Origin of the sequence: Janibacter melonis (assembly GCF_020567375.1) — a bacterium.
Lineage (GTDB): Bacteria > Actinomycetota > Actinomycetes > Actinomycetales > Dermatophilaceae > Marihabitans > Marihabitans melonis.
The window spans coordinates 387333-613774 of record NZ_JAJBZM010000003.1 but is presented as its reverse complement, the minus strand read 5'-3'; the positions used below and the strand labels follow the sequence as shown (position 1 = coordinate 613774).

208 protein-coding genes, 4 tRNA genes, 1 other RNA gene, 3 pseudogenes and 1 riboswitch (1 of these 217 only partly in view) are annotated in these 226442 nt (G+C 73.2%); of the genes and pseudogenes, 86 read left to right on the top strand and 130 right to left on the bottom strand.

What is annotated here, in order from left to right; translation table 11 throughout:
- Nucleotides 1-594, top strand: the 3' end of a protein-coding gene (locus tag LIV55_RS15070) for an error-prone DNA polymerase (protein WP_229300791.1). 2892 nt of this gene lie to the left of the window's left edge; the window shows 594 of its 3486 coding nt (coding positions 2893-3486); its start codon lies beyond the left edge, outside the window; the stop codon is at nt 592-594.
- Between the two features lie 36 nt (nt 595-630).
- On the opposite strand, the gene LIV55_RS15065 is transcribed toward LIV55_RS15070, so the two are convergent.
- On the bottom strand, nt 631-2007 hold the full coding sequence (locus LIV55_RS15065) for an APC family permease (RefSeq protein ID WP_229300790.1): 1377 nt from the start codon (nt 2005-2007) through the stop codon (nt 631-633).
- Nucleotides 2008-2173: 166 nt separating this feature from the next.
- Between LIV55_RS15065 and LIV55_RS15060 the strand changes: the two genes are divergently transcribed.
- Nucleotides 2174-3223 carry an SGNH/GDSL hydrolase family protein gene (locus LIV55_RS15060; RefSeq protein WP_123090986.1) on the top strand — a complete coding sequence of 350 codons (1050 nt, stop codon included), beginning with the start codon at nt 2174-2176 and terminating at the stop codon, nt 3221-3223.
- 30 nt (nt 3224-3253) lie between these two features.
- Here LIV55_RS15060 and LIV55_RS15055 read toward each other — a convergent pair whose 3' ends face one another.
- Nucleotides 3254-4348, bottom strand: a complete 1095-nt coding sequence (locus LIV55_RS15055) for a sugar diacid recognition domain-containing protein (protein WP_229300789.1) — start codon at nt 4346-4348, stop codon at nt 3254-3256.
- Between the two features lie 186 nt (nt 4349-4534).
- Between LIV55_RS15055 and LIV55_RS15050 the strand changes: the two genes are divergently transcribed.
- Both LIV55_RS15050 and LIV55_RS15045 read left to right on the top strand, forming a co-directional pair.
- Entirely contained in the window at nt 4535-5911 is a 1377-nt protein-coding gene (locus tag LIV55_RS15050) for a GntP family permease (RefSeq protein WP_229300788.1), read from the top strand.
- Between the two features lie 11 nt (nt 5912-5922).
- Nucleotides 5923-7062: a glycerate kinase gene (locus LIV55_RS15045; RefSeq protein WP_229300787.1), complete on the top strand. Its 1140-nt coding sequence runs from the start codon at nt 5923-5925 to the stop codon at nt 7060-7062.
- A 10-nt stretch (nt 7063-7072) separates the two neighbouring features.
- Here the strand turns inward: LIV55_RS15045 and LIV55_RS15040 are convergent, their stop codons facing one another.
- Nucleotides 7073-7678, bottom strand: a complete 606-nt coding sequence (locus LIV55_RS15040; protein WP_229300786.1) for a pentapeptide repeat-containing protein — start codon at nt 7676-7678, stop codon at nt 7073-7075.
- Nucleotides 7679-7713: 35 nt separating this feature from the next.
- Between LIV55_RS15040 and LIV55_RS15035 the strand changes: the two genes are divergently transcribed.
- Nucleotides 7714-9105 (top strand): DUF1731 domain-containing protein, encoded by a 1392-nt coding sequence (locus LIV55_RS15035; RefSeq protein WP_229300785.1) that lies wholly within the window; start codon nt 7714-7716, stop codon nt 9103-9105.
- 77 nt (nt 9106-9182) lie between these two features.
- Here LIV55_RS15035 and ettA read toward each other — a convergent pair whose 3' ends face one another.
- From ettA to LIV55_RS15015, 4 genes are all read right to left on the bottom strand, one after another.
- Nucleotides 9183-10865 (bottom strand): energy-dependent translational throttle protein EttA, encoded by a 1683-nt coding sequence (gene ettA, locus LIV55_RS15030; protein ID WP_191682323.1) that lies wholly within the window; start codon nt 10863-10865, stop codon nt 9183-9185.
- Nucleotides 10866-10918: 53 nt separating this feature from the next.
- A complete protein-coding gene (locus LIV55_RS15025; RefSeq protein WP_191564333.1) occupies nt 10919-11455 on the bottom strand; it encodes a single-stranded DNA-binding protein in 537 nt (178 codons plus the stop codon).
- Nucleotides 11456-11576: 121 nt separating this feature from the next.
- Entirely contained in the window at nt 11577-13217 is a 1641-nt protein-coding gene (locus LIV55_RS15020) for a GTPase (RefSeq protein WP_229300784.1), read from the bottom strand.
- On the bottom strand, nt 13214-14935 hold the full coding sequence (locus tag LIV55_RS15015) for a dynamin family protein (protein ID WP_229300783.1): 1722 nt from the start codon (nt 14933-14935) through the stop codon (nt 13214-13216). The genes LIV55_RS15020 and LIV55_RS15015 overlap by 4 nt, the downstream gene beginning before the upstream one ends.
- Before the next feature lie 187 nt (nt 14936-15122).
- Between LIV55_RS15015 and LIV55_RS17290 the strand changes: the two genes are divergently transcribed.
- A complete protein-coding gene (locus tag LIV55_RS17290; protein ID WP_308012926.1) occupies nt 15123-16085 on the top strand; it encodes a cold-shock protein in 963 nt (320 codons plus the stop codon).
- A gap of 84 nt (nt 16086-16169) precedes the next feature.
- Here the strand turns inward: LIV55_RS17290 and LIV55_RS14990 are convergent.
- Nucleotides 16170-16243, bottom strand: a tRNA-Arg gene (locus LIV55_RS14990).
- A 62-nt stretch (nt 16244-16305) separates the two neighbouring features.
- On the opposite strand from LIV55_RS14990, the gene LIV55_RS14985 reads away from it, so the two are divergent.
- Nucleotides 16306-16986, top strand: coding sequence for a 4'-phosphopantetheinyl transferase family protein (locus LIV55_RS14985; protein WP_229300782.1), 681 nt, complete (start codon nt 16306-16308; stop codon nt 16984-16986).
- Nucleotides 16987-17016: 30 nt separating this feature from the next.
- Here the strand turns inward: LIV55_RS14985 and LIV55_RS14980 are convergent, their stop codons facing one another.
- Nucleotides 17017-18489, bottom strand: a complete 1473-nt coding sequence (locus tag LIV55_RS14980; RefSeq protein ID WP_229300781.1) for a PrsW family intramembrane metalloprotease — start codon at nt 18487-18489, stop codon at nt 17017-17019.
- 69 nt (nt 18490-18558) lie between these two features.
- On the opposite strand from LIV55_RS14980, the gene orn reads away from it, so the two are divergent.
- Nucleotides 18559-19203 (top strand): oligoribonuclease, encoded by a 645-nt coding sequence (gene orn / locus LIV55_RS14975; RefSeq protein WP_308012925.1) that lies wholly within the window; start codon nt 18559-18561, stop codon nt 19201-19203.
- An 84-nt stretch (nt 19204-19287) separates the two neighbouring features.
- On the opposite strand, the gene LIV55_RS14970 is transcribed toward orn, so the two are convergent.
- Nucleotides 19288-19363, bottom strand: a tRNA-His gene (locus LIV55_RS14970).
- Between the two features lie 115 nt (nt 19364-19478).
- Here LIV55_RS14970 and LIV55_RS14965 point away from each other — a divergent pair.
- The 3 genes from LIV55_RS14965 to LIV55_RS14955 all read left to right on the top strand — a co-directional run bounded on the left by LIV55_RS14965 (nt 19479) and on the right by LIV55_RS14955 (nt 21689).
- Nucleotides 19479-20309, top strand: coding sequence for a copper resistance CopC family protein (locus LIV55_RS14965; RefSeq protein ID WP_229300780.1), 831 nt, complete (start codon nt 19479-19481; stop codon nt 20307-20309).
- A gap of 67 nt (nt 20310-20376) precedes the next feature.
- A tRNA-Lys gene (locus LIV55_RS14960) sits at nt 20377-20452 on the top strand.
- A 76-nt stretch (nt 20453-20528) separates the two neighbouring features.
- The gene (locus tag LIV55_RS14955; RefSeq protein ID WP_229300779.1) at nt 20529-21689 is read left to right on the top strand and encodes a GDSL-type esterase/lipase family protein; all 1161 of its coding nucleotides are present in this window, start codon (nt 20529-20531) and stop codon (nt 21687-21689) included.
- 85 nt (nt 21690-21774) lie between these two features.
- On the opposite strand, the gene LIV55_RS14950 is transcribed toward LIV55_RS14955, so the two are convergent.
- Both LIV55_RS14950 and bcp read right to left on the bottom strand, forming a co-directional pair.
- Nucleotides 21775-22044 carry a DUF3618 domain-containing protein gene (locus tag LIV55_RS14950; protein ID WP_068273690.1) on the bottom strand — a complete coding sequence of 90 codons (270 nt, stop codon included), beginning with the start codon at nt 22042-22044 and terminating at the stop codon, nt 21775-21777.
- 54 nt (nt 22045-22098) lie between these two features.
- Complete coding sequence (gene bcp / locus LIV55_RS14945) at nt 22099-22575, bottom strand: thioredoxin-dependent thiol peroxidase (protein ID WP_123090999.1); 477 nt, start codon at nt 22573-22575, stop codon at nt 22099-22101.
- Between the two features lie 88 nt (nt 22576-22663).
- Between bcp and LIV55_RS14940 the strand changes: the two genes are divergently transcribed.
- From LIV55_RS14940 to LIV55_RS14925, 4 genes are read left to right on the top strand one after another with little or no spacing between them, the layout of a single operon-like run.
- Nucleotides 22664-23365: an energy-coupling factor ABC transporter permease gene (locus LIV55_RS14940; protein WP_123091000.1), complete on the top strand. Its 702-nt coding sequence runs from the start codon at nt 22664-22666 to the stop codon at nt 23363-23365.
- Nucleotides 23362-23697, top strand: a complete 336-nt coding sequence (locus tag LIV55_RS14935) for a PDGLE domain-containing protein (RefSeq protein ID WP_229300778.1) — start codon at nt 23362-23364, stop codon at nt 23695-23697. Before LIV55_RS14940 ends, LIV55_RS14935 begins: the two co-directional genes overlap by 4 nt.
- Nucleotides 23698-24477: a cobalt ECF transporter T component CbiQ gene (cbiQ, locus tag LIV55_RS14930; protein WP_229300777.1), complete on the top strand. Its 780-nt coding sequence runs from the start codon at nt 23698-23700 to the stop codon at nt 24475-24477.
- On the top strand, nt 24474-25238 hold the full coding sequence (locus LIV55_RS14925) for an energy-coupling factor ABC transporter ATP-binding protein (RefSeq protein WP_068274313.1): 765 nt from the start codon (nt 24474-24476) through the stop codon (nt 25236-25238). Before cbiQ ends, LIV55_RS14925 begins: the two co-directional genes overlap by 4 nt.
- A 116-nt stretch (nt 25239-25354) precedes the next feature.
- Here the strand turns inward: LIV55_RS14925 and LIV55_RS14920 are convergent, their stop codons facing one another.
- Nucleotides 25355-25810: an OsmC family protein gene (locus LIV55_RS14920; protein WP_068274311.1), complete on the bottom strand. Its 456-nt coding sequence runs from the start codon at nt 25808-25810 to the stop codon at nt 25355-25357.
- A gap of 37 nt (nt 25811-25847) precedes the next feature.
- On the opposite strand from LIV55_RS14920, the gene LIV55_RS14915 reads away from it, so the two are divergent.
- A tRNA-Leu gene (locus LIV55_RS14915) sits at nt 25848-25929 on the top strand.
- 9 nt (nt 25930-25938) lie between these two features.
- On the opposite strand, the gene rdgB is transcribed toward LIV55_RS14915, so the two are convergent.
- The 6 genes from rdgB to clpS all read right to left on the bottom strand — a co-directional run bounded on the left by rdgB (nt 25939) and on the right by clpS (nt 30240).
- The gene (gene rdgB / locus LIV55_RS14910) at nt 25939-26571 is read right to left on the bottom strand and encodes an RdgB/HAM1 family non-canonical purine NTP pyrophosphatase (RefSeq protein WP_229300776.1); all 633 of its coding nucleotides are present in this window, start codon (nt 26569-26571) and stop codon (nt 25939-25941) included.
- Entirely contained in the window at nt 26568-27338 is a 771-nt protein-coding gene (gene rph / locus LIV55_RS14905) for a ribonuclease PH (protein ID WP_068273677.1), read from the bottom strand. The genes rdgB and rph overlap by 4 nt, the downstream gene beginning before the upstream one ends.
- Before the next feature lie 344 nt (nt 27339-27682).
- Nucleotides 27683-28459, bottom strand: a complete 777-nt coding sequence (locus LIV55_RS14900; RefSeq protein ID WP_229300775.1) for an MBL fold metallo-hydrolase — start codon at nt 28457-28459, stop codon at nt 27683-27685.
- Nucleotides 28456-29259 (bottom strand): glutamate racemase, encoded by an 804-nt coding sequence (gene murI / locus LIV55_RS14895; RefSeq protein ID WP_068273673.1) that lies wholly within the window; start codon nt 29257-29259, stop codon nt 28456-28458. The genes LIV55_RS14900 and murI overlap by 4 nt, the downstream gene beginning before the upstream one ends.
- 10 nt (nt 29260-29269) lie before the next feature.
- A complete protein-coding gene (locus LIV55_RS14890) occupies nt 29270-29950 on the bottom strand; it encodes a DUF2017 domain-containing protein (protein WP_123091006.1) in 681 nt (226 codons plus the stop codon).
- Complete coding sequence (clpS, locus tag LIV55_RS14885) at nt 29950-30240, bottom strand: ATP-dependent Clp protease adapter ClpS (protein ID WP_224767016.1); 291 nt, start codon at nt 30238-30240, stop codon at nt 29950-29952. Before clpS ends, LIV55_RS14890 begins: the two co-directional genes overlap by 1 nt.
- Nucleotides 30241-30263: 23 nt before the next feature.
- Between clpS and LIV55_RS14880 the strand changes: the two genes are divergently transcribed.
- The 9 genes from LIV55_RS14880 to LIV55_RS14840 all read left to right on the top strand — a co-directional run bounded on the left by LIV55_RS14880 (nt 30264) and on the right by LIV55_RS14840 (nt 42300).
- A complete protein-coding gene (locus LIV55_RS14880) occupies nt 30264-31589 on the top strand; it encodes a nicotinate phosphoribosyltransferase (protein WP_308012924.1) in 1326 nt (441 codons plus the stop codon).
- 22 nt (nt 31590-31611) lie between these two features.
- Entirely contained in the window at nt 31612-32184 is a 573-nt protein-coding gene (locus LIV55_RS14875) for a nicotinamidase (protein ID WP_229300774.1), read from the top strand.
- Between the two features lie 189 nt (nt 32185-32373).
- Nucleotides 32374-33753, top strand: a complete 1380-nt coding sequence (locus tag LIV55_RS14870; RefSeq protein ID WP_123091010.1) for an MFS transporter — start codon at nt 32374-32376, stop codon at nt 33751-33753.
- A 1-nt stretch (nt 33754) separates the two neighbouring features.
- The gene (locus LIV55_RS14865) at nt 33755-35941 is read left to right on the top strand and encodes a molybdopterin oxidoreductase family protein (protein ID WP_229300773.1); all 2187 of its coding nucleotides are present in this window, start codon (nt 33755-33757) and stop codon (nt 35939-35941) included.
- Nucleotides 35938-37398 (top strand): FAD-dependent oxidoreductase, encoded by a 1461-nt coding sequence (locus LIV55_RS14860; RefSeq protein ID WP_229300772.1) that lies wholly within the window; start codon nt 35938-35940, stop codon nt 37396-37398. Before LIV55_RS14865 ends, LIV55_RS14860 begins: the two co-directional genes overlap by 4 nt.
- Nucleotides 37399-37465: 67 nt before the next feature.
- On the top strand, nt 37466-40036 hold the full coding sequence (gene nirB, locus LIV55_RS14855; RefSeq protein WP_229300771.1) for a nitrite reductase large subunit NirB: 2571 nt from the start codon (nt 37466-37468) through the stop codon (nt 40034-40036).
- A complete protein-coding gene (nirD, locus tag LIV55_RS14850; protein WP_191564718.1) occupies nt 40033-40419 on the top strand; it encodes a nitrite reductase small subunit NirD in 387 nt (128 codons plus the stop codon). Before nirB ends, nirD begins: the two co-directional genes overlap by 4 nt.
- 4 nt (nt 40420-40423) lie before the next feature.
- Nucleotides 40424-41185, top strand: a complete 762-nt coding sequence (gene cobA / locus LIV55_RS14845) for a uroporphyrinogen-III C-methyltransferase (RefSeq protein ID WP_229300770.1) — start codon at nt 40424-40426, stop codon at nt 41183-41185.
- Nucleotides 41182-42300: a uroporphyrinogen-III synthase gene (locus tag LIV55_RS14840; protein ID WP_229300769.1), complete on the top strand. Its 1119-nt coding sequence runs from the start codon at nt 41182-41184 to the stop codon at nt 42298-42300. Before cobA ends, LIV55_RS14840 begins: the two co-directional genes overlap by 4 nt.
- Nucleotides 42301-42324: 24 nt before the next feature.
- On the opposite strand, the gene LIV55_RS14835 is transcribed toward LIV55_RS14840, so the two are convergent.
- Both LIV55_RS14835 and LIV55_RS14830 read right to left on the bottom strand, forming a co-directional pair.
- Complete coding sequence (locus LIV55_RS14835; protein WP_191564720.1) at nt 42325-43563, bottom strand: homogentisate 1,2-dioxygenase; 1239 nt, start codon at nt 43561-43563, stop codon at nt 42325-42327.
- Between the two features lie 105 nt (nt 43564-43668).
- Nucleotides 43669-44340, bottom strand: coding sequence for an IclR family transcriptional regulator (locus LIV55_RS14830; protein ID WP_229300768.1), 672 nt, complete (start codon nt 44338-44340; stop codon nt 43669-43671).
- A 117-nt stretch (nt 44341-44457) separates the two neighbouring features.
- Here LIV55_RS14830 and LIV55_RS14825 point away from each other — a divergent pair, with 117 nt between their 5' ends.
- Together LIV55_RS14825 and fahA are read left to right on the top strand one after the other, a co-directional pair.
- Nucleotides 44458-45297 (top strand): hypothetical protein, encoded by an 840-nt coding sequence (locus tag LIV55_RS14825; protein WP_229300767.1) that lies wholly within the window; start codon nt 44458-44460, stop codon nt 45295-45297.
- Entirely contained in the window at nt 45294-46493 is a 1200-nt protein-coding gene (fahA, locus tag LIV55_RS14820) for a fumarylacetoacetase (protein ID WP_229300766.1), read from the top strand. The genes LIV55_RS14825 and fahA overlap by 4 nt, the downstream gene beginning before the upstream one ends.
- A gap of 53 nt (nt 46494-46546) precedes the next feature.
- Here fahA and LIV55_RS14815 read toward each other — a convergent pair whose 3' ends face one another.
- Nucleotides 46547-47335, bottom strand: a complete 789-nt coding sequence (locus tag LIV55_RS14815; RefSeq protein WP_229300765.1) for an RDD family protein — start codon at nt 47333-47335, stop codon at nt 46547-46549.
- 70 nt (nt 47336-47405) lie between these two features.
- Here LIV55_RS14815 and LIV55_RS14810 point away from each other — a divergent pair, with 70 nt between their 5' ends.
- Nucleotides 47406-48449 (top strand): saccharopine dehydrogenase, encoded by a 1044-nt coding sequence (locus LIV55_RS14810; RefSeq protein ID WP_229300764.1) that lies wholly within the window; start codon nt 47406-47408, stop codon nt 48447-48449.
- 6 nt (nt 48450-48455) lie between these two features.
- On the opposite strand, the gene mnhG is transcribed toward LIV55_RS14810, so the two are convergent.
- From mnhG to hppD, 7 genes are all read right to left on the bottom strand, one after another.
- Nucleotides 48456-48815, bottom strand: a complete 360-nt coding sequence (gene mnhG, locus LIV55_RS14805; protein WP_229300763.1) for a monovalent cation/H(+) antiporter subunit G — start codon at nt 48813-48815, stop codon at nt 48456-48458.
- On the bottom strand, nt 48812-49177 hold the full coding sequence (locus tag LIV55_RS14800; protein ID WP_068273638.1) for an MrpF/PhaF family protein: 366 nt from the start codon (nt 49175-49177) through the stop codon (nt 48812-48814). Before LIV55_RS14800 ends, mnhG begins: the two co-directional genes overlap by 4 nt.
- Nucleotides 49174-49740 (bottom strand): Na+/H+ antiporter subunit E, encoded by a 567-nt coding sequence (locus LIV55_RS14795; protein WP_229300762.1) that lies wholly within the window; start codon nt 49738-49740, stop codon nt 49174-49176. Before LIV55_RS14795 ends, LIV55_RS14800 begins: the two co-directional genes overlap by 4 nt.
- Nucleotides 49737-51476 (bottom strand): Na+/H+ antiporter subunit D, encoded by a 1740-nt coding sequence (locus LIV55_RS14790; RefSeq protein ID WP_191563041.1) that lies wholly within the window; start codon nt 51474-51476, stop codon nt 49737-49739. The genes LIV55_RS14795 and LIV55_RS14790 overlap by 4 nt, the downstream gene beginning before the upstream one ends.
- A complete protein-coding gene (locus LIV55_RS14785; RefSeq protein ID WP_123091024.1) occupies nt 51473-51976 on the bottom strand; it encodes a Na(+)/H(+) antiporter subunit C in 504 nt (167 codons plus the stop codon). Before LIV55_RS14785 ends, LIV55_RS14790 begins: the two co-directional genes overlap by 4 nt.
- Entirely contained in the window at nt 51973-54885 is a 2913-nt protein-coding gene (locus tag LIV55_RS14780; protein ID WP_229300761.1) for a Na+/H+ antiporter subunit A, read from the bottom strand. Before LIV55_RS14780 ends, LIV55_RS14785 begins: the two co-directional genes overlap by 4 nt.
- Before the next feature lie 110 nt (nt 54886-54995).
- Nucleotides 54996-56234, bottom strand: a complete 1239-nt coding sequence (gene hppD / locus LIV55_RS14775) for a 4-hydroxyphenylpyruvate dioxygenase (RefSeq protein ID WP_229300760.1) — start codon at nt 56232-56234, stop codon at nt 54996-54998.
- Nucleotides 56235-56341: 107 nt separating this feature from the next.
- Here hppD and LIV55_RS14770 point away from each other — a divergent pair, with 107 nt between their 5' ends.
- Nucleotides 56342-56827: an Lrp/AsnC family transcriptional regulator gene (locus LIV55_RS14770; protein ID WP_123091026.1), complete on the top strand. Its 486-nt coding sequence runs from the start codon at nt 56342-56344 to the stop codon at nt 56825-56827.
- Nucleotides 56828-56846: 19 nt separating this feature from the next.
- On the opposite strand, the gene LIV55_RS14765 is transcribed toward LIV55_RS14770, so the two are convergent.
- The 8 genes from LIV55_RS14765 to ssrA all read right to left on the bottom strand — a co-directional run bounded on the left by LIV55_RS14765 (nt 56847) and on the right by ssrA (nt 64293).
- Nucleotides 56847-57131, bottom strand: a complete 285-nt coding sequence (locus tag LIV55_RS14765; RefSeq protein WP_123091027.1) for a hypothetical protein — start codon at nt 57129-57131, stop codon at nt 56847-56849.
- Nucleotides 57128-58888, bottom strand: a complete 1761-nt coding sequence (locus LIV55_RS14760; RefSeq protein WP_229300759.1) for a DEAD/DEAH box helicase — start codon at nt 58886-58888, stop codon at nt 57128-57130. Before LIV55_RS14760 ends, LIV55_RS14765 begins: the two co-directional genes overlap by 4 nt.
- A 136-nt stretch (nt 58889-59024) precedes the next feature.
- A complete protein-coding gene (locus tag LIV55_RS14755) occupies nt 59025-60014 on the bottom strand; it encodes a zinc metalloprotease (protein WP_229300758.1) in 990 nt (329 codons plus the stop codon).
- Nucleotides 60015-60154: 140 nt separating this feature from the next.
- Complete coding sequence (locus LIV55_RS14750; RefSeq protein WP_068273618.1) at nt 60155-60454, bottom strand: DUF3039 domain-containing protein; 300 nt, start codon at nt 60452-60454, stop codon at nt 60155-60157.
- A 53-nt stretch (nt 60455-60507) separates the two neighbouring features.
- Complete coding sequence (locus LIV55_RS14745; protein ID WP_123091028.1) at nt 60508-61062, bottom strand: YqgE/AlgH family protein; 555 nt, start codon at nt 61060-61062, stop codon at nt 60508-60510.
- Between the two features lie 10 nt (nt 61063-61072).
- Nucleotides 61073-63211 (bottom strand): DEAD/DEAH box helicase, encoded by a 2139-nt coding sequence (locus tag LIV55_RS14740; RefSeq protein WP_229300757.1) that lies wholly within the window; start codon nt 63209-63211, stop codon nt 61073-61075.
- A gap of 207 nt (nt 63212-63418) precedes the next feature.
- Nucleotides 63419-63811 carry a VanZ family protein gene (locus tag LIV55_RS14735; protein WP_229300756.1) on the bottom strand — a complete coding sequence of 131 codons (393 nt, stop codon included), beginning with the start codon at nt 63809-63811 and terminating at the stop codon, nt 63419-63421.
- A gap of 116 nt (nt 63812-63927) precedes the next feature.
- Nucleotides 63928-64293, bottom strand: a transfer-messenger RNA (tmRNA) gene (ssrA, locus tag LIV55_RS14730).
- 157 nt (nt 64294-64450) lie between these two features.
- On the opposite strand from ssrA, the gene LIV55_RS14725 reads away from it, so the two are divergent.
- A complete protein-coding gene (locus LIV55_RS14725; RefSeq protein WP_068273614.1) occupies nt 64451-64621 on the top strand; it encodes a CsbD family protein in 171 nt (56 codons plus the stop codon).
- 90 nt (nt 64622-64711) lie between these two features.
- Here LIV55_RS14725 and smpB read toward each other — a convergent pair whose 3' ends face one another.
- The 12 genes and pseudogenes from smpB to LIV55_RS14670 form a co-directional block, all read right to left on the bottom strand.
- Complete coding sequence (smpB, locus tag LIV55_RS14720; RefSeq protein WP_068273613.1) at nt 64712-65191, bottom strand: SsrA-binding protein SmpB; 480 nt, start codon at nt 65189-65191, stop codon at nt 64712-64714.
- Nucleotides 65192-65288: 97 nt separating this feature from the next.
- Complete coding sequence (locus tag LIV55_RS14715) at nt 65289-66650, bottom strand: M23 family metallopeptidase (RefSeq protein ID WP_229300755.1); 1362 nt, start codon at nt 66648-66650, stop codon at nt 65289-65291.
- A gap of 89 nt (nt 66651-66739) precedes the next feature.
- A complete protein-coding gene (gene ftsX, locus LIV55_RS14710) occupies nt 66740-67648 on the bottom strand; it encodes a permease-like cell division protein FtsX (RefSeq protein ID WP_123091032.1) in 909 nt (302 codons plus the stop codon).
- Nucleotides 67645-68523 carry a cell division ATP-binding protein FtsE gene (gene ftsE / locus LIV55_RS14705; RefSeq protein WP_229300754.1) on the bottom strand — a complete coding sequence of 293 codons (879 nt, stop codon included), beginning with the start codon at nt 68521-68523 and terminating at the stop codon, nt 67645-67647. The genes ftsX and ftsE overlap by 4 nt, the downstream gene beginning before the upstream one ends.
- Nucleotides 68524-68646: 123 nt before the next feature.
- Nucleotides 68647-69759, bottom strand: a complete 1113-nt coding sequence (gene prfB / locus LIV55_RS14700; RefSeq protein ID WP_229300753.1) for a peptide chain release factor 2 — start codon at nt 69757-69759, stop codon at nt 68647-68649.
- Between the two features lie 40 nt (nt 69760-69799).
- Nucleotides 69800-71023, bottom strand: a complete 1224-nt coding sequence (locus LIV55_RS14695) for an AI-2E family transporter (protein ID WP_229300752.1) — start codon at nt 71021-71023, stop codon at nt 69800-69802.
- Between the two features lie 144 nt (nt 71024-71167).
- A complete protein-coding gene (locus LIV55_RS14690; RefSeq protein WP_229300751.1) occupies nt 71168-71467 on the bottom strand; it encodes a hypothetical protein in 300 nt (99 codons plus the stop codon).
- Nucleotides 71464-71946, bottom strand: a complete 483-nt coding sequence (locus LIV55_RS14685) for a pilus assembly protein TadG-related protein (RefSeq protein WP_229300750.1) — start codon at nt 71944-71946, stop codon at nt 71464-71466. The genes LIV55_RS14690 and LIV55_RS14685 overlap by 4 nt, the downstream gene beginning before the upstream one ends.
- Before the next feature lie 169 nt (nt 71947-72115).
- Nucleotides 72116-72553 carry a rolling circle replication-associated protein gene (locus tag LIV55_RS17350; RefSeq protein WP_425551774.1) on the bottom strand — a complete coding sequence of 146 codons (438 nt, stop codon included), beginning with the start codon at nt 72551-72553 and terminating at the stop codon, nt 72116-72118.
- Nucleotides 72554-73123: 570 nt separating this feature from the next.
- Complete coding sequence (locus tag LIV55_RS14680) at nt 73124-73342, bottom strand: hypothetical protein (RefSeq protein ID WP_229300749.1); 219 nt, start codon at nt 73340-73342, stop codon at nt 73124-73126.
- Between the two features lie 224 nt (nt 73343-73566).
- Entirely contained in the window at nt 73567-74652 is a 1086-nt protein-coding gene (locus tag LIV55_RS14675) for a DUF4062 domain-containing protein (RefSeq protein ID WP_267493082.1), read from the bottom strand.
- An 86-nt stretch (nt 74653-74738) separates the two neighbouring features.
- Nucleotides 74739-74965: pseudogene (locus LIV55_RS14670) on the bottom strand (CpaF family protein); the annotation flags it as partial.
- An 82-nt stretch (nt 74966-75047) separates the two neighbouring features.
- Between LIV55_RS14670 and LIV55_RS17340 the strand changes: the two are divergent.
- Nucleotides 75048-77402, top strand: a complete 2355-nt coding sequence (locus LIV55_RS17340; RefSeq protein ID WP_372456525.1) for a zinc-ribbon domain-containing protein — start codon at nt 75048-75050, stop codon at nt 77400-77402.
- Between the two features lie 31 nt (nt 77403-77433).
- Complete coding sequence (locus LIV55_RS14665) at nt 77434-78504, top strand: hypothetical protein (protein WP_229300747.1); 1071 nt, start codon at nt 77434-77436, stop codon at nt 78502-78504.
- Nucleotides 78505-78585: 81 nt separating this feature from the next.
- On the opposite strand, the gene LIV55_RS14660 is transcribed toward LIV55_RS14665, so the two are convergent.
- Nucleotides 78586-78999: a hypothetical protein gene (locus LIV55_RS14660; protein ID WP_123091082.1), complete on the bottom strand. Its 414-nt coding sequence runs from the start codon at nt 78997-78999 to the stop codon at nt 78586-78588.
- 405 nt (nt 79000-79404) lie between these two features.
- Here LIV55_RS14660 and LIV55_RS14655 point away from each other — a divergent pair, with 405 nt between their 5' ends.
- Complete coding sequence (locus LIV55_RS14655) at nt 79405-79653, top strand: WhiB family transcriptional regulator (protein WP_068273570.1); 249 nt, start codon at nt 79405-79407, stop codon at nt 79651-79653.
- Between the two features lie 78 nt (nt 79654-79731).
- Here LIV55_RS14655 and LIV55_RS14650 read toward each other — a convergent pair whose 3' ends face one another.
- The 9 genes from LIV55_RS14650 to LIV55_RS14610 form a co-directional block, all read right to left on the bottom strand.
- The gene (locus tag LIV55_RS14650) at nt 79732-81192 is read right to left on the bottom strand and encodes a sensor histidine kinase (RefSeq protein WP_229300746.1); all 1461 of its coding nucleotides are present in this window, start codon (nt 81190-81192) and stop codon (nt 79732-79734) included.
- The gene (locus tag LIV55_RS14645) at nt 81189-85973 is read right to left on the bottom strand and encodes an NAD-glutamate dehydrogenase (protein ID WP_229300745.1); all 4785 of its coding nucleotides are present in this window, start codon (nt 85971-85973) and stop codon (nt 81189-81191) included. The genes LIV55_RS14650 and LIV55_RS14645 overlap by 4 nt, the downstream gene beginning before the upstream one ends.
- Nucleotides 85974-86058: 85 nt before the next feature.
- A complete protein-coding gene (locus LIV55_RS14640) occupies nt 86059-86550 on the bottom strand; it encodes a DUF2505 domain-containing protein (protein WP_229300744.1) in 492 nt (163 codons plus the stop codon).
- A gap of 4 nt (nt 86551-86554) precedes the next feature.
- On the bottom strand, nt 86555-87052 hold the full coding sequence (locus LIV55_RS14635) for a hypothetical protein (RefSeq protein WP_229300743.1): 498 nt from the start codon (nt 87050-87052) through the stop codon (nt 86555-86557).
- Nucleotides 87049-87351 carry a hypothetical protein gene (locus LIV55_RS14630; RefSeq protein ID WP_229300742.1) on the bottom strand — a complete coding sequence of 101 codons (303 nt, stop codon included), beginning with the start codon at nt 87349-87351 and terminating at the stop codon, nt 87049-87051. Before LIV55_RS14630 ends, LIV55_RS14635 begins: the two co-directional genes overlap by 4 nt.
- Before the next feature lie 61 nt (nt 87352-87412).
- Complete coding sequence (locus LIV55_RS14625) at nt 87413-87829, bottom strand: DUF6912 family protein (RefSeq protein WP_229300741.1); 417 nt, start codon at nt 87827-87829, stop codon at nt 87413-87415.
- Entirely contained in the window at nt 87826-89250 is a 1425-nt protein-coding gene (locus LIV55_RS14620) for a WS/DGAT/MGAT family O-acyltransferase (RefSeq protein ID WP_229300740.1), read from the bottom strand. Before LIV55_RS14620 ends, LIV55_RS14625 begins: the two co-directional genes overlap by 4 nt.
- A gap of 29 nt (nt 89251-89279) precedes the next feature.
- On the bottom strand, nt 89280-90575 hold the full coding sequence (locus tag LIV55_RS14615) for a CpaE/TadZ family protein (protein ID WP_229300739.1): 1296 nt from the start codon (nt 90573-90575) through the stop codon (nt 89280-89282).
- Nucleotides 90572-91252 (bottom strand): hypothetical protein, encoded by a 681-nt coding sequence (locus tag LIV55_RS14610; protein ID WP_123091089.1) that lies wholly within the window; start codon nt 91250-91252, stop codon nt 90572-90574. The genes LIV55_RS14615 and LIV55_RS14610 overlap by 4 nt, the downstream gene beginning before the upstream one ends.
- Nucleotides 91253-91431: 179 nt before the next feature.
- Here LIV55_RS14610 and LIV55_RS14605 point away from each other — a divergent pair, with 179 nt between their 5' ends.
- On the top strand, nt 91432-91644 hold the full coding sequence (locus LIV55_RS14605; RefSeq protein WP_068273548.1) for a helix-turn-helix domain-containing protein: 213 nt from the start codon (nt 91432-91434) through the stop codon (nt 91642-91644).
- Between the two features lie 28 nt (nt 91645-91672).
- Here LIV55_RS14605 and LIV55_RS14600 read toward each other — a convergent pair whose 3' ends face one another.
- The gene (locus LIV55_RS14600; RefSeq protein ID WP_229300738.1) at nt 91673-92215 is read right to left on the bottom strand and encodes a hypothetical protein; all 543 of its coding nucleotides are present in this window, start codon (nt 92213-92215) and stop codon (nt 91673-91675) included.
- Between the two features lie 185 nt (nt 92216-92400).
- Between LIV55_RS14600 and LIV55_RS14595 the strand changes: the two genes are divergently transcribed.
- On the top strand, nt 92401-93228 hold the full coding sequence (locus tag LIV55_RS14595) for a LysM peptidoglycan-binding domain-containing protein (protein ID WP_229300737.1): 828 nt from the start codon (nt 92401-92403) through the stop codon (nt 93226-93228).
- Nucleotides 93225-93755: an Rv3235 family protein gene (locus tag LIV55_RS14590; RefSeq protein ID WP_123091535.1), complete on the top strand. Its 531-nt coding sequence runs from the start codon at nt 93225-93227 to the stop codon at nt 93753-93755. The genes LIV55_RS14595 and LIV55_RS14590 overlap by 4 nt, the downstream gene beginning before the upstream one ends.
- Before the next feature lie 33 nt (nt 93756-93788).
- Here the strand turns inward: LIV55_RS14590 and secA are convergent, their stop codons facing one another.
- On the bottom strand, nt 93789-96590 hold the full coding sequence (gene secA, locus LIV55_RS14585) for a preprotein translocase subunit SecA (protein WP_372456522.1): 2802 nt from the start codon (nt 96588-96590) through the stop codon (nt 93789-93791).
- A 189-nt stretch (nt 96591-96779) separates the two neighbouring features.
- Between secA and LIV55_RS14580 the strand changes: the two genes are divergently transcribed.
- Nucleotides 96780-97916, top strand: coding sequence for a GNAT family N-acetyltransferase (locus tag LIV55_RS14580; RefSeq protein WP_229300736.1), 1137 nt, complete (start codon nt 96780-96782; stop codon nt 97914-97916).
- Here LIV55_RS14580 and LIV55_RS14575 read toward each other — a convergent pair.
- The 15 genes from LIV55_RS14575 to LIV55_RS14505 form a co-directional block, all read right to left on the bottom strand.
- Nucleotides 97913-99124 (bottom strand): winged helix-turn-helix domain-containing protein, encoded by a 1212-nt coding sequence (locus LIV55_RS14575; protein ID WP_229300735.1) that lies wholly within the window; start codon nt 99122-99124, stop codon nt 97913-97915. The genes LIV55_RS14580 and LIV55_RS14575 overlap by 4 nt on opposite strands.
- On the bottom strand, nt 99121-99819 hold the full coding sequence (locus LIV55_RS14570; protein ID WP_229300734.1) for a LuxR C-terminal-related transcriptional regulator: 699 nt from the start codon (nt 99817-99819) through the stop codon (nt 99121-99123). Before LIV55_RS14570 ends, LIV55_RS14575 begins: the two co-directional genes overlap by 4 nt.
- Nucleotides 99820-99896: 77 nt before the next feature.
- Nucleotides 99897-100562: a ribosome hibernation-promoting factor, HPF/YfiA family gene (gene hpf, locus LIV55_RS14565; protein ID WP_229300733.1), complete on the bottom strand. Its 666-nt coding sequence runs from the start codon at nt 100560-100562 to the stop codon at nt 99897-99899.
- Nucleotides 100563-100722: 160 nt separating this feature from the next.
- Entirely contained in the window at nt 100723-101463 is a 741-nt protein-coding gene (locus LIV55_RS17285; RefSeq protein WP_229300732.1) for a ComF family protein, read from the bottom strand.
- Nucleotides 101464-101591: 128 nt separating this feature from the next.
- On the bottom strand, nt 101592-103385 hold the full coding sequence (locus LIV55_RS14555; RefSeq protein WP_229300731.1) for an LpqB family beta-propeller domain-containing protein: 1794 nt from the start codon (nt 103383-103385) through the stop codon (nt 101592-101594).
- The gene (gene mtrB / locus LIV55_RS14550) at nt 103382-105082 is read right to left on the bottom strand and encodes an MtrAB system histidine kinase MtrB (protein ID WP_229300730.1); all 1701 of its coding nucleotides are present in this window, start codon (nt 105080-105082) and stop codon (nt 103382-103384) included. Before mtrB ends, LIV55_RS14555 begins: the two co-directional genes overlap by 4 nt.
- 2 nt (nt 105083-105084) lie before the next feature.
- Nucleotides 105085-105762 (bottom strand): MtrAB system response regulator MtrA, encoded by a 678-nt coding sequence (gene mtrA, locus LIV55_RS14545; RefSeq protein WP_068273529.1) that lies wholly within the window; start codon nt 105760-105762, stop codon nt 105085-105087.
- A 132-nt stretch (nt 105763-105894) separates the two neighbouring features.
- On the bottom strand, nt 105895-107328 hold the full coding sequence (gene ahcY / locus LIV55_RS14540) for an adenosylhomocysteinase (RefSeq protein WP_123091100.1): 1434 nt from the start codon (nt 107326-107328) through the stop codon (nt 105895-105897).
- A 224-nt stretch (nt 107329-107552) separates the two neighbouring features.
- Nucleotides 107553-108020, bottom strand: coding sequence for a GNAT family N-acetyltransferase (locus tag LIV55_RS17280; protein ID WP_308012923.1), 468 nt, complete (start codon nt 108018-108020; stop codon nt 107553-107555).
- The gene (locus LIV55_RS14530) at nt 107909-108904 is read right to left on the bottom strand and encodes a DUF808 domain-containing protein (RefSeq protein WP_229300728.1); all 996 of its coding nucleotides are present in this window, start codon (nt 108902-108904) and stop codon (nt 107909-107911) included. Before LIV55_RS14530 ends, LIV55_RS17280 begins: the two co-directional genes overlap by 112 nt.
- 94 nt (nt 108905-108998) lie before the next feature.
- The gene (locus LIV55_RS14525; protein ID WP_229300727.1) at nt 108999-110420 is read right to left on the bottom strand and encodes a mycothione reductase; all 1422 of its coding nucleotides are present in this window, start codon (nt 110418-110420) and stop codon (nt 108999-109001) included.
- Nucleotides 110421-111596 carry an SIS domain-containing protein gene (locus tag LIV55_RS17275; RefSeq protein ID WP_229300726.1) on the bottom strand — a complete coding sequence of 392 codons (1176 nt, stop codon included), beginning with the start codon at nt 111594-111596 and terminating at the stop codon, nt 110421-110423. It abuts the gene before it with no gap.
- 10 nt (nt 111597-111606) lie between these two features.
- A complete protein-coding gene (locus LIV55_RS14515; RefSeq protein WP_068273517.1) occupies nt 111607-111807 on the bottom strand; it encodes a Trm112 family protein in 201 nt (66 codons plus the stop codon).
- 45 nt (nt 111808-111852) lie between these two features.
- Nucleotides 111853-113283: a phosphomannomutase/phosphoglucomutase gene (locus LIV55_RS14510; protein WP_229300725.1), complete on the bottom strand. Its 1431-nt coding sequence runs from the start codon at nt 113281-113283 to the stop codon at nt 111853-111855.
- Between the two features lie 43 nt (nt 113284-113326).
- Nucleotides 113327-113752 carry a DUF3499 domain-containing protein gene (locus tag LIV55_RS14505; protein ID WP_229300724.1) on the bottom strand — a complete coding sequence of 142 codons (426 nt, stop codon included), beginning with the start codon at nt 113750-113752 and terminating at the stop codon, nt 113327-113329.
- Between the two features lie 102 nt (nt 113753-113854).
- Here LIV55_RS14505 and LIV55_RS14500 point away from each other — a divergent pair, with 102 nt between their 5' ends.
- Nucleotides 113855-114256 carry a metallopeptidase family protein gene (locus LIV55_RS14500; protein WP_224766748.1) on the top strand — a complete coding sequence of 134 codons (402 nt, stop codon included), beginning with the start codon at nt 113855-113857 and terminating at the stop codon, nt 114254-114256.
- A gap of 7 nt (nt 114257-114263) precedes the next feature.
- Here LIV55_RS14500 and LIV55_RS14495 read toward each other — a convergent pair whose 3' ends face one another.
- Genes LIV55_RS14495 through LIV55_RS14485 form a run of 3 tightly spaced genes read right to left on the bottom strand, consistent with a single transcriptional unit; the run spans nt 114264 to nt 119060 of the window.
- Nucleotides 114264-115697: a DUF5719 family protein gene (locus LIV55_RS14495; protein ID WP_229300723.1), complete on the bottom strand. Its 1434-nt coding sequence runs from the start codon at nt 115695-115697 to the stop codon at nt 114264-114266.
- Entirely contained in the window at nt 115694-118783 is a 3090-nt protein-coding gene (locus LIV55_RS14490) for a glycosyltransferase (RefSeq protein WP_229300722.1), read from the bottom strand. Before LIV55_RS14490 ends, LIV55_RS14495 begins: the two co-directional genes overlap by 4 nt.
- Before the next feature lie 10 nt (nt 118784-118793).
- Nucleotides 118794-119060 carry a WhiB family transcriptional regulator gene (locus LIV55_RS14485; protein WP_068273506.1) on the bottom strand — a complete coding sequence of 89 codons (267 nt, stop codon included), beginning with the start codon at nt 119058-119060 and terminating at the stop codon, nt 118794-118796.
- Between the two features lie 263 nt (nt 119061-119323).
- Between LIV55_RS14485 and LIV55_RS14480 the strand changes: the two genes are divergently transcribed.
- Entirely contained in the window at nt 119324-120223 is a 900-nt protein-coding gene (locus LIV55_RS14480) for a 2-phospho-L-lactate transferase CofD family protein (RefSeq protein WP_229300721.1), read from the top strand.
- A 117-nt stretch (nt 120224-120340) separates the two neighbouring features.
- Here the strand turns inward: LIV55_RS14480 and LIV55_RS14475 are convergent, their stop codons facing one another.
- The 6 genes from LIV55_RS14475 to LIV55_RS14450 form a co-directional block, all read right to left on the bottom strand.
- A complete protein-coding gene (locus LIV55_RS14475) occupies nt 120341-121258 on the bottom strand; it encodes a DNA-3-methyladenine glycosylase family protein (RefSeq protein ID WP_229300720.1) in 918 nt (305 codons plus the stop codon).
- Nucleotides 121259-121260: 2 nt separating this feature from the next.
- The gene (locus LIV55_RS14470) at nt 121261-122148 is read right to left on the bottom strand and encodes a class I SAM-dependent methyltransferase (RefSeq protein WP_229300719.1); all 888 of its coding nucleotides are present in this window, start codon (nt 122146-122148) and stop codon (nt 121261-121263) included.
- A complete protein-coding gene (locus LIV55_RS14465; protein WP_191564556.1) occupies nt 122141-123175 on the bottom strand; it encodes a lysylphosphatidylglycerol synthase domain-containing protein in 1035 nt (344 codons plus the stop codon). Before LIV55_RS14465 ends, LIV55_RS14470 begins: the two co-directional genes overlap by 8 nt.
- Nucleotides 123172-125088 (bottom strand): glycosyltransferase family 4 protein, encoded by a 1917-nt coding sequence (locus tag LIV55_RS14460; protein WP_229300718.1) that lies wholly within the window; start codon nt 125086-125088, stop codon nt 123172-123174. Before LIV55_RS14460 ends, LIV55_RS14465 begins: the two co-directional genes overlap by 4 nt.
- 3 nt (nt 125089-125091) lie before the next feature.
- Entirely contained in the window at nt 125092-126183 is a 1092-nt protein-coding gene (locus tag LIV55_RS14455) for a glycosyltransferase family 2 protein (protein WP_229300717.1), read from the bottom strand.
- A gap of 73 nt (nt 126184-126256) precedes the next feature.
- Nucleotides 126257-128398 (bottom strand): hypothetical protein, encoded by a 2142-nt coding sequence (locus LIV55_RS14450; RefSeq protein ID WP_229300716.1) that lies wholly within the window; start codon nt 128396-128398, stop codon nt 126257-126259.
- A gap of 50 nt (nt 128399-128448) precedes the next feature.
- Between LIV55_RS14450 and LIV55_RS14445 the strand changes: the two genes are divergently transcribed.
- Nucleotides 128449-129189: a TIGR03089 family protein gene (locus LIV55_RS14445; RefSeq protein ID WP_229300715.1), complete on the top strand. Its 741-nt coding sequence runs from the start codon at nt 128449-128451 to the stop codon at nt 129187-129189.
- A 34-nt stretch (nt 129190-129223) separates the two neighbouring features.
- Here the strand turns inward: LIV55_RS14445 and LIV55_RS14440 are convergent, their stop codons facing one another.
- Nucleotides 129224-130795, bottom strand: coding sequence for a peptidoglycan-binding domain-containing protein (locus LIV55_RS14440; RefSeq protein WP_123091114.1), 1572 nt, complete (start codon nt 130793-130795; stop codon nt 129224-129226).
- 271 nt (nt 130796-131066) lie between these two features.
- On the opposite strand from LIV55_RS14440, the gene LIV55_RS14435 reads away from it, so the two are divergent.
- Complete coding sequence (locus LIV55_RS14435; RefSeq protein ID WP_123091115.1) at nt 131067-131888, top strand: CoA transferase subunit A; 822 nt, start codon at nt 131067-131069, stop codon at nt 131886-131888.
- Between the two features lies 1 nt (nt 131889).
- Nucleotides 131890-132528: a 3-oxoacid CoA-transferase subunit B gene (locus LIV55_RS14430; RefSeq protein ID WP_123091116.1), complete on the top strand. Its 639-nt coding sequence runs from the start codon at nt 131890-131892 to the stop codon at nt 132526-132528.
- A gap of 143 nt (nt 132529-132671) precedes the next feature.
- Here LIV55_RS14430 and LIV55_RS14425 read toward each other — a convergent pair whose 3' ends face one another.
- A complete protein-coding gene (locus LIV55_RS14425) occupies nt 132672-134798 on the bottom strand; it encodes a cell wall-binding repeat-containing protein (RefSeq protein ID WP_229300714.1) in 2127 nt (708 codons plus the stop codon).
- A gap of 72 nt (nt 134799-134870) precedes the next feature.
- Nucleotides 134871-135863, bottom strand: coding sequence for a glycosyltransferase family 2 protein (locus tag LIV55_RS14420; protein WP_308012922.1), 993 nt, complete (start codon nt 135861-135863; stop codon nt 134871-134873).
- Nucleotides 135864-135932: 69 nt separating this feature from the next.
- Here LIV55_RS14420 and LIV55_RS14415 point away from each other — a divergent pair, with 69 nt between their 5' ends.
- Both LIV55_RS14415 and LIV55_RS14410 read left to right on the top strand, forming a co-directional pair.
- Nucleotides 135933-137399: an LCP family protein gene (locus LIV55_RS14415; RefSeq protein WP_229300713.1), complete on the top strand. Its 1467-nt coding sequence runs from the start codon at nt 135933-135935 to the stop codon at nt 137397-137399.
- Between the two features lie 101 nt (nt 137400-137500).
- Nucleotides 137501-138349, top strand: a complete 849-nt coding sequence (locus tag LIV55_RS14410) for a 3-hydroxybutyryl-CoA dehydrogenase (protein WP_068273482.1) — start codon at nt 137501-137503, stop codon at nt 138347-138349.
- Between the two features lie 122 nt (nt 138350-138471).
- On the opposite strand, the gene LIV55_RS14405 is transcribed toward LIV55_RS14410, so the two are convergent.
- Nucleotides 138472-139917: an MFS transporter gene (locus LIV55_RS14405; protein WP_229300712.1), complete on the bottom strand. Its 1446-nt coding sequence runs from the start codon at nt 139915-139917 to the stop codon at nt 138472-138474.
- 91 nt (nt 139918-140008) lie between these two features.
- Here LIV55_RS14405 and LIV55_RS14400 point away from each other — a divergent pair, with 91 nt between their 5' ends.
- A complete protein-coding gene (locus LIV55_RS14400; protein ID WP_191564563.1) occupies nt 140009-140467 on the top strand; it encodes a MarR family winged helix-turn-helix transcriptional regulator in 459 nt (152 codons plus the stop codon).
- Between the two features lie 57 nt (nt 140468-140524).
- Here LIV55_RS14400 and LIV55_RS14395 read toward each other — a convergent pair whose 3' ends face one another.
- Nucleotides 140525-140791 carry a metal-sensitive transcriptional regulator gene (locus LIV55_RS14395; RefSeq protein ID WP_123091120.1) on the bottom strand — a complete coding sequence of 89 codons (267 nt, stop codon included), beginning with the start codon at nt 140789-140791 and terminating at the stop codon, nt 140525-140527.
- A gap of 123 nt (nt 140792-140914) precedes the next feature.
- Between LIV55_RS14395 and LIV55_RS14390 the strand changes: the two genes are divergently transcribed.
- From LIV55_RS14390 to LIV55_RS14375, 4 genes are all read left to right on the top strand, one after another.
- The gene (locus LIV55_RS14390; protein ID WP_191564564.1) at nt 140915-142288 is read left to right on the top strand and encodes an MBL fold metallo-hydrolase; all 1374 of its coding nucleotides are present in this window, start codon (nt 140915-140917) and stop codon (nt 142286-142288) included.
- Between the two features lie 41 nt (nt 142289-142329).
- A complete protein-coding gene (locus LIV55_RS14385) occupies nt 142330-142509 on the top strand; it encodes a DUF8730 family Cys-rich protein (protein WP_191564565.1) in 180 nt (59 codons plus the stop codon).
- A 126-nt stretch (nt 142510-142635) separates the two neighbouring features.
- Entirely contained in the window at nt 142636-143442 is an 807-nt protein-coding gene (locus LIV55_RS14380; protein WP_229300711.1) for a sulfite exporter TauE/SafE family protein, read from the top strand.
- A 38-nt stretch (nt 143443-143480) separates the two neighbouring features.
- A complete protein-coding gene (locus LIV55_RS14375) occupies nt 143481-144059 on the top strand; it encodes a rhodanese-like domain-containing protein (protein ID WP_123091124.1) in 579 nt (192 codons plus the stop codon).
- Nucleotides 144060-144063: 4 nt separating this feature from the next.
- On the opposite strand, the gene LIV55_RS14370 is transcribed toward LIV55_RS14375, so the two are convergent.
- Both LIV55_RS14370 and LIV55_RS14365 read right to left on the bottom strand, forming a co-directional pair.
- Nucleotides 144064-145242, bottom strand: a complete 1179-nt coding sequence (locus LIV55_RS14370; RefSeq protein ID WP_123091125.1) for an acyl-CoA dehydrogenase family protein — start codon at nt 145240-145242, stop codon at nt 144064-144066.
- A gap of 135 nt (nt 145243-145377) precedes the next feature.
- The gene (locus LIV55_RS14365; RefSeq protein ID WP_308012921.1) at nt 145378-146553 is read right to left on the bottom strand and encodes a nucleotide sugar dehydrogenase; all 1176 of its coding nucleotides are present in this window, start codon (nt 146551-146553) and stop codon (nt 145378-145380) included.
- Between the two features lie 117 nt (nt 146554-146670).
- Here LIV55_RS14365 and LIV55_RS14360 point away from each other — a divergent pair, with 117 nt between their 5' ends.
- Nucleotides 146671-147126, top strand: a complete 456-nt coding sequence (locus LIV55_RS14360) for a CoA-binding protein (protein ID WP_123091127.1) — start codon at nt 146671-146673, stop codon at nt 147124-147126.
- Between the two features lie 20 nt (nt 147127-147146).
- Here LIV55_RS14360 and purE read toward each other — a convergent pair whose 3' ends face one another.
- Nucleotides 147147-147626, bottom strand: coding sequence for a 5-(carboxyamino)imidazole ribonucleotide mutase (gene purE, locus LIV55_RS14355; RefSeq protein WP_229300992.1), 480 nt, complete (start codon nt 147624-147626; stop codon nt 147147-147149).
- 25 nt (nt 147627-147651) lie between these two features.
- Nucleotides 147652-148824, bottom strand: coding sequence for a 5-(carboxyamino)imidazole ribonucleotide synthase (locus LIV55_RS14350; RefSeq protein WP_229300710.1), 1173 nt, complete (start codon nt 148822-148824; stop codon nt 147652-147654).
- Between the two features lie 39 nt (nt 148825-148863).
- On the opposite strand from LIV55_RS14350, the gene LIV55_RS14345 reads away from it, so the two are divergent.
- The gene (locus LIV55_RS14345; protein ID WP_123091130.1) at nt 148864-149394 is read left to right on the top strand and encodes a GtrA family protein; all 531 of its coding nucleotides are present in this window, start codon (nt 148864-148866) and stop codon (nt 149392-149394) included.
- On the opposite strand, the gene LIV55_RS14340 is transcribed toward LIV55_RS14345, so the two are convergent.
- From LIV55_RS14340 to LIV55_RS14325, 4 genes are read right to left on the bottom strand one after another with little or no spacing between them, the layout of a single operon-like run.
- Entirely contained in the window at nt 149384-150397 is a 1014-nt protein-coding gene (locus tag LIV55_RS14340) for a sensor histidine kinase (RefSeq protein ID WP_123091131.1), read from the bottom strand. The two genes, LIV55_RS14345 and LIV55_RS14340, sit on opposite strands and share 11 nt — an antisense overlap.
- Nucleotides 150397-151068: a response regulator transcription factor gene (locus LIV55_RS14335; protein ID WP_068273459.1), complete on the bottom strand. Its 672-nt coding sequence runs from the start codon at nt 151066-151068 to the stop codon at nt 150397-150399. The genes LIV55_RS14340 and LIV55_RS14335 overlap by 1 nt, the downstream gene beginning before the upstream one ends.
- 47 nt (nt 151069-151115) lie before the next feature.
- Complete coding sequence (locus LIV55_RS14330; RefSeq protein WP_229300709.1) at nt 151116-152234, bottom strand: adenylate/guanylate cyclase domain-containing protein; 1119 nt, start codon at nt 152232-152234, stop codon at nt 151116-151118.
- Nucleotides 152235-152250: 16 nt separating this feature from the next.
- Nucleotides 152251-153057, bottom strand: coding sequence for a biotin--[acetyl-CoA-carboxylase] ligase (locus tag LIV55_RS14325; RefSeq protein WP_123091133.1), 807 nt, complete (start codon nt 153055-153057; stop codon nt 152251-152253).
- A gap of 23 nt (nt 153058-153080) precedes the next feature.
- Between LIV55_RS14325 and LIV55_RS14320 the strand changes: the two genes are divergently transcribed.
- From LIV55_RS14320 to LIV55_RS14300, 5 genes are all read left to right on the top strand, one after another.
- The gene (locus LIV55_RS14320; protein ID WP_201465885.1) at nt 153081-154715 is read left to right on the top strand and encodes an acyl-CoA carboxylase subunit beta; all 1635 of its coding nucleotides are present in this window, start codon (nt 153081-153083) and stop codon (nt 154713-154715) included.
- Entirely contained in the window at nt 154712-154945 is a 234-nt protein-coding gene (locus LIV55_RS14315; protein WP_123091135.1) for an acyl-CoA carboxylase subunit epsilon, read from the top strand. The genes LIV55_RS14320 and LIV55_RS14315 overlap by 4 nt, the downstream gene beginning before the upstream one ends.
- Before the next feature lie 184 nt (nt 154946-155129).
- Nucleotides 155130-156056: a hypothetical protein gene (locus LIV55_RS14310; protein ID WP_229300708.1), complete on the top strand. Its 927-nt coding sequence runs from the start codon at nt 155130-155132 to the stop codon at nt 156054-156056.
- Between the two features lie 79 nt (nt 156057-156135).
- Complete coding sequence (locus LIV55_RS14305; RefSeq protein ID WP_229300707.1) at nt 156136-156804, top strand: MOSC domain-containing protein; 669 nt, start codon at nt 156136-156138, stop codon at nt 156802-156804.
- A 10-nt stretch (nt 156805-156814) separates the two neighbouring features.
- Nucleotides 156815-158506 (top strand): DUF885 domain-containing protein, encoded by a 1692-nt coding sequence (locus LIV55_RS14300; RefSeq protein WP_229300706.1) that lies wholly within the window; start codon nt 156815-156817, stop codon nt 158504-158506.
- A 77-nt stretch (nt 158507-158583) separates the two neighbouring features.
- Here the strand turns inward: LIV55_RS14300 and LIV55_RS14295 are convergent, their stop codons facing one another.
- The gene (locus LIV55_RS14295; RefSeq protein ID WP_229300705.1) at nt 158584-159852 is read right to left on the bottom strand and encodes a lipase family protein; all 1269 of its coding nucleotides are present in this window, start codon (nt 159850-159852) and stop codon (nt 158584-158586) included.
- 115 nt (nt 159853-159967) lie between these two features.
- Here LIV55_RS14295 and LIV55_RS14290 point away from each other — a divergent pair, with 115 nt between their 5' ends.
- The 5 genes from LIV55_RS14290 to LIV55_RS14270 are packed head-to-tail and all read left to right on the top strand — an operon-like array spanning nt 159968 to nt 162822.
- Nucleotides 159968-160594, top strand: a complete 627-nt coding sequence (locus LIV55_RS14290; protein WP_229300704.1) for a Maf family protein — start codon at nt 159968-159970, stop codon at nt 160592-160594.
- Between the two features lie 40 nt (nt 160595-160634).
- Complete coding sequence (locus LIV55_RS14285; protein ID WP_229300703.1) at nt 160635-161360, top strand: hypothetical protein; 726 nt, start codon at nt 160635-160637, stop codon at nt 161358-161360.
- Between the two features lie 5 nt (nt 161361-161365).
- Nucleotides 161366-162022 (top strand): hypothetical protein, encoded by a 657-nt coding sequence (locus LIV55_RS14280; RefSeq protein ID WP_191564690.1) that lies wholly within the window; start codon nt 161366-161368, stop codon nt 162020-162022.
- A 42-nt stretch (nt 162023-162064) separates the two neighbouring features.
- Nucleotides 162065-162514, top strand: a complete 450-nt coding sequence (locus LIV55_RS14275) for a hypothetical protein (protein ID WP_123091142.1) — start codon at nt 162065-162067, stop codon at nt 162512-162514.
- A complete protein-coding gene (locus LIV55_RS14270) occupies nt 162511-162822 on the top strand; it encodes a winged helix-turn-helix domain-containing protein (protein WP_068273435.1) in 312 nt (103 codons plus the stop codon). Before LIV55_RS14275 ends, LIV55_RS14270 begins: the two co-directional genes overlap by 4 nt.
- Before the next feature lie 51 nt (nt 162823-162873).
- Here the strand turns inward: LIV55_RS14270 and LIV55_RS14265 are convergent, their stop codons facing one another.
- Complete coding sequence (locus LIV55_RS14265; protein WP_229300702.1) at nt 162874-164448, bottom strand: acyl-CoA carboxylase subunit beta; 1575 nt, start codon at nt 164446-164448, stop codon at nt 162874-162876.
- The gene (locus LIV55_RS14260) at nt 164445-165647 is read right to left on the bottom strand and encodes an acyl-CoA dehydrogenase family protein (RefSeq protein ID WP_229300701.1); all 1203 of its coding nucleotides are present in this window, start codon (nt 165645-165647) and stop codon (nt 164445-164447) included. The genes LIV55_RS14265 and LIV55_RS14260 overlap by 4 nt, the downstream gene beginning before the upstream one ends.
- A 62-nt stretch (nt 165648-165709) precedes the next feature.
- Between LIV55_RS14260 and LIV55_RS14255 the strand changes: the two genes are divergently transcribed.
- From LIV55_RS14255 to LIV55_RS14240, 4 genes are all read left to right on the top strand, one after another.
- Nucleotides 165710-166141, top strand: a complete 432-nt coding sequence (locus LIV55_RS14255) for a MerR family transcriptional regulator (protein WP_372430394.1) — start codon at nt 165710-165712, stop codon at nt 166139-166141.
- Nucleotides 166142-166254: 113 nt separating this feature from the next.
- Nucleotides 166255-167046: a GVDTG sorting domain-containing protein gene (locus LIV55_RS14250; protein ID WP_123091146.1), complete on the top strand. Its 792-nt coding sequence runs from the start codon at nt 166255-166257 to the stop codon at nt 167044-167046.
- A gap of 152 nt (nt 167047-167198) precedes the next feature.
- On the top strand, nt 167199-167990 hold the full coding sequence (locus tag LIV55_RS14245) for a GVDTG sorting domain-containing protein (RefSeq protein WP_229300700.1): 792 nt from the start codon (nt 167199-167201) through the stop codon (nt 167988-167990).
- Nucleotides 167991-168165: 175 nt separating this feature from the next.
- Nucleotides 168166-168804: a class F sortase gene (locus tag LIV55_RS14240; RefSeq protein ID WP_151913891.1), complete on the top strand. Its 639-nt coding sequence runs from the start codon at nt 168166-168168 to the stop codon at nt 168802-168804.
- A gap of 12 nt (nt 168805-168816) precedes the next feature.
- Here LIV55_RS14240 and LIV55_RS14235 read toward each other — a convergent pair whose 3' ends face one another.
- Nucleotides 168817-169794, bottom strand: a complete 978-nt coding sequence (locus tag LIV55_RS14235) for a PfkB family carbohydrate kinase (protein ID WP_123091149.1) — start codon at nt 169792-169794, stop codon at nt 168817-168819.
- A 36-nt stretch (nt 169795-169830) separates the two neighbouring features.
- Between LIV55_RS14235 and LIV55_RS14230 the strand changes: the two genes are divergently transcribed.
- The 6 genes from LIV55_RS14230 to LIV55_RS14205 all read left to right on the top strand — a co-directional run bounded on the left by LIV55_RS14230 (nt 169831) and on the right by LIV55_RS14205 (nt 178570).
- Complete coding sequence (locus tag LIV55_RS14230; protein ID WP_229300699.1) at nt 169831-170736, top strand: AAA family ATPase; 906 nt, start codon at nt 169831-169833, stop codon at nt 170734-170736.
- On the top strand, nt 170723-172234 hold the full coding sequence (locus tag LIV55_RS14225) for a VWA domain-containing protein (RefSeq protein ID WP_229300698.1): 1512 nt from the start codon (nt 170723-170725) through the stop codon (nt 172232-172234). Before LIV55_RS14230 ends, LIV55_RS14225 begins: the two co-directional genes overlap by 14 nt.
- Before the next feature lie 259 nt (nt 172235-172493).
- Nucleotides 172494-173201, top strand: coding sequence for a response regulator transcription factor (locus LIV55_RS14220; RefSeq protein ID WP_123091151.1), 708 nt, complete (start codon nt 172494-172496; stop codon nt 173199-173201).
- A complete protein-coding gene (locus LIV55_RS14215; RefSeq protein ID WP_229300697.1) occupies nt 173201-175762 on the top strand; it encodes a DUF4153 domain-containing protein in 2562 nt (853 codons plus the stop codon). Before LIV55_RS14220 ends, LIV55_RS14215 begins: the two co-directional genes overlap by 1 nt.
- 40 nt (nt 175763-175802) lie before the next feature.
- Nucleotides 175803-177266 carry an FAD-binding oxidoreductase gene (locus LIV55_RS14210; protein ID WP_229300696.1) on the top strand — a complete coding sequence of 488 codons (1464 nt, stop codon included), beginning with the start codon at nt 175803-175805 and terminating at the stop codon, nt 177264-177266.
- Complete coding sequence (locus LIV55_RS14205; protein ID WP_229300695.1) at nt 177263-178570, top strand: SAM-dependent methyltransferase; 1308 nt, start codon at nt 177263-177265, stop codon at nt 178568-178570. The genes LIV55_RS14210 and LIV55_RS14205 overlap by 4 nt, the downstream gene beginning before the upstream one ends.
- A gap of 63 nt (nt 178571-178633) precedes the next feature.
- On the opposite strand, the gene LIV55_RS14200 is transcribed toward LIV55_RS14205, so the two are convergent.
- Nucleotides 178634-179485, bottom strand: a complete 852-nt coding sequence (locus tag LIV55_RS14200) for an aldo/keto reductase (RefSeq protein ID WP_229300694.1) — start codon at nt 179483-179485, stop codon at nt 178634-178636.
- A 111-nt stretch (nt 179486-179596) separates the two neighbouring features.
- On the opposite strand from LIV55_RS14200, the gene LIV55_RS14195 reads away from it, so the two are divergent.
- Nucleotides 179597-181378, top strand: coding sequence for an acetyl/propionyl/methylcrotonyl-CoA carboxylase subunit alpha (locus LIV55_RS14195; RefSeq protein WP_123091155.1), 1782 nt, complete (start codon nt 179597-179599; stop codon nt 181376-181378).
- A 95-nt stretch (nt 181379-181473) separates the two neighbouring features.
- Here LIV55_RS14195 and LIV55_RS14190 read toward each other — a convergent pair whose 3' ends face one another.
- Nucleotides 181474-181752, bottom strand: coding sequence for a hypothetical protein (locus LIV55_RS14190; protein ID WP_123091156.1), 279 nt, complete (start codon nt 181750-181752; stop codon nt 181474-181476).
- 62 nt (nt 181753-181814) lie between these two features.
- Nucleotides 181815-183278 (bottom strand): annotated as a pseudogene (locus LIV55_RS14185) (NAD(P)H-quinone dehydrogenase); the annotation flags it as partial.
- Nucleotides 183279-183285: 7 nt separating this feature from the next.
- On the opposite strand from LIV55_RS14185, the gene LIV55_RS14180 reads away from it, so the two are divergent.
- From LIV55_RS14180 to deoC, 4 genes are read left to right on the top strand one after another with little or no spacing between them, the layout of a single operon-like run.
- Nucleotides 183286-184125 (top strand): purine-nucleoside phosphorylase, encoded by an 840-nt coding sequence (locus LIV55_RS14180; protein ID WP_229300693.1) that lies wholly within the window; start codon nt 183286-183288, stop codon nt 184123-184125.
- Between the two features lie 11 nt (nt 184126-184136).
- Entirely contained in the window at nt 184137-185891 is a 1755-nt protein-coding gene (locus LIV55_RS14175; RefSeq protein WP_229300692.1) for a phospho-sugar mutase, read from the top strand.
- Nucleotides 185892-185932: 41 nt separating this feature from the next.
- Nucleotides 185933-186544 (top strand): uridine kinase family protein, encoded by a 612-nt coding sequence (locus tag LIV55_RS14170; protein WP_224766920.1) that lies wholly within the window; start codon nt 185933-185935, stop codon nt 186542-186544.
- 31 nt (nt 186545-186575) lie between these two features.
- Complete coding sequence (deoC, locus tag LIV55_RS14165) at nt 186576-187349, top strand: deoxyribose-phosphate aldolase (RefSeq protein WP_068273399.1); 774 nt, start codon at nt 186576-186578, stop codon at nt 187347-187349.
- Between the two features lie 109 nt (nt 187350-187458).
- Here deoC and LIV55_RS14160 read toward each other — a convergent pair whose 3' ends face one another.
- The 12 genes from LIV55_RS14160 to LIV55_RS14105 all read right to left on the bottom strand — a co-directional run bounded on the left by LIV55_RS14160 (nt 187459) and on the right by LIV55_RS14105 (nt 200352).
- Nucleotides 187459-188052 carry a hemerythrin domain-containing protein gene (locus tag LIV55_RS14160; RefSeq protein WP_229300691.1) on the bottom strand — a complete coding sequence of 198 codons (594 nt, stop codon included), beginning with the start codon at nt 188050-188052 and terminating at the stop codon, nt 187459-187461.
- Nucleotides 188052-189272, bottom strand: a complete 1221-nt coding sequence (locus LIV55_RS14155; RefSeq protein WP_229300690.1) for a hypothetical protein — start codon at nt 189270-189272, stop codon at nt 188052-188054. Before LIV55_RS14155 ends, LIV55_RS14160 begins: the two co-directional genes overlap by 1 nt.
- A 99-nt stretch (nt 189273-189371) precedes the next feature.
- Nucleotides 189372-190526: an adenosine deaminase gene (locus tag LIV55_RS14150; RefSeq protein ID WP_229300689.1), complete on the bottom strand. Its 1155-nt coding sequence runs from the start codon at nt 190524-190526 to the stop codon at nt 189372-189374.
- Nucleotides 190523-190888 carry a cupin domain-containing protein gene (locus LIV55_RS14145; RefSeq protein WP_229300688.1) on the bottom strand — a complete coding sequence of 122 codons (366 nt, stop codon included), beginning with the start codon at nt 190886-190888 and terminating at the stop codon, nt 190523-190525. Before LIV55_RS14145 ends, LIV55_RS14150 begins: the two co-directional genes overlap by 4 nt.
- Entirely contained in the window at nt 190885-192192 is a 1308-nt protein-coding gene (locus tag LIV55_RS14140) for a thymidine phosphorylase (protein WP_229300687.1), read from the bottom strand. Before LIV55_RS14140 ends, LIV55_RS14145 begins: the two co-directional genes overlap by 4 nt.
- An 86-nt stretch (nt 192193-192278) precedes the next feature.
- Nucleotides 192279-192692 carry a cytidine deaminase gene (locus LIV55_RS14135; RefSeq protein WP_308012919.1) on the bottom strand — a complete coding sequence of 138 codons (414 nt, stop codon included), beginning with the start codon at nt 192690-192692 and terminating at the stop codon, nt 192279-192281.
- Nucleotides 192692-193957, bottom strand: a complete 1266-nt coding sequence (locus tag LIV55_RS14130) for an ABC transporter permease (protein ID WP_224766918.1) — start codon at nt 193955-193957, stop codon at nt 192692-192694. The genes LIV55_RS14135 and LIV55_RS14130 overlap by 1 nt, the downstream gene beginning before the upstream one ends.
- Nucleotides 193954-195057, bottom strand: a complete 1104-nt coding sequence (locus LIV55_RS14125) for an ABC transporter permease (protein WP_229300686.1) — start codon at nt 195055-195057, stop codon at nt 193954-193956. Before LIV55_RS14125 ends, LIV55_RS14130 begins: the two co-directional genes overlap by 4 nt.
- Complete coding sequence (locus tag LIV55_RS14120; RefSeq protein ID WP_372430382.1) at nt 195054-196520, bottom strand: ABC transporter ATP-binding protein; 1467 nt, start codon at nt 196518-196520, stop codon at nt 195054-195056. Before LIV55_RS14120 ends, LIV55_RS14125 begins: the two co-directional genes overlap by 4 nt.
- 240 nt (nt 196521-196760) lie before the next feature.
- Nucleotides 196761-197804, bottom strand: a complete 1044-nt coding sequence (locus LIV55_RS14115) for a BMP family lipoprotein (RefSeq protein ID WP_205473752.1) — start codon at nt 197802-197804, stop codon at nt 196761-196763.
- Nucleotides 197805-197956: 152 nt separating this feature from the next.
- Nucleotides 197957-199156: an amidohydrolase gene (locus LIV55_RS14110; protein WP_123091165.1), complete on the bottom strand. Its 1200-nt coding sequence runs from the start codon at nt 199154-199156 to the stop codon at nt 197957-197959.
- A 68-nt stretch (nt 199157-199224) separates the two neighbouring features.
- A complete protein-coding gene (locus tag LIV55_RS14105; protein ID WP_229300684.1) occupies nt 199225-200352 on the bottom strand; it encodes a mannose-1-phosphate guanylyltransferase in 1128 nt (375 codons plus the stop codon).
- Nucleotides 200353-200472: 120 nt separating this feature from the next.
- Here LIV55_RS14105 and LIV55_RS14100 point away from each other — a divergent pair, with 120 nt between their 5' ends.
- Nucleotides 200473-201645: a glycosyltransferase family 4 protein gene (locus LIV55_RS14100; RefSeq protein WP_229300683.1), complete on the top strand. Its 1173-nt coding sequence runs from the start codon at nt 200473-200475 to the stop codon at nt 201643-201645.
- On the opposite strand, the gene LIV55_RS14095 is transcribed toward LIV55_RS14100, so the two are convergent.
- Together LIV55_RS14095 and trpS are read right to left on the bottom strand one after the other, a co-directional pair.
- Nucleotides 201632-202147, bottom strand: a complete 516-nt coding sequence (locus tag LIV55_RS14095; protein ID WP_191564125.1) for a 2'-5' RNA ligase family protein — start codon at nt 202145-202147, stop codon at nt 201632-201634. The two genes, LIV55_RS14100 and LIV55_RS14095, sit on opposite strands and share 14 nt — an antisense overlap.
- 9 nt (nt 202148-202156) lie before the next feature.
- Nucleotides 202157-203176 (bottom strand): tryptophan--tRNA ligase, encoded by a 1020-nt coding sequence (trpS, locus tag LIV55_RS14090; RefSeq protein WP_123091168.1) that lies wholly within the window; start codon nt 203174-203176, stop codon nt 202157-202159.
- Between the two features lie 67 nt (nt 203177-203243).
- On the opposite strand from trpS, the gene galK reads away from it, so the two are divergent.
- Nucleotides 203244-204389, top strand: a complete 1146-nt coding sequence (gene galK / locus LIV55_RS14085; protein ID WP_229300682.1) for a galactokinase — start codon at nt 203244-203246, stop codon at nt 204387-204389.
- A 39-nt stretch (nt 204390-204428) separates the two neighbouring features.
- On the opposite strand, the gene LIV55_RS14080 is transcribed toward galK, so the two are convergent.
- Together LIV55_RS14080 and LIV55_RS14075 are read right to left on the bottom strand one after the other, a co-directional pair.
- Nucleotides 204429-205949 (bottom strand): sugar transferase, encoded by a 1521-nt coding sequence (locus LIV55_RS14080; protein WP_229300681.1) that lies wholly within the window; start codon nt 205947-205949, stop codon nt 204429-204431.
- Nucleotides 205950-206154: 205 nt separating this feature from the next.
- Nucleotides 206155-207228 carry an acyltransferase family protein gene (locus LIV55_RS14075; protein ID WP_229300680.1) on the bottom strand — a complete coding sequence of 358 codons (1074 nt, stop codon included), beginning with the start codon at nt 207226-207228 and terminating at the stop codon, nt 206155-206157.
- A gap of 172 nt (nt 207229-207400) precedes the next feature.
- On the opposite strand from LIV55_RS14075, the gene LIV55_RS14070 reads away from it, so the two are divergent.
- From LIV55_RS14070 to LIV55_RS14050, 5 genes are all read left to right on the top strand, one after another.
- A complete protein-coding gene (locus LIV55_RS14070) occupies nt 207401-209620 on the top strand; it encodes an NADP-dependent isocitrate dehydrogenase (protein ID WP_229300679.1) in 2220 nt (739 codons plus the stop codon).
- A 44-nt stretch (nt 209621-209664) separates the two neighbouring features.
- Nucleotides 209665-211176, top strand: coding sequence for a molybdopterin-dependent oxidoreductase (locus LIV55_RS14065; protein ID WP_229300678.1), 1512 nt, complete (start codon nt 209665-209667; stop codon nt 211174-211176).
- A 98-nt stretch (nt 211177-211274) separates the two neighbouring features.
- Nucleotides 211275-211937, top strand: coding sequence for a fasciclin domain-containing protein (locus LIV55_RS14060; protein ID WP_201465763.1), 663 nt, complete (start codon nt 211275-211277; stop codon nt 211935-211937).
- A 40-nt stretch (nt 211938-211977) separates the two neighbouring features.
- Nucleotides 211978-212580, top strand: a complete 603-nt coding sequence (gene sigK / locus LIV55_RS14055) for an ECF RNA polymerase sigma factor SigK (protein WP_123091174.1) — start codon at nt 211978-211980, stop codon at nt 212578-212580.
- On the top strand, nt 212577-213350 hold the full coding sequence (locus tag LIV55_RS14050) for an anti-sigma factor (RefSeq protein WP_123091175.1): 774 nt from the start codon (nt 212577-212579) through the stop codon (nt 213348-213350). The genes sigK and LIV55_RS14050 overlap by 4 nt, the downstream gene beginning before the upstream one ends.
- On the opposite strand, the gene LIV55_RS14045 is transcribed toward LIV55_RS14050, so the two are convergent.
- Entirely contained in the window at nt 213347-214234 is an 888-nt protein-coding gene (locus LIV55_RS14045) for a WD40/YVTN/BNR-like repeat-containing protein (protein WP_229300677.1), read from the bottom strand. The genes LIV55_RS14050 and LIV55_RS14045 overlap by 4 nt on opposite strands.
- A gap of 210 nt (nt 214235-214444) precedes the next feature.
- On the opposite strand from LIV55_RS14045, the gene LIV55_RS14040 reads away from it, so the two are divergent.
- Entirely contained in the window at nt 214445-215440 is a 996-nt protein-coding gene (locus LIV55_RS14040; RefSeq protein WP_123091177.1) for a malate dehydrogenase, read from the top strand.
- 98 nt (nt 215441-215538) lie between these two features.
- Here the strand turns inward: LIV55_RS14040 and LIV55_RS17335 are convergent.
- From LIV55_RS17335 to sucC, 8 genes and pseudogenes are all read right to left on the bottom strand, one after another.
- Nucleotides 215539-215733, bottom strand: a pseudogene (locus LIV55_RS17335) (DUF3017 domain-containing protein); the annotation flags it as partial.
- 115 nt (nt 215734-215848) lie between these two features.
- A complete protein-coding gene (locus LIV55_RS14035; protein ID WP_229300676.1) occupies nt 215849-216706 on the bottom strand; it encodes a bifunctional methylenetetrahydrofolate dehydrogenase/methenyltetrahydrofolate cyclohydrolase in 858 nt (285 codons plus the stop codon).
- 43 nt (nt 216707-216749) lie between these two features.
- Entirely contained in the window at nt 216750-217727 is a 978-nt protein-coding gene (locus LIV55_RS14030) for a DMT family transporter (RefSeq protein WP_123091179.1), read from the bottom strand.
- Nucleotides 217717-219372, bottom strand: coding sequence for a bifunctional phosphoribosylaminoimidazolecarboxamide formyltransferase/IMP cyclohydrolase (purH, locus tag LIV55_RS14025; RefSeq protein WP_229300675.1), 1656 nt, complete (start codon nt 219370-219372; stop codon nt 217717-217719). The genes LIV55_RS14030 and purH overlap by 11 nt, the downstream gene beginning before the upstream one ends.
- Before the next feature lie 54 nt (nt 219373-219426).
- Nucleotides 219427-219504: riboswitch (ZMP/ZTP riboswitch) on the bottom strand.
- Between the two features lie 8 nt (nt 219505-219512).
- Complete coding sequence (gene purN / locus LIV55_RS14020) at nt 219513-220118, bottom strand: phosphoribosylglycinamide formyltransferase (RefSeq protein ID WP_229300674.1); 606 nt, start codon at nt 220116-220118, stop codon at nt 219513-219515.
- 69 nt (nt 220119-220187) lie between these two features.
- Nucleotides 220188-221390 (bottom strand): cell division protein PerM, encoded by a 1203-nt coding sequence (locus LIV55_RS14015; protein ID WP_229300673.1) that lies wholly within the window; start codon nt 221388-221390, stop codon nt 220188-220190.
- Between the two features lie 647 nt (nt 221391-222037).
- Entirely contained in the window at nt 222038-222928 is an 891-nt protein-coding gene (gene sucD, locus LIV55_RS14010; protein ID WP_068273342.1) for a succinate--CoA ligase subunit alpha, read from the bottom strand.
- 16 nt (nt 222929-222944) lie between these two features.
- A complete protein-coding gene (sucC, locus tag LIV55_RS14005) occupies nt 222945-224126 on the bottom strand; it encodes an ADP-forming succinate--CoA ligase subunit beta (protein ID WP_068273341.1) in 1182 nt (393 codons plus the stop codon).
- 241 nt (nt 224127-224367) lie between these two features.
- Here sucC and LIV55_RS14000 point away from each other — a divergent pair, with 241 nt between their 5' ends.
- Nucleotides 224368-225279, top strand: a complete 912-nt coding sequence (locus LIV55_RS14000; RefSeq protein ID WP_229300672.1) for an esterase/lipase family protein — start codon at nt 224368-224370, stop codon at nt 225277-225279.
- A gap of 143 nt (nt 225280-225422) precedes the next feature.
- Nucleotides 225423-226337, top strand: a complete 915-nt coding sequence (locus tag LIV55_RS13995; RefSeq protein WP_229300671.1) for a M23 family metallopeptidase — start codon at nt 225423-225425, stop codon at nt 226335-226337.
- The last annotated feature ends 105 nt before the right edge of the window (nt 226338-226442 follow it).

The window sequence follows — 226442 nt, the reverse complement described above, 5'->3', positions numbered from 1 at the left end:
CTCACCCGGCGGGTCGAGCTCACCGCGCCGCAGGTCGAGGCGCTGGCGACGGCCGGGGCCTTCGACGCGCTCGGGCTGACCCGTCGCCAGGCGCTGTGGGGCGCCGGGGCGGCGGCGCGCGAGCGGCCCGGCCAGCTCGAGGTCGTCACCCCCCACGTCGGGGCGCCGGAGCTGCCGGAGATGAGCGCGCGCGAGAGCACCGTCGCCGACCTGTGGTCGACGGGCATCGCGACGGGCGACCACCCGATCGCGCACGAGCGCGGCTTCCTCGACAGCATGGGGGTGCTCTCCGCGCAGGAGCTGCGCACCGCCGAGAGCGACCAGCGGGTCACGGTCGCCGGTCTCGTCACCCACCGTCAGCGGCCCGCGACCGCGCAGGGCGTGACCTTCCTCAGCCTCGAGGACGAGACGGGGATGATCAACGTCATCTGCTCGGTCGGGGTCTTCCGCCGCTACCGACCGCACTCGCGCACGGCCTCCGCGCTGCTCGTGCGCGGCACGCTCGAGCGGCGCTCCGGCGCGATCAACGTCGTCGCCGACCGGCTCGAGCGCCTGCCGGTCGCAGCAGCCACCCGGTCGCGGGACTTCCGCTGACCGGGTGGCCGGGTGCTGCTCGGAGAGGGCCGGGCCCTAGACGCGGTCCTCCATGCTGCCCTCGGACGCGACCTCACGTTTGCGCGTGGCGCGGGCGACGAGGAAGAGCACGACGCCGACGACGAGGTAGCCGGCACCGACGAGCCAGACCGTCGACTCCATCTGGGTCAGCAGGAGCAGGCTGGCGAGCAGGGCGAGGACCGGCACGACGCTGGGGATGGTGAAGTGGTCGTGGTCGACCGGGTCCTTCTTCTTGAGGACGAGCACCGAGACGTTGGCCGAGATGAAGACGAGGACGAGCAGGAGCACCGTCGTGTCCGCGAGCTGGCTGACGTCGCCGATCATGCTCATGGCCATCGTCGCGCCGCCCACCACGAGGATCGCGACCCAGGGGGTGCGACGGCCCTCGAGCACCTTGCCGAAGACGCTCGGCAGCAGGCCCACCTCGGCGAGCCCGTAGGTCGCGCGGCTGGCCATGACCATGAAGAGCAGCGCGCCGTTGGTGATCGCGACGAGCGCGATCGCCGAGAACAGCCAGGACGGGACGCCGATGCCCGATGCCTTGACGACCTCGAGCAGCGGTCCGGTCGACTCCGCCATCGTCGTGGGGTCGACGACGATCGCCGCTCCGAGCGCGATGAGCAGGTAGACCGTGGCGGCGGTGAGGATCGCGCCGAAGAGGGCCCTCGGGTAGGCCCGGGTCGGCTCCTTGACCTCCTCGGCCATGTTGGCGGCGGCCTCGAAGCCGAGGAAGGAGAAGAAGGCGGTGATCGACGCCGCGAAGGCCCCGCTCAGCAGCGGCGTGTCCGAGGCCGGGGTGAGGATGCGGCTGGGGTCGCCGTCGCCGCTGCCGAAGACGATCGCCGCGAGCACGATGACGAGGACGAGCCCGGAGACCTCGATGCAGGTGAAGACGACGTTGGCCGACAGCGACTCGCGCACCCCGCGCAGGTTGACCGCGATGAGGACAGCGAGGAAGACCAGCCGCACCGGGATGGCGACCGACGAGGGCAGGCTCTCGTCGCCGAAGAACGAGGCGAGGTAGTCGCCGGCGAAGGCGTTGGCCAGCGCCGCCGACGTCGTGATGCCCGAGGACAGCATGAGGAAGCCGATGATGAAGGTGACGAAGGGCTTGTCGAAGGCCCGGTCGGCGTACCGCGAGGCTCCTCCGGCGTGGGGGTACTTCGTGATGAGCTCGGCGTACGTGCCGGCCGTGAGCAGCGCCAGCACGAGCGCGATGACGAGCGGGAGCCAGAGCATCCCGCCGACATCGGTGGCCATCGTGCCCACGAGCGTGTAGATGCCGGCACCGAGGGTGTCACCGACGATGAAGAAGAAGAGCAGCGTCGTCGTGATGCTGCGACTGAGCCTGGTGTCGTGCTCGGAGCTGTCCGGGGCTGTCGTCGTCGCCATCGGGCGAGCATGGCAGAGCGGAGCGCCCTGATCCGGGTCGCGAAGGGGGGTCGATGAGGTCACGGTATGGGGCCGGTCACGACTTCACCCGGACTTGGCAAGGGCTCGACCGCAGCCGCCGGGGCTGCCCTACGGTGCGACGGAACCCCGCGTCGAAGGAGATGCCGTGCGCCCTGTCCGTACCCTCGCCACGCTGGCCAGCCTCACCCTCGTGAGCACCCTGGCCGTCACCGACGCCGGGGCCGCGGCCACCGGTGGCTACGTCGCCCTCGGCGACTCCTACTCCTCGGGCACCGGCACGCGCGACTACCTCGCCGACGGCACGTCGTGCCAGCGCTCGGCCCGGGCCTACCCCTCGCTCATCGCCTCGGCGCGCGGTCTCGACCTCAACTTCCGGGCCTGCTCGGGGGCGACGACGGCGGACGTCACGAGCACCCAGCTCTCCGCGCTCAGCACGACGACGAGCCGGGTGAGCATCTCCGTCGGCGGCAACGACGCGGGCTTCGCCGACGTGCTCACCGAGTGCGCGCTGCCGGCCTGGGCGAGCAGCTGCAACGCCGCGATCGACAAGGCGACGACCTTCATCAACGGCACCCTGCCCGGCCGGCTCAGCACGCTCTACGGCTCGATCCGCGCCAAGGCCCCCGACGCCACCGTCGTCGTCGTGGGCTATCCCCGGATCTTCATGGGCGAGGACTGCAACGCCCTCACGTGGTTCTCCCCCACCGAGCAGAGCCGCCTCAACGCGACCGCCGACCTGCTCAACTCGCGCATCCGCACGGCGGCGAGCGCGCGGGGCTTCGCCTTCGCCAACCCCACGAGCGCCTTCACCGGTCACGCCGTGTGCGACGACGTCGAGTGGCTCAACGGGCTCTCCAGCCCGATCAGCGAGAGCTACCACCCGAACGTCGCGGGCCACCGCAGCGGGTACACCCCGCTCGTCAGCACGCCGCTCACCGGCACGACGGTGCGCGCCACCAGCACGACCGTGCAGCGCGCCGACTCCCTCGCCGGCGAGCAGGCGCAGCGCCAGCGCGGCTATGCCGAGCAGGACCGCACGATCACCCCGAAGCGGATGCGGCTGCCCGACCTCGACTCGCCGAGGGTGCGCCGGGCCGCCGAGCGCGCCGGTGTCGACCTGGGCTCGCGGCGCAGCATCGACGCCGCCGACCGGACGTGGTCGGCGCGGCAGTCCGCAGCGCTCGTGCGCCGCTGACCGCTCCGGTACAGGTCGAGACCACGCCCCTCAGCTCGAGACGGGTCCCTCGTCGAGCAGCGGACCGAGGTAGAGCTGGAGCAGCGACGGCACGCGCCGCACGTCGAGCCCCGTGATCCTCTCCACGCGGGACAGCCGCAGGCGCAGGGTGTTGCGGTGCACGTGGAGGTCCGCCGCGCACCGGGCGACGTCGAGGTCGTGCGCGAGCCACGAGCGCACCGTGCGCTGCAGCTCGCCGTGGCGGTCCTGCTCGACGAGGCGTCGCCACGGCGCGGCGACACCCGCGCCGCGCCAGTCGCCCCGCAGCCCGACGAGCAGGGCGAGGAGGGCGAGATCCTGGGGGTCGTAGCCCCCGCCCGGCAGGGTGGTCACCCGCAGGGACTCGTGCGCGGAGACGAAGGCGCGGTGCACCCCTTCGCCACCGCTGTGCTCCTCGCCCGTCACGACGGCGGTGCCCGGCAGCGCCCCGAGGGCCGCTACCGGTGACGGACCCGCCGGCCACCACACCGCGAGCTCCTGGTCACCGACGGCGCCGACCCGCGCCGCGCCCGCCTGCTCCGGGAGCAGACCGGCGACCCTGCGCTGGAGCGCCAGGAGGTCGACGTGGGCCTCGCCCGTGGGCCGCAGGACGGTGCACCTGCGGGGCAGGGCGAGGTCCCAGCCGAGCGTCTCGGCCATCTCGGTCGTCGCGTCCTCGTCGAGCAGGCCGCCCGCGGCCGCGACGAGGAAGTCCTCCCGCCGTCGCTCGCGCCACCGACCGACCTCGAGCGCCGCGGCCTGCTCGACCATCAGCTCGGCGGTGACGCGGATGAGGTCGCCGAGGACCTCGACCTCCTGGGGCGGCCCGGAGATGCCGACGACCCCGACGACGGCGCCGCGGTGGTGCAGGGGCAGGTTGACCCCCGGCTGCACCCCGCGGAGCAAGAGCTCGTGGACGTCGTCGATGACGACCGTGCGGTCCTGCTCGGCGGCGAGCAGCGCGCCCTCGTGCCGGGTGTGCACCCGGTCGGGCTGCCCGCTCGCGAGGATGACGCCCCGCTCGTCCATGACGTTGACGTTGCGGGCGACGACCGCCATCGTCCGCTCGACGATCCGGGCGGCGAGGGCCGCGGTCAGCGTGGTCACGAGGAGACGCTAGCCGTCCGGTGTGCAGATGCATCGCGAAGGGGCCATCAGGTCACCGATCCCTGTGCAGTCGACCATGGTCGACGCGAGCGGTGTCCGCCACGCTGTCCGGGTCCGGTCACCCGGACGTCCCGACGCCCGCCGTGCCCCACGGCCCGGGCGCGACTCAAGGCAAGGAGGCCTCCCATGGTCGACGTCGTCATCCTCGTCGGCGTGGTCGTCGCGCTCGTCGTGGCCGCCAGCGTGCTCAAGCTCCACCCCTTCCTCGCGCTGCTCCTCGCGGCCCTGCTCGGCGGGCTCGCCTTCACGCTGCCGCTCCTGCCCGTCGGTGAGGACCCCGGGCTCATCGGGATCATCAGCACCGGCTTCGGCACGACCCTGGGCAACATCGGTCTCGTCATCGCGCTCGGCACGATCATCGGGGTCGTCCTCGACAAGTCGGGTGCCGCCATCACGATGGCCGACCTCGTCGTGCGCAAGATCGGCGAGAAGCACCCGACGATCACCGTCTCGGTCATCGGCTACATCGTCTCGATCCCCGTCTTCTGCGACTCCGGGTACGTCATCCTCAACTCGCTCAAGGAGTCGATCGCCACCCGGGCGCGCACCTCGCCGGTCGCGATGTCCGTCGCCCTGGCCACCGGCCTGTACGCGACGCACACCCTCGTGCCGCCGACCCCCGGACCGATCGCCGCGGCCGGCAACCTCGGTCTTGAGAGCCAGCTCGGGCTCGTCATCCTCGTCGGCCTGCCCATCGCCGCGGTCTCGGCCGTCGCGGGCAACCTGTGGGCGACCCGCTTCCGCCACGAGACCCCGGACGGCGTGAGCTCGGCCGAGGTCGAGGAGAAGATCCGCGAGTTCGAGAGCATGCGGGAGTCCGCCGGACGGCTGCCCAGCCCCGGCGCGGCCTTCGCCCCGATCTTCGTCCCGCTCGTGCTCATCATGGTCGGGTCAATCGCCGCACTGCCGAGCGCGCCGCTCGGCAGCTCCACCGCCACCGAGGTCCTGCGCTTCGTCGGCCTGCCGGTCGTCGCCCTCCTCATCGGGCTCGTGTGCTCCCTCGCCCTGCTGCCGCGGCGCGGCTTCATGGCGGCCTTCGAGGAGCGCGTCGGCGAGGGCATCGTCGCCGCCGCCCCGATCCTGCTCATCACCGGTGCGGGCGGCGCCTTCGGCGCTGTCATCACCGCGACCGATGTCGGGACCTACCTCGGCGAGCAGCTCTCCGAGCTCGGCATCGGGGTCCTCGTCCCCTTCCTCGTCGCCGCGGCGCTCAAGACCGCGCAGGGCTCCTCGACCGTGGCCCTCGTGACGACCTCGGCGCTCATGGCACCGCTCGTCGGAGACCTCGGTCTCGACACCGACCTCGGCCGCGTCCTCGTCGTCATGGCGATCGGCGCCGGCGCGATGACCGTCTCGCACGCCAACGACAGCTACTTCTGGGTGGTCAGCCAGTTCAGCCGGATGAGCGTCAAGCAGGCCTACCGGGCGCAGACGATGGCCACCCTCGTGCAGGGTCTCACCGCCATCGCGGTCGTCTGGGTCCTCTCGTTCGTCGTCGTGTGAGCAGGCGGCCCGTGAGAGTCGTCATCGCCCCTGACTCCTTCAAGGAGAGCCTCGGCAGCCCCGCCGTCGCCGCAGCGCTCGCCCAGGGCTGGCGGGAGGGTGATCCCTCGGCGACCGTCGTCGAGGTCCCCATGGCCGACGGCGGCGAGGGCACCGTCGAAGCGGTGCTCGGCGCCACCGGTGGCACGCGGCGCGCGCTCGAGGTGCCCGACCCGCTCGGGCGCCCGGTCGCCGCGACCTACGCGCTGCTGCCCGACGGCCGGACGGCTGTCGTCGAGGTCGCCGCCGCCACCGGCCTCGCGCTCGTCGAGCCCGGGCTGCGCGACGCCGGACGCGCGTCGTCCTACGGCACCGGCGCGCTCCTCGCCCGGGCCCTGGACGACGGCGTGAGCAGCGTCGTGCTGGGGCTGGGCGGGAGCGCGTCGACCGACGGCGGTGCCGGTCTGTGCCAGGCGCTGGGCATCCGGCTGCTCGACGACCGGGGCGAGACGATCCCGCCCGGTGGCGACGGGCTCGCCGAGCTCGCGACCGTCGACCTGTCCGGGGCTCACCCGCGTCTGCGGGAGGTCGACCTCGTCGCCGCGTGCGACGTGGACAACCCGCTGTGCGGGACCCGCGGCGCCGCGGCCGTCTTCGGCCCGCAGAAGGGTGCTGACCCCGCGGACGTCGACCGGCTCGACGACGCCCTGCGTCGTCTGGCCGACGTGGTGCAGCGCCACCACCCTCGCGCCGATCCCGAGGTTGCCGGTGCAGGGGCCGCGGGCGGCATCGGCTTCGCGGTCGTCGCGCTGCTCGGAGGGCGCCTCGCGACCGGGGTCGACCTCGTCGCGCAGGCCGTCGGGCTCGAGGACCACGTGCGTGGCGCCGACCTCGTCGTCACCGGCGAGGGGCGGCTCGACGGGCAGAGCCTGTCCGGCAAGACCCCTGTCGGGGTGCTGCGCGTCGCGCAGCGGCACGGGGTGCCGACGATCGCGGTCGCCGGGCAGCTCGGCCCTGACGTGGATCGGCTCGTGGACGCCGGCGTCACCGCCGTCTTCGCCGCTGTCCCCGGCCCGGTGACCCTGGAGCAGGCGATGGCGGACGCCCCGCAGGACCTGCGTCGGCTCGCCCGCCAGCTCGCCGCGACCTGGGCCGCGGCCAGCAGGTCCTGACCGGGTCGGGTCAGCCCACCTCGATGCCGAAGGGGGTGAGCAGCCCCACCGCGCCGACGAGGTCGACCTGCAGCCCCGCGACCTCGTTGTCGCGCGGGTCGAGGACGTAGCCGTGGCTGCCGCGCAGGTCGGCCTCGCGCAGATCGGCCCGGATGACCCGGGTCCCCCGCAGGTCGCAGTCGTCCAGCCGGGCACCGCGCAGGACCACGCCGTCGAGATCGGCCTCGACGAGCGAGCAGCGCTCGAACCGGGCGCCGGTGAGGTCCGCGCCACCGAAGGAGCCGAAGTCGAGCCGGCAGCCGGTCCACGTGCTCGGGTCCGGCGGGATGGTCGGGCGGGCCAAGGAGCTCCAGGCGGCGCCGAGGGCCCGGACGTCGACGAGACGGCAGCCGTCGAGGACGGTGTCCGGCAGACGGGTGCCCGAGAGGTCCACCCCCTCGAAGGTGCAGTCCTCGAAGCGGCACCGCGCGACGACCGCGTGCGCCCAGACCGAGCCGGTGATGGTGCACCCGACGAAGGTCACCCCTTCGAGCCGCTCCTGCTCCGCGAGGTCCCCACGGAGCTCCTCGTCCTCGACGAGGTCCCGTCCTGCCAGCAACTCGTGCAGCCCGCTCATGCCGGCCACGCTACGGCGTGGGACAGGATGGCCGCATGGCGTGGACCCGGACGACCTCAGCCCAGCTCGACCTCCCCCCGGCCCAGGTCTGGTCGGTGATCTCGGACCTCTCGCGCTGGTCTCGGTGGCAGCCGGCGGTGTCCGGGGCCAGGCTCGACGGGCCCGTCGCCGTGGGTGCCACCGGCTCGTACTCCCTGAGCAGCCGGGCCTTCCGCGCCCTGCACGAGCGCACCGCGCCGCCGCTGCAGGTCACCGCGCACGAGGAGGGCCGCGTCCTCGAGATCAGCCAGCCCAACCCGACCGGGGAGATGCGGGTGCGCTGGACCCTCGACGCGGTCGACGACGCGACCCGGCTCGAGCAGGTCGTCTCGGTGCACGGGGCGATGACCCCGGCCGTCGTGCTCGGCGTCGCAGGCGCGCTGGCGCAGGACTTCTCGACGACGTCCGCCCGCCTCGCTCTCGAGTGCGGCCTCTCCCCCGACCCGTCGCGGGTGAAGGTCGTCGTCGCGGGCGGGTCCGGGGCGCTCGGCCGGCTCCTCGCCGGTGACCTGCTGCGCCACCGGCACGAGGTCGTCCTGCTCACCCGGTCGCCCGACGCCTCCCTCCCGTACCGGCAGGTGCAGTGGGACGGCCGCACCGTCGGCGCCTGGGCCGACGAGCTCGAGGCGACCGCAGATGCCGGCGTGACGCTCGTCAACCTCGCCGGCCGTCTCGTCGACGTGCGTCCCTCCCCTGCGAACATCGCCTCCTTGCGCACCTCCCGCGTCGAGCCGACCCACGCCCTCGTGAGCGCCAGCCAGCAGCTCGAGCGCCCGCTCGTCAGCTGGCTGCAGGCCTCGACGACCGCCATCTGGTCCGACAGCGGCGAGGAGCGCATCACCGAGACCACCCCGCTGCCCGCCGACGGCGGCCTGCCCCAGATGACCGGGGTGGCCCAGCCGTGGGAGGCAGCCGTCGACGGAGCGCGCGCCGAGCACGTGCACCTGCTGCGCACCTCGATCGTCCTCGACCGCGACGCCCCGGCGCTGCAGGTCCTCGCCCGCCTCACGCGGGCCGGTCTCGGCGGGCGGGTCGGGTCCGGGCGGCAGTGGTTCAGCTGGATCCACCGCGACGACTGGGTGCGGGTCGCCCGGGCCGCGCTCGGCCTCGAGCCCGGCACGACGCTGCCCGACGGACCGGTCGTCGCCGCCGCGCCGGAGCCGGTGCGCAACGCCGAGCTCATGGCCGCCCTGCGCCGGGTGCTGCGCCGGCCGGCGGCTCCCCCGACCCCGGCCGCCCTGCTGCACGTCGGGGCGGTCGCCCTCCGCTCCGACCCGGCGCTGGCCCTCACCGGTCGGCACTGCACCTCGCAGGTGCTCGCCGACGCCGGTTTCGTCTTCGAGCACCCGCATCTCGACGACGCCCTCGCCGAGCTCTACCGGGGCTGACGCCCCTCACCCCGCCGCACGACGACGGCCGCCGCTGCCCGGGTGGGCGGCGGCGGCCGTCGTCGTCGTGAGGCGGGTCAGTCGCGCGTCAGTCGACGGTAGGTGACCCGGTGCGGGCGGGCCGCGTCCTCGCCGAGGCGCTCGACCTTGTTCTTCTCGTAGGCCTCGAAGTTGCCCTCGAACCAGTACCAGCTCGCCGGCGACTGCTCGGTGCCCTCGTAGGCGAGGATGTGCGTCGCGACGCGGTCGAGGAACCACCGGTCGTGGCTGATGACCACGGCGCAGCCCGGGAACTCGAGCAGGGCGTTCTCGAGCGAGCCGAGGGTCTCGACGTCGAGGTCGTTGGTGGGCTCGTCGAGGAGCAGCAGGTTGCCGCCCTCCTTGAGCGTCAGCGCGAGGTTGAGACGGTTGCGCTCACCACCGGAGAGCACCCCGGCCTTCTTCTGCTGGTCCGGGCCCTTGAAGCCGAACTGGCTGACGTAGGCGCGGCTGGGGATCTCGACCTGGCCGACCTGGATGTGGTCGAGACCGTCGGAGACGACCTCCCACAGCGACTTCTCCGGGTCGATGCCGCCGCGGCTCTGGTCGACGTAGCTGATCTCGACGGTGTCGCCGATGTCGACGGTGCCGGAGTCGGGCTGCTCGAAGCCGACGATGGTCTTGAAGAGCGTCGTCTTGCCCACGCCGTTGGGGCCGATGACGCCGACGATGCCGTTGCGCGGCAGGGTGAAGCTCAGGCCGTCGATGAGGACGCGGTCGCCGAAGCCCTTCGTGAGGTCGCGGACCTCGATGACCTTGCTGCCCAGGCGCGGGCCGGGCGGGATCTGGATCTCCTCGAAGTCGAGCTTGCGGGTGCGCTCGGCCTCCGCAGCCATCTCCTCGTAGCGCTGGAGACGGGCCTTGCTCTTCGTCTGCCGCGCCTTGGCGTTGGAGCGGACCCACTCGAGCTCGGAGGCGAGGCGCTTGGCGAGCTTCGCGTCCTTCTTGCCCTGGACCTGCAGACGCTCCTGCTTCTTCTCCAGGTAGGTCGAGTAGTTGCCCTCGTAGGGGTAGAGCCGGCCGCGGTCGACCTCGGCGATCCACTGCGCGACGTTGTCCATGAAGTACCGGTCGTGCGTCACGGCGACGACGGCGCCGGGGTAGGCGGCGAGGTGCTGCTCGAGCCACAGGACCGACTCGGCGTCGAGGTGGTTGGTGGGCTCGTCGAGGAGCAGCAGGTCGGGCTTGGAGAGCAGCAGCTTGCACAGCGCGACGCGACGGCGCTCACCACCGGACAGGACGGTGACGTCGGCGTCCGGCGGCGGGCAGCGCAGCGCGTCCATCGCCTGCTCGAGCTGGGAGTCGAGGTCCCACGCGTCGGCGTGGTCGATCTCCTCCTGCAGCGAGCCCATCTCGGCCATGAGGGCGTCGAAGTCGGCGTCGGGCTCGGTCATCTCCTCGGAGATCGCGTTGTAGCGGTCGAGCTTGGCCTTGATCTCGCCCAGGCCCTCCTCGACGTTGCCGAGGACGGTCTTGTCCTCGGTGAGCGGCGGCTCCTGCAGGAGGATGCCGACGGAGGCACCCTTGGCCAGCTGCGCCTCGCCGTTGCTCGGCTGGTCCAGCCCGGCCATGATCTTGAGGATCGTCGACTTGCCGGCGCCGTTCGGGCCGACCATGCCGATCTTGGCGCCGGGGTAGAACGACATCGTGACGTCGTCGAGGATGACCTTCTCGTTGTGCGCCTTGCGGGCACGGGTCATGGTGTAGATGAACTCGGGCATGGTGCCAGGCTATCGGCCTGGCACCCCGCGCCCGAATCCGCCGACCACCCCGCTCACGCGCTCTGCGCGACCGGCTCCTCGAGCACCTCCTGCTCGTCCTCGCCCTCGGGCCCGGAGCCCTCGTGCTCGTGCCGCGCCTCGCCGATCTCGCCGCTCAGCCGGTCGACGAGCCCGACGCCGGGGACGGCCTCCTCGCCGCCGAAGCCGGCCTCGACGACATCGCTCTCGTCGCGCACCGGGCGGGAGAAGACCGTCTGGCCCCACAGCAGGTCGTGACCGACGTGCATCGCCTCGACCTCGACCGAGGTCCCGTAGCTCTCGTCGGAGCGCTGGTACTGACGCACGCGCTGGCGGCCGACGACGACCACCGGCTCGCCCTTGTGCAGCGCCGTGCGCGTGTTGACGCCGAGCGCCCGGTACGCGGCGACGTTGTAGAAGGAGGTCGGCCCGTCCTCGAAGACTCCGTCGCGGGTGCGGCGCCGCTCGCTCGTCGCGAGCCGGAAGGTCGTGAAGACCTGGCCCGCTCGCGTCGTGCGGGTCTCGGGGTCGGCGACGAGCCGGCCGGTGATCGTCACATAGGTCTCGTACATGTCGTGCCCTCACTGCTCGAAGTGTCCGTGCACGCCCACTGTCCGGCGGCGCACCCGGACGCACCACGGGCCGCCGTCCGGCTGTGGACGGCGGCCCGGGCGAGAGCGGGGGTGTGGACGACTACCGGGCGTGGGCCCGGGCGACCGCCTCGCGAGCGCGGCGGTGGCGGGCGAGCACGGCTCGCACCGGCTCGACGACGACACGGTCGGCGACCTCGCGGATCGCCTCGCGCAGCCGCTTGTCCGCGGCGGCACCGCGCCGTCGGGCCCCGGCCCGGGCCATGACCCGCCCGAGGCCGGCGACGAGCAGGCCACCGAGCAGCCCCCCGACGAGCAGGACGAAGGGGGTGGCGAAGGGCCCGATGTCGTAGGTGGGCAGATCCGGCAGCTGGAGCCAGCCGGCGACCGCGATGACGACGAGCCAGAGCAGCCCGACGACCGCTGCTGCGGCGAGGAGCAGCTGCAGCGCCCCGAGCAGCCCCCACCACAGCGGGTCGCGCCCGCGCAGCGAGGTGCGCAGGACCGACTGGTCGAGCTCGTCGGCGAGACGCTCGTCGTAGGGTGCCGCGGCGTCGGCGACGGCGTCGGCCCACCGCGTCGGCAGGCCCTGCCCGGCGTGCTCGCCGAGCCTGCGAGCAGCGAGGTCGACGGCGGCGCGGGCCGAGCGGGTGGGCGGCGGGATCGAGGAGCGGCCGAGCACGGCGCGCACGTCGGCATCGGTGATGCCGGCCTCGGCGCGGTCGAGGCGCAGCCGCTTCAGCGGCGCGGCCCGCAGCCCCTGCACCCACCGGGTGAGGGGCCAGCCCGTGCGAGCGGCGGACTGCATGAGGTAGTCGCGCTCGACGGCGGCGACGACGGTGGGCACGCCGGCGGCGCGGGCCAGCGCGTCGACGAGCTCGCCGGAGCCGAGCCGGTCGACCTCCACCTCGCGCTCGCCCACCGAGCGGGCGAGACGACGGGCGCTGTCGGCGAGGTCGAGACCGAGGCGGTGGCGGCTCGCGTCGGCCGCGGCGACGGCGACGTGGAGCCGCTCGCCGAGGGCGTCGATGCCCTCACCGGTGCGGGTCGAGGTCGCGATGACCTTCGACCCCGGGATGCCGTCGCGCTCGAGCAGCCGGGCGAGGTCGGCGGTCACCCGGGCGACCCCGTCGCCGCGCAGGCGGTCGGCCTGGTTGAGCACGACGATGGTCACGGCGCCGTACTCGCGCAGCACGGCGACGTACTCGTCGTGGAGCACCGCGTCGGCGTACTTCTGCGGGTCGGTCACCCACACGAAGACGTCGACGAGCTCGAGGACGCGGCGGGCCTCCTCGCGGTTGGCCGACTCCCGCGAGTCGAAGTCGGGCAGGTCGAGCAGCACGAGCCCCTCGAGGTCGTCACGCCCCTGCACCGTGTGCCGGCGGCCGACGCCGAGCCAGTCGAGCAGGTCGCCGACGGGCTCCTCGCCCCAGACCGCAGCAGTCGGCGTCGAGGTCGTCGGGCGGCGCATGCCGGCCTGGGCGACCTCCTCGCCGACGAGCGCGTTGAAGAGCGAGGACTTGCCCGAGCCGGTCGCCCCGGCGAGCGCGACGACGGTGCGACCGCCGACGAGACGGGTGCGCTCGTCGACCTTGTCGCTCACCTCGCGCGCCCGCGCCGACGCCGTCGGGTCGAGGAGGTCTCCCCCTTCGTCCAGCGCCTCCCGCAGGCTCGCCGAGCGGTCGCGCAGCTCCTCGACCGACAGCGCTCTCGCCTTCGACCGGCCCGGCAGCAGCGGGCTCATCGCGCCGCCCGCACGGCCTCGGCGGCCTGGCCCAGCCGGCGGACCTGGCCGTCGGAGATCGTCATCGCGCCGAGCGCCTGCTCGTAGCGCTCGCGCTCGGCGGCGTAGATGCCCTGGACACGCTCGAGGAGGAGGGCGCGGGCCTTCGTCGACATCTCGCGGACCGCCTGGTCGCCGAAGATCGCCTCGAGGACCTTCTGCGCGACGGCGGTCGTCCCGCCGGCGATGGCGACCTCGGGGGCGACGAGGACCCCGCCGGTGTGGGCGAAGCTCACGAGCATGAGGAAGAGCCCGATCCCGTTGACCCCGTAGGCCGCGATCCGGGCGTTGGTGCGGCGGTTGCCGCCCTCGGCGCGCACGATGTCGAGCACGTCGCCCTGCCAGTCGCGCACCGCCCGCTCGATCTGCTCCTGCAGGTCGGCGGAGGAGCGCGCGAGGTCGGGGCGGGCGTCGAGGAGCGCGGGTCCGGCCTCGGTGCTGCGCCAGCGTCGGGCGACCGTCGCGGCGGCGGCGTCGGCCTCGGCCTGCACGAGGGTGGCGACCCCGTCGTGGAGGGCCTCGTCGAGCGGCTTGGACGGGGCGGGGGCACCGCGGAAGGCGGCGCCGATGCGGTCGCGGACGCGCGAGACCCCGGCCTCGACCTTCTTGAAGAGCTCGCCGGTGCCGACGAACTCCTGCCAGCGCGCGAGGACCTCGCCGCGCAGCAGCTGACCGTCGCTCATGCCGTCCTTGACCTGCTCCTCGGCCTTGTCGTACGCGGCGAAGGCCGCTCCCTTGAGGTCGAAGACCGCGCTCTGCTGCGTCGACAAGGCGGCCACGAGCTCGCCGGTGCGGGTGTCGAGCGAGCGCAGCGCGCCGTCGAGGGTCTGCCGGATGACGATGGTGCGGGCGCGCTGGTCGCCGGCGAGCGCGCCCAGCCACGAGCGCAGCCGCGCGATGTCCGGCTCGGGGATCAGGCCCGCGCGGTCGAGGTCGACCTCGGGGACGGTGAAGACCGGCGAGGTCTGCAGACCCTGCTCGCGCAGCATCTCGACGAGATGGCCGCGCACCTCTCCCATCGCAGCCGGGTCGACGCGGTCGAGGACGATCGCGACGGCGGTGCCCCGCTCGGAGGCCTGGCGCAGCAGCTCCCACGGCACGGCGTCGGCGTAGCGGGCGGCCGTCGTCACGAAGAGCCAGAGGTCGGCGGCCTGGAGCAGCTGGGTGGCCAGGCTGCGGTTGGCGGCGACGACAGAGTCGATGTCGGGGGCGTCGAGCAGCGCGAGCCCCGCGGGGAGGGTGTCGGAGGGGACGAGCCGCACGGTGCCCGGCTGCGGGTCGGAGGGCGAGCCGGTGACCCGGGCGAGGGACGGCAGGACCCGGGCGTCGCGGAACCACCGCTCGTCACCGGGGTGGTGGATGAGGACGGGGCTCGTCGTCGTCGGCCGGATGACGCCGACGGCGCTCACCTCGCGGCGCAGGACGGAGTTGACGAGGGTCGACTTGCCGGCGCCCGTCGAGCCCCCGACGACCGCGAGCAGGGGCGCGTCGATCGAGGCCAGTCGCGGGATGACATAGTCGTCGAGCTGGGCGAGCAGCGCGGCCCGGCCCTCGCGGGCGGCGTCGGTCGAGGGGATGTCGAGGGGGAGCTCGGCGCGCTCCACCTCGTCGCGCAGGACCCTGACCTGAGAGAGGAGGTCGCTGCTCGGGAGCCCCTGCGCAGGGGGTGTGGCGGCCATGGCCCAAACCTAGCCCAGCGGCCCCCCTTCGCCCCGCACGGCACCGTCACTGACCTGCGCGAAGGGGGACGCCGCCCGGCGTCTCCCGGCTCGCCCCCGCGAGCGGGTGGGCGACGCGGTCGGTCCGGTGCGCCCGCGTCGGGGACACTGGGGTGACAGCAGTGGCAGCACGAAGAAGGAGTCAGCCATGACCGAGGGAACCGTCCGCTGGTTCGACACCGAGCGAGGGTTCGGCTTCATCGCCCTCGCAGACGGGGGCGAGGACCTCTACGTCCACGCCTCGGAGATCGTCGGTGGCGACGGCACGAGAGTGCTCCGAGAGGGGCAGGTCGTCGAGCTCGAGATCGGCGAGGGCGACCGCGGCCCGCAGGCGCGCCGTGTCCGGGTGACCGCCGACCAGGCCGCAGACGCGCTCGGCGTCCTCGGCACCGTGGCCTGGTACGAGCCCGCGAAGGGGTACGGCTTCGTCACGCCCGACGGGGAGAGCACCGAGGTCTTCGTGCACAGCTCGGCCGTCCTCGGGGGCGGCGTGCTCTCCGAGGGCATGCGGGCTGCCTTCTTCGTCGTCGAGGGCGAGAAGGGCCTGCAGGCCGAGAACCTCATCCCCCTGGGGGCGCAGGCCGGCCGCGAGGCCGGGCCGTCCGACGGCGCCGACGGCACGGTGTCCTGGTACGACGACGACAAGGGCTTCGGCTTCATCGAGCCGGACACCGGCGGCGACGACGTCTTCGCGCACGTCCGGTCGTTGGCCGACGGGCTCCCCGGTCTCGTCGAGGGCGACCGCGTGGCCTACGAGGTCGTCGAGGGCGACCGGGGCCCGCAGGCCCGCGACGTGCGCCTCGTGCGCGAGGCGCCGCGCAGCGCACCCCCGCGCAGCGCACCCCCGCGCAACTCCCCGCCGTCGCGTGGGCGCTCGGACGACCGGCGCGGCTCGGACGGCCCCCCGGCACGAGGTGGCGAAGGGGTGGTCGCGCGCTACGACGACGAGCGCGGCTTCGGCTTCATCACGCCCGACGCGGGAGGCGCGGACCTCTTCGTGCACGTCTCGGTGATCCGTGGCGCCGACCCGCTGCGCCCCGGTGACCGGGTGCGCTACCAGGTGCGTCAGAGCGACCGCGGGCCTCAGGCCGACCGCGTCGAGCTGCTCTGACCGAGTCGGCGGCCCGGGCAGAGATGCCCGGCCGCCGACCCTCGCTGGCTGGCGCGCCCCCACGGACTCGGGGCTTGCGCCCAGCGCCCCCGGCAGGACTCGAACCTGCGACCTCGGGATTAGAAGGCCCTTGCTCTGTCCAGCTGAGCTACGGGGGCTCGCGGGCGTGCCCGCGCGAGGGTCAGTGTACGAGCGCGGACGACCTGCCATGATGCGAGCCATGGTCCTGCGTGTGAGCCTCGCCGAGACGGAGGTCGTCGACGACCCCGCCCTGCGGGACCTCCTCGACGACGCCGAGCGCGCGCGGGCCGACCGCAAGCGCGCGCCCTCCCCCTTCGTCACCGCCCACGCCCACGTGCGGCGCGTGCTCGGCGACCTGCTCGGCGTGGACCCTTCGAGCCTGGCCTTCGACCGGCACTGCCCGACGTGCGGCTCGACCCAGCACGGCAAGCCGACGATCGTCGGCCACCCGCAGTGGTCGTACTCCTTGTCCTACACGGACGCCCTGGCCGTCGTCGCGGTGGCCCAGGGGCCCGAGCTCGGCGTCGACGTCGAGCACGTGACGGAGGCCGACTTCGGCGGCTTCGCCCAGGTGACGCTCGCACCGGAGGAGGCCGACGGCTTCGCCGGGCACGAGGGCGAGGCGCTGCTCGCCGCCCGCGCCCAGGTCTGGGCGCGCAAGGAGGCGATCCTCAAGGCCACCGGCCACGGTCTCGTCGTCGACCCCACTGAGGTCGTCGTCACCGGGCCGGACGAGGCCCCCGCGCTCGTCGACTGGCGGGCCCGCGAGGAGCGACCGACGGCCGTGACGCTCGCCGACGTCGTCCTGCGCTGCCCGGACCACCGGGCGAGCGTCGCCGCGCTCACCGACGAGCCCGTCGAGGTGGTCACCCTCCGCTGACCGAGATCAGCGGGATCGGGCCCTCTGCGATCAGCGGATCGACATCCCGGCGAACTCACGACGGCGGGCGGTCATCGAGTCCAGGAGCACGCGCTCCTTCGAGATCGACGCGTCGTCGACCCGGTGGTTGTGCATCCGGGCGCGCAGCAGCGCCAGCTCGGAGGCGGTGTCCTGGAAGGCGCGCATCGAGCTCAGGCTCTGCGGACCGCCGTTGAGCTTGGCCCACGTGCGCGCCTCGCGCCGCTGACGCATCGAGGACAGCATCGTCACCTCGCCGGGGGCGAGCCAGCCGGTCTGCACGTAGGGCTGGAGGAAGTGGCCGATGATCCGGCCCTCACGACCGCGCGCCCACACGATGAAGATGATGAAGGCGATGAGCAGCAGGAAGCCGACGCCGTAGCCGAGGACGAAGCCGATGAGCCCGTTGCTCGCCGAGAGGTTCCACCCCGCGTGGAGGAGCACCGCGGCGCACCAGCCGACGAAGGGGGCGACGACCTTGACGGCCGTGCTGCGGGTCGACGCGGCCAGGCCGACGCCGATGCCGGTCATCGCCGTGAACATCGGGTGGCAGAAGGGGGACATGACCCCGCGCAGCACGAAGATCGTCGCGAAGGCCTCGCCGCCCATCTCGGAGTAACCACGGGCGAGGTAGAGGATGTTCTCGGTGAAGGCGAAGCCGGCCGCGCACAGCCCGGCGTAGGTCACGCCGTCGGCCAGGCCGTTGAGCTGGTTGCGCCGGAAGAGCAGCATGACGACGAGGAAGAGCCCCTTGAAGGTCTCCTCGACGAGGGGTGCGACGACGACGGCGCCGACCGTGTTGGCCGAGGTCGCGTCGAGCGAGGACGCGACGACGACGGTGGCCGCCGTGTTGAGGACGATGGAGGGCAGCGTGGCGGCGAGCGCTCCCCAGAGGAAGGCGACGAGCAGGTAGCGCCACGGCTCGGCCTCGAAGCGGTCGAGCCACAAGAAGATCGGGATGACGATGCCGAGCGGGATGATCGCGAAGAGCAGGCCGAGCAGGGTCGCGATGACCCCGAAGCTCAGCGAGAAGTACGCGGCGAACATCAGCGCGATGACCGAGAAGGCGGTCGCGATCAGCCCGCCGATGACCCAGCGGCGCACGCCCGGGCGCACAGTCGGGTTGTGCTGGGCCTGCGCGGTGACGTACTGCGGGTCGTAGTGCTGCTGCACGGGCTGCTGGTGGCCGCGCTGCTCGTAGCCCCACGCCTCCTTGAGCGGCTTGCTCCAGTGCTCCTGGGGCTCGGAGTACGGCTCGACCCAGTCGTGCTGACCGAGCTGGGGCGCGGGCGGGCCCGGGCGCGACGACACCGGCGCGGGGGGACCGCTGCGGGCGGGCGGGCCGCTCGGTGCGGGCGGGCCGCTCGGTGCGGGCGGGCCGGAGGGCGCGGGCGGTCCGCTGCGGGCGGGGGCGCCGGGGGCCGGGGGCTGCCCACTGGGGGGCTGGGGGTGCCCGCCCGACGGGGGCTGCTGCGGCCAACTCATGCGCGAAGGGTAGTCGAGCCCGCCGACGGCGCCCCGGGCCGCGCCGACCCCAGTGGCTAGAGTCGTCGCGTGACCTCCGATACGCCCGCCCCGTCCGCCCGGTCGACGAACGACCGCATCGTCTGGATCGACTGCGAGATGACCGGGCTGTCCCTCGAGCACGACGCGCTCGTCGAGGTGGCGGCGCTCGTCACCGACTACGAGCTCACGGTGCTCGGCGAGGGTGTCGACGTCGTGGTCCGCCCACCCGAGGCGGCCCTGGCCCAGATGGGTGACTTCGTGCGCGAGATGCATACGAGCTCGGGCCTGCTCGACCAGCTCGCCGAGGGCACGACCCTGCAGGACGCCCAGGAGCAGGTCCTCGCCTACGTCCGCGAGCACGCGCCCGAGGCCCGCAAGGCCCCGCTCGGCGGCAACACCGTCGCGACCGACCGCGGCTTCCTCGCCCGCGACATGCCCGAGCTCGACGGGCACCTGCACTACCGGATCATCGACGTCTCCTCGATCAAGGAGCTCGCCCGCCGCTGGTACCCCCGCGCCTACTTCGCCTCCCCCGAGAAGCAGGGCGGCCACCGCGCTCTCGCCGACATCACCGAGTCGATCGCCGAGCTGCGCTACTACCGCGAGGCCGTCTTCGTGCCCCCGCCCGGCCTCGACAGCGAGACCCTGCGCGGCATCGCCGCCCGCCACCAGGTCGGCTCGGCGCGAGCCTGACCGGTCGGCCCCGCCGGCGTCGGGCGGGATCTGCACGAGACGCACGAAGGGGACCCGGTCGGCTCGACCGGGTCCCCTTCGTCATGGGGTGAGTGACGGGGCTTGAACCCGCGACCCCCGCGACCACAACGCGGTGCTCTACCAGCTGAGCTACACCCACCACGACCTGCTGGACGGAGCGCCCAGCACGACGGCGACGATCCTACCTGCTCGTCAGGGGTGCTCCGACCACCCCCTCGCAGGCGCCTGTCAGGGGCCTGCGGCAGGATGGACACGTGACCTCAGCTCGCGCCGTCATCTCGCCCACCAGCGCCCTGCGCGCCTCCCTCGTCGCCTGCGTCGCCGCGGTGCTCGCCCTCGCCGGCGCGCTGCCCGCGTCGGCCCACGCGGCGCTGGTCCGCTCGAGCCCGACCTCGGGCTCGACGCTCACGGCGGTGCCCCCGGAGGTCGCGCTGACCTTCAACGAGGCGATCGACCCCCAGTTCACCTCGGTGACGGTGAAGTCCGGCAGCACGACCGCGAGCACGGGCAAGCCCACGGTCGAGGGCCCGACCGTCTACCAGTCCCTCGATCCGCGCATGGACGAGGGCACGTACACCGTCTCCTACCGCGTGACGAGCGCCGACGGCCACCCGGTGTCGGGGTCCTACACCTTCACCTACAAGTCCTCGGGCGGCGAGGACCCGGAGCCCTCTGGCAGCTCGACCTCCGAGCCGTCGACGACGTCGAGCACGAGCGAGCCCTCCACCTCCTCGACGAGCGAGCCGTCGAGCAGCTCGACGAGCGAGCCTTCCCCGACCTCGACGACGACCTCCAGCTCGTCCTCCACCAGCTCGACGTCGAGCACGTCCGACACCCCGAGCAGCAGCTCGACGACCACCCCGAGCGAGACGACGACCGAGCCGAGCACGACGAGCTCGAGCCCGTCGACCGACGAGCCCGTCGAGAGCACCGCGGACGGCGCCCAGGACGGCACCCCCTGGTGGGTCTGGCTGCTCGTCGCCCTCGGCGGACTGGCCCTCCTCGGCGCCCTCGTGGCCTACCTGCGAGGCCGCAGCGAGCGCCAGGACGACGAGTACGACTTCCGCGACGACGACCTGCGCTGACCGCGAGGAGGCAGGGCCCGCAGCCGATTTCACCCTCCGCTGCACCGGTGCTACTGTCTCTTCTCGCGCGCCATTAGCTCAATTGGCAGAGCAGCTGACTCTTAATCAGCGGGTTCGGGGTTCGAGTCCCTGATGGCGCACCACCCGAAGGGCCCCGGTCGACGACCGGGGCCCTTTCGTCGTCCCGCCCGACACGTCCCGCCCCGAGGAGCCGACCCGATGAGCACCGTCACCGCCGTCCCCTTCGCCCCCGGCCTGGTCCGCGGCCACGACCACCTCGAGACGACGTCTCGCGGGCTGCGCCCGCACCGCCTGCCCGAGGACGTCACGACGCGCTTCCCCGACCCGCAGCTGCTCTCGATGCAGGCGCAGCCGAGCGGGGTCCGGGTGGCGATGACGACGACCGCCGGGGTCGTCGAGCTCGTCACCCACCCGACGCGGACCGCCTACCGCGGGCTGCCGCGACCGCGCGGTCAGGTCGACCTCGTCGTCGACGGCGCTCTCGTCGCCTCGGACGAGCTCACGGGCGGCGACACCGTGCTCGTCGACCTCGCGACGCGCAGCACGCAGACGAGCGCGGGCGAGGCGCACGTGTCGCGCTTCGAGGGGCTGCCGGCCGGGGAGAAGCGCGTCGAGCTCTGGCTCCCCCACAACGAGGTCGTCGACCTCGTCGAGCTGCGCGCCGACGCCCCGGTCGCCCCGGTCGAGCCCGTCGGGCCACGCTGGCTGCACCACGGCAGCTCGATCAGCCAGGGGTCGAACGCGACCTCCCCCGCGCGGACCTGGCCCTCGCTCGTCGCCCGCGGCGCCGGGGTCGAGCTGCGCAACCTCGGCCTGGGCGGCAGCGCCCTCGTCGACCCCTTCATGGCCCGCGTCATGCGGGACACCCCGGCCGACCTCCTCAGCGTCGCGCTCGGCATCAACGTCGTGAACGGCGACGTCATGCGGCTGCGCTCCTTCGTGCCCGCCGTGCACGGCTTCCTCGACACGATCCGCGATGGCCACCCCACGACGTCGCTCGTGCTCGTCACCCCGATCCACTGCGCGATCCACGAGGACACGTCCGGCCCGGGTGCCTTCGACGTCGAGCGGCTGCAGCGTGGTGAGGTGGGCTTCGTCGCCACCGGTCCGGTCGGCGGCGACGAGCTCGGCCGGCTCACCCTGCGCCGCGTGCGCGAGGCCCTCGCCGAGGTCGTCACCCGCCGGGGCGACCCCCACCTGCACCTCCTCGACGGGCTCTCGCTCTACGGGGGGCAGGACGAGGCCGAGCACCCGCTCCCCGACGCCCTCCACCCCGACACGCGGACCCACGAGGTCATCGCCACCCGCTTCGCCGAGCGGGTCTTCGGCGAGGACGGCCCCTTCGCGGGCGGTCGCTGATCCGAGCACGACGAAGGGCCCCGGTCGGCTGACCGGGGCCCCTCGTGCTCCCCCTTCGCGCTGGTGGGCGAAGGGGTGAGCGCGCCTACCAGCGGTTGCGGCGGCTCGAGATGATCTTCAGCGCGACGACGCCGACGACGAGGGCGGCGGCGATCGCGACGCGGTCGGTGCGCAGCTGCCCGTCGGGGGTTCGGGTGGCGTTGTAGAACGATGCCTTCGCCGACTCCTTCTGGCGGGCCACGACGTTCTTCGGGGCGGCGCGGTCGGCCAGCTCGTCGATCGAGCGGGCGAGGCGGTCGCGCAGCGCCGAGATGTCGTTCTCCAGGGCCGTCTGGCTCGGGGTGGTGTTGCTCATGTCAGGCTCGTCCGTCCTTCTCGCGGTGACTTGCGGTCAAGTATGGGGGCTGCGTCAGGCGGTCTGGAGCCCGAGGTCACGCTGGATCTTCGCGACGTGACCGGTGGCCTTGACGTTGTACATCGCGTGCGTCACCTCGCCCTGCTCGTCGACGACGACGGTCGAGCGGATGACCCCGGTGACCGTCTTGCCGTAGAGCTTCTTCTCGCCGTAGGCGCCGTAGCGGGTCATCACCTCGCGGTCGGGGTCGGAGAGCAGCGTGATCCGCAGGTGCTCCTTCTCACGGAAGGTCGCGAGCTTGTCCGGGCTGTCCGGCGAGATGCCGAGGACCGTGTAGCCCTGGTCCTGCAGGACGTCGATGCGATCGGTGAAGTCGCACGCCTGCGTCGTGCAGCCCGGCGTCATCGCGGCCGGGTAGAAGTAGACGATGACCTTGCGACCGCGCAGGTCGGACAGCGTGACCTGCTCGCCGCGGTCGTCGGTGAGGGTGAAGTCGGGGGCGGTGTCCCCGGGGCTGAGTCGTGCGGCCATCGGCCGTCTCCCTTCGCTAGGTGCAACAGAACTGCAATAAGATCTCGAGGTCCACCTGCCAACGTACCCAACGCGACGGAGCGACCCTGTGCACGTCCCCGACGGCTTCCTCGACATCCCGACCTCGGTCGGGACCGCAGCGGTCGCGGCCGGCGCGATCGCCCTCTCGCTCGCCCGGTCCCGGCGCGAGCTCGACGACCGCGCCGCCCCACTCGCCGGGCTCGTCGCGGTCTTCGTCTTCGCCGCGCAGATGCTCAACTTCCCCGTCGGCGTCGGGGTGAGCGGGCACCTCCTCGGCGGCGCCCTCGCCGCCGTGCTCGTGGGGCCCTGGGTGGCGACGCTCGCCGTGACGGTCGTCCTCGTCGTGCAGGCGCTCGTCTTCGCCGACGGCGGCATCACGGCGCTCGGCACCAACGTCCTGCTCATGGCCGTCGCGGGCGTGTGGATCGGCTGGACGGTCTTCGTCGCCGTGCGCTCGGTCCTCCCCCGCCGCCTGGCCATGGTCACCCCCGCGGCCGCCGTCGCCGCGGCCGTCTCCGTGCCGGCGACCGCCCTCGTCTTCACCCTGCTCTTCGCCGTCGGCGGTCAGGCGCCGGTCGACCTCTCCACGATGGTCGGGCTCATGGTGACCTGGCACGCCGTCATCGGCATCGGCGAGGCGGTCATCACCGCGCTCGTCGTCTCCGCCGTGCTCGCCACGCGGCCCGACCTCGTGCGCGGCGCCGTGCCCGCGCTCGCCCGGCAGCGCGAGCAGCGCCTCGCCCCGACGACCCCGGAGGCCACCCGATGACCCGCCCCGCCGTGCAGACCCAGGGCACCAGTCGCCGGGTCTCGACCCGCACCCTCGTCGTCGTCGGCCTCCTCGTCTCGCTCCTGCTCGCCGGGGTCGTCTCCGGCTGGGCCTCCTCGCACCCCGACGGCCTCGAGCACGTCGCGAGCCAGGTCGGCTTCGGCGACACCGCGCAGGAGAGCCCGACCGCCGACTCCCCCATGGCCGAGTACGAGACCCGCGGCGTCGAGGGACGACTCGGTGGCGCGCTCGCCGGCGTCGTCGGCGTCGTGCTCACCGCCGTGCTCATGGGTGGGCTGCTGCTCCTGCTGCGCCGCCGGCGGGAGGAGTAGGTGGGCGGCCCCCACGGCCACACCCTGCACTTCCACGGCCACTCCCCCCTGCACCGAGCCCCCGCGCACGTCAAGGTCGTCGCCACCCTCGGCTTCGTCCTCGCCGTCGTCGCCACGCCGCGCGAGGCGGTCTGGGCCTTCGCGGTCCACCTCGCGCTGCTCGTCGGCGTCGCGGTCGTCTCGAGCGTCCCCCCGCGTTACCTCGCCCGACGGCTCGTCGTCGAGATCCCCTTCGTGCTGCTCGCCGTGACGATGCCCTTCATCGCCACGGGTCCGACGGTGCCGGTCGGCCCCCTCGAGCTCTCGCAGGCCGGCCTGTGGGCCGGGTGGGGGCTCTTCGCGAAGGGGTCGCTCGGCGCCCTCGCCGCGGTCCTGCTCGCCGCGACGACCGAGGCAGGCGACCTCGTGAGCGGGCTGGCCCGGTTGCGCGTCCCGCGCCAGCTCGTGCTCGTCCTGTCCTTCATGATCCGCTACCTCGACGTCGTGAGCGGCGAGATGCGCCGGATGCGCGTCGCCCGCGAGAGCCGCGGCTTCCGCACTGGCGGGCTGCGGTCCTGGCCCGTCCTCGGCTCGACGGCGGGCGCGCTCTTCGTGCGCAGCTACGAGCGCGGCGAGCGCGTGCACCTCGCGATGCTCTCGCGGGGCTTCCAGGGCCGGGTCGACCTCGACGACGGCGTCGCCGTGCGGGCGACGACCTGGTCCGCAGCACTCGTCGTGCCCGCCGCGGCCGTCGTCGTCGCGACGACCGCGTGGGCGCTCACCGGCGGGGGCGTGCGATGAGCGCACCGGTGCTCGACCTCAGCGGGGTGCACCACGCCTATCCCGACGGCCACCACGCGTTGCGCGGCGTCGACCTGCACGTCCACGCCGGCGAGCGGGTGGCCCTCCTCGGCCCGAACGGCGCCGGCAAGACGACCCTCGTGCTCCACCTCAACGGCATCCTCGTGCCCGAGGCGGGCAGCGTGCGCGTCTCCGGGCTGCCCGTCGACGGCGAGCACATGCTCGAGGTCCGTCGCCGCGTCGGCGTCGTCTTCCAAGACCCCGACGACCAGCTCTTCATGCCGACGGTGCGCCAGGACGTCGCCTTCGGCCCGCGCAACCTCGGCCTGCGCGGCGACGCGCTCGACGCCCGGGTGCACGCGGCGCTCGAGGCGGTCGACATGGGCGACCACGCCGACCGCGCGCCCCACCACCTCTCCTTCGGGCAGCGCCGGCGCGTCGCGGTGGCGACGGTGCTCGCGATGGAGCCGGAGATCCTCGTGCTCGACGAGCCGAGCAGCAACCTCGACCCGGCGTCGCGGCGCGAGCTCGCCGAGATCGTCGATGCGCTCGACGTCACCGTGCTCATGGTCACCCACGACCTCCCGTACGCCCTGCAGCTGTGCGAGCGATCCGTCGTCCTCGCCGCGGGCCAGGTCGTCGCGGACGGCGCGACGGCGCAGGTGCTCGGCGACGACGCGCTGATGACGCGTCACCGTCTCGAACTGCCCTACGGCTTCGACCCCTCGTCGGTCCCTGCCCGCACCCGTCGGGCTGGCTGACTCCCCCTTCGCCCCCCTTCGCCCCCCTTCGCCCCTGCCCGACGGCCACGCCGCGGCCCCCGCTACCACGCAGTACTGGTCGTGATCACGACCAGTACTGCGTCGTAGCGGGCGGTCTAGGTGGCACGGACGACGGTCGCCTCGATGACGACCTCGCTCGTCAGCGAGCGGGCGACGAAGCACTCGCGGTGGGCCACCTCGAGCAGGTGGTGGATGCGGGAGTCGGGCACGTCGCCGCGCACCGTCACCTCGGGGCGAAGGGTGATCCGCCCGACGCGAAGGGGTGGGTCGGCCTCGTCCATGACGGCCTGCGCCGCGTCGCGGTAGCCGACGACGTCGAGCCGAGCCCGTGCGGCGACGGCGAGGAAGGACAGCAGCTGACAGCTGCTCGCCGCGGCGAGCAACAGCTGCTCGGGGTTGAGCCGCGCCGGGTCACCGCCGAAGGAGGGGTCGGCGCTCAGCTCGAGCTGCTCACCGCCGACCCCGGCGGCGTGGCCGCGGTCGTAGTGCTCGTAGCCGAGCGCCGTGGACCCCTCCCAGGCGAGGGTCGCGGTGTAGTCGTGGGTCGTCACCCCCATAGACTCCCACCGCGCCCACGACGGGCGTCGCGCCGAAGTGGTGGAACTGGCAGACACGCGAGATTTAGGTTCTCGTGCCCTCGGGTGTGCGGGTTCAAGTCCCGCCTTCGGCACCGGTGAGATCAGGCGAGGTGCTCGCGCAGCAGCGGCACCATCGCGCGGAAGGCCGCGCCGCGGTGGCTGATCGCGTTCTTCTCCTCGTCGGAGTGCTCGGCGAGCGTGCGGGTCCCGCCGTCGGGCACGAAGACCGGGTCGTACCCGAAGCCGTTCTCCCCCACGGGCTCCCGCACGACGACGCCCTCGACCCGGCCCTCGGTCGACACGACGTCCTCGGCACCGGGCAGGGCGAGGACCGCGGCGCAGCGGAAGGCCGCCCGGCGGTGCTCGTCGGGCACGTCGGCGAGCTGGTCGAGGAGCAGCTGGAGGTTGCGGCGGTCGCGCTCGGCGCGGGCCAGCTCCTCGCCGCCGTGCAGACCGGACCAGCGCGCGGAGAAGACCCCCGGAGAGCCGCCGAGCACGTCGACGCTCAGGCCGGAGTCGTCGGCGAGGGCCGGCAGACCGGTCGCGGCGGCCACCGCGCGCGCCTTGAGCGTGGCGTTGCCGACGAAGGTCACCTCGGTCTCGGGCACCTCACCGACCTCGGGGTAGGCGGCCATCGAGACGACCTCGAGACCGAGGTCGCCGAGCGGGCCGGAGAGGATCTGCTGCAGCTCCTCGACCTTGTGCTCGTTGTGCGTGGCGAGGACGACCCTCATCGCACGCGCTCGCGGGCCGGGGCCTCGAGGGCCTGCTGCTGCAGGACGGTGAGCTGGGCGCAGCCGGCCGCGCCGAGGTCGAGCAGCTGGTCGAGGAGCGCGCGGTCGAAGGGGGCGCCCTCGGCCGTGCCCTGCACCTCGACGAAGTCGCCGGTGCCGGTCATGACGACGTTCATGTCGGTCTGCGCGGTCGAGTCCTCGGGGTAGTCGAGGTCGCACACGGCGCGGCCGTCGACGACGCCCACCGAGACGGCGGCGAGCGAGCCGGTGAGCGGCTGGGCGGAGGCGGGGATGAGACCACGGGCGCGGGCGTCGGCCACCGCGTCGGCGAGGGCGACATACGCGCCGGTGATCGCCGCGGTGCGGGTGCCGCCGTCGGCCTGGAGCACGTCGCAGTCGACGACGACGGTGTTCTCGCCGAGCGCCGAGGTGTCGATGACGGCGCGCAGGCTGCGCCCGATGAGCCGGCTGATCTCGTGGGTGCGGCCGCCGACCTTGCCGCGGCGCGACTCGCGGTCGCTGCGCGTGTTCGTCGAGCGGGGCAGCATCTCGTACTCGGCGGTGACCCAGCCGGTGCCGCGACCCTTGAGCCAGCGCGGCACCCCTTCGGTGAAGCTCGCGGCGACGAGCACGCGGGTGCGCCCGAACTCGACGAGCACGGAGCCCTCGGCGTGGTCGAGCCAGTTGCGGGTGATGCGGACCTCGCGGAGGTCGCCGGGGGCGCGGCCGTCGTGGCGCGCAGGTGCTGCGGAGGTGGCGTCGGTCATGCCCTCCAGGCTAAGGGTCCCGTGAGGCCGGACGTGACCCGCCGTGGACAGCCCCACCGCCCCCTTCGCCCCCTGAGCGACGCCCCACGAACCACAAGTTTCTCGGGTCACCCGATAAACCCCGGGTCAGCATGGGTAAGAGACTCATGCTGAGCAGGGGTAAGTCTTGCTGAGCACCGCCCGCACCGACGCGGCGTCACATGCGTCACAAGGTTCTCGGGTGACCCGATAAACGAGGGGTTGGTGTGACGTGCCGAGCGGGGGTGACTCGACGTGCCTGGGCTCGTGCTCGTGCGACTCGAAGCGGGCTGGTGCTCGTCGGCGAGCCCCGCCCGAAGGGGGCCTCAGACCTCGTAGGTCGCGTCGGGCTCGGCGAGCTCGACCTCGCGGCCCTCGCCGCACCACACCGCGGCGGCCTGGGCGCGGCACTCCTGGGGGTCGTTCCACGCGGGGATGTGGGTGAGCACGAGGCGCCCCACTCCCCCGGCGTCGACCGCGGCCTGCGCGGCCCGCGACCCCGAGAGGTGGATGTCGGGGATCTGGTCGCGCCCGTCGACGAAGGCGGAGTCGGCGAGCACGAGGTCGGCGTCGCGCATGAGCCGCGCCAGCGCCGGGCACGCGTCGGTGTCGCCCGTGTACGCGAGCACCCTCCCACCGCTCTCGACGCGGAAGCCGTACGCCTCGACGGGGTGGTTGACGCGGTACGGGGTGATGACGAAGGGGCCGATGTGCACGGGGATCGTGTCGGAGAGCCGGCGGAAGTCGAGCTCGCGCGTCATCCCGACGTCGTCGATGCCCTCGTACGCCGCGGCGAGGCGGTCGGCCGTGCCGGCGGGGCCGTACACGGGCAGGCGCGTCGGCAGCGGCCCCTGCGGGCGGTAGCGCCGGGTGACGTACAGACCGGTGACGTCCATGCAGTGATCGGGGTGCAGGTGTGTGAGCAGCAGCGCGTCGAGCGAGGCGGGGTCGACGTGGCGCTGCAGCGCACCGAGCGCGCCGTTGCCGAGGTCGAGCGCGACCCGCCACGTCCGCTGCCCGTCGTCGGCGCTCAGCAGGTAGCACGACGCGGGCGAGGCCGGGCCCGCGAAGGACCCGGAGCACCCGACGACCGTGAGCCTCACGCGACACCTCTCATGTTGCCGAAGACGCTGCCGACCTCGGGCCCGAGGAAGCGACGGGCCAGTCGCCGGAACTCCTCGGCGTCACCGGTCGTGGTGAAGCCGTGCCCCGGCGGCGGGGCGTCGTCGGGTCGCAGCAGGTCCCTGTCGGCAAGGACACGGTAGACGTCCTTGGCCGTCTCCTCGGCGGACGAGACGAGCGTCACCCCGTCGCCCATGACGTAGGAGATGACGCCGGTGAGCAAGGGGTAGTGCGTGCAGCCGAGCACGAGCGTGTCGACCTCCGCGGCCCGCAGCGGCTCGAGGTACTCGCGGGCGACGGCGATGAGCTCCTGCCCGCCGGTCGTCCCCGACTCGACGAACTCGACGAAGCGGGGGCACGGCTGCGAGAGCACCCGCAGGTGCGGCGCCGCCGTGAAGGCGTCGACGTACGCCCCTGACTGGTGCGTGCCGACGGTCGAGATCACCCCGACCCGGTCGGTCCGCGTCGCGAGCACCGCGCGGCGCACCGCCGGGCGGATCACCTCGACGACCGGCACGTCGTAGCGCTCACGGGCGTCGTGCAGGACGGCGGCTGAGGCGGTGTTGCACGCGATGACGAGCACCTTGACCCCGTGCTCGACGAGCCGGTCGAGGCACTCGAGCGCGTACTGGCGGGTCTGGGCGATCGGCCGCGGGCCGTACGGCGCCCGGGCGGTGTCGCCGAAGTAGGTCGTCGCCTCCTGCGGCAGCTGGTCGAGGACCGCCCGCAGCACGGTGAGGCCGCCGTACCCGGAGTCGAAGATCCCGATCGGCGCGTCCACGGCGCTCACCCTACGCAGCACCCCCGGCGCGCCCGGCGCCCCCGCGCGGCGGCCCGGCCGGCAGCGTGCGGCCGAGCGACTCCTGCAGCCAGGTGAGGAAGTCGTAGAGCATGAGCGCGAAGGCCGCCGGGTCCTCGTCGTCGAGATCGGCGACGACCCGCTCGAGCCGGTCGGCGTCGTCGTCGGTGCGCAGGCCGAGCCGCTCGCCCATGACGAGCCGGATGTCGGTGAGCGCGACGAGCACGGCGACGGCCTCGCCGCGGTCGAGCACGACCGCCTCGGGGTCGCCCGGGTCGGCCGAGGGCCGCAGGACCGCCTGGGCGAGGGTGCGCAGGTTGCCCGCCTTGCGCTGGCGCAGCCCGCCCTCGGTGAGCCGGCGGAACTCGCGGGCCTCCTCGGGGTCACCGCGGTGCCCCGCGGGGAAGAGCCGGTCGAGCGCGGGGTCGCGCTCCTCGTCCAGGCCCGCCGAGCGCTCGGGGTCGGGAGTGCCCGTGTCGGTGCTTAAGGTCCCCAGGCCCGCGACGATCGCGTCGAAGGGGTCGACCTCCCCTTCGCCCGCCGTCACCGGGCCGTCGTCCTGCGGCGAGACGACGTCGAGGACCTGCTCGGCGAGCTGGGCGAGGACCTCGCGCTCGTCGGCGTCGAGCCAGGCGACGACGTCCTCGCCACGGCGCTGGAAGGCGCGGGCCATCAGTCGTCCTTCTGGTAGGTGGCCCACAGGCCGTAGCCCTGCATCGCCTCGGTGTCGAGCTCCATCTGCTCCTTCGGCCCGGTCGAGACGACGGCGCGGCCCTTCGTGTGCACGTCCATCATGAGCTTCGTCGCGTGCTGCTCGGTGTAGCCGAAGTGGGTCTGGAAGACCCAGGTCACGTACGACATGAGGTTCACCGGGTCGTTCCACACGAGCGTGATCCACGGGACGTCGGGGTCGACGACGAGATCGGGCTCGTGCACCTGCTGGTCCACCGGCGCTGCACTCACCCGCACAACCATAGAGTGACGCCGTGACGACGACCGACCCCAGCACCGGCCTGCTCACCGACCACTACGAGCTGACGATGCTCCAGGCCGCGCTGCGCAGCGGCGCGGCGAGCCGTCGCTGCGTCTTCGAGGTCTTCGCCCGCCGCCTGCCCGACGGGCGGCGCTACGGCGTCGTCGCGGGCACCGGCCGTCTCCTCGACGCCATCGAGTCCTTCCGCTTCGACGAGGCGGAGATCGCGGACCTGCGCTCGCGCGGCGTCGTCGACGAGGCGACGCTCGACTTCCTCGCCGGCTACCGCTTCGACGGCGACGTGTGGGGCTACGCCGAGGGCGACGCGTACTTCCCGTACTCGCCGATCCTCGTCGTCGAGGCCGACTTCGCCCACGGGGTCATCCTCGAGACGGTCATCCTCTCGATCCTCAACCACGACAGCGCGATCGCCTCTGCGGCCTCGCGGATGACCGGCGCCGCCGGCACCCGCCCGTGCATCGAGATGGGCTCGCGACGCACGCACGAGGAGGCGGCCGTCGCCGCCGCCCGCGCCGCCTACATCGCCGGCTTCGCCTCGACCTCCAACCTCGAGGCCGGTCGCCGCCACGGCGTGCCGACGGTGGGCACCTCCGCCCACGCCTTCACCCTCCTGCACGACGACGAGCGCACCGCCTTCCAGGCCCAGGTCGACGCCCTCGGCGCGAGCACCACCCTGCTCGTCGACACCTACGACGTCACCGACGGGGTGCGCACGGCCGTCGAGGTCGCCGGCACCGGGCTGGGGGGCGTGCGCCTGGACTCCGGTGACCTCGTCGTGCAGGCCCAGGAGGTCCGCGACCAGCTCGACTCCCTCGGCGCGACGAGCACCCGCATCACCGTGACCTCCGACCTCGACGAGTACGCGATCGCCGCCCTGGCCGCGGCGCCGGTCGACGGCTACGGCGTCGGCACCCGGGTCGTCACCGGCTCGGGCCACCCGACGGCGTCGATGGTCTACAAGCTCGTCGCCCGCGAGGACGAGAGCGGCGAGATGATCGGCGTCGTCAAGAAGAGCAAGGACAAGCAGTCCGTCGGCGGACGCAAGTACGCCCTGCGCCGGCTCGACGCCCACGGCATCGCCTCGGCCGAGCTCATCGGCGTCGACGAGCTCCCCGAGGACGACGGCGAAGGGGTCGGCGACCGCGAGCTGCTCGTCCCCCTCGTGCGTGACGGCGTCGTCGTCGGTCGCGAGACGTGCACCGTCGCCGCGGCCCGCGAGCGTCACGAGGCCTCGATGGCCGAGCTGCCCCGCTCGGCGCACCAGCTGAGCGCCGGCCGCCCCGCGGTCGAGACGGTCTTCGTCACCGAGACCCCCTGAGCCGGGCGGTAGCGTCGGTCGCATGGCCCGTGCGCTCGTGCTCGTCGACATCCAGAACGACTTCTGCGAAGGGGGATCCCTCGCCGTGACCGGGGGCGCCGAGGTGGCCCGCCGGGCCGCCGAGCGGGTCCTGAGGACGAAGGGCGAGTACGCCGCCGTCGTCGCGACGGCGGACTGGCACGTCGACCCGGGCTCGCACTGGGCCGCGCCGGGCACCGAGCCGGACTTCGTCGACAGCTGGCCCGTGCACTGCGAGGTCGGCACGGCCGGCGCCGACTTCCACCCCGCCCTCGCGCCTGCGCTCCCCCACGTCGACGCCGTCTTCCGCAAGGGCCGCCACGAGGCCGCGTACAGCGGCTTCGAGGGTACGAGCGAGGACGGCACCGGTCTGGCGGCGTGGCTGCGCGAGCGCGACGTCGACGCGGTCGACGTGTGCGGCATCGCGACCGACTACTGCGTGCGCGCCACGGTCCTCGACGCCGTCGGCGCCGGTCTGCAGGTCCGCCTGCTCGAGGACCTGTGCGCCGGCGTCGCCCCGGAGAGCACGCAGCGGGCGCTCGCCGAGATGGCCGCCGCGGGCGTCGCCCGCGCCTGACCGCGCCCCCGCGTGCCCCCGCGGCGCGACTTCTCACAGCGGCGCGCCCTCCGGTGTGCACGCAGCGTTACGCCCCTTTCACCGCGGCACGCGTCGGCCGGTAACACCGGCTCGGCAGTCTCGGCGAGGACAGCCCGCACGACGACGAGGTCAGGTGGGCCCCCCTTCGCACGAGAAGTCGAGGCCAGCATGTCCACCACCGCACTGCCCGGGAGCGCCGCTCCCGACGAGGCGCTCGCGCCGCCGCAGACCTCGCCCGCCCCGACCGGCCCCGTCGTCGGACCGGGCCGGTGGGTCGAGCACTGGGACCCGGAGGACCCGGTCGCCTGGGAGCACGGCGGCCGACGGCTGGCCCGGCGCAACCTCGGGCTCTCGGTCTACGCCGAGTTCCTCGGCTTCTGCGTCTGGGCGCTGTGGAGCGTCGTCGTGCCCCAGCTGCCGGCGGCCGGCATCCCGGTGACGCTCGGCGAGCAGTTCTGGCTCGTCTCGCTCCCCGCGCTCGTCGGCGCGACCCTGCGCGTGCCCTACTCCTTCGCGGTGACGAAGGTCGGCGGGCGCAACTGGACCGTCGTCTCGGCGCTCCTGCTCCTCCTGCCGACCCTCGCGCTCGCCTGGTCGGTGAGCACCCAGCAGGGCTTCGGGGTGCTCCTCGCGTGCGCCGCGCTCGCCGGGCTCGGCGGCGGCAACTTCGCCTCGTCGATGACGAACATCTCCTTCTTCTTCCCCGAGGCCGCGAAGGGCCGGGCGCTCGGCATCAACGCCGCAGGCGGCAACCTCGGCACCGGCATCGTCCAGATGGTCATCCCCGCCGTCGTCGCCGTCGGCGCGGGCATCCACCTCGAGTACGCGGGGCTCGTCATGGTGCCGCTCGTGCTCCTCGCCGCCGTCCTCGCCTGGCGCGGCATGGACAACCTGCGCGAGGCCCGCTCCGACCTCGGCTCCTACCGCGACGCGTGCCGCCGGCGCGACACGTGGGTCATCTCCGTGCTCTACATCGGCACCTTCGGCTCCTTCGTCGGCTACTCCGCCGCCTTCCCCACGCTGCTCGTCAGCCAGTTCCCCGAGCAGTCGCCCTACGTCGCCTTCGTCGGCGCGGTCGTCGGTGCGCTCACCCGACCGCTCGGCGGGTCCGTCGCCGACCGGCTCGGCGGCGCCCGGGTGACGATCGCCGCCTTCGCCGTCATGGCGGCCGGGGCGGTCGGGGCGGTCCTCGCGCTCGCCCAGCACTCCTTCGTCCTCTTCGTCGCGAGCTTCGTCGTGATGTTCGCCGGCTCGGGCATCGGCAACGGCGCCACCTACCGGATGATCCCCGCCGTCTTCCGCGCCGGGGTCTCGGCCGCCGACCTGCCCCGGGCCCGTCGCGCCGCCGCCGCCTGCATCGGCATCGCCGGGGCGGTCGGCGCGTACGGCGGCTTCCTCATCCCGCAGGGCCTGCGCCTGGCGCGCACCGAGCTCGGCTCGCTCGTGCCCGCGCTGTGGGTCTTCGTCGCCGCCTACGTGCTCATGGGCCTGCTCACCTGGGCGCGCTACGCCCGCCGCGGCAGCGCCCTCGCCGAGCACACCGTCTGACATGACCGGCACCCGAGCCACTGACACCCACTGCCCCTACTGCGCGCTGCAGTGCGCGCAGCGGCTCACCGTCGGCGCGGACGGCGCCGTCGAGCCCGCCGGGCGTGCCTTCCCGACGTCGAAGGGAGGGATGTGCCAGAAGGGGTGGACCTCGCCGGCGCTGCTGCGGGCCCCCGACCGTCTCGTCGAGCCGCTCGTGCGCGGCGCCGACGGCGTGCTGGCACCGGCGTCGTGGGACGACGCGCTGGACCTCGTCGCCGACCGGCTGGCGGACCTGCGCCGCGAGCACGGCGCCGACAGCGTCGCCGTCTTCGGCGGCGGAGGGCTGACGAACGAGAAGGCCTACGTCCTGGGCAAGCTCGCCCGGGTCGCCCTCGGCACGGCGATGGTCGACTACAACGGCCGCTTCTGCATGAGCTCGGCGGCCGCGGCCACGAACCGCAGCCTCGGTCTCGACCGCGGGCTGCCCTTCCCCCTCGCCGACCTCGCCGGCGCCGACGCGGTCCTGCTCCTCGGCTCCAATCTCGCCGAGACCTCGCCCCCCGCGGTGGCCCACCTCACCGGGGTGCGCCGGCGGGGTGGCCTCGTCGTCGCCGACCCGCGGCACAGCGCGACCGCCGCGCTCGCCGACGACGGCGCGGGCATCCACCTGCAGCCCCTGCCGGGCACCGACCTCGTCGTCCTGCTGGCCCTGGCCCACGTCGTCCTCGCCGACCGGCTCCTGGACGAGCGGTACGTCACCGAGCGCACGAGCGGGCTCGACGCGCTGCGCTCGGCGGTCGCCCCGTGGTGGCCCGAGCGCGCCGAGCAGGTCTGCGGGGTGCCGGCGCGCACGCTGCGGCGCACCGCCCACCTGCTCGCCGCGGCCTCTCCCCACCGCGGCGGCGCGGGCGCCTACGTGCTCACCGGGCGAGGCGTCGAGCAGTCCCGCCAGGGCACCGACACGGTGAGCGCGGCGATCGCGCTCTCGTTGCTGCTCGGTCTCGTCGGCCGGGTCGGCAGCGGCTACGGCGCGATCACCGGTCAGGGCAACGGCCAGGGCGGTCGCGAGCACGGCCAGAAGTGCGACCAGCTGCCCGGGTACCGCTCCATCACCGACCCGGCCGCCCGGGCGCACGTCGCCCAGGTGTGGGGCGTCGACCCCGACGAGCTGCCCGGTCCCGGCATCCCCGCCGTCGCGCTCCTCGACGCCCTCGGGCGACCGGGCGGACCGCGCGCCCTGCTCGTACACGGCTCGAACCCCGCCGTCAGCGTGCCCGGCAGCTCCGGCGTCCGCGAGCGCCTCGCCGCGCTCGACCTGCTCGTCGTGTGCGACCTCGTGCCGTCCGAGACCGCGCTGCTCGCCGACGTCGTCCTGCCGGTGACCCAGTGGGCCGAGGAGGAGGGCACGATGACGAGCCTCGAGGGCCGGGTCCTGCGACGCCGGGCCGCGGTGCGCCCACCGGCCGGCGTGCGCTCCGAGCTGTGGGTGTGGGCCGAGCTGGCCCGCCGGCTCGGGGCGCCCGGCACGTGGTCGAGCGACCCCGCCGAGGTCTTCGACGAGCTGGCCCGCGCCTCCGCCGGGGGCGTCGCCGACTACTCCGGTCTCAGCCACGCCCGGCTCGACGCAGCGGAGGCGAGCGGCGCGGACGACGGCGGCACCGCGCTGCACTGGCCGTGCCCGGCGACGCCGGACGGCACCCCGGACCACCCGGGCACCCCGCGTCTCTTCCTCGACCGCTTCCCCACCCCCGACGGGCGGGCCCGCCTCGTGCCGGTCCGCCACCGCGGGCCGTCCGACGACCTCGGCCCGACCACCCCGGTCTACCTCGTCACCGGTCGCGTGCTCGCGCACTACCAGTCCGGCGCGCAGACCCGTCGGGTGCCCGAGCTCGTCGAGGCGGCCGGTGACCCCTTCGTCGAGGTCCACCCCCTCCTCGCCGAGCGCACCGGAGTCGCTGACGGCGACCTCGTCCACCTCGACGGCCTGCGCGGGCGGGTCACCGCCCGGGTGAGGGTCGACGCCGGGACCCGACCGGACACGGTCTTCATGGCCTTCCACTGGGCCGGGCCGGGCGGCGTCAACGAGATCACCTCGCCCGTCGTCGACCCCGTCTCCTCGATGCCCGAGCTCAAGGTGTGCACGGTCTCGCTCACCCCGGCCGCCGACGCCCCCGGCACGGCCGACCTCGCGGGGGCCGTGCGATGACCCGCGTGCTCGTCGTCGGCGCCGGCATGGTCGGGGCGCGGGTCGCCGACGACCTGCTCGCCGCCGACTCCGCCGGCCGGCTCGACGTCACGGTCCTCGGCGCCGAGGCGACGACCCCCTACAACCGCGTCCTGCTCTCCGACGTCGTCGCCGGGCGGTACGCGGCGAGCGAGATCGGCCTGCCGCCGCTGCCGCACGACCGCCTCGCGGTGCACGAAGGGGTCGCGGTCGCCTCGGTCGACCGGGCGGACCGGTCCGTGACGACGTCCGACGGCCGCCGGCTGCGCTACGACTTCCTCGTCCTCGCCACCGGCGCGCGGGCCCGCGTGCCCGACCTGCCCGGTCTGCGTGGCGGCGAGGGCGGCACGCTGCCCGCCGGTGTCCACCCGCTGCGCACCCTCGGCGACGCGACGGCCGTCGTCGCCGCGAGCCGCACGGCCCGTCACGCCGTCGTCCTCGGCGGTGGGGTCCTCGGGCTCGAGGTCGCGACCGGTCTGCGACGCCGCGGTCTCGCGGTCGTCGTCGTCCACCCCGGCGCCGGTCTCATGGACCGCCAGCTCGGCAGCCAGGCCGCCGACGTGCTCGCCCGCTCCCTGCACGACCTCGGCGTCGGGCACCGGCTCGGCCGGGGCGCGACGGAGGTCGTCACGACGGCGAGCGCCGACGGCCGGCGCGCCGTCGAGGGAGTGCGCCTCTCCGACGGCGAGGTCGTCCCCGCCGACCTGCTCGTCGTCACGGCGGGCACGGTCCCCGACACCGACCTGGCCCGCGGCGCCGGGCTCGCCGTCGGGCGCGGCGTGCTCGTCGACGAGCACAGCCGCACGGCCGACCCCCGGGTCTTCGCCGTCGGCGACTGCGCCGAGCCGCCCGAGGGCGGCACCGGCCTCGTCGCCCAGGGCTGGGCGCAGTCGGCGCGGCTCGCCGAGCTCCTCACGAGCGGGACGAGACCCCCGGCCCCGGCTCCCACCCCCGCTGGGGACGACGTCGTCCGGGTCAAGGCCCACGGAGTCGACGTGGTGACGATGGGGGTGAGCGGCGGCGCCGACGCGCGCACGGTCGCGCTCAGCGACCCCGCCGCCGGGCGGCACGTCGAGGTGAGCGTCGTCGGCGACCGTCTCGTCGGCGCCACGTGCATCGGCAGCCCGGACGTCGCCGCCGACCTCGTCGTCGCGTACACACGCCGGACCCCGCTGCCCACCGACCCCGCGCGGCTCTTCCTCACCGCCCTCGCCGGCGAGCCCGTCGCCCGCGTGCCCGTCACCGAGCTGCCCGACGAGGGCGTGGTCTGCCGCTGCTCGAGCGTGACGAAGGGGGCGATCCGCGCCGCCGTCGCCGACGGCGCTCACGACGTCGCCGAGGTCGCCGCCCGCACCCGCGCCAGCACCGGGTGCGGCTCCTGCCGCGCCGACGTCTGCGCTCTGCTCGCCGCCCTCACACCCGCCGACGCACCCGCGTGAGCACACCGTGACGACGGCGAAACCGCGACCGACACCCGACGACACGTCCGACCGAGAGGCTCCTGCCATGACCCACCACCCGAAGCAGCTCGTCGTCGTCGGCGGCGGCATGGTCGCCCGCCGGCTCGTCGACGCCCTGCGCGAGCGCGACACCGACGGCCGCTGGGCGATCACCCTCCTGTGCGAGGAGCCCCGTGCGCCGTACGACCGCGTCGCGCTGACGTCGTACTTCTCCGGACGCGACCCCGACGACCTCTCCCTCGGCGGCGCGGAGATCTGGGACGACCCGCTCGTGACGATCCGGCGCGGCGTGGCCGCGACCCGGGTCGACCGCGAGGCGCGCGAGGTGACGTGCAGCGACGGGAGGGTCCTCCCCTTCGACGAGCTCGTCCTCGCAACCGGCTCCTCGGCGGCGGTGCCCCCGGTGCCCGGCACCGACCTCCAGGGCTGCTTCGTCTACCGCACCATCGACGACGTCGCGGCGCTGCGGCAGTGGGTCGAGGCGCTGCGCGAGCGCCACGACCGGCCGCTGCGCGGTGCGGTCGTCGGCGGCGGCCTGCTCGGGCTCGAGGCCGCCGGCGCCCTGCAGGCGCTCGAGGTCGCCAGCCACGTCGTCGAGTTCGCGCCGCGGCTCATGCCGATCCAGGTCGACGACGGCGGTGGCGAGGCCCTGCGGCGCCTCATCACCGGGCTCGGCGTCGACGTGCGCACGGGCACGGCCACGTCACGCATCAGCGGAGAGCGCGGACGGGTGCACCGGATGCACTTCGCCGACGGGCCCGCCCTGCCCGTCGACGTCGTCGTGCTCGCGACGGGGGTCCGGCCCCGCGACGAGCTGGCCCGCGCGTGCGGGCTCGAGATCGGCGAGCGCGGCGGCGTCGTCGTCGACGACGCGTGCCGGACCACCGACCCGGCGATCTCCGCGATCGGCGAGGTCGCCTGCATCGAGGGCCGGGTGTGGGGCATCGTCGCCCCCGGCTACGCGATGGCCGAGGTCACCGCCGACCGCCTCCTCGGCGGCGGCGCGACCTTCCCGGGCGCCGACACCGCAACGAAGCTCAAGCTGCTCGGTGTCGACGTCGCGAGCTTCGGCGACGCCTTCGGCACCGAGCCCGGCAGCCTCGACGTCGTCGTCTCCGACCCGGTCGCCGGGGTGTACAAGAAGCTCGTCCTGTCCGACGACGCCCGCACCCTGCGCGGCGGGATCCTCGTCGGCGACGCCTCCGCCTACGCCGGGCTGCGCCCGATGCTCGGCCGCGAGCTGCCCGGCGACCCCGTCTCCTACCTCCTGCCCGAGGGCGTGGGCGCTGCTCCCTCGGCCGAGCTGCCCGACGACGCGACGGTGTGCTCGTGCAACAACGTCAGCGCCGGCACCGTGCGCGGGTCGGTCACCGAGCACGCGTGCACCGACCTGCCCGCGGTCAAGGCCTGCACGCGTGCCGGCACGAGCTGCGGGTCCTGCCTGCCGCTCGTCAAGCGCCTCATGACGACCGAGCTCGAGCGCTCCGGCGTCGAGGTGAGCGACGCGCTGTGCGAGCACCTGGACCTCTCGCGCGCCCAGCTCTTCGACGTCGTGCGGGTCGGGCAGCTGCGCTCCTTCACCGAGGTCCTCGAGCGGCACGGGCGCGGGCGGGGCTGCGACATCTGCAAGCCGGTCGTCGCCTCCGTGCTCGCGTCGCTGTGGAACGAGCACCCGCTGACGCAGGGGCGGGCCGGTCTGCAGGACACCAACGACCGCTACCTCGCGAACATGCAGAAGGACGGCTCCTACTCCGTCGTCCCGCGCATCCCCGGAGGCGAGATCACCCCCGAGGGGCTCATCGTCATCGGCGAGATCGCCCGCGACTTCGGCCTCTACACGAAGATCACCGGCGGCCAGCGGATCGACCTCTTCGGGGCCCGGCTCGACCAGCTGCCCGACATCTGGCGCCGGCTCGTCGACGCGGGCTTCGAGTCGGGTCACGCCTACGGCAAGTCGCTGCGCACGGTGAAGTCCTGCGTCGGCTCGACGTGGTGCCGCTACGGGGTGCAGGACTCGGTCGGCCTCGCCATCGCCCTCGAGGAGCGCTACCGGGGTCTGCGCAGCCCGCACAAGATCAAGCTCGGGGTCTCCGGCTGCGCCCGGGAGTGCGCCGAGGCGCGCGGCAAGGACGTCGGCGTCATCGCCACCGACCACGGCTGGAACCTCTACGTCGGCGGCAACGGCGGCTTCACCCCGCGCCACGCCCAGCTGCTCGCCGAGGACCTCCCCACCGACGAGCTCGTCCGCGCGATCGACCGCTACCTCATGTACTACGTGCGCACGGCAGACCGCCTCCAGCGCACCGCGGCCTGGCAGGAGGACCACGAGGGCGGTCTCGACGCGATCCGGGCGGTCGTCCTCGAGGACTCGCTGGGCATCGCCGCCGACCTCGACGCCGCGATGGCCCAGCACGTCGACACCTACGTCGACGAGTGGGCGGCGGCGCTGGAGGACCCGAAGACCCTGGCCCGCTTCACGACCTTCGTCAACGCGCCCGACGCGCACGACGACACCCTCGCCTACGTCGCCGAGCGCGGCCAGGCCCGGCCGGCGACGCCGGCCGAACGATCCGGCCCGGTGCTCGTCGCCGGCACGACCCTGGAGGTGCGCTCATGAGCTGGACGACGGTGTGCGACGTCGAGACCATCGGTCTCGACGAGGCGGTGCTTGCCCTCGTCGACGGCGAGCAGGTCGCCGTCGTGCGCACGGCCGGCGGCGAGGTCTTCGCCGTCGACCAACGCGACCCGTACAGCGGCGCCCACGTCATGGCTCGCGGCATCGTCGGCACGCGCGGCGACCGGCCGTGCCTCGTGTCGCCGATGTACAAGCAGGTCTTCGACCTGCGCACCGGGGCCTGCCTCGACACCGTCGGCGGGGAGGAGCGGGTGCTGCCGACCTGGCCGGTGCGGGTCGAGGCGGGACGGGTCCTCGTCGGGAGCGGCCGAAACACGGGCGCAACACCGACGTCATCGCCGGAGCCGTCGTCCGTCGGAGCATGAGGTCATGGCACCTCGACACACGCCGGGCCGCGTCGTCCTCGTCGGCGGCGGACCGGGCGACCCCGACCTGCTGACCGTGCGCGCTCTGCGCCACCTGCGCAGCGCCGACGTCGTCGTCGCCGACCGGCTCGGCCCGACCTCCGTGCTCGACGACCTGCCGCTGCGGGTCGAGATCATCGACGTCGGCAAGGCCCCGGGCCAGCACGCGATGAGCCAGGAGCGGATCGACGAGCTCATCGTCGAGCGGGCCCGGCGCGGTCAGATGGTGGTGCGGCTCAAGGGCGGCGACCCCTTCGTCTTCGGGCGCGGGGGCGAGGAGGTCCTCGCCTGCCGCGACGCGGGCGTCGAGGTCGAGGTGGTGCCCGGCATCTCCAGCGCCCTCGCGGTCCCCGCGCTCGCCGGGGTGCCGAGCACCCACCGGGGGGTCGTCGGCGCCGTCCACGTCACCCACGGGCACGAGCCCCTCACCGCGACCGCGACGAGCGCCGTCGTCACCGGCGAGGCCACGCTCGTCGTCCTCATGGGCGTCGCCCGCCTGGCCGAGCACGCCGCCTCGCTGCTCGCGGCCGGTGCCGCGCCCTCCATCCCCGTCGCCGTCGTCGAGTCCGGCAGCACGCCCGACGAGCGGGTCACCCGCGCGCCCCTGTCGCAGGTCGCCGCCGTCGCCGCGCAGATCGGTGTGCGCTCCCCCGCGGTGGTCGTCGTCGGGGCGGTGGCTGCGGAGGGCTTCCTCGACGCGCGGGCCCTCGTCGAGGCCGTCGCGTGAGCACCGCGCTCCCGGCAGTCCTCGCCGGCTGCGTCGTCCTCGTCACCGCGGACCGCCGCTCGGCCGACCTCGCCGCCGCGCTGGAGCGTCGCGGCGCGAGCGTGCGGCACGCCCCGGCGCTGACGATCGTGCCGCACACCGACGACGCGCAGCTGCTGCGTGCCACCCGTGACCTCGTCGGGGCCCCGCCCGACGTGCTCGTCGTGACGACCGGGGTCGGCTTCCGCGGCTGGCTCGAGGCCGCCGACGCCGGCGGTCTGGGCGCCGAGCTGCACGAGGTGCTCGCCGGCACGCGCGTCGTCGCCCGCGGCCCGAAGGCCAAGGGCGCGATCATGGCCGCCGGCCTCACCCCCGACTGGGTCGCCGAGTCCGAGACCTCGGCGGAGATCCTGCGTCTGCTCCTCGACGAAGGGGTGAGCGGCCTGCGCGTCGCGATCCAGCACCACGGGGCGGGCGCGGACGGGCTCGACGTCGCGCTCGCCGACGCCGGGGCGGACGTCGCCCCCTTCGTCGTCTACCGCTGGGGACCGCCGCGCGACCCCGAGGCGGTCGCGGCCTCCGTGCGCGACAGCGCCGCCGGGGCTATCGACTGCGTCGTCTTCACCTCTGCCCCGGGGGCGCAGGCGTGGCTCGACGCGGCCCGGGGCGAAGGGGTCCTCGGCGACCTCGTCGCCCGGGCGGCGAGCGGCGATCTCGTCGCCGCGGCCGTCGGGCCGGTCACCGCCGCACCCCTGCGCGAGGCGGGCATCGAGCCCGTCGTCCCCGAGCGGGGCCGCCTCGGCGCGCTCGTGCGCGCCGTGCTCGCCCACTACTCCGGCGCCCGGTGCCCGGCCGTGACGACCGTCGCCGGCGAGCTGCAGGTGCGCGGCACGGCGGCCATCCTCGGCGAGCGCGTGCTGCCGCTCTCGCCGAGCGGGCTGGCCGTGCTGCGCGCCCTCGTCGACGCCCAGGGCGCCGTCGTCTCCCGCGAGCAGCTGCTGGGCGTGCTCCCCGGCGACTCCACCGACCCGCACGCGGCCGAGGTCGCCGTGTCACGGGTGCGCGAGGCCGCCGGCCGGCGCGACCTCGTGCAGACCGTCGTCAAGCGGGGCTACCGCCTCGGCGTCCCCGTCTGAGCGCGACCGGGACCGGCCGAGCGGTCAGCGCCCGCCGGTCCAGCTCCAGGCGTACCGGCCGTCGTCGCAGGCCAGTCCCCCTTCGCCGATCTCGAGGGGCCGGAAGGTGTCGACCATGACGGCCGTCTCGTCGAAGTACTCGATGCCGATCGACTTCTCGTAGGCGCCCGGCTGCGGCCCGTGGGCGTGCCCGCCGGGGTGCAGGCTGATCGAGCCGCGCCCGATGCCCGAGCCCTTGCGCGCCTCGTAGTCGCCGTCGACGTAGAACATCACCTCGTCGCTGTCGACGTTCGAGTGGTAGTACGGCACCGGGATCGACAACGGGTGGTAGTCGACCTTGCGCGGCACGAAGTTGCACACGACGAAGTTCCACCCCTCCCACACCTGGTGCACGGGCGGCGGCTGGTGGACCCGGCCGGTGATCGGCTCGTAGTCGGCGATGTTGAAGACGTAGGGGTAGAGGCAGCCGTCCCAGCCGACGACGTCGAGCGGGTGGAAGGGGTAGGTGAAGCGGGTGCCGACGACCCCGCCGGGCCCGTTGCCACGATGGCGCACGAGCACCTCGGTGCTCTCGCCGCGCTCGGCACCGATGTCCTCGGCGAGCAGGGGCCCTTGGGGGCCGCGCAGGTCGCGCTCGCAGTACGGGGCGTGCTCGAGCAGCTGGCCGTGCTTCGAGAGGTAGCGCTTCGGCGGCTGGATGTGGCTGCTCGCCTCGCAGACGTACAGGCGCAGCACGGACCCGTCGGCCGCGTCGGCCGAGGACGCGGGCAGCCAGCGGTGGGTCGTCGCGCGGGGCATGACGACGTAGTCGCCCTTCGCCACCTCGAGCGAGCCGAAGACCGTCTCGACGCGTCCGGCGCCGCGCTCGACGTAGACGAGCTCGTCGCCGACGGCGTTGCGGTACCAGGGGCTCACCGCGCCGGCGACGACGTAGGAGATCCGCACGTCACCGTTGCCGAGGAGGAGGCGGCGGCCCTGCACGGCGTCGACCTCGGCCACTGCGGCGTCGTCCTCGCCGAAGAGGCGGTGCGGCTGCAGGTGCATGGGCTTGAGCGGGTGGTTGGCCGTGAGGGTCTGGTCGGGCAGCTCCCAGATCTCGCTCGCGGTGATCTCGCTGGGGATCTCGCGGTGGTAGAGCAGCGAGCTGTCGCTCGAGAAGCCCTCCTCGCCCATGAGCTCCTCGTAGTAGAGCCCGCCCTCGCCGTCCGGGTGCTGGGTGTGCCGCTTGGGCGGGATGCTGCCCGTCGCGCGGTAGTACGCCATCGCAGACCTCCTGAGCCTCCGTCCGACTATCGGACGACTATGTCCTTCTTCCGGACTCATGGTCGCGAGGTCGCCCGGCCCTGTCAAGACGGGGGCGAAGGGGGGTCAGCCCAGTCGCACGGCGACCTCGGCCGCCGCGGCGACGATCCTCGGGCCGACCGACGCGAGGTCGAGCTCGCCGAGCGAGACGACCCCGACGGAGCCCTCGACACCGCACCCGGGCGGCAGCGGCGCGGCGACCCCGACGGCCCCCGACTGCAGCTCCCCCTTCGTCATCACGGCCCCGAGGTCACCCGCCCGGCCGGCGAGGACCGCCCGGCCGGCGGCGCCCTCGTCGAGGGCGTGCCGGGTGCCGACGCGGTAGGCGACGTGCAGATCGGTCCACGACGGCTCGACGACGACCGCGGCGGCTGCCTCCCCGCTCTCGAGGAGGGTGAGGTGGGCGGTCGCACCGATCTCGTCGGCCAGACGGCGCAGGGTCGGGGTGGCGCTCGCCCGGATCCGCGGGCCGAGCGAGCCCGCGAGCTGGGTCAGCCCCATGCCGAGCCGGCAGCGCCCGTCTCCTGCCCGTCCGACGAGGCCGTGGTCGGCGAGGGTCTCGACGAGGCGGTAGACGACGGTGCGCCCCACGCCGAGCTCACGGGCGAGCTCGGCGACGGTCAGGCCGCCGGCCGCCTCGGGGCGGGCGAGGACCTCGAGCACGCGCAGCCCCCGGTCGAGGGTCTGGACGGACTCGCGCGGCCGCACCGCGCCCTGGCTGTGCTCCGCGTCGGGCATGGGGGCACCCTATGTCCGTGACGGAGGTCGTGCGCTTGACATCGACCCGGGCGGCGCACCACGGTGGAGTCCGCTGCACGGATGATCTCGACCGATAAACGGACACCAGGAGACGCGATGACGCCCGCCCCACCCGCCGCGCTCTTCGCCGGGCTCGTCGACGACGCCGCCGTCTTCCCCCCGGGTCAGGCCCCTCTCCCCCGCGCCCTCGCCGAGCACCACGAGCACCGCGCCGCCTGGTACGCCGCGATGGTCGGGCCGCTCCTCGTCCCCGCCTCCGGCGTCGGCGAGCTCGTGACCCTCGCCGGCGGCACCCCGGTCGGGGTCGTCGTCGTCGCCCGGCCGGGCACGCCCGCCGCAGACGTGAGCGCCGCGCTCGACGCCACCCACGGCACGGCGCTCGACGTGCGCGGCGTCGAGATCGGCTGGCAGGCCGACTGGCGCTCCCTCCCCTTCGCCGACCACCCCCTCGTGCTCGAGATCCCGCGCGGCGCCGACCGCGACCGCGCCCTCGCCGACGTCCGCGACGGTCAGCAAGAGGGCCACGCCGTCCAGGCGAAGCTGCGCACCGGCGCCACCCCCACGTGGGAGTGGCCCGACGAGCTCGAGCTGGCCCGGCACATCACCGACGTCGTCCAGCTGGGCATCTCGACCAAGCTCACCGGCGGTCTGCACCACGTCGTGCGCGGCGACCACGACAGCGGCCCGCAGCACGGGCTGCTCGACGTGCTCGTCGCCGTCGACGCCGCGATCACCGACGCCCTGGCACCCGACACCGACCGGCTCGCCGAGATCCTCGCCGAGCGCGACCCCGCCGTCCTCGCCGCCGCGGTGCGCACCTGGGACGCCGACCGCACCGACCGCGTCCGCCGCACCCTCACCGCCTACGGGTGCTGCGGCGTCACCGACCCCATCACCGAGCTCGTCGAGCTCGACCTCGTGGCAGGAGCAGCATGACCACCCACCCCTGGCTCGCCGTCGGCACCGACCACCCCTTCGGCCCCCACCACCTGCCCTACGGGTCCTTCTCCGTCGGAGCAGGTGCACCCCGTCTCGGCGTGCGCATCGGCGAGCAGGTGCTCGACGTCGCCGCGGCCGCGCAGGTCTGCCACCGCGACGCACGGCCGTACTCGGGTGGCGACCTCACGGCCCTGCTCGAGGTGCCCCAGGAGTGGGAGCCGACCCGTGCGTGGCTCACCGAGCTCGTCGCCGACGAGGACCGCGCCCCGGTGCTCGCCGAGCACGTGCACGACCTCGACGACGTGACCCTGCACCTGCCCTTCGCCGTCGCCGACTACGTCGACTTCTACGCCAGCGAGCACCACGCCTCGAACGTCGGGCGGATCTTCCGCCCCGACTCCGAGCCGCTCACCCCGAACTGGCGCCACCTGCCGATCGGCTACCACGGCCGCTCGAGCACCGTCGTCGTCTCCGGCACGGACGTGCGTCGCCCCCACGGCCAGCGCAAGGCCCCGGGCGACGCCGCCCCGACCTTCGGCCCGAGCATCAAGCTCGACATCGAGGCCGAGCTCGGTCTCGTCGTCGGCGGGAGCACGCAGATCGGGCAGAGCCTGAGCGTCGACGAGGCCGCCGAGCACCTCTTCGGCGTCGTGCTGCTCGACGACTGGTCGGCCCGCGACATCCAGGCCTGGGAGTACGTGCCGCTCGGCCCCTTCCTCGGCAAGTCCTTCGCGACGACGATCTCGGCCTGGGTCACCCCGATGGTCGCGCTTGAGCCGGCCCGCGTGCCGCTGCCGGCGCAGGACCCGCAGCCGCTGCCCTACCTCACCGGAGCCGCGGCCCGCGGCATCGACCTCGAGTACGAGGTGGAGTGGAACGGCACCGTCGTCTCCCGCCCGCCGTACCGCACGATGTACTGGGCGCCCGAGCAGATGCTCGCCCACCTCAGCGTCAACGGCGCGAAGGTGAGCGCCGGTGACCTCTTCGGGTCGGGCACCATCTCGGGCCCGGAGGCCGGCACCCGCGGCAGCTTCCTCGAGCTGTCGTGGAACGGCACCGAGCCGGTCACCCTCGACAACGGGTCGACCCGCACCTTCCTCGAGGACGGCGACACGGTCACCCTGCGTGCGAGCGCCCCGGGTGCCGGCGGCCGGATCAGCCTCGGCGAGTGCACGGGGACCATCCGCGGCTGACCCACCCCTCCCCCGCCGCCCCCGTGCGCCGGGCGGCGGCGGGGTGGCGCGGCTCAGCGCTGGACGACCTCGGTCCCGGCGAGCTTGTCGTGGATGGTCTGGCGCTGCGGGTCGCGCGCGGCCCACACGTGGTCGACGACGAGCGCCGGCACCGCGAACCAGGAGATCAGCGGCACGCTGCACAGCAGCCACAGCAGCACGACGAGGCTCGTGCGGCGGATCGCCGCGCTCGCCGGGAGCGGGCCGACCGGCTGGCCGACGACGCGCACGGTCGTGCTCGTCGCGAGCTTGCCGACGGTCCCGCCGCGCCGGGTGAGCATGAGCACGTGGTAGAGCCAGGCGGTGAGCGCCATGAGCCCGATGGCGATGGTGAACCAGCGCCAGTCGAAGAACGCGACGAGGTCGTCGGGGTCGAGGCGCTGCACCGCGTCGGGGTCACCGACGTTGTCGACGGCGAAGGCGACGTAGTCGGCCATCCACAGCCAGCAGGCCCAGCCCGCGGTGACGACGCCGATCGCCCACACGACGAGCAGGTCGATGAGCCCCGAGGCCAGGCGCAGCCCGAAGCCCGCGAGCGGGCGGCCGTCGGCGGCCACCCCGCCCGCGCCGGGCGCGGTGCGGGGGCCGTCCTGCCACGAGGCCTGCGGCGCCGGCTGGCGCGGGAAGCCGACCGGGGTCTGGTCGACGTGACCCGGGACGGGCGAAGGGGTGGGCTCGGGCTGCCGGACCGGGGCGCGCTTGGACACGACCCGCTGCGACCACACGATGCCGTCGAAGTAGCGCAGCTGCTCCGGGTCCTCCGGGTCGTCGTACCAGCCGGCGCGCTCGGGGCTCTGCGTCATGGGCACAGGTTCTCACGACGGCCTGCAGGCCTCCGGCCCGGGCGGCGTCCGGGTGGGGCAGCATGGGCGCGTGACTGACGCGATGCACCTGTGGATGCGGCACGAGACCCGGAGCACGGAACGACGTGCCCCCCTCACCCCGGCCGACGCGGCTCGCGTCGTCGCCGCCGGGCACGCCCTGACCGTCGAGCGCTCCCCGCAGCGGGTCTTCGCCGACGACGAGTACGCCGACGCGGGCGCGACGCTCGCCGACGCGCTGTCGTGGGTGGACGCGCCCGCCGACGCCGTCGTCCTCGGGCTCAAGGAGCTGCCCGACGAGCCCGCCGAGCTGCGCCACACCCACGTCTTCTTCGGCCACGCCTACAAGGGCCAGACCGGGGCCCAGGAGCTGCTCGCCCGCTTCCGTCGCGGCGGCGGCCGCCTGCTCGACATCGAGTACCTCACGGTCGAGGGCCGGCGGGTCGTCGCCTTCGGCTACTGGGCCGGCTACGTCGGAGCGGCCCTCGCGGCGCTGAGCACCCGAGGTGCGCTCGAGACACCGCTGCACCCGATGGAGCGCGAAGAGCTCGACGCGCGCCTGCGCGCGAGCACCGGGCAGGACGAGCGCTACCTCGTGACCGGGGCGCTCGGGCGCAGCGGCACCGGCGCGCGCGACGCGATCGCCGTCGCCGGCTCGCAGGCCACCGCCTGGGATCTCGCGGAGACGGCCGTCCTCGACCACGAGGCCCTCCTCGCCCACGACGTGCTCGTCAACTGCGTCATGGTCACGGCGCCGGCTCCCCCCTTCGTCACCGACGCAGACCTCGACGACCCGGCACGACGCCTGCGCACGGTCGCCGACGTCACCGCCGACTTCACCAGCGAGCTCAACCTCGTGCCCGTCGTCACGCAGGAGACGACGTGGGAGCAGCCCGTGCGACGGGTCCGCGACGACGGCGCCGGACCGGCCGTCGACGTCATCGCGATCGACAACCTGCCCTCGCTGCTGCCCCGCGAGGCGAGCACGACCTTCTCGGCCGACCTCCTGCCGACCCTGCTGCAGCTGCCCGGCGGCAGCCCGGCGTGGACGGCGGCGCAGCGCTCCTTCGACGAGGCCATGGGCGCACGCGCCTGAGCGGGCTCACGGGGCGCCGCGGGGCTCCTCGCCCTGGAGCGTCTCCGTGAGGTCGTCGACGACGAGGAGGTCGGAGCGCACCTGACGGGCACGGAAGGACGCCCGCCCGACCATGTGCGAGGCGATGGGCGCCGTGACGCCCTGGAAGATCGCGACGAAGACGAGCAGGACCGCGACGGGGATGCTGCGCAACGACAGCGCGAGCCCGAGCAGCGCGAGACCGAGGCCGACGACCTGCGGCTTGGTGCCCGCGTGCATCCGGCTCAGCAGGTCGGGGAAGCGGAACATGCCGATCGCGGAGACGAGGGCGAAGAAGCACGCGAGGACGAAGCACACCGAGGCGAGGACGTCGAGGACCTGGGTCATCGCATCTCCCCTCGGGCCACGCCCTCCACGGGCGAGTCGTCGAGAGCCTCGCCCTCCGCGTCCCGGCCGTCGCCGGCCGGCTGCTCCTCGCCGTCGTCGTCCACGCTCGTCGGGTCGATGAAGCGGGCGACGCTCACCGAGCCGATGAAGCCGACGAGGGTGAGCACGACGAGCAGCACGAGGCTGTCGGTCGAGCGCACGACCGCGGCGTGCAGGCAGATGCCGATGATCGCGAAGGCGACCATGACGTCGAAGCTCACGGTCCGGTCGAGGACCGTCGGGCCGATGGTCATCCGGGCCAGCAGGAGCAGCAGCCCGACGCCGAGCATGGCGACGCAGATGCCGACGACGACGGTGCTCATGAGGGCTCCCGCGGGGTGATGGTCTGGCCGAAGGCCCGGATGAGCTGCTCCTCGGTGCGCAGCACGCGCTCGCGCTCGCGCTCGACCGCCTCGTCGTCGTCGACGCCGAGGGCGTGGATGAAGAGGCTGTGCGTCGAGCGCCGCGCCTCGACGACGACCGAGCCGGGGATGAGCGAGGTGACGATCGCGACGAGCGTGAGGATGAAGTCGGACTCGCTGCGCAGGTCGACCTCCATGACGGCGTTGCGCGGCGTCGTGCGCAGGCTGAGCACGTGCCGCGCGACGACGACGCTCGCGACGAGCGTCTGCCAGACGAAGCCGACGAGGAAGGTCGTCAGGGCCACCGGGTGCACGCGTCCGTCGATGCGCAGCGGCGGCAGCGGCAGGAGCACCTGCACGCCGACGGCGACGAGCAGCCCGGCGACGACGTTGTAGACGTTGAGCTCGCCCCACAGCGCCACCCACAGCGCCGTGAGGACGACAAGGAGGAAGGGGTTGACGCGCGTGCGCCGCGAGGGCGTCTTCGCAGAGGTGGCCACCGCGCCGTGGTCTCGGGTGCTCATCGCGACTCCACCGTCGGCAGGACCGCCTGGACGTAGTCCTGCGGGTCGAGCAGGTCGGCCGAGGCCCGGTCGGCGAGCCCGTACAACGGCCCGCCGATGACGCTGAGCATGACGCTCGCGGCGACGAGCGCGACCGTCGCCCCGACCATCGAGCGCGGGAGCTGGTGGCTCGCGCCGCGCAGCTCGCGCTCGTAGAGCGTCTCGTCGTCCTCGGTGTCGAAGGCCTCGGGCCCCGCCTCCGAGTCCTTGCGGCGGCGCTCGTCGTCGGCCTCCTCGCGCTGCAGGGTGAAGGACTCCGCCTCGACGAGGGCGTCGGACTGCCAGCGCCCGCTGCTGCCGACCGCGACCGAGGTCGTCTCGACCGCGTCGTCGGTGGTCTGCTCGTGCGCGACGATGGCGACCGCGAGCTCGTGCGCCTGGGCCGGGGTGCGCCAGAAGGCCAGGCTCCACGCCTTGGCGATGGCGTAGAGGGTGAGCAGCGAGGTGACGGCGCTCGCCGCGACGAGGACGTAGGCGAGCGGGGTGCCCGTCTCGACGCCGGCGCTCATCAGCCCGATCTTGCCGATGAAGCCCGACAGCGGCGGGATCCCCGCGAGGTTCATCGCCGGCACGAAGAAGAGCACCGCGATGAGCGGGGCGATCCGGGCGAGACCGCCGAGGCGCACGAGCGAGGTCGAGCCCGCCCGGCGCTCGAGCAGGCCGAGCACGAGGAAGAGCGCGGTCTGGATGGTGATGTGGTGCGCGACGTAGAAGACGGCGCCCGACACTCCCCCCTTCGTCGCCAGCGCGATGCCGAAGATCATGTAGCCGATGTGGCTGACGAGGGTGAAGGACAGCAGTCGCTTGAGGTCGCTCTGCGCGACCGCGCCGAGGATGCCGACGACCATCGTCAGCACCGCGACGACGAGGAGCAGGTCGGTGAGCGGGCGGTCGGGGAAGAGCAGCGTCTGCGTGCGCAGGATCGCGTAGACACCGACCTTCGTCAGCAGGCCGGCGAAGACCGCGGTGACCGGTGCGGGGGCCGTCGGGTAGCTGTCCGGCAGCCAGAAGCCGAGCGGGAACATCGCCGCCTTGACCCCGAAGGTCGTGAGGAGAAGCAGCTGCAGGGTGAGCGCGACGGGGTCGGGCAGCTGGGCGAGGCTCTCGTGCAGCCGGGCGAGGTTGACCGACCCGGTCGCCCCGTAGACCGCGGCGATGGAGATGAGGAAGAGCATCGAGCTGAGCATGTTGACGACGACGTAGATCGTCCCGGCGCGGATCCGGCTCTCGGTGCCGCCGAGGGTGAGCAGCACGTACGAGGCGAAGAGCAGCATCTCGAAGCTGACGAAGATGTTGAAGAGGTCGCCGGCGAGGAAGGCGTTGCTCACCCCGGCGACGAGCACGAGGAAGGTCGGGTGGTAGATCGAGACCGGCGCGCTCTCGTCGTCGTCGATCATGCCCTGGCCGATCGAGTACACGAGGACGGCGAGCGCGACCGAGCTGCTCACGAGGAGCATGAGCGTCGAGAGCCGGTCGGCGACGAGCGAGATGCCGAGCGGCGCCTCCCAGCCGCCGACCCAGACGGCCATCGTGCCGTGCTCGTCGACGGCCCACAGCAGGTAGGCCGCGAGGGCCACGACGGCCACGAGCACCGCGACCGAGACCGCGCGCTGGGCCCGCGGCCGGTGCACGAGCACGAGCGTGAGGCCCGCTCCGAGCAGCGGCAGCAGGACGGGGACGGGGATCAGGGAATTCATCGGGTCTCCTGGGCGGTCGCACGCGGACCGGCCCCGTCGTGGTCGGGCCCCTCGGGCTCGTCGCCCTCCTCGTCGAAGACCTCGAGGGCGTCGTCGGTCGTCTCGCCGGCGGCGAGGTCGTAGCCGTCGGACATCTGGTCCTCGTGGGCGAGGCGGCGGATCGCGGCGTCCTCGACGTCGTCCTTGACGTCGTCGTTGCCGCTCAGCTGCCAGCTGCGGTAGGCCATGGCGAGCAGGAAGGCGGTCGTGCCCAGGGTGATGACGATCGCGGTGAGCACGAAGGCCTGGGGCAGCGGGTCGGAGATCTCGGAGACGTCGTAGCGGTCGACGAGCGGGGGGCGTCCGCTCGGCCCGCTGACGACGAGGAAGCCGAGGTTGACGCCGTTGCTCAGCATGACGAGCCCGACGAGCACCCGGGTCAGCGAGCGCTCGAGCATGAGGTAGACGCCGCAGCCGACGAGGATCATCGTCGCGAGGACGAGCGTGAGGTTGACGGTCATGCTGCGGCCTCCTCCTCTCGTTGGCGCTGCTCTCGTCGGATGTGCCGGTCGATGCCGGAGCCGAGCGAGCGCAGCAGGTCGAGCACGAGCCCGATGATGACGAGGAAGACCCCGATGTCGAAGAAGAGCGAGCTGACGAGCTTGACGTGGCCGAGCAGCGGGACGTCGGTCTCGAGCACGAAGGACTGGAGCACCTGGCCGCCGAAGGCGAGCGGCGACAGCGCCGAGATCGCGGCGACGAAGAGCCCGGCACCGAGGACGACACCGGCGTCGACCGGCATCGCCTCGTCGAGCTCGTAGCGGCCGCCGGCGAGGTAGCGCACGACGAGCGCGAGCCCGACGACGATGCCCCCGGCGAAGCCGCCGCCGGGGTTGTTGTGCCCGGCGAAGAGCAGGTAGACCCCGATGAGGAGCATCGGGTGGAAGATCAGCCGGGTGACGACCTCGAAGAGGATCGAGCGGTTCTCCGGCGCGAGGGTGCGCGGGGCCGGCAGCCACGCGCGGCGGCCGGGCTGGCTCGGCAGCTTCTTCACCCCCTTCGGGTAGGGGATGTCGGCGACCCGTCGGATGCCCGCGCTGCGGGTGTCGATGAAGAGCAGCGAGGCGACGCCGGTAGCGGCGACGAGGAGCACCGAGATCTCGCCGAAGGTGTCCCACGCGCGCACGTCGACGAGGGTGACGTTGACGACGTTGTAGCCCGCGCCGAAGTCGATGGCGCCCGCGACGAGCTCGGGGGTGAGCGGGGCCTGGGTGCGGTACATCGTCGCGGCGGTGAGGATCGCGCCGACGACGACGGCGACCGCGGTGGCCAGCGCCATCCGCCAGTAGCGCGTGCGCGTCAGCGGGCGGTCGGTGAAGTGCTGCGGCAGACGGCGCAGGACGAGGACGAAGACGACGAGGCTGATCGTCTCGACGAGCACCTGGGTCAGGGCGAGGTCGACCGCGCCGTGCAGGAGGAAGAGCAGGGCGCAGCCGTACCCGGTGACGCTCACGAGGATGACGGCGCGCAGACGACGACGAGAGCGGGTCGTCACGAGCGCCGCGAGGACGATGACGAGGGCGACGAGCAGCTGCGCCGGGGTGTCGTAGGCGATGACCCCGCCGCCCTGCTCGACGGTCCACACGACGGTGCCGGGCACCGCGACGACGACGACGAGGGCGACGGCGAGGTAGATCGCCACCGAGCCCCGCTGGGCCAGACCGGTCGTCTCGACCGCGGCCCGCTCGAGACCGCGGATCGACCAGCCGTACGCGCGCTCGGCGCTCCAGCCGAAGGACAGCGCGCCTTGCAGCTGGCCGAAGGTCTTGCGCCCGAGGAAGAGCAGGACGCCCCCGAGGGTCGCGAGGACCGACAGCAGGAGCGGTCCCCCGACGCCGTGCCACAGGGCCAGCTCCTCGGGGTGCAGGGCCGGCTCGAGCTGCTCGGCGTAGGGCCAGATGTGCTCGCTGAGCACGGCGCCGCTGAAGCCGAGACCGAGGCTGAGCAGGGCGAGGACGCCCGGGACGGCCCAGTAGCGCGGCGAGACGTGGGTGCACGGCGTGTCCTCGTCGGCCGGGCCACGGCCCCAGAAGGCGCCGTGCAGGAAGCGCAGGGTGTACGCGACGGTGAGCACCGTGCCAAGGACGAGGGCGACGACGACGGCCCACCCGGCCCACCCGCGAAGGGGGGTCCCGTCCCCTTCGGTCGCGACGGCGAGCAGCGCCGCCCAGATGCTCTCCTTGCCGATGAAGCCGATGAGCGGGGGCAGCCCGGCCATCGACATGCTCGCGAGCACCGCGAAGGCGAAGACGAGCGGCATGCGGTGCCGCAGCCCGTGCAGCTTGCGGATGTCGCGAGTGCCGGCGTGCTTGTCGATGATGCCGACGACGAGGAAGAGCGTGGCCTTGAAGAGCGCGTGCGCGAGCACCATCGCCATGCCGGCGAAGGCGGTCATCTGCGAGCCGACCCCGAGGACGGTGAGCAGGAAGCCGAGCTGGGAGACCGTGCCGTAGGCGAGGAGCAGCTTGATGTCGTACTGGCGAAGGGAGCGCCACCCGCCGATGAGCATCGTCAGGGCGCCCAGGGGCAGGAGCAGCTCGCGCCAGCCCGGGACGTCGGCGAAGGCGGGGACGAGCAGCGCGACGAGGAAGACGCCGGCCTTGACCATCGCGGCGGCGTGGAGGTAGGCGCTCACCGGGGTCGGCGCGGCCATCGCCCCGGGCAGCCAGAAGTGGAAGGGGAAGAGCGCCGACTTGCTCAGGGCGCCGAGGAGGAGCAGCACGACCGCCGCGGACAGCGCGCCGGAGCTGGCCGGCGGCGAGGCGAGGATCCCGCTGATCGAGTAGGTGCCCGCCAGGCCGCCGAGGACGAGGATGCCGACGAGCATCGCGAGCCCGCCGAGGGTCGTGACGACGAGGGCGGTCGTCGCGGCGGCGCGCGCCGAGCGCTTGGCCGGGTCGAAGCCGATGAGCAAGAAGCTGAAGACCGTCGTCAGCTCCCAGAAGACGTAGGTGATGAGCAGGTTGTCGGCCCACACCAGACCGAGCATCGCGCCGGCGAAGGCGACGAGCGTGCCGGCGAGCAGACCGCGCCCGGCCTCCCCCTCGCCGAAGTAGGCGGCGCAGTACGCGAGGACCAGGGCCCCCACCCCGGCGACGACGAGCGTCATCAACCACTGGAGCGGCCCCATGACGAGGGTGACGCTCATGTCGAGGGCCGGGACCCACGTCAGCTGCTGGGTGACCTCCCCGCGCATCGCGGCATCGGTCTGGGCCAGGGCCCACACCGTCGTGGCGGCCGGTCCGAGGGCCAGCACGTAGAACGCGCGACTCCCCATCCGGCCGATGAGCACGGGCGCCAGCACGGCGAGGACGACGTGCGCGGCGAGAAGGGGGAGCAGAAGGGGCCTCCGGCTGTCGTGCAGATGCAAGCATCGGCGGTCGGTGGGTCAGCCCAAGTTTACGTCAGGGACGACGGCGCCCCGTCGGCCGTGGGGGCCGACGGGGCGTCGAGGTCTCCTGGGGGCCGCGCGGCGGCGCCTCAGAGGTTGCCGCGCTTGTCCTGCTCGCGCTCGATGGACTCGAAGAGCGCCTTGAAGTTGCCCTTGCCGAAGCCGAGCGAGCCGTGGCGCTCGATGATCTCGAAGAAGACCGTCGGGCGGTCGCCGAGCGGCTTGGTGAAGATCTGGAGCAGGTAGCCGTCCTCGTCGCGGTCGACGAGGATGCCGCGCGCCTTGAGCTCCTCGATGGGGACGCGGACCTCGCCGATGCGCGCACGCATCTGCGGGTCGTCGTAGTACGCGTCCGGGGTGTCGAGGAACTCCACGCCCTCGGTGCGCAGCTCGTCGACCGTGCGCAGGATGTCGTTCGTCGCCAGGGCGAGGTGCTGGGCACCGGGACCGGAGTAGAAGTCGAGGTACTCGTCGATCTGGCTGCGCTTCTTGGCGATGGCCGGCTCGTTGAGGGGGAATTTCACGCGGTGGTTGCCGTTGGCGACGACCTTGCTCATGAGCGCCGAGTACTCGGTGGCGATGTCGTCGCCGATGAACTCGGCCATGTTCACGAAGCCCATGACCCGGTTGTAGAAGCCGACCCACTCGTCCATCCGGCCGAGCTCGACGTTGCCGACGATGTGGTCGAGGGCCTGGAAGAGGCGCTTCGGGGCGCCGTCGCGCTTGACGAAGCCGGAGGTCCTCGCGACGTAGCCGGGCAGGTACGGGCCGGCGTAGGTCTGGCCGTCGACGACGCGCTGCACGAGGGTGTGGCGGGTCTCGCCGTACGTGGCGATGGCGGCGACGCGGATCGCGCCGTGCTCGTCGGTGACGGTCTCCGGCTCCTGGAGCACGGTCGCCCCGGCGGCCTTGGCCTGGGCGATGCACCGGTCGACGTCGGGCACCTCGAGCGAGATGTCGACGACGCCGTCGCCGTGCTTCGCGTGGTGGGCGATGAGCGGGCTGTCGGGGCTCACGGCGCCCTTGACGACGAAGCGGATCGAGCCGGACTTCAGGACGAAGGCCTTGTGGTCGCGGTTGCCGTTCTCCGGGCCGGAGTAGGCGACGAGCTCCATGCCCCACGCGGACTGGTAGTAGTGCGCCGTCTGGGTCGCGTTGCCGACGACGAAGACGATGGCGTCCCACCCGGTCACCGGGAAGGGGTCGGTGCTCTCGTCGTACTCGACGAGACCGACGAGCTGCTTGAGCTGGTCGAGGTCCAGGTCGGCCTGGCGCTCCTGCTCGGTGAGGTCGAGGGGCGGGGTCGACGTCGCTGTCGTGTCAGTCATGAGCCGAGGGTCCAACCGACATGCAGTCTGCGCAAGGGAAGCATCCGACACTGGACAGGCTGTCCAGGACCTTGCGACATACATCGGCACGCGAGCACAATGTGACCATGGCCAGACCCGACGGCATCGACGAGCTCGACGCACGCCTGCTCGACCTGCTGACGCAGCAGCCGCAGATCGGCGTGCTCGGCGCCTCGCGCGAGCTCGGGGTCGCCCGCGGCACCGTGCAGGCGCGTCTGGACCGGTTGCAGACGACCGGGGTCATCGCCTCGCTCGCGCCGCAGGTCGACCCGGAGGCGCTCGGCTTCCCCGTCACCGCCTTCTGCACCCTCGAGATCAACCAGCGCCAGGGTCACGGGCCGGTCGTCGCGCACCTCAGCGGGCTGCCGCAGGTCCTCGAGATCCACTCGACGACCGGTGACGGCGACCTCATCGTGCGGGTCGTGGCGCGCGACAACGCCGATCTCGGCCGCGTCATCGACGAGATGATCGACGACGTCCACGTCATCCGGGCGAGCACCGCGATCGCGCTCGTCACCCACCTGCCGATGCGCACCGGCCCCCTCGTCCACCGGGCCGCCGGTCTCGTGTGAGCCTGGCCCGCACGAGCCGCTAGGACGCGAGCAGGTCGCCCAGCACGAAGGCGGCCCAGATCGACCCGACGACGAGCAGCCCGCCGAGCACCGAGACCGCCATCCCCCGCGCCCCGTCGGTGCGGCGGCGGCGCTGACCGCCGACGACGACGAGCGCCGCTCCCACGAGGTCCATCGGCACGGCGACGAGCCACGCCCAGGTCCCCGTCGCCACGGCGCCGGCGGTGAAGGCCGTCGCCAGCAGGACCGCGATGACGACGAGGGCGACCTGGGTGACGGCGATCTTCGCCTCGAGCACGCTCACCGACGGCCGACGAACCAGCGCCGGATGGTCTCGATCCGCTCGGTGACCTGCTCGCTCGTCGCCGTGGCCAGCTCCGGCCCGCCGCACGCCCGGCGCAGGTCCATGTGGACGTTCGCGTGGGCGACGGACTTCTTGGTCGCGTAGGCCGAGACGAGCGAGTTGAGCTCCTTGCGCTGGCTGGCCAGCGCCCGGTGCGCCGAGACCGTCTGCGGCTCGGCTGGGCGCTTCCGACCGGTCTTCGCTGACTGCTTGCTCTGCCGCTCGGAGAGCAGCGCGTGCACCTGGTCGGGCTCGAGCAGACCGGGCAGGCCGAGGTAGTCCTGCTCGTCGTCGGAGCCGACGTCGGCGTGCAGGCCCCACTGCTTGCTGTCGTAGAGCACGTGGTCGAAGTGCGCGTCGGACTCGAGCGCCTCGAAGCTGCCGAGCAGGTCGTCGCTCGCGCCCTCGTCGCGGTTGGCCTCCTCGAGCAGGCCCTCCTCCTCGGACCAGATCTGCTCCTCGCCGACCTCGGGCTCGGGGCGGTCGAGGGCGTGGTCGCGCTCGACCTCCATCGTCCCGGCGTGGGCGAGGATCACCGGCACGCTCGGCAGGAAGACCGAGGCGGTCTCGCCGCGCTTGCGCGCCCGCACGAAGCGCCCGACGGCCTGGGCGAAGTACAGCGGCGTCGAGGTCGACGTCGCGTAGACCCCGACGCACAGGCGCGGGACGTCCACCCCTTCGGACACCATGCGCACGGCGACCATCCACCGCGAGCTGCTCGCGGCGAAGGTCTCGATGCGCGCCGAGCTGCCCGGGTCGTCGGAGAGCACGACGGTGGGCTTCTCGCCGGTGATCGACTCGAGGATGCGCGCGTAGGCGCGGGCCTGGGTCTGGTTGCTCGCGATGACGAGCCCCCCGGCGTCCTCGACGTGCCGACGCACCTCGGTGAGCCGCTTGTCGGCGGCCGAGAGGACCGAGGGGACCCACTCCCCCTTCGGGTCGAGCGCGGTGCGCCAGGCCTGCGCCGCGAGGTCCTTGGTCATCGGCTCGCCGAGACGGGCCGCGACCTCGTCGCCCGCGCGGGTGCGCCAGCGCATGCCGCCGCCGTAGGCCATGAAGAGCACGGGGCGCACGACGTGGTCGGCGAGCGCCTGGGCGTAGCCGTAGGTGTAGTCGGCCGAGGAGCGCAGGATCCCGTCGTCGCCGTACTCGTAGGTGACGAAGGGGATGGGGTTGGTGTCGGAGCGGAAGGGCGTGCCGGTGAGCGCGAGGCGGCGGGTGGCCGGCTCGAAGGCCTCGCGGATCGCGCTGCCCCACGACTTGTTGTCGCCGCCGTGGTGGATCTCGTCGAGGATGACGAAGGTGCGCCGCGACCTCGTGCGGGCCTCGTGGACCGAGGCGCGCGAGGCGACCTGGGCGTAGGTGACGGCGACGCCGTCGTAGTCGCTGCTCGTCGAGCCGACGGAGTTCGAGAACTTCGGGTCGAGGTGGATGCCCACGCGGGCCGCGGCGTCGGCCCACTGCGTCTTGAGGTGCTCGGTGGGCGCGACGACCGTCACCGCCTCGATCTCGCCGCGGGTCAGCAGCTCGGCGGCGACCCGCAGGGCGAAGGTCGTCTTGCCCGCTCCCGGGGTCGCGACGGCGAGGAAGTCGCGCGCGCCGCTGCCGAGGTACTTCTCCAGCGCCTCGGCCTGCCAGGCCCGCAGCGCGCCGGCGGTCCCCCATGCTGCCCGCTCCGGGAAGGCGGGGGGCAGGTTCGACGCGGCGTGCTGGCTCATGACGCCGACCAGGGTAAGCCGCCGCACCGACTGCGACGAAAGCGTGCCCGGCGAGACCGCCGACGGCACGGCGGGACGGCACGACGAAGGGGGCGTCGCACGACCTCGTGCGACGCCCCCTTCGTCGGGGTCGGGGTCAGCTCGCCCGGTAGGTCACCCACTGGTTCTGCATACGGGTCACCTGGTTGGCGGTGAAGTGGTCCATGCACGCGTCGTCGGAGTAGTCCATGAAGTTGCGGATCGGGTCGAGACCGGGCTTGGCGGGGCAGGTGTCCGCGCCGGTGGGGCAGCCCGAGGCGGGCTGGGCCTCGGCGGGGGTGTCGGCGACGTAGTCGCCGTCCTGGCAGCCGCCCTGGAAGGTGTGGTAGAGCCCGAGCCAGTGGCCGACCTCGTGGGTACCCGTGTCGCCGAGGTTGTACGGCGCGGCGTTGCCGCCGGGGACCGAGCCGTCGAGGATGACGACGCCGTCGTTGCTGCCGATGTTCCGGGTGGGGAAGGTCGCCCAGCCGAGCAGACCGCCGGCGAGGTCGGCGCTGTAGACGTTGAGGGCGTTCTTGCCGCCCTTGCGCAGGGCGCTCTTCATCTGCGACTCGGCGGTCGAGCCGTGGTCGAGGCCGTTGTACCAGGTGGAGTTCACCGTGGTGTCGGTGCCGGCGAGGGTGAAGGAGAAGCCCGAGCCCGCGTAGGCGTCGTTGAGGACCTTGACCTGCGAGCTGATCTGGGTCGAGGTGAGCTTGCCGTTCGTCCCGTCGGTGATGACGTGGAAGTACACGGGGATGTTCGTCGAGGCGAACTGCGCGGTGCCGGGCTTGCCCTTCGCGGCGACCTTGCCGGTCGGGCTGAGCCGCAGGCCCTTGTCGACGAGGGCGTCCTGGAAGGCGTCCTCGCGGATGTCGACCTGCGCCTGGCTCAGGGTGTGCGGGTCCTTGACCTTGCCGCCCTTGCCCGTGCTGCGGGCGGTCGCGGAGACCTCCTCGTCGCAGTGCTCGTCGGCGTGCGAGGCCGAGACGCGGGAGGCGCCCGCGTCGGCGGCGTCCGCGCCGGCGAGGGCGGGCAGAGCAGGGGCGGACCCGGTCAGGGCCAGGGCGAGCAGGGCGGGGGCGACAAGGGCGCGCGTGGACTTCACAGGCTCTCCATCAGGGGTGACGGGCCGGGTGTGTCCCGGCCGTTACCTCGGACGCTAGGAGCCCGATGGTCAGGGCGGCACCCCGTCTGCACCCAGGAGTTGGCAAAGGTTCGGCCAAGCGCTCCCGGGTGCGAGAGGGGTCAGTCCTCGCCGTCCTGGGGGTCGCGCAGGCCCTGGTAGATCTCCTTGCAGATCGGGCACACCGGGAACTTGTCGGGGTTGCGACCGGGGATCCACTTCTTGCCGCACAGGGCCGTCACGGGCTCGCCGGACAGCGCCGACTCGAGGATCTTCTCCTTGCGCACGTAGTGCGAGAAGCGCTCGTGGTCGCCCGGCTCCTGCAGCTGCGGGGTGACCTCAGTGCGCTCGAGCAACCCGGTGGAGGTCCCCGGAGAGGTGGGGTCGGCGTCGGGCCCGCTCGGGGGCAGTGGCTCGCTCATGGGGCGAGTCTAGGACGAGGCGCGAAGGGGGTCAGCCCCGCGTCGGCGCCGCGTCAGTTCTGGGTCGGGTCCTCGGGGTAGGTCGAGACCCAGGCCATGACGCCGCGCTGACGACGCAGGACCCGACGCCACAGCGTCGCCGGGTCCGCGTCGAAGACGTCGCCGATCTCGGCGTCGCAGACGAACCAGCCGCCCCGCTCGATCTCGCCGGCGAGCTGCGGGGCGGTCCACCCCGAGTACCCGGCGAAGATGCGCAGCGCGCTGATCGCGGGCCACACGCTCTCCTGCGGGGCGTCGAGGTCGACCAGGCCGATCCCGCCGAAGAGGCGCTTGACCCCCACGGGGGGCTCCCCGTCGCCGGGGACCCCGACGAGCCCGACCGCCGAGTCGGTCTGGACGGGCCCGCCCTGGAAGACCTTCTGCGGCTCGCTCGCGCCGTCCTGCCACCCTGGCAGGACGGCGTCGATCGGCGCCTGGACGGGCTTGTTGATGACGACGCCCTCGGCGGACTGCTCGTCATGGGCCAGCACGAGCACGATGCTGCGGTCGAAGACCCCGTCGGTGATCTCAGGGGTGCTCACGAGCAGACGTCCGGCCAGGCTGTCCATGCCTACATCATCACCCGTGACGCGGCCCGCGGCGCTGGCCGCCGCCCCGGTACTGCCCACCGGTGCGCGCACCGCGCGGGCCGCCGGTGCCACCGTGGCGCCGTGCAGGCCGGGGGTCGAGCAGCTTGCGGAAGTCGGCCTCGTCGATCGGCACGCCGCTCACGGGCGCCGCACCGGCGGCCTCGAGGACCTCGTCACCGGGGGCCGCCTTGACCGGACGGGCCTCGAGACCGGCGTCGGTCGCCATGCGCTCCATCATCTTGCGCTGGTGCGGCAGGGCGAGGGTGACGACGGTGCCGCGCTCACCGGCGCGGGCGGTGCGGCCCGCGCGGTGGAGGTAGTCCTTGTGGTCCGCGGGCGGGTCCGCCTGCAGGACGACCGAGACGTCGTCGACGTGGATGCCGCGGGCAGCGACGTCGGTGGCGACGAGGACGGGGATCCGACCGGTGCGGAAGGCCCCGAGCACCTTGTTGCGGGCGCCCTGGGTCAGACCGCCGTGGAGGGCCGCGGCGCGGACACCGGACTCGCGCAGCTGGAGGGCGACGCGGTCGGCACCGAGCTTGGTGCGGCAGAAGACGACGGTGCGGCCCTCGCGGTTGGCCACCTCCGCGGTGATGACCTTCTTGTGCTGCGGGTCGATGACGAGGATGTGGTGCTCCATCGTGTCGACCGACGCGGTGGCGTCGTTCGTCGAGTGGGTCACCGGGTCGACGAGGTAGCGCTGGACCAGGGTGTCGACACCCTTGTCGAGCGTCGCCGAGAAGAGCAGGCGCTGCCCGCCCTCGGGGACCTCGTCGAGGACGCGGGTCACGGCCGGGACGAAGCCCATGTCGGCCATGTGGTCGGCCTCGTCGAGGATCGTCACCTCGATGGAGTCGAGGATGACGGCCTCGCGGTCGAGCAGGTCGACGAGACGGCCCGGGGTCGCGATGAGCAGGTCGACGCCCTTGTCGAGCGCGGCGATCTGACCCGTGTAGGACAGGCCACCGGCGACGAGCTTGTGACGCAGCCCGGCGACGTGCACGAGCGGCTCGAGCGAGTCGCTCACCTGCATCGCGAGCTCACGCGTCGGCACGAGGACGAGGGCACGGGGGCGGCGGGGCTTCGAGCGCTCGCCGGAGAGGCGGGCGATCGTCGGCAGGCCGAAGGCGAGCGTCTTGCCCGACCCGGTCTGGCCACGGCCGAGGACGTCCTTGCCGGCCAGGGCGTCGGGGATCGTCGCCTCCTGGATCGGGAAGGGGCTCGAGATGCCCTCGCGGGCGAGCCGCTCGACGAGGCGCTCGGGCAGGCCGAGCGCGGCGAAGCCGTTGTCCTCGGCGACCGTCACGGGCTCGGTGGTCGTCGTGCGAGCCGCGGAGACCCAGCTGTCGGCCTCCATCCGCTCCGCCTCGGCGTCCTGGTGGTGGTCCTGCGAGGTCTGCTCGCGGTCGAAGCGGGGACGGTAGCCCTGGCGCTCGTCGCGGGGACCGCGACGGAAGCCCTCGCGGGACCCGCCCCGGCGGTCGTCGGAGCGGAAGCCACCGTCACGGCGGTCGTCGCCGCGGTAGCCGCCACGGCGGTCGTCGGTGCGACGGTCGTCGCTGCGGAAGCCACCGCGACGGTCATCGGTGCGACGGTCGTCGCTGCGGAAGCCACCACGACGGTCGTCAGCACGACGGTCGTCGGAGCGGAAACCGCCACCACGACGGTCGTCGGAGCGGAAGCCGCCTCCACGGCGGTCGTCGGTGCGACGGTCGTCGGAGCGGAAACCGCCACCACGACGGTCGTCGCTGCGGAAGCCACCACCGCGGCGGTCGTCGCTGCGGAAACCGCCACCACGACGGTCATCGGAGCGGAAGCCACCACGACGGTCGTCGCTACGACGGTCGTCGCTGCGGAAACCGCCACCACGACGGTCGTCGGAGCGGAAGCCACCGGGGCGGCTGTCCTCGCGGCGCTCCCAGCGACGCTGGCCCTGGTCCTCGGCGCCGTCCTTGCGGACGCGACGCGGGCGGTCCTCGGCGGCGCGCACGGGACGCTTGGCGCCGCGGGGGGCGTCGTCGGCCGGCTTCTGGCCGCGGTGGTAGGGCTTCTTCGGCCCCTTCGTGCTGGCGGCGGCCTTCTCGGCAGCGCTCCAGCGGGCCTTCTTGTTCGGGTTCTTCGCGGGCATGTCGACATCACCTTCTGGCTCGAGCAGACACGTCTCGAGCCACCGCGAAGGGGTGACCGCACCAGACGAGTCTCAGGCGCTCTGCGGCGCCCATGGACCGGGCGGCATCCGTGCGGCCCGGCGGTCGTCACGGGTGAGGGATCATCAGCGACCGGAAGCGATCGCGGGGCGCAGCAGTGCGCAGTCCGTGACGACGAAGGTACGAGTCTACCAGCGCGAGGGGGGTGCTCCTGAAACCCCGCTCAGTCGGCGGGCGACGAGCGCACCGAGCACCACGCCGATGAGGTCGGCGGCGACGTCGAAGGGGTCGCCGCTGCGGGTGGGCAGCGCCAGGCCCTGGACGATCTCGCTCACCGGGGCGTGCACGGCCATCAGCACGGCCACCCACACCCACCGCAGCCGGGCCCAGCCGGCGAGGGCGACGGGCACGCCGAAGACGAGGGCGTGGACCACCTTGTCGGCGAAGGGGATGTCCCCTCCCCCGGCGGGGCTCGGGTCGTAGAGCACGACCAGCTGGACGAGGACGGCGACCACGGTGAGGACGACGGCCAGACGCCGCCGACCAGTCTGGACGGGGCGTCCCGTCGTCGAGGTGCTCACGGGCCTCATCCCAGCACACCGGGCCACGCCCCCTTCGCCCTCCCCCGGGCATGCCGACGGCCGCCCGCTCGAGAGATCTCGTGCGGGCGGCCATCGGCTGCTGACGTGGGTCACGGTGGTGGAGGTGGCGGGAATCGAACCCGCGTCCACTGGTAGACGAGCAGGACTTCTCCGGGTGCAGTGCGCTATGGATTTTCTCGGCCTCAGGGCTCGCACGCACACGTCCCCTGACAGGCCCAGTCGAGAAGGAGTCCCGCGCAGCGTCCCGACACCGCTGCGCAGCAAGATCTCTAGCTGACGCTGGTTACTGAGCCGAGATCGAGCTCAGACCAACGGACTTCGGGCTCGCTCAGGCGGCGAGGGCGAAGTCGGTGCGCTTGGAATCGGCACCTATTGATGTGCACGGGGCGTTGACGAGATGACCGTGCATCCTCGACCCGCTTCTCCTGCAGGACCGACCAATGTCGAAACCGATCACCCCCGTGAGGGTGTCCACGTCACGCTGTTGAGTTGTGGGGTGAGACTACCGTCCTCAACCGCGGGGCCGCCAACCGCATTCCCCTCCCCCGCTGCCACCAAATGCCCAGGCAGGCCGCCTAGTGTCGAGGAGCACGGACCACCACACCCCAGGAGGCACATATGGGTATCGGCGACAAGATCGAGAACGCGAAGGACCAGCTGGCCGGCAAGGCCAAGCAGGCTGCGGGCGACGCCAAGGACGACCCGGAGATGCAGGCTGAGGGCCAGGCTCAGGAGAGCAAGGGCAACCTCAAGGCCGCTGGCGAGAACGTCAAGGACACCTTCAAGTGACCCTCTGACCCTGATCAGCGCGAAGGGGTGGCCCGCCGACTCGGCGGGCCACCCCTTCGTCGTGCTCGGCCCGGTGCGACCGGGCGCAGGTCACTCCTCGCGGTGCCGCCCGAAGACCGCGCGCTCGGTCTCACGACGGTCCTGGCGCTCGCGCAGCGCATGGCGCTTGTCGTAGTGCTTCTTGCCGGTGGCGACGGCGATCTCGACCTTGACGACGCTGCCGGAGAAGTACAGCGAGAGCGGCACGATGGTCCGCCCGCTCGCGTGGACGGCGGCGTGCAGCTTGTCGAGCTCGCGGCGGTGCAGGAGGAGCTTGCGACGGCGCCGGGGGGTGTGGTTGGTCCACGAGCCGTTGAGGTACTCGGGGATGTGCACGCCCTCGAGGTAGAGCTCGTCGCGGTAGAAGGTCGCGTAGCCATCCACGAGGTTGGCCCGGCCCATGCGCAGCGCCTTGACCTCGGTGCCCATGAGCGCCAGCCCGGCCTCGTAGGTGTCCTCGATGAGGTAGTCGTGCCGCGCCTTGCGGTTGCTGGCGATGACCTTGCGGCCCGCCTGGCCCTTGTCGGCCACCGATCTCACCCGTCCTCGCTCGCTGTACGTCGTGCCCCTGCCGGGGAGCATCACGCTACCTGGCGGCGCGGGCGGGACCTACTCGGTTGTCCGGGGCTCAGAGCCAGCGGCGCGGATCGACCGGGGTGCCGTTCTCGTAGGTCTCGAAGTGCAGGTGGCAGCCGGTCGAGGTCCCGGTCGTGCCGACGTAGCCGATGAGCTCGCCGCGCTTGACCGTGCCGGAGGTGCGGGCGAAGGCCTGCAGGTGGTTGTACGTCGTCGAGAGCAGCACGCCGCGCTTGACCCCGTGGTCGACGGCGATCTGGTTGCCGTACCCGCCGGCGACGCCCGCCGAGACGATCGTGCCGTCGGCCGCCGCGCGCACCGGGGCGCCGCACGCGCCGCCGTAGTCGCGACCGGCGTGCAGGCGCCAGTAGCTGAGGATCGGGTGGAAGCGCAGCCCGAACTCCGAGGTGATCGGCGCGTTGACCGGGGCCGCGAGGACCCCCGAGCTCGTCGCGGGAGGCGTCGGGTTGGGGTCGGCGGCCTCGGGCTCCGGGGCTGCGGCGGCCCGACGACGGGCCTCGGCCTGCCGGGCCTGCTCGGCCTCGCGGGCGGCCTTGATCTTCGCGGCCTTGACCCGGGCCTTGCGGGCGCGCTCCTCGAGGATCTTGCCGAGGCGGTCGGACTCGGCGCGCAGACCGGTGAGCCGGCCCTGCTCCTTGGCCCGCTCGGTGCGCAGCGTCTTGGCCTGGCTCGTCTGGTCTGCCTCGAGCGACTCGAGGTCGGCCTCGGCCTCGTCGGCCTCGGTCTTGGCGACCTTGGCGTCCGACAGCGCGGTGCTCGCGTCGTCGCGGGCCTGCTGGGTCTTGTCCTTGAGCGCCTCGAGCCGGTCCTGCTGGGTGACGAGGTCGGCGCGCGAGGTGGTCAGCGAGTCCAGCGAGTCGGACTGGGCGCCGCCGGCGGAGTCGGCGATGACCATGCGGTCGATGACCTCGCCGGGCGACTCGGCCCCGAGCGCGACGGAGAGGTCGCCCAGACCCTGCTGCTGGTAGACCTCGCCGGCGAAGCCCGCGACGTCGGAGCGGGCGCGGGTGATCTTCGTGCTCGTCGTGCGGATGTCCTTGCGCGCCTTCGCCTCGTCGGCCTTGGCCACGCGCAGGTCGGCGGCTGCGTCGTCGTACTTGCTCTGGGCGGCGGTCTCGGCCTCCTCGGCCTGCTTCGCCTTCGAGCGCGCGGCGGGCAGCTTGGCCCGGGTGCTCTTCAGCGAGTCGTAGGCCTCGACGAGCTCGGCGGAGGTGTCGCTGAGGTCGGCCTTCGTCGCACTGATGCTGTCGTCGACCTTGCGCTTCTTGTCGGCGGGGTCGGGGTCACCGGCGGCCCACGAGGCCGTCGCGAGACCCGCGGCGAGGCAGACCGCCAGGGCCGAGCTGGTCGCGGCCCGGCTCGTACGGCCGGCCCGGGGTGCGAAGCGCTTCATCGCGTCGAACGATAGCGGCGCCGCCTGGGAGGCGAAGGGAGGTCACCGAACCCCGCGTGTCACACGGGTCCCAGAGGTCCCACGCCGACCTAGACGCGCAGATATCTCCACAGCGTGATCGTCGAGGTGCCGATGGCGAGCACGCCGACGAGCCCGAAGAGGGCGGGCGCGATGACGAGGACCTCGGAGCTGCTGATGAGCGCGGTGCCCGTCGTCTCCTGGATGAGGTACTCGTCGAAGAGGCTCCACGCCGAGAACCACAGCATGCCGACGGCCAGACCCGTGCCGACGAGCCCGGCGACGAGGGTCTCGATGATGAAGGGCGTGCGGATCGTGCTGTTGCTCGCGCCGACGAGCTTCATGATCGCGATCTCTCGTCGCCTGGTGAAGGCGGCCTGGCGGATCGTCGTCGCCATGAGCAGCACGGCGCTGACGAGCGTGAGCAAGGACAGCGCGACCATGACGGCCGAGGCGATGTTGATCGCCTGGAAGAGCTTGCTGAAGACCTGCCGCAGGTCGGGCACGCTCGCCACCCCCGGCGCGTTCTCGAAGGCCGAGGCGACGGTCTCGTACTGCTCGGGGTCGCTCAGCTGCACGCGATAGCTCGGCGGGATGTCGCCGACGCGGATGTTCTTGCTGAGCGGCGAGTTCTTGTAGTCCTCGCGGAAGCGGTCGTAGGCCTCCTGCTCGCTCTCGAAGTAGACCTCCTTGACGAGCGGGCGGGACTCCTCGAGCTGGGCCTCGATCGTCTCGCGCTGCTCGTCGGTCACCGCGCCCTCGGCGCAGTTGGGCTGGCTCGAGCTGTCGGTGCACAGGTAGATCGAGACCTGGACCCGGTCGTACCAGTAGCCCTTCATCGTCGTGACCTGGCGCTGGGCGAGGACCCCGACGCCGAGGAGGTACATCGAGATCATCGTCACGAGGACGACGGAGATGGCGATCGACTTGTTGCGACGCAGGCCCTGCCATGCGTCGACGAGGACGTTGGTCGGCCTCATCGCGCCTCCTCCTCGTCCCAGTCGTCCCACTCGGTGCTCTGCACCGCCACGGGCTCGGCGTCCTGCTCGGCCCGGCGCTCGGCCTCGGCCGCCTCCTCGCGCGGGTCGCGTGGCTCGTCCTGCAGGTCGTCGCGCAGGTCGTCGTCGTCACGCTCGGCCACCCGCTCCTCGCGGTCGACCGAGTCGACGACCTTGGGCACGTAGCCGCCGGTGGCCTCGTCGCGGATGATGACGCCGTCCTCGATCTCGACGACGCGCTGCTGCATGCTGTCGACGATCGTGTTGTCGTGGGTAGCCATGAGGATCGTCGTGCCCGAGTCGTGGATGCGCTTGAGCAGGTGGACGATGTCGAGCGAGGTCGCCGGGTCGAGGTTGCCGGTCGGCTCGTCGGCGAGCAGCACCGGCGGGCGGTTGACGACGGCCCGGGCGATGGCGACGCGCTGCTGCTCACCGCCGGAGAGCTCGTGGGGGAATCTCTTGGCCATGCCGTTGAGCCCGACGAGGTCGAGGGTCTCGGGCACGAGCGAGCGGATAGCGCGGCGCGGGCGGCCGATGACCTGCAGCGCGAAGGCGATGTTCTGCTCCACCGTCTTGTTGGGCAGCAGGCGGAAGTCCTGGAAGACCGAGCCGATCTGACGGCGCAGCTGGGGCACCTTGCGGCCCGGCAGCCGGCTGAGGTCGTGACCGCCGACGAGGAGGCGGCCCTTGGTGACCTGCTCCTCGCGGATGGCCAGCCGCAGCATCGTCGACTTGCCCGAGCCGGACGCGCCGACGAGGAAGACGAACTCCCCGCGAGCGATGTCGAGGCTCACCCCGTCCAGCGCGGGGTGCTGCTGGCGGGGGTAGAGCTTGGTGACGTCTTCGAAGCGGATCATCGCGTGGTACGAGCCTCAGGGGTCGAGCGGGCAGGCCGTCATCGAGGATAGGTGGGGGTCCTGGGGACCCCGCCGCACCTCGGGGACCTCGGCGCGTTCACCCGCGCCGGGGTCCCCCTTCGCTCAGTCCTGAGCCTTCGACTGCTCGATGCGCCAGCGCACGCCGGCCTCGATGAACTCGTCGATCTCGCCGTCGAAGACGGCGGTGGGGTTGCCGGTCTCGTGCTCGGTGCGCAGGTCCTTGACCATCTGGTAGGGGTTGAGGACGTAGGAGCGCATCTGGTCGCCCCAGCTGGCCTTGATGTCGCCGGCGAGCTCCTTGCGCTCGGCGGCCTCCTCGGCCTTCTTGAGCAGCAGCAGGCGCGACTGCATGACGCGCAGCGCGGCGGCGCGGTTCTGGATCTGGCTCTTCTCGTTCTGCATCGACACGACGGTGCCGGTGGGGATGTGCGTCATGCGCACGGCCGAGTCGGTCGTGTTGACCGACTGACCACCGGGGCCCGAGGAACGGAAGACGTCGATCTTGAGGTCGTTCTCCGGGATGTCGATGGAGTCGGTGCCCTCGATGAGCGGGATGACCTCGACGGCGGCGAAGGAGGTCTGGCGGCGCCCCTGGTTGTCGAAGGGGGAGATCCGCACGAGGCGGTGGGTGCCGCCCTCGACGGAGAGGTTGCCGTAGGCGTAGGGCACGTTGACCTCGAAGGTCACCGACTTCAGGCCGGCCTCCTCCGCGTAGGAGGTGTCCATGACCTTCGTCGGGTAGCCGTGGCGCTCGGCCCAGCGCAGGTACATCCGCATGAGCATCTCGGCGAAGTCGGCGGCGTCGACGCCACCGGCGCCGGCGCGGATCGTCACGACCGCGGAGCGCTCGTCGTACTCGCCGGACAGCAGGGTGCGGACCTCGAGCTCGCCGACGGCCTTGCGCACGGCCTTGAGCTCGCGCTCGGCCTCGGCGAGGGTCTCGGCGTCGTTCTCCTCCTGGCCCATCTCGACGAGCGCCTCGACGTCGTCGATGCGGCTGTCCATGCCGGTGATCCGGTCGATCTCGGCGCGGGCGCGCTGCATGGCCGAGGTGACCTTCTGCGCGTTGTCCGGGTCGTCCCAGATCGAGGGGTCCGAGGACTGCCGCTCGAGCTCCTCGACCTGCGCCTGGAGCTTGGGGACGTCGCTCACCTCGCGCACCGAGCTCATCGTCGTGCGAAGGTCTTGGATCTCCTGGGTGAAGTCGACAGCCACGATCAGCAAGAGTACGGCAGCCCCGCCGGGCCGCTCGCCGCTACACCGGTTGGGCGGACGAGGACTGGTCGGGGTTGGAGGCGATGAACTGGTTGAGCCAGCGCGCGTCGGGGTCGCGGTCGATGAGCAGGCTCTTGACGAGCAGGGTGAAGGGGATGGCGAGCAGGGCCCCGAGCGCGCCGAAGACGTAGCTCCAGAAGATGAGGGAGAGGAAGGCGGTCGTCGCGTTGATGCCCACGGCGTCGCCGGTGAACTTCGGCTGGAGCACGGTCTGGATGACGAAGTTGACGACGCTGTAGACGACGACCACCCAGACGAGCTTCTCCACTCCCCCGTCGAGCAGGGCGAGCAGCGCCGGCGGCACGAGGCCGATGACGAAGCCGATGTTGGGGATGTAGTTCGTCACGAAGGCGAGCAGCCCGAAGGTCAGCGGCAGCGGCACGTCGAGGGCCATGAGCGCGAGCGCGTCGATGACGGCGACGACGATGCCGAAGGTCGTCGAGACGACCCAGTACTTGCGCACCCGCTCGGCGAAGTCGGCCAGGGCGTCGGCGATGTCGGGCTTGACGACGTGCACCCGGGTAAGCCGCTTGGGGAAGCCGCCGGCGTCCATGGTGAGGAAGAGCATCACCGTGAGCAGGAAGAGCATCGAGGAGGTCAGCCCGGTGAGGGCGTTGGCCAGGCCGCGGGCGATGCCGGAGAGGTCGCGGATGTCGAAGTTCGTCATCGCGTTGTCGATCTGGTCCTGCCCGACGCCCCACCCGATGAGCGTGCTGCGGCCGGACTCGACGAGGTCGTCGAAGGTGTCGCCGTACTTCGGCAGCTCGGTCGCGAGCTTGCCCGCCGCGAGCCCGATCGAGCCGACGAGCAGGAAGAGCAGCCCGTAGAGGAGCAGCAGCATGACGACGGCGCCGAGGGCACGGGGCAGCACGGCGGAGATCGCCCGGTAGATCGGGTAGACGGCGATGATGAGGGTGATCGCGAGGAAGGTCGGCGCGATGATCGAGGCCACGGACTTCAGCCCGCCGATGGCGATGACCGCCCCGGCGATGCCGATGAGCAGGGTGAGCGTCGGCGGCAGGACGGTGCGGATCTCGCGGCGCGGCGGGGCGGGGTGCTCGTGCTCTCGGTCGACCGTGGCGACCTCCGCGACGGGGACCGTGTCCTCCCCCTTCGCTGGCTCGGTCTCGACGCTCCCGTCCGTCCGGTGGGCGACCTCGTCCGCCGGCTCGGCGGGCTTGTCGGGGTCGGGCGTGGTCGTCACGGGGCGCCTCACAGGTCGGGTCAGGGCGAAGGGGTGTCCGCCACGGCGATTGTGACCGACACCCCCGACCGCGCGCACCCGGGTCCCGGACGGACGCTGGTTCGAAGAAGATCTGTCACCTCGACGTGACGATCCTTCTTCGAGTCAGTGGTCCCGGACGAAGGTCCACTCCCCCGGCAGGTCGCCGAGGTCCCGCTCGAGCTCGAGCACCGAGTACACCCGCTGCATGACGAAGCTCATCCCGTCAGCACCGCGGTGACCGAAGGCCCCCCTGGCTCCGGGGCCGGCGTGGCGCACCGCCTCGCGCAGCTCGTCCTCGCTCACCACCCACCACGCGTACGGCACCCCGTCGCGCTCGAAGACGATCCGTCTCCCGACGTAGCGGGCCTCCCGCTCGCCGTCCTCCTCGAGACCCTCGAGCAGGCGGTCGATCGTCGCCGTCACGGCGCAGCCACCGGGACGCGCGCCTGCGCTCTCGACTCGACGGTCACGGTGACGGAGCCGCCGAGCCCGCGGATGAGCCCGCCGACGAGCGGGAGGTCGGCTTCACCGGTGAGTCTCACGACGGCAGTCTGCCCGTCCGCGGCGCCGGTGCCCGGCGCGACCTGCCACGACCTCAGCCCAGCAGGCATCTCGCGGCCAGCGAGCGTCTCGGCCGCGGTGCGCTGCACCGCCTCGTCGCTCACCGGGACGACCTGGTCGATGCCCTCGGCGTAGATGCTCGCCTCGTCCTCGTCGGCCGCGTCGAGGGCGGCGGTGTCCGCCGCGTCGAGCAGGCGCATGCGGGTGACCTGCACCGACGTGAAGGCCATGGCGACGAGGATCAGCGTCAGAGCGATGACGGTGAAGCCGAGGACGAAGAGCGAGAGCTGGCCGTCCTCCCCCTTCGCCCGTCGCGCCGAGACCCGCCACAGCCCGCTCATCCGGTCCGCACCTCGGAGCGCGGGACGACGGAGACCTGGGTGGCGCTCACCGGCAGCTCGAGGGGGATGACGTCGCGGGCGAAGGTGGGGACGAGCGGGAGGGGGACGCTCACCGTGGCGGTGGAGCGGATCTCGCCCTCGGGGGTCAGGCAGGGCGTCTACGTGCACGTCACCTGCAGCTGCCGCTGTCCCCCGAAACCCTGGTCCTCGAAGGCGATGTCGGCAGCGGCCGCGGCCCGCGCGGGTGCAGCGTCCTCTGACGTCGAGGTGACGAAGGCGCGGCCCGACTCGCGCGCCGCGGCACGAACTGCCCCACCGCGAAATGCAGTTGTAAGCCGTGGCCGGCCTTGTGCCACTCCGGCACCCACAGGTACGAAAGTGGCTTGCCATCAAGCTCTTGACGAAGCGTCCGAAAGAACAGGCCCACGTCCCGCCGTGCCTGGCGCGGGTCGTGACAGCCCTCGCCCCGGTACGTCAGAGTGCCGAGCCGGTTCAGCCGGCTAGCCGCGCAGTACCGCCGCAACTCCCGCCGACCCGCCTCAGCCCGAGCCCGCTCAGGATCACTCGCCGGGCCCCCACCCAGAGGACGACGCTGAGCCGGGCGCACCGACACAAAGGAACCACAAGCCTCACCGGGGGCAGCGCACAGCCCCAATTACCACCCCGACCACGTCGAGCGAAGACGGACCCCTGACACCCAACTCTCCCTTAGCCCGAGACTACGCAGATGGATGCGTCGACCCGGACCGCTGCAACATCAGAGCCCGGGAGCAGACGCTCAACCGGGCTTCTGGTCAGATGCTTTAAGGGATCCCGAGTTGGATGAGGCGGCCCAAGGCGGGGTCGCGATGCGATTATGGTACTCGCTGATTCGTGTGTGGCCTTGTTATTAGTGCCCCCCGGTTGGTAGGCGGCAACATCACACCACACGATCTACAGCCGTGTCAGTCGATTCACCAAACGACGCCCCGGCCGCTCCACGCTCATGCCACTTCCCCCGCCCGTCAAGGGTTCGCTAGCGCCGCTCCGCGCCCTTGACCGCCTCCCCCAACGGCCAGGGACTGCCGGTGTCGGGCGTCGACCCTTCTGAGGCCGTAACGCACTCTAATGCCGATGTCCGGGCGTTACGGCGGCCCGCCGTCGACCGGCTGCGAACTTGACTAGGGTCGCTCACGCCTCAGAAGCCGGGGCCAGGACCCGTCCAACTCCAACTGGGCCCACCATGCAACTTCACCTTGTTTGGGTCTTCGTCCCCGTGCTCGTCGGCCCAGCGCTCTTTTGCCATCCAGTGATCACGGTGACGCGAAACCAGTCCTGCAATCGCCAGCCAGAGAAACGACACGACGCCGATGGCAAACATGACGACGAAGAAGCCTTCAAATAGGTTGTCGCCCATCGTTGCTCCTTCCAGCCTGGCTCGCCGGGATTAGCGCGCCGGGCGCCTTCCCGCGCTCAGCATACGCCGGACTTGCCGAGCCCACTGGGCTTCGGCCGTGCCTCTATTAGGCGTCCGCTCATACCGCGATCTGCGCGGAAACTGCTCGTCCGGGGGTGGGCAGGAGGCCGCCTGGCGGGGCGAGAGTGGCCCTCAGCAGCTTACGAGTTGTGTTGCTACTTCAGTCAAGCGCCGGTCGGCGCGGACGTTTCACTCTCAGGCAAGTCGTCCTCTCGGGCGCTCCCTTTCTCCGCTTCCTCATCCGGCTTTGCGGCCTGCGCTATGCCATGTTCGATGGAGTGACGGCGCACGAACTTCAGAACATCCATCCCCAAGGACGTCAAAGTCCAATATTCGTTGGTATCGCTGACCGTGTGGCGTCGCTCCGAGGGCTGGACTAGGTCGAGGGTCATGAAGTCGCTCATGAGCAACTTGACCTGATTGGTGGCCACGGTGTCCCATGGCAGGGCGGGGTCTTCGCGAATCTCCATGGCCAAAACCTTGGATAGACCAATAATCGAATGCTCGACGACCATTTGAGGAGCGGCAACGCGGAAGACGTCGAACAAGGTTACTTCCTTCCTTTGCCACGGGCCTCCCGGCCGCTCCCGGTGCGACAGGGTGGACTTCGCTTGCACCAGTGTCCGGCCGGTCTTCTTGACCAATTCGCGACGTTCGTGAGCCGAGGCACCCTCCGCCTGCTCGAGCCTCTGCCGTAGGTCTGCGTTCTCGGCGCTGAGCCGAACGACCTCAGCCATGGCTTCGGGACCCACACTCCCCGAGCTCCTAATCCACCCCTCGCGCGGCTGAGCAGTGAAGGCCTTCATCAGAGAGATCGAGAACTTGCCATGCAGCTCTGGCCCGTCCTTCCAGAACATTACGGGCTTCTCTTTCACCAGAGCCTTGAACTCGTCTAGGCGCTCCCGTTCCGCGTCGTCCTTCGCCAGGCGGTCCGACGGCCAACTGGCCTTCTCATCGAGAATGAACCCGAGGCAGGGAATACCGCGGGATCGTGCGTATTCGTATTCCTTTCGCGTGAAACTGATTTGCTCCTCCGTCATGGAGCCATACCTCTGTGCAACGATAACGGCGTAATAATCACTTTCGTCGATATGCCGTGCAATGATCTTCCACTGCTCCTCGTCGGCCGCGCTGAACATCTCCATTCCAACAGGAATGTGCCCCATTTCGAGAACCGCTCGTATGACCTGATCTCTCTCGTCCTTCAAGTCCTCGTAGGTGGAACTGACGAATAACCTGGTACTTAACAGCGGCCACGCTGAGGCTCCTGACGTCGGGGTAGGTCCGGTGAATCCTAGACGGATCCAGAGAGGGGCGATTCGGGATTAGCGGGATTGCCCGCCTGCGTGCCGCCGGCGACGAGGACGTTGAGCCCGACGCGACAGCGGCCTGCAGGAAGGTCGACGCGTGCTGCGTCAGCGTGCCGAGACAGACGAGGTCGTCGAGGTGGTCGCCCTTGACAACGAACTTGCGCACGTTGACGAGCCAGTGCTCGCGGCTGATGTCGGGGATCGTCACGTGGAGGCGGCTGCCGTCGGGCAGCACCGCGTCGACGAAGGGGGCGACAGGTCAAATCCTACTATCTTACATACAAGTGACGTCAATCACAAATTGGGAGGTCTAACGATCCGGCCCTCGGTCCCGAATGGGTCGGCCGTGGTTGACTCTTGACATGCCGGGCCCCGCCCCCCGCCAGCTCATGCGTGATGCTCGCCCAGACCTCCTCACGCAGCTCGTGCATGTGCTGGACAGGCCCGATGTCGGATCGTCCGGTCTCGGGACGGGGTCGCAATTCAAATGCCTCTGGCGCTGCCCGGCTTGCTCGCATGAATGGGTGGCTACCGTAGCCGCTCGCTGTGGCGGAACTGGGTGCCCGGAATGCGCCAAGGCGGTGCGTGCGCGCTCACGAGCTGCAGCCCGCGAAGGGGAGGCCCTCGTCGATCTGCACCCGACGATCGCCGCCGAGTGGGTGACCAATCTCGATCGACCCGACATGGCGCCAGACGAGCTTAGACCAAGCTCTAAACAGCGTTGCGTGTGGTTGTGTCCGGCGTGTTCCAAGAGGTACGAGGCAACTGTCGCCAACCGAGTCCGGGGGCGCGGCTGCCGCTGGTGCGCGTATACGGATCGCGGCCGCAGGCGTAGAGAAGTGCCGCCTGGGTCTCCTTCCGCAGCGGACATGGCACCTGAACTTCTGGACGAGCACGTTCGGAACATCACGACAGGGTCATCACTTCGGGAACTACGCCCCGGATCCCTTGACCGCTGCCTGTGGCGTTGTTCCGGTTGTGGGCACGAGTGGGAAGCCACGGTCGTGAATCGAGTAACGAAGGGAAGTGGTTGCCCTCTTTGCGCGCACATTGCCTCGGCATCTAGGCGACGTACTGCCGCTCCAGGACAATCCCTAGCTGATCGACACCCTGACATCGCCGCCGAGTTTTCGGGCCTCGTGGCCCACCCAGACCTCCTTGCGAACAGCATTCGGCCGGGCAGCCCGGCGCTTGCATGGTGGCGATGCAGCAAGGGGCACGCTTGGGCCACAACAATTGTTTCTAGGACCACCAGCGGAACAGGCTGCGCCCGCTGCCAGGCGCTTGGGCAGTCGCGCTTTGAGCTCGAGGTTGCTGAACTCTTGGAGGAGTCCCTAGGCACCTCAGTCTTGGTCGACCACCCCCTGCAGACTGATGAGCGAACATGGCGAATGGATCTATACCTTCCGGATCTTGACACCTACGTGGACCTAGATCCAGTCCGCTGGCACCAGGACGCCGCCCGAGACCAACGCAAGGTCACAGCCCTAGCCAACCACCTAGCAACCGCCAATAAGGGTACGTACGTACGGGTTCGCCAGACGGGCACCCCGCCTATTTGCCCCGCCGTCAACGTGCAGGTGGTCGAAATAGTCGAACGGTCCCTCGACCCTGCCTTGTGGACCCACCTTTTGCTCAACAGCCCCGGTGCACTTCCAGACCATGCCGCAGGACGGATCCTCACCGATGCCCAGATAGCCGCTGCACTCTCCAGGGCCGCCAGGCGGTGGCAAGCGACACTTCGGGGACGTCCGAAGCGGAGTGCGATGGACGCACGCCCAGAGCTCTCGAACGAATGGCGGAGAAACCTCAGCCGCCCGGGCATATCCCTGGAATGGCTCGCCCCGAGCTCGAAGGACCAAGCCGAGTGGCAGTGCGGGACGTGTGCACACGTCTGGTCTAGCTCTGTCGCGTCACGAGCTCAGGTCGGAACAAGCTGTCCAGTCTGCGCGCGTGCTGCGTCCGCTAGACGCATGAGGGCGAGATCCATCCCAGCACCCGAAGACTCCCTTGCCTCCCAGTACCCGTCGGTTGCAGCCAGCTTTCGTTGTTGCCTGCGCGATCCCCACCGCACCCCAGAGGATCTCGCATCTCACAGCAATCTCGTCTGCGAATGGTCATGCCCCAGCTGCGAAGTGCCGTTCACTGCTTCCGTGGCAGCCCGCGTCCGGCGGCCAGACTCGGGCTGCAGGTCTTGCGGCAACGCCAAGAGGGGCATCACTCGGAGCCGGGCGTTGAAGGGCGATTCCCTCGCTGCGCATCACCCCCGAGTCGCATCGGAGCTCATTCAGATCCACGCCCGTCCGGGATGGGATGGCGACGATGTGCAGCCCGGGTCCAACCTCACTGGGGACTGGATGTGCGCTTCGTGCCAACACGAGTGGAGTGCGAAGATCTCATCTCGCGCCGTCACTGGCAGTGGATGTCCCGCCTGTGGACGCGAACGAACCGCTGCTGCACGCAGAAGGCCAAGGAGAGGGGAGTCGCTCAAGGACCTCCACCCGGCGGTGGCGGCGACGTTCGTCTCTAACGTCTCGCGCCCCTACACCAGGCCCGACGGCATGAAGCCGGGTAGTCACGATCGCTGTGAATGGCGCTGCCGCCACTGTGGCCATTCGTATGTGCGCGTCGCTAGAGACGCAGTGAGACCGGAGAGCCGGTGCCCCCGCTGCAAGACCAGGGCGACCTAGGGTCCAGAACAGGCGCAGCCCCTCCGGTCTCTTGCGTAGCCTGCCCGAGGACGATTACGGACCCGCCCCGCCCGTCCTCGTGGTCGCCGTCGACGGCTGGTCGCTCCTCTCCCGAGCGCTCGACCAGCCCGACCTCGAGAGCGCCGACGCGCTCGAGTCCGTGGCTCGCGACGGCGCGTCCCTGGGCATCCGTCTCGTCGTGCCCGGCGGACGGGAGCTGTCCTCGGGACGGCTCGGGTCGCTGGCTCGTCGGCGTCTCGTGCTCCACCTGCCCGACCGAGGCGACGTCCTGGCCGCCGGTGCGCCGCCGTCGCTGGTGCCCGCCGGTGCGGTGCCCGGCCGTGGTGCCCTCCTGCCCGACGGCGTCCTCGCCCAGGTGGCACTGCCCGTGCCGGCAGGACGACCGTCCACCGACTCCTGCGACCCGTGGCGGTGGCGTGTCGTCGACCTGCCGGCGAGCGTCGCGCTCGACGACCTGCCGCACGCGGAAGGGCTCGTGCTCGGCCACTCCGGCGACCCGGACCGTCCCGTCGTGGTCGAGGTCGACGGCGGGCCCTGGGTGGCCGTCGGGCCCGGCCGGTCGGGACGTACCACGGCTCTGCAGCTCCTCGGCGAGCAGCTGGCGAAGGGGGGTCGGCCCGTCCTCGAGGTCTCCTCACGGGCGACCCGGCTCGTCTCGTCGTCGCTCGCCGTCATCGGTCCCGAGGAGGTCGACCCCTTCGTGCGCGCCGTGCAGTCGCACGAGGACCTCGTCGTCCTCGTCGACGACCTCGACACGCTGGACGAGACGCCCCTCGACCCGGTCCTGCGCAGCTACGCCAGCCACTGCACGCGCTCGGGCGACGTCCTCCTCGCCGCGAGCAGCTCGACGGCTGCGACGTCCTTCAGGGGGCTCACCGCGACGATGTGCCGGTCGCGTCGGGGCTTGCTGCTGCAGCCCCAGGCCCGCTCCGACGGTGACCTCCTGGGCGTCCGGGTGCCGGCCTCGCCGCGGGTCCCGGGCCGGGGCTACCTCGTCGACCGCGGGGTCGCCACCGAGGTGCAGGTCGCGCTCCCGGCTCGGGCAGCGGGTCAGTCACCTGCTGCGACACAACCGCGGTGATCAGGTACCACCCCCGCGCTCCCGCGTCGTTCGAAGAAGATCTGTCACCTCGACGTGACGATCCTTCTTCGAACCACCGCCTCAGTGGACGGTGTCCTCCGGCAGGTCGGCGGCGGGCGAGGACATCGCGGCGAGCAGACCGGCGATCGACAGCACCGCGAGCGGGGCGGCGACGAGCAGGCCGTTGGAGGTGTTGAGGGTCCAGATCGCCGGCAGGGTGAGCAGGCACCACACGACCGTCGCGGTCCGGGGCCAGCGGCGGCCGGTGAGCCACCCGCGGGCCATGGCGGCGAGCAGCACGGTGAAGATCGCGGTGACGACGAGCGAGAGCGCCGCGGCGGAGGCGACGTCGGTCGTACCGGTGACGAGCTCGCGCAGGTACAGGCCGGCCGCGACGAGCAGGGCGAGCGCGTACACCGCGCACACCGCCCCCGCGACGAGGGCAGCGGGGGCCAGGCCCGTCCGGGCGCCGTCGGGTCGTGGTGCGGTGCTCACAGGCCGCACCCTACGACTCCGCCCCGGCATCAGCCCCGGGTGCGCGTCGGCCGCCCTTCGCGGGCGACCCGGTGGGCGCGTCGTCGGACCCCCGTGATGGGGTGGGACGACCACGGGGCCGAGACCCGCCGGCAACTCACCGGCCGCTACCCCTAGCGGGACATGCCCGTCCCCGGCTAACATCGAGGGTCGCCCCCGATACAGGCTCCTGCCTGCCCTCACGCGCCCCGGCCCGGAACATCGAGCCTGCGTGGATCGTTGGCACAGGGTGTCCCCGACCGGGACTCCCGAGCGAGCACCGTCCGTCAACGCCGATCGACTGGTGATCCACCCCTGACCCCTGCCCGGGTCAGGATCCCAGGCCACCACCGCTAGGCCCCACAGACAGACAAGGAGCACGACTACATGGATTGGCGCGACCGGTCAGCCTGCCTCGACGAGGACCCCGAGCTGTTCTTCCCCATCGGCAACACCGGCCCCGCGATCGCTCAGATCGAGGAGGCCAAGAAGGTGTGCCGCCGCTGCGAGGTCATCGACACCTGCCTCAAGTGGGCCATCGAGTCCGGCCAGGACGCCGGCGTCTGGGGCGGTCTGTCCGAGGACGAGCGCCGCGCGCTCAAGCGTCGTAACGCCCGCGCCCGCCGCGCCGGCTGAGACGCCCACCCACCTGCACGACCCGAGCCGGCGGCCAGCTCCTGACGGAGCGGCCACCGGCTCTCCCTTCGCCCGGGGTCAGCTGCGCTGACGCAGCCGGGCGCTGAAGCGCACGGTCGTCCCGCCCCGGGGGTTGTCCTCCCAGCGGATCGTGCCGCGCAGGTCCTGCACCATCGAGGTGACGATCCGGGTGCCGAGCCCGGCCCGGCTGGGCCGGAAGCCCGCCGGCAGTCCCGCCCCGTCGTCGGTGATGCTCACCCGCAGGATGTCCTCGCCGTCCGCCGCGGTGCGCTCGGCCCGCACGACGATCGCTCCCCCGTCGGGCACGCCGTGCTCGACGGCGTTCTGGACGAGCTCGGAGAGGATGAGCGCGACGGAGGTCGCCTCGTTCGGGCCCATCCAGCCGAAGCTGCCCTCGACCCGTGAGTCGAGCGAGCCCTGGGTGCGCGCGACCTCGATGATGCCGCGCAGCCCGCGTACGGCGATCTCGTCGAAGTCGGCCTCCTCGGAGAAGCCGGTGCTCAGCGTCTCGTAGACCATCGCGATGACCCCGACCCGGCGCTCGGCCTCGCGCAGCGCCTGGCGACCCTCGCCGTCCTCGACCCGGCGCCCCTGCATGCGCAGCAGGGCGGCCACGGTCTGCAGGTTGTTCTTCACCCGGTGGTGGATCTCGCGGATCGTCTGGTCCTTGCTGAGCACCTCCTCGTCGCGGTGCCGCAGGTCCGAGATGTCGCGGATGAGGACGATCGCGCCCTGCCGGGCGCCGCCCCGCGTCAGCGGGAGGGCCCGCAAGGTCGCGGCCTGGCCACCAGCGGTCACCTCGGCGCGCCACGCGGCGCGACCCATGACGACGATGGCCAGGCCCTCGTCGAGCGGTCCGTCGAGACGCGGCAGCCCGCCGATCGCCTGCGCGAGCACCGCGCCGAGGATCTGGCCGTCGTGGCCGAGGCGGCGCATCGCGCTCACGGCGTTCGGGCTGGCGAAGAGGACCTCGCCCCGCTCGTCGAGCTGGATGACCCCGTCGGCGACCCGGGGCGCCCCGCGGCGCTGGCCCGTCGGGGCCGACGCCGAGGGCCACTCCCCCCGCACGAGCATCTCGCTCAGCGTGTCGGTGAGCTCGCCGTAGGTGCGCTCGAGCGGGCTGGTCGAGCGGTCTCGACCACCTGGCTGGTGCCGGGTGACGACGCCGACCGTGCGCCCGCCGAGCCGCACGGGCACGGCGGCGACCTTCGTCGCGCCCTCGAGGCCGTCGGCGTCGATGCACTGCCCCGCGTCCGCAGCGGCGTCGATGACCTCGCGCAGGTCGTCGAAGGCGCGGCGCCCGATCATGTCGTCGACGAAGGCCATCGGCCCCGTCATCGGGCGGGCGTGGGCCACGGCGACCCAGCCCTCGTCGAGGCACACCCACATGACGAGGTCGCAGAAGCCGAGGTCGGCGAGCAGCTGCCAGTCCTCGAGGACCAGCCGCAGCCGCTCGACCTCGGCCTGCGTCAGACCGCTGGCCGCGAAGACCTCGGTCGTCGTGCGGACTGGGGTCACCGCGTCACCGAGCGCAGCATCCTCAGCGCGACGGACAGGGCGGCGACGGTCGGCGCCGAGAGCGCGCGGATGCCGGCGAGCGAGGTGCGCACGCGCTCCCACGACTCGTCGTGCCCGTCGAGCCAGCTCTGCCAGCGCTCCTCGGGCGTCGGGTCGCTCAGCTCGGAGCTCGACTCGAGCACCGAGCGGGTGAGCGCCTGCAGCGTCGCATAGAGGTCGTCGCGCAGCGCGCCGCGGGCCAGGCTGTCCCAGCGCTCGACGCGCGGCAGCGCGGTGACGCGCAGCAGCAGGTCGTCGATGCCGAAGCGCTCCGAGACGAGGTAGTACAGCTCGGCGACCTGCTCCGGCGTCTGCCCCGAGTCGGCGGCGATGTCGGTGATGTCGAGCAGCGAGTAGCCGTCGAGCAGCGACGCGGCCCGGGCCGCGAGCTGCTCGGGGACGCCTCGCTCGACGAGGTCGGCGGTGTTGTCCTCGAGACGCTTCGCCTCCGAGCCCTGGAGCATGCCGCCGACGCTGGAGCCGAGCTCGGCGACGACCGGCGCGAAGCGCTCGATCTCCTCGCGGATCGCCAGCCGGCCCGGGCGCGCGGCGAGCAGCCAACGCACCCCGCGGTCGAGCAGCCGACGGAACTCGAGGTAGAGCCGCGTCTGCACCTCGGTCGGCACGACGGCGTCGAGCGCCTCGACCTCGGCGACGTAGTCGTCGAGACCGAAGACCTCACGGATGACGACGTAGGCCCGGGCGACCTGCTCGGGGGTCGCACCGGTCTCGGTGACCGCGCGGTGCACGAAGGTGATGCCGCCGCGGTTGACGACGTCGTTGGCCAGGACGGTCGTGACGATCTGGCGGCGAAGGGGGTGCGCGAGCACCTGGTCGCCGTACTCGTCCCGGATGCGCTGCGGGAAGTACGAGAGCAGCATGTCCTCGGTCGCCGGGTCGTCCGGGGTCGCGGAGTCGAGCAGGTCGGCCTTGAGCGCGAGCTTGCTGTAGGCGAGGAGCACCGACAGCTCGGGCGAGGTGAGCCCCTGCCCGGCCTCCTGACGGCGGGCGACCTCGGTCGTGCTCGGCAGGAACTCGAGCTCGCGGTCGAGCTCGCCGCGCTCCTCGAGGTCGGTCATGAAGGTCTCGTGGACCGAGAGCATCGAGCCGCCCTGGGCACGCGCGTTGCCGAGCAGGACGTTCTGCTCGTAGTTGTCGCGCAGGACCATCTCGCCGACCTCGTCGGTCATCGAGGCGAGCAGGTCGACGCGGGCCGGCTCGTCGAGACCGCCCTCGCGCACGACGTCGCCGAGGAGGACCTTGATGTTGACCTCGTGGTCGCTCGTGTCGACGCCGGCCGAGTTGTCGACGGCGTCGGTGTTGATCCGCACGCCGCTCTGCGCGGCCTCGATGCGACCGCGCTGGGTGGCGCCGAGGTTGCCGCCCTCGCCGACGACCTTCGCCCGCAGCTGGGCGCCGTCGACGCGGTAGGCGTCGCCGGAGCGGTCGCCGACCTCGTCGTGGCTCTCGCTCTGCGCCTTGACGTAGGTGCCGATGCCGCCGTTCCACAGCAGGTCGGCCGGCGCGAGGAGGATCGCGCGGATGAGGTCGTTCGGCGCGAGCGAGGTCGCCCCGTCGAGACCGAGCGCGGCCGCGGCCTGCTCGCTCACGGGGATCGACTTCGCCGAGCGCGGCCACACGCCGCCGCCCTCGCTGATGAGGGAGGTGTCGTAGTCGGCCCACGAGCTGCGCGGCAGGTCGAAGAGCCGCCGGCGCTCGGCGAAGGAGCTCGCCGCGTCGGGGTCCGGGTCGAGGAAGACGTGACGGTGGTCGAAGGCCGCGAGCAGGCGGATGTGCTCGGACAGGAGCATCCCGTTGCCGAAGACGTCGCCTGACATGTCGCCGATGCCGACGACGGTGAAGTCCTCGCTCTGGGTGTCGACGCCCATCTCGCGGAAGTGCCGCTTGACCGACTCCCACGCGCCACGGGCCGTGATGCCCATGCCCTTGTGGTCGTAGCCGATCGAGCCGCCGGAGGCGAAGGCGTCGTCGAGCCAGAAGCCGTACTCCTGCGCGACGGAGTTCGCCAGGTCGGAGAAGGTCGCCGTGCCCTTGTCGGCCGCGACGACCAGGTAGGGGTCGTCGCCGTCGACACGGACGACGCGCTCGGGCGGGACGACCTCGGAGCCGACGCGGTTGTCGGTGATGTCGAGCAGACCGGAGATGAACTGCCGGTACGCGGCCCGGCCAGCCTCCATCCACGCCTCGCGGTCGGCGGAGGCGTCGGGCAGCTGCTTGCCGTAGAAGCCGCCCTTGCTGCCGGTCGGCACGATGACGGCGTTCTTGACCATCTGCGCCTTGACGAGGCCGAGGACCTCGGTGCGGAAGTCGTCGCGCCGGTCGCTCCAGCGCAGACCGCCGCGGGCGACCGCGCCGAAGCGCAGGTGGACGCCCTCGACCATCGGCGAGCACACCCAGATCTCGTAGGCGGGCCACGGCTTGGGCATGTCGGGCACCTTGCGCGGCTCGAGCTTGAGGCTGATCCGCGGCAGCGGCTGGCCCTGCTCGTCGCGCTGGTAGTAGCTCGTGCGCAGCGTCGCGGCGATCACGCCGACGAAGGAACGGATGACCCGGTCGTGCGCCAGCGAGGCGACGTCGTCGAGCAGCTCGTCGATCCGGCCGCGGATCTCGGCCTGGGCCGCCTCGCGCGCCTGCGCGTCACCCTCGACGTCGGGGTCGAAGCGGGCGTCGAAGAGCGCGACGAGCTCGCGGGCGATCTGGGTGTGCTCGGTGAGCGCCTCGGCGAGCGAGCGCAGGCTCCACGTCGTGCGGGTCTGGCGCAGGTAGCGCGCGACGGTCCGCAGCAGGGCGACCTGGCGCCAGGTGAGACCGGCGGAGACGACGAGCGAGTTGAGCGCGTCGGACTCGGCGCGACCGGACCAGACCGCGGTGACCGCGCTCTCGACGAGCTCGCGGAGCTCCTCGTGGGTGTGCTGCTCCCACAGCCCCGCGTCGTCGACCCGCAGGCCGAAGTCGTAGACGCCGATGCGCTCGCCGTCGGAGCGGGTGACGACGTAGGGCTCCTCGTCGACGACCTCGAGCCCGAGGTCGTGGAAGAGCGGCATGACGCGGGCCAGGGAGACCCGGTCGATGCTGAAGAGCTTGAAGCGGCGGACCGTCGCGCCGTCGTCGCGACCGTGGCCGCGACGGGGGTCGTACAGGACGCACTCGAAGCGGTGGTCCTCGTCGATGGAGACGAGGTTCTTGAGGTCGGCGACGGTCTGCGCGGCGTCGAAGTCGTCCTGGTAGTCGACGGGGAAGCCGTGGACGAAGGGGGCGAGCACCGCCTCGGCGCGATCGCCCAGTCGCTCCTCGGCGGCGGCGGCGAGGTGCTCGGTCCACGTGCGCGAGGCGGCCGCGACCCGGTCGCCGAGCGACCCGGCCTCGTCCGAGGACGGGGTGTAGACCGGCTCGCCGTCGGTGCGGCGCAGGACGTAGTACAGCCGCGCGAGGGAGTCCTCGCTCACGTGGGCGGTGAAGGTCGCCTCGTCGGCCCCGATCGCGGTGAGCAGGACCTCCTCGATGCGGTGGCGCACGGTCGTCGTGTAGCGGTCGCGCGAGAGGTAGACGAGCGCGGTGACGTACTGGCGCTGCTCGTCGCCGCGCAGGTAGAGCGAGGTCTGGCGCAGGGTCTCGATGCGCAGGATCGAGTGCACGACCTGGTCGAGGTGCTCGACGTCGTCCTGGAAGAGCTCGTCGCGGGGGAAGGTCTCGAGCAGGCGCAGCACCCGGTTGCCCGAGTGCGAGTCCTCGCTCCACCCGGCGGTGTGCAGGATCGAGGAGACCTTCGCCGAGACGACGGGGATCGTGATGACCGGCTCGGTGTAGGCGCTCGAGGTGAAGAGCCCGACGACGCGGGTCTCGCGCAGCGAGCCGTCGCTGCCCTGCCAGCGTACGGCGACGTGGTCGGGATACGCGGTGCGGTGCACGGTCGAGCGCGCACTGCCCTTGCCGATGCGCACGCCGACGCGGCCCTGCGCCAGGCGCTGCTCGGCCTCGCTGAGGGTGTACGCGTCGTCGGCGAGCAGACCGAGACCGGAGCCGGCGACGGGCTCCATGCCGGCGTCGGTCACGGTGTAGTCGCGGATGCCGAGGAAGGTGAGGTGGTCGCGGGTCAGCCAGCGCAGCAGCTCGGCGGCCTCGTCGAGCTCGTCGTCGTCCCCGGACGCGGAGATCTCGTCGGCGCGCTCGAGCGCGCGCTGCTGCATCGCCTCCCAGTCCTGGACGGCGCAGCGCACGTCGTCGAGGACGTCGCGCACCGTCGTCGTCAGCACCTCGTCGTCGGCGGCGGACGCGGAGGTCTCGACGTGCATCCACGACTCGGCGAGCTCGCCGGCAGCGACGCCCTGGCCGCCCGTCGGGGCGTCGCGCAGGTCGACGATGCGGCCGTCGTCGTCGCGGCGGACGGCGAACTGCGGGTGGATGACGAGGGTGACCCGGTGGCCGAGGCGCTCGAGCGCCCCGACGACGGAGTCGACGAGGAAGGGACGGTCGTCGGTGACGACGTCGACCGAGCCGTTGCGCACGTGGAGGTGGGACTGCCCGGCCGAGCGCCGCTCGGCGGCGGAGCGGTGTCGGCTCGCGAGCGCGAGCAGGTCCTCGGGTGGTCGGCCGGAGACCTCGGCCGGGTCCACGTGCCGCAGGTAGCGGCGGACGAAGGTGGGGTCCTCACCCGCCGCGGCGGCCGCCGCGGCGGCCCCCTCGGCGACGGTGGAGGACGAGTCGGCGGAGAGCGGAACCATGTGCTCGGGCATCCTTGATCTGCGGTCTCGACGGCGGGTGGCCGACGTCCTCGTCGGCTCGCGCACCCAGCCTAGCGCCGTGCCGTCACGCGCCGAGACGCCGCCTGACCGCGCGTGCCTCGCTGTCGACGAAGCCCCCGATGACCTCGGCGATCTGACCCTCGAGCGAGCGCCCGACGAGCGGGATGGAGCACGTGAGGTCGCCATCGACGACGAGGCTGCAGCCCTGCCCCTCGGGCGTGAGGGAGAGGGTGCCGTCCATCGTCACGGGGGCGCCCTTGACCCGCACGACGACCGTGCCGCGCCGGGCGCCGTCGGACGCGGCGTCGCTCTCCCAGCGACGGTCGTCGGTGACGGTGAGGGAGTCGCCGAGGAACTTCTTCGCCGGGCCGGGCGCACCGTCGGTGGGCAGGTTGAGCACGATGCTCACGACGTCGGCGTCGGAGCCGCGGGTGACCTCGGCGCGGGGGTCGGTCCCGGTCCGGGCGACCCGCTCGCGCTGGAAGCCCTCGTCCATCAGCAGGTCGTAGACCTGCTCGCAGGGGGCGTCGAAGCTGTAGGCACGGTGGAAGCGCATGGCCTCACGGTAGCCATCTCAAGACCTCCTCGGCGCGGTGGGCCAGGGCCGCTCGGCGGCGCTCGAGCAGCACCGCGCTGCGCTGCAGCCGTCGGCCCAGCCGCTCGGCCGTCTCGGCACGCTCGGCGTCCGCGCTGCCGTCGGCCTCGCCGGAGATGCCCCACCCGGGCAGCACCTGCCCGTCCTGCACGACGAGCCCGTGCGAGCGGGCCTCGTCGCTCGCGCGGCGCAGGTCGTGCTGCGCCTCGCCGAGCGCTGCGGCGAAGTCGTCGAGCGCGTCGGCGAGCTCTCGCATCCGCGCGGCCGCACCGCGGCTTGTCGCCGTCACGGCGTCGACCCGGCGACGGTGCCCGACGGCCACGCGACCGATCCACCCCGCAGCAGCAGCCGCGTGGGCTGCGTCGGTCTCGTCGGCGCGGACCTCGAGGTCGCCGGCCCGCCGTCGCAGCGACGCGACGAGGGCCGAGACCGACGCGGCGTCACCCAGCAGCGCGGCGCTCATCGGGCCTCGCGGGCGTGGTCCTCGGCGGGTCGCGGCGCGCTGGAGGGAGCGCGGCGCGCCTCGCCCCGGGTGCCGGTGCTGCCGAGGACGTAGGCCAGCTCGGCGCACTCGGCGTCGACCCCGCGCAGCGCGCTCACGAGGGCGTCGACCGCGTCGTCGACGACCCGCTGGGTGCCGTGGTCGCCCACCATGACGAGGCTGTCGAGGAGCTCGTCGCCGGCGGCCCGCGCGAGCCGTCCGAGACCGCCGACCGCGGTGGCGAGCTCGGTCAGACGCTGCGGCTCGGGGTGTCCTGGCATGGTGCCGTCAGCGTATCCGTCACGTCGCCGGCGGCCGCCGGGTCGCCCACAGGGCCGCCGGTCAGCCCGCCTCGGCCACGAGCTGGTCGAGCTCGGTGACGTCGTACCAGAGGAGGTCGTCGTAGCCCTCGCCGAGCGCGGTGCCGGTGCTCTCCTCGACGTGGAAGGACACGACGTCGGACAGGGCGACGGGGGCCTCGACGACGGCGGTCCACGCGTCCTGCTCGACCACCGACGCGACGTCGGCGGCGACGACGACGCGGCGCTCACCCTTCGTCCGGCGGCGGTCAGCGGCGCTGTCGAGCGCCTGGCAGGTCGCCTCGAACTCGAGGTCCTCCTCGTCCTCGCCCGGGTGGTCCGCGCGGTCCCCCGCCGTCACGGCGTGCACGGTGCGGCGGGAGGAGATCGGGACCTCGCCGGAGGTCTGCACGGCGGCGAGGTCGGACATGACCAGCGGCAGGTAGACGCGCACGCTCACGACCGACCCCCGCCCCGCGGGCTCTCCCGCAGCTCGGCGAGGGCCTCGTCGACCGCCTGGGCGAGCACGTCGAGGTCGGGCATCGCGAGACGGTCGGCGTTGAGCCCGAAGTAGACCGACCCGTCGTAGGAGGTCAGCCCCACGGCGAGCGCCTGCCCGCGCGAGAGCGGCATGACGGGGTAGGTCGCGAGCAGCCGCGCTCCCCCGGCGTACAGGGGCTGCTGGGGGCCGGGCACGTTGGTCACGACGAGGTTGAAGAGGCGCCGGGTCATCGCCGCTCCGGTCCGCGCGCCGAGCGAGTGCAGGGTGGGCGGCGCGAAGCCGCCGAGCGAGGACAGCGAGGCGGCGTCGACCGCCTGCGTGGTCTCCATCTGCTGGCGCATCGAGAAGGCGATCTGGTGCAGGCGCATCGACGGGCTGGCCTCGCCGACGGGCAGGTCGACGAAGCACGCGGTGAGGCGCGAGCCGGAGCGGTGGTCGCCGGACTCGTCGTAGACGCTCACCGGGACCATCACGCGGATGACGGCGGTCGAGCTGAGGTGCTCGCCGCGGTTCTGCATCCACGTGCGCAGCGCACCGGTGATCGTCGCGAGGACGACGTCGTTGATCGTCACGTCCTCGACGTAGCGCCCACGGGTCAGGCTGGTCCGGATGCGGCGGTAGTCCGCGAGGTCCGTGCGCACCATGACCCACCGACGGGTGCCCGACACGGTGACGTCGAGCGGCGACTGCGGGGCCGGGCGCGTGCCGACCTGGGCGAGGGTCGAGACGAGCCCGCCGGCCAGGCCGAGGGCGCGCCGCCCGGTCTCGGAGACGTCGCGCAGACCCCCGCGGACGTTGTCGGCGACCTGGCTGGGTCGGCGCACCGAGTCCATGACAGCGTCGGCGACGAGGCGAAGGGGGCTGGGAGACCCCGTGGGCCGGCGGGTCTCCTCGTCCGGGTGGACCCCGTCGGGGTCGAGGAGGAGATGCCCGACGTCGACGGCGTTGATGCCGTCGACGAGCGACTGGTGCGCCTTGCTGACGATCGCGAAACGGCCGTCGGTCAGCCCCTCGACGAAGTAGAGCTCCCACAGCGGACGGCTGCGGTCGAGCGGGCGCGAGGTGATCCGCGCGACGAACTCCTCGAGCTGCTCGTCGTCACCCGGACGCGGGAGCGCGGAGCGGCGCACGTGGTAGGTGAGGTCGAAGTCCTCGTCGTCGACCCACACGGGGTTCGCGAGCCGCGCGGGCACGCTCTGGACGCGCTGGCGGTAGCGCGGCGAGCTCGCGATGCGCTCGGCGATGAGCTCGACGAGGCTGTCGTAGTCGAAGCCGTCACGTGGGGGCTCGAAGATCATGACCGACCCGACGTGCATCGGCAGCGTGGCGTCCTCGAGGTAGAGGAACGACGAGTCGAGGGCGGACAGTCGTTGGCTCACCGGGCCATCGTCGCACGGGGCCTGCCTGCTCACCTGCTCCTCGTGCGGGCCCGCCGCAGCCCACGCCGCTCGTGGCGCTCGGCCCGCGGCACCTCGACGTCGAGGAGGTCGGCGGCCAGCGCCCGCAGGGCGAGACGGGCCGGGCTGCTCGGGGCCCTCTCGGCGAGGGTCGCACCCGCGAGCATCGCCGCGTCCGTCGCCGCGGGGTCGTCCGGGACGAAGACGAGCCCGGTCAGGCCGGCGAAGCGCTCGAGCGACTCGGAGATCCGTCGCTGCGGGTCGGGCCCGACCGCGGCGGCGCGGACCCTGTTGACGACGGTGCGTGGCTGCGGGCTCGGCACCGACGCCAACGACTGCACCGCCCGGACGAGCCGTTGCAGGCCGACGGGGTCACCCGCACCGACGACGAGGAGGTCGTCGGCGACCGCGAGCGCGGTGAGGGTCGTCGCGTTGCGACGCGGCGCAGCCGTGTCGTAGGAGAGCTCCTCGTCCTCCTCGACGCAGAAGCCGAGGTCGAGGACGACGAGCGGGGCGAGCCCCCGCGCCAGCTCGAGGACCTGCTCGACCGCCGAGGCACGCAGCTCGGGCCATCGCTGCGGGCTGACGACGCCGGAGACGACCCGAAGCCCCGGGGCGACCTCGGGGGCGAGGCGCGCGAGCGAGACGAGGTCGAGGGTGCCCAGCTCGGACGCCCGGGCCGCCGCCGCGATGCCCGGCGACTCGTCGAGCATCGACAGCGCCTGGGCGACCGAGGCACCGTACGTGTCGAGGTCGAGCAGCACGGTCGGCACCCCGAGCGCCGCCGCCTCGCTGGCCACCCCGACCGCCACGGTGGTGCGGCCGGGCGCACCGGTCGGGCCCCAGACCGCGACCACCCGGCCGCGGACCGGCTCGGCGTCGGTCACGGTGTCGTCGTCGCCCGCCCCGCCGGGCCCTCGCGCGTCGATCTGCGTCTCGTCGGCGCGTCGGGCCGTGCTGCGGGCTGCCGTGCCCAGGCGCTCGCGCAGCTCGTCGCGGTCGAGACCCGGGTGGACGACGGTCTCGACGCCGAGCTGGCGCAGGACGCGCTCCGAGGGCTCGTCACCCTCCGCCGACGCCCCGACGACGGCCACGCCGTCGCCCGACATCCGGGCGACGGCGTCGCGTCCGACGCCCCTGAGGTCGGCCGAGACGATGGCGACGTCGCCGTGCCCGGCGGCGACGGCGGCGAGCAGGTCCGCCAGGTCCGGGCACCGGCGTGCCACCCGGACCCCGGGGACCTCGTCGATCGCGGTGACCAGCTGGCTCTCCCAGCCGTGGCCGACCGCGACGAGGACGTCGATCACTCCGCGACCTCGGCGAGGGTGCCGCCGTTGGCCACGACGCGGAGGGGTGGGTCGGCGTCGGTGTCCGCGGAGAGCACCCGCTCGACCTCGTCCTCGGGGATGAGCAGCTCGACGGACGAGTCCGCGCTGCTGCCGCCGATGACGGTGCCGCCCTGCGTCGGCACGCGGTGCACCGTTACCGGGCTGAGCAGCTCGGTGTACTCGGGTCGCCTGCCAGCCTGCTTGTCCTGCGAGCTGAGGGGAGCGGCGGCGTAGATCGCGACGCGCGACCCCTTCGCCAGGCCGCTGAGATCGGTCGCGGGGACGTGGACGACGGTCGGGAAGACGGTGAGGTCGCCGCGGTCGATGAGGGCGGAGCGGGGCACGAGCTCGCCCTGGCGCAGCTCGCGGTCGATGGTCGCGCCCTGGGGGAACTCACGCCCGGTCTGCAGGTACTTGCCCGCCTGGTCACCGAGCGAGACGTCGACGCGCACGAGGTCGCTCTCGCGCACGGGGTCGCCCGGGGTCATGTCCGAGGCCGCGGCCCACACCCCGACCCGCTCGTCGGCCGCGCCGATCGCCAGGGCCCCGACGACGACCGAGGCGAGGACGAGCACGACGCCGACGAGCAGACGGCTGTCCTTCCAGCTCGGCGCGGAGAGTCGTCGGGCGGTCGGTGCGGGCAGATCGGCGCTCACGGTGCTCCCCTGGCTCTCGTCGGTGACGGGCGGGTGTCCTCGGCGACGCCCGCAGGCTGCGTGCCCCACTATGGCCCAGGTCGGGGCCCCGCGGCACGCGGTCTCCACAGGCTCCGGCGCACCCCGCGCGAGCAGTGGCAGACTGACGGCTCCCGTCCTGCCCCGTCGTGCGAGAGACCATGGCCAAGAGATTCGTCCCGCTGAGCGAGGTCGCCGAGACCCTCGACATCTCCGCTGCCCAGGCGTACGCCCTCGTGCGCAGCGGAGAGCTGCCGGCGATCAAGGTCGGCGGGCGCGGCCAGTGGCGCGTCGAGCTCACCGAGCTCGACGCCTACATCGAGCGGATGTACTCGCAGACGAAGGCCTTCGTCGACTCCCAGCGCGACGGCTGACCCCGCCTCGCCCAGGGGCTGAGCCGCCTCACCCCGCGTCGGCGACGGCCGCGAGGGCCGCCAGCGGCAGGACCCGCACCGAGCGCACGTCGCCCGCCCGCCGCGGCACGTCCACGGGGTGCTCTCCGACGTCGACGACGTCGGCCCCGACCCCGTCGATCGTGCCGGTCGTCAGCCCTCCCCCGACGTCGTGCACGTGCACGACCCGGCGGTCCCGGCTCACCCCTCGCAGCGCGTAGCCCAGGGTCAGCCGCCGTGCGCTCGCCGTGCTGCGCGGCCGCCGGGCCAGCCCGGACAGGGAGACGACGGCGCCGGTGACGACGAGCGTCGGGCGCGAGCGCGCCTCGAGCACGAACCACCCCGCCCCCACGTCGACGAGCACCCCCTCGAGCCGCCGCCCGCCGAGAAGGTGCGCTCCGACGACGGCTCCCGTCGACCCCACGAGCCGGTCGGTGAGCGTCACCTTCGAGCGCTCGACGCGGGTGCGCTCGGCGACCTCGCTGTCGAGCTCGAGACGCTCCTGGGCGGCGAGCTGCGACTCGAGGTCGTCGAAGAGACGGTCCCAGCGCATGGGCGACATCCTGCCCGCGCGCCGGCTCCCCCGCCGGGCGCGCGCTCAGCGGCGTGGGCCGCGCGGCGTGATGACCGCTCGGCGACCACCCTGTTGCTCGATGTAGTTTGATGTTGTTTGCTGCTGTTTGACGGCATTAGATGATCGTCGCAGACCGGCAGCCCGACGACGCAGAGGTGAGGACGATGACCACGACGACCGGCCGAGGAGCGCTCTTCGGCTTCTTCGTCACCGCCACGGCGGTGACGGTCGCACTCGCCGCCGCCTGCCGGACGGCGGTCGCGCAGCCCGAGCCCTCCGACCCCGGCTCGGTCCTGCTCGCCCTGTGCGCCGCCGCAGCCTGCGCGGGTGCCGGATGGCTCTGCGCGCTGAGCGGGCTCCACCTCGCTGCCACGCTGCCGGGCCGGCTGGGGTGTCTCGTGACGCGCCTGGCCGACCGGGTCACCCCCGCCGTCCTGCGCCAGGGTCTCGCCGTCGTCGTCACGACGAGCAGCGTCGCCGTGGTCCTGCCAGGTGCGAGCGTGTCCGCGAGCGCCGCGACGACCGGCACGCCCGGTCGTGGCGGCGAGGATCCCGCAGGCCCGCCCTCGGCCTCCGCTCCCGACCCGGGGTGGCGTGCCACCGTGCCCACCTCGGTCCCCGACGCCTCGTGGCGGGCGACGGCGGTGCCGCACGAGAGGTCAGCCGCTCCCCCCGCCGTCCCGCCGTCGGCGGGCTGGACCCCCCACCGCCCGCGGCCGGTGCAGCAGCCCTCGCTCGAGGTCATCGGTGGGCGAGCGGCCCCGGCGGACGAGCCGCGCGTGAGCCACGCCGTGCGCCGCGGTGACTGCCTGTGGGACGTCGTCGAGCGTCACCTCGGGTCCCGCGCGACCCCGGCGGAGGTCGCCGCGGCCCTGCCGCACTGGTACGAGACCAACCGGTCCGTCATCGGCGACAACCCCGACCTCGTGCTGCCGGGCACCGTCCTGCACGCACCCGACCCGCTGCCCGCCGCGGGATGGACCGCGCGATGAGCACGCCCATCCACATCGTCCCCGCGCCCTCGGCGCGGCCGGTCGGCGTCCCGCTCCCCACCCGCGACGAGGCGGACCGGCGCGACCCTCGCACCCCCTACGTCCAGGACGCGCTGGCCGTCGACTTCCGGATGGCCAGCGACGAGGCCGTCTTCGGCATCCAGCCGACCCCGGCCGACGAGCTCCCCGACGCCCAGGCCTGGGCGGCCCACGTGGGCCAGGCCGTCGTCGAGGTCATGCACGGGGCGCGGCCGCCGGCGCAGGTGCTGCGGTGGACCTCCCCCGAGGTCTACACCGTCGTCGCGCGCCGCGGCGCGCTCGCCGCCCGACGGGCGGGTCACCCCCTTCGTCAGGGCGAAGGGGTGGTCCGCCGCGTCCGGGTCCGCACCGCGCGGGTCTGCCACCCGCGCGACGACGTCGCCGAGGCCAGCCTCGTCGTGCACGACGGCGGGCGGCTGCGCGCCATGGCGATACGGCTGGAGGGCCGTGACGGACGCTGGGTCGTCACGGCCCTCCAGGTGGCCTGAGGGCGGGGGCTCACAGCCCGTCGCGCTTGGTCGTCACCGCTTCTTGCGCTGCTTCTTCGCGGCGGCGCGACGCTCCGAGCGCGAGCTGCCGGCGGTGACGGTCTCGTCGTCGTCGCGCTCCTCGACGCTGCCGTCCTCGGACGGGGCCGAGTAGTGCAGGTTGCGCGCGCTCGGCTCGTCCTCGAGCCCCTTCGCCCGGATCGCCGGACGCTCGTGGGCGACGTCGCCCTCGCCCTCGCCCGAGCCGGAGCCGGAGCCGATGAGGTCGGAGACGCTCATCGGGGCGGCGCCGACGCTCGTGCGCTGGTCGACCTCGACCTCGGCGTTGAAGAGGTAGCCGACGCTCTCCTCCTTGATCGCCTCGTTCATCGCCTCGAAGAGCTGGAAGCCCTCGCGCTGGTACTCGACGAGCGGGTCGCGCTGGGCCATGGCCCGCAGGCCGATGCCCTCCTTGAGGTAGTCCATCTCGTAGAGGTGCTCGCGCCACTTGCGGTCGAGGACCGACAGCACGACGCGTCGCTCGAGCTCGCGCGCCACCGGCGGGGTGAGCTCGGCTTCGCGGCGGTCGTATGCCTCGTGGATGTCGGTGACGACCTCCTCGCGCAGGTTCGCCGCCGTGAGCTTGGTGAGGCCGCCGGCCCGCTCGAGCAGGTCCTCCTTGGTGAAGGAGATCGGGTAGACCGCGCCGAGCGCCGTGAGCAGTCGGTCGAGGTCCCAGTCCTCGGCGAAGCCCGCCGAGGTCTCCGCGTCGACGTAGCCGCCGGCGACGTCGGTCATGAAGTGACGGACCTGCTCCTCGAGGTCCTCGCCCTTGAGCACCCGGCGCCGCTCGTCGTAGACGACGGTGCGCTGGCGGTTGAGGACGTCGTCGTACTTGAGGACGTTCTTGCGGGTCTCGAAGTTCTGCCCCTCGAGCTGGCTCTGCGCCGACTCGATCGAGCGCGAGAGCAGCTTGCCCTCGATGGGGGTGTCGTCGTCGATCTTCGCCGTCGCCATGACGCGGTCGACGAAGCCGGCGTTGAAGAGCCGCATGAGGCTGTCCTGCAGCGAGAGGTAGAAGCGAGACTCGCCCGGGTCGCCCTGACGGCCGGAGCGACCGCGCAGCTGGTTGTCGATGCGGCGCGACTCGTGCCGCTCGGTGCCCAGGACGTACAGGCCACCGAGCTCGGTGACCTCCTCGTGCTCGGACTCGACGGCCTTCTCGGCGGCGGCGAGCGCGTCGTCCCACGCCGCCTCGTACTCCTCCGGGGTCTCCTCGGGGTCCAGGCCGCGCTTCTTCAGCTCGGCGACCGCGCGGAACTCCGGGTTGCCGCCGAGCATGATGTCGGTGCCTCGACCGGCCATGTTCGTCGCGACGGTGACGGCGCCCTTGCGCCCCGCGTCGGCGACGATCGCGGCCTCGCGCTCGTGGTGCTTGGCGTTGAGGACCTCGTGCTTCACGCCGCGCTTGGTCAGCTCGGCGGAGAGGTACTCGCTCTTCTCGACGCTCGTCGTGCCGACGAGGACCGGCTGGCCCTCCTCGTACTTGTCGGCGATGTCGTCGACGACCGCGCGGAACTTCGCCTCCTCCGTGCGGTAGACGAGGTCGGCCTGGTCCTTGCGGACCATCGGGCGGTTCGTGCGGATCGGCACGACACCGAGCTGGTAGATCGAGTGCAGCTCGGCGGCCTCGGTCTGGGCGGTGCCCGTCATGCCGGAGAGCTTGTCGTAGAGCCGGAAGTAGTTCTGCAGGGTGATCGTCGCCAGGGTCTGGTTCTCGTTCTTGATCTCCACACCCTCCTTGGCCTCGATCGCCTGGTGCATGCCCTCGTTGTAGCGACGCCCCTTGAGGATGCGACCGGTGTGCTCGTCGACGATGAGGACCTCGCCGTCGATGACGACGTAGTCCTTGTCGCGCTTGAAGAGCTCCTTGGCCTTGATCGCGTTGTTGAGGTACCCGATGAGGGGGGTGTTGACGCTCTCGTAGAGGTTGTCGATGCCGAGGGCGTCCTCGATCTTCTCGATGCCCGGCTCGAGCACGCCGATCGTGCGCTTCTTCTCGTCGACCTCGTAGTCGCCGGTCGCCGCGATGCCCTTGAGGGTGTCGGCGGCGGTGCCGCGCTCGAGCTTCGTGACGAGCTTAGCGAACTCGACGTACCACTTCGTCGGCTGGTCGGCCGGCCCCGAGATGATGAGCGGCGTGCGCGCCTCGTCGATGAGGATCGAGTCGACCTCGTCGACGATGCAGAAGTTGTGGCCGCGCTGCACGAGGTCGTCGACCTTGTTGGCCATGTTGTCGCGCAGGTAGTCGAAGCCGAACTCGTTGTTCGTGCCGTAGGTGATGTCCTTCGCGTACTCCGCGCGGCGCTCCTCCGGCGTCATGTGCGACAGGATGCAGCCGGTCTCGAGCCCCAGGGCGCGGTGGACTCGACCCATGAGGTCCGCCTGGTACTGCGCGAGGTAGTCGTTGACGGTGATGACGTGCACGCCCTTGCCCTCGAGCGCGTTGAGATAGCTCGGCAGGGTGGCGACGAGGGTCTTGCCCTCACCGGTCTTCATCTCCGCGACGTTGCCCAGGTGGAGCGCGGCGCCACCCATGACCTGCACGTCGAAGTGGCGCTTGCCGATGGTGCGGCGGGACGCCTCGCGCACGGCCGCGAAGGCCTCGGGGAGGATGTCGTCCAGCGTCTCGCCGTCGGCGAGGCGAGCGCGGAACTTCTCCGTCTCACCTCGCAGCTCGGCGTCGCTCATCGCCTCGAAGTCCTCCTCGACGGCGGCGACCTGCGCGGCGATGCCCTCCAGCCGCTTGACGACCCGGCCCTCACCGGCACGCAGCAGCTTCTCGACGATCTTCACGGGTATGTCTCTCCTGACGACGGCATCCGACCCGCGGCGAGACCCTGCAGCCTCGGGGGTCGTGGACTGTGGGTCAGGTTAGTCCCTCGCCACAGCAGCGCCCAACGAAGAGGGTCGCGCGGCGGTTCCCCCTTCGCCCGCAGGGCAATTGACTTGCCCCCCACGGGGATGGGCGGCGAGGGTGACGCCATGACGAGCAGCTACCCGCAGTGCGTGCCGGTCCTCGACGACGGGCGCGTCCGGCTGCGCGCGATGACGCCGGCCGACCTGCCGGCCGTCGTCGAGCAGAGCACCGACCCCGAGACCCTGCGGTGGACCACCGTGCCGAGCCCGTACGGCCCGGACGACGCCGCCGAATTCCTCGAGCACATCGGCTCGCAGTGGGAGGACGAAGGGGGTGTGCGCATCTTCGTCGTCGAGCTCACCGGGGGCGACGGCGAGGAGGAAGCCCCCTTCGCCGGGCTGCTCGACCTGCGCCCCGGCCCCTCGCTGCAGCACCCGTGGGAGGTCGGCTTCGCCACCCACCCGGCGGTGCGCGGCCGCGGCGTGATGACGGCCGCGATGCGTCTCGGGGCGGCATGGGCCTTCGAGCAGGGCGCGCCGAGCCTGTACTGGTACGCCAACGTCGGCAACTGGGGCTCGCGGCGCGTCGCGTGGCGGGTCGGCATGACCGACCACGGCACGCTCCCCCAGCGCGTCCCCGGCCGCGACGGGGCGGTGATGGACGCGTGGTGCGCCTCGCTGCTCCCCGGGCAGGAGATGAGCCCGCGCACCCCGTGGGTCGTCCCGCCGGTGCTCACCGACGGCTCAGTCCGGCTGCGCCCGTGGCGGGACGACGACCGGGCGAGCGTCCAGGAGCCGGACCACCCGAGCCACCACGTGCCGGCCCGCGCCCTGCCGACGGCGCAGACGTGGGACGCGTGGCTCGACCGCCGCCGGCACGCCATGGCGAGCGGGTCGGGGGTCAACTGGTGCGTCGCCGACGCGCAGAGCGACGTCGCCCTCGGCGAGGTGCTCGTCTTCGTGCACGGCGGCACCCTCGCCGACGGTGACACCGCCGAGCTCGGCTACTTCCTCTACCCCCGGGCCCGGGGCCGCGGCATCGCCAAGGTCGCCGCCGCCCTCGCGGCCGAGCACGCGCTGGCGCCGCAGGAGTCGGGAGGGCTCGGTCTGCGCCGGCTCGTCGCGCAGACCGCCGCCGACAACGCTGCGAGCAACGCCGTCCTCGCCTCGGCCGGGTTCTCCCGCTGGGGCCACGAGGCGGCCGCCACCGCCCCCGACGGGTCGGTGGGACCGGCCGACCACTGGGAGCGGGTCCGCCCCTAGGCCCCGCCGGCGACCGCGCCGAGCTCGAGCCAGCGCGCCATGAGGTCGAGCTCGGCGTCGAGCTCCGCACGGTCCTGCACTCCCCCGCGCCCGCTCTCCCAGCCGACCCGGTGCACCCGCAGGACGCCCGCGGCGCGGTCGGCCTTGAGGTCGACCCGCCCGACGAGGGCGTCGCCGAGCAGGAAGGGCAGCACGTAGTAGCCGTGCACCCGCTTCGGAGCCGGGGTGTAGATCTCGAGGCGGTAGTGGAAGTCGAAGAGCGCCTCGAGCCGGGGGCGGTGCCAGACGGCGGAGTCGAAGGGGGACAGCAGCGCCCGCCCGGAGACCGACCGGGGGCGACGCGCGGCGGCGTGGAGGTAGGCCGGGGCCGACCAGCCCTCGACCCGTACCTCCTCGACCTCTCCGGCAGCGACGAGCCGCTCCAGAGCCGGCACCGCGTGCTCGCGCCGGATGCGGAAGTAGTCGGCGATGCTCGCGACGTCGGCGACACCGAGGGCACGCGTCGAGATCCGTACGAGCTCGTCGTACGCGTCCTGCGGGCCGAGCCGCCGCGCGGGGTCGAGCCACCGGGCGGCGTCCGCCGGCGGCACGACGCGGGACAGCCCGGCGTACCGCCGCTCGAACTGGCGGGTGCGGCCGGCGCTGGAGATCCGTCCGGTCCAGAAGAGGTGCTCGAGCGCGTTCTTCACGAGCGACCAGTTCCACCCCCAGCCACCCTCGGCGCGGGGCGCGTCGTGCTCGAGCGCGGCCTCGATCTCACGGGCGGTGCGGGGACGGCCGGCCTCGACCTCGGCGAGGACCGCGCCCACGAGATCGGGGTGCTCCTGGGCGACCCTGCGCATGCCGCCCCACGAGTCCTCCTCGCCGCGACGCATCCGCGGGTGCTCCATGAGCGGCCACGTGCTCGGCGGCAGCAGGCTCGCCTCGTGCGCCCAGTACTCGACCATTCGGCGGGGCGCCCGGTCGCGCATGCGGTCGAGCAGCCCCGTGTCGTAGGGGCCGAGCCGGGAGAAGAAGGGCAGGTAGTGGCTGCGGGTGAGGACGTTGACGCTGTCGATCTGGACCAGGCCCACGGTGTCGAGCACCCGACCGAGGTCGCGCACGGTCACCGGCCGCTGCGGTCGCGGTGCCGCCAGCCCCTGCGCGGCGAGGGCGACGCGGCGGGCGGCGGGCAGGCCGAGGCGGCGGGGCCCGGGGACGGCGCTCACGCGCGCCGGGCGTCGCCGGGGCGCTCGGCCGTCACGCCGTGACGAAGGGCGTACGTCGCCGCCTCGACCCGCGAGGTGAGGACGAGCTTGTCGAGGATGTTGCGCACGTGGTTCTTCACGGTGTTCTCCGCGATGAAGAGCTCCTGGGCGATGTCGCGGTTGCGCCTGCCCAGGGCCAGCAGGGCGAGGACCTCGCGCTCCCGGGCGGTCAGCTCGCGCTGCTGCACCGGCTCGCGGACCGGCTCGCCGTGGCTGACCATCGTCAGCTTCATCGAGTCGTACGCAGCGAGCAGCAGCGGACCGAGGTCCTCGGCCGCCACCGGCTCGCCCGCGTGCACGGCGCACACCGCGGCGAGGAGCTCCTCACCGGTGCACTCGCGCAGCAGGTAGCCCGCCGCGGGCGGGACCCCTTCGCCGAAGACGTGCTCGTCGGTCACCGAGACGAGGACGAGCACCCGGGCCGAGGGGCAGGCCTGCCGCAGCCGCGAGAGCAGGTCCGCCAGGAGCATGCCGACGACGTTGCTGTCGACGACGACGACGTGCGGCTCGAGCTCGGGGGCGACGGCCAGGGCCTCGGCCCCTGTGGCGGCGTCGACGACCTGCTCGAAGGCGTCCGCCCCGCCGAGCGCGGCGCGCAGGCCCAGGCGGTACAGGGGGTACCTGCACACGAGGAGCACCCGGATCGGCTCGGCCATGCAGGACATCATGCAGGAGCGGGGACGCGCCGACCGGCGTCGTCCCCGCCCCTTGTGCGTACGGGCTCTCGCTCGCGCTAGCCGCGGGCCCCCTGGCCGGCGGTGGCCGGCTCGGGCTCGGGCGCGCCGTCGGCGGCGGCCTCGAGGTGCAGGACGCCGTAGGACCAGCCGCGACGGCGGTAGACCACGCTCGGCCGGTCGGTCTCGCTGTCGTGGAAGAGGTAGAAGTCGTGGCCGACGAGCTCCATCTCGCGCAGCGCGGCCTCGAGGGTCATCGGGGCGCTGACGTGGACCTTCTCGCGGACCTCGATGGGGCTGTTGCCGACCGCGCCGAAGAGGTCGGGCCCGTCGTCGGTCGTGCTGTCCCCGTCGAGCACGGGCTCGGGGGCCTGCAGCCCGGCCGTCGCCTCCGCCACGGAGACCGGGGCCTTGCGCCCGCGGTGCACCTTGCGGCGGTCGTGCGCGCGACGCAGCCGCTCCATGAGCTTGTCGGTCGCGAGGTCGACGGCTGCCTGCCGGTCGTCATGACACGCCTCGGCTCTGATCACCGGACCCTTCGAGCGACAGGTGATCTCGACGCGCTCCGAGGTCTTGGACTGCCGGGGGTTGGTCTCGTGGCTCACGAGCACCTCCACCCTCTGCATCCGTGGCTCGAGCTGGGTCACCTTGTCGAGCTTCTCGGCGACGTACTCGCGCAGTCGGTCGGAAACGTTGACGTGCCGTCCGGTGACGACGATCTCCATCGGTCCTCCTTGGGACGAGGGGGTACGTGGTGGTGGCGTGCTAGGCCTGACGCGCTGGGTCCCACCCCCTTCGCCGCCGCCGCCGACCGCTGGTCGGGGCAGACGCAGAGAACCCCCATGGTCCGCGGTCGCCGCGTGCCTGGGGGTCCATGACGACACGTTAGACCCCAACGGGTGCACTCGCCAGGGCGGGTCCCTCCCTGTCTGAGCGCAACGGGGTCGCGAGGGCGCAGGCGGCGACGACACGGGCCGCCCCGGCTCGCCGCAGGACCCGCGTCGCCTCGGCCAGGGTGCTGCCGGAGGTGACGACGTCGTCGACGAGCACGCACGTCGCGCCGACGAGCAGGCCTGTGCCGCAGGGGCTCACGTGCATCGCCCCGTCGAGGTTGGCTCGGCGCCCGGCTCCGCCGAGGGTCGCCTGGTCACGGACCCCGCGGCGCAGCCGGAGCAGGTCGACGACGCGCGCCTCCTCGGGTCGCAGGCCGGCGACCGCACGTCGTGCGAGCGCCTGGACCGGTCGGTCGCCGCGGGCGCGAGCGGTGCCCGGCGCGCTCGGGGCCGGCACGACGAGGAGACCCCCGCCGGCCGCGGCTCGGGCGGTCGTCGGGTCGGCTCGCAGCACCGCGTCGAGCGCACGGGCCAGCGGCAGGGCGAGGACCGGCGCGAGGTCACGCCGGTCACCGTCCTTGTAGGCGCGCACGAGGGCCGCGGCCACCCCTTCGTAGGCCCCGCCGGCCCAGCACGGCGGCCACCCCGGTGGCATCGGCCGGGGCACGACGACGCGCGGAGGCGGCGAGAGCGCGGCGGCGCACGACGCGCACAGCGGGGCACCGATGTCCCCGCAGCCCGGGCACGCGGCGGGCAGGACGAGGTCGAGGGCCGCGGCGAGGAGGTCTCTCACCCCGCCATCCTCGTGCGGCGCTCCTCCGCCGCGGGAGCGGACGACGGCGGTGTGGACGACGGCTCGGCGCAGCGAGGTCCTGTGGACGGACCCGTGGTGGGGGTACCGCGGTCAGGGGATGCTGCGAGTCAGGACGACGGGACGACGACGGTGCCGGTGACGCCGAGCGCGCTCCAGCTCGCCCCGACCCGGCTGTACGTGCGACCCGACGAGGTCGTCACGTAGAGCTCGCGCTCGCCACCGGTCGTCGCGATCGAGCGGGCCGATGTCACCGCGGCAAGGGCCTCGATCTGGCCGCCGACCTCGACGATGAGCGGGCGCACGGCCTTGTCCGTCGACCGGCGTCCCAGGACGCCCAGCGTCGTCGGGGTGATCCACGTGAGGTCTCTCGCCTGCTCGACCGACGCCGCGACCTGCAGCGACTGGGTCGCCGTCGACGTCGGCAGGCCGTTGGGCTGGCGGGCGATGCCGCTCACCTGGATCTGCACGTCGCCACCCCCGTCGTCGGTCGAGATCGCGGCGAGGCAGGTGCTGTCCGGGCTCACCGAGATCGCGATCGGCCGGCGGCCGGTGAGCCACGGCGCCGGCACTTCCGCCGGCTCGGCGTCGGGCTCGGAGGGGTCGACGGCGGTGTTGATGACCCACAGCCGCGAGGAGTCGAGCTCACCGCGCCCGGCGACCCACAGCACCCCCGACGCGTCGTAGACCGGGCGGGTCATGTGGGTGGCGAACTGCTCGACGGGCACCGAGGTCTTGTCGTCGAACCAGCGCACAAGCTCCAGGCCGGAGCCACGGACCCCGGCGATCTCCTTGCCGTCGAGGCTCACCGCGAGCCGGGCCCAGCGGCTCGGCACGTCTAAGAAGGGGCTCTCCCGGGCGGCGACGTCGGTGTCCGTGGCTGCGCCCACCTGCCGCAGCGGCACGGGCACGGCCCGCTCGTCCTCGCGCACGATCGCGTACTGGCCGTCCGGCGAGCCGACCTCGACGAAGCCGAACTGCGCCGGGCTCGTGAGCGGCGGCTCGATGCCGGGCAGGTCGAGGGTGGAGCCGGCGACGCTCAGGGCGACCTGGGTGACGGCCGGCAGCTGCATGAGCGAGGCGACGAGCTGGGCGGCGAAGTTCTTGCGCACCGTCGGGTCGCTCGACAGGTCGGTCTTGAGGTCGACCTGGGCGACGCCGTCGATGACCGGCACCGCGTCGACGGTGAGGCGCGCGTCGGCGTCGGTCTGGACCGCCCCGGCCAGGTAGCCCGGCACGTCGCCGAGCTGGGCCCGCACGAGACGGGTGGCCTCCTGGTCGCTGGGGATCCAGCGCAGGTCGGGCACGAGCCTGTTCCACCCGATCGCCGCGTAGTGCACGCGGTAGCGCCGGTACATCTGGTCGACGCGCGAGGAGGGCAGCAGCCGCCCGAAGTCCTGCTGGACCTTCGAGATCCGCCACTCCCCCTCGACCCGGCTCACCCCGAAGCGCACGATGGCCCCGTCGCTGGCCTTGGCGAGCGAGTAGCGCCCGTCGGCGTCGATGCGCGCGGCGACACGGGTCTGCACGTGCATCGTGCCGTCGCCCTCCGAGCGGATCTGCGGCAGGTCCTGGGCCTGCACGATGGTCTGCGCGTCGTCGGGGTTCCACGCGCTCGATGCCTCGGGCGTGAGATAGCTGCGGGCCACCGAGAGCCCGCTGCCGGTCGAGGCTCCCGCGAGCAGGAAGCCCTGGACGAGCTCGGCCGGGGTCATGCCCGCGCGCGGCGGCTCGGGCTGGTACTGGATCTCCTCGCGGTCCTGGGCCGCGTCGACCTCGAGCCCCGGGCGCACGGTGTCGTCGACCGACAGCCCGCACGCGCTGAGCGCCCCGACGCCGCCGGCGCCGAGCGCGAGGCGCAGGACGGCCCGCCGCGGCAGGCCCGGCCGCTCGACGGGGGTCACGAGGTCCCCCCTTCGCTCCTCGTCAGACGCGGCGAGGGGTCCGCCGCCATCTCTGTGGGCGTGAGCGGGAGGGCGGCCGTCTGGATGCGCGACTCCGGGGTCTTGGGCAGGGTGAGACGGAAACGCGAGCCCTGGCCCGGCTCGCCCCACGCCTGGAGCCAGCCGTGGTGGAGGCGGGCGTCCTCGAGCGAGATCGCCAGCCCGAGCCCGGTGCCGCCCGTCGTGCGGGCGCGAGCCGGGTCGGCTCGCCAGAAGCGGTTGAAGACGAGCGACGCCTCGCCGGCGCGCAGGCCGACCCCGTGGTCCTCGACGACGACGCTCACCGAGTCGTCGTTCTCGCCGACGTGCACCGTCACCGGGCGGCCCTCGCCGTGCTCGACGGCGTTGACGACGAGGTTGCGCAGGATCCGCTCGATGCGACGGCTGTCGACCTCGGCGATGGCCGTCGTGCCGGTCCGCACGACGCCCACCTCGGACCCGCGCACGCGGGCGATCGGCTCGGCAGAGGCGATGGCGCGGTCGACGACGGCGTAGATGTCGGTGGGCTCGAGCTCGAGCACGGCGGCGCCGGCGTCGTGACGGCTGATCTCGAGCAGGTCGGCGAGCAGCGCCTCGAAGCGCTCGAGCTCGGTGACGAGCAGCTCGGCCGAGCGGGCCGCGACGGGGTCGAGCTCGTCCTTGCTCGACATGAGGACGTCGGCCGCCATGGTGATCGTCGTCAGCGGGGTGCGCAGCTCGTGCGAGACGTCGGAGACGAAGCGCTGCTGGACGCGCGAGAGCCCCTCGAGCTGACGGATCTGGGCCTGGAGGCTGTCGGCCATGTCGTTGAAGGAGCGGCCGAGCTGGGCCAGGTCGTCGTGGCCGCGTGCGCTCATCCGCTCGTTGAGGTGGCCCGAGGACAGGCGCTCGGAGACCGCGGCCGCGCGACGCACCGGCGAGACGACCTGCCGGGTGACGACGAAGGCGACGGCCGAGACGAGCAGGACGAGCGAGAGCGCGCCGAGGACGAAGGAGCGGGTGATCGTCGCGAGCGTGCGCTCCTCCTGCTCCATCGGGTAGACGAGGTAGACGTCGTAGGCACCGGCGGTCGGCACGGTGATCTGCGAGCCGACGACGACGGCGGGGATGGTCTCCTCGCTCGACAGCCCCGTGAGCGCGCCCGCGCTCTGCCCCTCTCGGCGCAGGTCGATCGTCGTCGTCTGCTGACGCTCCGGGTCGGCGGCCACGGCCTGGCGCAGCTCGGGCGGGATGTCGTTGAGGTCGACGCCGCTGCCTTTGATGAATCGCGTCTCGAGCGCCGGGCCGGGCTCGTCGTTGTTCTGCGAGCGGGCGAAGACGAAGTACCGCGAGCGGTCGTCGGCCGGCGGGGCGAGGGTCGAGTTGACGATGTCGTTGACCGCCTGCGACAGCTTCGCCGGGGTCTCCGTCTGGTCGGTCTGGTCGAGCGTCTCCTGCGCGTCCCCGGCGAGCTGACGGGCCTGGGCCTGCGAGGCGCTCACCCGGTCGGCGATGAGCCCCTCGGCGATGGAGCGGTACATCGCCGCGCTGATGAGCGAGACGGTGATGATGCCGAGGACGACGGTCGTCGTCACGACGCGCAGCTGGAGGCTGCGCCGCCATAGGGCGACGATCCGGCGGACCGCTCGGACCGGCAGCGCCGGACGGCTCGGCGGCTCGGGGAGGAGACCCCCGGCCATGGTCAGGCCGGGCCCGCCTTGTAGCCGACGCCCCGGACGGTGACGACGATCTGCGGGTTCTCGGGGTCCTGCTCGATCTTGCTGCGCAGGCGCTGCACGTGGACGTTGACCAGACGGGTGTCACCGGCGTGCCGGTAGCCCCACACCTGCTCGAGGAGGACCTCGCGGGAGAAGACCTGCCACGGCTTGCGTGCGAGGGCGACGAGGAGGTCGAACTCGAGCGGGGTGAGCGAGAGCGGGGTCTCGCCGCGGCGCACGGAGTGGCCGGCGACGTCGATGACGAGGTCGGCGATCTGCAGGCGCTCCGGCTCGGGCTCGTCGCCGCGACGCAGGCGGGCGCGCAGACGGGCGATGAGCTCCTGGGGCTTGAAGGGCTTGACGACGTAGTCGTCGGCACCGGACTCGAGACCGACGACGACGTCGACGGTGTCGGTACGCGCGGTGAGCATGACGATCGGGACGCCGGACTCCTGGCGGATGCGGCGGCAGATCTCGATGCCGTCCATCCCGGGGAGCATGACGTCGAGCAGCACGAGATCGGGACGCACGTCGCGGAAGACCTCGACAGCCTTCGCCCCGTCGGCGACGTGGCTGACCTCGAGACCTTCCTTCTGGAGCACGATGCCGAGCATCTCGGCGAGCGCCTGGTCGTCGTCGACGACGAGGACACGTCCCTTCACGTCTGTCCCTCCTACGGGTCCCTGCTACCTGTACGGGTCGGCCCCATGGTCGCACAACGGCGGGCCCGGGACTCCCAGGCCCGCCGTCGGCGGAGGCGTCGAAGGGGGACCCGGCGGGGTCCCCCTTCGCGCTCAGTAGCGGTAGTGCTCGGGCTTGTAGGGGCCCGCGACGTCCACGCCGATGTACTCGGCCTGGGCCTTGGTCAGCTCGGTGAGCTCGGCGCCGATGGCGTCGAGGTGCAGCCGCGCGACCTTCTCGTCGAGGTGCTTGGGCAGCACGTAGACCTGCTTGTCGTACTCCCCCGGCTTCGTGAAGAGCTCGATCTGCGCGATCGTCTGGTTCGCGAAGGAGTTGCTCATGACGAAGCTCGGGTGGCCCGTCGCGTTGCCGAGGTTGAAGAGGCGCCCCTCGGACAGGACGATGATCGAGCTGCCGCTCTCGAAGGTCCACTCGTGGACCTGCGCCTTGATCTCGGTCTTGACGACGCCGGGGACCTTCGCCAGCCCGGCGATGTCGATCTCGTTGTCGAAGTGGCCGATGTTGGCGACGATCGCCTTGTTCTTCATCTTCTGCATGTGCTCGGCAGTGATGATGTCGAAGTTGCCGGTCGTCGTGATGTAGATGTCGGCGGTCTCGAGGAGGTCCTCGAGACGGGCGACCTGGTAGCCCTCCATCGCGGCCTGCAGCGCGCAGATGGGGTCGACCTCGGTGACGATGACGCGGGCGCCCTGGCCGCGCAGCGCCTCGGCGCAGCCCTTGCCGACGTCGCCGTAGCCGCAGACCACCGCGACCTTGCCGGCGATGAGCACGTCGGTGGCGCGGTTGAGGCCGTCGATGACGGAGTGGCGGCAGCCGTACTTGTTGTCGAACTTCGACTTCGTCACGGAGTCGTTGACGTTGATCGCCGGGAAGAGCAGCTCGCCGGCGCGGGCCAGCTCGTAGAGGCGGTGCACGCCGGTCGTCGTCTCCTCGGTGACGCCCTGGATCTCACCGGCGACGGTGGTCCACTTCTGGGCGTCCTGCTCGAGGGTGCGGCGCACGAGCGCCTTGAAGACGGAGAACTCCTCGGAGTCGTCCTCGGTCGTCGGGGGCACCTGACCGGCGGCCTCCCACTCGCGACCCTTGTGGACGAGCATCGTGGCGTCGCCGCCGTCGTCGAGGATCATGTTCGCGCCCTCGCCGGGCCAGGTGAGGATCTGCTCGGTGCAGTCCCAGTACTCCTCGAGGGTCTCGCCCTTCCAGGCGAAGACCGGCACACCCTGGGGGTCGTCGGCCGTGCCGTGCGGGCCGACGACGACGGCCGCGGCGGCCTCGTCCTGGGTGGAGTAGATGTTGCAGGAGGCCCAGCGGACCTCGGCGCCGAGCGCGGTGAGCGTCTCGATGAGCACGGCGGTCTGCACGGTCATGTGCAGCGAGCCGGCGATGCGCGCGCCCGTGAGGGGCTGGCTGTCGCCGTACTCCTCGCGCAGGCTCATCAGGCCGGGCATCTCGTGCTCGGCGAGACGGATCTGGTGGCGGCCGGCCTCGGCGAGGCCCAGGTCGGCGACCTTGTAGTCGAAGGACACGGATGTGCTCCTTGGGTGTCGGGTACACGGACCCGGCGCGCCCCTCTGGGCTCCACGGGTCATCACCCACGCCGGCCCCTCCAGTGTAGGACCGGCGACGGGGTGCCCCGTCCGTCCGCCTCGTCGGGGGGCGAAGGGGGGCTCCCCTTCGCCCGACCCCTCCGACAAAACCCTGCTGGCTGCCTTTCGACGAGCCAGGACCCCTTCGAGACCCTGCTGGGTCGTCAAGACCCAGCCAGCAGGGTTTCGTAGCACCACGGATCCCCGGCGAAGGGGGTGTCGCGCACCATCCGCAGCTCGTCGGCCCCGAGCGCGGTGGCGGCCCCGCGACGCTGATGCGCCGGGTCGACGGAGAGCGACCACATCTCGAGCAGGGCAGGTGCGTCCTCGTCGCGGGGCGATCCGGTCGTGCACCACCCCACGGGCCGACCGTCGAGGCGGGCGACGAGGGTCCGGGCGCCTGCGGGCGACAGGGAGCGGGCGATGGGGGGTCCCCCTTCGCCGCGGTTCGAAGAAGGACCGTCACCTCGAGGTGACGATCCTTCTTCGAACGACCGCTGCCGGTGGGGGCCGGCCCCCGTCAGTGGGTGCGGGGCGTCGTCGACTCGGCGGGGGCGTCGTGGCCGGCGTCCTCGCCCTTGCCCTTGCCGAAGGGCAGGACGTGCATGACGGCGACGATGACCGCGCCCCACGCGACGCCGAGGAGGAAGGAGAAGAAGGTGTTGGTCAGCCAGCCGAGCACACCGCCGAGCGCACCCGTCGCCTCGTGGACGGCCTCCTCGAGGTGGTGGACCCCCTCGTAGGGCGCCGCCCACCAGCCCGACTCCTCGAGCCCGACGAGGATGATGTGCCCGCCGACCCAAAGCATCGCCACGGTGCCGATGACCGAGATCGCGGCGAGGACCTTCGGCATCGCGGCGACGAGACCGCGCCCGAGACGCTCGGAGCTCGGGTTCTTCGCCAGGCGCAGGCCGATGTCGTCCATCTTGACGATGAGCGCGACGACGCCGTAGACGACGAGGGTGATGACGACCGCGACGACGGTGAGGATCACCGCGCGCGAGACGAAGCCCTCGGAGGCGACCTCCTTGAGCGCGATGATCATGATCTCGGCCGAGAGGATGAAGTCGGTGCGGATCGCGTTCGAGGTGACCGCGGCCTCCTGGGCCGCCGCGTCCTCCCCCTTCGCCGCGACCGGGTCGCCGTGACCGCCGGAGTGCCCGGAGACCTTCTCCCAGATCTTCTCGGCGCCCTCGTAGCAGAGGTAGGAGCCGCCGAGCATGAGGATCGGGCTGATGATCCACGGCACGAACTGGCTGAGCAGCAGCGCCGCCGGGAGGATGAAGAGGATCTTGTTGCGCAGCGAGCCGATGGCGATCTTCTTGATCATCGGCAGCTCGCGGCTGGGGTCGACGCCCTGGAGGTACTGCGGGGTGACCGCCGTGTCGTCGACGACGACGCCGGCCGACTTCGCCGAGGCACGACCGGCCGCCGCGGCGACGTCGTCGACGCTCGCCGCGGCGAGCCGGGCGAGGGCCGCGATGTCGTCGAGCAGGGCGAAGAGGCCGCCGCTCATCGCCGCGCCCCCGGGGTCAGCCGGCGGGCCGGCGAGAGGGGCGCGATGGCGAGCGGGTCCGTGAGCACGCTCGCAGGGTACTGCCGAAGGGGGATCAGCCCGGGGTCTGCGCGGAGGCGATGCTCTCCGGGTCCTCGGTCTGCATCGTCTCGAGCAGCCCGAGCGCGGCGTTCTCGACGACCTCGGTGAGCGCCGGGTGGATCCAGTACTGCCCACGGGCGAGGTCGAGCAGCGAGCTGCCGAGCGCGAGGGTCTGCACGACCGGCTGGATGAGGCTCGACGCCTGCGGCCCCACGACGTGCCCGCCGAGCAGCGCCCCCGTGCGGCGGTCGCCGACGAGCACGCAGCGGCTGGTCCGGTCCTCGAGGGCCCACCCGTAGGCGGTCGAGCCGTACTCCTGGACCTTGACGACGACGTCGTGACCCGCGTCGCGCGCCTCCTGCGTCGTCATCCCGACCGAGGCGACCTGCGGGTGGGTGAAGACGGCGTACGGCACGGCGTCGTGGATGAAGCAGTGGAGGTCCTCGGGGTGGGCGAGGTTGTGCGCGACGACCCGGGCCTCGTGGTTGGCGACGTGCTTGAGCATGTACGGCGACGAGACGTCGCCGAGCGCCCACACGCCCTCGGCCGTCGTGCGGCCGTGCTCGTCGACGACGACCCGGCCGTCCTGGCGCAGGTCGACACCGGCGAGCTCGACGCCGAGGTCGTCGGTGCTCGGGCGGCGGCCGGTCGCGACGAGGACCTCGTCGACGACGACCTCGGCGCCGTCGGTGAGGGTGGCGTGGATGCCGTCGTCCTCGCGCCGCAGCGCGGTGACGCTCACCCCCGTGCGCACGTCGTAGCGCTCACGCGCAGCGGCGGTGACGACGGCGCGCACGACGTCGTCGGCCTCACGCAGCAGGTCCTCGCCACGCACCGCGAGGGTGACGGCCGACCCGAAGGCCTCGAAGACGTGGGCCATCTCGAGCGCGATGTACCCGCCGCCGACGACGAGCAGGCGCTCGGGGAGCTCCTCGAGACGCATGATCGTGTCCGAGGTGTGGGTCTCGACGTCGCTCTGCGCGATCTCCGGCGGCACGAAGGCGTGCGACCCGGCGGCGATGACGACCTGGTCGGCGGTGACCTCGACGGCCCCCTCGGGCAGGTCGACGACGAGGCGCCGCGGCCCGACGAAGCGCGCGTGCCCGCGGTAGAGGGTCGTGCGCTCCCCGTCGCGGCGGTAGGCCTCGCCCGCGGCGGCGATGGGGTCGATCCGCCCGAAGACCCGGTCACGGATCGCCGGCCAGTCGGCGCCGTCGAAGCGCGTGCGCACCCCGAGACGCTCCCCCGTCTGCGCGTCGATCGCACGGTCGGCGGGCAGGACGAACATCTTCGTCGGGATGCAGCCGACGTTGAGGCAGGTCCCGCCGAACCACGGTGCGCCCTCGATGATCGCGATGTCGGCGTCGGCGAGCTCGGGCGTGACGAGCGAGTTGCCCGACCCTGACCCGATGATGACGATGTCGTGGTGGGGCATTCAGGCCCTCTCTCCTGTGATGTCGTCCAGACCGGGCACCCGGCCTGGGTCGAGCCCGTGACCGAGCGCGATGTAGGCGGTGGCGAGGTCGAGCATCGCCGCCAGCGAGGCGACCCGCACGAGGTCGGCGCCAGGGCGGGCGTGCTGCTCGACGACCCGGACCCCGCTGCGCTCCGCCGCCCGGCGCACCGAGCGGGTGAGGCTGTGGTCGACGCCCTCGGCCTCGACGCCCTCGGGCTCGCGCAGGAGCGCCAGGGCCAGCGGGCGGGCCGGGGCAGCACCGTCGAGGTAGGGGTCGGCGAAGACCCCGCCGCCGGACCCGTCGGGCGAGCCCGCGGCCGGCCCGGACAGGCAGGCGACGATCTCACCCGCGTCGTCGGGCAGCCGGCCCCAGGAGGCCGGCACCCGTGAGGTGCGGTGGAGCATCGCGGCCGCCCGGGAGGCGGCGACGGAGGTCACCGGCCCGTCGGCGAGGACGAGCGGCGAGCGGTCCGCGAGGTCGAGCGCGAGGGTCTTGGCCGGGTTGACGAAGTACTCCGCGTCCGGGCGCGCGCGCTCGGCGACCTCGTCGAGGGTGTCGGCGAGCTCGTCGAAGGGGGTGGCCCCCGCCTCGAGCAGACCGGCCAGCTGGAGGGCGCGCAGCACGGGCACGGCGGCGGCCCAGGCGGCGGTGCGCGAGCGGGCGACCCGGTGAGTGTGGTCGCTGCGGCCGGTGACCTCGACGTGCACGCCGCGGGCTCGGGCGGCGGCGTCGGCGAGCGGGCCGCCCGGCGCACCGACGGTGAGCACGCTCGCGCCGCGGCGGGCGGCCTCGTAGGCCTGGGCGACGGGTCCGTCCGCCGCGCCGCTCAGCGAGATCGCGACGACGAGGTCGAGCGGGCCGATCCAGCCGGGCAGGGCGCTGCCCGCACCCGTCGTCACGAGGACACCGGAGTGCCGGGTCAGCGAGCAGGCGAGGTCGGCAGCCAGCCGGGTGCCCCCGACGGCGACGACGTGCACGGCGCGCGGACGGTCGGCCGCGAGACGCCGCAGCGGCTCGGCGAGGTCGCCGTCGACACGACCGGTGACCTCGCGCACGAGCGCACCTGCCCCGGCGAGCGAGCGCAGGTAGTCCGTGCGGTCCACCTCGTCACGACGACCGGGGTCGTCGAGGAGGGTCTCGTCGAAGGGGTGCACGGCCGGGGGCCTAGGAGCCGTCGGTCCCGGGTCGGCGGGCCTCGTCGACGAGCAGCACGGGGATGCCGTCCTCGACCCGGTAGGCCAGGCCGCACGTCGGGTCGACGCAGACGAGCTCGGGCCCGGCAGGCCCCTGCTCGTCGCGCAGCTCGCTGCGGCAGGCGGGGCAGCGCAGGATCTCGCGCAGCCAGGGCTCGATGGTGGTGCTCATGGGTCGTGCTCCCTTCGTCGGTCGGGGCGCTCGCCCCGCCGCAGGTCAGGCCCGGACGCGGGCCAGGACCTCGTCACGGATCTGGGTCATGGTCGCCTCGTCGGCGGCCTCGACGTTGAGCCTCAGCAGCGGCTCGGTGTTGCTCGGGCGCAGGTTGAACCACCACATCGGCTCGCCGTCGTCCTCGCGGTGGGTGACCGTCATGCCGTCGAGCTCGTCGATCTCGACCGTGCTGCGCTGCTCGACCCAGGCGCGCACGTCAGCGGCGACCGCGGCCGCGTCGTCGACGGTCGAGTTGATCTCGCCCGAGGCCGGGTAGCGGTCGTAGGGCGCCATGACCTCGCTCAGCGGGGCCGGCGTCTCGCCGAGGGCGGCGAGGACGTGCATCGCCGCGAGCATGCCGGTGTCGGCGAAGAAGAAGTCGCGGAAGTAGTAGTGAGCCGAGTGCTCGCCCCCGAAGACCGCGTCGTGCTCGCTCATCTGCGCCTTGACGAAGGAGTGCCCGACCCGACCGCGCACGGGCTGGGCGCCGTGCTCGGCGATGATCTCGGGCACGGCCGCCGAGGTGATCGCGTTGTGCACGACGCGCACGTCGGCGGCGGAGCGGCCGGCGGCGACCTCACGGGCGATCTCGCGCGCGGCGATCATCGCCGTGATGGCGCTCGGCGAGACCGGCTCGCCGCGCTCGTCGACGACGAAGCACCGGTCGGCGTCGCCGTCGAAGGCGATGCCGATGTCGGCGCCGTGCTCGCGCACAGCGGCCTGCAGGTCGACGAGGTTCTTCGGCTCGAGCGGGTTGGCCTCGTGGTTGGGGAAGGTGCCGTCGAGGTCGAAGTACATCTCCTCGACGCGCAGGGGCAGCTCGGGCAGCCCCGCCGCGGTGCCCAGGACGGCGGGCACGGTGAGCCCGCCCATGCCGTTCGCCGCGTCGACGACGACGTGGAGCGGGCGGGACCCGGACAGGTCGACGAGCGAGCGCAGGAAGCCGGCGTAGTCGGCGAGCACGTCGCGGTGGCTCACGCGGCCGTGCGGGCCGTCGAAGCCGGACCGGCCGGCGTCGAGGTGCCCCTGGGCGACCTCGCGGATGCGGTCGAGACCGCTGTCCTGGCCGACGGGGCGGGCGCCCGCGCGGCACAGCTTGATGCCGTTGTAGCGGGCCGGGTTGTGGCTCGCGGTGAACATCGCGCCGGGCATGTCGAGCGCGCCGCTGGCGTAGTAGAGGCCGTCGGTGCTCGCCAGGCCGATGAGGACGACGTCGACCCCGCGGGCGGTGATGCCGGCGGCGAGGGCCTCGACGAGCTCGGGCGAGGAGGGCCGCATGTCGTGGCCGACGACCACCGTGGACGCACCCTCGGCCTGCGCGACGACCTCGGCGAAGGCCGCGCCCAGCGCCCACACGACGTCGACGTTCAGCTGGTCGGGCACCGTGCCCCGGACGTCGTAGGCCTTGACGAAGGCCCGCAGGTCGATGCTCACGTCGACAGCCTAGTCGGCGGCCGGAGCGCCTCCGGCACGCGCCTCAGCCCTGGTCGCGCAGGACCCGCAGGTGACCGCGACGGCCGGTCTCGCGCAGACCGCTCGCCTGCTCGCTCGCCTGCGAGGTCGGGCGGGCGGTGGCGGGTACGGAGGCGGTGGCGGGTACGGAGGCGGCGACGGGGCCGCGCGACGACGGCGCAGCGCCAGGCCGACGGCGCACGGCCTCGGCGATGGCGACGAGGTCGTCGTGCGAGTCGGGGGCCGGGGCGCCGGAGTCCAGGCGCACGACGTCCCACCCGCGCGGTGCGGTGAGCCGGGCGGCGTGATCGGTGCACAAGTCGTAGGCGTGCGGCTCGGCGTAGGTCGCGAGCGGTCCGAGCACGGCGGTCGAGTCCGCGTACACGTAGGTGAGGGTCGCCGTCGCCGGGAGGGAGCAGGCGGCTCGGGAGCACAGACGGGAGACACTCACGCCGGTCAATGTAGGCCACGACGGCGACAGCCGTGGGCGGCGCGCCGGGAGCACCCGGCGCGGGACCTCCCCGGGGGCGCCGTGGCGACCTAGGGTGGCCCGGTGAGCACGGGCAGGGACCGACGCGGTCGTGGGCGACGCGGACCGCTCGCGTGGCCGGCGGTCCCGGCCATGGTGAGCCGGGCCGTCGCCTTCGACGAGCTCGTCCTCGACTGCGCGCAGCGCTACGAAGGGGTCCTCGGCGCCCGGTGGGCGGACGTCGAGCTGGCCGTCGCGGACGTGCCCCCGACCGACCCCGCACCGTGGGAGGACGGCCCCGCGCTGGCCCGGATCTTCCCCGCCGAGGGCGCGCACCCGCACCGGGTCGTCGTCTACCGCCGTCCGGTCGAGACCCTCGCCGCGCGCGAGGGCGACCTGGCCAGCGTCGTCGAGCTCGTCGTGGCCCGTCAGCTCGCCGAGCTGCTGGGCGTCGACGTCGAGGACATCGACCCCGAGCTCGGCTGAGCCGGGCTCACGGGACGGGCAGCACCTCGACGGTGCGGTCGGCCACCCGGGCGCGCAGCAGCGGCGTCACCGAGAGCACGGGGGTCCCGGGCCCGGTCTCCCCCTTCGTCAGCAGCGACGCGTGCACGTCGCCGGAGACCCGCCGCACCCAGACGGCGTCGACGTCCTCGAGCGGCACGACCGTGCTGCGGTCGCGCTCGAGCGAGACCGTCCTCGTCGTCGCCTCGCCGGCGTACACGCTGACGACCTCGGCCTCGGCGGCGCCGGACGGCGCGGTGAGCTGGACGTGGCGCGGCAGCCCCGCGACGGCGTTCGGCACCACTGCTCCGACGAGGTCGCGCACGGCCGGGGTCGCGGTGCTCCACGACATGTCCTGGCCGCCCGTGCGCGACGCGGAGCCGACGACCTCGGCCGCGGCGACGACCGGCTCGTCAGAGGTGACGGTGTAGGCGACGACGCCGCTCTCGACGTCGACGTCGACGCTGCGGCTGGTGCCGGCGGGCACGGTCGCCACCGCGACCGAGCGGGCGCGGTCGGAGCCGACGGCACGCACCTTGACGACGGCGTCCCGGCTGCCGGGGGCACCGACGACGACGCGGGCCGACTCCCCCTTCGAGATGGCGCCGAGGACGTGCTCACGGCTCGGGCCGCCGGTCGCGGGCACGACCTCGAGACCGCGCGGCTCGAGGCCGTCGACCCAGTGGTCGACCACCCAGGCGGCGACGGGCCCGCCGGTCGCGCGGACGCGGACGACCTGCGAGGCGCTCGCCCCGGTGATGCCGTCGAGGAGCAGCGCGACCCGCGAGCGCGGCGGCACGGTGACGTCCTGGCCGGCCGGCGGGGTCTGCGGGCGTCGCTCGCCGAGACCGGTGACGTCGACGGAGACGGGGTTCTCGCCCGGGTTGCTCACGAGGAGGCGCTCCTGACGGCCCGCTCCGGAGCCGCCCGAGACGAGCCACTGGTCGGCGCTCGTCACCGCGCACGGCGCGGTGCTCGCACCTCGCACCTGGTCGTTCGACGCGACGACCTCCTCCGCGCCGACGAGACCCGGGGCGTGGTCGCCCGTGCCGGTGATCGTCGCCCCCTGGGCGAGGGACCCGCCCCGGGCGACGCGGTCTCGCTCGACGGGTCGGTCGGCCTCGCCGCCGCCGAGCGGGCTCACCTGGAGACGGCCCTGCTCGTCCGGCGGGCGCACGAGCCGGCGCACGAGGTCGTCGGGGGCGACCTGACCGGCGACGACACCTGACGTGCGCACGTCCTCGACGCCGTCGACCCCGGCCAGCGGCGAGCCCGGGCACACGAGCTCGGCCTGCGTGGCCGGCACGCTCGCGCGCGGCGCGGCCCCCGACGGGCCCGTGGGCTCCGGGCGGGTGGCGGCCTGGGCACCGGCGACGGTGCCGCCGGCGAGGACGGCGACGAGGACGAGCCGCAGCGGCTTCACTGCTCCTCCTGCGGGTCGGGTCGGCGCTCCGTGGGCAGGGCGAGGTAGAGACCGACGACGAGCGAGCCGAGGACGAGCCACTTCCAGGCCGCGTGCCCGGTGCGCACGTCGATCTCGACCTCACGGGTGCCGGCGGGCACGGCGTAGGTGGGCACGCTGCTGCGGGTGTCGAGGACGAGCGGCGCGCCGTCGCCGGTGACGACCGCGTGCTCGGTCCAGCCGATGGGCTCGCCGACGACGACCCGGCCCTGGCCGGGTACTCGCAGGACCCCGGTGCTCTCGCTGTGGTCGCGCAGCCCGACGAGGTTGCGCGCGCCGTCGGCTCCCCCGACGTAGCGCACCCGCGAGGGCGTCGTCGACCCGGTCGACTCCGGGCGCACGGACCACGTCGTCGTGCCGGCGCTCGTCGACAGCCGGCGCAGACCGGGGGTGGCGTCGACGGCGACCTGGTCGTCGCTCGAGGGGTCGTGCATCGTCACGAACCCCACGCCCCACGCCCCGAGCGCGGCGTCGACCGGGGTGCGACCGGACGGCCCCACACCGAGCAGCGCCGCGACGTCGTCGCTCAGCCCCTCGTCGACGAGGGGTGCCGGCAGGTCACGGACGAGATCGGGTGCCTCACGGCCGACGAGGCGGTAGGTGATCGCGCCGTCGTCGGTGCGGCCGAGCGAGAGGGTCCGGCCGGCGAGCGGGCCCTCGGCGGCGTCGACGGCGATCTGCGGCCGGTCGTCGCGCCATGTCGTCAGCTTGTCGCCGAAGCCGGTGTCGGCCACGAGCGCCGCGCTGCCGACCACCCCGCCGGCGAGGACGAGCACGGGCAGCACCTGCAGGGCGCGACGGGCGCGTGAGGTCGCGGCCGGCAGGGCCGCGAGACCGAGCCCGGCCAGCGAGAGCACCCCGAGCGCGACGATCAGCCCGCCGACGCCCGGCCACGGGTGCACCTCGGCGCCCGCGTCCGCCAGCCCGGCTGGGACCTCGCCGAGGACGACGAAGGGGGACCCGACCGCGGCGGCCGCCCCGAGGACGACGACGAGACCGGCCGCCCAGGGCACCGGGCCGCGGGCGAGCAGGAGACCGAGCAGCGCGAGGAGGGCCACGGGCAGGTACCACCACAGCGGGATCTCGCCGGGGCCCCCGGGCGCCGCGGCGGCGAGCCGCCAGGCCTCCGGGAGGGGCCCACGGGCGGTGGCTCCCCAGCCGGCGAGCAGCCGCTCGGGCTCGGCGCGCAGGGTGAGCAGCCAGGGGCCGGCGAGCAGGAGCGGGAGGGTGAGGAGGACGACCCCGCGGCCGCGCCGGCCCGGTCGGCCGAGGAGGAGCAGGGCGACGCCGACGAGGAGCACCGGCACGGCGAGGGCGGGCACGAGGGAGCCGAGGACGGCGGCCCACAGCGCGGTGCGCACGGCGTCGCTGATCCCCGGGCCACGGCGGGCGGCCCGGACGAGACCGGCGGCGACCCGCGGCAGCAGGACGACGGCGAGCAGCGGGCCGACCCGGCCCTCGCCCGCGGCGGCCGCGGCGGCCGGGGTGCTGATCCACCCGAGGGCGAGCAGGGCGCGCACCCACCGGGCGGTCGTGACGACGCGCGCGCTGCGGTAGGCGACGACGGCACCCAGGGGCAGCGCGGCGAGGACGAAGAGGCTGAGCGCGACGCCTGCGGGCGAGTCGGCGTCACCGCCGCCGGGGACGTGCTCGACGACCCAGCTCGCCGCCGCCAGCAGCAGCACCGCCGGGCTGCGCTCGAGGTCCGACCCCGCGCCGGCACCAGACCACGCGTCGCGCCAGCTCGCGAGGAGGGACCCCGAGGTCGCCCGGCCGCCGAGCAGCTCTCCGCCGACGAGCCCCGCGTCGAAGCGGTGGCGCAGCTCACCGGTGATCTGCCGACCGGCCCAGGCAGACATCGCGACCGCGGCGAGGAGCAGGAGGGGCACCGGGCTGCGCAGCACCCCGGTGGCCTCGGCACCGGACGCGGGGGCGTCGACGCCCGCGCCGGGGTGATGACCGCGGATGTCGTCGACCAGGCGCTGGCGGGCCTGGGCGGTCGGCACGAAGAGGGTCGCGAGCTCGCGCCGGTCGACGGTGGCGCGCCCGCCGCGGCGCCGCAGCGAGGTGAGGGTGCGGGGGTCGAGCGAGCCGCGCACGAGCGCGAGCTCCTCCCGGGCCAGCCCGGGGCGCTTGAGCAGCAGCAGGGCGAGCGAGGTGAGCAGCGCGAGCAGCGCACCGCCGAGCGCCCGGACGGGCGCCGCCCACAGCGGGCCGCGAGCCAGGGCGACGCGGCGGGCCTGGGCGCGGTGGCGCAGCCCCGGCCGGCGCTCGACCGGCCACGGGCGGACGGCGAGGACGGCGGTCGGCACGGCGACGACGCGGTGCCCGCACCGCTGGGCCCGCCAGCCGAGGTCGAGATCGCCCCCGAGATCGCCGAGGGCGGGGTCGTGACCGCCGAGCGCAAGGTACTCGTCGCGGTCGAGGAGCAGACCTTCGAGGGGGCCCGCGAGCACGTCGACGGAGTCGTCGTGCTGGCCCTGGTCGCGCTCGCCGCACACGGGCGTCGGGACGAGGCGCCCGGCCCGGGTCACCTGCAGGCCCTGGCGCACGAGGACACCCTCGTCGGCGACGTCGACGACCTTCGGCGTCGCCATGACCACCCCGCGGCTGACGGCGGCGACGAGCGCGTGGAGGGCGTCGGGGCGGGGCCGGCAGCGGCTCGTGAGGACCCACACGAGGTCACGCCGGTCGGCGTGGGTCGGCAGGCTCTCGACGAGCTCGGGCAGCGAGCGCCGCAGACCACGCCGGGGGTCGAGCCGGGTGGACAGGGCGGGCAGCCCGGCCTCGCGCACCGGGGCGAGGACGGCGTCGACGTCGAGCCCCGAGGGGCTGGCGTCGACGAGGAGCACCGTGTGCTGCTGACGGTCGGCGGCCCCGGGGGCGTCACCGAGGTGCGACTGGGCCAGGAGTGCGGTGACGGTCTCTGCGGCGTCGTCCGCGGACCGTGCGAGCAGGACGGTCGCGACGGCAGGGGGCGCCTCAGGAGCGCGGCGGGAGGGGGCCGCGGTGGTCTCGGGCGCGTGCTGGGGTGGTGCCGGTGTCACGAGGAGCGCGTCAGACGGCGCGCTTCTTGAGCTTGCGACGCTCGCGCTCGGACAGACCGCCCCAGATGCCGAAGCGCTCGTCGTTGGCCAGGGCGTACTCGAGGCACTCCTGGCGCACCTCGCACCCGACGCACACCTTCTTCGCCTCGCGGGTGGACCCGCCCTTCTCCGGGAAGAAGGCCTCGGGATCCGTCTGAGCGCACAGGGAGCGCTCCTGCCAGGACATCTCCTCGGCCTCGTCGTCCTGGATCGGGTTGAGCATCAGCAGGTCGTGCATCCGGATCCCTCCTCGACATATCGCACCTCGACCCACGCGATCTCGCGCGTGCGATGTCCACGACCTGCTCGCAAGCAGAAAGACATCACCGAAATTACACGCGTGTCATCCACGATTAGTCAAGCCGAAGGGGTTATACGGTCCCCCTGTCCAGGGTCCGCGGCACGGATCGGGTCGATCCGCGCGGGCAGCGGGTCTCCAGGGCCCCGCGCGGTGCTGCGACGTGGTACTGGGCGCCCCGCGCGTCGGGAGAGACTGGACCCATGCACGTCGTCGTCATCGCCCCCTCGCCCACCAGCGCACCGGTCGTCGCTTCCCTCGTCGACGGGCTCCTCGCGCGCGACGAGAGCACCGCGGTCGACGTCGTCGTCGCGACCGCCGAGGACGTCACCGCGCTCGGCCTGCGCGTCAGCGCGACGAGCGACGCGGTCCTCGACGCGCTCGCGGGTCGTCCCGAGCCCGTCGGCACGACCGTGCAGGACGGCCTGCGAGAGACCGGGTCGGGTCCGGGCTGGCTCGAGCTGCCCGACACCGCCGTGGCGACCCACCTGGCCCGCAGCGCGTGGCTGGCCCAGGGCGCGACGCCGAGCGAGGTCCTCGCCCGTCTCTGCCAGGCCGCGGGCCTGCCCGACCGCGTCCGGGTGCGCCCGGTGACAGACGTGCCCGTCGAGACCCACGTCGTCCTCGACGTGCCGGACGGCGAGGCGCCCCAGAGCGCCGTCCACGTGCGCGAGTGGCGCGAGGGGCTGGGCGGGCGGCCGACCCCAGCCCGTGTCGTCGTCGCCGGCCTCGACCGGGCCCCTGCGGCGCCGGGCGTGCTCGACGCCGTGCGCTCCGCCGACGCCGTCGTCGTCGCCCCGGGCGACCCCGTCCTGCAGGTCGGCCCGGTGCTCGGGGTGCCCGGCATGTCCGACGCGCTGCGCGGCACCTCGGCCGACGTCGTCGTGCTCGACCCGCGCCTGGGCCCCGGCACCACGCTCGTCGGTCTAGAGGTCGCCGGGCTGCCCGCGACCGGGCCGGCCGCCGCCGGCATCTACCGCGACATCGCCGACGTCTGGGTCACCCCGGTGCCCGAGACGGGTTACGCCCGCGCGCTGCGCGTCGTCCCCACCGCCGCCTCGGACCCCTTCGCCCTCGCCGCCGAGGTCCTCGCCCTCCTCTGAGCGCCCCACCTCAGCTTTCCCGCCCAGGGCGGGAAAGTGCGACCTCGGGAAGGAACGGTTCTTGCCCGAGGTCGAAGCTTCCTTCCCGAGGTCACCGGACCCGCGGGCGAAGGGGGATCAGAAGCGGGTCGGGAGGTGGGTCGGCAGCGAGCGGCGAGGGCCGCGGCGCGGGGGTGCTCCCCCGACGGCGCTGATGATCCGGCAGGCGCGGAAGCGGTGCCCGGCGTAGGGGGCGACGAGCTCGGCGAGCTCGTCGTCGTCTCCGATCCGACCGGTGAGCGACCACGTGACGTTGCGGGCGAGGTGGTAGTCGCCGAAGGACACGGCGTCGGCGTCGCCGAGGGCGCGCTGGGCGACCTCGGCGGTCGTCCAGACCCCGACGCCGGGCAGCGCCCGGAGCCGGCGGGTCGCGGCGTCCCGGTCGAGCTCGGCGCACTCCTCGAGCCGGCCGGCGACCTTCGCGGCGTTGACGACGACCCGGCTGCGCGCGCCCTCGACCCCGGCCTGCAGCCAGGCCCACGACGGCACGTTCCCCCACCCCGACGCCGTCGGCGGGCAGATCATGCCCTGCTCCCCCGCCGGCCCCGGCGCCGGCTCGCCGAAGCGCGTGACGAGCTGGCGGTAGGACGAGAAGGCCTCGCGACCGGTGACCCGCTGCTCGATGACGGCGGGCACGAAGACCTGGAAGACCAGCCGCGACGCGGGCACGCGGTAGCCCGACCACGACGGCCAGCCGGCGGCGACGAGATCGTGGTGGGGCTCGAAGCCCGTGGGGTCGTCGCGCCCGCCGAGCAGGTCGGGCAGCGCGTCGAGGAACCACTGCGCACCGGCGCCCCACGCGTGAGCGGTGACCTCGTCACCGGGCACGAGGTGAGCCCCGACGGGGCCGTCGGGCGTCGTCCAGGCGAGCCACCAGTCGCGCCCGACCCGGCGCGAGGTCGGGTCGCCGGCGCCCCGGCGGAAGGGCCCGAGCACGCGGTCCAGCGACACCGGGGCGTCCAGCCCCGGCGGCTGGTGGCGCCGGGTCGCGGTCATGCTCAGATCTTGCGGAAGGTCAGCAGGACGAAGGTGTAGTCGAGGTCGACCCGGGTCCAGTGCACGGGCCGCTCGTCGTGCGCGAGGAGCTCGTCGCTCAGCTCGCCGACGAGCTCGAGGCCGTGACGGCGGGCGGTCGCGACGAGCTCGCGGATCTCCTCCGGCGAGAAGATGTGCACCTGCGAGCCGTAGATGTGCTTGCCGGTCGTGTCCGGCGGGCTCTGGTCGTAGTCGGTGGACAGGACGAGGACGCCGCCGGGGCGCAGCACCCGGGCGGACTCGGCGAGGAAGCCCTCGACGGGGACCCCGTGCTCGATGACCGACATGCACGTGATCGCGTCGAGCGCCCCGCCCTCGAGCCCCGTCGCCGTGACGTCGCCGTAGCGGAAGACCACGCCGTCGCGCGTGACGACGTCGCCGAACTCGAGGTTGATGCCGAGGAGCGACTCGGGCTGCTCGCCGAAGCCGTAGAGGCGCAGCCAGGGCAGGACCGGCGAGTACCGGGCGCTGCCCGCGTCCATGACGCGCGCCCGGCGCGAGCCGTCGTCGACGAGCGAGAGGATCGCGCCGACGGCTCCGAGGGCGTCCCAGTTCTTCGGCAGGTCGCGGTGCAGCGGCAGGCGCAACGAGCGGGCCTCGGCCGTCGCGCGCTCCCACGTCGCCTTGTCGCCGAGCACCGCCGTCGGCGCCACCGAGGTCGGGGCCGGGCGTCCGCCGCCGATCCCGCGTCGGCCCTCGAGCCGGCGCTGCCCCGCGACGCGGCCCCACAGCGCGAGCTCGGCGCCGCGCTTGGCGACGGCGAGCAGACGGCCTCCGGGAGGTGCGGCCACCTGGCCGGTCGGCTCCGCGGCAGGGGTGCCGGTGGGTCGGTCGGGGTGGACGTCAGACATGGGTATCAACCTTCGGGTCGGGCAGGAGGTGGTGCGCACGTGCCCAGAGCCAGCCGATGCCGGCCCAGGCGACGTCGGCGACGACGCTGTAGAAGCGTGCCACGACGACGACGGCGGTCGCCGCGGCGACCGGCATCGACGTCGCGAGGAGCACGACGAGGACCCCGTCACGCACGCCGACACCGGCGGGCACGACGAAGGAGAACATGCCGATGCCCGCGGCGAGGAGGTAGCCGCAGATGCTCACGAGCGCGAGATGACCGGGGTCGGCGCCGGCGTCGGCGAGCGAGGTCGCCATGACCCAGATCGACGCGCCACCGGCGAGCCACGACAGCGTGAACCACATCGTCGACAGCGCGACCGCGGCGAGCGAGAGGTCGTGCTCGAGCGGCTCGCGGCGCAGGAGGCGGAAGAGCAGGGCGATCGCCCGGTTGAGCACCGGGGGCCACAGCGCGACGAGCAGCCCGCCGACGACGAGGACGAGGAACCACGTCGGCAGGTTGGCCTGGCCACGGGTCAGCAGCGCCGGCAGCGCGGGCAGACCGACGACGATGCCGCACAGCGCCGACAGCGCGATGGTGATGAGCCCGACGACCGCGGTGCGACGGCGCGGGACCCCGAGCCGCCGGGCCATGTCGGCCTGGGCGACGACCGACCACACCGAGCCGGGCAGGTACTTGCCGAGCTGGCCGACGAAGAAGACGCCGCTCGCCGGGGCGAGGTGCAGCCGTGAGCCGAGGTCGGCGAGGAGCACCCGCCAGCCGAGCACGGTGAGGGCCGGCGACACGAGGGCGAGGACGAGCCCGAGCGCGAGCGACCCGGCGCCGATCCGTCGGAAGGACGCGGAGACGTCGTCCCAGCCGCGCGTCAGGGCGTAGCCGACCGCGAGGAGGACGAGGGCGAGGAAGGCGACGCGCACGGCGTCGACGACGCGCTTGCGGGTCGACCGGGTGGTGGGCGGGGGCGGCTCGGTGACGGGCGCGGCCGCTTCGGGAGCACCCGGCTCGGGCGCGACGGGCTCGCTCATCGGCGGCGCAGGGTCAGCCGGACGACGGCGTAGGCGTCCTCGGCGTCGCGGCCCGAGGTGCCCGCGGCGACGTCGGCGGCCCGGCGCAGCCGCGCGGTGAGATCGCCGTCGAGGTCGCCGACGAGCGCGAGACCGGCGTCGTCGGCCCGGGCGATGACGCCGCGCAGGTCCGCGGGGCCGACCGCGTCGTCGTCGGAGCCGCCGACCGCGAGGGTGAGCACGAGGATCCCGCGGGCGCGCAGCGCCCACGAGGCCACGGTGACGAGCTCGTCGACGTCGCCCGCCGCGGCCCCACCGGGGTGCAGGGCGGTGATGACGTCGAGGCTGGCCGTGTCGAGGTCGAGCAGGTCGAAGGGCGAGCGCCCGCCGGACAGCTCGACCTCGACCGGCGCGTAGCCCAGCGATCGGGCCCACCGGGCGAAGGGGGACCCGGGCCCGGAGAAGTCGAGGACCGTCGCCGAGCGGGCGGTGTCGCCGCCGACGGACAGCAGCGCCGAGACCGCGCCGAGCGCGGCCCAGCCGGCGATCCGGTCGCCGCGGCCGGGCAGGCCGAGCGAGCCCGCGAGCTCGTGGGCCGCCTCGGCCTCGTCGTCGACGCCGAGCACGTCGGTGGGGCGCACCCAGTCGGGCAGGTCGCGGTCGCGCAGGTCCAGGCGCGGCTCCCGCCGGCGCCGGGCCGCCCGGGCGAGGTCGCGCACCGCGCCGAGGCGACGGGCGAAGGGGGCGGCCGAGGGTGCCTCGTCCGGCCCGTCGGAGGCGTCGGGGATCGCCACGGCGCCGTCGGCGGCGACCGCCTCGAGGGTGCCGACGTAGCGGGCCCACGGGCCGGAGAGGTCCGGCGGGCGGACCCCTGCACGCAGCCGCTCGACCTCGTCGGGGTCGGCGAGGCGCTCGAGAGCGGTGACGAGCGCGTCCTCGTCGTCGGGCGCGACGAGCAGCCCGTCGACGTCGTCGCGGACCTGCTCGGCGAAGGTCCCCACCCGCGAGGCGAGCGCAGGCAGCCCGTGCTGGTGGGCGAGCAGGACGTTCTGCGAGGCGGTCGCGCTGCGGTAGGTCAGGGCGAGGACGTCGTGGTCGGCGAGCAGGGGCGCGATCCGCTCGGCGGGCACGTACCCGCCGTGGATCTCGACCCGCCCGGCGAGCCGGGGGTCCTGCGCGAGCTCACGGAGCTGTGCGCCCGCGTCGCCCCACATCTCCCCGGCGACGGTGAGGCTCACGCCCGGCACCCGGGTCATCGCGCGCATGAGGACGTCGATGCCCTTGTAGCCGCGCACCAGCCCGAGGGCGAGGATGCGGGCCGGGCCCCGGTGGGCGGGCCGCTCGACGGGCGCTCCCCCGGGCAGGTGCGGGGGCAGCTCGGAGACGACGACGTGCGAGGCGCCGAGCTCGCGCGCGAGCCGCGCCTGCTCGCCGGAGTGCACGACGACCGCGTCGACCCGGGCGAAGAGCCCCCGCATGATCGCGGCGTCGCCGGGGTGCGGCTCGTGCGGCAGCACGTTGTGGCAGATGACGACGCTGCGCGGGCCGCGACCCGTGCTCGACGTGCGCCCGGCGCCCGCCGCCCGCAGGAGCAGCAGGTGGAGCGGCACGACCGGCGGGATGACGTGGACGACGACGACGACGTCGACGTCGCGCAGCGCTCGACCGGCCCGCACGAGCGTGTCCGGGCGCGCCCACGACAGCGAGTGCTCGGTGCCCGGGAAGGGCTCGACGTCGGGCGCCCCGCCCGCGGGGACCGACTGCTCCCCCGGGTAGAGGAAGCTCGGGTACAGGTGCCGCCACGAGACGAGCCGGACGTCGTGCCCGGCGTCGCTCAGCTCGTGGGCGAGCGTCGTCGTGTGGCTGGCGACCCCGCCCTTGTACGGGTGGGTCGGCCCGACGACGGCGACCCGCAGGCGCGCCTGGTCGCTCACGGGCTAGACCGCGTCGCGCGAGCGGACGAGCAGGTCGGCCATGAGCGCGAGGGACCCGATGAGGATGCCGCTCACGACGAGCAGGATCGTGCTCGCCGGGACGTAGAAGGGGTGGCGCACCATGTCGACGACGAGCTTGAGCCCGCCGATGAGCACGAGCCACAGCGCGGGCGGCATGAGCACCCGCAGCGGGTCGAAGTACATGACCATGCGCAGCACCTGGAGGATGTAGCGGTAGGCGTCCTTGAAGAACTTGAACTTCGAGGTGCCGGCACGCTTCGCGTACGACGTGTAGACGTACTTGATGTCGTGCTGGTTCATGAGGAAGGCCAGCGTGATCGTCGTGACGCACGAGAAGCCGGGGGGCAGCAGGCGCAGGTAGGGCAGCGCAACGGAGCGACGGATCGCCCGCAGACCGGAGTTGAGGTCCGGGATCCGCTGGCGCGAGAGCCACTCGGCGATCTTGCGGATGACGAACTTCGCCGGGACGCGCGCCCACTTGTGGGTGCCCTCCTCGGTGGTGCGCGCGCCGACGACCTGGTCGTAGGACGGGTCGTCGAGGAGCACCTGGACGAGCTCGGGGATGCGCTCGTTCTCGTAGGTCATGTCGGCGTCGGTCCACACGACGATCTCGCCGCGGGCCTGCTGGGTGCCGATGCGACGCGCGGTGCCCGAGCCGCCGTTGCGGCGGAAGGCGAGGATGCGGATGGCCGGGTAGTCGACGGCCGCGGCGGTGAGCACCTCGAGGGTGTCGTCCGTCGACGCGTCGTCGATGCACAGCAGCTCGTAGCTCAGCCCGCTCTCGTCGAGGACGCGGCTGATCCGCTCGATCTCGAGCATGACGTGCTCGGCCTCGTTGTAGCAGGGCAGGACGACGGTGACGAGCGGGTCGCCCGGCTCGCGCTCGACCGGCTCGCCGGCCCCGACGTGCTCGACGACGGGGTTGCGCCGACCGGGGTGACCGGCGACGGCCGGCGTGACGACGTGATCCCCGTCGTCGCGCACGGCACCGCTGCGCCCCGGCTGCGGGACCGGGACGGTCTGGTCGGACGACGGGACGGGGGTGGGCCCGGGGCCCTGCATGTGCTCGCTCATCTCGTGAGCGAGGGTATCGCCCGCCGGGTCGGCGGGCCGCATCGTGCCCGAAGGGGTGGTCGGCCCGCCGTGCTCAGCCGGCCGGGGCGAGCCAGACCTGGAGGGGCAGCGGGGTCGTCCCGTCGGGGCGGTCCTCGAGGATGCGCATGTCCTCCTGCACGGTGACGTCGAGGACGAGCTCGCCCGCGGGCAGACCGAGCTCGGGCAGCGACTGCGGACCGCGCGAGGCGACGAGGACGAGACGCCCGCCGGAGGCCTCGACCCGCTCGGCGAGGTCGTCGACGGCGGCCCGCAGCTCCTGCGGGTCGTCGCGCAGCAGGCCCTGGGTGGCCACGGCCGGCACGTCGCACATGCCCCGCGTCACCTGGGCCCACTGGTTGACCGCCCAGTCGTCCGCCGCGAGCACGAGCGTGGCCCCGCTGTCGTGCACGGCACGGCAGTAGGTGTCGACCGCGGCCAGCTCGCCCTGCTCGATGCGCTCGGAGCGGTGCGGCCAGGTCGCCGCGGCGGTGGGGACGGCGGCGGCGAGGAGGACGACCGCGACGGCCGCTGCGGCCAGCCCCCGACCCGCGGCCCCCGGGGCAGTCGTGAGCAGCCGGCGGCCGAGCCAGGCGGCCGCCACGACGACGAGGAGGAGCACGAGGGGCAGGACGACGAGGAGCCGGCGGTCGGCCCACGGGTGGTCGGGGGTGATGCCGGGTCGCCACAGGGTGAGCAGGCTCGACCCGGTCGCGACGAAGATCGGGCCGGCCCACGACGGGTAGGGGTCCCCCTTCGCCCACGTCGAGCCCAGCCGCCCCCACAGGGCGGCGAGCGCGAGGAGGGCGACGACGAGAGCCACCGGGCCCACCCACCACGACAGCCACTCGACGGAGTGCTCGGCGTAGGTGCGTCCGCCGTCGACCGGCAGGCCCTGCGCGGCCTGCATCCGCGCGACGTACATCGCGCCGGGGTCGCTCGGGTCCTGGCGCACCGTCATGACGAGCGGGCGCAGCGCGAGACCGACGCCGACGAGGACGACGAGCGGCGCGAGCACGCGCGGCAGAGTCGTCGTGAGGCGCGTCGGCAGCGACCAGCCGCGCGCCGAGCGGAGCAGCAGGTACCAGCACAGCAGGCCCATGAGGACGACGAGCCCGACGAGGGGCAGCAGGGAGGCGCCGATCTCGCCGAGGTAGCGCCAGCTCATGACGCCCGCGACGGCGAAGCCCGCGAGCGTCGCCCCGACGGAGCCGACGAGCAGCGGCCGCCCCCACGAGCGCCCGCGCGCGAGGAGCAGTGCGGCGACGGGGACGAGCAGCATCGTCTCGCGCAGGGCGTCGATGCGCACGATGCTCGTGCCGCCGACGAGCACCCCGGCGAGCAGCGCGGTGCGCGCGACGCGCACCGCCGTCGGACCGGAGGCCCCGCGGCCGTCGTCTCGCGTCGCGAGGGCCAGGGCGAGGAAGCCGCCGGCGAGGGTGAGCGCGGCGAGCGGCTCGGAGTACGTGCTGCGCGAGGTGTGCAGCCACGGGAAGCACGCCCCGACGAGGAGCACCCCCGGCGTGGCGAGCCAGGCGCCGGCCCGGCCCCGGATGCCGAGGGCCAGGAGCAGCCCGAGCCCGAGCAGCGCGGGACCGGCGAGCACGGCCGGCGCCCACATCGCGAGGTCCGGCCCGCCGAGACGAAGGGGGATCGAGTACGTCAGGGCGGGGCCGGGCATGAACTGCGGCTGGACCGACGGGTCGTCCGGCGAGCCGATCTCGTAGAAGGCCGGGGACTCCAGCGTCAGCCCCGGCACCGCGAGGGTCTCCGGGCCGCCGATGTCGGCCGGGTCGACGGGCACGGGCCGGCGCGACTCACGGGCCAGCTGCTCGGTCGCCTGGTAGTAGCTCGCGGAGTCGCGGCGGGGCAGCACCTGCTCGCTGCGTGTCGTACCGGTCCACACCGTGATGGCGAGGACGGCGAGGACGAGGAGCGCCGCGGGGGCCGCCGGCATCGCGACGGCGGGCAGGTCACGGGTCCCCCGCACCGCCGCGGCCGCGGCGACGACGGCGGTGACGACGCCGACGAGCGGGGTCCAGGCCCCGACCCAGGCGAAGACCGCTCCGACGAAGCCGAGCAGCACGAGCCACAGGGCCGTGGCGAGCACGACGCGGGTGAGCACGCCACCGGCATCGGCCGTGCTGCGGGAGGCGGTCCGCTCGCGGTCGTCAGGAGCGGTCGCGGCGGCAGTCACGCGCGCCACGGTATCCCGACCACCTCGACGCGACGTGGCACGGTGGTGCCATGCCAGCCCCCTCCCCCGCCGACCTCCTGCCCGCCCTCCTGGCCGACGACCCGGCCCGCCCGCGGATCACCTGCTACGACGACCTGCCCGGCGCGACGGCCGGCGAGCGGGTCGAGCTGTCCGCCCGCGTCCTCGACAAGTGGGTCTCGAAGGCGGCGAACGCGCTCCAAGAGGAGTGGGACGTCGCCCCCGGCTCGGTCGTCGTGCTCGCCGCCCGGCCGCACTGGCGCGCCACGTACTGGGCGCTCGCGACATGGGCCGTCGGCGCGACGCTCTCGCTCGTCGAGGTCGACGACGCCGAGGTGGCCGTGAGCGACACCCTGCCCGGCCCGGACGCGACGACGAGCGTCTACCTCACCCGCGCCTCGCTCGCCCGCTCGGGCGACGTCGCGCTGCCCCCGGGCGTCGTCGACGAGGCGGCCGACGTGTCGGGCTACGGCGACTTCTTCGCCCCCTGGGCGACGCCCGAGCCCGACGGCACCGCGCTCGTCACCGGCTCCGGCGAGATCACCTACGGCGAGCTCGTCGACGCGGCAGCGCGGCGCTGGCCCGACCTGCCCCGTGGCGGCCGGGTCGACGTCGCGCCCGCAAGCACGCAGGACCTGCTGCTCGCGCTCGTCGCCGCGTGGTCCGCCCGAGGCTCTCTCGTCGTCCACGTCGGCGGCACCGACCCCGCCGTGCGGGCGCGGCGGGCCCAGGACGAAGGGGTGGACCACCAGATCGAGGTCGACCCGGCCTGAGCCGGGTCGACCTCGTCGTGGGTACGGGGGTGCGTCAGCCCGCGCGGCGGGCGCGCAGCTCGTGCTCGAGGGCCTGCCACGTCATGCCGCCGACGACACCGGTGCGGGCCATGCCCCGTCGGCCCTGGAGCGCCTTGACCGCCTCGACGGTCTTCGGCCCGTAGGAGCCGTCCGCCCGGACGCCGAGGTAGCGCTGCAGGGTGGTGACGGCATACCCCTTCGAGCCGGGCTTGATGACCGTGGTGCGGTACTTGAGGAAGGGGTAGTCGCGGGCCTCGAGCGCGTCCCACGTCTTGGCGTCGACGACGCCGGTGACCTTGAGCTTGCTCGCCCACTGGAAGGAGCGGACGGCCTTCTCCGTGGCCTTGCCGTAGGCACCGTCGACGCCGATGGCGAGAGCGCGCTGGAGGGTCTTCACCGCGGCACCGCGAGCGCCGGGGGCCAGGACCGTCGACTTCAGGCCGGAGTACTCCGTCGTCGAGCGCACGGTCGGGGTGACCGGGGTCGGCTTCGGCGTCTGGACCGAGCCGTTCTTCTTGTACGGCAGCCCGGCGAGCGCGCGCCAGGCGTTCTCGCCGACGACGCCGTCGACCTTGAGGGTCATCTTGCGCTGGAAGGAGCGCACGGCGGTCGCGGTCTTCTCGCCGTAGCTGCCGTCGGCGGCGATCCCGAGCTTCTTCTGCGCGGCCTTGACCGCCTCACCGGTCGAGCCGAGGCGCAGGGTGGTCTTGAAGTACTTCGCCAGGCTCTCCATGCCCCCGCGAGCGGGGATCTCGCCCAGCGCCACCATCCGCTCCCACGTGCGGGTGTCGAGGACACCGGTGACCGGGATGGACTGCGCCGACTGCCAACGGCGCAGCGCGGTCTCCGTCGCGGGGCCGAAGGCGCCGTCGGCGGTGACGCCGATGACCTTCTGCGCGAGCTTGACGTCGTCCCCCTTCGCGCCGACCTTGAGGGTCGGGTAGCTGTCCGGGGTGGCGACCGGGGGCGTGACGGGGGTCCCGCTCGACCCGCCGGGGGTGCTCGTGACGCTCGTCCACGCCTTGCCCGTCCACCACGACGTGCGCTGCATCGCGCCGTCCCAGCTGAAGGAGAAGTGGATGTGGTCGGTGTGCGGGCTCGACCCGTAGTACGGGCGCCAGCCGACGCCCATGTTGTACGTGCCCCAGATCTTGCGGTCCCAGATGATGTACATGACGCCGAAGCGGCGGGCCATCGCGCCCGGGCGGCCCTGCGCGTCCGGGGCGACGAGCCAGGCGACGACCGAGTCGGCGATCTCCTGCTGGCGGGGGTCGTTCTTGTTGAGCATCCAGTCCAGCGCGCGCCCCTCGGAGTGCTCCGTCAGACCGGCGTTGCAGTTGCGGCTGATGCCGTAGTTGAGCTGGCTGTAGTGCTGCGACATGAGACGGGCGAAGGCGGTGACGCCCGGCTTGGCCACCGGGTCGCAGACCGTCTGCGGCAGGTACGGCGAGGCGACGTCGAGGTCACCGGGCAGGTTGTTGTTGACGGGCGGCCTCGGGGCGTCCGCCGCGGCGAGCGGGGCCATGACGGGGATGGTCACGGCGGGGACGACGAGGGCACCAAGAACGCGGGCGCTGAGGGACACGCCGGATCCTCCGTTTCAGCAGGCAGATCCGCTGGGCCAGGGGGAGCCCAACGGCGTCTGGCATCAGGTGTCACAGAGGTCCCTGGCGCCACAACGTGCACAGATATCTCACGGGGCACTCCCGACGCGCCAGACCCCGGAGGTGAATTACGTCCCTGTCGTTCCGTGGACGAGCACACCGTGCGCTGCCGCGGGAGGACACTGCTGACCGGCCCGTCGGGCCCGCGCACCCCGCCCGGGACCGTCCGTCGACGGCCACTAGCCTGGCGCCATGGACAAGGTCGTCTCCACTGCTGCCGAGGCCGTCGACGGGATCCGTGACGGCGCCTCCCTGGCCGTGGGCGGGTTCGGGTTGTGCGGCATCCCGAGCGTGCTCATCGCCGAGCTGCGACGGACGGGGGTGAAGCACCTGCGCTGCGTGAGCAACAACTGCGGCGTCGACGACTGGGGGCTGGGCCTGCTCCTCGCCGGTGGTCAGATCGACCGGATGACCTCCTCCTACGTCGGGGAGAACAAGGAGTTCGCCCGCCAGTACCTCTCCGGCGAGCTCGAGGTCGAGCTCACCCCTCAGGGCACGCTCGCGGAGAAGCTGCGGGCCGGCGGCGCCGGGATCGCCGCCTTCTACACCCGCACCGGGGTCGGCACGCAGATCGCCGACGGCGGTCTGCCGTGGCGCTACGACGCCGAGGGCGGCATCGCCCTCGCCTCGCCGCCGAAGGAGGTGCGCCCCTTCGCCGTGACGAGCCGCGACGCCGAGGCCGAGGACGGCCGCCGGGTCGAGGAGCACGAGTTCGTCCTCGAGGAGGCGATCTCGACCGACTTCGCCCTCGTGCGCGCCTGGAAGGGCGACCGCCACGGCAACCTCGTCTTCCGCACGAGCTCGCGCAACTTCAACCCGCTGTGCGCCATGGCCGGCCGGCTGACGATCGCCGAGGTCGAGGAGCTCGTCGAGCCCGGCGACCTCGACCCCGACGAGGTGCACCTGCCGGGCATCTACGTCCAGCGGGTGCTGCCGCTGACGGCCGAGCAGGCCGCCGACAAGCGGATCGAGAAGCGCACGGTCACCCCCACCCCCACGACGCAGGAGGCCTGAGATGCCGCTGACCCGTGTGCAGATGGCCGCACGTGCCGCCCAGGAGCTCGCCGACGGCGACTACGTCAACCTCGGCATCGGGCTGCCCACGCTCGTGCCGAACTACGTGCCCGACGACGTCGAGATCGTCCTGCAGTCCGAGAACGGCATCCTCGGCGTCGGGGCCTACCCCGCCGAGGACGCCGTCGACCCCGATCTCATCAACGCGGGCAAGGAGACGGTCACCCTGCGCAAGGGGGCGAGCATCTTCGACTCCGCCACGTCCTTCGGGATGATCCGCGGCGGCAAGGTCGACGCGGCGATCCTCGGTGCCATGCAGGTCGCCGCCAACGGCGACATCGCCAACTGGATGATCCCCGGCAAGATGGTCAAGGGCATGGGCGGCGCGATGGACCTCGTCCACGGGGCCCGCAAGGTCATCGTCCTCATGGAGCACGTCGCGAAGGACGGCTCGCACAAGATCGTCGCCGAGTGCGACCTGCCGCTCACCGGCAAGGGCGTCGTGCAGCGGGTCATCACCGACCTCGCCGTCATGGACCTCACCGAGGACGGCGTCGTCGTGCGCGAGCTCTTCGACATCTCCCCCGAGGACCTCCAGGACAAGACGGGCGTGGCGCTGACCTTCGACCTCGAGGGCTGACCCCCTCGCCGGTCGAGGTGCGACGAAGGAGCCTCGAGACACCCAGCCACCTTCGCTGGTCGAGGTGCGAGACCACCCAGCCCTCCTCGCTGGTCGAGGTGCGAGGGCGCTCAGCGCCCGAGCCTCGAGACCACCGAGGCGGCTCACGACTCCCGCGCGGCCCACAGCCAGGCCGTCGGCACCTCCTGCGTCGTGCCGACGGCCCGCACGCGGGTCCACGACGGGGCGCGCTGCAGGGCGGCCGCCGTGGCACCCGGCAGCGTGTCGGTCCCGACGAGCACGACCTCGCCCAGCCCCCCGGCGACCGCCCGGTGGAGGACCCGGGTCGCACCGGCCGGGGCGAGGACGACCTCGGTCCCGCCGACGGAGCGCACGAAGTGCTCCCCGACCCGGCCGGCGACCTCGGCGTCGTCGTCGCCCGGCAGACGGACCGTCCTCAGACCCGCCCCGGTGAGCGAGTCCTCGACGGCCTCCGAGACGTGCGCGGTACCGCCGAGCAGGTGCGCCGACGTCACCCCCGCTCGGCCCACCGCCGCCCGGGTGCGCCACGGCAGCTGCGTGCTGCCCGCGACGACGACTGGCTCGCGCAGACGTCGCGCCGTCCCGGAGAAGGCCGCACCGGCCGAGCGCCCCGTCGTCGTCGTCACCGCGACGGCCCGCACGGTGCGCCGCGCGGAGATCTGCTGCAGGACCGCGGCAGCCACCGAGTCGACGTCCGAGCCGCCGAGACGCACGACGACGAGACCGCGCGAGCGCAGCGCGCGCAGCACCCCGTCCTCGACCGTCGTGGGGCCGCCGACGACGTAGGCGGTGCGTACGCGGCTCCCCCGCCGGTCCAGCTCCGCCGTCGTCGCAGACCCCAGGCCGCGGCGACCGGTGAGGAGCAGCGGGGCGTCGAGGGTGCCGGCGAGCGGCTGGGCGACGAGGGCGTGCAGCGCGTCCTGCTCGTACTGGCTGGCGAGGACCACGCTCGTCGCGCTCATGGGGACCGAACGGGCGATCGCGACGGCCAGCCCGGGAGCGCCCGCGCCCGACGTCCGTGCGTCGGAGCGTCGGAGCGCCGTCGACGGGAGGCCGAGGGCCTGTCGCAGCGCGACCCCGGTCAGCGTCGCCGTCGTGCCGCCCGAGGAGGTCGCCCTCGCGGTGGCCACGGCATGGCCGGTCGCCCGGTCGGAGAGGTCGAGGCGCACGACGTCGGGCAGGCCGAAGGCCGCCGCGAGGCTCGACTGCGAGATCGTCCGGGTCCACGAGCGGTAGGGGTTCTCCGAGCCGAGGCTCGCGGGGTCGTAGCGGCTGCGCAGGTAGGGCCGCGCCGCTCCGAAGACCTCTCCCCCGTCGAGCGACCACCCGCCGTTGCTCGACGAGTACAGCGCCTCGATCACCTGGCCGCCGTAGCGCGGGACGTACCCCGTCGAGGACGAGCCGGTCGCCCGCACGGCCGCCTGCCAGCGCGGCCAGGCGGCGAGCTCGCCGCCCGTGGGCACGGGGTGGAAGACCTGGTCGGCGACGGTGTCGGTGACGTGGCAGGCGCACTCCGGGCGCAGCCCGGCGGAGATCTTGCGCATCGCGTACGCCCGTGCGGCGGCGGCCTGCGCCTGGAGGGCCGACGACGGCCAGCTCCACGGCACCTCGCGGATCTGGTCGAGGTACTCGTCGTGCAGCCGGACCCAGAGGACGGCGTGCACTCCCGCGCCGGCCGAGGGGGTGAGGACGAGGCGGCCGTACCGGTAGAGCGACCCCGAGACCTCGAGATCGGTCCGGGCCGCCCAGGTCGTCGCGGTGATGCTCGACCCGGTGAGCGGCGCCCAGGAGCAGGACGAGCAGCTCGCGACGACCGACGAGCCGCTGCGGGTGACGACGACCGTCGCCCCGCCCGGGGCGCTCACGGTGCGCGAGCCGGCGGTGAGGGTGAGGGTGCCCCCTCCGCTCGCCGTCGCGCGCCCGACGAGCCGCGACTGCGCCACCGACTGCTCGAGCGAGACCGCGACCTGCTGGGTGTCCGGGACGGCGTCGTAGGTCGTGCCGGCGTAGTAGTGCGCGAGGATCTGGCGCGCGCTCCAGCCCTCGTCGGCGAGATGCTTCGCCCCGTACTGGCTCATGCCCACGCCGTGCCCGAAGCCCGACCCGCTGATCTGCCACTGCGCCGGCACGACGACCGCCGCGTCCGCGGCCGGCGCACGGCCCGGTGGCGCGGCAGAGGTCGGCGCCGCCATCGGCACGAGGAGCACGGCGGCGAGGAGCAGGGCGGGCAGTGTGCGAGGCGAGATCATGGCGGGACCGGCTGCTCGAAGGGATCTGCGGGGCGCCGATCGTAGTCCCGCGGGCCGCCCCGCGACAGGCCCTCAGCGGATCTGGTCGTCCACGCCGTCGGCGAGCGAGGCGGGGCTGGTGAGGAAGCCGATCCCCCACGCCCAGTGCATCGTCGCGATCGCCAGGGGCACCCGGGCCCGCACGGCGGGGGCCTCCCCCTTCGCCACCACCCAGCCGCCCACGGTGACGGCCGCGGCGTAGCCGAGCGGCACGACGAGGGCGGGCCGCCAGCGCAGCCCGACGACGGTCGCGGCGAGGGTGCCGGCGACCATGACCGGCGGGGCGAGGTAGCGGGCGTTGGCCGTGCCCGGGTGACGACGGGCGACGACCCGGCGCCACCGGCCGTAGCCGCGGTACTGCTCGGCGAGCCGGCGCACCGTGCTGCGCGGGCGGTAGGTGACGACGAGGTCGGGGGTGAACCACACGCGGCGGCCCTGCTGGCGCAGGCGGTGGTTCATCTCCCAGTCCTGGGCCCGCGAGAAGTGCGGGTCGTAGCCGCCGACGGACTCCAGGGCCTCTCGCCGGAAGACCCCGAGATAGACCGTGTCGGCCTCGCCCGCCCCCCCGCCGACGTGGAAGCGGCTGCCGCCGACGCCGAGCGGGCTGCGCATCGCCGTCGCGACCGCCCGCTCGAAGGGGGTCGTCCCCCGGGCGTCCATGATCCCGCCGACGTTGTCGGCGCCCGTCTCGTCCAGGACGCGCACCGCCGTGGAGATGTACGACGGGGGGATCTCGGCGTGGGCGTCGACGCGGGCGACGACGTCGCCGGAGGACGCGGCGATGGCGGCGTTGAGGCCGTCGGGGGTGCGTCCGCTGGGGTTGGGCACGGAGAGCACCCGCGGGTCGGCGGCGGCCAGACGCGCGGCGAGCTCCTCGGTCCGGTCCGAGGAGGGCCCGACGGCGAGGACGACCTCGACCCGTCCCTCGTAGTCCTGCTCGAGGACCTGGCGCACGGAGGCCTCGAGGTGACGCTCCTCGTCGAGGACGGGCATGACGACGCTGACGGCGGGGAGGGGGTGCGGCACGGGCCCAGTATGGCCGTCCACGGTGTTGCTGCGAGCGAGCACACGGCTGCGCCTCGTACCCTGTCCGGCATGCCTGAGCACCCCCGCCGGCCCCGCCGCCCCGAGGACGGACGTCGCGACGACGACGCGATGACCTTCGACGTGCGGCGCGGCCGCTCCCGCTCCACCGGGGGTTCGCCGACCCCGCGCGAGCGGCCGCAGCGGCCTCAGCGCCCCGCCCAGGGCGCGGCCAAGCCCTCTCCCAAGCCAACCTCGAAGCCCGCGCCGAAGCAGCCCGCCGACCGCCCGCGCCGCCGTCCTGAGCCGGGCTCAGCACGCGCCGACGACACCGCCCGCGCCATCCCGACCGGCAGCCGCGCCGCCCGTCCGGCAGGGTCACGCCCCCAGGGGCAGTCCCGTCCCCGCCAGCAGGCCCGGCCCGACGAGCGGGCCGAGCCGCGCACCCGGGTCATGCCGGTGGCCGGCCAGGGCCCGTCGCCGCGCCCGGAGCGGCCCCGCCGTCCGGAGCGGCCCGCGACCGACGACCGGGGTCGTCCCGGGGGCCCGACCGGCCCGACGCGCACCGGTGGGGGCCGGCGCCGCCGCCCCCTTCGCACCGCCGGGATCGTGCTGCTCTGCCTCGCCCTCGTCTGGGGCGGGGCGACGTACTGGGCCGTGAGCTCGGCGTGGGGCGAGGTCAACAAGGTCGACGCGACCCCGAGCGGCGAGCGCGTCGCCGAGGGCGACGGGCGCAACGTCCTGCTCGTCGGCAGCGACTCCCGCGAGGGCATGACCCGCGAGGAGCGCAACCGGCTGGGCACCGGCCAGGCCGAGGGCAAGCGCACCGACTCGATCATCGTGCTGCACACCGGCGGCGACCGGCCGGTCCTGCTGTCGATCCCCCGCGACTCCTACGTCGAGATCCCCGGCCACGGGATGAACAAGATCAACGCCGCCTACTCGATCGGCGGGGCCAAGCTGCTCGGCGAGACGATCGAGGCCAACACCGGTCTGCACATGGACGGGTACATGGAGATCGGCTTCGGCGGCTTCGCGCAGGTCGTCGACGCCGTCGACGGGGTGTGGATCTGCGTCCAGCGCGACATGGACGACCCCAAGGCGCACATCGACCTCAAGAAGGGCTGCCAGACCCTCGACGGCAAGACCGCGCTCGGCTACGTCCGGGCGCGCTACTCCGACCCCGAGGGCGACATCGGCCGCGCGAAGCGTCAGCGGCAGTTCCTCGGCTCGCTCATGGGCGAGATCGCGACGCCGGGCACCCTGGTCCAGCCGTGGAAGCTGCGCTCCCTGGGCCAGCAGTCGGGCGGCGCCCTCACCGTCGGCGAGGACGACTCGATGATCGAGACCGGTCGCGCCTTCTGGGCGATCCGCTCGGTGTCGAAGGGGGAGGGCGACTCGATCGTCGTCCCGATCTCGAACAGCAACCTGCCCACCCCCGTCGGCTCCGCCGTGCAGTGGGACACCGAGAAGGCCCCCCAGCTCTTCGACGACCTCAACCACAACCGCCCCCTGAGCATCGACCCCTCGAAGGGCTGAGCCGTCAGACCCTGGCGGGCCGTCGCACCTCGACCACCACGGCCCCCTTCGGTCTCCACCCGATGCGCTCCGCGCCACGACTGCCCGGTAGCGTCGCGCCCATGCAGAAGATCGGTGTCGTCGGGTGCGGGCTCATGGGTGCGGGCATCGCGGAGGTGTGCGCGCGGGCAGGCAGCGAGGTCGTCGTCGTCGAGTCCGACGACGCGCGCGCCGAGTCGGGCCGCGCCCGCCTCGAGAAGTCCCTGCGCCGGGCCCAGGAGCGCGGCAAGCTCGACGACGCGGGCGCCGTGCTCGAGCGGATCCGGGTCGTCACCGATCTCACCGAGCTCGCGGACCGCGACATGGTCGTCGAGGCGATCCTCGAGGAGGAGTCGGCGAAGGTCGCCCTCTTCAAGCAGCTCGACGAGATCGTCACCAGCCCGGACGCGATCCTCGCCTCGAACACGAGCTCGATCCCGATCATGAAGCTCGCGACGGTCACGAAGCGCCCCAGCCACGTCCTCGGCGTCCACTTCTTCAACCCAGTCCCGGTGCTCAAGCTCGTCGAGCTCGTCCCCTCGCTCATGACCGACGCGCAGACGACCGAGCGCGCCCGCGACTACGTCGACAACACCCTGGGCAAGCAGGCCATCACCTGCCAGGACCGCGCCGGCTTCGTCGTCAACAGCCTGCTCATCCCCTTCATCCTCAGCGCGATCCGGATGTACGAGTCCGGCTTCGCGACCGCCGAGGACATCGACTCCGGCCTCGTCCTCGGCGCCGCCCACCCGCAGGGCCCCCTCGCCCTGGCCGACCTCATCGGTCTCGACACGACGATGGCCGTCGCCCAGTCGCTCTACGAGGAGTTCAAGGAGCCGCTCTACGCTCCCCCGCCGCTGCTCGCGCGCATGGTCGACGCCGGCCTCCTCGGTCGCAAGACCGGCCGCGGCTTCTACACCTACGAGCAGTAGGCCGAAGGGGGACGCCCCCAGGTCGCGCAGAAGCCCCCGCCGGTCTCGGCGGGGGCTTCTGCGATGTCCGACGAAGGGGTGTCGGGCACACCGGGGTCTCGGCTGGGCGGGGAGGACGCCGGTCAGGCGCGAGCCGGCTCCACCGGGCTCTCGATGCTCTCCTCCGCGGCGCGTGCGGCGCGCTGCGGGATGAGCAGGGCGACCCCCGCAGCGAGCGCGGCCGCCGCGGCGCCGAGCAGCAGCCCGACGCGGAAGCCGGACTCGCTGGGCAGCGGCACACCCCCGAGGTCGGTCGTCATGTGCGACAGGACGACGCCGATGACCGCGGACGACACGGTGGTGCCGATGGAGCGCATGAGCGTGTTGACGCTGTTCGCCGACGCGGTCTCGGAGATCGGGACCGAGCCCATGATGAGCGCGGGCATGGCGCCGTATGCGAAGCCGACCCCGGCGCTCATGACGCACACGGCGACGAGCAGCCCCCACGTCGAGCCCATGAGCGCGATCGCGCTGAGGTACCCGAGCGAGACGATCAGCGCACCGAGGGCAAGAGTCGTGCGCGGGCCACGGGCGTGCGAGAGCCGGGCGCCAACCGGCGAGACGAGCATCATGACGATGCCGCCCGGGGCCATCCACAGCCCCATCTGGAGCATGTCCTGGCCGAGCCCGTACCCGGTCTGGGTGGGCAGCTGGAGCAGCTGCGGGACGACGAGGCCCTGGGCGTACATCGCGAAGCCGACGACGACCGAGGCGAGGTTGGTGAGCAGCACGACCGGCCGGGCGGTGACCCGCAGGTCGACGAGCGGCTCGGGCGTGCGCAGCTCGTAGGCGCCCCAGACGAGCAGGACGACGATGCCGACCACGAGCGGGACGAGGGTCCGGCCGCTCGCCCAGCCCCAGTCCGCCCCCTTCGTGATCGGCAGCAGCACGCAGATGAGGCCGACGCCCAGGCCCAGCGCGCCGACGGCGTCGAAGCGACCGCCCGCGGTCACCCCGGACGCGGGCAGGAAGCGGTGGACGAGGACGGCCACGACGAGCGCGAGCACCGCCGCGCCCCAGAAGAGACCGCGCCAGCTGCCGTACTCGGCGACGGCCGCGGCTGCCGGCAGGCCGAGCGCTCCGCCGATGCCGAGCGAGGCGCTCATGAGGGCGATCGAGCTGCCCAGCCGCTCCGGCGGCAGCAGGTCGCGCATGACGCTGATGCCGAGCGGGATGAGACCCATCGCGGCCCCCTGGAAGGCACGCCCGACGATCATCGGCACGACGCTCGAGGCGGTGGCGCACACGAGGGACCCGACGACGAGCAGCGCGGTGCACCCGAGCATCACCGGTCGCTTGCCGTAGAGGTCGCCGAGGCGTCCGCTCACCGGCGTGACGACCGCGGCGGCGAGCAGCGTCGCGGTGATGACCCACGTCGCGTCGGTGGCCGTCGTGCCGAGCAGCTGCGGGAGGTCACCGATGAGCGGCACGACGAGGGTCTGCATGAGGGCGGCGACGATGCCGGCGAAGGCGAGGACGGGGACGATCGCGCGCGGCGACGCCGCGGGTGCGGGGAGGGTCTGTGACACGGATGTGTACCGTACATATGATGTGCACGATGCACAAAGCCGGGCGGGTGCACCCGCACCCGCACCCGCTCCGACGAGGAGGGACGAGGCCATGACGCACGACGGGCGCCACGAGGCGCTGGAGCTCGAGACGATGCTCCTCAGCCGCTACCTCCTGCCCGGACGGCGCCCGCCGAAGCGGGTGCGCCACCTCGAGCGCAGCGCCTACACGCTGCTGCGCCGCCTCCAGGCCGAGGGCCCGATGACCATCGCCGAGCTCAGCGAGGCCCTCGACCTCGACGTGTCCACCCTCAACCGGCAGACCGCAGCGATGCTGCGCTGCGGAGACCTCGAGCGCGTGCCCGACCCCGATGGCGGGGTCGCACGCAAGTTCCGCCCCACGCCGGCCGGCGAGGAGCACCTGCAGCACGACCTCGGCGCGAACGTCGACGGCCTTCGCCGGGTCGTCGGCGACTGGCCCGAGGAGGACCTCGACGACCTCGTCCGGCTGCTGCGCCGCTTCAACGGCGACATCGAGCGCCTCCACGGGCGCCCCTGGCCCCGCGGCTGACGCGGCCCACGCAGGACGGTCTCCCCCGTCAGGACGGCGAAGGGGTGCCCCCTCGCCTCAGGCGAGGGTGAGGAAGAGCTTCTCCATGGCCTCGCGGTCGGCAGGGTCCACGCCCTCGGGCGCCGTGAGGCACTGCTCGAGACCGGTGGCGACGATCGCGAAGCCGGCGCGGTCCAGCGCGCGGCTCGCCGCGGCGAGCTGGGTGACGACGTCCTTGCAGTCGCGCCCCTCCTCGATGAGGCGGATGACCCCGCCGATCTGCCCCTGCGCTCGCCGGAGCCGGTTGATGACCGGACCCATCTCCTCGATGTCCAGCACGACCATGTCAGCCCTCTTCTCTCGTCCGCCTCGCCTGTCGCCAGGCCTGGTCCGGACCGTACCCGCCGAGGACCGGCGGATCGATCTGCGTTTTGACAACTATACCCCCGGGGGTATCTACTCGTCGGCATGACACCGCAGATCGTCACCATCGAGACCCCGAGCCTCGGCGACCGCTCCTACCTCGCCCACGACGGGCAGGTCGCGGTCGTCGTCGACCCGCAGCGCGACATCGACCGCGTGCTCGCCGCCGCCGAGGAGGCGGGTGTGCGCATCACCGACGTCTTCGAGACGCACATCCACAACGACTACGTCACCGGCGGTCTCGCGCTGGCCGAGCAGGTCGGCGCGCGCTACCACGTCAACGCCGAGGACGAGGTCGCCTTCGAGCGCGAGCCGATCGGCGACGGCGACGTCGTCGAGGTCTCGCCGTCGATGCGGGTGCGCGCGATCTCCACACCGGGTCACACCTACACGCACCTCTCCTACGCGCTGGAGTCCGTCGACGAGACCGGTGAGGTCGCCACCGCGGTCTTCACCGGCGGGTCGCTGCTCTTCGGGGCCACCGGCCGGCCCGACCTGCTCGGCCCCGACCACACCCACGACCTGGTGCACCACCAGTACGCGTCCGCGCAGCGCCTCGCGCAGGAGCTGCCCGACCAGACCGAGGTCCTGCCCACCCACGGCTTCGGGTCCTTCTGCTCGGCCGGCTCGACCGGGGGATCCACCGAGTCCACGATCGGGGTGGAGAAGCGGCAGAACCCCGCGCTCACCCAGGACGAGGAGGCCTGGGTGGCGAGCACTCTCGCCGGTCTCGACGCCTACCCGACGTACTACGCCCACATGGCGCCGTCGAACAGCGCCGGTCCGGACGCCCCCGACCTCTCTGCGCCGGAGACGGCCGACAAGGAGACGCTCGCGTCGCGGATCGCGGCGGGCGAGTGGGTCGTCGACCTGCGCACCCGCACCGCCTTCGCCGCCGGTCACGTCGGCGGGACCCTGAACTTCGGCCTCGACGGCCAGCTCGCCACCTACCTCGGCTGGCTCATCCCCTGGGGGACCCCGCTCACCCTGCTCGGCGAGAGCCCGGAGCAGGTCGAGCAGGCGCAGCGAGAGCTCGTCCGGATCGGCATCGACCAGCTCGAGGGCGCGGCCACCGGCACCCCCTCGGACTGGACCGACGAGCCGCTCGGCAGCTTCGAGCGCGCGGTCTTCGCCGACCTCGCCCAGGTGCGCCACCACCGCCCGGTCCAGGTCCTCGACGTGCGCCGCGCGAGCGAGCACGCGGGCGGGCACGTCGACGGTGCGCTGAACATCCCTCTGCACGAGCTCCTCGACCGCCTCGACGAGGTGCCGGCCGGCGAGCTCTGGGTCCACTGCGCGGGCGGCTACCGCGCGTCGGTCGCCGCCTCGGTGCTCGCCGCGCACGGCAGCACCGTCGTCGCGGTCGACGACAGCTTCGACGAGGCCGGGCCCGCCGGGCTGCCTGTCGTCACCAGCTGACCCAGCACCACCCCTCACCCCATCGAAGAAGGAGATCCACCATGTGCCGACAGGCCACCTGCCGTGTGTGCGGCAAGACCACCTGGGCCGGTTGCGGCCAGCACGTCGACCAGGTCATGGCCGGCGTCCCCCGCGCCGACCGCTGCCCCGGCCACGCCGCCGAGGCCAAGACCACCACCCCCGGCGCCGGAGTCCTCTCCCGCCTGCTCGGCCGCGGCTGAGCCCACCCGAGACCCCGTCGGGGGCGTGTCCCCCCTGTCGCGCCTCCGACGGCCTCCCCCTCGACCCCGCCGGGGGCGTGTCCCCCTGTCGCGCCTCCGGCGACCTCTCCCCCAAGGAGCCACCCCATGCCCCTCGTCGTCATCCCGCTCGGGCTGCTCGTCGGGCTCGCCCTCGGCGCGCTCGGCGGGGGCGGGTCGGTGCTCACCGTGCCCGCGCTGGTCCAGGTGCTCGGCGTCGAGCCGGCCGTCGCGACGACGAGCTCGCTCGTCATCGTCGGCATCACCGCGCTGCTCTCGCTGCCCTCGCACCACCGCGCCGGCCGCGTCCGGGTCGGGCAGGGTCTGACCTTCGGGCTGCTCGGCACCGCCGGCTCGCTCGCCGGGTCGACCGCCGCCCGGTCGGTGCCCCCGGCGGTGCTCATGACCGCCTTCGCGGCGCTCATGGTGCTCGTCGCCACCCTCATGCTGCGCCGCAGCGGACGACCGGCCGGGCAGGCCGACGCCTCCCCCTTCGAGCCGATGATCACCCTGCGCCCGCTCACCTGCGCCTGCCCCCGGGTCCTGCAGCTGCTCGCGGCGGCCACGCTTGTCGGCCTGCTCACGGGCTTCCTCGGCGTGGGCGGGGGCTTCGTCCTCGTGCCGGTGCTCGTGCTCGTCCTCGGCTTCACCATGCCCGTGGCCGTCGGCACCTCGCTGCTCGTCGTCGCCGTCAACAGCGCGACCGCGCTCGCCGCCCGCCTGCACCAGGGCGCCGGCGACCTGCCGTGGGGCGTCGTCCTCGGCTTCTCGGCCGCCGCGGTAGTCGGCAGCGTCCTCGGCAGCCGGGTCGGCGACCGCGTCCCCGCCGGCCGCCTCTCGCAGGCCTTCGCCGTGCTCGTCCTGGTCGTCGCGGCGATCACCGCGGTGCAGCACGTGCCCGACCTCATCGCCTGACCCGCTCCCCCTTCGACCCCTCCTCGGGAAGGACACCCATGACCTCCACCGACACCCGTCCCACCACGCTCGACGCCGCCCAGGTCCGCACCTGGCTCGAGCAGCCCGACGGACCGCGCGTGCTCGACGTGCGCACGCCCGGCGAGTTCGCCGCAGCGCACATCCCCGGCTCGTACAACGTCCCGCTCGACCTCGTCACCGAGCACCGCCGCAAGCTCGCCGAGCAGATCGACGAGGACGTCGTGCTGGTGTGCCGCTCCGGCGCACGCGCCACCCGGGCCGGTGAGGCCCTCTCCTCGACCGGCCTGCCCCACCTGCACGTCCTCGACGGAGGGGTCCAGGCCTGGGAGGCAGCGGGCGGCGACCTCGTGCGCGGCGACGGCACGTGGGACCTCGAGCGTCAGGTCCGCCTCGTCGCCGGCGGCATCGTCCTCACCGGCGTGCTCGCCAGCACCGTGCTCCCCGCCGCGAAGTGGGTCTCCGCCGGGATCGGCGCGGGCCTGACCGGAGCAGCCCTCACCGACACGTGCGCGATGGGCATGATGCTCTCGCGGCTGCCGCACAACCGGCGGCACTCCCCCGAGCTCGAGGACGTCCTCGCGCAGCTGCGGGGCTAGGGGCTCAGGCCTTCGGCAGGCCCTGCAGCAGCTGACGGGCCATGACGACCCGCTGGATCTGGTTGGTGCCCTCGTAGATCTGCGTGATCTTCGCGTCGCGCATCATCCGCTCCAGCGGGAAGTCACGGGTGTATCCCGCACCGCCGAGGAGCTGGACCGCGTCCGTCGTGACCCGCATCGCCATGTCCGAGGCGTAGGCCTTCGCGGCCGCGCCGAAGAAGGTGAGGTCGGCGTCGCCGCGCTCGGACTTCGCGGCCGCGACGTAGACCATCTGCCGAGCGGCCTCGAGCTCCATCGCCATGTCGGCGAGCATGAACTGGATGCCCTGGAAGTCGGCGACGGCCTTGCCGAACTGCGAGCGCTCCTTGACGTAGGCCAGCGCGTGGTCGAGCGCGCCCTGGGCGATGCCGACGGCCTGCGCGCCGATGGTGATGCGGGTGTGATCCAGGGTGCGCAGGGCGATCTTCAGCCCCTCGCCCTCGGCGCCGACGATGCGGTCGCCGGGCAGACGCACGTCGTCGAAGTGCAGCTCACGGGTCGGGCTGCCCTTGATGCCGAGCTTGCGCTCCTTCTCGCCGAAGGTGAAGCCCTCGTCGGACTTCTCCACGACGAAGGCGCTGATGTTGCGCCCGCGCTCGCCGTCGGGGTCGGTGACCGCGAGCACCGTGTAGTACTCCGAGACGCCGGCGTTGGTGATCCACGCCTTGCTGCCCCGCAGCACCCAGTCCTCGCCGTCCTTCGTGGCCCGGCAGCGCATGCCCGCGGTGTCCGAACCGGCCTCGCGCTCGGAGAGCCCGTAGGAGAAGAAGCCCTCGCCGGAGGCCAGCTTGGGCATGTACCGCGCGTTGATCTCCGGCGAGCCGCCGAGGATCACCGGCAGCGAGCCGAGCTTGTTGACCGCGGGGATGAGCGAGGAGCTCGCGCAGACGCGCGCGACCTCCTCGATGATGATGCAGACCGCGAGCGCGTCGGCGCCGACGCCGTCGTGCTCCTCGGCGACGTGCGCCGCGTGGAAGTCGGCCGCGACGAGGGCGTCGTGCGCCTCCTGCGGGTAGCGGCTCTCCTCGTCGACGGCAGCGGCGAAGGGGGCGATCTTCGCCTCGGAGACGGCACGCACCGCCTCGCGGAGGGCCTCGTGGTCCTCGCTCGTGCGGAAGAGGTCGAAGTCGGCGTCAGCGCTCACGAGCCCGATGCTACGTCCGGCCGGCGCGAGACCGGCACGCCCCCCACCCGGAGGTGAGCAATCGCTCACTCACCGGGTCGAAGAAGGAGCGTCACCTCGAGGTGACGCTCCTTCTTCCAACCAGGGCGGGTCGGCTCAGGAGTCGGAGCCGAAGAGGTCGCGGGTGTAGATCTTGTCGTCGACGTCGGCGAGGTCGTCGGTGCGGCGGTTGGCGACGATGACGTCGGACATGGCCTTGAACTCGTCGAGGTCGCGGATGACGCGCGAGCCGTAGAAGGAGTCGTCGGTGAGCTCGGGCTCGAAGACGACGACGTCGACGCCCTTGGCCTTGATCCGCTTCATGATCCCCTGGATCGAGGAGGCGCGGAAGTTGTCCGAGCCGGCCTTCATGATGAGGCGGTGGATGCCCACGACACGGGGGCTGCGGGCCAGGACGTCCTCGGCGACGAAGTCCTTGCGGGTGCGGTTGGAGTCGACGATCGCCTGCATGAGGTTCTGCGGGACGTCCTGGTAGTTGGCGAGCATCTGCTTGGTGTCCTTGGGCAGGCAGTAGCCGCCGTAGCCGAAGCTCGGGTTGTTGTAGTGCGTGCCGATGCGCGGGTCGTGACCCACGCCCTCGATGATCTGACGGGTGTTGAGCCCGTGGGTCGCGGCGAAGGTGTCGAGCTCGTTGAAGTACGCGACGCGCATCGCGAGGTAGGTGTTGGCGAAGAGCTTGATCGCCTCGGCCTCGGTGGAGTCGGTGAGCAGCACCGGGATGTCGCTGTCCTCGGCGGCCTCGACGAGCAGGTCGGCGAAGCGGCGCGCACGGTCGCTGATCTCGCCGACGACGATGCGCGAGGGGTGGAGGTTGTCGTAGAGGGCCCGGCCCTCGCGCAGGAACTCCGGGGAGAAGATGACGTCGGGGGTGCCCAGGCGCTCGCGCACGCCGGCGGTGAAGCCGACGGGGATCGTGGACTTGATGACCATCGTCGCGCCCGGGGCGTGCTCCATGACGTCGGCGATGACGCCCTCGACGGTGGAGGTGTTGAAGTAGTTCGTCTGCGGGTCGTAGTCCGTGGGCGTGGCGATGACGACGTACTCCGCCCCCGCGTACGCGTCGGCCTTGTCGAGCGTGAAGCGCAGGTCCAGCTCGCGGTGGGCGAGGAAGTCGACGATCTCGGGGTCCGCGATCGGGCTGCGCCGGTCGTTGAGGGCCTCGACCCGGTCGGGCGCGATGTCGAAGCCGACCACCTCGTTGTGCTGCGCGAGGAGGACGGCCATGGACAGGCCGACGTAACCGGTGCCGACGACGGCGATGCGAGTGCTCACGGGGTCCCTGTCTACCTGGGGGTGCGGACACGGCATTATCACCCGCCCCCCGACCCGCTCCGAAATGACCCGGCGCGCCCCTCCCCACGACCGGGTCGGAAGGCAGAGACTGACCCGATGAGCCTGACCCATCAGAACGACGACGACCTCATGCGAGAGCTCATGGCCGACCCGGGCATCTGGGTGGTCGTGGGGCTGTCCAACAACACCGAGCGCGACGCCTACCGCGTCGCCCGCTGGCTGAAGTACGAGCTCGGCAAGGGCATCATCCCGGTGCACCCCGACGCCGAGGACGTCGACGGCGACACGGGCTACGCCTCGCTCGCCGACATCCCGGACGGCACCGACGTCAAGGTCGTCGACTGCTTCGTCAACAGCACCGAGGTCGGGTCGGTCGTCGACCAGGCGATCACGCACAAGGACCGGCTGCAGATCGACGCGATCTGGATGCAGCTCGGCGTCGTCGACGCCGCCGCGGCCGACCGCGCCCGCGCCGCCGGTCTCGACGTCGTCATGGACACATGCCCGAAGATCCAGGCCCGTCGGCTGCGCACCATGGGCTCCCACCGCTAGGACACCGGCGGCGAAGGGGGTCAGCGCTGCGCGCGCAGCGCCTCCCCCTTCGCCCGGGCGGACGACTCGAGGTCGGCGGCGAAGGCGACGAGGGCCGAGCGCAGCCGCGCCGCCTCCTCGCCCTCGCCCGCCCCGAGGATCCGCGCGGCGAGCAGGCCCGCGTTGCGGGCGCCGCCGACGGCGACGGTCGCGACGGGGATGCCCGCGGGCATCTGGACGATGGAGAGCAGGCTGTCCATGCCGTCGAGGTACTTCAGCGGGACCGGCACGCCGATGACCGGCAGCGGCGTGACCGACGCGAGCATGCCCGGCAGATGAGCCGCTCCCCCGGCGCCGGCGATGATGACGCGCAGCCCGCGCTCGGCGGCCTGCTGCCCGTACTCGATCATCGCCGTCGGCATGCGGTGCGCCGAGACGACGTCGGCCTCGTGGGCGACGCCGAGCTCGTCGAGCACCTCGGAGGCGGCCCGCATGACGGGCCAGTCGCTGTCGCTGCCCATGACGACCCCGACGACCGGCTGCTGCTCACTCACGGATGGCTCCTTCGATGTAGTCGGCGGCGTGCCGGGCCCGCTCGCGCAGGTCGGCGAGGTCCTCGCCGCTGAGGTTGACGTGCCCGATCTTGCGGCCCGGGCGGACCGCCTTGCCGTAGAGGTGGACCTTGAGCTCGGGGTCGCGGGCCATGACGTGGCGGTACGTCGGGTAGAGGTCGGCGTCGACCCCGCCGAGCACGTTGGCCATGACCGTCCAGCGCGCCCGGGCTCGCGGCGAGCCGAGCGGCAGGTCGAGGACCGCCCGCAGGTGCTGCTCGAACTGCCCCGTCGTCGCGCCGTCCATGCTCCAGTGGCCCGAGTTGTGCGGGCGCATCGCGAGCTCGTTGACGACGACGTGGCCCTCCGCGAGCTCGAAGAGCTCGACGGCGAAGACCCCGGTAACGTCGAGCTCGGCGGCGATGCCGAGCGCGACGTCGCTCGCCCGCTCGGCGAGCTCGGGCGTGAGCCCCGGTGCCGGGGCGAGCACCTCGGTGCAGATGCCCCCGGACTGCACGGTCTCGACGACCGGCCACACGCTGGCCTGGCCGGAGGGCGCGCGGGCGACGAGGACGGCGAGCTCGCGCACGAAGGGGACCCGCTCCTCGACGAGCAGCGGCTCGCCGGCGGCGGCCGCCCGGGCGAGCCACTCCGTGGCGTCCTCGGGCTGGGTCGCGACGAGCACGCCGCGGCCGTCGTAGCCGCCGCGCGGGGTCTTGAGCACGACCGGCCAGCCGTGCTGGTCTGCGAAGGCGAGCAGCCCCCCTTCGTCACGCACCTCCGCCCACGCCGGGCACGGGATGCCGGCCCGCGAGAGGCGCTCGCGCATCGCGAGCTTGTCCTGCGCGTAGCGCAGCGCGGAGGGGCGCGGGTGGAGGGTCGCGCCGTCGGCCTCGAGGGCCGCGAGGACCTCGGCCGGGACCTGCTCGTGGTCGAAGGTCACGACGTCGCAGGCCCGGGCGAAGGCCCGGACCGCCTCGAGGTCGGTGTGCTCGCCGACGGGGGCGCTGGGGACGACGAGGGCGGCGCTGTCGTGGGCGTCGGCGGCCAGGACGGACAGCGTCACGCCCAGCTCGACGGCCGGGCCCGCGCACATCCGGGCGAGCTGACCACCACCGATGATGCCGACGACGGGGAAGCCTCCAGGAGCACGGCGCGGTGATGTCACGAATCGCAGAATAACGAGGTCACGCACTAGGCTCCCCCGGTGCCCACCACGCCAGACACCCCGACAGGGGACGCGCCGGCGCCGGGCCCTGCCCGCACGGGTCTGCGTGGCTTCGTCGACACGATCTGGCACGAGGTCGCGAAGTTCGGGGTCATCGGCCTCATCTCCTTCGTCATCGACCTCGGCGGGATGAACCTGCTCACGCACACCGTGCTCGAGGAGAAGCCGACGACGGCCCGCATCCTCAGCGGTGTCGCGGCGACGATGTTCGCGTGGTTCGGCAACCGCAGCTGGACCTTCGCCCACCGGCGCAGCCGCCCGGTCGCCCACGAGGTCACCCTCTTCTTCGTCGTCAACGGCATCGCGCTCGTCATCTCGACGCTCACGCTCGTCATCTCGCACTACGTCATGGGCCTCGAGTCGCGCCTCGCCGACAACATCTCGACGATCTTCGGCATCGGGCTCGGCACGCTCTTCCGCTTCTGGGCCTACCGGCGCTTCGTCTTCGCCAACGAGCCCCTCGACGTCGACACCTCTCCCCTGGCGGAGGACGAGCCCGTCAGCGGGTGACGTGCCCGTCTGAGAGGTAGACCTCGAAGACCGCCGGCTGGGTCTGCACGAGCTGGAGGCGACCCCCGTTGCGCTCGGCGAGATCGCGCGCGAGCGCCAGCCCCAGGCCCGTGCCCTGCGAGGTCACCGAGCGCTCGAAGATGTGCGGCGCGATCGCCATCGGGATCCCCCGGCCCTCGTCGCGCGCCTCGACGACGATGCTCGGCCCGCTGCGCCGCGGCACGACCGAGACGGTGCCCGCACCGTGCTTGAGGCCGTTCTCGACGAGCGCGCCGATGATCTGGCTGAGGTCGGAGGGGCGCACGCGGACCATGAGCCCGCGCTGGCCGGCGACCCGGATGCTGCGCTGCTCCGCGGCGAAGGCGGGCAGGTACTCGCGCTGGATCGAGGCGAGCACCGAATCCAGCGAGATGACCGGCAGCTCGACCTCGTCGGTGCGTGTGCGGGCCCGCAGGTCTTCGACGACCCCGCCGAGGCGCACCACCTGGGCGATGGCGACCTGAGCCTCCTCGTGCACCTCGTCGACGTCGTCCATGATCGCCAGCTCCTCGAGCCGCATGAGCAGCGCGGTGAGCGGGGTGCGCAGCTGGTGCGCGGCGTCGGCGGTGAAGTCGCGGTCGGTCGCGGTGCGCCGGCTCAGCTCGACGTCGCGCGCGGTGATGACCTGCGCCAGCCGGTCGATCTCCGCGACGTCCGAGCGGGGGGCGGGCGCTCCCCCTTCGCCCAGGGTCCGCACACGCTGCGTGAGCTCGCCGAGTGTCCCGGCGAGCTCCTCGGCGAGGCGCTCGCTCGCCCGACGGGCGAGCATCGCGCTGCCGGCGACGACGAGGGCGACCCAGGCCAGGCCGACGGCGGCCCACCCGGCGAGGTGACCGGGCTCGACCTGCAGGGCCCGCTCGGGGTCGCTCGCGGCGACGAAGAGCGCGGCGACGAGCGGCAGACCCAGCCCGACGGCGAGGACGACGAGGGGCAGCGTCGTCGCGGAGAGGGCGCGGCGCCTCATCAGCCGGCGTCGAAGCGGAAGCCGACCCCCCGCACGGTCGTGATGTACCGGGGGTTGGAGGCGTCGTCACCCAGCTTCCGGCGCAGCACGGAGATGTGCATGTCGAGGGTCTTCGTCGAGCCGAACCACTCGGTCTCCCACACCTCCGCCATGAGGCGGTCGCGGGGCACGACGCGGCCGGACTCGCGCACGAGGACCGAGAGGACCTCGAACTCCTTGACCGTGAGGGCGAGCTCCTCGCCGTGGAACCACGCGCGGCGGGCCTCGGCGTCGATGCGCAGCACGCTCTCGGCGGAGGCCTCCTCGGCGGAGGTGCGGCGCAGCAGGGCGCGCACGCGCGCCATGAGCTCGGCGAGCCGGAAGGGCTTGGTGACGTAGTCGTCGGCGCCGGCGTCGAGCCCCACGACCGTGTCGACCTCGTCGGCCCGGGCGGTGAGGATGAGGACGGGCACCGCCGATCCGCTCGCCCGCACGCGGCGGCACACCTCGAGCCCGTCGAGCGTCGGCAGCCCGAGGTCGAGGATGAGCAGGTCGGGTCCCGAGGCGACGACGGCGTCCAGCGCCTCGCGCCCGTCGACGAACGCGTCGACGTCGTAGCCCTCACGACGCAGAGCACGGGTCAACGGGTCGGCGATGGCTGTGTCGTCCTCGGCCAGCAGCACTCGCGTCATGGGGCCTGAGTGTAGGGGCGGGATCTGCGATCCGCCGACCGGAGCTCTCAGGGGTGCGCGGTGACGTCGATGCGGTCCCGGACACCGGTGACGCGCACGAGCCGGGAGGGGGTCACGGTCCCGATCCCGCGCAGCGAGCGCTGCCGGGTGCGGATCGTCGTGAAGCCGCTGAGGGGGGCGAGCTGGCGCGCGAGGGAGTCGTCGACGAAGACGCCGTTCGAGGGTGCGACGGCGGTCAGCCGGCTCGCGCGGTTGACGGTCGTGCCGAAGACGTCGCCGAGCCGGCTGACGACCGGGCCGTGCGCCATGCCGATGCGCACCTCGGGCAGGAGCGGCTCCTCGGTCATCGCCTCGACGAGGTCGAGCGCGATGGCGGCGGCGGGCGCGGCGTCACCGGTGAGGTACATGACCTCGTCGCCGACGGTCTTGACGACCCGCCCGCCGTGGGCGGTGACGACGTCGCTGGCGAGGATCTCGAAGCGCTGGACCATGTCGGCGAGCTCGCGCTCGGACAGCCGCCGCACGACGGCGGTGAAGTTCACGAGGTCGGCGAAGCCGACGACCCGCGGGACGCCGGTGCCGTCCGCCTCGGGGGCGTCGGCGAGGCTGCGGTTGATCGCCGCGGTGAGCTGGCGGCGCCACACGTAGACGAGGAGCGGCTCGAGCTCGTCGGCGAGCTCGGCCATCCGCACCGCGGTCTCCTCGAGCACCGGCTGCGAGGACGCGAGGTCGTAGGCGGGCCGGTCGTCGCCGCCGAGCTCGGCGACCTCCTCGGCGATCGCCTCGGCGACGAGCTGGGTCTGCCAGATGGCGAGCCGGTCGAGGGTGCGGGCGAGCGCCCTGGCCATCGACAGGGCGAACTCCTCGGGGACCCCGCTGCGCACGAGCTCGGCGACCTGGCGCAGCGCCTCGAGGTCGGCCTCGGTGAACATCGCGTCCTCCTCCCCCACGAGGGGGAAGCCGAGCGCGTGCCAGAACTTGCGGGCGGAGCGGATCGAGACGCCGGCGCCGCGGGAGACCTCGCGGCGACCCATCGACGCGGGGCGTCCGAGGAGGGCGCGCTCGAGGGCGTCGGGGTTGGGGTCGAGGACCGCGGGCGGGTCGAGACCGAGGTCGGGCTCGGGGTGCGGGTCCGCGCCGGGTGCCGGGGGCCGGGCCTGAGGCATGGCGCTCCCTTCGGGCCTACGACGGTGGTTGGTGACGCAGGTGGTGCACGTCACCCGCGCTCACCGTAGCCGAGCCCTGCGGGCCGGCGACACGGAGCCGACCGTCGTCGTCGACCCCCTCGGCGCGGGCCCGCAGCACGCTCCCGTCGGGCAGGTGGACGTCGACCTCGCGCCCCAGGGTCGCGGAGGCCTCGCGGTAGTCGCGGCGAAGGGAGGTGAGGTCCAGCGGGTCGAGGCGGTCGCGCAGCGCGTCGAGGAGGGCGGGGACGACCTCGTCGCGGGTGGGGGCGGGCCGGCCGGCCGCCCGCGCGAGGAGGCGAAGGGAGGTCGCGGTCGGCACCGGCAGGTCGGCGGCCTCGTGGTCGAGGTTGACGCCGACGCCGACGACGACGCGAGGTCTCTCCCCCTTCGCACTGGGAGGGAGGGCCTCGCAGAGGATCCCGCAGACCTTCTGCTCGGACGGGCCGGCGAGGACGTCGTTGGGCCACTTGAGGGCTGCGTCGAGACCGAGCGAGACGAGGCAGTCGCGCACGGCCAGCCCAGTGGCCAGGGGGACCCAGCCGAGCGCGCCGTCACCCTGGCCGTCGACGTCGACCTCGGCGAGGAGGGAGCAGGCGATGCCGTGGCCCTCGGTGTCGGACCACGCACGGCCGCGGCGACCGCGCCCGGCGCTCTGGCGGCGGGCGACGACCGCCGACCAGACCGGCAGGTCGCGGACCTCGAGGTTGGTCGAGCCCACCTCGTCGACGAGGCGGACCTCGCCCCAGGCGCGCCCCGGGCGCAGTGCGGCGAGGGTCTCACGGACGACAGGTGTGGGCTCCACACGACAAGGCTAGGCTCCGGCCCATGTCCCAGAGCACCGACACCGCAGCGTCCCTCGGCGGCACCGACGTCCCCGCCGACATCGACGTGCACACCACGGCCGGCAAGCTCGCCGACCTCAAGCGTCGTGTGGCCGAGGTGGCCCACGCCGGGTCCGAGCGCGCGGTCGAGAAGCAGCACGCGAAGGGCAAGAAGACGGCACGCGAGCGGATCGCGCTGCTCCTCGACGAGGGCACCTTCGTCGAGATGGACAAGTACGCGCGGCACCGCAGCGTCGCCTTCGGGCAGGAGGCCAACCGGCCCTACGGCGACGGCGTCGTCACGGGCTACGGCACGGTCGACGGGCGCACGATCGCGGTCTTCGCGCAGGACTTCACCGTCTTCGGCGGGTCCCTCGGCGAGGTCTTCGGCGAGAAGATCACCAAGGTCATGGACTTCGCGATGAAGGTCGGCTGCCCCGTCGTCGGCCTCAACGACTCCGGCGGCGCGCGCATCCAGGAGGGCGTCGTCTCGCTCGGCCTCTACGGCGAGATCTTCCGCCGCAACGTCCACGCCTCCGGCGTCGTCCCGCAGATCTCGCTCGTCATGGGCCCGTGCGCCGGCGGCGCCGTGTACTCGCCGGCCGTCACCGACTTCACCGTCATGGTCGACCAGACCTCGCACATGTTCATCACCGGCCCCGACGTCATCAAGACCGTCACCGGCGAGGACGTGGAGTTCGAGGACCTCGGCGGTGCCCGCACGCACAACACGAAGTCCGGCGTCGCGCACTACATGGGCAGCGACGAGGAAGACGCCATCGAGTACGTCAAGGCGCTCCTGTCCTACCTGCCGAGCAACAACCTCGAGGACCCGCCCGTGCTCGGGGACGAGCTCGACCTCGAGGTCACCGACCTCGACCGCGAGCTCGACACGATCGTGCCGGACTCGGCGAACATGCCCTACGACATGCACAAGGTCATCGAGGTCGTCCTCGACGACGGCGAGTTCCTCGAGACCCAGCCGCTCTTCGCGCCGAACATCATCTGCGGCTTCGGCCGGGTCGAGGGGCGATCGGTCGGCGTCGTCGCGAACAACCCGATGCAGTTCGCCGGGACCCTCGACATCGACGCGTCCGAGAAGGCCGCGCGCTTCGTGCGCACGTGCGACGCCTTCAACGTGCCGGTGCTGACCTTCGTCGACGTGCCCGGCTTCCTGCCCGGCACCGACCAGGAGTGGGACGGCATCATCCGCCGCGGAGCGAAGCTCATCTACGCGTACGCCGAGGCCACCGTGCCGCTCGTCACCGTCATCACGCGCAAGGCGTACGGCGGCGCGTACGACGTCATGGGCTCCAAGCACCTCGGTGCCGACATCAACCTCGCGTGGCCGACCGCCCAGATCGCGGTCATGGGGGCGCAGGGCGCCGTCAACATCCTCTACCGCAAGCAGCTCGCCGCCGCGCAGGCCGCGGGCGAGGACGTCGACGCGGCCCGCCAGGCCTTCATCACCGAGTACGAGGACGCGCTGGCCAACCCCTACGTCGCGGCCGAGCGCGGGTACGTCGACACCGTCATCACCCCGAGCAACACCCGGCTGAACGTCAGCCGCGCCCTGCGGGCCCTGCGCACCAAGCGCGAGACCCTGCCGGCGAAGAAGCACGGGAACATCCCGCTGTGACGGCCGACGACACCTCTGCGCAGGAGACGTCTGCGCAGGCCGTCGAGATCGTCGGCGACGCGACGCCCGAGCAGGTCGCCGCGCTCGTCGCCGTCCTCTCGGGCCTCGGTGGCGGCGAGGAGGAGCCCGCCCCGGCGAGCACCTCGCGCTGGGCGAGCCGCGAGCGCCTCGTGCGCCGCGACGTCCACGCCGGCCCCGGCGGCTGGCGCGCCTCGGCCTTCCCCCGCTGACCCCCTTCGCCCCCTCCCCTCGCCCTCCTCCCCCCTTCGCCCCGCTGATTCGAAGAAGGACCGTCACCTCGAGGTGACGGTCCTTCTTCGAACCACTGCACACAGGCAAGGGCGGCCCGGGTCGCGCGTCCACAGACCGTCCCCGAGCCGAGACGACGACGCCAGGCCCGGCCGACCGTGAGGCATGACCCGCACCGACCGTCGCCACGACCTGCTCTCCCGAGCCCGGGCGATCGCCGACGAGCGCGGGGGTGTGCTGTCGCGCGCAGACCTGCGAGAGATCGGCGCGGACCGACGCTTCGTCGCACGGCAGGTCACCGCGGGCCGCTGGCGGGTGCACGGCCGCCAGACGATCGCCGTGCACACCGGACCTCTCGAGGCGCAGGGCCATCGGTGGCGGGCGGTGCACGAGGTCGGGGCCAGCCTCCTCGACGGTGTCACCGCGCTCCAGGTCGCCGGCCTGAGCGGGATCACCGAGGAGGTGCTGCACGTCTCGGTGCACCACCTCGCACAGGCACCGGTGGTCGACGGGGTCCGGGTGCACAAGGTCTCGCGCCGCACCGACGGCGAGCTCGACCTCGCCGTCCCGCCTCGCACGCCACCGGCGCTGGCGGCGTTGCGGGCTGCGCAGTGGGCGGTGTCCGACGCCCAGGCAGCCCTCTTCCTCGTCGCCCCCGTCCAGCAACGACTGGTCACCGGCGCCCAGCTGCGCACGGCACGCGAGCAGTACCTCGGGCGACGCCGCCGTGCACTCGTCGACACGCTGCTCGCCGACATCGTCGACGGCGCGCAGTCGCTCGGCGAGCTCGACTTCGCCGCGATGTGCCGGGCGCGGCGGATGCCCGTGCCGGAGCGGCAGGTGGTGCGCCAGGGTCCGAAGGGGCGGGTCTACCTCGACGTCAGGTGGCGGTGCGGGCTCGTCGTCGAGGTCGACGGACGGCAGCACGTCGAGGGGGTGGCCCCCGTGGCGGACATGCTCCGGCAGAACTCCGTCAGCCTGACCCGCGACATGGTGCTGAGGATCCCTCTCCTGGGTCTGCGGCTCGAGGCGGACGCCTTCCTCGACCAGGTCGAGCAGGGCCTCGCCGTCCTGGCGGCCAGAGCCTCGTGACTGGTTCGAAGAAGCATCGTCACGCCGAGGTGCCACATCTTCTTCGAACCGCGGGCGACCCCCGGATACTCTCGCCCCCATGCAGCCCCAGGTCATCTCCGTCAACGTCGGGCGGCCGATGCACCAGCGGGTCCCGAAGGACAAGGCCACCGGCATCGGCAAGATCCCCGTCGACGTCGTCACCGTCGCCGACCCCGGGCGCAAGCGCGTCGAGGACGGGCACGGGGTGTCGGGGGTCGAGGGCGACTTCATCGGCAACGGCCGCCACCACGGCGGGAGCGACCAGGCGGTCTACGCCTTCGCCCGCGAAGAGCTCGACCGGTGGGGCGCAGAGCTCGGCCGCGACCTCGCCCCCGGCCTCTTCGGCGAGAACCTCACGACGCAGGGTCTCGACGTCGACGCCGCCGAGATCGGCGACACGTGGCGGGTCGGCGGCGCGGTGCTCCAGGTCTCCGGGCCCCGGGTGCCGTGCGCGACCTTCGCCGCCCGCATGGAGGAGCGCGGCTGGGTCAAGCGTTTCGCGCAGCGCGGCCGCTCCGGCGCCTACCTGCGCGTGATCGAGCCCGGCGACATCCGCCCCGGCGACACCGTCGTCATCGAGCCGTCCGCCAGCGGCCTCGACGTGCCGACGACGCTGCGGGCGCTCATGGGCGACCCGGACGCCGCTCGACTCGTCCTCGCGACCGGCCTCTTCGAGGGCAGCACCGAGGCGACGACGATGCGGCGGGTCGTGCGCACGAAGGGGTAGCGTCCGCCGCGTGACGTCACCCACCGACACCCCGCGCCAGCGCACCGAGATCGACCGCATCGCCGAGGACTACCTCGACGCCTCCGTCGAGCTGAGCCCGCTCGAGGCGACCTATCTCGGGGTGCCGGGACGCGAGGACGCCCTCGACGACCTCTCCCCCGCGGGCCTGGCCGCCCACAGCGAGCTGCGCCGCCGCACCCTCGCCGAGCTCGAGGCCGCCACCCCCGTCGACGACGTCGACCGCGTCACGGTCGAGGCCATGCGCGAGCGGCTCGGCCTGGCCGAGGAGGTCCACGCCGCCGGCCTCGACGCGATGGAGCTCAACAACATCGCCTCGCCCATGCAGGCCGTGCGCGACGTCCTCGACCTCATGCCCACCGACACCGAGGAGCAGTGGGCGACGATCAGCCGTCGCATCGCCGCGATCCCGACAGCGCTGTCGCAGTACGCCGAGTCGCTGCGCCACGCCGCCGACCGCGGTCTCGTCGCCTCGCGCCGCCAGGTCGACGTGTGCGCCGAGCAGGCCCGCGAGCTCGCCGCCGACGACTCCTACCTCGGGACCCTGCCGAGCAGCGCCCGGGTCGGCGACGCGGAGCCGAGCGCCCCCCTTCGCTCCGATCTCGAGACCTCGACGACCGCCGCGCGCCAGGCCTACCTCGACCTCGCCGACGCCCTCGTCGCGCTGCGCGAGCAGGCGCCCGACACCCTCGGCTGCGGCCGCGAGCGCTACGCCCTGCACTCCCGCGCCTTCCTCGGCAGCGAGGTCGACCTCGAGGAGACCTACGCGTGGGGCCAGGAGGAGCTCGCCCGGATCACCGCGCAGATGGAGCAGGTCGCCGAGCAGATCCGCCCCGGCGCGTCGGTCAAGGAGGCCATCGCGATCCTCGAGGAGGACCCCGCGTACCGCCTCGAGGGGACCGACGCCCTGCGCGAGTGGATGCAGGGCAAGGCCGACGAGGCCGTGAGCGCTCTCGGGGGCTCGCACTTCGACATCCCCGAGCCGGTGCGCACCATCGAGTGCCGCATCGCGCCGACGCAGACCGGCGGCATCTACTACACCGGTCCGAGCGACGACTTCGCCCGCCCCGGCCGGATGTGGTGGTCGGTGCCGAAGGGGGTCACGACCTTCGGCACGTGGCGCGAGCTGACGACCGTCTACCACGAGGGCGTCCCGGGCCATCACCTCCAGGTCGGCCAGACGGTCTACCGCCGCGAGCTGCTCAACCGCTGGCGCCGCCTCGCGGCGTGGACCTCCGGGCACGGCGAGGGCTGGGCGCTGTACGCCGAGTGGCTCATGGCCGAGCTCGGCTACATGGACGACCCGGGCAACCGCATGGGCCTGCTCGACGGGCAGAGCCTGCGGGCCGCGCGCGTCGTCATCGACATCGGTGTGCACTGCGGCTTCGAGGCCCCCGCCGAGGTCGGCGGTGGCGAGTGGACCTACGAGAAGGCCTGGACCTTCCTCGACACGCACGCCAACCAGGGCACCGAGCAGCTGCGCTTCGAGCTCGACCGCTACCTCGGCTGGCCGGGTCAGGCCCCGAGCTACAAGATCGGCGAGCGGCTGTGGATGGAGCTGCGCGACGAGGTCGCCCGCCGCGAGGGCGACGACTTCGACCTCGCCGCCTTCCACCGTCGCTCGCTCGACATCGGCGGCGTCGGCCTGGACACCCTGCGCCGGGCGGTCCTCCAGGAGCTCTGACCCGCCCACCCCATGACGAAGGGGGACCCCCACGACCTCGTGGGGGTCCCCTTCGTCGTCCGCGGGGCGCGGGTCGCTCAGAGCCGCCAGCAGCTGCTCGGCTGGTTGAGCCCGGCGAAGCGCGCCTCGAAGAAGAGCATCGACTTCTCCACGTGCGGGAGGAAGCCGCCGAGGTGGGTCGGGGTGATGCCGGCGTTGAAGGTGACGCGCGTGCCCCGGTCGCACCAGTCGCTGCCGAGCTGCTTGCCCCCGGCGTAGGGGATGACGTCGTCGGCGACGGCGTGGTTGATGACGACCGGCGCGTTCGGCGTGCGCCGGCCGATCCGCTGCTCCTCGACGACGCTCGCGAAGGGCTCGCGCCCGAGCAGCTCGGTGAGCGAGGACCCGTCAGCGGTGTACCTGCGGCTGTCCTTGTAGGAGTAGTCGAAGAGGTCGAAGACGCACGCCCCCTCGACCTTCGAGGCCAGGGCGACGCCGTCCGCGTTGAGGTAGGGCTCGGGGTCGATGCCCGCGTCCTGGGCGACGCCGAGGAGCGCGAAGGTCGCGAAGGCGAAGTAGAAGGAGCTGTCGATCTTCGCCCCCACCGAGGCGAGGTCGGCCGTCGGGGCGCCGATCGCCGAGCCCTTGATCGCGAGCTCCGGCGCGTACGTCCCCGCCAGCTCGGCCGCCGAGGCCGCCGCACCACCGCCCTGCGAGTAGCCCATGAGGCCGACGGGCGTCGAGCTCGTCACGCCGCTGCCCTGGAGGTTGCGCGCGGCGCGCGCCATGTCGAGCACGGCGTGGCCCTGCGCCCCGCGGGCGACGTACGTGTGGGTGCCGGGGGTGCCCAGCCCCTGGTAGTCGGTGATGCCGACCGCGTAGCCGCGACCGATCGTGCGCGTGAGCCCGATGCCCTCGTACTCGACGAGCTCGGCCATCTGGCGCGACGGGGCGCACCGGTCGGCCATCCCCTGGGTGCCGGGGGCGTAGGAGACGAAGGGGCGACGCGACGCCCCGACGTAGGGGGTCTTCGGCACGAAGATCGTGCCCGTCACGGCGATCGGGCGCCCGGCACTGTCGGTCGAGGAGTACATCACCCGGGTCGCGGTGACGACCGAGCTCGACAGCCGCAGCGGGTCGAGGAGCAGCGGCGCCGGCTCCGAGCGGATGATCGTGCCGGGGGTCGAGGGGATCGTCGCCGGCGGCTCGTAGAAGGCCGGGCGGGCCGGCTCGGGCGTGCCCGTGAGCGTCTGCGCGCCGGCGGTGCCGGGGACGTCCCCGGGTCCGGCGCTCGCCACCGGGGCGGCGACGAGGGCGAGGGCGGCGGCCACGGCGAGCGCGGGCACGGTACGGCGGCGTGTCTTCATCGACGGTCCTCCACGGTGAGGCAGCCCGGTGGTCCGAGCCGGCCCGTTCGACGTTACTGACGGGTCACAAGACCGGCAACCGCTCGAGACGTGTCCCGCGTCATACGGTGCAGGCGTGCGCCCCCTCGTCCTCGCCTCCGCCTCACCCGCCCGCCGCGAGCTCCTCGAGCGCGCCGGCGTGCGCCCGACGACCCGGCCGAGCGCGGTCGACGAGGACGCTGTCGAGCGAGCCGCCCGCGCCGCGGACCCCGGGCTGGATGCCGCCGGCCTCGTCGTCGAGCTCGCCCGGGCGAAGGGCGAGCACGTCGCCTCGTCGTGGCCGCAGGAGGACGACGCACCCGTCGTCGTCGCGTGCGACTCCGTCCTCGAGGTCGGCGGCGCGGTCGTCGGCAAGCCCCACGAGCCGCACGTCGCCGTCGAGCGGTGGCGGCGGATGCGCGGTGGCGAAGGGGTGCTCCACACCGGTCAGTGGGTGCGAGACCTCGCCACCGGCGCGACGACCTCGGCGGCGGCCTCGACGCGGCTGCGCTTCGCCGAGCTCTCCGACGACGAGATCGAGGCCTACGTCGCGACGGGCGAGCCGCTCGAGGTGGCGGGCGCCTTCACCATCGACGGGCTCGGCTCCCCCTTCGTCGAGGTGCTCGAGGGCGACCACGGCACGGTCATCGGGCTCAGCCTGCCGCTGCTGCGCCGGATGCTGCTCGAGCTCGGCGTCGGGTGGTTCGAGGTCGTCTCGCGCTGAAGCGCTCCCGGCGGGCCCACCGCGCCAGTACCCTCGCGCCATGTCGACCCCCGGGCTGCAGCGGCCCGCACCCACCTCGCCCGCGGCGCTCGACGCCCTCACCCGTCGACCGGTCCGTGACCTGCTCGTCGAGCTCGGCGGCCATGTCGTGCTGGGCGTCGCCGTCCTCGGGATGGCGCTCCCCGCGGCTCTCACCCTGCGCGACGCCGAGGCTCCCCCGTACCGGCCGCTGCCCACTGGGCTCGCGCTGGCCCTGCTCGCGCTCGCCAGCGTACTGGTGCTGATGGGTCATCGGCGGAGGGGCACCGACCGCCTCCCGCTGCCGGCCCTCCACGCACTCGCCATGGGCGTCATCCTCGTCGTGACCGCCGGGCTGTGGTGGGCCTCCACGTGGAGTTCTCCGGCACCCTCTCCGTCAGCACCCCTGCTGGCGGTCTTCGCGACATGGGTGGCCGGCGCGGTGAGCAGTGTGCTCTTCTGGCGCCGGCCACTGCCCCGTGCCCAGCCTCACCACGACCCCCTGCTCGACGAGGACGGGCCGGTCCGCGTGCTCGCCGCCCTCGCCGGGGCGAGCTCCTACCGTGCCGACGCCCTCCAGGAGCGCCTCGGCGTCAACGAGCCGACCCTCGTCGCCTGGCACCGTCAGCTCGTGAATGTCGGCTACGCGACCTCGCACCTGCGCGGGGGCCGGCCCTGGCTCGACGCGACCGGGCTGGGCCGCACCGCCCTGACCGAGCACCTCACCGCGGTGAGCGCCGGGACGTGACGGACGTGGCCCTCACGGGGCTCACCCGGCCGCGACTGCGCGACCTCGGGGTGCGTCTCGTCGAGGACGCCGCCCTGCCCGTCGCCGTCCCCGGTGCGCTGCTCCTCCCTCCAGGGGCCGACCAGCACGCGACCCTCGTCTTCGTCGCCTGCGGCGGGATATGGCTGGCGACCCGGCTCTGGTGGCGCGACGTCGCCCCGCTGCATCCCTCCGGGGCGACGAGCACGACGATGGGGTCGGTGCTCGCCGCGCTCGTCGTCGTCATCGCACTGGCCGGCCTCGTGTGGGCCTTGCTCCAGCAGATCGCGGTGCTCGTCGGCGTCCTCGCCCTCTGCCTCGCCCTGTCTCTCGCCGCCGATGTCCGCGACTGGCGACGCCCGCCGCCCGCCGCGCAGCCCCGTCTCGACCCCGCACTCCGCGAGCACCCAGGCCCCACCCGGGTGCTCACCGCGCTCATGCCGGTCGGCAGCTACCGGGCGACCGCGCTCCAGCGCCGGCTCGACGTCGACGAGCCGACCCTCGTCGCGTGGCACCGCACCCTCGTCGACCTGGGATACGCGACCTCGCACGAGACCCTCGGGCAGGCCTGGCTCGACGCCACCGAGGTCGGCCGAGCCGCCATCGCCGGTCATCTCGCCGCGGTCGGCGGCCGAGGCTACTGACAACTACTTTCCGGATACGAAAGTAGTTGCTACGGTGATCCCATGGACACCGAGCAGCCGACCCCGACCCCCGAGCAGGCCCGCAGCGCGCTCGCCGAGGCCGAGTCCAACGCCGTCCGCGACCGCCGCGACGTCCAGGTGCACGCCCTGGCGGTCGCGGGCTTCGGCACACTCATCGGGCTCTTCGTCGCCGCCCGAGAGCTCTTCAGCGGCCCGTGGACGGGTCTGCTCACCGCCGCCTACCTCGCCGGGCTCGTCGGCCTGGCCACGTGGCAGACCCGGGCACCGCGCTCGGCGCCGCGCCACAGCAAGCGCACCGGCTACCTCGGTCTCGCCGGCACCCTCGTCATGGTCGTCGTCTCGGTCGGGCTGCTCAACTGGCGCGGCCACGACCGCCAGCCCGAGCTGTGGCTCGTGCTCCTGTCAGCCCTGCTCGTCGCGGCCCCGATGCTCCTGGCGGCCGCCCGCATCTACCGCGCCGCCCGTCGATGAGCGCACCCGGCCGGCACGCCCGCCACCGGCTCGACGAGACGATCCACGCCCCGGTGCGCTTCAGCATCGTCACGACCCTCGCCGGGTCCGACGAGGTCGAGTTCTCCGCCGTGCGCGACACCGTCGAGGTGAGCGACTCGGTCCTCTCGCGCCAGGTGAGCACGCTCGAGGCCGCGGGCTACGTCAAGGTCCGCAAGGGCTACGTCGGCAAGCGTCCCCGCACCTGGCTCTCGCTCACCGCCGCCGGACGACGCGCGCTCACCGCTCACCTCGACGCCCTGCGCGAGATCGCCGGCGGGCGGCCCTGACACGGACCGACGACGGGGCTCGACCTGCAGGTCGCGCCCCGTCGGTGCCGGTCAGACCGGGGGGATCCCCCGGCGCCGCTCGGAGAAGCGGCGGTCCCGACCGCGCGCGTGCGCGAGCCGCCGGACGATGTCGGCGCGCAGCTGCTCGGGCTCCACGACGTCGTCGATGACGAGGTCGGCGGCCAGCCGCTCGAGGTCGACGTCCTGCAGGTACTCCGCCCGACGGGCCTCGACGAAGGCGTCGCGGGCCTCCACCCCTTCGCTGCTCTCGATCTCGGCGATCTTGTTCGCGTACACCGCGTTGATCGCCGCCTCGGGACCCATGACCGCGATCCGCGCGGTCGGCAGCGCGATCGTCGCGTCAGGCCCGAAGCCCGGGCCGCCCATCGCGTACAGCCCCGCCCCGTACGCCTTGCGCACGACGACGCACAGCTGCGGCACGGTGGCAGAGGAGACCGCGGAGACCATCTTCGCGCCGTGCCGGATGATGCCGGCGCCCTCGACCTCGGAGCCGATCATGAAGCCCGGCACGTCGGCGAGGTAGACGAGCGGGATCGAGTACGCGTCGCACAGCCAGATGAAGCGGGCCGCCTTGTCGGCGCTGTCGGAGAAGAGGACGCCCCCCTTCGCCATCGAGTTGTTCGCGACGATGCCGACGCTCTCGCCGGCGACACGACCGATGCCCACGACGAGCTCGGGCGCGAAGAGGGGCTTGACCTCGAAGAAGGAGTCGTCGTCGACGAGCCCGTCGATGACGTCGTGGATGTCGAAGGGCTGGCTCTCGCGCTCGGGGATGTCGGCCGCGGTGAGCGGGCGCGCGGGCTCCTCCGGCTCGTAGGTCGGCAGGTCGGAGCGCCAGCTGAGCGGCAGGTAGGAGAACCAGAGCCGGGCCAGCTCGATCGCCTCCGCGTCGTCCTGGACGAGCAGGTCGCCGACGCCGGAGACGGTGCAGTGCATGCGCGCCCCGCCCATCTCCTCGAGCGAGACCCGCTCCCCCACGACCATCTCGGCCATACGCGGGCTGCCGAGGTACATCGAGGCGTTCCCCTCGACCATGATGACGAGATCGGTGAAGGACGGGATGTACGCGCCGCCGGCCGCGCTCGGCCCGAAGAGGCAGCAGATCTGCGGCACCTTGCCCGACAACGCGACCTGGTTGTGGAAGATCCGTCCGGCACCGCGTCGACCGGGGAACATCTCGACCTGGTCGGTGATCCGCGCACCGGCGGAGTCGACGAACCAGAAGACGGGCAGCTCCTCGCGCAGCGCGGTCTCGGTGGCGCGCACGATCTTCTCGACCGTGCGAGCGCCCCATGACCCCGCCTTGACCGTGGGGTCGTTGGCGATGACGATCACGGGTCGGCCGTCGACGAGGCCGCGTCCGGTGACGACGCCGTCGGCGGGCAGCCCGCTCGCCAGGGCGTTCGCGTAGCGCCCGTCCTCGACGAAGGTCCCCTCGTCGAGGAGCAGGTCGATCCGGTCGCGGACGTAGAGCTTGCCCTGGTCGTCGAGCTTGGCCCTCGCCCGCTCGGTCGGCGCGGCCGAGGCGGCGTGCGCGGCACGCAGCCGCTCCCGCACCTCGGCGACCTTCGGGTCGGCGGGGTACCCGGGCGAAGGGGGCGTCACGCCGGCAGCCCGAGGTGGCGGGCGATGACCATGCGCTGCACCTCGGAGGTGCCCTCGCCGATCTCGAGGATCTTCGCGTCGCGGTAGAAGCGGGCGACCGGGTACTCCTCCATGAAGCCGTTGCCGCCGAAGACCTGGGTGGCGATGCGGGTCGCGGACACCGCGGCCTCGGAGGTGTAGAGCTTGGCGATGCTCGCGGCCTTGGCGACCTCGGTGGCCGAGCGGCGCCCGCGGTCATGCTCGTCCTTGAGCCACGCGGCCTTGTAGGTGAGCACGCGTGAGGTCTCGGCCATGAGGGCGAGATCGGCGACCTGGAAGCTCACGCCCTGGTTGGCGCCGATGGGGCGGCCGAAGGCGGTGCGGGTCTTCGCGTACTCGGTCGACAGCTCGAGCATGCGCTGGGTGAGCCCGCAGGCGAGCGCGGAGATCGCGATGCGCCCGTCGTCGAGGGTCTTGAGGAACTGGCGGAAGCCGCGCCCCTCCTCGCCGAGGAGGTTCGCCTCGGGCACCCGGCAGCCGGCGAAGGTCAGGCCGTGCGTGTCGGAGATGTGCCAGCCGAGCTTGTCGTAGGGCGCCTCGACGGTGAAGCCCGGCGTACCGCTCGGCACGAGGATCGCGCTGATCTGGGGGCGGCCGTCCTCACCGGTGCCGGTGCGGGCGGTGACCGTGACGACCGAGGTGATGTCGGTGCCGGAGTTGGTGATGAAGGCCTTCGCCCCGTCGATGACCCAGTCCTCGCCGTCGCGCACGGCGCGCGTACGGGTGCCCCCGGCGTCGGAGCCGGCGTCGGGCTCGGTGAGGCCGAAGCCGGCGAGGGCGCGTCCGGCGACGAGGTCGGGCAGCCAGGTCTGCTTCTGCTCGTCGGTGCCGTACGTGAGGATCGGGTTGATGCCCAGGCCCACGCCCGCCGAGAGGGTGATGCCGATCGACTGGTCGACGCGGCCGAGCTCCTCGATGGCGACGCACAGGGCGGTGAAGTCCCCGACGACCCGGCCGTCGCTCGTCTGCTCGTCGGCGCTGCCGCCGTACTCCGTCGGCACGACGAGGCCGAAGAGCCCCAGCTCGCCCATCCGCGGCACGACCTCGGTCGGGAAGTGGTGGTCACGGTCCCACTGCGCGACGTACGGCTCGACCTCGCTCTGCGCGAAGTCGCGCACCGCGGCGCGGAAGTCCTCGTGGTCCTGGCTCAGCTCGAACATCGTCGTCCTCACGCTCTCTCTGGGGTCGCCAGTGCTTGACGTTGACGTCAACGTAAAGCACGATGCGGGCCATGACAAGTCGTCCCGCTCCCCCGTCGTCGCACCCCGACGAGCGGTCCCGGACGTGGACGATCCGCGAGATCGCCGAGGAGTTCGGCATCACGCATCGCACGGTGCGCCACTACGAGGAGCTCGGCCTCATCAGCCCCGAGCGGGTGGGCACGACCCGCGTCTACCGGCGCCGTGACCGCACCCGGCTCGCGCTCGTGCTGCGCGGGCGGCGCCTGGGCTTCCCGCTGGACGAGATCGCCAAGATCATCGACCTCTACGACGCGCCGCGCGGGCGGGCCAGCCAGCTCGAGTACGTCCTGGGGCAGATCGAGGAGCGCCGCGACGACCTCGAGCAGCGCCGCCGCGACATCGAGGACGCCCTCGCCGAGCTCGACACCTTCGAGCGGCGCTGCCGCGAGGACCTCGGGTCCCTCGCCCGCTGACCCGACTTTCGTCGACGGCCCACGAGGCCCCCCTTCGCGCGCGTAGGGTGCGACGACATCGCGACGGCCGGACCCACCGGGGGGAGACGGCCGTCGAAGACGAAGGAGTCACGATGCGTCCTGCAGTCTCTGCTGCCCTCGCGGTGCCGACCGCGGCCACGCTGCTCGTCCTCGGGGGGACGAGCGCGAGCGCCGAGGACCGCTACACGATGACGCTCCGCGACACGATGGGCAACGGCAGCGGCGCCACGGCCACCGTGATCATGGACATCCACGACGACGAGATGACCCTGAAGATCACCGGCAAGGGCTTCGTGCCGAACGCGCCGCACGCCCAGCACTTCCACGGGTCCTTCGACGTCAACAAGGACTTCACCTGCCCGACGCCCGCGGCCGACGCGGACGGCGACGGCCAGGTGACGACGGAGGAGGGCCTGCCGACGTACGGCGACATCATCATCTCGCTGACGACGGAGGGCGACACGAGCCCGAAGAGCGGTCTGGCCGTCGACCGGATGCCCGTCGCGGACGCGAAGGGGCGTCTCACCTACGAGCGCACCTTCCCCCTGCCGAACGGCTCGGGTCGCAAGCTGCGCAACCTCCACGTCGTCCAGCACGGCCTCGATGCCAACGGCAACGAGAAGTACGACCTCGGGGCCCTCGGCGAGTCGACCTTCGCGCGCTCGGCCGGGGTGAAGGGCATCCCCGAGGAGGCGACGAACCCCGCGACGTGCGGCACCGTGAGCGGCGCCGCGGTCGGGGCGGCCCCGAGCGGTGGCGTCGACACCGGCGGCGGGTCGAGCGACGGGCTCGAGGCGAAGGGGGCCCTGGGCGGGGGCGCCGTCGCGATCCTCGCGGCCGGCGCGCTCGTCGCCTGCCGCCGGCGCCTGACCGGGGAGGGCTGAGCAGGCCCGGGCGGGCCCCCTTCGCGTCCCGTTGCTGCGGGGTGCTCAAGAAAAGATGCAATCGGTCCCATCCGACCTCGTGAGGACTCCGAACCCCTGTCACGACCGACCGACCCCAGGGGCCGGTCGACACCACGACAAGGGAGTCACGAATGCGTACCCTGACCAAGGCCAGCATGGTCGTCCCGGCAGCGGCTGCGATGCTGCTCGCCAGCGCCACGGGCGCGAGCGCCGAGGACCGCTACTCGATGAAGCTGCTCGACACGATGGGCAACAACAGCGGGTCGTCCTCGACCGCCGAGGTCACCGTCGACGGTGACGAGATGACGATCAAGATCCAGGGCAGCGGCTTCACCCCCAACTCGCCCCACGCCCAGCACTTCCACGGGTCCTTCGACGCCAACAAGGACTTCACCTGCCCCACCGCCGCGGACGACGCGGACGGCGACGGCCAGGTCAACACCGAGGAGGGTCTGCCCCGCTATGGCGACGTCATGATCTCGCTGACGACGAAGGGCGACACGAGCGCCAAGAGCGGCCTGGCCGTCGACCGCATGCCGGTCGCCGACGCGGACGGCAACCTCAGCTACGAGCGCACCATCGCGCTGCCGGCCGGTGCCGGCGCGAAGCTGAAGAACCTCCACGTCGTCCAGCACGGCCTGGACGCGAACGGCAACGACAAGTACGACATGGAGGCGCTCGGCGAGTCCAGCTTCGCCAAGTCGCTCGGCGTCGACGGCATCCCGGAGGAGGCCACGAACCCGGCCACCTGCGGCACCGTGAGCGGCGCTGCGGTCGGCGCGGCCCCGACCGGTGGCGTCGACACCGGTGGCGGCACGACCGACGGCGTGGAGTCGAAGGGGGCGCTCGGCGCCGGTGCCTTCGCCATCCTCGCCGCGGGCGCGATCGTCGCCACGCGTCGTCGTACGGCCACGGAGCGCTGAGCGAGCCGTGTCGAAGCACGCCACTGACCGCAGTCGCCGCGCCACCGGCGTGGCGGCTGCGGTCGCGGCCCTCACCCTCGGTGGCGGGGGGCTGGTCGCCTACGGTCTGAGCCAGCAGGAGACGCGTGACCCCGCCTGGGTCGCCTCGTCCGGCGGGTCGCACGAGGGTCATGGGATGTCGTCCTCGGCGGCCGAGCCGAGCGGCTCGAGCACCTCTGGGTCCTCGTCCGGCTCCGCGGGCTCCGCTGACCCCCACGCCGGTCACATGGGCATGGGCGGGTCCAGCTCGTCGGGCTCCTCGAGCCCCACCGCGTCGCAGAAGCCGGCCGCACGCTACGTCCGCCCCAGCGGCGAGACCCTCGCGCGCTCCCAGCCGACGAAGGTCCGCATCCCCTCCCTCGACGTCTCGAGCACGATCGGCGAGCTCGGTCTGCAGCAGGACAAGCGGATGGAGGTGCCGCAGGACGGCACGAGCACCGGGTGGTACACGGGCAGCCCCACCCCGGGCGAGCTCGGCCCGTCGGTCCTCGCCGCCCACGTCACGTGGGACAAGAAGCCCGCGGTCTTCTTCGACCTCGGGGCGATGAAGAAGGGCCAGAAGATCGAGGTCGACCGCAAGGACGGCACGACGGCGATCTTCTCCGTCGAGGACGTCGGGCAGTACCCGAAGTCCGACTTCCCGACCGACGACGTCTACGGCACCGTCGACCACGCCGCGCTGCGGCTCATCACGTGCGGCGGGTTCTTCGACGGCGAGACCGGCCATCACGTCGACAACGTCGTCGTCTACGCGAAGCTCGTCGGCTCGCGCTGACGACGCAGGGACTCAGCCCCGGGGGGAGGCTGAGCCGGAGGGGACTGAGCCGCGGGGGGGCTCAGCCGGCAACCGGTCGAGATAGCTGTCGATCTCGGCCGCGGTGGGGGCGGTCGCCGGTCCGCGGCGGGTGACCTTGATGGCACCCGCGGCGTTGGACCGGCGGCACGCCTCGACCCAGTCGGTGCCCCGGGCGCGCTCCGCGACGAGGACACCGGTGTGGCAGTCGCCGGCGCCGTTGGTGTCCACCGCCCGCTCCGGGTAGCCCGCCACGAGGGTCGCCGGCAGATCGCCCGAGGCGACGGCGCACCCCTTCGCCCCGTCACGCACGACCGCCACCGCTCCCGGCGCGAGGTGCGCGAGAGCCGCCTGAGCGGCCATCGTCATCTCGACCTCGCCGGTGAGCGCCTCGCCCTCCTCGGCGTTCGAGGTCCACACGTCGGTGAGCGCCAGCGCACGACGCCGCACCGGCTCCTCGAGCTCGGCGAAGATCGCCCCCGGGTCGAGCACGACGTGCACCTGCGCGGGCAGGCTCTCCAGCCAGCCGAGCAGCGGGTCGCGGGTGCGCCCGACGAGGCTGTAGCCGCTGACGCACACGAGGTCCCCCGCGACGGGCTGCGAGGTCTGGAGGGACTCGACGGTGATCTCGCGCTCGGCGAGCTGCGTTGTGACGAAGGTCCGCTCGCCGCTCGGCTCGAGCATGACGACGCAGATGCCGGTGTCCTCGCCGCGCACGACGGGCGCCGACACGCCCACCCCCTCGGCGGCGAGCGCCTCGCGCACGAGGTCGCCGTTGGGGCCCTCGCCGTGCGCGCCGGCGTGGACGCACGTCGCGCCCGAGCGGGCGGCCGCGAGCAGGATGTTGACCGCTCCCCCGGCGTAGCGCTCGTAGCCCGACGCCATGGAGTTCGCGCCCCGGCGCGGCAGCGCGGGCACCTCGAGCACGGCGTCGACGAGGGCCTGTGCGGTGTGGATCACCCGGGGTGGCATGCGGCGATCGTAGGCGCAGCGGGCACACTGACGGCCATGACCGCCGCGCGCCGCTTCACCTCCGTCGAGCACACCTCGGCCGCCCTCGCGGAGGCGGGGTACATCGCCTCGGACGCCATCGCGACGACCGTGTACCTCGCCGACGTCCTCGGCAAGCCGCTGCTCGTCGAGGGGCCCGCGGGCGTGGGCAAGACCGAGCTGAGCAAGGCGGTCGCCGCGGCGACCGGCGCCGAGCTCATCCGGCTGCAGTGCTACGAAGGGGTCGACGAGGCCCGCGCCCTCTACGAGTGGAACCACGCGAAGCAGCTGCTGCGCATCACCGCCGCCGGCGCGCACCACGACACCACCGGCGCGGACGAGGCCGACTGGCATCACGTGCGTGACGACATCTTCACCGACGAGTTCCTCCTCGACCGCCCGCTGCTCAAGGCGGTCCGCTCCGAGCACCCGAGCGTGCTCCTCGTCGACGAGCTCGACAAGGCCGACGTCGAGATCGAGGGGCTGCTCCTGGAGATCCTCTCCGACTTCGCCGTGACCGTCCCCGAGCTCGGCACGATCACCGCACGGCACACCCCCTTCGTCGTCCTCACCTCGAACGCGACGCGCGAGCTCTCCGAGGCGCTGCGCCGCCGGTGCCTCTACCTGCACATCGACTACCCCGAGGCCGCGCTCGAGCAGCGCATCGTCTCGCTCAAGGTCCCCGAGCTCGACGCGACGCTCGCCGAGTCGGTCGTCCGTCTCGTCGGGGCGCTGCGCGAGATGCGGCTGCGCAAGTCGCCGTCGGTGGCCGAGACCATCGACTGGGCACGCACCCTCATCGCCCTCGGCGGCGACAGCCTCGACCCCGAGCTCGTGCGCTCCAGCCTCGGCGTCCTGCTCAAGCACCAGGAGGACATCGACACCGCGACCGCGCGGCTGGACCTCACCCGTGCCCTCGCCTGACCTCGACGCGACGACGAGCGACCCGCTGACCCGGCGGGTCGTCGACCTCGCCCGGGCGCTGCGTCAGCACGGCGTCGCCGTGGGCCCGTCCGAGAGCGTCGACGCGGCCGCCGCGTGCGCCGCCCTCGGCGTCACCGACCGCGAGCGCCTCCGCGCCGGGGTGGCCGCCGCGATGATGCGGCGCGAGGGCGACCGGGCGGTCTTCGACCAGCTCTTCGACATCTACTTCCCGGCGGCCGTCGGTGACCGGACCGAGGTCGGCGAGGTCGAGGCGGCCCGCGACCCCGCGAGCGCGCGCGAGGCGGCCGCCCGCCTGCGCGACGAGCTCGCCGACGCGCTGGCCGCCGACGACACGGCCGCCCTTGACCGGCTCGCCGCCCGCGCGGTCGCCGAGCTCGGCGCCCTCGCCAACGAGGCGACGACCGGCAGCTACTCCGCGGCCCAGGCGCTCGAGCGGCTCGCCCCCCAGACCGCGATCGCGGCCGCCCTCCAGCGTGCCCGCGACGCCGGCCGGGTCGTCTCGGGCTCGGGCGAAGGGGGCGGGGGCGGCGGCTCCGGCAGCGGCGGCACGCAGGGCGGCGGGTCAGGTGGCGGGTCTGGCGCGGGCGAGCAGGTGGAGTCGCTGACCGACCGCTTCGACCGCGACGAGATCCGCGGGCGGGTCGCGGGCTTCCGCCGACGGGTGGAGCGCGAGGCGACCCGGCGCAACGCCGAGGTCCGCGGGGCGGAGCGGATCAGCCGCTACGGCGTACGAGACCCGCTGGCGCGCAAGGACTTCCTGCTCACCGGGACGACCGAGGCGGGCGAGCTGCAGGCGGCGATCCGACCGCTCGCCCGCAAGATCGCTGCCCGGCTCGCGGCCCGGCAGCGCCGCGCGTCGCGGGGGTCGGTCGACATCCGGCGCACCCTGCGGCGGGCGATGTCGACCGGAGGGGTGCCGGTGCGCCCGGCCTACAAGCACCGCCACCACTCGCGCGCGGACGTCGTGCTCGTGTGCGACATGTCCGGCTCGGTGTCGGGCTTCTCGCGCTTCACGATGCTGCTGCTGCAGGCGCTGTCGACGCAGTTCCGGCGGGTGCGCTTCTTCGGCTTCGTCAACATCTGCGACGACATCACCGAGATCGTCACGAGCGCGCGGGTCGGCGAGGACATCCGCACCGAGGTCGCGCAACGCGCGAGCATGTCGCGCTGGCACGGCAGCAGCGACTACGGCAGCGCGCTCACCGACTTCGTCGACCGCTGGCTCGACGCCGTCGGCCCCCGCAGCACGGTGCTCGTCCTCGGCGACGCCCGGACCAACGGCACCGAGCCGCACGTCGAGGCGCTGCGCACCATCGCCGCGCAGGCCCGCCACGTCGTGTGGCTCAACCCCGAGCCGCGGGCCCAGTGGGACAGCGGGGACTCCGTCGCCGGCCGCTACGGGCAGGTCGTCGACATGCACGAGGTCCGCAACCTCGACCAGCTGCGCCAGTTCGTCGCCCGCGCCCTCCCGGTCTGACCCGCCCCTCCCCCGTCGCCGACGCCTCCCCCTTCGCCGACCCCTCCCCCTTCGCCCCGGCCTCCCCCGTCGCCCGCCCCCCTCGCCCGGCCTCCGACAAAACCCTGCCAGCAGCCTTTCGACGTGGCGGGACCCTGTCGAAGGGGTCCTGGCACGTCAAGACCCAGCCAGCAGGGTTTTGTCGGAGGGGGCAGGATCTCCACGAGATCTCCAGATCGACCTCCGAAGGCCTGCAGGTGGGGCTCCCTAGCCTGGGCTCATGCCGCTCGATCCCGTCCCCGCGCCACGTCGCGTCCTCGTCGTCGAGGACGACCCGACGATCAACCAGGCCCTGTGCGACCGCTTCGCCGCGGAGGGCTTCGCCGTCGAGCGGGCGGTCGACGGACCGGGCGCGGTCGACACCTTCGAGCGCACCGCGCCCGACGTCGTCGTCCTCGACCTCATGCTCCCCGGCTTCGACGGCCTCGAGGTGATGCGCCGGATCCAGCCGCTGCGCCCCGTGCCGGTGCTCGTGCTCACCGCCCGCGACGAGGAGGCCGACGTCGTCCTCGGTCTCGGGCTCGGTGCGGACGACTACCTCACCAAGCCCTTCCGGATGCGCGAGGTGCTCGCCCGCGTGCACGCCCTGCTGCGCCGGGTCGACCGCGCCCGCGAGCTCGCCGACCCGGGTACGCCGGTGCTGCGGCACGACGGCCTGGAGCTCGACCCGCGGACCCGTCGCTGCACCGTCGAGGGCACGGAGGTGCACCTCACGCCCACGGAGTTCGACCTGCTCGCGCTGCTCTGCGCCGACCCCGGCACCGTCGTGCGGCGCGAGCGGATCGTCGCCGAGCTGTGGGGCTGGGACGAGAGCCTGGGCAGCCGCACCCTCGACAGCCACGTCAAGGCGGTCCGGGCGAAGGTGGGCGCGCACCGTCTGCGCACCGTCCACGGAGTCGGGTACGCCCTGGCCGACGAGACGCCGTGATGGACCGTCACGAGCCCCTCGCGGGTGTCACCTCCATCCGGACCCGGCTCGCCGTGCTCGTCGGCGCGAGCGTCGTCGTCGCCGCGCTCGTCGGTGCGCTGGGCACCGACGTCGGCGTGCCGCTGTGGATCTCGCTGCCGGTGACCATCGCCCTTGCCCTCGTCGTGACGCGCTGGCTCGCCACGGGGATGACGACCCCGCTGCGCGAGATGACGGCGGCGGCGAGCCGGGTCGCGGACGGCCACTACGACGTACGGGTCACAGACTCGGGCACCGCCGAGATCGGCGCCCTGTCGCGGGCGCTGTCGTCGATGGCCCGCGACCTCGGCGCCGCGGACGAGCACCGGCGTCGTCTCGTCGCGACCGTCGCCCACGAGCTGCGGACCCCCCTCGCGGCGCAGCAGGCCCTCCTGGAGAACCTCGTCGACGGCGTCACGGCACCCGACGACGCCGCGCTGCAGCAGGCGCTGCACCAGTCCGAGCGGCTCGGGGCGCTCGTCGCCGACCTGCTCGACCTCTCCCGCGACGACGGGCGCGGCGCGCCGATGACCCCGCAGCGCGTCCCCGTGCGCGAGCTCCTCGACCGCGCCGTCGGCGAGGCCGCGCTCCAGAGCCGCTCGGTCGAGCTCGTCGCGCGCGTCGACCCCGAGGACCTCGTCGTCACCGCCGACCGCGGTCGCCTGCAGCAGGTGCTCGCCAACCTCGTCGACAACGCCCTGCGCCACTCCCCCGAGGCGGGCACGGTCACCCTTCGTGCGGCGCTGGCCGGACCCGACCACTGGTCGCTCACCGTGGAGGACGAGGGGCCCGGCCTCGCGCCCGACCGCGCGGAGCGTCTCTTCGACCGCTTCGGCAGCGGTGGCGACGCGGCCGGCGGCACCGGGCTCGGCCTGGCCATCGTCGGCTGGGTCGCGGCGATGCACGGCGGCCGGGTCGAGGCCCTCCCGCCCCGAGAGGGCTCCTCCCCCGGCGCCCGGTTGCGCATGACCCTGCCCCTCGACCCCTCCGCCCGACTCCAGGAGCCCGTGATGAGCACACCCGACCCCGCCCTGCCCGCACCGACGGTGCCGACCGTCGCACCGCTGCCCGACGTGCTCGACCAGCCCCGCGGCTGGGTCCGCCGGTGGTGGCCGGAGCGCGACGAGCGCCCGCAGACGCGGGCCGTCGGGGTGGCGCTGGCCGTCGGCGCGCTCGCCGCCGTCGTGCTCCCCGGGCACGACCCCGGCCTCGGGCTGCTCCTCGTCCTCGTGGCGGGCGGAGTGAGCCTGTGGGTCGCCTCGCCGCGCCGGTCGCGCCCGCTCTCCTTCGTCGTCGCCGCGCTCGCGGTGCCGCTCGCCCTGACGACGGTGCTGCGGGCCGACTTCGGGCTCGTCGTCCTCGCCCTGCTCACCGCCGCGGTGCTCGCGATGCTCGCGTGCACCGGCGCCCGCTCCCTGCCGGGTGTCGCCGCGGGTGTCCTCGCCTGGCCGGCCGCCGCGCTGCGCGGCCTGCCCCTGCTCGACCGGACCCTGCGGGCGAGCGCACGCCGGGGACAGGTGTGGTCGACGGTGCGGGTGGCCGCGATCTCGCTCGTGCTGCTCCTCGTCTTCGGCGGGCTGCTCGCCAGCTCCGACGCCGTGCTCGGCTCCTGGGTCGACGCCGCGCTGCCGGAGATCGGGGACGACGCCGTCTTCCGGGTCTTCACCTTCGTCTTCTTCGCCGGCGTCACGCTGTGCGGTCTCTACGTCGCGATCAACCCGCCGGCCGTCGACGCGGTCGAGCCCAGCGCGGCCGTCGGCTACCGGGTGCCACCGCGGGAGTGGCAGGTGCCGCTCGTCGTCGTCATCGCCGCCTTCGTCGCCTGGCTCGCGGCCCAGGCCGCCTCGCTCGTCGGCGGCCACGAGTACGTGCTGCGCACGACCGGAGTCACCTACGCCGAGTCCGCCCGCGAGGGGTTCGCCCAGCTCGCCCTCGTCACCGCGCTGACGATCGGGCTCGTCAGCCTCGTGCGCACGTGGGGTCGCGCGGAGCGCGCGGCCGACCGGCGCCTGCGCACCGGGCTCTGCACCGCCCTGTGCGTGCTCGCCCTGCTCGTCGTCGGCTCGGCCCTGCGCCGCATGGCGCTCTACCAGGAGGCCTACGGGTGGACCGTCACGCGGGTGGCCGCGGACCTGCTCGAGATCTGGTTCGGCGTCGTGCTCCTCGGCGTCCTCGTCTCGCTCTACGTGCCCTGGCGGCGGTGGTCGGGCCGCTTCGTCGTCCTCACCGGTGCGGCGACCATGCTCGTCCTCACGGTCGGCGACGTCTCCGCCTTCGTCGCCGGGCGCAACATCGCGCGCTACGAGGCGACGGGGCGGATCGACACCGAGTACCTCACGTCGATGAGCGCGGACGCCGCGCCGACGATCCACGCGAGCTCGCTGCCCCGAGACGTCAAGGCCTGCGCGCTGGCTCGGTGGTCCGACCCGGACGAGGGGGTGCCGGCGTGGAACCTCTCGCGGCACCGCGCCCAGGAGATCGCCCGCGTCTACGTCGGTGACCCGGCCGCCGCGACCTGCCCGTCCGGACCCCGCTGGTCCTAGTCCCCCACGGCCGTCGCACGTCGGGCGTAGCCTGACGCCGATGCGTCCAGCGACCTCGTCACTGGCGACCCTGAGCCGCCTCGTGCGCCCCACGCACGCCTCCGCGTGCGTGGGGTGGTCCGCGCACGCGGAGGGGGTCGACCGTCTCCTCGCCTCCTTCGCAGCGGTCCCCGCCGAGCAGCAGGTGCGGCTGGCCAAGAGCACCTCGAACCTCTTCCGCGAGCGCTCGCGCGCACGCGGGCCCGGCCTGGACACGAGCGGTCTCACCGGGGTCGTCGAGGTCGACCCGGCGACCCGCACCGCCGAGGTCCAGGGGATGTGCACCTACGAGACGCTCGTCGACGCGACCCTCGCGCACGGGCTCCTGCCGCTCGTCGTCCCGCAGCTGAAGACGATCACCCTCGGCGGTGCCGTCACCGGCCTCGGCATCGAGTCGACCTCCTTCCGTCACGGCCTGCCGCACGAGTCGGTGCTGTCGATGGACGTGCTCACCGGCACGGGCGAGGTCGTCACCGCCTCGCCCGACGGGACCGCCGACGAGCAGGCCCTGTGGCGCGGCCTACCCAACTCCTACGGCAGCCTCGGCTACGCGGTGCGGCTGCGCATCGAGCTCGAGGAGGTGCCCCCCTTCGTCGCCCTGCGCTCGCTGCGCCTGGACGACCTCGACGCCGTGCAGGACACCCTCGCCCGGGTGGCCGAGACCGGCGCGCACGACGGCGAGCGGGTGGACGCGGTCGACGCCGTCGTCTTCGCCGCGGACGAGTGCTACGTCGTCCTCGCCCGGTGGAGCGACGAGCCGGGGCCGACGAGCGACTACACGGGTCGGCACGTCTACTACCGCTCGCTCCAGCACCCGAGCGGCACGACCCACGACCGCCTCACGATCCGTGACTACGTGTGGCGCTGGGACACCGACTGGTTCTGGTGCTCGCGCGCCTTCGGCGCCCAGGACCCACGCGTGCGGCGGCTGTGGCCGAGACGATGGCTGCGCAGCAGCGTCTACTGGCGTCTCGTGGCCCTCGACCGCCGGTTCGCGGTCGCCGACCGGCTGGAGCGCCGTGCCGGCCGCCCGCCCCGCGAGCGCGTGGTCCAGGACGTCGAGGTCGAGGTCGGTCGCACCGCGGACTTCCTGCGGTGGTTCCTCGCCGAGGTGCCGGTCGAGCCGGTGTGGCTGTGCCCGCTGCGGCTGCTCGAGAGCTCCGACGCCCCCGGCGCCGACCGCCCGTGGCCGCTCTACCCCCTTCGTCCCGGGCGCACCTACGTCAACATCGGCTTCTGGTCGACGGTGCCCGCCACCCCCGGGGACCCCAGCGCCTGCAACCGCGCCGTCGAGCAGGCCGTGGGGCGCATGGGCGGGCACAAGTCCCTCTACTCGGAGGCCTTCTACGACGAGGCGACCTTCGCCGCCCTCTACGGCGGTGATCACGCGCACCGCCTCAAGACCCGCTTCGACCCCGGGTCCCGCTTCCCGACCCTCTACGACAAGGCGGTCCGACGACGATGACGACGCAGACGACGACCCGCGACCGGATGAGCGTCGCCGAGATCCTCCAGGCCTTCTTGCCCGTCGACGCGCCGCTGCGGGTGTGCGCCTACGACGGCTCGGTCTTCGGCTCCGCGGACGCCCGCCTCGAGATCGAGGTCCTCTCCCCGCGCGCGGTGCAGCACGTCGTCACCGCGCCGGGCGACCTCGGGCTGGCCCGGGCCTACCTCTCCGGCGAGCTGCGGCTCGGGGGCGTGCACCCCGGAGCCCCGCACGACCTCTTCGCCGTCCTCGAGCACCTGCGCAAGGAGGTCGCCCGCCGGCCCGACGCCCGCACCCTGGCCCGGGTGGCCCGCTCGCTCGGGCCGTCCGCCGTGCGACGCCCACCGGTCCCGGACCTCGAGGCACCGCCCGGCTGGCAGCGGGCCCTGCACGGGCTGCGCCGGCACACCCGGGCCCGCGACCTCGAGGTCGTCTCCTCCCACTACGACGTGTCGAACCGCTTCTACGAGCTCGTCCTCGGGCCGTCGATGACGTACACGTGCGCCGTCTACCCCGACGAGGGGGCGACCCTCGAGCAGTCGCAGGAGCACAAGTACCGCCTCGTGCACGACAAGCTCGCGCTCGCCCCGGGCGACCGGCTCCTCGACCTCGGCTGCGGGTGGGGCGGCATGGTGCGCCATGCCGCCCGTCGTGGGGTGCGCGCGCTCGGCGTCACCCTCAGCGCCGAGCAGGCCGCGTGGGCGCAGCGCGAGATCGAGCGCGAGGGTCTGGGCGATCTCGCCGAGGTGCGCCTGCAGGACTACCGCGACGTGCCCGAGCGGGACTTCGACGCCGTGAGCTCGATCGGGATGACCGAGCACATCGGGCGCGACCACTACGGCGAGTACTTCGGCGAGGTCCGCGAGCTGCTGCGCCCCGGCGGGCTCTTCCTCAACCACTGCATCACCCGGCCGGTCACCGTGGGGCCGGCCCGCGCCGGCCGCTTCATCGACCGCTACGTCTTCCCCGACGGCGAGCTGAGCGCCGGGGGCACGGTCCTCGCGGCGATCCAGGACGCCGGCCTCGAGGTGCACCACGCCGAGAACCTGCGCCAGCACTACGCACGCACCCTCGCGGGCTGGTGCGCGAACCTCGTCGAGCACTGGGAGGAGTGCGTCGCCGAGGTCGGCGAGCCGAAGGCCCGGCTGTGGGGCCTGTACATGGGCGCCTGCCAGTACGGCTTCGAGACCGATGTCACCGAGCTCTTCCACGTCCTCGCCCAGCGGCCGCTGGCACCGCGTCGGCCCGCACCGGTCCCCCTTCGCCCGTGGTGGGGCGGCTAGCCCGGCCCCCCCGCGACGAAGGACCCGACCACCTGGTCGGGTCCTTCGCCGTCGAGCCGTCGCTCAGGCGTCCTTGCCGAAGGTCGTCGGGTCCGGGCCGATGCGCCCGTCCGCGCGGTCGAGGCCCTCGATGGCCTTGAGGTCGTCGTCGTCGAGGGTCACCTCGGTCGCCGCGAAGTTCTCCGCGATGCGCGAAGGGGTGACCGACTTGGGGATGACGACGTGGTCGAGCGCGAGGTGCCAGGCGATGACGACCTGCGCCGGGGTCGCGTCGTGCTTGCGGGCGAGGTCGAGGATCACCTCGTCCTGGAGCAGCTCGCCGCCCTGGCCGAGCGGGCTCCACGCCTGCGTGACGACCGCGTGCGAGCGGTGGAAGTCGCGCAGCTCGCGCTGCTGGAAGTACGGGTGCAGCTCGACCTGGTTGATCGCCGGCATGATGCCGGTGAGGTCGCTGGCGCGCTGGAGGTGCTCGGGCTCGAAGTTGCACACGCCGACGGCCCGGGTCAGTCCCTCCTCGCGGACCGCGAGCAGCGAGCGCCACGCCTGCGCGTAGCGGTCGGCCGCCGGGACGGGCCAGTGCATGAGGTAGAGGTCGACCTGTGCGAGGCCGAGGCGCTCGAGCGAGCCGCGCAGCGCGGTGCGCACGGTGTCGACGTCGCCCTGGTCGTCGTTCCAGAGCTTCGTCGTGACGAAGATGTCCTCGCGCGGGTACGGCGCGTGCTCGAGCGCGCGGCCCACGCCGGCCTCGTTGCCGTAGATCCGCGCGGTGTCGATGTGCCGGTAGCCGGCACCGAGCGCAGCCGCGACCGGCGCCTCGACCTGGTCGTCGTCGACCTGGAAGACGCCGAAGCCGAGCTGGGGGATGTCGACGCCGCCGGAGGAGGGGTCGAGGTGCACGTTCTTCACATCAGCCATGTCCTCGACCCTAGGCGCTGCAGCCCCGGCCCGGCCCCCTCGCGCGGGCCGTTGTCCAGGTCATAGTCACCTCACGACCGGCGCCCGCACGACCCCGCTACAGTCCCCCTCATGGCCATCAGCAAAGTCCTCATCGCCAACCGTGGCGAGATCGCAGTCCGTATCGCCCGCGCGTGCAAGGACCACGGCATCGGCTCGGTCGCCGTCTACGCAGACCCCGACCGCGAGTCGCTGCACGTCACGGTGGCCGATGAGGCCTACGCCCTCGGCGGCACGACGCCCGGCGACTCCTACCTGCTGCAGGACAAGCTGATCGAGGTCGCCCGGCAGGCCGGCGCGGACGCGGTCCACCCCGGCTACGGCTTCCTCGCCGAGAACGCCGAGTTCGCCCAGGCCGTCATCGACGCCGGACTGACCTGGATCGGCCCCTCCCCCGAGGCCATCGACGCGCTCGGCGACAAGGCCAAGGCCAAGCACATCGCCGTCAAGGCGCAGGCGCCTCTCGCGCCCGGCACGAAGGACCCGGTCAAGGACGCCGACGAGGTCGTCGCGCTCGCCCAGGAGTTCGGGCTGCCGGTCGCCATCAAGGCGGTCTACGGCGGTGGCGGGCGCGGCCTCAAGGTCGCCCGCACCCTCGAGGAGATCCCCGAGCTCTACGAGTCCGCGGTGCGCGAGGCGGTCACCGCCTTCGGCCGCGGCGAGTGCCTCGTCGAGAAGTTCCTCGACCGCCCGCGCCACGTCGAGACCCAGTGCCTGGCCGACCAGCACGGCAACGTCGTCGTCGTCTCGACCCGCGACTGCTCGCTGCAGCGCCGCAACCAGAAGCTCGTCGAGGAGGCGCCCGCGCCCTTCCTCACCGACGAGCAGAACGCCGAGCTCGTCCGCGCCTCGAAGGCCATCCTGCGCGAGGCCGGCTACGTCGGCGCCGGGACCTGCGAGTACCTCGTCGCCCAGGACGGCACGATCAGCTTCCTCGAGGTCAACACCCGCCTCCAGGTCGAGCACCCGGTGACCGAGGAGGTCACCGGCATAGACCTCGTGCGCGAGCAGTTCCGCATCGCCGACGGCGAGGAGCTCGGCTTCGACGACCCCGCCCCGCGCGCCCACTCCTTCGAGTTCCGGATCAACGGCGAGGACGCCGGCCGCGGCTTCATCCCCGCCCCGGGCACCGTCTCGGCGATGACGATCCCGCAGGGCCCGGGCGTGCGCTGGGACGCCGGCATCGTCGCCGGCGACACCGTCGCCGGCGCCTTCGACTCGATGATCGCCAAGCTCGTCGTCACCGGCAGCACCCGTGAGCAGGCCCTCGCGCGCTCCCGCCGTGCGCTCGACGAGCTGCAGGTCGAGGGCATGCCGACCGTCCTGCCCTTCCACCGCAAGGTCGTCTCCGACCCCGCCTTCGCCCCCGCGGACCCGCAGGAGGCCTTCTCCGTGCACACGCGCTGGATCGAGGAGGAGATGGTCAACGACATCGCCCCCTACGGCGGAGAGGTCGCCGAGGGCGAGGAGACCGGTGAGCGCCAGCGCGTCACCGTCGAGGTCGGCGGCAAGCGCCTCGAGGTCGTCCTGCCCGCCGGGCTCGCGCTCGGCGGCGGTGGCGGTGCCACCGCCAAGAAGAAGGCCCCCCGCCGCAGCGGCGGCAAGAGCGGCGGCGCCGCCGCCTCCGGCGACTCCCTCACCGCACCCATGCAGGGCACGATCGTCAAGGTCGCCGTCGAGGAGGGGCAGAGCGTCGCCGAGGGCGAGCTCGTCCTCGTGCTCGAGGCGATGAAGATGGAGCAGCCGATCACCGCGCACAAGGCCGGCACCATCACCGGCCTCGCCGCCGAGGTCGGGGCCACCGTGAGCAACGGCGCCGTCCTCGCCGAGATCAAGGATGCCGACGGCGCCTGACCCTCCGCGCGGACGACGAAGGGGGGCGGTCACCGGATCGGTGACCGCCCCCCTTCGTCGTGCGGTGGTGCGACGGGCGCTCGCGCGCCGCCCGCTCAGCCGCGCAGCTCCTCGCCACCGGGCGGGGTGCCGTCGGTCTGCGTCTGGGGGTCGAACTCAGGCTGGGTGCCCGGCAGCGGGTCGGGGTCGCTCTGCGGCGGCGGCCCCGGGGTCGGCGTGCCGCCCGGCTGGGGCTCGGGGGTGACACCGGGCAGCGGGCTCGGCTCGCCGCCCGGGGTCTCGCCGGGCACCGCGGGGGCGTTCGGGTCGCCGGGCTGGGCATCGCCCTGCGCGGGCGGGACGGGGTTGGGTGCGGGGATCTGCTGGTCGCTCATCCGGGCCTCCTCATCGGTCCCGGCGGACGCTCCGCCGGGCCGCTCCCGACGCTACGCCGCGATCAGGCCTCGGTGGGGTGCAGGCGCCGGGCCGCCTCGGCGAGCGTGCCGCTCAGCGAGGGGTAGACGGTGAAGGTGGCGGCGACCTGGTCGACGCTCAGCCTGTTCTGGACCGCGAGGGAGAGCGGGAAGATCAGCTCCGAGGCGCGCGGGGCGACGACGACGCCCCCGAGCACGGTGCCCGCGCCGCGCATCGAGAACATCTTGACGAAGCCCTCCGAGATGCCGAGCATCTTCGCCCGCGGGTTGCGCGCGAGCGGCATCGTCACGGCCTCGACCTCCTCGCTGGCCTCGGCCTGCGCCGCGGTCATGCCGACCGTGGCGATCTCGGGGTCGGTGAAGACGTTGGCGCTCACGGCGCCGAGACGAAGGGGCGCCACCGCGTCGCCGAGCGCGTGGGACATGGCGATCCGGCCCTGCATGGCCGCGACGGAGGCGAGTGCGAAGACGCCGGTGCAGTCGCCGGCGGCGTAGACGCCGCGCACCGACGTGCGCGAGACGCGGTCGACGGCGACGTGCCCGGACTCGCTGAGCTCGACCCCGGCCTCCTCGAGCCCGAGGCCCGAGGTCTGCGGCACGGCACCGACGGCGATGAGCACGTGGCTGCCCTCGACCTCGCGGCCGTCGGTGAGGGTGACGACGACGCCGTCCCCGCGGCGCTCGGCGGAGGCCATCCGCGACCGGTTGAGCACAGTCATCCCGCGCCTGCGGAAGACGTCCTCGATGACGGCCGCGGCGTCCTGGTCCTCCCCGGGCAGGACGAGGTCGCGCGAGGAGACGAGGGTGACGCGGGCGCCCAGGCCGAGGAAGCCCTGCGCGAGCTCGGCACCGGTGACGCCCGAGCCGACGACGACGAGGTGCTCGGGCAGCTCGGTGAGCCCGTAGATCTGCTGCCACGTGAGGATGCGCTCGCCGTCGGGCTGCGCCGTGGGCAGCACGCGCGGGGTGGCACCGGTCGAGACGAGCACGACGTCGGCCTCGAGCCGCTCGTCCCCCTCGTCGGTCGTCGCGACGACGACACCGGGCGACTCGAGACGGCCCGTGCCGGAGACGACCCGCACCCCGACCTCGTCGAGACGGGCCGAGATGTCGCTGGACTGGTGGGCGGCGAGGTCGAGCACGCGGCGGTTGACCTCGCCCAGGGCGGCGACCGTGTCGGTGACGGCGTCGCCCTCGCCGTCCTCGAGGTGGACGCCGAGGTCAGCCGCGGTCTCGAAGGCCGACATGTAGTCGGCGGTGGCGATGAGGGTCTTGCTCGGCACGCAGTCGGTGAGCACCGCCGCGCCGCCGATGCCGTCGCGGTCGACGATGGTCACCCGCGCACCGAGGTGCGCGGCGACGAGGGCCGCCTCGTACCCGCCGGGGCCGCCGCCGATGATCACCACAGAGCTGTCGCGCGTCGTCACGGCCCCCATCCAACCACCCCGGCCGGGGCGCGGCGGTGGCCGCTCAGCCCGCGATAGCCTGCCCCCCGTGCATGACGACCCCGCCGCCCTCGACCTCGACGACCCCGCGACCGACCCGGTGGACGTGGCCCGTGCCGCAGCAGCGGTGATCGCGGAGCGCACCGGGGCGCCGCGTCACGACGTCGCCCTCGTCCTCGGCTCGGGGTGGGGCCAGGCCGGCGACCTCGTCGGCGAGACCCTCGCGAGCATCGAGCAGGACGAGGTGCCGGGCTTCGCCCGGGCCAGCGTCGCGGGGCACTCGGGCGTCATGCGCTCGGTCGCCATCGGCGAGACGGGGCGTCGCGCCCTCGTCTACGGCACCCGCACGCACTACTACGAGGGTCGCGGCGTCCGGGCCGTCGTGCACGCGATCCGCACCGCGGCCGCCGCCGGGTGCTCGACCGTCGTGCTCACCAACGGCTGCGGCGGGCTGCGCCCCGAGTGGGGCCCGGGCACCCCGGTCCTCATCAGCGACCACATCAACCTCACGGCGACCTCGCCGATCGAGGGCGCGACCTTCGTCGACCTCACCGACCTGTACTCGAGCCGGCTGCGCGCCGTGGCTCGCGAGGTCGACCCGGGTCTGGACGAAGGGGTCTACGTCCAGTTCCGCGGTCCGCACTACGAGACCCCGGCCGAGGTGCGGATGGCCGGCACCCTGGGCGGCGACCTCGTCGGCATGTCGACCTCGCTCGAGGCGATCGCCGCCCGCCAGGCCGGTCTCGAGGTCCTCGGCATCTCACTCGTCACCAACCACGCCGCCGGCGTGAGCGACCAGCCGCTCTCGCACGACGAGGTCGTCGCCGCCGGGCAGGCCGCCGCGCAGCGCTGCGGCCGGCTGCTCGCCGACATCGTCGGCCGGATCTGACCGGGCCCGCCATGAGCTACACCGGGCGACACTCCGACGCCGCGTCCGCGGACTCCGACCTGCTCGACGCGGCCCGCGACTGGGCCGCCGACGACCCCGACCCCCAGACCCGCGCCGAGCTGCTCGACGTCGTCGACGTCGCCGCGGCCGGCGGCCCCGGCGCGGAGGCTGCCCTGGCCGACCTCGCCGACCGCTTCAGCGGGATGCTCGAGTTCGGCACCGCCGGGCTGCGCGGCGCCATCGGCGCAGGGCCCAGCCGGATGAACCGCTCGGTCGTCATCCGTGCGGCCGCCGGCCTCACCGCGACGATCGCCGCCGACCAGGCGGCCCGCGCGGGCGCCGAGGAGGGGGGCTCCCCCTTCGCCCCGGCGGACGTGCCCGTCGTCGTCATCGGCTACGACGCCCGCCACGGCTCCGACGTCTTCGCGCGCGACACGGCCGCCGTCGTCACCGCCGCCGGCGGGCGCGCGATGGTGCTGCCGCGCACCCTGCCCACGCCCGTGCTCGCCTTCGCGACGCCGTGGACCGGGGCCGACGCCGGCGTCATGGTCACCGCGAGCCACAACCCGCCGCAGGACAACGGCTACAAGGTCTACCTCCACGACGGCAGCCAGATCGTGCCCCCCGTCGACGCCGAGATCGCCGGGCACATCGCCGCGATCCGCCGCACCGCCGACGTGCCGCTCGCGGAGGACGGGTGGGTGACCCTCGACGAGGGGGTCGTCGACGCCTACCTCGACGCGATCACCTCGCTCGTGCCCGCCGGCTCGCCGCGCGACGTGCGCATCGTCCACACCGCGCTGCACGGCGTGGGCACGGAGACGGTCACCGCGGCGCTCGACCGGGCCGGCTTCCCCGAGCCGGTCCTCGTCGCCGAGCAGGCCGAGCCCGACCCCGACTTCCCCACCGTCGCCTTCCCCAACCCCGAGGAGGACGGCGCGCTCGACCTCGCGCTCGCCGCTGCCCGGGGTGCCGACGCCGACGTGCTCATCGCCAACGACCCCGACGCCGACCGGTGCGCGGTGGCCGTGCCGAGCCCCGACGTCGAGGGCGGCTGGCGGCTGCTGCGCGGCGACGAGCTCGGCGCGCTGCTCGGCAGCCACCTCATCATGCGCGGGGTGCCGCAGGGGCACGCCTTCGCGTGCTCGATCGTCAGCTCCCGCCTGCTCGCCGCGATGTGCGCAGGGGTGGGCGTGCGCCACGAGGAGACGCTCACCGGCTTCAAGTGGATCAGCAAGGTCGACCGGCTCGCCTACGGATACGAGGAGGCCCTCGGCTACTGCGTCGCACCGCAGTGGGTCAAGGACAAGGACGGCGTGAGCGCCGCGCTGCTCGTCGCCGAGCACGTCGCGATCCTCAAGTCGCACGGGCGCACCCTGCTCGACGTCCTCGACGACCTGCACCGGGAGTACGGCGTGCACGCGACCGACAGCTTCTCCGTGCGGGTCGAGCGGGTCGAGCAGGTCGCCCCGATCATGCAGCGGCTGCGCTCGGCACCCCCGACCGTGGTCGCGGGGGTCGAGGTGACCCGGTGCGACGACCTCGCGACCGGCGTCGACGGCCTCCCCCCGACGGACGCGCTGCGCTGGTACCTCGCCGACGGCTCGCGGGTCATCGTGCGCCCGTCGGGCACCGAGCCCAAGCTCAAGGTCTACCTCGAGGCGGTCGAGCAGGTTGGGGGCGACGACCTCGTCGGCGCGCGGTCGGTCGCGGACGAGCGGCTCGCCGCCCTGCGCGCGGACCTCACCGCTCTCACGGCGCTGTGACGGGCCGGGCCCACCACCCACCGCGCCGCTACGACGAGCCCGTGCGGCGCGGCCGCGTCGTCGTGCTCGCCGGCCCCTCGGGCAGCGGCAAGTCGCGCCTGGCCGACCGGCTCGCCGAGCGCTTCGGCTGGCCCGTCGTCCGGCTCGACGACTTCTACCTGCCCGAGGACCACCCGGACCTGCCCCGCAGCGCCGAGCTCGGCATCGCCGACTGGGACGACCCGCGGTCGTGGGACGGCGAGGCCGCGGCGGAGTGCATCGACCGGCTGCTGCGCGAGGGCTACGCCGAGGCGCCGGTCTACGACATCTCGACCTCGTCGGTCGTCGGGCGTCACGAGCTGCGCAGCCGCCCGGGCGACCTCGTGGTCACCGAGGGGATCTTCGCCGCCGAGATCATCCCCGAGCTGCGCGCCCGCGGCCTGCTCCACTCGGCGTGGTGCGTGCGGCACCGACGACTCGTGACCTTCGCGCTGCGGCTCGTGCGCGATCTCGCCGAGCGGCGCAAGCCGCCGCTCACGCTCGTGCGTCGCGGGCTCGTGCTGCTGCGCGAGGAGCCGGCGGTCGTCGCCGGGCACGTCGCCGCCGGCGCCCGGGCGGCCAGCCCCCGCACCGTCGAGCGGCTCCTCGTGTCGACCGCGCAGCGGTCGCGCTGAGCCTGCCCGCGCGCGCCGTACCCTGGTGCGCATGAAGGCCTACTCCCCCGGCGACACCCTCACCGTCCAGGACGTCGCCGATCTCGTCGACCACGCCCTGCTCAAGCCCGAGCTGACGCCGCAGGAGGTCTCCGCGGCCGTCTCCGAGCTCGCCGCCCAGCGCATCTGGAGCGTCTGCGTGCGCCCGAGCGACGTCGCGCTCGCCGCGCGGACGATCGCCGCCGTCGAGGGCTCCCCCACGCGGGTGTGCACGGTCATCGGCTTCCCCCACGGCACGACGACCACGGCGACGAAGGTCGCCGAGTCGCAGCAGGCCCTCGCCGACGGCGCCACCGAGCTCGACATGGTCCTCAACATCGGCCGCCTGCGCGGCGGGGACGTCCAGGCCGTGCGCGACGACATCGCCGCGGTCGTCGAGGTGGGCCATGCCGCCGGCGTGCTCGTCAAGGTGATCTTCGAGACCGCGCTGCTCGACGAGCGGGCGAAGATCGACGCCTGCCGCGCGAGCGCCGATGCCGGCGCGGACTTCACGAAGACCTCGACCGGCTTCGCCGGCGGAGGGGCGACCCTCGCCGACGTGCGCCTCATGCGCGAGCACACCCCCGAGGGCATGGAGGTCAAGGCGTCCGGGGGTGTCCGCGACATCCCGACCCTGCTCGCGATGCTCGCCGAGGGCGTCACCCGGATCGGCACGTCGAGCACGCAGACCTTGCTCGCCGAGGCCGAGCGCTACGCCGCCTCCGGCGACCTCGTCGTGCCCCACCCGGGCCAGGACTGCGCCGTCCCCGCCGTCACCGGGTACTGACCGTCGCTGGTCGAGGTGCGAGCGCCCGCCAGGGCGTGAGCCTCGAGACCGTCGACCGAGCGACCACGGTCACCGCGCTCCCCTCGAGGCGCGGTGACCGTGCCCGCGCTCAGCGACGGGCGGCGCGGATGGCGTCGCGGGCGCGGTCCACGAGCGCGACGGCGGGACCGAGCGCGAGGTTGGCCGTCGCCGACTCCACCCCGGCGTGCGGGTGGGTGGGCGCGGCCAGCTCGGCCGCCTGCACGAGCGTGAGCATGCCCCGGCGCTCGCTCTCGGAGCAGTACTGGCGCACCCGGTTGAACTCGTAGCGCTGCTCGGCGAGCGCGTGGGTGATCACCGCGGTGCGCAGCAGCGCGAAGAGCGGGTCGAAGCGCGGGTCGTCGACATCCATCCCGTCGAGCTCCCCGAGCACCTGCTTCGCGGCGTTCTCCTCGTCGAGGCGGTCCTCGACGACCCCGTGCTCACCGGCGATCCGGCGAGCGACCGGGTGGAGCACCTCCTCCTCGACGGTCTCGTGCACGGAGAGCATCCGCACCACCGTCTCGAAGGCGTCGCGCTTGGCCTCTCCGGTGCTCGTCATCACCTCGTGCATGAGGTCACGGACCTGCATGTGCTGCGCGACGAGCCGGTCGACGACGTCGGGCTTCGGCATGACCCCGAAGGGCATGGCGACGTGCCCGTCGGCGTGCTGCTGGGGCGACATCACAGACCGCCGAGGCGCTCGGCCCGCTGCGCGGCGTCCTGCGGGTACGGACCGGCCTGCGTCGACCGGTAGTCCTCGCCGCCGAACATCTCGCGGTGCCGCTCGACGACGAGGTCGGAGGCGGGCGTCGTGCCGCTGTGCAGCGTCTCCTGCATCTTCACGAAGCGCTCGTGCTGGTCTCCGACGTACCCCGTGCCGAGCGTCGTGAGATCCATCTGCGTGTCGAGCAGGTGGCGCAGGTACTCCTTGTTCGGCTCGAAGGTCAGCACGTCCGGCAGCTCCGTCGGCAGCAGCGCCTCGGGGTCGCGGTCCTCGTGGGTGCGCACGAGGTCGCACGCGGCGTGCAGCTGGCCGATCTCCATCTGCAGGTGCAGCTCCCAGATCGCCTTGATCTTCGGGTCGACCTCCTGCTCGAAGAACGAGTGGTAGAGGTAGCACTCGTTGTACTCGTGCAGGAGCAGCTGCTCGAACCAGCTGAGGCTGCCGTCCCCGAGCGACTCGTAGTGCGTGACGTGCTCCTCCTCGACCATCCCGATCTCCTGGTAGAGCTGGCGGGCGATCGGCTCCATGTACTGCGGGCCGACGTTGGCGTAGAAGTTCAGCGTCTGCTGCTCGGCCGAGAGGATCGTCAGCTGGTGCAGCTTCGACAACGCGGCGGCGGTCTGGCCGTCCATGTTCTCGCGGACGTTGTCGAAGGGGTGACGGTGGTGCGCCCGCGTCGGCCGCCCCGGCATGACCTCGGTGAGCTCGTCGACGAGCTTCTCGGCCTTGCGGTGCTCGATCATCTCGTAGAGGTTCGCGTACCGGTAGAGGTGGTCGAAGTCCTCGAGGACGCCGAACTCGTAGGCCTGGCGCAGGTACGCGTCGGGCTCGTTGCGCGCGACCCACGACGTGAGGTCGGTCGCGACCTGCTCGTAGGCGATCGTCGTCTCGAGCACCGAGGACCACCCCGGCAGCAGCCAGTTGACGACCTTCTGCTGCTGGTGGTCGACGTAGCGCGACAGGGCGAGCTGGCGCTGCAGCTCCTTGTCGTTCGTGTGCCGGGTCATCTGGTGGCTGAAGCTCAGGGCCTCGACCTCGATGCCGTTCATGACGATGACGCGGCAGCGCGTGTACGGGTGGACGGTGTCGGGGTCGAAGGGCTCGACGTTGAGCTCTTGCCAGCTGCGGATCGAGTCCTCGGGCGTGATGCCCTTCTCGGCCAACGGGTTGAACGCCATGGTCTCTCCAGTGACTTCGGGGGCCCCGACCGTGCGATCGGGTTCCTTCGTCACCGTAGGAGCGGGCAGCCGGGCCGGGCCGCCCCGAGCTGGGCGCCCTTAGGGGTGGAATCCCTCGGCGGCGCGGGCGTAGGCCGGCTTGATCGTGCCCTCGATGAGCTCGAGACGCTCGTCGAAGGGGAGGAAGGCGGACTTCATCGCGTTGGTCGTCACCCAGCGCAGGTCGTCCAGGCCCCAGCCGGCCTGCTCGACGAGCGCGGTCATCTCCTTGGTCATCGACGTGTCCGACATGAGCCGGTTGTCGGTGTTGAGGGTGACGCGGTAGCGCAGGCGGGCGAGCGCGGTGATCGGGTGGGCGGCGATGCTCGGCGCGGCCCCCGTCTGCACGTTGCTGTGGGGGCACATCTCGAGCGGCACACGGGTGTCGCGCACGTACGCGGCGAGCCGGCCGAGACGCAACGAGGAGGGGTCCTCGACGGCAGCGCGGTTGGCCGCCTCCGGGTCGTCGGTGACCGTCCCGTCGCCGAGCGCGATGTCGTCGACGACGCGCACGCCGTGACCCAGACGGTCCGCGCCGCAGACCTGCAGCGCCTCCCAGATCGAGGGCAGCCCGAAGGCCTCGCCCGCGTGGATCGTGAAGTGGGCGTTGTGGGCCTTGAGGTGCTCGAAGGCGGCGAGGTGGCGGCTCGGCGGGAAGCCGGCCTCTGCACCGGCGATGTCGAAGCCGGCCACGCCCTCGTCGCGGTAGCGCACGGCGAGCTCGGCGATCTCCAGCGAGCGGGCGGCGTGGCGCATCGCGGTGAGCAGCGAGCGGACGACGACCGGCCGCCCGGCGGCGGCGGCCTCGATCTCACCGGCGCGCAGCCCGGCGTTGACGGCCTCGACGACCTCCTCGAGGGTCAGCCCGCGCTCGAGGTGCTGCTCGGGGGCGTAGCGGGACTCGGCGTAGACGACGCCGTCGGCGGCCAGGTCGAGCACGCACTCCTTGGCGACCCGGAAGAGGTGCTCCCGGGTCTGCATGACGGCGACGGTGTGCTCGAAGGTCTCGAGGTAGCGCACGAGCGAGCCGGAGTCGGCGCTCGCGCGGAACCACTCGGCCAGACCCTCGACGGTGCCGTCGGTGACCGGCAGCTCGTGGCCGATCTCCGCGGCCAGCTCGAGGACGGTGGCGGGGCGCACGCCCCCGTCGAGGTGGTCGTGCAGGAGCACCTTGGGCAGCCCGTGGATGACCTCACGGGTCAGCGACGCGCTCACGCCTCGTCCTCGCGGTGCACCGAGCCCGGGCCGAAGGCCGGGGTGCAGATGGCGACGTACTCGGCGCCCTCGGGACCCACGGAGTAGCGCACGCGGCGTCCGGCCGGCGTGCGGACCGACTGCCCGGCGTGCACCTCCACCCGGCCGCCGTCGTGCTCGACGACGACGGTCCCGGCGACGACGAGGGTGACCTCGTCGAAGTCCGGCGTCTGCGCGGGCTCCTCCCAGCCCGCCGGCGCCTTCATGTGGGCGACGGACATGCCCTCGTCCCCGGTGGTGACCCGGCCGACGTGCTCGGCGATGACCTTGCCGCCGGGCACGTCGATGACGGCCGGGTGCGTCGTGACGACGACCTCGCTCATCGGGTCACCCCGTCCGCGTCGACGCGGTCGAGGACGACGGACCCGCTCGACGCCGCGGTGTCACCGACCCGCCAGGCACCCGCGAGGGCCTCCTGGGCACGCGCGAAGCGCTCGGGGGTGTCGGTGTGCAGGGTGAGCAGCGGCTGCCCCGCACGCACCTGGTCACCGGGCCGGGCGTGCAGCTCGACGCCGGCGCCGGCCTGCACCGGGTCCTCCTTGCGTGCGCGACCGGCACCGAGGCGCCAGGCGGCCACGCCGACGGCCAGCGCGTCGAGCGACTCGAGGACGCCGTCGCGGTCGGCGACGACCTGCTCGGTCTCGCGGGCCCGCGGCAGCTCGGCCTGCGGGTCGCCGCCCTGGGCGGAGATCATCGCGCGCCACACGTCCATGGCGCGTCCGTCGGAGAGCGCACCACGGACCTCGGCCTCGTCCTGCGGGCGCCCCGCCCCGGCGAGCATCTCGACGGCGAGGGCGACGGTGAGGTCGACGACGTCGGCGGGACCGCCGCCGGCGAGCACCTCGACGGACTCTCGTACCTCGAGCGCGTTGCCGGCCGTGAGGCCGAGCGGGGTCGACATGTCGGTGAGCAGCGCGACGGTGCGCACCCCGGCGTCCGTGCCGAGCGCGACCATGGTCTCGGCGAGCTCGCGGGCGTCCCCTTCGGTCTTCATGAAGGCGCCGCTGCCGACCTTGACGTCGAGGACGAGCGCCCCGGTGCCCTCGGCGATCTTCTTGCTCATGATCGAGCTGGCGATGAGCGGGATCGCCTCGACGGTGCCGGTGACGTCACGCAGCGCGTAGAGCTTCTTGTCCGCGGGGGCCAGCCCGGACCCGGCCGCGCAGATCACCGCGCCGACCTCCTCGAGCTGACGCATCATCGCCTCGTTGGTGAGGTCGGCGCGCCAGCCGGGGATCGACTCGAGCTTGTCGAGCGTGCCCCCGGTGTGGCCCAGGCCGCGCCCGGAGAGCTGGGGCACGGCGACGCCGAAGACGGCGACGAGCGGGGCGAGCGGGAGGGTGATCTTGTCGCCGACTCCCCCGGTCGAGTGCTTGTCGGCCGTCGGGCGGGAGAGCCCGGCGAAGTCCATCCGCTCGCCCGAGGCGATCATCGCGCCGGTCCAGCGGCTGATCTCGCGGCGGTCCATGCCGTTGAGCAGGATCGCCATCGCGAGGGCGCTCATCTGCTCGTCGGCGACGACCCCGCGTGTGTAGGCGTCGACGACCCAGTCGATCTGCGCGTCGCTGAGCTCGGCGCGGTCCCGCTTGGCCCGGATGACGTCGACGACGTCGTGCTGCTCGGTCATGGCTCTCCCTTCGCGTCCCGGCCCGTGCGGGCGGTGCGCTGGTCCTCGGCACCCCGCGGGCGCCCTGTCGTGCGATGCAGGTGTGGTCAGGTCGCGCGCTGCGCGGCGGCCTCGAGGTCGGCGACGCCGAAGGCCTGCGGCAGCACCTGGGCCATCGTCAGGTCGCCCTCGGGGGTGCGCAGGACGCACTGCTCGCCGCCGTGCTCCCACAGCAGCTGCCGGCAGCGGCCGCAGGGCATGAGCGTGGACTCGTCGCCGCCGACGCACCACACGGCGACCAGCCGGCCGCCGCCGCCGCGCACGAGGTCGCCGACCATGCCGCACTCGGCGCACAGGCCGACGCCGTAGGACGCGTTCTCGACGTTGCACCCGGAGACGACGCGCCCGTCGTCGACGAGCCCGGCGACGCCGACGGCGAAGCCGCTGTACGGCGCGTAGGCACGACGCATCGCGGCGACGGCCTCCTCGTGCAGGCGCCCCCAGTCGACCTCGAGGGCCACTAGTGCCCCTCGCCGCGGCGGTAGATCATGCCGTCCGCCTTGGGCATCCGCAGCCGCTGGCTGGCGAAGGCGAGGACGAGCAGCGTCGTGAGGTGCGGGGCGAAGGGGGTGATGTCGGACGGCACCGAGTCGGTGACGAACCACAGCACGAAGACGACGACGGCGACGACGACCGCGATGCCGCCCTGGATCATCCGGCCGTTGCGCAGGACCTGCCACAGGCCGATGGCGAGCAGCAGCATCGTGATGAGGAGCAGCAGCCCGTGCAGGGCGGTGCCGCCGCCGCGCAGCTGCAGCGCGTCCATGAAGCCGAAGAGACCTGAGCCGGCGAGCAGGCCGCCGGGCCGCCAGTTGCCGAAGATCATCGCGGCGAGACCGATGTAGCCACGCCCGTCGACCTGCGACTCGCGGTAGATGTTCGTCGCGACCATCGACAGGAAGCCACCGCCGAGACCGGCGAGGGCGCCGGAGATGACGACGGCGACGTACTTGTGGAGGTAGACGTTGACGCCGAGCGTCTCCGCGGCCACCGGCGACTCACCACAGCTGCGCACGCGCAGGCCGAAGGGGGTGCGCCACAGCACGTAGAAGGTGATGACGAAGAGGGCCAGGCCGATGACCGTGAGGACCGACAGACCGGTCGTCAGCGCCTTGAGGATCGCCGCGACCTCGGAGACGAAGAACCACCCCTTCGTCTCGACCGCCGACAACGCGTCGCCGGCGCCCGGGATGCCGATCTTCGGCAGCTGTGGCAGGGGCGGGGACTGGACGTCGCTGCCGCCCTCGAGCTCGCCGAAGAAGCGGGCGGCCAGATAGCTGGCGGCGCCGACGGAGACGATGTTGAGGGCGACACCGGAGACGATGTGGTCGACGCCGAAGGTCACCGTCGCCAGGGCGTGGATGAGGCCCCCGACCGCGCCGCACAGGGCGGCGCCGACGATGCCCATCCACGGGCCGCCGTGGAGGGAGCCGAAGGCCCCGCCCCACGTGCCGAGGACCATCATCCCCTCGAGACCGATGTTGACGACGCCGGCCCGCTCGGACCACAGGCCGCCGAGACCGGCGAAGGCGATGGGCATGGCGAGCGCCAGCGCGGCGCTCAGGGTGCCCGAGGAGGCGATGTCGTTGCGGCCGGTGACGACGCGCACGACGGACAGGGCGAGGACGAGGGCGAGGGCCATCGCGCCCCAGGCCCACAGGGGCAGACGGCGCTTCGGGGTCGCCTCCGGGACGACCTCGGTGCCGACGCTGAGGTCGCTGCTCACGCTGCGGCTCCTTCGGGGACGGAGGATGCGTCGAGGTCGCGCGCCACCTGGCGCTGCTCCATCCGCCGCTCGACGCGGTGGACGACCTCGTAGGCGATGACGACGGCCAGGAGGATCGAGCCCTGGATGATGTAGACGAGGGCCGGCGAGACCTGGGCCTCGAGCTGCAGGCCGTCGGAGGCCTTCTCGAGCCAGGACCACAGCAGCGCGGCGAAGGCGATGCCGACCGGGTGGTTGCGCCCGAGGAGCGCGACGCCGATGCCGACGAAGCCGACGCCGTCCTGGAAGCTGCTGCCGTAGGCGTGGTCGGCGCCGAAGAAGGCCGGCATCCCGACGAGACCGGCGACGGCACCGGACAGGACGATGGAGATGAGGACCATCCGCTTGACCTTGACGCCCGAGGCGACGGCCGCCGACTCGGACTGCCCCGTCGCCCGCAGGTCGAAGCCGAAGCGGGTCTTGTTGATGACGAACCAGTACAGGACGCCGACGACCACGGCGAGGGCGACGAGGGTGTAGACCGTGTTCGCCGCGCCGGGCACGAGGGCGAAGCCGTCGAGCTGGTTGGACTCGGGGATCGGCGTCGTCGAGCGGGCGTTGCTGCCCTCGGCGCGCTGGCCCCAGCTGCGCAGCCCCCAGCCGACGAGACCGGCGGAGATCGTGTTGAGCATGATCGTCGAGATGACCTCGGACACCCCGCGGGTGATCTTGAGCCAGCCGGCGATGCCCGCCCAGATGCCACCGGTCACCATCGCGACGAGCATCGCCACGATGATGTTGAGCCAGCTCGGGAGCCACCCGTAGCCGGCGAAGATCGCGGCGGCGAAGGAGGCGATCCGGTACTGCCCGTCGACGCCGATGTTGAAGAGGTTCATCTTGAAGCCGATGGCGACGGCGACCGCGGCGATGTAGTACGTCGTCGCGCTGTTGATGATGTTGACCGTCGTGCGCGGACGCGGCTCCTTGAGCAGCGTCGACCACACCTGGCCGACGGGGTCGCCCACGGCGAGCAGCACGAGGCTGGTGATGACGAAGGCGACGACGACGGCGAGCGCCGGTGCGGCCAGGGTGAGCGCCAGACGACGCGGGTTGAGACTCATCGGGGCTCCTCGCCGGCTCCGGTCATGGCGCTGCCGAGCTCCTGGCTGGTGACGGTGTCGGGGTCGAAGGTGCCGGTCATGCGGCCGCGCAGGATGACCTGGATCGTGTCGGAGAGCCCGATGAGCTCCTCGAGGTCGGCGCTGATGAGGAGCACGGCGAGCCCTTCGCGACGGGCAGCGCGGATCTGGTCCCAGATCGCGGCCTGCGCGCCGACGTCGACGCCGCGGGTCGGGTGCGAGGCGACGAGCACCCGCGGGCTGTGACTCATCTCGCGGCCGATGATGAGCTTCTGCTGGTTGCCGCCGGACAGCGAGCCGGAGGTGACGGTGATGCTCGGGGTGCGCACGTCGTACTCGCGCACGATCCGTTCGGTGTCCTTCTTCGCCGCGCGGGCGTCGACGAGACCGCCGCGGACGTTCGGTCGCTCGGTCTGGTGGCCGAGGACGCGGTTCTCCCACAGCGGGGAGTCGAGGAGCAGGCCGTGGCGGTGGCGGTCCTCGGGGACGTAGCCGACGCCGGCCTCGCGGATGCGGCGCACGTCCCAGTCCGAGATGTCCTCGCCACCGAGGTGCACCTGGCCCGAGGTGGGCTCGCGCATGCCCATGATGACCTCGACGAGCTCGGCCTGGCCGTTGCCCTCGACCCCGGCGATCCCGAGGACCTCGCCGGCGTGGATCTCGAGGTCGACGTCGTCGAGCAGGGCCCGACCGGTGCCCGGGGCGCCGGCCAGGCTCACACCGCGGCAGGACAGGACCACCTCGTCGGTGACCGTGGACTCCTCGGTCGCGGGGGTCGGCAGCTCGGAGCCGACCATCATCTCGGCGAGCTCGCGCGAGGTGATCGAGCTCGGGTCGTCGACGGAGCCGACGGTGGTGCCGCGCCGGATGACGGTGATCGCGTCGGCGACCGAGAGCACCTCGTCGAGCTTGTGGGAGATGAAGATGACGGCCAGGCCCTCGTTCTTCAGCTCGCGCAGGTTGTCGAAGAGCTCGTCGACCTCCTGGGGCACGAGGACGGCCGTCGGCTCGTCGAGGATGATCGTGCGCGCCCCGCGGTAGAGGACCTTGAGGATCTCGACGCGCTGGCGCGAGCCGACGCCGAGGTCCTCGACGAGGGCGTCGGGGTCGACGCCGAGGCCGTACTCGTCGCTGATCCGCCGGATCTCCGCTCGCGCCCGGCCGCCGATGCCGTGGAGCTTCTCCGCCCCGAGCACGACGTTCTCGAGCACGGTGAGGTTGTCGGCGAGCATGAAGTGCTGGAAGACCATGCCGATGCCGTGCTTGATGGCGTCGCTCGGCGAGCGCAGGTCGACGACCTGGCCGTCGACCTCGATGGTCCCCTCGTCGGGACGCTGCACGCCGTAGAGGATCTTCATGAGCGTGGACTTGCCCGCGCCGTTCTCGCCGACGACGGCGTGGACGGTGCCCCGCCGCACCGAGAAGGCGATGTCCTTGTTGGCCACCACGCCCGGGAAGCGCTTGGTGATGCCCTCGAGCCGGACCGCGACGTCGCCCGCTGCGGGCGCCGAGGGGGTCGGGCTGGTCGTCGTGGTGCTGATCGGGTGCCTCCTGATGACGAAGGGCCGCACGTGGGGTGGTCGTGGGCGGAGCAAGAGTAGCCGCTGCGTGGTGAGCGGACGGCCCGCCCCTCGCTGGTGCGCGAGGGGCGGGCCGGGTGCGTCAGGCGGGTCGCCCGACGGTGATCACTTGGTCGGGACCGTGACCTTGCCGTCGACGATCTCCTGCTTGTAGCCGTCGAGCTTGTCCTTGATGTCGTCGACCTTGCCACCGGTCGTCGAGTAGTCGACGCCGCCGGCCTTGAGGTCGAAGATGATGTTGCCGGACTGCATGTCGCCCTCGGTCACGGCCTTGATGTGGTCGAAGACCGCGACGTCGACGTTCTTGACCATCGAGGTGAGGATGACGTCGCGGACGTCCTCCTCGGCGGTGAGCGCCTGGTCGGAGTCGACGCCGATCGCCATCTTCTTGGCGGCCTTGGCGGCCTTGAAGACGCCGGAGCCCGAGCCGCCGGCGGCGTGGTAGACCACGTCGGCGCCGTTGTCGTACATGCCCTCGGCAGCGGTCTGGCCCTTGGCCGGGTCGGCGAAGCCGGAGCCGTCCTCGGCGAGGTACTTCGTGCTCACCTCGATGTCGGGGTTGACGGCCTTGGCGCCGGCCTCGAAGCCCGCCTGGAACTTGTTGATGAGCGGCACGTCGACACCGCCGATGAAGCCGACCTTGTTGCTCTTGGACTTCAGCGCCGCGGCGGCGCCGACGAGGTAGGAGCCCTGCTCCTCCGCGAAGGTCAGCTGCGCGACGTTCTCGCCCGCGGAGTCCTCCGACGCGTCGTCGATGATCGCGAACTGGATGTCGGAGTTCTCCTTGGCGGCGCCGCCGACGGCCTTCGCGTAGATGTAGCCGACCGCGATGATGTCGGTGCAGCCGCTCTCGATGAGCTGGTTGAGGCGGTCCTCGCGGGCGGCGTCGTTCTCGCCCTGGGAGGCCTCGACCTCGGCGGTCTCGACCTTGAGCTCGTCCTTGGCCTTGTCCAGGCCCTTGGCGGCCGAGTCGTTGAAGGACTGGTCGCCGCGGCCGCCCACGTCGTAGGCCAGGCAGGCCTTGACGTCGGAACCGCTGCCGCCCTCGGCCGAGGTCGAGTCCCCGGTGGAGTCGGAGCCGCCACAGGCGGCGAGGGACAGGGCGGCGACCGACGAGACCGCGGCAGCCTTGATCAGGGAGTGGCGCACAGTTGCTCTCCTTCGTCGAAACTCGTGCACTGACCGACAGGGGGCGGTCATCGGCGCCATGCTAGGTGCGGAACCTGACGAGCCCGACCGATCCGTCGAAACCGGCGGAGGTTGTTACCGAGTCGCGACGCAGGCGTGACCCGCGGGTGTCCTCAGTCCGGGTCCTCGACCCGGGTCCACTCCCCTGCCGCGGAGAGCGCGAGCAGCGCCGTCCCGGCGCGCACCGCGGCCTCGTCGACGACGAGGTCGCCCTGGTGCAGGTCGTACGTCGTGCCGCCCGGGGTGCGGGTGCCCAGGCGCGCCATCGCGCCGCTGCTCGCGTGGATGAGCCAGCCGAAGTCCTCGCCGCCGAGCGACTGCGGGGTCGGCACCGGGCGCAACCCCGCGGTCATCGCCGCCCGTCCGAGCGAGGCGACGGCGCGGGGGTCGTTGACGACCGGGGGCACGCCGCGGACGTAGTCGACACGGGCGCGCACGCCGTACGGGTCGACGACCTCGTGGACGACCTGCGTGAGCAGCTCCTCCATGTCGTCCCACACCGCGACGTCGAGCATCCGCAGGGTGCCCTCCGCGTGACCGGTCGAGGGGATGACGTTGGCGGCGCCGCCTGCGTGGAGCTGGCCCCACACGAGCGCGACGCCCGAGCGCGGGTCCATCCGGCGCGAGAGGATCGCCGGCACCTCGGTGACGACCTTGGCCAGGGCGAAGGTGAGGTCCTCGGTGAGGTGGGGGCGCGAGGTGTGCCCGCCGCGACCGCCGAGCGTGATCCGCACCTTGTCGGCGGCCGCCGTGAGCGGCCCCTCCTTGAGCCCGACCTCGCCGACGTCGATCGAGGGGTCGCAGTGCACCGCGTAGGCGATGTCGACACCCTCCATGACGCCGAGCTCGACGAAGCGCTCGGCACCGCCGGGCATCGCCTCCTCCGCGGGCTGGAAGACGAGCCGGACCCCGACGCGGCGCTCGGCCAGCTCGTCGGCGACGCTCGCCAGGGCCAGGCCGGCGCCGAGCAGAACCGTCGTGTGGACGTCGTGGCCGCAGGCGTGGCACACCCCGTCGACGGTCGAGGCCCAGTCCAGACCGGTCCGCTCGCGGATCGGCAGGGCGTCGATGTCACCGCGCAGGGCGACCCGTCGTGCCGGGTCCGGGTCCCCGAGGTCGACGACGACACCGGTCGGGCCGACGTCCTGGGGCACGAGCCCGCTCGCGGCCAGCCGCTCGCGCAGGCGCTGCGTCGTGCGGTGCTCGGCGAAGCCCAGCTCGGGGTGGGCGTGGAGGTCTCGCCGGAAGGTGAGGAGCTCGGGGACGAGGTCGTCGACGACACGCAGCAGCGTCGGGGCGAGAGGTGCGGTCATGTCGGCTCACCACCCTACTCGGGGTGTGCGCGACGCCTCGGCGACCCCGCCCGCCGTGGACACCCCTGTCACACGAGCTCGTCGCGGCCGGCGGCCTTGAGCGACTCGACGACGCGCTTGACGTCCTGCGCGCGGGCCCGGGTCGTCACGAGGAGGGCGTCGTCGGTCTCGACGACGACGATGTCGTGCACCCCGACGAGCGCGACCATCCGCCCCGACTCGCTGACGACGATGCCGCTGGAGTCGACGGACTGCACCTGCCCCGGGTCGCCGACGACCGTCGTCCCGTCGTGCGCGCCGGGCAGGATCCCCGACAACGACCCGAAGTCACCGATGTCGTCCCACCCGAAGGTGCCGGGCACGACGGCGACGAGGCCCTCGTCGGCGGCCGGCTCGGCCACGGCGTGGTCGATGGCGATCTTCTCCAGGTCCGGCCAGAGCTCGTCGAGCCGCGCCGGGTCGGCGGCGAGCGCACGGGCGCCCGCGGCGAGCTCGGGGTGCCAGCGGCCGAGCAGGTCGAGCAGGGTGCCCGCCCGCACGACGAACATGCCGGCGTTCCACCGGAACTCACCGGTGGCGAGGTAGCGGGCCGCACGCTCGGCGTCGGGCTTCTCGACGAACTGGCGCACCCGGCAGGCGGTGCTGAAGCCGCGCAGCGGGCGTCCGGTCTGGATGTACCCGAAGCCCGTCGCGGGGTAGGTGGGGTCGATGCCGATCGTCACGACGTAGCCTTCGCGCGCGACGTCGACCGCCTCGGCGACGGCACCGGCGAAGGCGCCCTCCCCGGTGATGACGTGGTCGGCGGCGAAGGACCCGAGCACGGCCTCGGGGTCGCGCGCCTCGAGGACCGCGGCCGCCCAGGCGATGGCCGCCATGGAGTCGCGCGGGCTGGGCTCGGCGAGGAGCTGGTCCGGCGCGAGGTCGGGCAGCTGCGCCGACACCGCCGCGGTGTGGGCGGCGCCGGTGACGACGACGACCCGCTGGCCGGCGAGGGGACGCAGCCGGTCGACCGTGGCCTGGAGGAGGGTGCGCCCGCTGCCGGTGAGGTCGTGGAGGAACTTCGGCGAGCCGGCCCTCGAGACCGGCCACAGCCGGGTGCCGGCACCGCCCGCGGGGACGACGGCCCAGAAGCCCGGGATCGGTCCGGTGGCGGTCTGCGGCTGCGCGTCCGGCGTGGCGCCGGTCTCCTCGGTCATGGCCGCGACGGTACCGGCTCCCCCTTCGCCCCCCGGCGGCGCCGACACGTCACCCGCCCGTCACCCGACACCTCCCCCGACGTCACCCCCTGGGCGCGCACGCCGAGGACCGTGGTCGGCGTGAGAGTGGCGATCGCGACCGAGTCCTTCCTGCCGAGCCTCAACGGCGTGACGACGAGCGTGTGCCGGGTGAGCGAGGAGCTCGCCGCCCAGGGCCACGAGACCCTCGTCATCGCGCCCGGCCCGGGCCCGGCGACCTACGCGGGGCGGCCCGTGCACCGGCTGCCCGGTGTCACCGTCCGCGGCTTCCGGGCCGGGGTGCCGACGACGGCGGTGCGACGAGCCCTCGACGACTTCGAGCCGGACGTGCTCCACCTCGCCTCGCCCTTCCTCGTCGGTGCCCGCGGGGTGCGCGACGCCGCGCTGACGCAGGTGCCGACCGTCGCGATCTACCAGACCGACATGCCCTCGTACGTCGAGCAGCACGGCCCGGGCGCGATCGGCCGCGGGGCCGGCTCCCTCGTCTGGCGGTGGCTGCGGCGCCTCCACGACCAGGTCGACCTCACCCTCGCCCCCTCCCGCCCCACCCTTGAGGACCTGCGCGCGCACGGGATCCCGCGCACCGCCCTGTGGGGTCGCGGCGTCGACACCCGGCTCTTCGCCCCGAGGTGGCGCGAGGAGGAGGGCACGCTCGCGCTGCGCCAGGCGCTGGCCCCCGGCGGCGAGGTGCTCCTCGGCTACGTCGGTCGGCTCGCCCCGGAGAAGGAGCTGCACCGGCTCGTCGAGCTGGCGCACCTGCCCGGCACCCGTCTCGTCCTCGTCGGCGAGGGGCCGAGCCGTAACGAGCTCGGGGCGCGGCTCAGCGAGGCGGTCGCGAGCAGCGGGCGTCGCCCCAACCTGCCGCCCGCCTTCCTCGGACCGCGCACCGGCGACGCCCTCGCCCGGGCCTACGCGGCGCTCGACGTCTTCGTGCACACGGGGACGAAGGAGACCTTCGGCCAGACCCTGCAGGAGGCGGCGGCGACCGGTCTGCCGGTCGTCGCCCCGGCCGCGGGCGGCCCGCTGGACCTCGTCGCCGACGGGGTGAGCGGTGCCCTGTACGACCCGGCGGTGCCGGGTTCCCTCCGGGCAGCCGCCGCGCCGATCGTCGGGGACGCCTCGCTGCGGTCCCGGATGGGACGGGCCGGCGCCGAGCACGTCGCGGACCGGTCGTGGTCGGCCCTCACCGGCCAGCTCGTCGGTCACTACGAGCGCGTGCTCGCCGGCGCAGAGGAGTCGGTCAGGTCCCGGTGAGCGCGAAGTCGGCGACCGGGCGCCACACCGAGTCCTCGCCGTGCCGGTAGAGGTGGAAGTCGGCGACCTCGAAACGGGCCTCGAAGTGCGCAAGCCCGTCGAAGGCCTCGTCGAGGTGGTGCTCGGCGACGGCGTGGGCGACGGTGACGTGCGGGTGGTAGGGGAAGTCGAGCTCGCGCTCGACGGGCCCGGAGCGCACGGCCTGCTCGAGCATCTCGCACCACGGGATGCCCGACGCGACCTGGACGAAGACGACGGGGCTGATCGGGCGGAAGGTCCCCGTGCCGCGCAGCAGCATCTCGAAGGGGGCGAAGCGCGCCCCGACGAGCCGGAGGTGCTCCTCGAAGGCCGGCAGGGCCTCGTCCTCGACCTGCGTCGGGGGCAGCAGGGTCACGTGCGGCGGGATCGCGTAGGCGAGCGGGTCGCCGTAGTCCTCACGGCGCGACTGCAGCTCGTCTCCCCAGGGCGGGGGGATCGAGATCGAGACGCCGTAGGTCGCCACCGGCCGGCCTCAGCGCTGCGCCGGGAGGACGCCGACCGCGTCGTACACGGCGTCGCGGGTCGGACGGGCGATCTCGGTGGCCCGCGCGGCCCCCTTCGCGAGGATCCGGTCGAGCTCGGCCGGGTCGTCCATGAGCTCGCTCATCCGGGCCTGGAAGGGCTCGACCGCGGCGACGACCGCCTCGGCAACGGCCTTCTTGAGGTCGCCGTAGCCGCGCCCGGCGTACTCGGCGACGAGCTCGGCGACCGGCCGGCGCGACATCGCCGAGTGGATCGTCAGCAGGTTCGAGACCCCGGCCTTGGTCTCGGGGTCGAAGCGGATCTCGCCGTCGGTGTCGGTGACGGCCGAGCGCACCTTCTTGGCCAGCCGGGCCGGCTCGTCGCTCAGCAGGAGCAGGCCCTTGTCCGGCGAGGTCGACCCCGACATCTTGTTCTGCGGCTCCTGGAGGTCCATGATCCGCGCCGACTCCTTGAGGATGTACGGCTCGGGCACGGTGAAGGTCTGACCGAAGCGGGAGTTGAAGCGGGTCGCGAGATCGCGGGTGATCTCGAGGTGCTGGCGCTGGTCGTCGCCCACCGGCACGAAGTCGGGCCGGTAGAGCAGGATGTCGCTCGCCATGAGGACCGGGTAGGTGAAGAGCCCGACGTTGGCGTTCTGCCCCTTCGTCGTCTTGTCCTTGAACTGCGTCATCCGGCTCATCTCGCCGAAACCGGTCTGGCAGGCGAGGATCCAGGCGACCTCTGTGTGCTCGCGCACGTGGCTCTGGCAGAAGAGCGCCGAGCGCTCGGGGTCGACCCCTCCGGCGATGAACTGGGCAGCCGTCACCCGGGTGCGGCGACGGATGACCTCGGGGTCGGTCGGCACGGTCTGCGCGTGGAGGTCCGCGACGAAGTAGAAGGCGTCGGTGCGCTCCTGCAGCTCGACCCAGTTGACGAGCGCCCCGAGGTAGTTGCCGAGGTGGAGCGAGTCGCTCGTCGGCTGCATCCCTGACAGGGAGCGCGGCGGGGTGGCGGGAGTGGCGTCCGGCATGCGCTCATCATGTCAGGCCGCCCCCCGCGCACCGCCGCGGCTCCCGCCGGGTGGGTAGCGTCAGCGCGTGGACGTCGCCCAGAGCCTGCAGCAGCGCACCGGATCTCCCGCCGAGGGGGTGTGGTCGGCCCCCGGTCGGGTCAACCTCATCGGCGAGCACACCGACTACAACGACGGGCTGTGCCTGCCGATGGCGCTCCCGCTGCGCACGCGCGTCGCGGCGTCGCGTCGCGACGACGACCTCGTCGTCGCCTCCTCGGAGGGATTCGGCCGGGTCGTCAGCACCTCGATCGGCGACGTCGGGCCGGGCCGGCCGAAGGGGTGGGCGGCCTACGTCCTCGGTGTCCTGTGGGCGCTGCGCGAGGCCGGTCACGACGTGCGCGGCCTCGAGCTGAGCATCGACTCCGACGTGCCCTCCGGCGCCGGGCTGTCGAGCTCGGCCGCCCTCGAGTGCGCGGTCGGCGCCGCCGCGAGCGACCTCTTCGACCTCGGGCTCCTCGGCTCCGACGAGCGCCGGGTCGAGCTAGCAGCGGCCTGCGTCCGCGCCGAGAACGACATCGCGATGGCCGCCACGGGCGGCATGGACCAGGCCGTCGCGCTCCGCTCGCGCGAGGGCGCCCTGCTGCTCCTGGACTGCCAGGACGGCTCCGTCGAGCACGTGCGGGCCGAGCTCGACGGCCACGTCGTCCTCGTCACCGACACCCGCAGCCCGCACCAGCTCGTCGACGGGCAGTACGAGGCGCGGCGACGCGACTGCGAGGCCGCCGCCGCGGCGGCGGGCGTCTCGAGCCTGCGCGAGGTCGAGCCCGAGGACCTGCCCGCGCTGCTGGGTCGGGTCGACGAGGTCGTCGGCCGCCGTGCCCGGCACGTCGTCACGGAGAACGCCCGCGTGCGTCTCGTCGTCGACGCGCTGCGCTCCGGCGACCTCGACGCCGTCGGCGCCGCGCTGAGCGCCGGTCACGCCTCGTTGCGCGACGACTTCGAGGTGACCGTGCCCCATCTCGACGTGGCCGTCGAGTCGGCGGTCGCCGCCGGCGCGCTCGGCGCCCGGATGACGGGGGGCGGCTTCGGCGGCTCGACCGTCGCGCTCGTGCCCTCCGAGCTCGTCGAGCCGGTCCAGGCCCGCATCCGCGACGACTACGTCTCCCGCGGGTGGGAGGAGCCGGCCTTCCACGTCGCCACCCCGTCCGGGCCGGCGACGCGGGAGGCCTGACTCCCCCCGGTCCCCCTGCTCTCCCCTTCCCCCGGGGTCCTAGTACGCCCCTCGGCCGCCGACGACGGCCTTGACGGTGCGCAGCAAGATCATCGCGTCCTGGGTGATGGACCAGTTGTCGGCGTAGTACAGGTCGAGCCGCACGGTGTCCTCCCACGACAGGTCGGAGCGGCCGGAGACCTGCCACAGGCCCGTCATCCCCGGGCGCACGCGCAGCCGCTGGACGATGTCTCCCTCGTAGGCGTCGACCTCCCGCGGCAGCGGGGGCCGGGGGCCGACGAGGCTCATGTGCCCGGCGAAGACGTTGAGCAGCTGGGGCAGCTCGTCGAGCGAGTAGCGACGCAGCACCCGACCGACGCGGGTGATCCGCGGGTCGGCCTTCATCTTGAAGAGGACCCCGCTGCCCTCGTTGCTCTCGGTGAGCCGCTGGAGCACGGCGTCCGCGTCCTGGCACATCGAGCGGAACTTGAAGCAGTCGAAGTGCTGCCCGGCGATGCCCACCCTGCGCTGCCGGAAGAGCACCGGGCCGCGGTCGTCGAGGACGATCGCGAGGGCGACGATCAGCGTCACCGGCGACAGGAGCAGGAGCAGCAGGCCCGAGCCGACGACGTCGAAGATGCGCTTGCACACCCGCATCGGCAGGTCGCGCTGCGGCCGCTCGACGTGCACGAAGGGCAGACCGGCGACCGGTCGCACGTCGAGCCGCTGACGCGAGATGTCCGACAGCGAGGGCACGACGATCATCTGCACGTTGCGGGACTCGAGGTCCCACGCGGTGCGCCGGAAGTCGTCGGCGCACGGCAGGGCGCCGTCGGCGAAGACGATGGCGTCGACGTCGGTGCGCTCGAGGACCGCCGAGACAGCGGACGGGTCGCCGACGACCTCGACGCCGCCGAGGGTCTCCCCGCTCGGCGGGGGCGTCGGCGACAGAGCGCCGACGACCTCGTAGCCGAGCCACGACTCGCGGCGCAGGACCCGGGCGACGTCGTCGATGTGCCGGTCCGTGCCGGCGACGAGGACCCGGCTGCGGAAGTGACCGCGCACGTGGGCCCGCTGGATCGCCCGGCGCAGCGCGAGCCGGCCGACGAGCAGCAGCGTCGTGCCGATGCCGAAGAAGATGACGAAGAAGCCGCGCGAGAGCTCGGTCTGCACCATGTAGGCACCGATGCCGACGAAGGCCGCGGTCCCCAGCGAGGCGGTGAGCACCCGCTGGTACTCCCACGAGCCGACCCCGGTGCGTCGTGGCGACTGCGCACCGAAGGCCCACAGGGCGAGCAGCCACAGCAGGCTGAGCTGGGGCGCCACCTCTCGGGGAAAGTCACCGAGCTGCTCGGTGACGCCGATCGACGCCAGCCACTGCGTCTGCGAGCGCAGCACGAGAGCGGCCAGGGCGGCGATGCTGATCATCACGGTGTCGGCGGCGATCATCGCCGCGCGCGTCTTGACGAAGGCGTTGGTGCCCGCCCGTGGGACGGTCGTGCTCGCTGTGCCCGCCGGGGCGCTCGTGCGCCCGAGGACACCCAGGACGTCTGATCCGCCCTGGTCCAAGGTATGGCTCATCCAGGTCTCCCCACCCCAAGTCGCCTGGTCAGACCCCCCTGACCATGAATGACGACCTCTGTGCTGGCGCGATCAGCGCCGTGCTCGCCACACTAGGGCGGGCGAGCAGACCCGCGCCGGTCTTTGCAAGAATTTGGTCAACGTCATCCCCCGTAGCGGTCAAGGATCTGTTACCGCAAGCCCCCCTCGGGGTGCAGCCGGGTGATCAGACCGCCCGCATCCGCCGCTGCAGCGGGGCGGGGAGGGCGAAGAGCCAGCCCATCCGCGCCCGGCCCGCCAGCCACCAGATCCCCAGCGGCGCGAGCACCCCGACGGCCGTGCCGACGACGAGGTGGGCACCGTCGGTCTGCACGCCCTCGTCGACGAGGACGGCCCGCACGAGCACCCCGACGAGGATGTGCGCGAGGTAGATCTCCATGCTGCGCTGCCCGACGAAGGCCAGCCAGCCCAGACCGGGCAGCCGGGCGAGCAGCGCGCTCACCGCGAGCACGAGCACGAGGCCGCTCGTCGAGCCCAGGACGCCCCAGACGAGCGGGATCGCCGAGCGGTCCGGGCTCGCCGCGGTCGGCATGGCGAAGTTCCCGACGGCGACGACGCCGAGGTACACCACGCCGGCCGCCAGCGCCACGACGCCCAGCCGCAGGACCGTCGACCCGCTGACGAGGTCGACGACACGATCGCCCCGGACGAGCACCCCCGCGACGAAGAAGGGCGTGAGCGCGAGCCCCTGGACGACCACGGCGTTGGGCTCCCAGCCCCACACGACGAGCGCGAGGGCTGCGGTGGCCCCGAGCAGGGCGAGCCCGCGTCGCCGCGAGCGCCAGGGGTGGACGAGCGCGACGAGCACCGTGGCCGCGAGCAGCCACGGGAGGAACCACAGCTGCCCCTCGGGCCGCCACAGGCGCAGCAGCTCGACCGGCGAGGCGGCCGTGCTCGCGAAGGGGCCGCCGAGCACCCTCGACCCGCGCTGCAGCAGGGTCCACAGCAGGTAGAGCCAGACGAAGAGCGCGCCCCGCTCGGCGAGGTAGCGCGCCGCGCCCCGACGGCTCACCCCCCGCTCGACGAAGAGACCGGCGAGGACGGCGAAGACGACGATGTGCACGAGGTAGAGCGCCGGCATGAGCGGCCCCTTCGCCCCCGTCTCGATGGCGTCGGACTGCCACACGCCGACGATGACGTGCGAGAGGACGATGAGGACGATGGAGATGCCGCGCGCGATGTCGACGGTGCGGTCGCGTCGCAGGCTGGCGGGGGGTCCCGTGGGGTAGGTGCTCGACATCGCCCGTCAGTATGGGGCACCCCGCGCGGCTCCTCCCACGACCTGTCCAGGCCCGGGCGGACGGGTCGGCCCGGGCCGCCGCCGCGACAGAGCCGAACGCCCCGGCGGCCCGCGAGGGGTCCGTGGGAAGATCGGGACGAGCCACCCATCACGACCCCGACGGAGGAGTCACATGAGCACGTCCAAGATCGTCTGGACGCAGATCGACGAGGCGCCGGCGCTCGCCAGCTACTCGTTGCTGCCGATCGTCCAGGCCTTCACCAGGGGCACCGGAGTCGAGGTCGAGACGAGCGACATCTCCCTCTCCGGTCGCATCCTCGCGCAGTTCCCGGAGCGCCTGCAGGAGGACCAGCGCGTCGAGGACAACCTCGCGCGCCTCGGCGAGCTGACGCAGGACCCGTCCGCCAACATCATCAAGCTGCCGAACATCTCGGCGTCGGTCCCCCAGCTCAAGGCCGCGATCCGCGAGCTGCAGGGCCAGGGCTACGACATCCCCGACTACCCCTCCGACCCGAGCACCGACGAGGAGCGCGAGACCCAGTCCCGCTACGCGACCGTCCTGGGCTCTGCGGTCAACCCCGTGCTCCGCGAGGGCAACTCCGACCGCCGGGCGCCCCAGTCGGTGAAGAACTTCGCCAAGAAGCACCCGCACCGCCTCGGCCCGTGGACCGCCGAGAACAGGGCGCGCGTCGTCTCGATGAGCGAGGGCGACTTCTACGGCCACGAGCAGTCGGTCGTCATGACCGCCGACGACACGCTGACGATCACCCTCATGACCCCGCAGGGCGACACCGTGCTCAAGGACGGCATCTCGGTGCTCGAGGGCGAGATCGTCGACGGCACCTTCATGTCCGTCTCCGCGCTGCGCGCCTTCTACGCCGAGCAGATCGAGGCCGCGAAGAGCGAGGACCTCCTGCTCTCGCTGCACCTCAAGGCGACGATGATGAAGGTCTCCGACCCGGTGCTCTTCGGGCACGCCGTCTCGGTGTGGCTCGGCGAGGTCATGGACACCCACGCCGACGCCTTCCGCGAGGCCGGCGTCAACCCCAACCTCGGCCTCGGCGCGCTGCACTCCTCCATCGAGTCGCTCCCGCAGGAGACGCAGGAGGCGATCCGCGCCGACATCGACGCCGTCTTCGCGCAGCGCCCCGCGCTCGCCATGGTCGACTCCGACAAGGGCATCACGAACCTCCACGTGCCGAGCGACGTCATCATCGACGCCTCGATGCCGGTCGTCATCCGCGACAGCGGTCAGATGTGGGACGCGAAGGGGGGTCAGCGCGAGACCCTCGCGATGGTCCCGGACCGCAGCTACGGCCCGATGTACCAGGCCGTCGTCGAGGAGCACAAGAAGAACGGCGCGCTCGACCCGGCGACGATCGGCTCGGTGCCCAACGTCGGTCTCATGGCCCAGAAGGCCGAGGAGTACGGCTCGCACCCGACGACCTTCGTCGTCCCCGCCGCCGGCACCGTGCGCGTCTCGACGGCCGACGGCACCGTGCTCATGGAGCACGAGGTCGAGACCGGTGACATCTGGCGGATGGCGCGCGTGCGCGACATCCCCGTCCAGGACTGGGTCAAGCTCGCCGTCACCCGCGCCCGCGCGACCGGCGCCCCCGCGGTCTTCTACCTCGACGACGCGCGCGCGCACGACCGCAACGTCATCGCCAAGGTCGAGCGCTACCTGCTCGACCACGACACCGAGGGCCTCGAGATCGTCGTGCTCCCCCCGGTGGAGGCCATCACGTACTGCCTCGAGCAGATCCGGGCCGGCAAGGACGCGATCTCGGTCACCGGCAACGTCCTGCGCGACTACCTCACCGACCTCTTCCCGATCCTCGAGCTCGGCACGAGCGCGAAGATGCTCTCGGTCGTGCCGCTGCTCAACGGCGGCGGGCTCTTCGAGACCGGTGCGGGCGGCTCGGCCCCGAAGCACGTCCAGCAGTTCGTCAAGGAGAACTACCTGCGCTGGGACAGCCTCGGCGAGTTCTCCGCGCTCGGCGCCTCGCTCGAGCACCTCGCGACGACGCAGGACAACGCCAAGGCGCAGGTCCTCGCCGACACGCTCGACCAGGCCATCGCGACCTTCCTCGACGAGAACAAGTCGCCGGCGCGCAAGCTCGGCAGCATCGACAACCGCGGCAGCCACTACTACCTCGCCCTGTACTGGGCGCGGGCCCTGGCCGCCCAGCACGCCGACGCCGAGCTGCGCGAGCGCTTCACCCCGGTGGCGCAGGCGTTGGGCGACGGTGAGGAGCAGATCACCTCCGAGCTCATCGGCGCGCAGGGCGAGCCGGTCGACCTCGGCGGGTACTACCGCCCCGACCCGCAGCGCGCGAGCGCCGCGATGCGTCCGAGCCCGACGCTCAACGCGGTCGTCGACGGGATGTGACCCGCACGCCCATCCGGACGGCGGGTCTGCGCCGAACCTCCACCATGGAGAGATCTCAGACCCCCGACCGGGTGGGCGCCCTGCACGGGCTGCTCGCAGCCGCCCTGGGCACCGGCGCGGCGCACCTCGTCGCCGCGCTCGTCGACCCCGCCGCCTCGCCGGTCCTCGCCGTCGGGTCCACGGTCATCGACGCCACCCCCACCCCCGTCAAGGAGTGGGCGGTCTCGACCTTCGGCACCGCCGACAAACCGATCCTCGTCGGATCCGTCGCCGTCGTCACCCTGCTGCTGGCCGCCCTGGCCGGCGTCCTGCACCGCACCCGGCCGGTGCTGGGCCTCGGGCTGCTCGCCGCGCTCACCGCGCTCGCGGGTGCTGCTGCGCTCAGCCGGCCCGCTGCCGGCCCCGCCGCCGTGCTCCCGTCGGTCGTCGCCGGAGTCCTCGGCTGCGCCACCCTCGCCTGGCTCGCCGGCCGTCGTGAGGCCGACACCTGGGCGGCCCCCGGCCAGCCAGCCCGCCGCGGGGTCCTCGCCGCCGGTGGCGCGGGCGTCGCCGCCGCGGCGCTCGGCGGCGGCGGTCAGGTCATCACCGCTCGCCGCCGCGTCCCCGAGATCGCGCTGCCGGAGCCCACGACCTCTCCCCGGCCGCTCCCCGCCGGCATCGAGGGCACGCACGAGGGGGTCTCCCCCTTCGTCACCCCGCGGGACGCCTTCTACCGGGTCGACACCGCCCTCACCGTGCCGCGTGTGGACCCGAAGGACTGGCAGCTCGTCATCGACGGCGACGTCGAGCGGCCCCTCACCCTCTCCTTCGACGAGCTGCTCGAGCTGCCGATGATCGAGAAGGACATCACGATGACCTGCGTGAGCAACGAGGTCGGCGGCGGCTACGTCGGCTCCGCCCGCTGGCTCGGGGTGCCCACCCGCACCCTGCTCGAGCGCGTCGGCGTGCGCCCCGGCGCCGACCAGGTGCTCAGCACGAGCGTCGAGGGTATGACGATCTCGACCCCGGTCCAGGCGCTCCTGGACGACCGCGACGCGCTCGTCGTCGTCGGCATGGACGGCGCGCCGCTGCCCCGCGAGCACGGCTTCCCCGTGCGCCTCGTCACGCCCGGGCTCTACGGATTCGTCGGCGCGACGAAGTGGCTGACGAAGATGACCCTGACGACCTACGCCGCCCAGAGCGCCTACTGGACCGACCGTGACTGGGCGACCGACGCCCCGGTGCTCACGCAGTCGCGCATCGACACCCCCAAGCCGCTCGACCCCATCCCGGCCGGGAGCACCGTCATCGGCGGTGTCGCCTGGGCCCAGCAGCGCGGCATCGAGCGCGTCGAGGTGAGGATCGACGACGGCGAGTGGCAGCGCGCCACCCTGGGTCCCGATGCAGGCATCGACTACTGGCGTCAGTGGTACCTGCCGTGGCGGGCCACCCCCGGCCGTCACGACATCTCGGTCCGCGCGACCGACGAGACCGGCTACACCCAGACCACCGAGCGGGCCACGCCCTTCCCGAAGGGGGCCACCGGCCTGCACACGATCGCCGTCGTCGTCACCTGAGGGCTCGTCCGAAAAAGGTTGCGCCGCAGACCCATCCGATCTGCGCGCAGCGACGAAGACCAGGTGTCAGCTTGATCCCCTCAGAGAGGACCGCTCCCATGCGACGCATCACCCGCACCACCGCCCTGGCCACCCTCGCCGCCCTCCCCCTCGCGCTCACCGCGTGCGGTGGCGGCGACACCGACACCGCCAGCGGCTCGAGCACCAGCTCCGGCATGAGCTCCTCGTCCTCCTCCCCCATGGAGTCCAGCTCCAGCTCGAGCGACGACATGGCCATGGGCGACGAGCCCTTCGGCCCCGGCTGCGAGTCGGTCCCGGCCGACGGCGCGGGCTCCTTCGCCGGCATGGCCAAGGACCCGGTCGCGACCGCCGCGAGCAACAACCCCGACCTCAAGACGCTCGTCGGCGCGGTCAAGGAGGCCGGCCTGGTCGACACGCTCAACAGCTCCGAGGACATCACCGTCTTCGCCCCGACGAACGACGCCTTCTCCGCGGTCGACAAGAAGACTCTCGACTCGGCGATGGCCGACCCGAAGGGTCTGCTCACCACCGTCCTCACGCACCACGTCGTCAAGGGCAAGCTCACGCCCGAGGACCTCGCGGGCACGCACAAGACGCTCGCCGGTGACGAGATCACCGTCGAGGGCTCCGGCGAGGACTTCACCGTCGGCGACGCGAAGGTCGTCTGCGGCAACGTCCAGACCTCCAACGCCACCGTCTACATCATCGACGGCGTCCTCATGCCCGAGATGAAGAAGTAAGAAAGCACGACCACGGCGGGGGATGAGTGATCATGGGTGCATGCGGGCGTTGTCGAGCGATGATGAGTCACCGGTCGACGACGCCCGCGCACCTGTGGTCCCCGACCTCGCCGCCCTCCTGCGTCGCTCTGCGACCGGGGACGAGTCAGCCTTCGCCGCGCTCTACGACGCGACGGCCTCACGGGTCTACGGTCTCGTCGTGCGCGTCCTGCGCAACCCGGCGCAGTCCGAGGAGGTCGCCCAGGAGGTCTTCCTCGACATCTGGCGCACCGCGAGCCGCTTCGACCCCGCCCGGGGCAGCGCGCTCGGGTGGATGCTCACCATCGCCCACCGCCGCGCCGTCGACCGGGTCCGGGCCAGCGAGGCGGCCGACCACCGCGACCACCGCTACGAGGTCGAGACGCACAGCCCGGCCTACGACTCGACCGCCGAGGTCGCCGCGGCCCGCCTCGAGGCGGCCCGGGTGCACCGCGCGCTGGGGGACCTCACCGAGGTCCAGCGCGAGGCCGTCACACTGGCCTACCTCGGGGGGTACACGCACACCGAGGTGGCCGCGCTGCTGGACCTGCCGCTCGGCACCGCGAAGACACGCATCCGAGACGGCCTGATACGACTACGAGACTCGCTGGGGGTGACCGCATGAACGCCGAGCTGCACACGCTGACCGGGGCCTACGCCCTGGACGCACTCGACGACGCCGAGCGGTCCGCCTTCGAGGAGCACATGCGCGAGTGCGCGGCCTGCCGCGAAGAGGTCGCCTCCTTCGCCGAGCTCGGCCCGCTGCTCGCCTCCGACGAGGCCGTCTCCCCGCCGCCGAGCATGCGCGCCTCGGTCCTCGCCGGCATCACCCAGACCCGTCAGCTGCCGCCGCTCGTCGGAGACCAGGACGGTCACGCCGGCGCCGAGAGCACCTCCGAGGGCGTCGACCCGCAGCAGGGCCGGCACGCCGACGTCGTGCCGATCACCACGACGCGTCGGTGGGGCCGCCGCGTGAGCGTCCTGGCCGCCGCGGCCGCGCTCGCCGTCGGGGGCACCGTCGCCTGGCAGGTCACCCAGACCGAGCAGAGCAGCCAGACCGACATGGCCCAGCTCGTCATGGACGCGCCCGACGCGCGGACCGCCCGGGCGCAGGTCACGGGCGGGGGCACCGTCGAGGTCGTGCGCAGCGCGTCGATGGACGCCGCAGTCCTCGTGCCCACGGACCTGCCCGAGACGGACGCCGACAAGCGCTACCAGGCCTGGCTCGCAGACGACTCCGGCACGATGCACGCCTCGACGGTCTTCGCGTCGGGCTCTGCCCCGGTCCTGCTCACCGGCGACGCGTCCGGCGCCACCGGCGTCGGTCTGACGATCGAGCCGAGCAGCGGCTCGAAGCAGCCGACGAGCGACCCGATCGCCGTCGTCGCGCTCTAGGCGACCGGCTCCCACGAGGAGAGGTCGGCGCTGCTCCACGAGCTCGTGCCGACGAGCCACCCACCCTGCTCGCCCAGGACGACGGCGGCGGTGCGGGCGCCCGAGACGCACGTCGCGTCCTCGAGGTCGGCCTGCGAGGTGGTGCCGGACGCCACGGAGAGCCCGTCGCACCCGGTGACGACCGAGCCCACGAGGAGCCGCTCGCCGCTCACGGCGAGCGAGGTCACCCCCTTCGCCCGGCCGACGCCCTCCCAGCTGGCCCCGGTGTCGGTGGTGCGCCGCAGGGTGCCGTCCGAGCAGGCCGCCCACGCGCTCGTCTCGTCGACGGGCGCGAGTCCGACGGCCCGCGCCGACCCGCACGCGTCGACCTCCTCGCCACCGGGGACGAGGACATTCCCGTCACGCAGAGGGGCCCAGGTCTGGCCCGCCGACGTCTCCTGCCAGGTCTGACCGCCGTCGCCGGTGCTCTTGACGACCGTCTCGGGGCACCCGCGGTCGGCACCGACGGCGAAGCCCACCGAGGGCTCGGTGAGGCGCAGGCGGTAGACGACCTGCCCGTCGTAGCGGGTGCGCTCCCAGCTCGCGCCGCCGTCCTGCGAGCGCTCGACGACCGCCGCGTCACCGGTGCACCGGGCGACCGAGGCCCGCCACAGGGTGTCGCCGACGGAGGTCGCGACGTACCGCGCCGCCGGGGCCGCGGGCTTCGAGGTCGCGCTCGGCGAGGCAGAGGGCGAGGCCGACGTCGCGGTCGGCGCAGCCGCGGGCTCGGGCACCGCCGCGTCCGCCCCGCTGCCGGGCAGCAGCCCGAAGACCCAGGCGAGGAGCACGGCGTCGGCGAGGAGCATGACGACGAGGGCGAGCACGCCGAGCCGGCGCTGGGTCATGACCGGCCTCCGGCCACCGCTGGAGCCACGGCGCTCCCCCTTCGAGTCGGGCGCGGCGGGTCGCCGCGCAGGTGCCTGACGGCACCACCAGATCTCACCACATCCGGGCTCCCCCGGTCCTCGCAGCGTGACCCGGCTGCCCGTCCGGCCGCGCGAGCGGGCTAGAGTCGAGGGACATCCGACACCCACGACGAAGGGGTAGAAGTCCCAGTGAGCACCACGCCCGTCAAGGTCGCCGTCACCGGCGCCGCCGGTCAGATCGGCTACAGCCTCCTCTTCCGCATCGCGAGCGGCTCCCTCTTCGGCCCGGACACCCCGGTCGAGCTGCGCCTGCTCGAGATCACCCCTGCCCTCAAGGCCCTCGAGGGCGTCGTCATGGAGCTCGACGACTGCGCCTTCCCGACCCTGGCCGGCGTCGAGATCGGCGACGACCCCGAGGTCGTCTTCGACGGCGTCAACCACGCCCTGCTCGTCGGCGCGCGTCCCCGCGGCCCGGGCATGGAGCGCGGCGACCTCCTCGAGGCCAACGGCGGCATCTTCGCCCCGCAGGGCCAGGCGCTCAACAAGGTCGCGGCCGACGACGTGCGCGTCACGGTCACCGGCAACCCGGCGAACACCAACGCGCTCATCGCGATGAGCAACGCCCCCGACATCCCGCGCGAGCGCTTCGCGGCGCTGACCCGTCTCGACCACAACCGCGCGATCAGCCAGCTCGCGGCGAAGCTGTCGGTCCCCGTCACCGAGATCCGCAAGATGACGATCTGGGGCAACCACTCGGCGACCCAGTACCCCGACCTCTTCCACGCCGAGGTCGGCGGCCGCAACGCCGCCGAGGCCGTCGGCGACCAGGAGTGGCTGGAGTCGACCTTCATCCCCACCGTCGCCAAGCGCGGCGCGGCGATCATCGAGGCGCGCGGCGCGTCCTCCGCGGCGTCCGCGGCGAGCGCCACCGTCGACCACGCCCGCGACTGGGCGCTCGGCACGCCCGAGGGCGACTGGGTCTCGATGTCGGTCGCGTCCGACGGCTCGTACGGCGTGCCGGAGGGCCTCATCTCCTCCTTCCCCGTCACCGTCTCCGGTGGCGACTGGAGCATCGTCCAGGGCCTGGAGATCGACGACTTCTCGCGCGGCCGGATCGACGCGTCCGTCGCCGAGCTCGAGGAGGAGCGCGAGGCGGTCAAGGGCCTGGGTCTCATCCAGGGCTGACCGCCCCTCCCCATGACGAAGGGGGGTGCCCCCCCGGGGGGGGGGCCCCCCCCCGCCGGGGCGGGGGGGCGGGTGCGACGCAGCGCCAGGCCGACGACGAGGACGGCAGCGCCGAGCGCGACGAGCACGAGGACGTCGAAACCGCGGGAGCGCACGACGAGCCCGCCGGCGACCGTCTCGGGCACGACGGCGCGGATCGCCGCGCCGAGCCACAGGCCGGAGGCGACGAGGATGACCGCCCAGCGCAGCTGACCGAGGGCGAGGACGACGAGCGCGACCGCCCCGACGGCCACGACGAGCCACCACGCGGACAGGCGCGGGGTCGCCGGGGGCCGCTGCTCGGGGGCGACGACACGAGGCTGGGTCTCGACCTCGATCTCGCGGGGCTCCTCGCTCACGACGGGCCGGTCAGAGCTGGCGCTCGGCGGCGGCGACGACGTTCGACAGCAGCATCGCGCGGGTCATCGGGCCGACGCCCCCGGGGTTGGGGCTGACCCACCCGGCCACCTCGGCGACGTCGTCCGCGACGTCTCCGGCGACCTTCGAGCGGCCGTCCTCGGCGACGACGCGGCTCACGCCGACGTCGAGCACCGCGGCACCCGGCTTGACCATGTCGGCGGTGATGATGCCCGGCACGCCCGCGGCGGCGACGACGACGTCGGCCTGGCGGACCTCTGCGGCGAGGTCACGGGTGCCGGTGTGGCACAGCGTCACCGTCGCGTTCTCGGAGCGCCGGGTGAGGATGAGGCCGAGGGGGCGGCCGACGGTGATGCCGCGGCCGACGACGACGACCTTCGCGCCGGCGATCGGCACGTCGTGGCGCCGCAGCAGCTCGACGCAGCCGACGGGCGTGCACGGCAGCGGTGCCTCGTGACCGAGGACCAGCCAGCCGAGGTTCGTCGGGTGCAGCCCGTCGACGTCCTTCGTCGGGTCGACGGCGGAGAGGATGGCGTTCTCGTCGAGCCCGGTGGGCTGCTGGACGATGAAGCCGGTGCACGCGGGGTCCTCGTTGAGCTCGCGGACGACGGCGAGGACCTCGTCGAGCGTCGAGCTCGCCGGCAGGTCGCGCCGGATGCTCGTCACGCCGATCTCGGCGCAGTCCTTGTGCTTGGCGCCGACGTACCACTGGCTGCCGGGGTCATCGCCGACGAGCACGGTGCCCAGGCCGGGGACGACGCCGCGCTCGCGCAGGGCGGCGACCCGTCCGGTGAGCTCGCGCTTGATGTCGGCGAGCACGGCCTTGCCGTCGAGGAGAGTGGCGGTCACGGGGAGCATCCTTCCATCGCAGGGGTGAGGTCGGGGCGGGGCGTCATCGAGCGGCCACCACCCGGGTGCGCCGGCGCGGACGTGCCGCCCAGCCGGCGAGCGCCGCGGCGCCGAAGGTGATGAGCACGCCGAGGATCATCACGGCGCTCACCTCGTGACCGGCGCTGGGCCAGACGACGTCGATGAGCACGGCGGAGCCGAGCTGGCCGGTGAGCAGGGCGAGCCCGAAGAGCAGGACGCCGACGTGGGCGACAGCCCACGCGGCGATGGCGATGAAGGCGATGCCGGCCAGACCGCCGAACCACGCCCACCACGGCACGCCCTCGAAGCTCGTGGGCCGGTAGCTGCCCCGCGAGTACTGGACGAGGGCGAGGAGCAGGAGCAGGGTCGTGCCGGCGACGAAGTTCTGACCGGTCGTCGCGAGCACATGACGGCTCTCGAGGTTGACCCGGGCGTTGACGCCCTGCTGGAAGGCAACTCCCCCGCCGGCGAGAAGCGCGAGCACCACGGCGAGCACCGAGATGCCGCCGTCGCCGAAGGACCCGCTCACCGTCACGGCCACGCCGACGACGGCGAGGAGGGCTGCGAGCACCCGGACCGGCTGGACCGGACGACGGCCGCCGGGACCGACACCGAGCCGGTCGACGGCCAGGGCGTTGCTCGTCTGCCCGGCGACGGTCGCGACCGTGAAGATCGCGACGCCGACGAGCGGCACTGCGTACGTCTGCACGGCGACGAAGACCGCGCCGAGGGTCCCGCCGATGCACTGCCACCAGCGCAGCCGGCCGGCGCGCAGGGCCGCGGCGATCCGGCCGATGCCCGAGCGGACGGCGGGCAGGAGGGCGAGGAGGAGCAGGAGGGCCAGCCCGGATCCGAAGCTCCACAGCGCCGCCTGCACCGGCGCCCCGATCGTCGCGGAGATCTCGCCGTTCATCCGGGCCTGCAGGGTCGTCAGCAGGCCGCCGAGGCAGGCGAGGACGAGGGCGAGCGCGTGCTGGCGCCCGCCCTCCTCAGTGGGCAAAGTGCCGGGTCCCGGTGAAGTACATCGTCACGCCGGCGGCCTGGGCGGCCTCGACGACCTCGGGGTCGCGCATCGACCCGCCGGGGGCGACGACAGCCCGCACGCCGGCGTCGAGGAGGACCTGGAGCCCGTCGGCGAAGGGGAAGAAGGCGTCGGAGGCGGCGACAGCGCCGGAGGCGCGCTGCTCGCCCGCGCGGTCCACGGCGAGGTGGCAGGAGTCGACACGGTTGACCTGGCCCATCCCGATACCGACGGACGCGCCGCCGCGGGCGAGGAGGATCGCGTTGGACTTCACCGCGCGCACGGAGCGCCACGCGAAGTGCAGGTCGGCCAGGGTGGCGTCGTCGGCGGGCTCGCCGGACACGAGGGTCCACCGCGAGGGGTCGTCGCCGTGGCCCTGGGTCGGACGGTCGCCCTCGGCCGGCTCGAGCACCGCGTCAATCGCGTCGCGCTGCTGCACGAGCAGGCCGCCGCCGATCGGGCGCACCTCGACGCCGCCGGTGCGCGGCGGCGGGCAGGTGAGCAGGCGGATGTTCTTCTTCGCCGTGAGGATCTCGAGCGCCTCGTCCTCGAAGGCCGGGGCGAGGACGACCTCGGTGAAGATGTCGGCGACGGTGCGGGCCATCTCGGCGCTCACCGGACGGTTCGTCGCGATGATGCCGCCGAAGGCGCTCACGGGGTCGCACTCGTGGGCCTTGCGGTGGGCGTCGGCGATGTCCTCGCCGACGGCGATGCCGCAGGGGTTCGCGTGCTTGATGACGGCGACCGTCGGCTGGTCGCCGTGGTCGTAGGCGGCGCGCACGGCCGCGTCCGCGTCGACGAAGTTGTTGTACGACATCGCCTTGCCGTGGAGCTGCTCGGCCTGGGCGAGCGCCGGGGCCGCTCCCCCTTCGATGCGGTAGATCGCGGCGGCCTGGTGCGGGTTCTCGCCGTAGCGCAGGACGTCGGAGCGGCGCCACGTCGCGCCGAGCCACGACGGGAAGCCGGTGCCCTCGCTGCTGTCGGTGACGACCGAGCCCATCCACGACGCGACGGCGACGTCGTAGGTCGCCGTGTGGACGAAGGCGTCAGCGGCCAGCCGCTGACGCTGCTCGAGGGTGAAGCCGCCCTCGGCGACCGTGCGCAGGACCTCGGCATAGCTCGTCGGGTCGGTGACGACGGCGACGCTCGCGTGGTTCTTCGCGGCGGCGCGCACCATCGTCGGCCCGCCGATGTCGATCTTCTCGATGCAGTCCTGGACGCCGGCCCCGGACGCGACGGTGTCGGCGAAGGGGTAGAGGTTGACGACGACGAGGTCGAAGGGGGCGATGTCCAGCTCCTCGAGCTGGGCCTGGTGCTCCGGCAGGCGGGTGTCGGCGAGGATGCCGGCGTGCACCCGCGGGTGCAGGGTCTTCACGCGGCCGTCGAGGCACTCCGGGAAGCCGGTGAGCGCCTCGACCTGCGTCACGGGCAGCCCGAGGCGCTCGATGGTCGCGGCGGAGCCGCCGGTGGAGACGAGCTCGACACCCGCGGCCACGAGACCGGCGACGAGCTCTTCGAGGCCGTCCTTGTCGTAGACGGAGACGAGGGCGCGGCGGACCGGGCGGCGGTCCTGCGCGGCCTGGTCGAAGGGGACCTCGGGCGTGGCGGTGGTGGACTCGGGCATGGCGTGCTCCTCGCGGTCGACGTCGGTGGTCCTGTCAGGTGTCCCTGTCAGCAGGAGGCGCACCCAGGCGGGCGATGCACCCCGACGTCACTCCCCGGTGGTGACCCACCTGCGCCAGTCGTGTCCGGCCAGGGTATCGCTCAGCGCGCGCCCCACCGAACCGAGCGGCCGTCGACGACGTAGCCCTCGGTGATGGCGCGGGCGAGCGTCGCGACGAGCATCTCGCGCTCGACGAGCTTGATCCGCTCGTGCAGCGAGGCCTCGTCGTCGCCCTCCTCGACCCGCACGGCGACCTGCTCGAGGATCGGACCGGTGTCCACGCCGCCGTCGACGAGGTGGCAGGTCGCGCCGGTGACGCGCGCACCGCCCGCCAGGGCGTCACGGACGCCGTGGGCACCCGGGTAGCTCGGCAGCAGCGCGGGGTGGGTGTTGACGACCCGGTGGGCGAAGTGCTCGACGAAGGTCGGGCCGAGGATCTTCATGAAGCCCGCGGTGACGACGAGGTCGGGGTCGTGCTCCTGCACGGCCTGGGTGAGGGCGCGGTCCCACTCCCCCCGGTCGGCGTGGTCACCGACCCTCAGCACGAAGGTGGGCACGCCCGCGCGCTCGGCGCGGCGCAGCCCCTCGACGTCGGGGCGGTCGGACCCGACGGCGACGACCTGCGCGCCGTAGGCGGGGTCGGCGCAGGCGTCGAGGAGGGCCTGCAGGGTGGTGCCGGAGCCGGAGACGAGGACGACGAGACGCACCTGACCAACCTAGCGGGGCCGGCATGCGCGCCCTTCACGCCGTCTCAGCGGCGCAGCCGCCGTGCCGTCTCAGCGGCGCAGCCGCCACCAGTCGTGGGCGAGGACGAGCGCCGCCCCGATGCCGAGGTCGACGACGAGCGCCAGGGCCAGGCGCGGCGCCGGCACCCCGATGCGGGCGAGGCGCTCGGAGCCGAGCGAGCCACCGGCGACGGCGTCGAGCAGCGCGACCGCGACGGCCGCGACGACGACGGCGCAGCCGACGACGGCGGCCTTGTCCACGGTCCGCGACAGCCGGGAGATCCGGGCGAGCGACTGACGGGCGAGCCAGGCGCCGAGGAGGACGGGGACGAGCACCGAGAGCCGCGCGACCCACGGCAGTGCGCCGGGCTCGGGGTGAGCGGCGAGGACCGGCACCATCGGCAGCAGCGCGGTCTGCGACTCGGCCCACGTCGTCTCAGCGCCGAGCGAGACGGAGAAGCCGGGTCCGGCGAGCCAGCCGAGCCCCCACAGACCGATGTTCGGCAGCGCGAGGACCTGGAGGGCGGCGAGGAGCGCTCCCCCGGCCACCCCGGCGTCGAGCTCGGAGTGCACGTGGAGCACCCGGCTGAGGTGCACGACGACCATGACGACGACGAGGAGAGAACCGGCGAGCACGAGCGCGCCGGCCGTGTGCAGACCGGGCACGACGGCGCGGCGCAGCGCGACCGGGAGCACCCCGAGCAGCCCCGCGCCGACCTCGTCGTCGCCGAGGACGAGACCGAGGAGCGGCACGAGCAGGACGGGCAGGAGCAGCGAGAGCAGTCGCACGTCGAAGGGGCCGGCCAGGCTCGCGCCCCACGCCGCGAGCGCGGCGAGGGCGTAGCCGGCCAGCCAGGCGACGGCCACGCGCGTCCGGGGCTGCACGACCCGCTCGCGCCAGGTGAGCTCGGGGGCGAAGGGGGACCCCTCCACCTCCCGCAGCGCCCGGCGGGCTCCGGCCCGGGCGGCCCAGACGAGCAGGGCGAGCGCGAGGAGGGGCACGAGGGCGATCGTCGCGGTGCCCAGGCCGAGGCGGGCGCCGCCGAGGGCGAGCCACACGGCGGAGCCGGCACCGATGGTGCTGCCGACGGGAGCGCCGCCGCCCGAGAGCAGCACCGCCGTGAGGACGAGAGCGGTGACGACGACCCAGGTCGCGGCGGCCGTCAGGGCACCACGACCGAGCGCGGCGAGCTCGGGGCGCTGGTCGCCCGTCTCGTCGGCGGTGGCCGAGCGGATGCGGTCGATGACGGTCATCGCCCACATCGTCGGTCACGGCGCGCGTCGCACCGTGGAGGCAACGCCGGGCGCGGCGAAACACGGCGAAGGTTTCTCGCCGGGCGGCACGAGACCCGGCCCGGACATGAGGCAGCGCCGACCCGGGAGCAGGGGGGTGTCGACCGGGTCGGCGCTGGTGAGAGCAACACTAGGGCCTCTCGCCCGCTCGCGCCACGCAGACGCGAAATCTGCCGTTGAAAGATGGATCACCCTGCTCGACCCCATCCGACGAGCGGCCCCCGTTGCTGGTCGAGGTGCGACGCAGGGAGCCCGTCGCTGGTCGAGGTGCGACGCAGGAGCCCGTCGCTGGTCGAGGTGCGACGAAGGAGCCTCGAGACCACCCCTCGTGGCCTCGAGGCTCAGGCCTGGCGGCCTTCGCACCTCGACCACCAAAGCCCCCCTCGTCGGTCAAGGTGCGACGAAGGAGCGTCGAGACCACCCCTTCGCCGGTCGAGGTGCGACGCAGGAGCCTCGAGACCACCGCACGTGGCCTCGAGGCTCAGGCCTGGCGGCCTTCGCACCTCGACCACCAAAGGCCCCCCTTCGCTGGTCGAGGTGCCCGCGCGCACGACGAAGGGGGACCGCCCTGGCGGGCGGTCCCCCTTCGGCAGAGGTGGTGCGGGAGGTCAGGCGCTGATCTGGGCCATGATCTCGCGCATGAGGGCCGCGGTCTCGGACGGCGTCTTGCCGACCTTGACCCCGGCGGCCTCGAGGGCCTCCTTCTTCGCGGCGGCCGTGCCCGAGGAGCCCGAGACGATGGCGCCGGCGTGGCCCATCGTCTTGCCCTCGGGAGCGGTGAAGCCCGCGACGTAGCCGACGACCGGCTTGGTGACGTGCTCGGCGATGTAGGCCGCGGCACGCTCCTCGGCGTCGCCGCCGATCTCGCCGATCATGACGATCGCGTCGGTGTCGGGGTCGGCCTCGAAGGCCTCGAGGCAGTCGATGTGCGTCGTCCCGATGACCGGGTCGCCGCCGATGCCGACCGCCGAGGAGAAGCCGAACTCCTTGAGCTCGTACATCATCTGGTAGGTCAGCGTGCCCGACTTCGAGACCAGGCCGATGCGGCCCGGGCCGGCGATGTCGGCCGGGATGATGCCGGCGTTGGACTGACCGGGGCTGATCAGGCCGGGGCAGTTCGGGCCGATGATCCGGGTGCCCTTGCCGAGGCTGTAGTTGTAGAACTCCGCGGAGTCCTTGACCGCGATGCCCTCGGTGATGACGACGGCCAGGCCGATGCCGGCGTCGATCGCCTCGACGACGGCGGACTTGGCGAAGGCCGGGGGCACGAAGACGACGGTGACGTCGGCGCCGGTGGCCTCCATCGCCTCGGCGACGGAGCCGAAGACGGGGACCTGCTTGCCCTCGGGGAAGTCGACGGTCTGGCCGGCCTTGCGCGGGTTGACGCCGCCGACGACGTTCGTGCCGGAGGCGAGCATGCGCGTCGTGTGCTTCATGCCCTCGGAGCCGGTCATGCCCTGGACGACGACCTTGGAGTCAGCGGTGAGGAAGATTGCCATTTGAGTCTCTTCGTCCTTACTTGGCGGCCAGCTCGGCGGCCTTGCGGGCCGCGCCGTCCATGGTCTCTTCGATGGTCACGAGGGGGTGGTCGAAGTCGGCGAGGATCTGCCGACCCTCGACGACGTTGTTGCCGTCCAGACGCACGACGAGCGGCTTGGTCGCCGAGTCGCCGAGGGTCTTCAGCGCGCCGACGATGCCGTTGGCGACCGCGTCGCACGCGGTGATGCCGCCGAAGACGTTGACGAAGACGGACTTGACCTGCTCGTCGCCGAGGATGACGTCGAGGCCGTTGGCCATGACCTCCGCGGAGGCGCCGCCGCCGATGTCGAGGAAGTTGGCCGGCTTGCTCGCGCCGCCGGTGTGGTCCTCCCCGGCGTAGGCGACGACGTCGAGGGTCGACATGACCAGGCCCGCGCCGTTGCCGATGATGCCGACGTTGCCGTCGAGCTTGACGTAGTTGAGACCCATCGCCGCGGCCTTGGCCTCGAGCGGGTCGGCGGCGTCCTTGTCCTCGAGCTCGGCGTGGCCGGGCTGGCGGAAGTCGGCGTTGCCGTCGAGGGTCACCTTGCCGTCGAGGGCGACGATGTTGCCGTCCTCGTCCTTGACGAGGGGGTTGACCTCGACGAGGGTCGCGTCCTCCTCGCGGTAGACGGTCCACAGCGACTTGAGGACCTCGGCGACCTTGGGGGCCGTCTCGGCGTCGAAGCCGGCGGCCTGCACGATCTCGGTGGCCTTCGCGTCGTCGATGCCGACGTTGGGGTCGACGGCGATCTTCGCCAGCGCCTCGGGGCGCTCCTCGGCGAGCTGCTCGATCTCCATGCCGCCCTCGACAGAGCACATGGCGAGGTAGCGGCGGTTCGCGCGGTCGAGCAGGATCGAGAAGTAGTACTCCTCGGCGATCTTCGCGCCCTGGGCGATCATCACCTTCTTCACGGTGTGGCCCTTGATGTCCATCCCGAGGATCGCCTGCGCGTGGACCTCGGCCTCCTGCGCGGTCTTGGCGACCTTGACGCCACCGGCCTTGCCTCGGCCACCGGTCTTGACCTGGGCCTTGACCACGGTGACGCCGCCGCTGCGGGCGCCGATCTGCTCGGCCGCGGCCAGGGCCTCCGCCGGGGTGGTGGCCACGGCGCCGGCCAGGACCGGGACACCGTGCTTCTCGAACACGTCACGTGCTTGGTACTCGAAGAGATCCACGAGCGTTATCCGTCCTCTTTCTCGGGCACAGGGGCATGGCTGTCGCACATGCCCCACGGGTGTAGTCCCGGAGCCTAGACCTCCCGCCGTCACCCGGGCACGCCCGGTCCTGCGGGTGGGACGCAGGCCCCGGCGAAGGGGGCGCCCACCCCCGTCGTCGGCCCGACCGCACGAGGACGCACGAAAACCCTCGACACACAAGGCCATCGGGGCAGGTCAGACGGTTACTGTCGATCTCGTCATGGAGCCGCAGCCACGCCTCGTCACGCACGAGCCGAGCACCCCGCCGACATCCGGGGATCTCGGGCCGTACGTCGTCGAGCGTGCCCGCGCCCTGGCCAGCCCGCACGCCGTCCTGGGGTCGATGGTCGAGGCGATGTGGGGGCTGAGCCATCTCGCGGTCTACCCGCTCGGGGCGCTCGCGCCGCGGCGGGGCGGAGCCGGTCATCGCTACCGCATGGAGCACCTCACCCCGCTCCAGCGCGGCATGGTCGTCTCCGGTGTGGCCGAGAGCGGCACGCCGATCCTCCTCATCCACGGGATGGTCGACAACCACTCGATCTTCGCGCTGCTGCGACGGGGTCTGCAGCGGCGCGGCTTCAGCCGGGTCTACTCGATGAACTACTCGGTGCGCACGTCCGACGTGCGCACCGCCGCGGCACAGCTGGCCGCGGAGATCGAGCAGATCTGCGAGGAGACCGGGTACGAGCGGATCCACGTCGTCGCGCACAGCCTCGGTGGGCTGATCGCGCGCTACTACGTGACCCGTCTCGGTGGTGACGACCGAGTGCACACGGTCGTCACCCTCGGCTCCCCCCACCAGGGCACGCACATGGCCCGCCTGCTCCCGCTGCGGATCGCCCGCCAGCTGCGGCCGGGCAGCCCCCTCTTCGAGGAGCTCGACCGACCGGTCCCGGGGTGCACGACGCGCTTCGTGTGCTTCTGGTCTGACACCGACGAGGCCGTGCTCCCGGCCCACCACGCCCAGCTGCGACACCCCGACCTCGCGGTGACCGACGTCCCCCTCACCGGCGTCGGCCACCTGTCCCTGCCGATCCTGCCCAGCGTGGCCCACCGGATCTCCACGACCCTGACCCAGCTCGACAACGACGGAGCGCCCACCGCGTCAGTGACCTCGATCACCCCGGCCTAGCGCCTCGACAACCGCATATCGCCACTCGCACGGGCCCTCGCGGACTCGGGCGAGCCGCTGTCCACAGCCCGAGTTTTGTGTAACGAAGTGGTCACGCTAGGCTCGCCGAGATTTGTCCGCGACCCCCTGCGAGGACTTTCTCGATGTCAAGCTATTCCGGGCGCCACCGCACGCCCACCCGCGCCGAGCGACGCGCCACCACCGGCCGTCGTCGGCTCCCCAAGGCCTTCGGTGCCGGATACGCCCTGCCCACCGCCGCTGCCGCGACGCTCGTCGTGACCGCCGGCGGGGCGACCGCAGCCCAGAGCACCGCGCTCGCCTCGGGCACGGCCGTCAGCGCCTTCACGGCCCCGGCTGCCCAGCACAGCGAGGCGCTCGCCGACCCGGCGCTCGCCGAGCGCTCGAAGGGCGAGGTCGCCCAGACCGTCGCCGGCTACACCGACCTGGCGCAGCGACGCCAGGAGAGCAGCCAGTCCGTGGCCGAGGGCCAGGGGCGGGCGCAGGAGCGCCAGCGCGTCGCCCGCGACAAGAAGCGCAAGGAGCTGGCCGCGCAGAAGCGCGAGGCCGCGAAGCAGCGTGCCGCAGAGAAGAAGGCCGCGGCCAAGGAGCTCGGCGTCTCCACCGAGGACGTCACGGTCGACGCCGCGGGCACCCCCGCCGTGGCCGACGGCGCCTGGGTCCTGCCGCTGACCAACCCCGTCTTCACCTCCGGCTTCGGCCCCCGCTGGGGTCGGATGCACGCTGGTGACGACTTCGGCGTGCCGATCGGCACCCCGCTGCGCGCGATGAGCAACGGCGAGGTCGTCTTCGCCGGGCAGCAGAGCGGCTACGGCACGATGGTCGACATCCGCTACAGCGACGGCACGATCTCGCGCTACGGCCACATGAGCAGCCTCCAGGTCACCGTGGGCCAGAAGGTCTCCGCGGGCGAGCAGGTCGGCCTGTCCGGCAACTCGGGCCGCTCGACCGGGCCCCACCTGCACCTCGAGATCCACCCGGGCGGTGGCGAGCCCGTCGCGCCGCGCTCCTGGCTGGCCGCCAAGGGTCTGACCTACTGATCCGACCCGTCCACGGGGTCGTGGGCATGAGAGAGGGGGGGGGGCCTGAAAGGGGGGGGCGCGCCCCGCGGCCGGGGGGGGCGGGGGCAGGCGGCGGGGGGCGGC

Coding starts and splice junctions, on each gene's coding strand:
- LIV55_RS15065 (WP_229300790.1), bottom strand. CDS start 2,007: ATGGCGACGACGACAGCCCCGGACAGCTCCGAGCACGACACCAGGCTC.
- LIV55_RS15050 (WP_229300788.1), top strand. CDS start 4,535: ATGGTCGACGTCGTCATCCTCGTCGGCGTGGTCGTCGCGCTCGTCGTG.
- LIV55_RS15040 (WP_229300786.1), bottom strand. CDS start 7,678: ATGAGCGGGCTGCACGAGTTGCTGGCAGGACGGGACCTCGTCGAGGAC.
- LIV55_RS15035 (WP_229300785.1), top strand. CDS start 7,714: ATGGCGTGGACCCGGACGACCTCAGCCCAGCTCGACCTCCCCCCGGCC.
- ettA (WP_191682323.1), bottom strand. CDS start 10,865: ATGCCCGAGTTCATCTACACCATGACCCGTGCCCGCAAGGCGCACAAC.
- LIV55_RS15025 (WP_191564333.1), bottom strand. CDS start 11,455: ATGTACGAGACCTATGTGACGATCACCGGCCGGCTCGTCGCCGACCCC.
- LIV55_RS15020 (WP_229300784.1), bottom strand. CDS start 13,217: ATGAGCCCGCTGCTGCCGGGCCGGTCGAAGGCGAGAGCGCTGTCGGTC.
- LIV55_RS15015 (WP_229300783.1), bottom strand. CDS start 14,935: ATGGCCGCCACACCCCCTGCGCAGGGGCTCCCGAGCAGCGACCTCCTC.
- LIV55_RS17290 (WP_308012926.1), top strand. CDS start 15,123: ATGACCGAGGGAACCGTCCGCTGGTTCGACACCGAGCGAGGGTTCGGC.
- LIV55_RS14985 (WP_229300782.1), top strand. CDS start 16,306: ATGGTCCTGCGTGTGAGCCTCGCCGAGACGGAGGTCGTCGACGACCCC.
- LIV55_RS14980 (WP_229300781.1), bottom strand. CDS start 18,489: ATGAGTTGGCCGCAGCAGCCCCCGTCGGGCGGGCACCCCCAGCCCCCC.
- LIV55_RS14955 (WP_229300779.1), top strand. CDS start 20,529: ATGAGCACCGTCACCGCCGTCCCCTTCGCCCCCGGCCTGGTCCGCGGC.
- LIV55_RS14950 (WP_068273690.1), bottom strand. CDS start 22,044: ATGAGCAACACCACCCCGAGCCAGACGGCCCTGGAGAACGACATCTCG.
- bcp (WP_123090999.1), bottom strand. CDS start 22,575: ATGGCCGCACGACTCAGCCCCGGGGACACCGCCCCCGACTTCACCCTC.
- LIV55_RS14935 (WP_229300778.1), top strand. CDS start 23,362: ATGACCCGCCCCGCCGTGCAGACCCAGGGCACCAGTCGCCGGGTCTCG.
- LIV55_RS14925 (WP_068274313.1), top strand. CDS start 24,474: ATGAGCGCACCGGTGCTCGACCTCAGCGGGGTGCACCACGCCTATCCC.
- rdgB (WP_229300776.1), bottom strand. CDS start 26,571: ATGAGGGTCGTCCTCGCCACGCACAACGAGCACAAGGTCGAGGAGCTG.
- rph (WP_068273677.1), bottom strand. CDS start 27,338: ATGACCGACGCCACCTCCGCAGCACCTGCGCGCCACGACGGCCGCGCC.
- LIV55_RS14890 (WP_123091006.1), bottom strand. CDS start 29,950: ATGGCCCGCGCCTTCCAGCGCCGTGGCGAGGACGTCGTCGCCTGGCTC.
- LIV55_RS14875 (WP_229300774.1), top strand. CDS start 31,612: ATGGCCCGTGCGCTCGTGCTCGTCGACATCCAGAACGACTTCTGCGAA.
- LIV55_RS14870 (WP_123091010.1), top strand. CDS start 32,374: ATGTCCACCACCGCACTGCCCGGGAGCGCCGCTCCCGACGAGGCGCTC.
- LIV55_RS14865 (WP_229300773.1), top strand. CDS start 33,755: ATGACCGGCACCCGAGCCACTGACACCCACTGCCCCTACTGCGCGCTG.
- LIV55_RS14860 (WP_229300772.1), top strand. CDS start 35,938: ATGACCCGCGTGCTCGTCGTCGGCGCCGGCATGGTCGGGGCGCGGGTC.
- nirB (WP_229300771.1), top strand. CDS start 37,466: ATGACCCACCACCCGAAGCAGCTCGTCGTCGTCGGCGGCGGCATGGTC.
- nirD (WP_191564718.1), top strand. CDS start 40,033: ATGAGCTGGACGACGGTGTGCGACGTCGAGACCATCGGTCTCGACGAG.
- cobA (WP_229300770.1), top strand. CDS start 40,424: ATGGCACCTCGACACACGCCGGGCCGCGTCGTCCTCGTCGGCGGCGGA.
- LIV55_RS14835 (WP_191564720.1), bottom strand. CDS start 43,563: ATGGCGTACTACCGCGCGACGGGCAGCATCCCGCCCAAGCGGCACACC.
- LIV55_RS14830 (WP_229300768.1), bottom strand. CDS start 44,340: ATGCCCGACGCGGAGCACAGCCAGGGCGCGGTGCGGCCGCGCGAGTCC.
- LIV55_RS14825 (WP_229300767.1), top strand. CDS start 44,458: ATGACGCCCGCCCCACCCGCCGCGCTCTTCGCCGGGCTCGTCGACGAC.
- fahA (WP_229300766.1), top strand. CDS start 45,294: ATGACCACCCACCCCTGGCTCGCCGTCGGCACCGACCACCCCTTCGGC.
- LIV55_RS14815 (WP_229300765.1), bottom strand. CDS start 47,335: ATGACGCAGAGCCCCGAGCGCGCCGGCTGGTACGACGACCCGGAGGAC.
- mnhG (WP_229300763.1), bottom strand. CDS start 48,815: ATGACCCAGGTCCTCGACGTCCTCGCCTCGGTGTGCTTCGTCCTCGCG.
- LIV55_RS14800 (WP_068273638.1), bottom strand. CDS start 49,177: ATGAGCACCGTCGTCGTCGGCATCTGCGTCGCCATGCTCGGCGTCGGG.
- LIV55_RS14795 (WP_229300762.1), bottom strand. CDS start 49,740: ATGAGCACCCGAGACCACGGCGCGGTGGCCACCTCTGCGAAGACGCCC.
- LIV55_RS14790 (WP_191563041.1), bottom strand. CDS start 51,476: ATGAATTCCCTGATCCCCGTCCCCGTCCTGCTGCCGCTGCTCGGAGCG.
- LIV55_RS14785 (WP_123091024.1), bottom strand. CDS start 51,976: ATGACCGTCAACCTCACGCTCGTCCTCGCGACGATGATCCTCGTCGGC.
- hppD (WP_229300760.1), bottom strand. CDS start 56,234: ATGACTGACACGACAGCGACGTCGACCCCGCCCCTCGACCTCACCGAG.
- LIV55_RS14770 (WP_123091026.1), top strand. CDS start 56,342: ATGGCCAGACCCGACGGCATCGACGAGCTCGACGCACGCCTGCTCGAC.
- LIV55_RS14760 (WP_229300759.1), bottom strand. CDS start 58,888: ATGAGCCAGCACGCCGCGTCGAACCTGCCCCCCGCCTTCCCGGAGCGG.
- LIV55_RS14750 (WP_068273618.1), bottom strand. CDS start 60,454: ATGAGCGAGCCACTGCCCCCGAGCGGGCCCGACGCCGACCCCACCTCT.
- LIV55_RS14745 (WP_123091028.1), bottom strand. CDS start 61,062: ATGGACAGCCTGGCCGGACGTCTGCTCGTGAGCACCCCTGAGATCACC.
- LIV55_RS14740 (WP_229300757.1), bottom strand. CDS start 63,211: ATGCCCGCGAAGAACCCGAACAAGAAGGCCCGCTGGAGCGCTGCCGAG.
- LIV55_RS14725 (WP_068273614.1), top strand. CDS start 64,451: ATGGGTATCGGCGACAAGATCGAGAACGCGAAGGACCAGCTGGCCGGC.
- LIV55_RS14715 (WP_229300755.1), bottom strand. CDS start 66,650: ATGAAGCGCTTCGCACCCCGGGCCGGCCGTACGAGCCGGGCCGCGACC.
- ftsX (WP_123091032.1), bottom strand. CDS start 67,648: ATGAGGCCGACCAACGTCCTCGTCGACGCATGGCAGGGCCTGCGTCGC.
- ftsE (WP_229300754.1), bottom strand. CDS start 68,523: ATGATCCGCTTCGAAGACGTCACCAAGCTCTACCCCCGCCAGCAGCAC.
- LIV55_RS14685 (WP_229300750.1), bottom strand. CDS start 71,946: ATGAGCGGGCTGTGGCGGGTCTCGGCGCGACGGGCGAAGGGGGAGGAC.
- LIV55_RS14680 (WP_229300749.1), bottom strand. CDS start 73,342: ATGGGCGACAACCTATTTGAAGGCTTCTTCGTCGTCATGTTTGCCATC.
- LIV55_RS17340 (WP_372456525.1), top strand. CDS start 75,048: ATGGGTCGGCCGTGGTTGACTCTTGACATGCCGGGCCCCGCCCCCCGC.
- LIV55_RS14655 (WP_068273570.1), top strand. CDS start 79,405: ATGGATTGGCGCGACCGGTCAGCCTGCCTCGACGAGGACCCCGAGCTG.
- LIV55_RS14645 (WP_229300745.1), bottom strand. CDS start 85,973: ATGGTTCCGCTCTCCGCCGACTCGTCCTCCACCGTCGCCGAGGGGGCC.
- LIV55_RS14640 (WP_229300744.1), bottom strand. CDS start 86,550: ATGCGCTTCCACCGTGCCTACAGCTTCGACGCCCCCTGCGAGCAGGTC.
- LIV55_RS14635 (WP_229300743.1), bottom strand. CDS start 87,052: ATGAGCGCCGCGCTGCTGGGTGACGCCGCGTCGGTCTCGGCCCTCGTC.
- LIV55_RS14630 (WP_229300742.1), bottom strand. CDS start 87,351: ATGCCAGGACACCCCGAGCCGCAGCGTCTGACCGAGCTCGCCACCGCG.
- LIV55_RS14605 (WP_068273548.1), top strand. CDS start 91,432: ATGGCCAAGAGATTCGTCCCGCTGAGCGAGGTCGCCGAGACCCTCGAC.
- LIV55_RS14600 (WP_229300738.1), bottom strand. CDS start 92,215: ATGCGCTGGGACCGTCTCTTCGACGACCTCGAGTCGCAGCTCGCCGCC.
- LIV55_RS14595 (WP_229300737.1), top strand. CDS start 92,401: ATGACCACGACGACCGGCCGAGGAGCGCTCTTCGGCTTCTTCGTCACC.
- LIV55_RS14590 (WP_123091535.1), top strand. CDS start 93,225: ATGAGCACGCCCATCCACATCGTCCCCGCGCCCTCGGCGCGGCCGGTC.
- LIV55_RS14580 (WP_229300736.1), top strand. CDS start 96,780: ATGACGAGCAGCTACCCGCAGTGCGTGCCGGTCCTCGACGACGGGCGC.
- LIV55_RS14570 (WP_229300734.1), bottom strand. CDS start 99,819: ATGGCCGAGCCGATCCGGGTGCTCCTCGTGTGCAGGTACCCCCTGTAC.
- hpf (WP_229300733.1), bottom strand. CDS start 100,562: ATGGAGATCGTCGTCACCGGACGGCACGTCAACGTTTCCGACCGACTG.
- mtrB (WP_229300730.1), bottom strand. CDS start 105,082: ATGGCCGGGGGTCTCCTCCCCGAGCCGCCGAGCCGTCCGGCGCTGCCG.
- LIV55_RS14530 (WP_229300728.1), bottom strand. CDS start 108,904: ATGAGCGGCGGCCTCTTCGCCCTGCTCGACGACATCGCGGCCCTCGCC.
- LIV55_RS14525 (WP_229300727.1), bottom strand. CDS start 110,420: ATGCCCCACCACGACATCGTCATCATCGGGTCAGGGTCGGGCAACTCG.
- LIV55_RS14515 (WP_068273517.1), bottom strand. CDS start 111,807: ATGAGCACCACCATCGAGCCCTGGCTGCGCGAGATCCTGCGCTGCCCC.
- LIV55_RS14485 (WP_068273506.1), bottom strand. CDS start 119,060: ATGCACGACCTGCTGATGCTCAACCCGATCCAGGACGACGAGGCCGAG.
- LIV55_RS14480 (WP_229300721.1), top strand. CDS start 119,324: ATGCACGTCGTCGTCATCGCCCCCTCGCCCACCAGCGCACCGGTCGTC.
- LIV55_RS14475 (WP_229300720.1), bottom strand. CDS start 121,258: ATGACCGCGACCCGGCGCCACCAGCCGCCGGGGCTGGACGCCCCGGTG.
- LIV55_RS14470 (WP_229300719.1), bottom strand. CDS start 122,148: ATGTCTGACGTCCACCCCGACCGACCCACCGGCACCCCTGCCGCGGAG.
- LIV55_RS14465 (WP_191564556.1), bottom strand. CDS start 123,175: ATGAGCGAGCCCGTCGCGCCCGAGCCGGGTGCTCCCGAAGCGGCCGCG.
- LIV55_RS14455 (WP_229300717.1), bottom strand. CDS start 126,183: ATGAGCGAGCACATGCAGGGCCCCGGGCCCACCCCCGTCCCGTCGTCC.
- LIV55_RS14445 (WP_229300715.1), top strand. CDS start 128,449: ATGCCAGCCCCCTCCCCCGCCGACCTCCTGCCCGCCCTCCTGGCCGAC.
- LIV55_RS14435 (WP_123091115.1), top strand. CDS start 131,067: ATGGACAAGGTCGTCTCCACTGCTGCCGAGGCCGTCGACGGGATCCGT.
- LIV55_RS14430 (WP_123091116.1), top strand. CDS start 131,890: ATGCCGCTGACCCGTGTGCAGATGGCCGCACGTGCCGCCCAGGAGCTC.
- LIV55_RS14425 (WP_229300714.1), bottom strand. CDS start 134,798: ATGATCTCGCCTCGCACACTGCCCGCCCTGCTCCTCGCCGCCGTGCTC.
- LIV55_RS14415 (WP_229300713.1), top strand. CDS start 135,933: ATGCCTGAGCACCCCCGCCGGCCCCGCCGCCCCGAGGACGGACGTCGC.
- LIV55_RS14410 (WP_068273482.1), top strand. CDS start 137,501: ATGCAGAAGATCGGTGTCGTCGGGTGCGGGCTCATGGGTGCGGGCATC.
- LIV55_RS14400 (WP_191564563.1), top strand. CDS start 140,009: ATGACGCACGACGGGCGCCACGAGGCGCTGGAGCTCGAGACGATGCTC.
- LIV55_RS14395 (WP_123091120.1), bottom strand. CDS start 140,791: ATGGTCGTGCTGGACATCGAGGAGATGGGTCCGGTCATCAACCGGCTC.
- LIV55_RS14390 (WP_191564564.1), top strand. CDS start 140,915: ATGACACCGCAGATCGTCACCATCGAGACCCCGAGCCTCGGCGACCGC.
- LIV55_RS14385 (WP_191564565.1), top strand. CDS start 142,330: ATGTGCCGACAGGCCACCTGCCGTGTGTGCGGCAAGACCACCTGGGCC.
- LIV55_RS14380 (WP_229300711.1), top strand. CDS start 142,636: ATGCCCCTCGTCGTCATCCCGCTCGGGCTGCTCGTCGGGCTCGCCCTC.
- LIV55_RS14375 (WP_123091124.1), top strand. CDS start 143,481: ATGACCTCCACCGACACCCGTCCCACCACGCTCGACGCCGCCCAGGTC.
- LIV55_RS14360 (WP_123091127.1), top strand. CDS start 146,671: ATGAGCCTGACCCATCAGAACGACGACGACCTCATGCGAGAGCTCATG.
- purE (WP_229300992.1), bottom strand. CDS start 147,626: ATGGGCAGCGACAGCGACTGGCCCGTCATGCGGGCCGCCTCCGAGGTG.
- LIV55_RS14340 (WP_123091131.1), bottom strand. CDS start 150,397: ATGAGGCGCCGCGCCCTCTCCGCGACGACGCTGCCCCTCGTCGTCCTC.
- LIV55_RS14335 (WP_068273459.1), bottom strand. CDS start 151,068: ATGACGCGAGTGCTGCTGGCCGAGGACGACACAGCCATCGCCGACCCG.
- LIV55_RS14330 (WP_229300709.1), bottom strand. CDS start 152,234: ATGCCTCAGGCCCGGCCCCCGGCACCCGGCGCGGACCCGCACCCCGAG.
- LIV55_RS14320 (WP_201465885.1), top strand. CDS start 153,081: ATGTCCCAGAGCACCGACACCGCAGCGTCCCTCGGCGGCACCGACGTC.
- LIV55_RS14310 (WP_229300708.1), top strand. CDS start 155,130: ATGACCCGCACCGACCGTCGCCACGACCTGCTCTCCCGAGCCCGGGCG.
- LIV55_RS14305 (WP_229300707.1), top strand. CDS start 156,136: ATGCAGCCCCAGGTCATCTCCGTCAACGTCGGGCGGCCGATGCACCAG.
- LIV55_RS14295 (WP_229300705.1), bottom strand. CDS start 159,852: ATGAAGACACGCCGCCGTACCGTGCCCGCGCTCGCCGTGGCCGCCGCC.
- LIV55_RS14285 (WP_229300703.1), top strand. CDS start 160,635: ATGTCGACCCCCGGGCTGCAGCGGCCCGCACCCACCTCGCCCGCGGCG.
- LIV55_RS14275 (WP_123091142.1), top strand. CDS start 162,065: ATGGACACCGAGCAGCCGACCCCGACCCCCGAGCAGGCCCGCAGCGCG.
- LIV55_RS14270 (WP_068273435.1), top strand. CDS start 162,511: ATGAGCGCACCCGGCCGGCACGCCCGCCACCGGCTCGACGAGACGATC.
- LIV55_RS14260 (WP_229300701.1), bottom strand. CDS start 165,647: ATGTTCGAGCTGAGCCAGGACCACGAGGACTTCCGCGCCGCGGTGCGC.
- LIV55_RS14255 (WP_372430394.1), top strand. CDS start 165,710: ATGCGGGCCATGACAAGTCGTCCCGCTCCCCCGTCGTCGCACCCCGAC.
- LIV55_RS14250 (WP_123091146.1), top strand. CDS start 166,255: ATGCGTCCTGCAGTCTCTGCTGCCCTCGCGGTGCCGACCGCGGCCACG.
- LIV55_RS14245 (WP_229300700.1), top strand. CDS start 167,199: ATGCGTACCCTGACCAAGGCCAGCATGGTCGTCCCGGCAGCGGCTGCG.
- LIV55_RS14240 (WP_151913891.1), top strand. CDS start 168,166: ATGTCGTCCTCGGCGGCCGAGCCGAGCGGCTCGAGCACCTCTGGGTCC.
- LIV55_RS14235 (WP_123091149.1), bottom strand. CDS start 169,794: ATGCCACCCCGGGTGATCCACACCGCACAGGCCCTCGTCGACGCCGTG.
- LIV55_RS14230 (WP_229300699.1), top strand. CDS start 169,831: ATGACCGCCGCGCGCCGCTTCACCTCCGTCGAGCACACCTCGGCCGCC.
- LIV55_RS14220 (WP_123091151.1), top strand. CDS start 172,494: ATGCCGCTCGATCCCGTCCCCGCGCCACGTCGCGTCCTCGTCGTCGAG.
- LIV55_RS14215 (WP_229300697.1), top strand. CDS start 173,201: ATGGACCGTCACGAGCCCCTCGCGGGTGTCACCTCCATCCGGACCCGG.
- LIV55_RS14210 (WP_229300696.1), top strand. CDS start 175,803: ATGCGTCCAGCGACCTCGTCACTGGCGACCCTGAGCCGCCTCGTGCGC.
- LIV55_RS14205 (WP_229300695.1), top strand. CDS start 177,263: ATGACGACGCAGACGACGACCCGCGACCGGATGAGCGTCGCCGAGATC.
- LIV55_RS14200 (WP_229300694.1), bottom strand. CDS start 179,485: ATGGCTGATGTGAAGAACGTGCACCTCGACCCCTCCTCCGGCGGCGTC.
- LIV55_RS14195 (WP_123091155.1), top strand. CDS start 179,597: ATGGCCATCAGCAAAGTCCTCATCGCCAACCGTGGCGAGATCGCAGTC.
- LIV55_RS14190 (WP_123091156.1), bottom strand. CDS start 181,752: ATGAGCGACCAGCAGATCCCCGCACCCAACCCCGTCCCGCCCGCGCAG.
- LIV55_RS14175 (WP_229300692.1), top strand. CDS start 184,137: ATGAGCTACACCGGGCGACACTCCGACGCCGCGTCCGCGGACTCCGAC.
- deoC (WP_068273399.1), top strand. CDS start 186,576: ATGAAGGCCTACTCCCCCGGCGACACCCTCACCGTCCAGGACGTCGCC.
- LIV55_RS14160 (WP_229300691.1), bottom strand. CDS start 188,052: ATGTCGCCCCAGCAGCACGCCGACGGGCACGTCGCCATGCCCTTCGGG.
- LIV55_RS14155 (WP_229300690.1), bottom strand. CDS start 189,272: ATGGCGTTCAACCCGTTGGCCGAGAAGGGCATCACGCCCGAGGACTCG.
- LIV55_RS14145 (WP_229300688.1), bottom strand. CDS start 190,888: ATGAGCGAGGTCGTCGTCACGACGCACCCGGCCGTCATCGACGTGCCC.
- LIV55_RS14140 (WP_229300687.1), bottom strand. CDS start 192,192: ATGACCGAGCAGCACGACGTCGTCGACGTCATCCGGGCCAAGCGGGAC.
- LIV55_RS14125 (WP_229300686.1), bottom strand. CDS start 195,057: ATGAGTCTCAACCCGCGTCGTCTGGCGCTCACCCTGGCCGCACCGGCG.
- LIV55_RS14110 (WP_123091165.1), bottom strand. CDS start 199,156: ATGACCGCACCTCTCGCCCCGACGCTGCTGCGTGTCGTCGACGACCTC.
- LIV55_RS14105 (WP_229300684.1), bottom strand. CDS start 200,352: ATGACCGAGGAGACCGGCGCCACGCCGGACGCGCAGCCGCAGACCGCC.
- trpS (WP_123091168.1), bottom strand. CDS start 203,176: ATGCCGGACGCCACTCCCGCCACCCCGCCGCGCTCCCTGTCAGGGATG.
- LIV55_RS14080 (WP_229300681.1), bottom strand. CDS start 205,949: ATGAGCCATACCTTGGACCAGGGCGGATCAGACGTCCTGGGTGTCCTC.
- LIV55_RS14075 (WP_229300680.1), bottom strand. CDS start 207,228: ATGTCGAGCACCTACCCCACGGGACCCCCCGCCAGCCTGCGACGCGAC.
- LIV55_RS14070 (WP_229300679.1), top strand. CDS start 207,401: ATGAGCACGTCCAAGATCGTCTGGACGCAGATCGACGAGGCGCCGGCG.
- LIV55_RS14065 (WP_229300678.1), top strand. CDS start 209,665: ATGGAGAGATCTCAGACCCCCGACCGGGTGGGCGCCCTGCACGGGCTG.
- LIV55_RS14060 (WP_201465763.1), top strand. CDS start 211,275: ATGCGACGCATCACCCGCACCACCGCCCTGGCCACCCTCGCCGCCCTC.
- sigK (WP_123091174.1), top strand. CDS start 211,978: ATGCGGGCGTTGTCGAGCGATGATGAGTCACCGGTCGACGACGCCCGC.
- LIV55_RS14050 (WP_123091175.1), top strand. CDS start 212,577: ATGAACGCCGAGCTGCACACGCTGACCGGGGCCTACGCCCTGGACGCA.
- LIV55_RS14045 (WP_229300677.1), bottom strand. CDS start 214,234: ATGACCCAGCGCCGGCTCGGCGTGCTCGCCCTCGTCGTCATGCTCCTC.
- purH (WP_229300675.1), bottom strand. CDS start 219,372: ATGCCCGAGTCCACCACCGCCACGCCCGAGGTCCCCTTCGACCAGGCC.
- LIV55_RS14015 (WP_229300673.1), bottom strand. CDS start 221,390: ATGACCGTCATCGACCGCATCCGCTCGGCCACCGCCGACGAGACGGGC.
- sucD (WP_068273342.1), bottom strand. CDS start 222,928: ATGGCAATCTTCCTCACCGCTGACTCCAAGGTCGTCGTCCAGGGCATG.
- LIV55_RS14000 (WP_229300672.1), top strand. CDS start 224,368: ATGGAGCCGCAGCCACGCCTCGTCACGCACGAGCCGAGCACCCCGCCG.
- LIV55_RS13995 (WP_229300671.1), top strand. CDS start 225,423: ATGTCAAGCTATTCCGGGCGCCACCGCACGCCCACCCGCGCCGAGCGA.